The sequence below is a fragment of the Pyrococcus horikoshii OT3 genome (assembly GCF_000011105.1).
Lineage (GTDB): Archaea > Methanobacteriota_B > Thermococci > Thermococcales > Thermococcaceae > Pyrococcus > Pyrococcus horikoshii.
This window is the reverse complement of the sequence record NC_000961.1, coordinates 229,768-458,478: the sequence shown is the minus strand read 5'-3', so window position 1 is coordinate 458,478 and position 228,711 is coordinate 229,768. Positions and strand designations below refer to the sequence as shown.

Genomic DNA, 228,711 nt, shown 5'->3' with positions numbered 1-228,711 from the left:
TCCCCCTTTTTGACTTCAAAACTAACCCCATCAACAGCTTTCACGAAACCCCTAGGAGTCGAGTAATAAATCCTAAGATTCCTAACCCTAAGCAAAATCACACCCCCCTCAACCTCGGATTAAACACCTCCTCCAAACCAAGATTTATGAAGAATAATGACGTGATTATCAGCGTTATAAATAGCCCTGGAGGAATGAACCACCACCACCAGCCAAATTGAAGGGCATTGTGCATGATGGCCTTCTGGAGTATCACGCCCAGGGAAACCATGGTTGTTGGCCCTAGACCAATGAAGTCTAGGGTTGCCGATGCTAGTATCGCACCGCTAACTTGAAGGATTCCAGTCATGAAGATGTAGGAGATCATGTTAGGTAGGATATCCTCCACAATAATTCTGAGATCCCCAACTCCCATTATCTTAGACATGTGAACGAACTCTCTATTCTTCAATGATAGGGTTTGGGCTCTAACGGATCTAGCAACCCAAGGCCAGTTCGTTAACCCTATTATGAGGGCTTGAATTTCGGGGCTTCTAGCTTCAAGGTAAGCTGCTACCAAGATTAGAAGGACTATCGAAGGGATTACCAGCATTATGTTGACGAACATCATTAAGAGCTCATCCACTAGACCTCCCTTATAGCCCGAGACAAAGCCTATCGTTATTCCCGTTATCGTTCCTATTATTGCAGCTAAGAATGCTACCCATAGGGATGTTCTAAGACCGTAGACTAACTCCGTATAGAGATCTTTACCCTCCTTGTCCGTTCCCAGGATGTGAAGAACTTCCACCTTCTTTCCGGTGTACGTTGTTATGTTTTCCCTGGTCATTGGAGGTAGAGTTTTGGCAGAGTAAGATGCGATCTTAATTTTACCCACTTGCTCGTAGTACAGCCCATCGCTTGCAAACGGCGTAAAGAGTGGTCCGATAAGTCCAAAGATAATGAAAGCGATCAGCATCCCGAATCCAAATTTGAATTTATTATTCCTGAATGCGAGCTTTATTACCTCCATACGTCATCCCTCTAGATAGCTAGCTCTAACACGTGGATCGATTAGAGCGTAAACTATGTCTATCACGAAATTAGCGACTAAAACCGAGATCACGATCATCAAAAAGCCTCCCTGGAGAAGGAAGTAATCCTGGCTCATCGCCGCTTTCATTAGCAACACTCCAACCCCTGGATAGTTGAAGACGATTTCAGTGGCTATTGCCCCCGCAACCATTAAGCCTAACTGAAGGGCTAGCCCTGTTATTTGGGGTAGAATTGCATTCTTGTACGCGTGCTTTGTCATCAATTTCTCGCTTGCTCCTAGTGCTTCTAGGTACCTCACGTAATCCGCTTCCAACTCGTAGATGATCATGTTCCTCATGCCAATTGCCCAGCTACCTATCATCACAATGAACAAGCTTAGGAAGGGCATTATCCAGTGTTTAAGGAAATCAACAACGAACTTCAAGGAAAAAGTTGGGATTAAATCTGGACTATAGGCCCCCTGGTAGGGTAAGATTCCAGCTTTTACACCAACAAGATACACGAGTAGCATTGCAAACCAGAAATATGGCATGCTAGCTAAGAAATAGAACAGGGGCATCATATATTTGTCGTACTTCTTATTCTTACCTGCAAAGGCCCCTAACCAGTTCCCGATTAACCAACTCAAGACTATAGCAGGAAGCAAGATCGCAATATCATAGGGAAGGGCATTTTTAAGCAACCTCGAAACTGGGGCCCTATAGAGGATGCTATACCCTAAATCTCCCTTGAAGAGGGCTACCCAAAAATTAACGAACTGAACGTAAAGGGGCTTATTTAATCCGTACAATTGCTCATAAAATCTTAGTAAGGTTTCCCTTTCCTGGGGAGATAATCCTAATGCGGAGTTTATCATGATTTGAATGGGATCCCCAGGCATAAGCCTAGGAAGTAGCCAGTTAAGGGTTACAGCAAAAATAAAGGTTAGTACGTAAACGATGATTTTCCTCTTTAGATAATCCCCAAAACCCATAATATTCCCCCCAACAAAATAATAAAAGAGAGAGCTCAGCCTCTCCTTCTCCTTAGAAGAAGTGGTACCACAACGAGGCCAACGAGTGCTGCTGGTCCGCAGACCCCTCCCTTGGTAGTCGTGGTTGTAGGAGTCGTGGTCTTCGTTGGTGATGGTGATTTAGTAACGGTAACGGTCTTAACTTCAGTTTTCTCCTGCGTAACCGTCTCTGTCTTCTCTTTAGTGACGGTCTGAACTATTGTAGAAGTCGTTGGAGTTATAGCTTTGGCCGGTCTGACTCCCAGGAAGGCTAAGGCCGTACCCCAGGTACCAAAGCCTGGCCAGAAGATTGGTACACCGTATGGATTGTCCTCATTTGGCCAGTTTGCCCAGTATTGAGTATTTGCTTCATAGAATAGTGTACCCATGTAGAGTGGAACCGCTGGAACATCTTGAAGCCATATCTTCGTTAGCTCAGCTAGAAGTTGAACCTGCTTTGCCTCGTCTGGGGTCTTTGCGAGCTCATCGAGCAACTCATTTACCTTCGGATTGTAGTAGTTGCCAAAGTTTGCTCCACCCTTTTCCTTGTCGTTTTTGTAATAGAGGAGATCATAATAAACGCTGTATGGATCGGGCTTGAACGTTCCGGCCCAGTGCATTGTCAGGTCGAACTCACCTGCTTGCTGCTTGCTAACCATGGTTCCCCAGTCATACTTCTTAACGTCAACCTTTATTCCCACGGCCTTTAGCTGGTTAACTATGATCTCTACGGCCTGCATCCAATCGCTACATACTCCACATGCAGCGAACGTTAGAACGAAGTCCTTCCCATTGTATTCCCTAATTCCATCCCCATCAACATCCTTAATTCCAGCCTCATCCAAGAGTTTAGCGGCTTCTGTTGGGTTGCAGTACCTCCATCCGTACTTTTCAATTAGCTGGCTAACTCCTATCTTCTCCTTCCATGGCTTCATGACGTTACCCAGGGGAGTTTGATCTGGAAGGTCGCTAATTGGACCTTGCTGTACTATTTGGGCCGGACAAATTGCTTCTGCTATAGCTTTCCTTACAAGTGGGTTATCGAGAGGCTTGTGCTTAACGTTGAAGTACATGATAACGGGGACGACGGGCGGGAAGTATGGTGGCCTATCGAGCCAGCTAACTATGTGTGGGTTCTTCTTCTTAAGCTCAACTATGTCAACGTAGTAGGTACCCACATCGAGGTCTCCCTTGAGGAACATGTTTGCTGCTTGATCGTTCGATCCCACGTAGAGCTGGACTATGTACTTGGGACTAGGTAATCCAAAGTACTTTGCACCCCACCAGTTATCGTTTCTCACGAATATTGCTTTTTGCTGTTCAATGACCTTGTAAAGCTTGTATGGGCCAGAACCAACGAGATACTTCTGCTCATCTCCCAGGAATGTCATGTGAATAACCTTTTGAGGATCTATATTCTTAAATATATGCTCTGGAAGGATCAAAACGCTATATAGCTCGTTTCTCCATGCCCAAACGTTTGGAGTTCCACTAAATACGAACTGAACGGTTCTATCATCTACAACTTTAATTTCCTTAAGTCCATATCTTGACCAGTCCTTAAGCCCGGCTTTCTCATAGTACTCAAAGGAGAACTTAACGTCATTAGCCGTTAAAGGCTTGCCATCCTGCCACCTTGTTCCCTCCCTAAGCTTAACTTCGAACACGTTGTCACTTACCCACTTTCCATAGTCTGCAAGCCAAGGAACGAGCTCGGTCTTCATGAAATTAAGCATGAAAAGGGGTTCAAATACCAAACCCGCTATTGGGATTATATTGCTTCCCTGAAGGGGATTTGCGTTCGTTGGCGGGGAGCTATTTGCTGTATACAGGGTTTCTTCCCTTGGGAGTTCTTCTGCTGCAAGAACTACCCCAAGGTTGCCCAACAATAGGGTTGCCACCAGAACTATAACAAGGTACTTCTTCATAATATCCCACCCCATTATAATTAAGACTCAATTTTTATAAGAAGTTCACATTATATAAACTTTTTGATTATAATTAGCTTGAGGATTAAAAGGGGGGATTAATTCAGATTTAAGGGAAGTTATAAAAACATTCAAATTTACAGTAACATGATGAGGGGGAGATTGAATGAAGTTTTACTGGGGCGTCGTTCAGTCTGCATTTCAATTTGAAATGGGGGATCCCTACAGGAGGAACATAGATCCCAGAAGCGATTGGTGGTATTGGGTCAGAGATCCATATAACATAAAGAATGACCTCGTCAGTGGAGACCTACCAGAAGAGGGAATAAATAACTATGAACTTTATGAAATAGATCATAGGTTAGCAAAAGAGCTTGGATTGAATGCTTATCAATTAACGATAGAGTGGAGCAGAATATTCCCTTGCCCCACCTTCAATGTAGAGGTTGAATTTGAAAGAGACGGGTACGGGCTCATAAAAAAGGTGAAAATAGAAAAGGAACACTTAGAGGAGCTCGATAAGCTTGCAAATCAAAAGGAAGTTAGGCATTACCTGAATGTTTTAAGGAATTTGAAAAAACTTGGATTTACAACATTCGTCACTTTGAACCACCAGACAAATCCCATATGGATCCATGACCCCATAGAAACTAGGGGGAACTTCCAAAAGGCTAGAGCAAGAGGATGGGTTGACGAAAGGACAATCATAGAATTCGCGAAGTATGCAGCCTATGTAGCCTGGAAGTTCGACAACTATGTAGATTACTGGTCAACATTTGATGAACCAATGGTTACAGCGGAGCTCGGTTATTTAGCCCCTTACGTCGGCTGGCCTCCTGGGATTCTAAACCCATCAGCGGCCAAAAAAGTGATAATTAATCAAATAGTAGCTCACGCCAGGGCCTACGATTCGATAAAGAAATTCTCGTCTAAGCCTGTAGGAGTGATACTAAATATAATTCCTGCTTATCCTCTAGATCCAAACGATTCTAAGAGCGTAAGAGCAGCCGAGAATTATGATCTCTTCCACAATAGGCTGTTTCTAGAGGCCGTAAATAGGGGAAACGTTGACTTGGATATCACAGGAGAATACACCAAAATACCACACATAAAGAGAAACGACTGGATCGGAAACAACTACTATACAAGAGAGGTCGTCAAGTACGTTGAACCAAAATACGAGGAATTACCCCTCATCACATTCGTCGGTGTTGAAGGTTATGGATACTCTGGAAATCCCAATAGCTTATCCCCAGATAACAATCCAACGAGTGACTTTGGCTGGGAGGTATTCCCCCAGGGTCTCTATGACTCCACGTTAGAAGCTGCGGAGTACAACAAAGAGGTGTTCATAACGGAGAATGGAATAGCTGACTCCAAGGATATACTAAGACCTAGGTACATCATTGATCACGTCAATGAAGTCAAGAAGTTGATAGAAAATGGAATAAAAGTAGGTGGATACTTCCACTGGGCACTTACAGATAATTATGAGTGGGCTATGGGATTTAAGATTAGATTCGGGTTATACGAAGTGGATTTGATAACAAAGGAGAGAATACCCAGGAGAAGAAGCGTTGAGATCTATAAAAAAATTGTAATGGAGGGGATCGAATGAAGACGATAGCAGTTGATGAAACTACCTGGAAGAAAATAAAGATGCTCAAGGACAAGATGGAAGCAAGATCGTACGATGAGGTTTTACAAAAACTAATAGAAACTTGGCACCTAGTCGAGCTGGATAAGAAAGTCGATAAGGTAATGGTTAACGACGAGGAGATGAAAATTCTAATGTCGATATTAAAGAAAAAGAAGGGGAGTTAAAGATGCCTCTACCTCCAGATATAACTTTTGATAGCTTAGCATTAATAAAGATGCACTCCCAGAATATGAAGAGAATACTTGAGGTAACCCTGGCAAAATTTACCGTTAACCTATCTATAGTCACAGTATATAGGTACCTTACCGCGAGGGCATATTTAAAAAAGAACATTGAAGCAGAATTTGAGATCTTAAAAGATATTTATAATATAGTTCCACTCCTTGATGACATAGCCATAAAAGCAGCCCAAATTGAAGCTAATCTTATAAAAAAGGAGATAACGCTTGACATGGAGGATATAATAACAGCGACGACGGCCATATATACAAATAGCCTACTTGTGACAGATGATCCAAAGAGATACGAGCCAATTAGAAGATTTGGGCTCGATACAATGCCACTAGATAAGTTTATAAAAGAGGTAGAGCTAATGGTTGAGAAAGAACTCATATAAGATCAGTAAACGGAGTTATATGGTAAAACAATCCTGGCATAATCCTGAATCCCTCTCCATACCTAACTCCTATTTTCTCTCCGTAAAACATTGCTATAGTTCTCAAAAAAGGCTCCCACTTCTCCCAGATGTCATCTGGAAATTGACTCCTATGAACCCTTATGGCCTTTAACTTCAACTCCATTAAATCCGTTATATCGACGATGTAATTTGGCTTGTGAGTGTAATATAAAGCTATAAACGATCCACTATTATAGGGGTTTAGCCCAATATCCAAGTCCGTATTTGAGAAGTTCGGAAGCTGAGAAAAGGCTACTGATTCTATTGCAAGAAAACCTGTTCTCCTGTGATCGGGATGAGATTCATAAGGTAACCAGGGATCAGGGGCAAAAACACCATCAGGTTGCTCTTTTCTTAATATTTTCGTTAGATCCTTTCTAACTTCCCTGGAATATGGAAGCTCGGTATCCCTGTAATTTAGCCAGTAAATCTTTTTAACACCTAAAAGCCTAGCACTCTCTTCTTCCTCTTTTCTTCTTATAGCAGCTAGTTCATGCCCGGACAAACTCTCATCTGTAGTTCCCATATAGCCATCGGTCATGCAGACGTAGATGACTTCAACTCCCATATCTGAGAGCTTTTTAATCGTCCCTCCCATACCTATAACACAATCATCTGGGTGCGGTTCAATGCAAAGAACTTTTTTAGCATCCTTGAAGGGATTCTGCAAGTCAAATTCTAAAACCTCACGAAGTAGCTTATTAAAAGCCTCTTCAAATGTATCTATGTCTTCAAACATGTTTACCACCACTTAAATATAATCCTTCCCCTATTTATAAATATTCATATTTCATAATATCAACCATAATTATAAGGAATTTTATTAAGTCCCTCCTCTAAAGTTAAACTAAGGGTACGAAAATGGTAAGCTCAAAATTTAAAGATATCCTCTATAGATTGGGAATCCCTGAAGGTAAGGTGGAAGACCTGGAGGCTAGGGGAGGGCTCGTCGAGGATAAGTTCGATGATATAAAATACCTGAGGATAAGAAACTCAGTTGGAAAGTTAAGAAGGGGGACGGTAGTTCTGAATGACAAGTTCATAATCCTCGGGTTCCCCCATATTAAAAGGATAGTTAACCTAAAAAATGGCATTAAAAGAACTTTCAAAAGGGGAGAATTCTACGTCGAAGAGAAGGTCGACGGATACAACGTAAGGGTTGTCAAGTTTCGAGGTAAGATTCTCGGTATAACGAGGGGAGGGTTCATATGCCCCTTTACGACTGAAAGAATTTCCGACTTCATTCCAGAGGAATTCTTTAAAGATCATCCCAACCTCATTCTTGTCGGTGAAATGGCGGGCCCTGAGAGTCCGTATTTAGTTGAAGGTCCTCCCTATGTTAAGGAGGATATCCAATTCTTCCTCTTCGATATTCAAGAGCTTGGAACGGGGAGAAGTCTGCCCGTAGAGGAAAGGCTAAAGATAGCAGAAGAGTACGGGATAAGCCACGTCGAAGTTTTCGGGAAGTTCACCTATAAAGATCTAGAGGAGATCTATGAAATCGTGGAAAGGCTCAGCAGGGAAGGGAGGGAAGGGATAGTCATGAAGAGTCCCGACATGAGGAAGATGGTAAAGTACGTAACCCCATACGCCAACATTAACGATATAAAAATAGGGGCCAGGGTCTTCTACGAGCTCCCCCCAGGATACTTTACGAGTAGGATATCCAGGTTAGCCTTCTACATAGCTGAGAAGAGGTTAAGGGGAGAAAATTTTGAAGAACTTGCAAAAGAACTTGGAAAAGCCCTTCTCCAGCCTCTAGTCGAGAGTATACATGATGTTGAGCAAGAAGATGAGATAGCTGAGGTGTTCAAGGTCAGGGTGAAGAAAATTGAAACCGCTTACAAGATGGTGACACACTTCGAAAAGTTAGGGCTGAGGATAGAGATAGTTGACATAGAGGAGATGAAAGGCGGGTGGAGGATCACATTCAAGAGACTTTACCCCGATGCAACCGAGGAAATTAGGGAGCTCATAGGAGGGAAATCATTCGTTGATTGAGGTGATTGCCATGGATATTAGGGAGATAGGCCTGAGATTGGTTGGAGAAGCAATAAAAGCTGCAGATCCATACAGGGCAGTCCTAAATGCAGTTAAAGTGAGTGATGACAAGATAATTGTTCAAGGTAAGGAATTTGAAATCAAGGGAAAGGTGTACGTAATAGCCCTGGGGAAAGCAGCATGTGAAATGGCAAGGGCCATAGAGGATATACTCGATGTTGAGGATGGCGTTGCGGTAACTAAGTACGGTTATGGAAAAGAGTTAAAGAGGATAAAGGTGATTGAAGCGGGACACCCAATACCTGATGAGAAATCCATATTGGGAGCTAAAGAGGCCCTATCGATATTGAATAGAGCTAGGGAAAATGACATAGTTTTCATCCTAATTTCAGGTGGAGGTTCGGCACTATTTGAGCTTCCAGAAGAAGGTATTTCCCTAGAAGATCTTAAGCTAACCACGGATCTCCTTCTAAAGAGCGGGGCAAAGATACATGAGATAAATACGGTTAGAAAGCATATATCAAAGGTTAAGGGAGGTAAGCTTGCGAAGATGATCAAGGGGACCGGAATAGTACTGATAATTTCGGATGTAGTTGGCGATAACCTAGAAGCCATAGCCTCAGGGCCCACCGTTAAGGATCCAACTACCTTCGAAGATGCGAAGAGGATCCTGGAACTCTACGACATCTGGGAGAAGGTTCCCGAAAGCGTTAGGTTACATATAGAGAGAGGATTAAGGGGGGAGGTGGAGGAAACCCTCAAGGAAGATCTACCCAATGTTCACAACTTCCTGATAGCCAGTAATTCAATCTCCTGCGAGGCCATAGCCAGGGAAGCTCAGAGGCTTGGGTTCAAAGCATATATAATGACGACTACTTTGGAGGGAGAAGCCAAGGATGCCGGGTTATTCATAGGATCTATAGTCCAGGAAATAGCTGAAAGGGGAAGGCCGTTCGAACCTCCGGTAGTTCTAGTGTTCGGTGGAGAGACCACCGTAACAATAGAAGGTAAAGGGGGAAAGGGAGGGCCCAACCAAGAAATAGCGCTGAGTGCTACCAGGAAGATCTCGGATCTAGAAGCCCTGATCGTGGCCTTCGACACCGATGGAACCGATGGTCCCACTGATGCGGCCGGGGGAATAGTGGATGGAACAACGTACAAGAAGCTTAGGGAAAAGGGAATAGATGTTGAGAAAGTATTGAAAGAGCATAACTCGTATGAAGCCTTAAAGAAAGTTGGGGGCTTGCTATTCACTGGGCCCACTGGAACGAACGTCAACTCTATTGTTATAGCGATAGTCACATCGAAACGAGGCCGTACTTAAGTAGCTTGTTCACTATCTTCCTCCCCTCATTAGTCAAATCCACTATCTTCCTTATCATAACTATCTTAAGCAACCCTTTATCTATCATCCTATCGTATATCTCCTCTATCTCCTTTTCCGACACTCCCAGGAACTGGTGGAGCTCCAAGGGATTTATTCCAGAGTACAGAGCAACTAAAATCTGTTTTTCCATCTCGTCTAGGGCTTCTAGCTCCTTTATCTCCTTCTCCATTATCTCCTGGAACTCCGATTTTAGCGTTGGGAAGTCGTCGGAAACTTTCATTATGAATTCCATTATAGCGGGATTATACTTCAGTAGGTACCTTAAAACGTAAAGCTGTGTCTGCTTATCGGGAATGTAAAGGTAGGAAGTTACGCTCTGATCTATGTGAAAGTGTCTTATCTTCCAGGCCCTTACTCTTTTACCGTTCATATCAACCTCTTCAATCTCTATATCTTCAAGATCCGAGAATATTGAAACCGGTCTCTTATCCTTAATTATTACTACAATGCTTCTCTCTGTTTTTTGAGTTCTAGCTGATTTAACCTTAATGACTCTAAGCCATCCCTCTTCCCACTTTGATTCCATATTCACTGCTCCACCAATTATTCTAGCCAGTTGAAGCATGACGGTTTTACCATTAATCAAAACCTCAAACACCTTGTGAACGAACTCGGAGAACTTCTTCTCATCGTATATAAGGAGATTCTCCTCTATCGTGAATATTACCAATAACTCTCCTCTCCCAGGAATGTAAAACTTTATCCCGAAATGATCTTTTTCAGGATTCAGTTTAAGCTCGTCTGGGATTCTAACCCCGAGGTCTATTAAAGCCGAGAACGGAAAACTATCCTCACCTACAACCTCACCCATTTTAAGGTACTTAACAACTATCCTATCGCTCTCTATCTGGGCTATCGCATCTCTCCAGCTTACTTTTCTTGAGGTCACCCACGAGGAAGATATACCTACCTTAACTCTCGCTTCAAAGATCGGCATCTATACGCCCCCGTCAGAGGGCCTCTAGCTCTTGTAGCCTCTTCTCTAAATCCTCAACTTTCTTCCTTAGCTTCTCCACCTCCTGGGAGAGCTGTATTTCAAGCGGTGTAATAGCTGGATTCTCTCCCCTCTTCTTTATCAGATCATCAAGTATCGAGATCGCGTTGTTAATGCTCGAGGTCATCCTTATCAATGCCTCATCAGGTGATAACCTAGTTGTTCCCTCCTTTCCCTTTTCCCTAACTTCTATTGGAAGTTTTGTCCTAGCTACATAAGCCATTATTTGGTTTAGCCTATCCCTATCTTCTGGAGATGGATACCTTGCAAGCCAGAGTCTCTTAAATTCATCAAGCTCACCAAGAACCTTCATTAAGAAAGCGTTGTACTCATCTTCGCTTACGAAACCCAAGGCGTATCCCCTTGCAACGTCAAGGAGCATTAATAGCCTCTCCTTCTTTTTCTTTGCCTCATTCAAGACGTTCTGAACCTTCTCATCTATCACCTGCTTAATTCTCTTAACTATATCCTCCTCGCTAATTGCTTTCGTTTCCTCTTTAACCGGGTTTTTCTGTTTTTCTGCTATAACTTCCTTCCTCTTTCTCTCAACTCTGCTTTCGGCTTCTATACTCTTTGATAACAGCAGAGCTTGCATACTCTTCATCTGCTGGGATACCACAGAGGAAACTATCCAGGCGGCAATCAGTGAACCCACTATTACTGCTACCACCACCAATATCACAGTCCATACATCCATACTTTCTCACCCCCTAAAAATTTAGGAAGGGAGGTCAGACCTTAAACTTTGCAATAATTCCCCTCATCTTCTCAACTATATCTCTAAGCTCCTGTGCGGCCCTTCTAAGCTCTTCAATTGATGCTGTCTGCTCTTCAACAGCAGAGCTTACCTCCTCAGCGCTAGCCGTGGTTTCTTCAGCGCTTGCCGCTAAATTCTCGAGGGCCCTAAGGGATTTATCAACCTCCTCCTGGGTCTTAACGATTTGATCCTTAACCTCCGACATTCTCTCACTGGTCTCCTGAAGTAGGGTTGCGATATTGGCCAAGTAACCAATGGTATCCCTAAGCGTCTCAGAAGACTGACCTATGACGTTAACTCCCTCTTTAGTGGCTTCGACGGCTTCCTTGATTTCATCGGTAATCTTATCTATGATGCTCTTTATGTTATCAGCAGCTTGCTTGCTCTCCTCGGCTAACTTTCTAATCTCCTGGGCAACTACAGCAAATCCCCTGCCTGCTTCACCGGCCCTTGCAGCTTCAATTGCAGCGTTCAAAGCCAATAAGTTTGTCTGCTCGGCTATGCTCGTTATAACATTGGTTATCTCCTCGATGTTCCTGCTCATCTCAGAAACCTTAGATACGGTTTCCTCAATTCTAGACATCATGTGCTGGATATCCTCGATCCTCTTCAGGGCATCATCTCCTTTCTGACTCCCTTCATTCGCTATGGAGACAACCTCACTAACGGCCCCTTCGAATTCTTCCATGGCCTTTACGCTCTCTTCGCTCGTCTGGGCAACTAATCTCATTCCCTCAGTTATCTCATTGATAGTCTCTTGTTGTCTTTGGGCTTCAACGCTTACCTGCTGAATGGCTTCGTTCACTTGATTTATTGCCTCAGTTACGTCATTTGATATTTGAGCTAAAGCGTTAGCCCTCTTCTCCAATTCGTTGGCCATATCAACGAGGGAACCTATCGAGGTTCTAAGCGTGTTAGTTACAGACTTTATATCCTCAATTAAATCTCTAAGCTCACCCTTCGCTTCCACGGTTAAACCATTAGTTAAGTCTCCCTCAGCCAAACGCTCAAGCCTCTTTGTTATCGCGGTGAGGGTTCCAACGAGATCCTTAGAAACTGCCTCAAACGCTTGAATAAGGGCCCCTATTTCATCATTCTCCAAGTATCTAATCTCCTTAACGTACTCGGTAACTTCCCTTAGCTTTCCATTCGCAAGGGCCTGAGCGGCCATCTTCAGCTTTTCAAGAGGTGCGAGTATTGAACCAGCAACTTTGTACATTGCAACTATCATTGCAACTATAGCAATTATCGCAATTCCAAATCCCTTATATATCATCTCAGAAACATCTTTAACTACGGAATCAGCGGCTTTCAGCGTTGGTTCCGTGATCTCTTCTAATGGAACAGTAGCTAGGACGATCCATCCAGTCTGCTTCATCCTCCTATATCCAGCTACTTTCTTTATTCCTTCGAACGTATACACGACATATCCTCTTTCCTTACCTTTCCTCAGCTCATTAGCTAAGTCCTTAAGTTCCGGGGTCTGAAATATATTAAGCTTGTTTATGTATTCCTCCTTCGGATGTATTATTACAAGTCCCTGTGGGTTCAAAACTGCAACGTAACCTGTCTTACCAAGCTTTATGCTCTGAGTTTCCTTGACTAGAGTTGAAACGAAGACGTCTATACCTATAACTCCCTTGAATTCTCCATTAACGTAAACGGGTTCTGAATATGTTATCACCCATTTCCCGGTAGCAGCATCGCGATAAGGTTCCGTAATTACTGGGCCGTTTTTCTCCTTAGCTAGCTTATACCAGGGTCTAACCCTAGGATCATAGCCCTCTGGAAGCTCATCTGGCGGATACATATACATGTGCCCCTGCTCATCACCAAAGTAAACGTAACTTACATCCTCATTTAGATCCTTTATCTTCTTGAACCTCTCCAGGAGGAATTGCCTCATCATATCCTCATTAAGGTCAAGGCCTCTACTGTAGGCTTCCTGAACGGCATCATTAGCCATTTTCCCATAGTCGGAAACCCTAGCAAAGAAGTCCTCAAACATCCTAGTTGCTAAATCTGCAGCACTCAGGGCCATGTAACCGCCTTCCTCTATTGCAGGTTTTTCTAACTCTTCTCTCATCATTGTATCGACTTTGCTGAAGGAGTACAGGGTAACCCCTCCTAGTATTGCTGTGGAAACCACTGCAGCTAGTATCATTATTAGTATTATCTTCTTCTTGAACTGCATCCTTTCTCACCTCCTAGTACACCTTTTCTATTACCTTTCCCTCCGTCACCTTTCTCATTCTAACTTTCCCAGTCGAGAGATCTAAGTAGATCGTCCTACCCCCCTTTCCACCCGTATCTTCGGCTACAAGCCTTATTCCAAGCTTTCTCAATTCCCTCTTAGCGACTTGAACGTTTTTCTCCCCAATTTTAAGCTCTTCACTCCTTATATTATCAAACATTTGAGCTCCACCAAAGAGCTTGGCTTCGAGTCTGAACTTTGAAGCTCCAAGCTTTATAACCTCCTTTAGGAGCAATTGAAGTCCAGTATCGACGTATTTTGCTGGGTTTCCTCTATGTCCATACCTAGCAGCTTCTGGGAGTAACGCGTGTAGCAATCCCCCTACCTTAGTCACCCTATCATAGAGGGTTATACCAACACAACTCCCCAAACCATAGGTACTTATTATTCCATTTCCTTTTCCTACTGCGTAATCTCCTATTCCAACCTTAACTTCCTTCATTGGTTTCAACCTCTCCGCTAACTTGGCTTTCCAGCTTTTTCACGAGTTTTGTGAATGATTCAGGGGTAGGAATTATGTAAAAGTAACTTTCGACCCTAATATCCTCTTTATAGAACTTCGACTTGAAAACCACAACACTATTAACATTTCTCAGGTCAGACCTTCCAAGCTCTTTCTCAATGTCATACAGGGATTCCGCTGGCTTTGGAGGGCTTAAAGAGACAGGTTCCCCTAGCAAGTTTGAAAGGATGTCAGTATACACTGAAATTAGGATGTTTCCAACCTCCATTATTGCCGATTTTCCCATCTCATCGAGCTCGGTCATGCTTCCTGGTTCCATGCCGAGAAGTACCGAACTGATGTTAAGGGCACTCTGCCTTGGAAACTGCAGGATTGTAAGTCCTGACATACCCTCTGTAATGTCGAACATAACAGTGAACCCCTTGGATACTCCCCTTTCTGCAAGTATCTTAAGGAATTCAACGCGAGATACTATATCCACATCTGGAGCTTCCATCTCAATGGGGCCACCTATCATTTGAGAGAGGGCCGTAAGCGCGTGGGACATTGCAATGTTGGATGCTTCCTTAAAAATATCCTTATATAACTCTGACTTCTTCATGCGAATCCCCCCAGCAGTTTTTCAAGGATCTTCTTCATGTCTTCTGGCTTTGGAAAGAGTAGGAAGTGTTCCTCAAATTTAACATCGCTGATTTTAATATTCGTTTGCAAAATTATTGTATAATCACAGTACTTCCCTATATCAGCTAAAGCGAAATCTAGGATTGCTGGGAGGAAATCAATGGCTAAACTGGGGGGTGTCTGTTCTATCGTGATCCCTAGGAACTCACTAAGAGCGTTTGCAAATGCCGAGATTAGAATATTTCCAACTTCCATGAAAGAAGACTTTACCATCTCATCCATCTCTTTCGTTGTTCCTAAGGGATTACCCATAATTATGTCAAACATCCTTAATGCATCTTCGTAATCGGCGATAAAGAATGCATGGCTACTAAAATCTTTTCCCAGTTCAATATAAACGGCTACCTTTACATCCTCACCAACAACTTCTGGGACATTTTTAATGGCTATTATCTTAAGGTCTGGGACGGAGATGTTTACTTCTTTACCTGTCATCTCACTTAGAGCTGTTGCTGCATGGGAAGCCCCTATATTAAACGTCTCCAGTAGGGCACTTTTTGACATCTCATCAAGATTCTTCAAGTATTCTTCCCACTTCTCATCCACTATATCCACCTCCAAGCAGCCCTCCAATGTCTATGATGAGAACTACACTTCCGTCGCCAAGTATTGTAGCCCCTGCAAAGCCCCTGACATTTGATAGGAACTTTCCAAGGCTCTTGATCACTATATCTCTCTTATGTAACAGCTCATCAACCCCTATTGCAACCTTCTGGGCCCCATGATCGACTATTATAGCTGGAAATCTATCAACTTGAGGAGCTGGTAAACCAAAGAGCTCATGCAACATTATTACGGGAATTATCTCTCCCCTTAGAACTATGACAGGTTTACCTCCTACCGTTTTGAGAATTGAGGGATCAACCTCTATTGTCTCCAGGATATTATTTATTGGAATCGCGTACGTCTCATCCTCAACCCTTATCAGCAAAGCCTGGATTATCGCCATGCTTATGGGTAGCTTAAGTATAAACGTTGTCCCCTTGCCAACCTCAGTTTGGACTGAGATTGAACCGTTCATTGACTTCACGACTTCCTTCACAACATCCATTCCAACTCCTCTTCCAGATACATCCGTAACTTTATCGGCCGTGCTGAATCCTGGGAGGAATATCAAGTTGATAGCTTCCTCATCACTTAGATTTGCTGCCTCCTCCGGGGTTATTAGGCCCCTCTCCACAGCTTTCCTCTTCACCTTTTCGGGATCGATTCCCCTACCATCATCCCTAACTATTATTACGACATGGTTCTTCTCTCTCTTTGCTATTAGTTCCACTCTACCAGCTCTCGGCTTACCAAGCTTTACCCTCTCCTCGGGGGGCTCTATTCCATGATCTACGGCATTTCTAAGGAGGTGAACGAGCGCATCACCGAGCTTCTCAAGGATCGTCCTATCAACCTCGATGTCAGCACCTTCCATAACGAATTCCACTTCCTTACCCATCTTCCTGGCTAAATCCCTGACCATCCTTGGGAACTTGTTGAAGACTTCGGCAATTGGAGTTAGTCTCATTTCCATTATCTCATCTTGTAACTCCGTGAGAAGCCTTGATAACGTTGAAAGGGCCTCAAATAATTCCCTGTCTCCAAGTCTCTCCCCTATCTGCTCAAGCCTACCCTTCGTTATGACGAGCTCTCCAACTAGGTTCATTAGCTTATCCAAGTGTCCAACGTCGATCTTGATTACCCTAGAAATCTTGACCTTTGGAGTCTCTATTATCGGGGGTTTCTTAGGTTGCTTAGGAGGTTGCTTCTTTGCTTCTTTTTTCTCCTCCTTCTTCTCCTCTTCCTTCTCCGTGATCGTGAAGTTTAAAACATCGGGATGCTTCTTTAAGATCTCGCTTATCTTTTCTTTACTCTCACTAGTTCTAAGGACAACTTCAAAGAACTTATTTTCGATGAGATTTCCCTCTTCTATATCCTGCCTACTTGGATTTGTAGATAAGATCTCGCCTATCTTCTCAAGGTCATTAAGAATTAGATATGATCTGGGGCCTTTCAAAGGAGTATCAGGCTGGAAGTATACTCTCACAACGTATTCCTTACCTTCTACAGCTTTCTCCCCAGCTTCCTCTTTTTTCTTCTCCTCAACTATCTCTACGGATTCAACTTCAGGATGCCTCTTAATGACTGTTTCAAGTTCTTCCTTGGGTGTCTCACTCACTATTCTAAATTCAACAACATCTCCCTCTAGATTACCATTTTCAATGATCTCTCTTCCGGGATTTGTCCAAATAACTTCTCCTCTCTCCTCAAGATCTGAGAGTATTAGAAAAGCTCTAACACCCTTTAAAGGAGCATCCTTCTGGAACTTAACCTTTATATAATAAACTTTCCCTTCAGCGGACGGAACTTCCTCAGCGACTTTTTCTTCTTTCTTTTCAGCTTCTTTAGGCTTTTCTTCAGGCTTTATCTCTTTTTTACTTCCGCCTAAAAATTCGTCGGCCCTCTCAAATAGATCAGAAACATCTACATCTCCCTCATTACCACTCTCTTCGATGTTGTTAACCATGGCATCGATCGCATCGAGAAAATCAAGAACAAGATCGACAAGCTCAGGGGTAAGCTCTAACTGGGAATTCCTTATGGCATCAAAGATGTTCTCCATCTTATGAGCGGTCTCACTAAGCTTCATAAACCCCATAGTTGCAGCGGTTCCCTTTAGCGTATGAGCATCCCTAAATATTTGATTTATTAGTTCAGTCTTTTCTTCCTCACTACCCCCTTCTTTCACAATCTTCTCTAAAGTTAGGATTGCATTGCTAAGACTATCAATTCTGTCTCTCGCATCGGCCAAAAATTCATCTAGATATTGTGACATGTCTTCCAAGGTTACCACCTCCCCTGATAATTTCTACCGCTTTAACAACTGTCTCAGGTATCTTCTCTAGGGGAACGACGTAATCTACCATTCCTGTCTCTATAGCAGCTTTTGGCATTCCAAAGATTATTGACGTCTTCTCATCTTGAGCTATAGTTATTCCACCCTTCTTCTTTATTTCTACAATCCCCTGAGCTCCATCCCTTCCCATACCAGTCATGACAACTCCTACTGTTCTCCTACCGAAGACCTGAGCAGCGGTTATCATCATTGGATCTGCTGCAGGCCTCACACCATGAATTTTTGGCTTTTTGTTTAGCGTAATCACCGGTTTACCAGCTCGGAGTGTAACTTCCATATGGTAATCTCCAGGGGCAACGTAAGCTTTCCCCTCCTCAACAACATCTCCTTCCTCGGCTTCCTTCACATCAATCTTGGAGACACTATCAAGTCTCTTTGCAAAAGACCTTGTGAAGCCGGGAGGCATATGCTGGACGAGCAATATACCAGCCTTTAAATCCTCTGGGAACTTTGGGAATATCTTAAGCAACGACTGGGGGCCTCCAGTTGAAGCGGCTATCGCAACTGCAATCCTAGCTGGAACAGAAGGCTTTACCTTCTTGGCTTTCTGAACCCTAAGTAACCTTATTCTCCTAAGCTCAAGGAATCTCCTAGGAACTTTTGCAGCTTCCTTTATCTTGGCTATGATTTCATCCTTCAACTCCTTCATATTAATTGAGATTGATGAGGAAGGTTTTGGAATAAAGTCAATTGCTCCATATTCAAGAGCTTTTATAGTAGCGTCAGCCCCTTCCTGGGTGAGGGCACTTATCATGATAACGGGAACCGGATACCTTTTCATTATCACCCTCAAGGCATCTAACCCATTCATTCGAGGCATTTCAACATCTAACGTTACAACATCAGGTCTACACTTTTGAACCATCTCAATTGCTTCAATGCCATCCCTAGCTTCCCCACAAACTTCCAGCTCCGGATCAGAGTTTATAATATCCTTAAGCACCTTCCTCATGAAGGCTGAATCATCAACGACGAGAACCTTAATCTTTCTCCCCATAAGGGGCATATAGAATCACCATGACACTACGATGATAGGACTCTATTTACTTCTTCTATAACCTTCTGGGCTTGGAAGGGTTTTACGATGTATCCTTTGGCCCCACTCTTAAGGGCTTCCATTACCTTGGCTTCCTGCCCTACTGCGGTGATCATTATTATCTTAGCGTTGGGATCTATTTTCATTATCTCTTTAACGGCCGTTATCCCATCCATTTCTGGCATGACGATATCCATGGTGACTAAGTCCGGTTTAAGTTGCTTGTATTTTTCCACGGCTTCTTTACCATTACTAGCTTCCCCAACAACTTCGTGACCTGCTTGGGTTAGTATTTTCTTAAGTAGCATCCTCATGAAAGCTGCGTCATCTACAACTAATACTCTAGCCATTCCCCTTCACCCCCAAATTCTTCTTGTAAACCTTAGCAACGAGATCATATAACTTAAAAAGGTTAGCGGATCTCCCAAGAATTGTCTCAGTTTTACCAAGTATTAGGTAACCATGATCCTCAAGTGAATCATACAACTTCCGAAATATATCCTCCTGGGCCTCTTTGCTCATGTATATAAGAACGTTCCTGATGAATATAACATCAAAACCCTTTGGATAAATCGATGAGAGCAAATTAAACCATCTAAATGTAACGAGCCTTTTGACGTGAGGTTTTATTCTATATCTCTCTTCACTTATCCTATCAAAGTACTTGTAAATCATATGCCTAGGAACTTGCTTCTCGACAGCATCTACTGGGTATTCACCTCTCATTGCTATTTGAAGGGCTTCCTTGTCAATATCCGTAGCTAGTATTGAAACTCTAAATCCACCTAAATTTTCTCCAAGAACCTCATAAAGCGTCATGGCAATAGAATACGGCTCCTGGCCAGTGGAACATGCAGCACTCCATATTTTAATTGACCTAAATCCTTTACTTTTTTTAAATTGTACTAACTCAGGTAGGATTTTATTTTGAAATGTCTTCCAAACGATAGGATCCCGAAAGAATTCGGTAACATTGATCGCTATGGTTAGCAATAACTCCTCAAATTCTTCCTTGTTGCTCTTTAGTATCTTATAGTACTCCATATAGTCAGAGATCCCTAGCTTTCTCATTCTTGCGCGGATCCTCCTCTGAAGATAGGAATCCTTGTAAGCATCGGTTCTATTAACCCCTAACCGCTTGAATATCTCGGCTTTTATAAGTTCATAGGCCCTCTGAGATTGCATAATCCACCCCTCAACTTGGATTTTGTTGCATATCTAAGACGATCATGATATTTTCGGCTTCTATACAATGATAAACCTTCCTTAATAAAAATATTTTTATGCACGTAGTTGTGTAGGTAGCTTTGTAGATTTTCTAAACTTCAAAAATGGAGATGTAAAACTACTAGGCTTCATTAAAAGAAGAGACGAAAACTTTTTTACATATTTTAACGAAGGTCATAATTGGTAGTGAGCAAAATGAAGAGTTCATAAGTCTTCCTGGGTCATGATAATAAGGTTATCCTAAAATAAAAATTATCCAAGGAGGCGAGAACCTTGAGGATCTCAAAAAGCCCATTACATTTCGCCACACTAGCCCTTGGCTTATTTTTTACGAATGCTAAGGGGAAAGAGGAAGGAGTTCTCGTAAAAGCAATAATTAGATACCTAAAAGAATTGCTCGAAGGAAAAGAGCCCAAAATTCCTCCAGGATTATCAAAAGAAGATGAGGAGGTTCTTAAAAAAGTTGCATTAAGACTGAAAGCAAAACAGTACACTCCAAAATTTAAGAAAGATATAGAGAAGATAAAGGAAAGCGTAAAGGAGACCAGAAACATCGTTGAAGACCTCGATAAGGAAATAAAGGAGATGGAAATAGGAGATCTTAACGAGGTTAACGAACTAGTCTCTAGACTTAACAACGAAAACGTGAAAATAGCGGAAGTTAACGACTACATTCAAACGCTATCAGCAGGTATTGAGGAAATGAACGTTCAAGCACAGCAACTTTCAGATTTTGCCGTAGAATCATCATCGATGGCAGAAAAAGGAAAGGAAATATCCGATAACGTGGCCTTGAAGGTATCTAAGATAAGTGAAACAAGTCGGGAAATGAGCAATGCCATAAGCATCTTAGCTGAATACTCCAAAAAGATAGATGAAATAGTGTACGTTATATCTTCAATAGCGAGTCAAACAAACTTACTAGCCCTCAACGCCAGCATAGAAGCCGCTAGAGCTGGAGAAGCCGGAAGGGGTTTTGCTGTCGTGGCCGAGAATGTTAGAGAACTAGCAGATAGATCAAAGAAGGCGGCCGAACAGATCAGAGATTTGATCAAAGAAATGCAGGAAAACACCAATAGGGTTATAGAGGCAATTCAAGAAAACGTAAAAGTTACGGAGGAGGTTAAAGAGGCAATCCAAGAATTAATAGCAGCTTTCGATGACATAGCTAGGAGAGCTAATGAAACCGCCACCATGGTCAAAGAACTCTCAGAGGGAATAGATGAGCAAGCTAATTCAGTCCAAATGTTAGTTGAAAGAATAGACTCAATATCAAAAGATGTCTCAGACAACTTAAACTTTGCAACTCAGCTTACAGAAACGGTAAAAGGATCAATTGAAAAGCTAGAAGTTATTAAGAATAAGGTAAGCCAACTTAAAGATGAGTTGGATAAGACACTCGAGAAGTTGGAGGTGTGAAACATGGGAGAGATTCAGGTCGTAGCATTCAGATTAGGGGATGAGGAATTCTGCTTAGAGATCTCAAAGGTTAGGGAAATAAAGGAGATGATGCCAATAACAAGAGTCCCAAATGCTCCAGACTTTGTTGAGGGTGTTATAAACCTAAGAGGACAAATAACTACCGTCATCAATCTGAAAAAGCTCCTAGGATATTATGACGATGGGGACCTGAGCAACAAGAAGATCATAATAGCCGAGGTAAATGGGGAAATAGTTGGAGTGATAGTTGACTCGGTCTCTGACGTGATAACGTTAACTGAAGATCAGATAGAGCAACCACCTAAAACTTTGGCATCGAGGGTTGATATGAAGGCGATAAAAGGGATAGCAAAAATAAACAATGGAGAGAGATTGTTAATAATGCTTGACCTGGACAAGCTTATAGGGGAGAGCTTCTGATTTAATTTTTCCTTCTGTAGAAAATTTAATTAACTTCCCGGTTAATTGTTATCTTTGGAGGAGAACGATGACACCAATCATCGCGATTCTCATCTTCACCATAGTGATCATCATAGGGGCCCTCTATTACGTTCGAGACATAACTAATAAGGTAACCGCGAAGTACTTTGAACTCAAAGATCTCGTGAGTGAGAGCGAAGCCAAAATAGATAATGCAAGGGCCTCACTCCAGGAAAAAATAGAGGAGTTTAGGAGGGAAATAAAGGAGGCCGAAGCCAGGATAAATAACGTGAAGGAAGAGACGACCAAAAGGATCGAGGGTTTTGATAAGAGACTCTCCCACCTAGAGAAAGAATTTAAGGAAATCAAGGGAAAAATGAACATTTTAGAGAGACTTTACGATAAAGTTAAGGAACTTTCCGAGAGTATAAACTCCATAGAACCCGATAAACTTAGGGAGGACGTTAAGGAGAGTGTAAAATCTGAGATTTTAGAGGAGCTCAGGGAGGAAATAGAGAACTTTGAGGAGATGCTAGAAAAGAAGAAAGATGAAGAATTGAAAGAGTTCCTCGACATATTAACGATTTCTATAGATTTACCACCAGAGAGAGTAAAAGATGGGTTAATGCAGGCTAAGTTGGGCCTCCTATCCCTAAGGGATATCTCAAAGGTATACGTACTTACCGGAAAGGGCGTTGAAGAGTTCGAAAAGCTTAAGGAAAACTTAGTAGAGCTACTTAAAGAGATCAGGAAACTCGCAGTGATAGCCGTTCCAGAAGATGATGTATATTCAGAACTTACATCAGTCATAGTTGGGCTTAGAAGATTGAGACTTCCAATGGAAGAAGATGGAAAAGAGCTACCTCCCGAGAAGAGCTTTATAAGGATTCATAATCAAATTTACGATCTAACGAGCAAGTTAGACAGCGTCGCCGAAAAAGTTGAGGGCCCAATTCCAGTAACTCCCATAGAGAAGGAGTTTTATGAAAAGCTCAAGATTCAATTTGAGAACCTGAAAAAATTAGAAAAGCAAGTTCAAGAGTTATTAGCTACCCTTGGAGGGGATATCGAAGAAGAAGACAGAAAAGAGAAGAAACTGGATGAAATAAAGAAGATCCTAGAAGATCTCGGGCTATGAATAATTTTTAAAATGAGCGGCATATCCTCTCTGGGAGGTAGAGTGGGAGTCACAATACTCGAGATCCTAATATTTTCAGCAGGACTCCTACTCCTCATTAAGGGAAGCGATATATTTGTTGAAGCGGCAACGAGGATAGCCGAAGCCTTCAAAGTTAGCGAATTTTTGATAGCCCTAGTATTAGCGAGCGTTGCAACAACCCTACCTGAGGTAACAGTTTCTGCTATCTCCTCATACAGGGGCAACAGTGGAATAGCTATAGGAAATGCTGTAGGAAGCGCCCTAGCAAATATAGCCCTAATCCTGGCGATTTCGGCCATGATAATGCCCCTTAATGTGGATAAGATAGCAAGTGAAAATTCCCTGATTATGGTTGGGGTAACATTTTATGCCTGGCTCCTAATGAGTAACGGGGAGATATCCAGAATAGAGGGATTAACACTAGTTTTAATATATGCTGCATTCCTCTACTATTTGTACAGAAAACACGTGAAACTTGAAGAGGTTGAGAAAAAATCTAGGTGTAACGTCACTAGAGACGTTCTGATCCTCTTCCTTTCGGGTGGAATGGTAATCCTGGGAGCGGAACTAGTGGTTGATAGTGCTGTGAAGATAGCGAGGGCTATAGGAATACCTGAGGTGGTAATAGGAGTTACGCTGGTCTCAATAGGAACATCCCTCCCAGAATTTGCGAACTCTTTAACAGCAACGCTGAAAAAGATTCCAAACGTTAGCGTTGGGAACATAATAGGGGCTGATATACTTGACATATTGATGGTCATTGGAATAGCATCGATGATAAGGCCGATAAGAGTTGACCCCTCCATAGTAAAGATCGTGATGCCGATAACCCTTCTCGTGATGATAATTCTAACGGTTTCCCTCTTTAGGAACAATAAGATTGGAAGGAAGACCGCTGTAACGTTGCTGATTATATATTCAGCATTCATATACCTCCTAACCCAGGGAAAAGTGTATATACCAGGATGAGGAACTCAAGTTGATGAAACTAGTACCAAGCATAGCTTACCTCAAGGTTCAAAGACAAGTTTACGTTGGTTACTCAATGGCCTTAGCCGGATGGATAGGGGAGCATTTAATTCAAGAACTATCCCTACCCAAGCCAAAGTTCATAAGAAGGGCCCTAAGGAAGCTCGGCTTCTCATTTTCTTCTGAAGAGGAAGGAGAAAACACTTTTACCATGTTCTACACAAGGGGAAGCATAGGCCTAACATCCAGCTGGGATGTTGAAAATGAGAGGATGTTCATTCAAATATTTCCTTTGAGGGGGAGGCTCTCCAAAGGGATAACAATTAGAGGTGAATATATAGAATTCTACGACCAGCATGTGGTTTCAATAGAGCCTGCCCAAAGGTTACCTCAAGGGATCAAAAGCCTCGGAATTAATCCCCTGATTTTGGAGGATAATTTCCCGACCTCGATCCCCTATTGGGGAATGCTATACGAGGACTGGGAGGAAGATCTAAAGTTACTCGTAATGCTCAACGACATCTTTAATAAGTTATATAGGGAGGAATACAGGTGCCCAATCTGCTTCTCTCCCCTGAGAGAGGAAAATGGAGTATTAGTCTGCGACAACTGCGGCTTCAAGTTCATCCCTGAGGATAGGTTCGAAGTCACACTTGAAGAGATCACTGAGGAGGAATCCTCTTTACTTTAAGCTTTAACCCATCCACATCCACAACCATAACTCGATCCCCTAAGCTGAGCTTCTCATCGCTATAGGCTATCCACTTATCCCCCTCAACTTCAACAAGGTAGTGATCCTCAGCAATCTTAACGACTTTACCCACCTTCCCCTTAAGCTCAAAAGTGTACTTCCCCCCTCCTATATCTGTCGTTTCCCTCCTCACAACCCTAGCGAATGCCATATAAGCTATAACAGCGGATATAAGGGAGACAATGAAGGAGAGGTAAAAGTTCACATTGAAAAGGAGAAGTAATCCTAGAACTGAAAACGCTATCCCTATCGGAGTTATGAATGCAGAGATCATCATATCGAGGAGGATTATAAGGAGACCGAGAATCAAAAGGGAAAGGGGGAAAGCAATCCCCATACTCATTCCTCCTTCTTTTCACCTGCAGGAGTACTTCTTATCTTCTGGATCATCCTAAGCAAACCTACCAAGGATTCGGTATCGTAGGGAACTATTAAGTTCCCATACCTTGCAAGCTCCGGCAGTTTTTCTATATACTGTAAGGCTAAATATTTTTCATCGGCAAGCTTCAGGGCCTCAAGGACCTTCCTTATTGCTTCAGCTTGACCTTCGGCTATTAATATCTGCCTCTGCTTCTCACCTTCGGCCTTTAAAATTGCAGCCTGCTTTTGACCTTCAGCTTCCCTTATAGCTGCTTCCTTCTTTCCTTCAGCGATTAAAATCATGGCCCTCTTCTCCCTCTCCGCTGTCATCTGCTTTGCCATAGCTTCCTGTATATCCTTTGGTGGATCTATTCTCTGTATCTCTACCCTGGTAATCTTAACACCCCAACGATCCGTTATCTTATCAAGCTCCTCCCTCAGCCGAGCATTTATTATATCCCTCCCGGAAAGGGTTTCATCAAGTTCCATCTCACCTATTATTGCCCTTAGATTTGTCTGGGCGAGCTTAACTATAGCCATTAGAAAGTCGCTGACGTTGTACACGGCCTTGACGGGATCTATTACCTGATAATAGACGACGGCATCAACGGTAACTACCACGTTATCCTTACATATTACCTCCTGGGGAGGGACATCGATGACGTGTTCCCTAAGGTCAACTATCTTAACCCTCTCCATGAAGGGAATTATGAAGTGTATTCCTGGATCCAGTAATCTGTTGAACTTTCCGAGCCTTTCAACGAGGCCCTTCTGGTATGGCCTGATCACCTTAACGCTTAGGAGTAGCATTATCAAAAGAAACAATCCCAGAATTATGAGAGCTATTCCTCCTGCACCTATCATCGAATTCACCATAGGAATGGTGACTTTTAATTACTTAAACTTTTCCTATGATTTTAATGAAGTAGTATCGAAATAACATAAACACTATGAAGGTTAAGTTAAGTTTAAAAACCTAGGTATACACGCGATCATTTGGGAGTAGCCCCGTGGTGTAGCGGCCAAGCATGCGGGACTTTGGATCCCGCGACCCGGGTTCGAATCCCGGCGGGGCTACCAAAAACCCCATAATTTTCATAAACACTACTCCCATTGCTCTACTGAACAATTTCATGAAAAACTTAAGATTTTCTGGTAAATACTACTCTTCGTTCTGAACTTGGGAATGAAGGTAGAATTGAAGGTAATATTGCAGATGCAATTTCATCGGTGTTAAAAGCGTTTACAAAAACAATTTATGTCAACGTACTAGACCTAACTCACAAGTCTGAAATGTGCTGTTTCAGTTCTCAAAACTCTATTGTAAACTGGCTATTTTAACATCTCCTTAAGCCTTTCATTATTCCTTTTTACCTATAGAGAATAACTCTCATTCATCGCTGAAAGAATTGGTATTTCAATGATGTGATTTCGAGGCAACCCATATTTGATGGCCATCTCTCCGAGGTATTCTGCGACCTTGAGGTTTAAATTCAGCGTTATGTTGGTTGTGTTTCAGGGTTTTTGATCTTTTAGGACCTCGTTTTGAGATTTGCATGATCTAATGGGCCAATGCACCACTCTCGTTGTTAATATTGGTAGAGTCAAAAATAAACATACCTCTCAACAATTCAATAATTATTTTTTCAAAACCAAAAATTGCCTACAGCTTAAGAGCTAATATTCATGTCAAATCTTCTCTTATATGCTACATACTTATTTGGCAGGTCATTGAGGAATGTAACACCTGATGATATCTACCAGGCAGAGATTCACATATTTCAGAGTGAAAAGCATGGAAGAGAAAGTCGTCGGTGTTACGTTCCCTGTCCCAAAGTTGATAGGATTCTTGAAGGAGACAAGACAGGTTTTCGTCAAGCCCTTAAGGCTGCGGATCCTAGGCATGAAGGTCGTCTTTTACGCCTCCAGAGAAGATCAAGCTTGACTTGGAGAGGCAGAAGTTAAGGCCGTTCAGCAGTTTACAAGCGTGAAGGAGATCATCAGAAAATATGGGATGAACTTTTCCTCACTCCGAAGGAGCTCAGAGAGTATGAGAAGGAGCGTGAGAAATGGCACTCTCGTGGGAGAAGGCCAAGGCCCTGGATGGTTCTCAAGCTGAAGAACGTGAGGAAGTATCCAAAGCCGGTTAAGCCACCGAGGTTTATTGCTGTCTCTGGAAGATACATCAAGGAGGAAGAGTGCAGGGAAATTCTAAGAAGAGCGGGAATTTAAATGTGTGCCTACCCACTCACGAAAATTCCAAAATGGACAAATTTATTGACTCCCAGTCAAACATCTATATGGTGAGAAATCATGGCATTTGAGCTCGCATTAAGCAGCGGCAAGCCTCTTGTGGATATGCTAGTTGCAGCGGTTAATTTAATAGGCGAGAATCACACCTTCAAAGGTCGTGATACTTGAAGTTGCAGAACAAGGAGCTTCACTACAAATAAAAGAGGCGAAGAGAGTTGCTTTTGTGAAGATTTATATTCCACGAGGACTATTCTTAAAATACAACATTGAGGGTAAAGAACTCGTTGAAATTCCCTGGTACGATCTCGAAAGAGTTCTTAAGAGATCCAAGGGTAGTGATATCCTTATCCTCAAAAAAGAAAATAAATCAGTTTTGGAAGTTACATTTGAGGGTGCAGCAATACGAACCTTCAAACTCCCGTTACTCTCTCCTCAGAAGGCTCCTGAGTAGTTAGTGCCGGTTTCAACATATTACTCATTCTTCGAGCCAGCGCGGTATTTTCTGTAAAGCTCCAGCATCCTCACTCCAAACCTCTTTGAACCTTGAATTCTTGGAGAATCTTTGAACGAAGTGTTTTAGTTCTCAGCGAGGTAGTTTTCCGTCGTACTCATGTTTTATAACCTCAAGCATGTTTGTTATGGTTCTGATTTCAGCTTTTGTTCTTTCTCGGTGGGGATATTGTTCCGAGTTCAACGAGTTAAGGCCTCTGAAGGAGCTTCTTTTTTAGTTTGGGCATGGGGCCTTATGCGAGAGAGGGGATCCAAGAAAAGAACATCAAAAAGTTGAAAACCAGAACCAACATGCCACTCTAAAAGAGCGAAAACCTCAACATAACGCCTTAATAACACTATGGTAAAACTCCGAAGGCGTGAGAACCTCCACCGAGTGATCATCCAACCTCAGAACCCGGTTCTCATCCCGAAGGTCGAGGAGATCCTGATCCCAAGTGAGAATGCAAGCCGCCTTAACCTCATAGGCAATTTCCAGCCACTTATTGTCATCAGGATCCCGCGACAGGTTAAACTTCCTGGACGGGGAAACCACCTTTGAATTGGCAACGAAATGGGAGAGAACCTTCTTCCACTCCGACGACAGCTTACCCTCTTCAGCCAGCAAACCTATCTTCAGGATCAACTCCTCAAGCCCCTCATCGCTGGTGTAATTCTCAAGTACTTCCCCATCAAGGGCCAAAATCAAAAGAGCGGCCAGCCCGTTTGGATTAACCAAACCAGCTAATACGACATTGGTGTCCATAACGATCCTCACGATCGACCACCGAGCCTCTTGTACCTGGCATCAACCTTCTTCAGGAGCTCGAGAGTCTCCTCGTCTTCCTTTGAGAAGTCCCCAGCCCTAAGCCGCATCCACGCTTCCTTTCTCTCTTTTTCAAGCTCTTCCGGCTCGTTTTTAGCTCTCTCACGGGCTTCCTCCATCATAATCTGACCAAGCGCAAAAGTGACTGCGAACTTGATAAAGTCAGAGCGGCTCCTGAACTTCCTCTTTTTCACCAGTTCGTCGATTTTCTCCACGACGTAACTCGGAAGCCTTACGGAAATGGGATAATCAACGGCATTCTCCACGGCCATCACCAATACAAATAAACTACAATTGTATTAAAAACTTTTGTTGACACTCAATATTAAAGCGGAAGGGAGCTAACGGAAAGCTCAATCTCACAAAACCTGCGCTTTCAGTCACGATCAGTTTCCTTGAGAAGTAATGCATTCGAACCAAAGAAGAAGTTAAGAGATCGACTTCTTATAGTTATAGATCTAAAGCATCTTCCATTAGAGGAAAGCATCAAAAGACTATCATGGTTATCTAAAGAGAAAATCAAAAATATAGTCAATCTCCGAGAGGGATTCAAAGACACAAAAAACAACACAGGCTCAGCCTCATCACCTGAACCTCCAGGGAAAATAAAAACCTTGGAGGTTAATGGGATACCAGTAAGTACATTTAATGCTCCAACAATTGATAAGTTCCTTTACGTGGATTTGAAAGGTAAGCGTCCATTAAGCGTGTACGTGAGGGTTGGTGAAAGCTCGAGATTGTTGGTGGGAAAAGATGGGGAAAACCTCCAAGGCTCAAGTGGAGCACCTTATTGCCAACTGTAGTTATATTTCTCCTGCATAGAGGGATTAACATTAGCAACTTACATATCCCGTATAGGATTGACCGTTTGGAGAGGCTTCCCAAAAGTGCTGGAGTTATTGAAATAGGAAACGGCTTTGGTGTAATAATGCCAAGTGATGGGAATTCTACTGTGAAATTTCTCAAGAAAATCAAAGAAAGAACAGGAATTGACGTGGCCATAGAAGTTGATTGACCACAGATAATAAATATAATTAAACAGCTGAAAACTGCTAAACGGAGGGTCTGTGATGAGAATAACGATCTATGATGGGGCCGATACCATTGGCGGGACAAAGATTCACATAGAGGAAAACGAAAATGGGCTTTTCTTGGACTTTGGGATGAACTTTGCAAGATATTCTCTTTATTATGAGGAATACCTCGGTGAAAGAACTTCAAGAGGAATCTACGACCTATGGAAACTCAACCTAATCCCAAAACTCAACATTTACCGAAGAGACTTAATTCCAAAAGATCTTGCTCAAGAAGTCGGTCAATATCCAAGGCCCCAAGTTAATGCAGTTTTGATAAGTCATGCTCACCTAGATCATGTTGGAAACATAACACTGCTTGATGAAAACATCTCAATCGTAGGCTCCCCGATGACAATTACAATCCTCAAAGCCATCAACGACACTTCCACGGGAGGTAACCACTTTGGAGTTGAACTTCCCTATTACAAGGTCAGAAAGATCAAAGATCCAGAAGGCTACATCATAGAAGCCGACAGAAAGGCAGATTATCCTTCGAGAAAAGTTGTTCTCACCGAACACGTCCAGTCCCTTCATGAGTTCCTATTCTACAGACCTGGGCAAGAGTCGCCAAAAGCTAAGAAGATCATTCCCAATGAAGTAAAAACTCTTGAGGAAGAAGATTTGGGTTTTGAAGTCAAGGCTTTCAACGTGGATCATTCAATCTATGGGGCCACGGCCTACATAATTGAAGGAGACGTTAGCTTAGCTTATACTGGAGATTTCAGGCTACATGGTAGGAAAGGGGATGAAACGAGAAAGTTTATCAAAGCGGCCAAAAGCTCAAGCATACTAATAACCGAGGGGACAAGGGTTGGGAGGGATGAACATGGAAATGTTTCAGAACAGGAAGTTTATGAAAATGCCCTAAAGATTGTTGAAGAAGCCAAAGGGCTTGTAATAGCGGATTTCTCTCCAAGAAATTTTGAGAGACTTGAGATCTTCAAAAAGATTGCAGAGAATACCGGAAGAGAATTAGTAATTACGGCAAAAGATGCTTACTTTCTGCATGCTCTCCAGTTGGTGGATAATGTTAATCGGCTTAAAGACTTGAGAATTTATGGCAACTTAAAAGCTACTCAAGATAAATGGGAGAGCATCGTTGTCTGGGGAAATTATGCCGAGCAGTATATTTCTCCATTTGAGATTAGAAAGAATCAAGAGAACTACATCCTCTGCTTCTCGTTCTATGACATGCCCCACCTACTTGACATAATGCCTGATGGTGGGACTTACATTTACTCCTCTAGCGAGGCTTTTGGTGAAGAACAGGTCTTCAGCTTTCTCAGACTATGGAACTGGTTACAGTATTTCGGCTTCGAAGTTCATGGATTCAGGGTGGATAAGTATGGAAAGCCGATCTTTGAAAAAGGGTTTCACGCCTCCGGACACATCTCCAGAGAAGAACTGAGAAAGGTTATTGACGAAATTGATCCAGATTACGTTATTCCAGTACATACTGAAAAGCCCGAGCTGTTTAAGTGGGCTTTTGGAGAGAGGGTTATTCTGCTGAAGAATGGAGAAAGCTGGGAGATTTAAGATGTCTAACGTGCTAATTCCTAATGAGAGAGAAGAGTTTCCCGAGAACAGAAAACCCAGAATGCAGTTTCTAGCGTAGTTATAAAAATAATAAAAAAACTAGAGATACCTCTCCTTAATCCACCTAACGAAGTATTCAGCGTTTACATCTTCACCTATAGCTTTCTTTAGTAGCTCCTTAGGTGGATAGATGCTGCCCCACCTGTGTATCTTTTCCCTGAGCCAGGACTTTATCGGTTCAAACTCACCTTTAGCAACCTTTTCTTCAAAGTCAGGGATATCCTTCTTTATGTGATAGTACAGTTGAGCTGAGAGTATCGTCCCTATGCTGTAGGTCGGGAAGTAGCCTATGCTTCCGTGGGCCCAGTGGATATCCTGAAGGATTCCCTCCCTATAGGTTTTAGGCCTTATCCCCAGCAACCTCTCCATCTCATCGTTCCACATCTCAGGGAGATCCTTAGCTTTGACATCCTCGCTTACCATCATCCTCTCGAGCTTGAACCTCAAGAGGACGTGGAAGTTGTAGGTTACTACATCGGCTTCCGTCCTTATGAAGTCAGGCCTGACCATGTTGAAGTAGAGGTAAACATCCTCCTGGGTGTACTTTTCCATGAAGGGTAAGTTTTCCTTGAGTACAGGGTATATAAACTCGACGAACTCTTTGCTTCTACCTATTATGTTCTCCCAGAACCTGGACTGGCTCTCATGAATTCCAAGGCTTACTCCACCAGCTATTGGAGTGAACATGAACCTTTCATCCTGCTGAAGCTCATATAGTGCATGACCGAACTCGTGAATCGTACTTAACAAAGCTCTCCTGAAATCAAAGCCCTCGTAACGGGTTGTTATTCTAACATCCCTTATTCCAAACTCCGTTGTAAACGGATGAGCCGAAACATCAAGTCTTGCTCTGGTGCCTAGAGGATAACCGAACTTCTCAAGTACCCAGAGGTTGACCTTCTCCATCCACTCCCTTTCATATTTCTCCTTCTCTAGCGGGTGTTCCCTTGGGACCTTATCTTCCTCTAGTATCTTCTCGAGCAAAGGTCTAAGCTCCTTCTCAAGAACATCAAACATCTTAACTACATCCCTAGTTCTAAGACCCTCTTCGTAAAGATCCAGTAAAGCGTCATAAGGCTCCTCTTCGTAACCTAGGTACTCCGCTGCCCTCTTTGCTAGGCTGATTATCTTATCCAGCCATGGCTCAAACTTCGAGAAGTCATCCTTAGCCTTGGCTTCCTCCCAAGCTTTTGTAGCCTTTGAAGTTGTTTCACTCACCTCCTTTAGGAATTCAGGCGGGAAGGACTTCATTATCCTTATCTGCCTATCAAGGACTCTAACAACTCCTCTTTCATATTCGTTTAGGTCTTCAATTCCTTTAGCCTTCTCAACTAGTTCAACGAACTCTGGTTTTAGCAACAGTTCCTGGGAAAGGACTGAGAGCTCTCCCTGGGCCACTGACCTCTCTAGTATTCCCTCCTTAGGCATGTTAACTTCAAGATCCCAACCTAGGACGCTCTGAGCATGCCCTAGAGCCCAAATTCTCCTATACTTTTGAAGGATCTCCTTAATTGTATCATTTCTAAAAACTTCCTCCATGGTTTCACCCGACTTTTCTAAATGCAACCTCCTTAAAACCGTTTCCATCGAAATCTAAAAGAAGGAAAAGGAAGAGGAAAATTTTTTACTTCACATATAAAATAGCAAAAAAGAGATTGCAAGCTGTTTCTGGTTAGCCGTGGTTTTTGTGGAGTTTGTAAATGTCATTACCTTTTTCTTTTGAAAGCCCAGTCCTTTAGAGCGGGAAGGAGGTCAGAAGTCGTGGCTTGGCTGGGTTCTATGGTCTTTCCCAAGTCAATAGCTAGCTTTAAGGGTTTCTTGAGCTCTTAAGGCCAGTTCTGCTGTGGGAAATTTACATATTAGTTCCTTATGTTAAGTCTTAGAAGCGCGGGGCTGTTCCATAGATAGAATCAAGCGAAACATTTGTTGACTTTTTTCGAAATTTTTTATAGTTTTGTCAGTAGTGAAGCAGTCTCTGACATGTGATCCGAATGCCTGAAGATGCGAGGAGTTACCGTTCCCCAAAGGTTCCATGATGAAGACGGGAGACTGAAAAGGTCAGTTATAACGACATTACACGACTAACCAGAACGGATAAAATCAGAGAATAGCACGAAGAAAAAGGTTTTCAAGTTCCTGCTTTCTCATCTACCCCTAACCTCTATTTTCTTGCCAAGTACTAGTTCAGCTGACTTAACGACTGCTCCTCCGTAGCCAACGGCTAGCCTGACCTCATCCTTCGGGACGTAAACTATTATCTTATCATCCTTGAACTCTATATCCAATATCTCTACCCTCAACATCTCCTTAAGCCTGCTATATATCTCATCCATTTTCATCACCTAATACTCGGGAACCCTTATCGGGGCTTGAAGCTCCTTTTCCGAGGATTCAAGGTTAGTTGCAAGATTCCTCAATCTCTCTACTCCCTTTATCTCCTTTATATATTCAACTACGCTTTTAGGAACTAAATCTTCCCAGGGTTCTCCCGCTATCATCCTCCTCCTTATCTCCGTCGCTGAGAGAATATCCTTCTTGAACATGGGCTGAACGACTACTTTATAACCCCTCTCCTTAAAGAGCTGGGCAACCAGTGAATTTCCAGTAAAGACTACGTGAAACCTCGGAACCATGCTCTCAACGTAGGGAACCCAAATTGCATTAAAGTTTATATCAGGTAGGGGGATTAGGTAATACCTTTTGTCGAAGCCGGCCTCTTCAAGGGCCCTTATGAGCATCTCCATCCTTTCACCGGTTGTAAAAGGATTCTTAAGCGTATGACTAGCCTGAGCGCTTCCAATACCTATTATAACCTCGTCTACTTGCGAAAACACGAATTCCAATGCTTTTATATGACCCTTATGAACGGGCTGGAACCTCCCAACGAAGAGTCCCCTTATCATAGCAACCTCACCCTTAGCTCATCCCCAACTTTAACGTTTAACCTTTCCGCTGCTGATCCCATATTAACTGCTATCTCAAGATAATCGTGACTGCCAGGAAGGGCTAACATCTCCCCTTTCTCAACTAGGCCGTAGGTCTCTAAATACGGAAGCCTTAAGTTAAAATCCAGAAGCTCAACGGTTCTAGGTTTTTCATAGTTTTCGAGATTCAAGATCACGTTGCCAAAGTCATCTATGTATATAACCTTTAGGATCCAAACGTCTCCCTCTTTCCTGGGTTCAACGTTCAGCTTTACGATACTATCCACTGGAATTTCCCTACCGAATTCCTCAGGATGAATACCCTTCTCTATTAATGCTCCCGCTGGTCCAAAGATATCCCTACCATGGAAAGTCGAACTTATCTCCCATCCCGTGAACTTCCTAATCTTATCTGGAATTATCTCATAAACGGATTTAACTTTAATATGCTTCAAAGGTAAAGTCGCTAACCCATTGTCAGGAACTACCAAGTACTGATCCCCTTCAATCACTATAGCCCTCCTTTCGGTTCCTACCCCAGGATCTATTACCCCAACGTGAACGGTTCCCTTAGGTGAGTACTTAACTACCTGCTCCATGACAAAGGAACCTTCTAAAATGGAATGCCTAGTCACAGAGTGAGTTACGTCAACTATCTTTGCATTCGGATTTATCCTTAGCATGGCAACCTTCATCTCCCCAACGTAAGGCCCCTTCAATCCGAAGTCGGTGGTTAAGGTTATCATTCAACCTCCCCATGCCTTAATAACCTGAATAAACTTTATTAACATTTTAACCTACAATCCTATGGTGAAGTTATGAAACATTTAAAGTTAATAGTGGTAATACTTGCAACACTTGCTTTAGGATGCTTGATAAAATCACCAGCTAGTGTTAAATTTGAAATCGACAGGACAACGATACCTCCCAGTGGGGTGTTCCACCTGATAGTCACCCTGAATAATACTGGAAAGGTTGGGATCGTCGATGCAAAGCTTGTCGTCGAGGGGGAGGAGTTCTTCATTGTCCAAAGCCCCAAATTAGAGCATCCAATAAAAGTTGGAGATTCTGCTAAGTTAATTTGGACGATAAAGGGGCCGAAAATTCCGGGAAATTATCACTTCAAAGCCTACCTTGACATAGTTGATGAACTCAATAGGGTTTGGAGAGGTATAACATACGAAACGACGATAAAAGTTTCGAGTGAGGAACTGAAGGATAGCGTCAACCTTAACTTGACGGTTCCTTCAAAGGTTCAGGGAGGAAAGATCATTATCGTGTCAGGAGAGATCGTGAATAATTTAACTGTTCCAGTCAATATAGTTAGTGCTGAAGTTAGCGCTGAGGATCTTGAAGTCATTGATAAGGAAGTTCCAAATAAGATAGATGCCAACTCCAAGGGAAAGGTGGTATTCAAGTTCAAAGTTCCTCCAAGGTATGAAAAGGTTAGAATGTACGTGATTATTGAATATGCATCCCTTCAGGTTTCTGGTAAGTTAATAGGGGAAAAAGATATTTTAATAGTTTGGAAACCCTGGGAACTCTCGCCGGAAGATGTGAAAGATATATACGGGAATTTGAGTGAATGGATATTCTACAATGATATCGTTGACGGATACTGGGAGTGGATGTACGGTTCAAAATCTAAAATAGAGAATAGGACGATGTTTAGGGAGAGCGTAGAAGATCTACTCTCCGTTGCGAATTCGGATGTTGAAGCAGCTAAAGCCGTTTACAATCACATAGTCACAAATTACGTCATAGAGAAGAGGAGGATCAAGACCCTTGATCCCCAGAAGATCATGGAATCCTCCTCAATATCACCTACAGAAGCAGAGATACTAATGGTTGCGTATTTAAGATCCCTCAACATCCCGGCAAGGATTGTAAGCGTATACAGCGAAACGGATTGTACCTATAGCCCGTTCGTAGAGGCCTACCTCTCGGGAAAGTGGTACGTTATCGACTTTAACCACATGTTCTTCGGAACCAGAGAAGAGTTCATAGCTACGAGGTGGTATCCAAAGATCTACCAGGAGATTACCGTATTTGGGAAATCGTTGGTAGCCTTAAAGCCCAGCCCCTCGGGTCATGCCCATGAGGATCTCACCAAAGAATACCTAAGTATAACTGAGAAAGCCCTATTTAACCATCTCTCAAAGAGCTTAGATCCATCAACTTTCTCTCAGGTTAGGATAATGCTTAATAGCATGAACAACGAAGATGAAAGGATATTCGCAATGTTCCTCTTCACATCCGCGAAACCCGAGGAAGCTAAGCAATTACTTGAGAAAGTCCATGTGAATGAACTTAAAAAGACGATAGATGCATTCTATAAATTCTACAGAGATATCCCCTGGGAAGAAGACTTTAGAATTTATTGGGAGAAGCTCATAAACCTCTACAGGTGATTAAGATGATAGTGGTGCTTAGACTCGGACACAGGCCGGAGAGGGATAAGAGGGTTACAACTCACGTTGCCTTAACCGCTAGGGCTTTTGGGGCCGATGGGATAATAATAGCATCTGAGGAGGATGAAAAGGTCAAGGAGAGCGTTGAAGATGTTGTAAAAAGATGGGGTGGGCCTTTCTTTATAGAGTTCAACAGAAATTGGAGGAAGGTTATGAAAGAATTTACAGGGGTAAAGGTTCATCTAACGATGTACGGTTTGCACGTTGATGATGTTATTGAAGAGCTAAAGGAGAAGCTCAAAAAAGGCGAAGACTTCATGATCATAGTTGGGGCCGAAAAGGTTCCAAGGGAAGTCTATGAACTAGCGGATTACAACGTTGCAATAGGAAATCAACCGCACAGTGAGGTTGCTGCATTAGCTGTACTCCTGGATAGACTCCTGGAAGGGAAAGGGTTGAAAAAAGAGTTTAAAGGGGCTAAGATCAAGATAGTGCCGCAGGCTAGAGGTAAGAAGGTCGTGGAGGTTCAAGGGTATGCTGAGCAAGATAAGGCCGAAGGTAAAGCAACCCCTGGAAAGAATTGGGAAAACTCTGGCTTCACTGGGGATAACCCCTAACCAATTAACCATTATAGGTTTCTTGATAACCCTCCTAGCTTCCTACGAATTTTACCTTCAAAATCAAATCTTAGCTGGAATAATACTAGCGGTTGGGGCTTTTCTAGATGCTTTAGACGGAGCACTAGCCAGGGCCACTGGGAAGGTTTCAAAGTTTGGTGGCTTCCTGGATTCAACGATTGACAGGCTTAGCGATGCCTCGATATTATTTGGAATAGCCCTGGGTGGATTGGTCAGGTGGGATGTAACTTTCTTAACTTTAATCGGCTCGTACATGGTTAGCTACTCAAGGTGCAGAGCGGAACTCGCCGGTTCAGGAACGTTAGCCATCGGAATTGCCGAAAGGGGTGAGAGGATAATAATAATATTCATAGCATCCCTATTCAATGCCGTTAAAATTGGAGTATACCTGGTAGCTATACTATCCTGGATAACGTTCATACAGAGGGTATATGAGGCAAAGAAAAGATTGGAAATGGGATGATGAAGTTTGCTACCCCTGAAGAATGATGAACCCTGCCGTTACTGACCATTTAGCTCGTCAACTATCTTAATTACCTCTCTCAAGTCGCTGACTATGAAGTCGCACTTATCCCAAAATTCTCTTTTTTCTCCCTTCCTATCTAAGAGTATTGACGTCATTCCGAGGTTCTTAGAGCCCCCGCAGTCTTTAACTGGGTTATCTCCGACGTAAACTGCTTCCTCTCCCTTTACACCAGCTTTCTTGAGGGCGAGCTCAAATATCCTGGGATGAGGCTTGAAGAAGCCCGCTTCCTCGCTCGTGGTTATCGAGTCGAAGAGATCCTTTATCCCCAGTGCATCTAAGTGGGCCATTAAGTACTCGGTATCCGAATCCGTTATCATGCCAACGTGATACTTTCCCTTTAAGCTCTTAAGTACCTCCACAACCTCGGGATAGAGCTCTCCATAACGCTGGTGCATCCTAAGGTGTATCTCCCAGAAGTTCTCAGGATACTTAAACCCATACTTCTCAGCTAGCTTTCTCATTACTTCCTCCTCAATATCCCTTATAGGCCTATAAGGCTTCCCAGCGTAGTTAGAGAAGGCTTCCCTAGTTAGCTTTTCGTACTCATCCAGGAGGGTCTTGGGATTTAAAGGATAGTCACCGAGAACTTCCTCCATGATTTTTAAGTGGGTTTTAGCCTCCCCTTCAACGCTTAAGAGGGTTCCAACGAAGTCAAAGAACACCGCCCTTATCATAGCACCACCAAGTGCAGAAATGTCAAGGAATATTAAACCCTTTTTATCGAGGATAGAAACTCCTCCCTCATTCTCCTTTCAAGAGGTTCATAATCCAAGTACTCCCATACGGTTCTCTCAATGAAGTTTAATCTTACCTCAGGATCGCGATCAAGTATTACCTTTCCCTTAATTGCACGATACCTGAAAGCTGGAGGTGCATCGTTGAGGACTCTAACGTCTACATCCTTTCCAATCATCCTCTCAAGTTCAACCGCTAAAGAGAGCTCGTACTCCAGGTAATCCCTAACGGAATCATCCACGTAGACTGCAATGTCAATATCCATAAAACCCTCGGTGACAAGGAAACTTCCGTGAAGATAAGCAAAGATTATTTCATGATGACCCTCTAAGGCCTTCCTTATCTTTTCCTCTATTTCCATTCTCAACGTATTCCATCACCTCTCTCAAAGTCCTCAAGGTCAGAGGTATATCCTTCATTATAATCTCATACACCACTTCATCATCAATTCTCCGGTATTGATGGAGAAGAATGTTTCTAAACTTCGCCATTTTTGAGAGATCATCTGCTAGCTCTCTTGATATTACACCGATCTTTGAGAGCTCTAAAAAGCACTCTGAATAACTTCCAGGTATCTTTCCACTTCTAACGACTATGTGATTACATATCGAGAAACAGGTATTTAGCTACATATTTAAGGTAAGAAGAAAGAAACTCATCTTTACCTTTCCCAACTATTTCCTTCCAGCTCGTTTAGGGTTGATATTATATCACTAACCTTTTCTCTCAATTAAATCCCTGTCGATCTCCACAGTTCCACCCCTAAATCCTCCAGTCAGTCCCCATTAATAAGCTGTAAGCCTCTAGCACCCTCTTAAGGTATTCCTTGGCCGTTCCGATCTTATCCTTTCTAAACTTCTCGGACCATTTCTCGTTACCGAATTCCTCACTTCCCTTTGAGACCAGGTCGATAACCCTCATGCTATCCCAGAAGACTGGAACGTAGCCAGCTTTCTTTGCGTAATCTATGAGCCTCCTGATCTGCTTCTTCGCATGCTCCTCCATATCTACGTTCTCACCATAAGCCTCCATGAATAGAGTTTTAAGGGTAGGCTTTAGCCACTTCCTATGGAATCTGCACCACCCAACGTTGTCGTACCAGAATTCCCAGAGGGCAGAGGATACTATCTTTTCAGCAAGCTCTTCTGGTTCCAGGAACGTTCCGAAGGCATAGAACGTCCAATACCTACCTTGAATTGGAAGCGGAATGTAGTTTCCAATAGCCCAGTACATTGTTGGATTTATCTCTCCATCCTCACCCAGAGGGGTATAAACAGCGTAATCCTTAAAGCTCTCCCCGTACTTTAGCCTATCCTTAAACTTCTCATCCAGTATTCTACTGGCTTTCCTCTTCCCAAGCCCAACTATCTTAGCAATTTCAGTCTTAGCAAACGCTACTGAGTGAGCTAACTCGGCAACTAGCTTAGCATTGTGCTCGCTGGTCCCCTCAGGATCGTTCATTAAATCTTCCTTACTGAACCTAGGCTTATCGCTTATTCCAACTTCCTCAGGCTTTAACAACCCCCTGTGAATGAGCTCAAATATCCATGCTGCAGTTCCTCCAAATTCTATCGCGTCGAAACCCATGGCATCAACCGCATGAACGCTAATATCACTTGCGTAAAGGGAGATACTACCGCTAAGCGGACCATTTGCTTCATATGGCTCGTATTCAACGTGGTGACCTCTCCTGTGCTTCTTACATACAGCGGGACATGGTTCACCGCACGTTGTCCAGTTCTTGGGCTCGATCGACTCTTTGTTGAAAGGTTCCCAATAGTACTTCATTATTAACTCATGCAACTTGATCCTATCCTCTTTCGGAATGTATGGCATCTGCCAGTTCAAAATTGGAACCAGTTCCCCCTCAGCGGGGTAGTTTCCACCAAAGGTTCCTCCAGTCCTAAGCTTTGGATTGTACCTATACTTCGTTGTTGCGCTTGTAACGACATCGTTGTAAGGCTTCTTGTGGACACCCTCAACTATCCTCTTAGCCGTTGACATATTGGTTATATCCTCCCCAGGGAACTTCTTCTTTCTCTTCTTCCCCCCAAATGCTATACCAACCACGTTGTGGGCCCTCAGCAGAACGCTACCCGTTCCTCCCCTTGCAGCCCAGTCCTCACTTCCAATGGCCCTCTTTCCGTTTCTTAGGGCCTGAGAAAAGACAGCTCCATAATTGGTATTCAACGAAGCTGGACCAACAACCGCAATCCTAAATTCCATCCCCTCAAACTCTGGAGAAAGGTTATCAAGGAGGTATTGGGTTAGAGCATAAACCCCCTCCTCTCCCTTATAACCTTTCCAGATCTCAATTACCTTTTCTAGCTCTATCTCATAAAAGCTTACGCTTACGTTTTCTCCATCGTTCTTCATTATCACAACTGTTGGTTTCTCTGATCTCCCATGTACCTCTACGAAGTCGACTCCAACATGCTGAAATTGATAGCTCGCTCCTCCCATGGTTGAGGGGAACAGAGTTCCATAAAGGGGAGATCTGTAGAAGAACACTAACCTATGAGATCCAGGTAACGCGGAGCCCGCAAATGGGCCCTTTCCGATTATCACTACGTTTCTTGGATCGTAAGGCTCAATCTCATAGGTTTTCAACTTATTATGGATGTGAATTCCATAGTCTATTATACCATACACCTCTGGAATGTCGACGTCTTCAAGCTTTACTTCCTTTTTTTCAACGTCTAGCTTTAATACCGAAAAGCGCATAGTGGATCACCCCCTCACCCACTACCAAGGGTGTAACTTTGCTTTCTTTAATTTAAAAATTTCACGGTTACTCTTTTGAATGCTAGAAGGGAGATCTAGGAACGAGTGAATCTAAGCAAACTTTTCAAGCCATAGACAGCGTATCCGTATAAGTGGAGGGAAAGGTAGAAGAGGGCCAAGAACCAGAGGACAACGGGGAAAAGCAGGGCCTCGATTAAGGAGCCTCCCTCCCAGATTACCGCTATCACCATGGTTATTACTTCGAACATCACGAAGGCTAAAAGGGGGAGATAACTACCCTCTAATAGGAAGATGAAGGGAAGTATCACATCTAGGAGGGCTATTACATCCCCAAGGAGTAGATTCAGAAGGTCATTCAGGTTATGGTGCTGAAGATCCCCCAAGAACCATCTCTTTCGTTGCCTCCATAGATCTCGAAGGGTGATAGGCATTCTAGTGTAGAGTTTAGCCTTCGGCGCGTAAACAACCCTTCCATACTTCTTTACAATCTTAGTCGTGGCGTAATCTTCAACTATACTACGCTGTATCCCACCGATCTTTTCGAGAACATCCCTTCTGAAAGCGGAAAGGGGACCGGGGGCTAAGCTTAAATTTTCAAGCTCCTTCCCTCTCCTATACATCGCAATTCTCAGGTGCTCTATATCCTGAACGAGCGTCATGAAGGATTCAACGATGACCCTTATTTGGCCCCCAACTGCAACAACATCATCGGAGTAAAACCTCTCAACTAACCTCCTAACTGCATCCTTGCTCATGAAAGAGTCCGCATCGGTAGTTACGATCACACTTCCCTTGGCGATTTTAAGACCCTCATTTATCGCCCCCGCTTTTCCCCTATGATCTATCTTCAGTACCTTAAGTCTATGATCTTTAATTTCCTTGGCCCTCTCGTACGTTCCATCCTCGCTCCCATCGTCCACAACTATTACCTCGCTAACTGGATAATCCTGAGAAAGAGCAGCTTTAATTGCTCTTTTTATGTTCTCCTCTTCATTATAAGCTGGGATTATTATGCTCACCTCAGGATCCCAAACCTTAGTCTTATACCCCCTCAGGATACCGAGGATGTATCTAAAAAAGAAGTATCCATCCCAAAGGAAAACAATCAGAAGGAGAAAGAACTCAACCTTCAATTCAAATCCCTGCCATTTAGGTTTGTTAAGCTTTGCTCTCTTCTAGAGGTAAAGTTGCACCTCCCTTATGCTCATGAAGGGTTTCACCACTAGGCGTTTCTTCCATCCATAACGGTAAGCTCTCCCTTACCCTCTTAATAAGTTCCCTCTTCTTCTCGCTCTCAACAAGGGCTACTTCAAGTACTTCATCTATTCTCTCGACCGGTATTATCTTAATTTTCTTCCTCTTATCCGGGCTCAAGAAGACATCCTTTTCGTTAGACTTCGGAATTATAACCGTCTTAATTCCAGCTTCGATTGCGGCCTCTATCTTCGGGGTAACGCCACCGACTGGGAGCACTTCACCACGTACGCTGAGGGAACCGGTCATTGCAACATCCTGCCTTACTGGAATTTCTTCCAGGGCCGAAATAACAGCGGTGGCAACACTTATGCTTGCTGAATCACCTTCAACCCCTTCGTAAGTTTGGAGGAACTGGACGTGTATGTCATACTTACTTATATCCTCTCCCTTGTACCTCTTTATTATTGCCGAAACGTTAAGGACTGCTTCCTTTGCTATCTCACCAAGCTTTCCTGTGACTATTATCTTACCCTCCTCCTTGCTAGCTGCCGGGGCCACTATAGCTTCTATTGGTAAAACTATACCGCTCTGCTCTCCGATTATTGCCAAACCGTTCACCCTTCCTATCTCACCACCCTCAACCCTTATTACCTGGTACTCCTTCTTCCTCTCTATGTACCAATCGGCCAGCTGCTTCTCCAATGGCTTGGCTAATTTCAATGCCTCAAGGACATCCTCTCTCGTTACGTACTTCTTCCCCTTTCTAACCGCTATATCTCCAGCGGCCCTTACAACTCCACCGAGATCCCTTAGCCTGAGCGTTAGGTGACCCTTCCTTCCGGCTCTCCTCTGGGCTTCCCTAACTATCTCTTCCACAGCATCCCTAGTGAAGTGTGGAATTCTACCGTCTTTTTTAACTTCCTGGGCCACGAACTGGACGAGCTTCCTCCTGTTCTCTGGGGTGTCGGGCATAGTTGTGCGCATGTATACTTCATAACCGTAACCCCTTATACGAGAACGCAAAGCCGGATGCATCTTCTCTATCGTGTCTAAATTCCCTGCGGCAACTAGTATGAAGTCGCATGGGACAGGTTCCGTTCTTACCATAGCTCCACTCGAAAGCTCGCTCTGACCAGTTATCGGGAACTTCTTTTCCTGCATAGCCGTTAGAAGGCTTTGTTGCATCTTGAGCGAGAGGGTAGCTATCTCATCTATGAATAGCACTCCCTTGTGAGCCCTGTGTATCATTCCAGGCTCAACCCTAAGGTGAGCTGGGGTTCCAAGACCTCCAGAGTTCTTAACGAATAAACCGTTAGCAAGGAGGTTCCCTGTCTCTGTAGTTACATTATAGGTAACATTCACAACCTCCCAGGTTTCTATGAAGCTTCTCCTCTCTCCCTTCTTGATCCTGTTGAAATGCTCTCTAAGTTCTTCAATTCTTCCAGCAAGACTTGACTCTGGAACAGCTGCTAGATAGCTTTCAACTTCCCTAAGGAACTTTTCTCTCTTTGCAGGAGAAAGGCTTATTGGAATGAACTCAAGGAAGTTAAGCACGTTGTCTATGGACTGGGAGAAGATAAGTCTAACCTTGTACTTGTCTCCCGTTTTGTCTACCCTAACCTTTGCCTTAATCCCAAAGAAGCTTAAATACCAAGCTATCTCCTCAAAGAACGGTAGCTTCTTCTCAACATCATCAGTAAGCTGGGCTATCTCGAAGGTCCCATTGAATTTTATGCCCTCTTCATAACGAGCAAACCTTGGCACACTTCCGTCACCACTGTAAAGGCCATCCATAAATGCCAGGAAAAGTGATGGCTTGAGCTTGATCCACCATGGAAGCTCAAGTTTAACTTTAGTCTTGTTACCAACGGGTGCACCAAGGGCCACAAAGAATCTTATAATCCTCCTATCCCACGTTCTAAAGAGAATACTTTTTCCTAAGCTCTCATGATTATCCCTAATTTCATAGTTAAACTCACCAAAGAGCTCTTTAAGCGTTTCTACAAAGCGTTCTATGGCCTTTCTCTCACTTGAAATAAAGCTTAATGTATTAAAATTCCTGTCGATGTTCCCATCACTAAAGAGAGCTCCCAAAATGATTGCCACTTTTTCAAGTCTACTATCTTCACTAGTTAGTGGAAGCAGATTAAGTTTCTCAAGTTCTTCTATCATTTTAAGTGAATTTGGTTTAGCTCCCTGAGTCCACCAGCGAAGTGTACTTTCCTTAATATTAAGCTCCTTTGCAGCTCTCTTGTAGCCGTTGCCAGTTTTCTCATAATATTTCTTCCAGCGGATATAATCATCAAACTTCCCATCTTCACCATAGGTACTAGCTATCTTAGGGCCATCGAGGATCACAAGTGGAACCCTTATTATTTCATCCTTCTCGGTAATTTCTCCCGCTTCTTTGAGACCTTCCGATGTGAATACTTTATGGTCAGGCGTTACCGCAAGCCAGTAATCCTTATCGAGGTTTACTATCTTCCTAAGCTTCTGCTTTCCTTCCCTCTTATTCACATAGAGGAGCTTCACGAATCCATCCTTGGTTAGTATTCTTACATCCTCTCCCCGGAGATCCTTATAGGTTACTTTAATGTCACCATCCATCCCCTCTCCAGAGGGTTCCTTAAGGGCATCCTCGACGAATTCCCTGAGCTTGACCACTTTCCTATCCTTCCCCTTCTCAACTATAATGACTTCTTCGCCACTAAAGCACTGGAATGGATCGTGCCTTACATCGCCAAGCAAAGCCCCAGCATGGGCTCCAGTTGCATCCACGAACGGTGCTCTCTTCCTTCCGGAGTTATCGACCAGTAACTTAGGAACCATTGCTTGGGTCTTGAACCTCATGTTAGCTGTGACCATTAAGGCTACGAGTATTACGAACACTCCAAGGAGGAGGGTGTTAGGATCTCCATGGCTCAAGAATACGGCCATTGCAACTATGAAGAACACGAAGAAGAGGAGATAGAATCTAACCCCCTCCTGCTCCTTAGCTTTCCTCCTGTACTCCTCAACTATCTTCCTTCCCTGGCCCGCTGGAACCGTTTTTATCCTGGGCATGTTCTCATCTTCTGGATTTGGAAAGACGAGGATATCCTCCAGCTCCTCTGTCGGTAGTAACTCAGCCATGGCTTGACCGAGCATTGATTTACCTGTTCCAGGCTCACCGATAAGCAGGACATGCCTCCTCTGCTTTGCAGCGGTTTTTATAACTTCAACCGCATGATCTTGACCTATAACCTGATCAATTAATCTCTCGGGAACGGGAATCTCCTCAGTAGTTTCAAACTCAATCCCTAAATCCATTCTCTCCTCATCCATCTCGCTCTCGCCACTTAACATTTTTATTCCAGTTTTATAAACTTCACCTACATGAGGGTTAAAATTCGTAGGGAACTGCTTGAATACTTACTGGAACTTGCAAAGTCGTTTTACCCCAGGGAAGTTGCAGGCTTCCTTAGGATGAAGGATGGAGTATTTGAGGAAGTACTCATAGTGCCAAAGGGATTCTTCGGGGAGAGTTCAGTTTACTTTGACCTAACTTTAATGCCCCACGATGAAAGCATAAAGGGAACCTTTCATTCGCATCCATCCCCATTTCCCTATCCCTCCGAAGGGGACCTCATGTTCTTCTCAAAGTTCGGTGGGATCCATATAATAGCGGCCTTTCCGTACGATGAGGATAGCGTCAAAGCCTTCGACAGTGAGGGGAGGGAAGTTGAGCTTGAGGTCATTGATTAAGCTTCTTTAAGCCACTAAGCCTCCTGCTCGCTATCCTAACTTCAGCTGTTCCCGGGGTTACGAGCTCGTAGAGGATCGCCTTCTCCTTTCCTGGGGCAGATCTCAGAATTCTACCTAACCTTTGGATGAGCTCCCTAGGAGAACCGGTTCCACTTATTATAACTCCAACGCTAGCATCTGGGACGTCTATTCCCTCATCTAGAACTTGACTACTGACAACGGCTTTATAAATACCCTTTCTGAACTTCTTCAATATTTCGCTCCTCTCCTTCTTATCCGTCTTATGGGTTATAGCAGGTATCAAAAACTTCCTGGAGATCTCGTAGACTAACTCGTTGTACCTCGTGAATATTATTATCTTCTCTCCCCTGTGCCTCTCAAGTATCTTCCTCAGTTCCTCAATTTTTCCTTTTGAGCCCAGGGCTATCTTTCTCGACTTCTCCAGGGCCCTTAGAGCTTTAAAGGCTTTATTATCCATTCCGGTCTTCATGACTATCCTTTGAAAATCTTCGAGACTCTTTATCTCGATTCCGCTTTCCTCAAGGTACCTCTTGAAGATTCCGTAGTATTTTTTGTACTCCTCCCTCTCCTCCCTGCTGAGTGGAACCTTTATCCTAACTATCTCGTAGGGAGCTAAGTAAGTCCCTATTAGCTCTCCTGGGCCCTTTTTGTAAACTACAGGCCCTATCAAATCCGGTAAGAGTTCATGTAAATTGTCAGATCTCTCTGGGAAAGCTGTAAGACCTAGCCTGTAAGGGGCAACGCTCATCTGGGCTATGTTCCTATAAGCTTCCGCTGGAAGGTGATGGCACTCGTCGAAGATTATTAGCATGAACTTATCCCCCAAGAGTTCAGCATTTATGTATGCCGAATCATAAGTCGTGACTGTTATTGGTTTGAGCTCCTTCTTCTTCCCAGAGAACTCCCCAACTTCACCAAAGATTGAAAGCCTCTCCTTCCACTGTTCAAGAAGGGCCAAAGTTGGAACAACGACTAGCGTTGAAACGGAGAGTCTCCTCATTATCTCCATGGCAATTATCGTCTTCCCGGATCCCGTGGGGAGGACTATTATCCCCCTCTTCTCCATCATCCACCTTTCAACGGCCTCCCTTTGATAATCCCTCAGCTCGAACTCAACATCCTCATAAAACGGAGAAGGAATAACATTGTCTAGAACGTGATCCTCGAAATCAACACCCTCTGATTTTAAAAACTCAACTATATCCCTGTATTTATACGCTAACGCCCTGTAGCAGTTACACCTCTCATCCCATCTTGCGAAGGGAACGTAAGAGCTACCTATGATCTTTATCGTTCCCCTGTCGTAGTACAGCTTCATCTTGACAAGGTTATTAAGGGGATTTTAAAAACTTCCTCCATGCTTCCCAGGGAACTCCTCGATGCCAGGAGGAGCAGAGGAAGAATTTACCTGAACTTCGCGAGCGATGAACATCTAAAGCTTGCCAAAGCAGTATTGATAGCCTTTAAATCAAGCATTGGACAAAGCTATGCTGAACTACAGGAAAAGCTAAGGCACTTAGAAACTGCAAGTAACTACAAGAAGGTTAGAGGCTTTGCCAAGATAATCGAGAGGGAGTGCAAGTTTTCCATGGCAACTAACTTAGATCCCTGGGAAGTTAGGAAGTTTCTCTTCGAGAGGGGATACGTGACGAGCGAGTTTGATAGGATTAAGGTGCTAAGGGAAGCAGCTGAACACTTTGGGGCTAGCATTGAGGAGATTGAGAGAGCAATATTCGCGGATAGGGAAGAGGAGAAAATACTGGAGGAAGTGCCGGAAATAAATCCAGAGGAGCTGATAAAGAGGTACAACCTTTCGTTACTTCAAACCTTGATGTTCGAAGCCGTAAGGCTAACCTTCAAGGTTTCTTCAAACTACAAGGAGATATTAAGGGGAGTGAAGAAGCTCGGCCTGATGTACGAGGTAATCGATGAAGGGATAGAGGTTACCGGGCCAGCTTCCCTTCTAAAGCTCACCAGGAAGTATGGAACTTCAATCGCTAAACTTATACCCGGGATAGTTAAAGCTGAGGAGTGGTGGATGAGAGCGGAGGTAGTTGAAGACAAGAGGATTTACATCTTTGAACTCTCGAGCGAAGAAAGCGTAATGCTTCCTAAGATTATGGAAAGGATCGAGTATTCCTCCTCGCTCGAGAGGGAGTTTGCAAGCAAGATAAAGAGGATCCTGGGGGTCGATGTTATATACGAGCCGGAAATAATCAAAGTTGGTAATTATGCCTACATCCCAGATTTCTTGATAAAGAAAGGGAATAAGAAGGTTTACGTTGAGATAGTCGGCTTCTGGACGAGGGATTATTTAAAGAGAAAGCTTGAGAAGATATCAAAGGCTAAGATTCAAATGTTACTCATAGTTAACGACGAGCTATTCGCGGAGAAGGCCTCAAGGTTCAGCGGAAAGGAAGTCTTGCTCATGAAGAAGGGGAAGATCCCCTATAAGGATGTCATAATGAAGATCAAGGAGATGCTCAAATCTTAGGTTGCATGATTCCCCTCTTCTTTAGCTCTTCATACGCTTTCCTAAGGACTTCCCTGATCTTGTACCTCTTGTTCAATCCACCCAACTTCATTGCCGCTTTTCTAAGGCTACCCTCCTTGAGGAAGAGCTTTAGAAGGGCTACCTCCTCAAAGCTAAGGTTATCTAGATGTTCCAAAGCTAGTTCCGCTATCTCGATGGGATTGTTCCCTTCATATGGATAATCAGCCGAGAGTATCGGCTTATCGAGAACGCTGAGCATCTCGAACTCCACTATGGTAGCTGGGGAATCGGGTTTAACGAACTTGTAGTGCTCCCTTAAAGCTTCAAGAAGTTCTTCTCTGCTTTTAAACCCATCTTTCCTCGCATCTTCATCCGTAAGCTCAGAAACCTTCTTCGTAGTTACCCTAGTTATCCTAGCCTTTCCAAGGACGTAACCTCCAGCATGGATCAAAACTTCCTCTCCCGGCTTTAGATTAACCTTCCTTCCGAGCCTTATGGTGGCTTTCTTCTTCCCCGATATTATGTCATCCTTGTACCTACCGTCAAACTTAAGATTCTTCACTTCCTTTCCCTCCCCAGGAGCTTGAATTTTATCGCTATGACGCCATAGCGATTTTCCTTCCACTTCGGGTAGAGGTTGTGAAACCTCCTTAAGGCCCTCTCAAAGCTAGGTTCATCTGGAAATATCTTATCTATCGGTTCCTCCCTGAGTACCTGCCTAAAGGTTTCGTAGTGCTTCACCTCTATAACTTCGGCCGGAACCTCATCGTTAAATATTATCTTATCCCCTCTCTTCATCCCCTTAAGCTGGGGATAAGCAACTCTAACCTCTATCCTCTTCTTCCCGCTCTTAACCATCTCCAGGTACTCATCCCTAAGGTAGAGCCTGTAAACTTTCATCACATCGAAATTATGGGTTGAGTTTAAAAACTCTAGGCAAGGCCTGAAACCTTAAGGATTAACCACCAAAGTACATCGCCGAAGAAGTAACTAGTCAAGAAGCCCAGGAAGAGTGCGGGAGCAAAAGGCATGGCTTTCCTAACGAGGAATTTATTTTCAAGCTTACCTTCATTAACTAGATTTTTCAGCCTTTCTATCTGTTCCTCAGTTAATCCCTCAACGCTGAACCCAGCTACCTCTTCACCCTTAACCTGATCGTACCTTTCCCCTCTTAGAAGCTTTGAAAGCTTGTCGAAGAAGTCAGATCTATCCCTAACTACTCCACTTCCAGTTAAAACTATCCTCTCTCCAAGAACGTCTCCAGGTTTAAGCTCTTCAACTACCTTCTCATCTATCAGGACTTCCCTCCTTAAGGCCTTAACCGAGGACCAGAGGAGCTTGAAGGTGTACACTATCGCGAAGAGCTTCACGAAATATATTAGATACTCAATCCCCAGGAGGTAAAGGCCATATGCGAGGGAAGCAATTCCAGCTATGTCCCCGACTATTCTAAACTTACCGAACAGTAAAATTATCAAAAAAGCCAAGATTAGCGTTATTATCCTGGGAATAGGTAGATAGATACTTACTAAGGCAAAGAGGATTGCGGCGAAGTTTAACCAAAGGGTAACTTCAACTACGGCTCCCAACCCTTCCTTGAAGAGGACTAAAATGCTTCTAAACTTCCCCTTAACGGCTAGACCTATCAAGGAGTAAATGAGTATAAGGGGAAATATCAGGAGGATCGAGTTGAAAAGGATGCTTAGGGAATTAAGTGGGAGATATAGGGAATAGGGAGGCGCATACTTAGCCTTCGCTGGAGCGAAGGGGAGCAAAGCTGAATAAGCTCCAAGGATTATTACATCACCACTCGCCCATCCTCCGGTATAGTAGAGGAAGTAACCTATAGCGAAACCAACAACTAATCCAATGAAGGGGGAAAGAGCTTGAATTAAATTATCACCCTTCACCCCCAGGAATAAATTATAAAGGATCCCGAGTTCGACTATGGGAATGTAAGGACCCTTACTCTCGTATTCACAACCTTTCCTTTTGCACCACCACTTTGAGAGAATGGAAATAGTTGGAAAGAAGTGCTCCTCATATATATAGCTAGTTTTCACATCGGTGTAGGAAGTGAGAATACCGACTATGGTGCCGAGGATCAATGGAATCACTCAACCACCTCCTTAAAGGTTCTCGAGAAGCTTTTCCCTAATGACCTTTACGTACTCCCCGACGGAAGTGTTCAGTGTTCTAAATGTATCGATAACTACCTTAAACACTATCGCGATCAGCAATAGAACCGCGGCCAACATGAAGAGGTATTCGATAGCAGTCTGAGATCTCCTCATCCCCATCCTAGGGGAGTTCGCACTAAATCGATATAAGGCTTTTGGAAGTTCATTTACTTGGGGATAGGGATGAAGCTCATAAAGCAGGGTGCAGAGGCAAAGATCTATCTAGCGGATTTTTCCGAGCTTTACTTTGATTACCCCCTTAAGGTTATCGTGAAGGAGAGGATTAAGAAGAGGTACAGGATTCCTGAGATAGATATCAAGCTGAGGAGGGAGAGGACGATTAGGGAAGCAAGGATTTTGCATAAAGCCAAGGAACTCGGAGTTAACGTTCCCTACGTTTTTGAGGTTGACACTAAGAACATGATAATAGTCATGGAGTACATAGAAGGGGAGAGGCTCAAGGAGCTCCTCGAGAGGGTAAGTATGGAGGAGAGGCTTAAGATATGCAGGGAGGTTGGAAGGCTAATAGGAAGGTTACACGAGGGAGGAATAGTTCACGGGGACTTAACAACCTCTAACATGATCATGAGGAATGGAAAAATATACTTCATAGACTTCGGCCTCGCCGAGTTCGACGATACCCTAGAGGCCCAGGGTGTAGATCTGCATTTACTAAAGAGGGCCATGGAGAGCACACACTACAAATGGTTCGAGGAGGGATTCAAGGAAGTGCTAAATGGATATGAGGAGGTTAGGGGAAGGGAGAAGAGGGTTGAGATTGAGGAGAAAATAAGGGAGATAGAGCTTAGAGGAAGGTACAGGGAAAGGAAATGGATCACTTGATCTCCTTAACCTTTGCCTCATGATCCTTGCTTAACTTGAACTTTCCTATATGCTCCATGAGAACATCAACCAATCTGTCAAGTTCCTTGACACTTTCTTTAAGCTCCTGAAGGGCACTACTCTGTTCCTCCGCTGCAGCGCTAACCTCTTCAGCTGCTGCCGTTGTCTCCTCAGCACTAGCGGCTAAGTTTTCAAGGAACTTAAGTCCTTCCTCAATCTTTTCTCCTTCCTGTATAACCTTCTCCCTAAGCTCGGAAGCTTTAGCTTCCATCTCCTCCATCATCTCAGCTACCTGAGTCAGATAATTCACGCTCTCCTTTATTACCTCAGTAGAGGTGCCCACAACTTCTGCACCTTGCTTAGTTACTTCAACGCTCTCACTTATCTTATCACCTATCTGCTTGATTAACTCCCTAATGTCCTCGGCAGCTTTCTTGCTTTCCTCAGCTAATTTCCTAATCTCATCCGCAACAACAGCAAATCCCTTTCCAGCTTCACCTGCTCTAGCAGCTTCTATTGCAGCGTTTAATGCTAGCAAGTTAGTTTGCTCAGCTATGCTACTTATAACGTTCGTTATGTTCTCAATGTTCTTACCCATGTCTGCAACTCCCCTAACGGTTTCTTCTATCATCTGCATCATCCTGCTTATTTCCTCTATTTGGGTTGCAGCCATCCTCCCCTTCTCTCCACCTTCCTTAGCTAGCTGGGCCATCTCCCTCATGGAGGCCTCGAACTCCTCCATGGTTGAAACCGTCTCCTTGCTTATGTCATTGATGTACCTCATGGTCTCGGTCATCTTGCTTATGTTCTCCTGCTCCCTCTGGGCCTCTGCACTTACCTGATTTATTGCTTCGGCAACCTGAGCGACTGCTTCAGCAATCTGTTCTATATTATCCTTCATAACCTTCGCGTGATTTTTCACGTCTATGGCGGCATTCTTTACGTTGAGAACTAGCCCACTTATAGATTGTCTAAGCTTTTCTATTCCTTCCCTTATCTTAGCAAGTTCACCGCTTATCTCACTGTCTTCAACGCTTAAATCACCGTGAGCTATCCTTTCAAGGATCACTGAAATTTCCTCAATCCTCTTCTCAAGGTTCTTCTTGTACTCCTCAAGCTCCATGGGGAGCTCTGCCTTACCCTCAGTTCTGTAGTTTATATAGGAGGCTATTCCTAAGCCAATCACTCCCCCTATCACGGCCCCCGGAAGGCTATCAATTGCCGCTGGCACTATCGTGAAGAGAAATGGCAAGATTGGAGTAATAACTGACACCTTCATTTTCCTATCACCCCAGGATGATCTTGATTAAAAAACAGACTTATTTTATTCAATAATTATGCTCCCTTCTTTTTATAACCGTTAGTTATTAAATAGATTTTGTGTAGGTACATATGTTTATTAGTTAGCCTGTTTTATTTTTTTAATTTTCTTAATACCTTAAGCAAGATATCCCTCTCCTCTCCCCTACCCTTCCGGGCTAACCTCTCCAATATAAGCTCTGGAGTGCTCCTTCCGATGATACCGAACTTAGGTTGCCTGTCAACTATTAAGTTCAAGTTCTCATCGAGTCCACTGGCTTCTATCCCATCAACCCTCGCCTCGGGAAGCTCTTTCATGAGATCCTCTCCCAGATGGGAAACTATAACTATGTAGAAGCCCTTGGAAATTCCAACCTTTAAAAGCTCTGCTAATATCTTAACGGCCGCTCCCGGCTCAGTTATGGCTTCAAACTCATCTATCAATATTAGCTTCTTCCCCTTCCCTCTTAGGGATCTAACTATACCTTTTAGGGAGCCCTCGAAGGCCCCAGCCCCATAACTACTCCTCTTCTTCTTAAAGAAGAAGACTTCATTTAGAACGTCAACCCAAGCATTCTCAGCGGGAACGGGAAGTCCCATGTGAGCTAACACGACAATTTGAAGCATTAACTCAAGCAGGGAAGTCTTCCCTCCGCTGTTGGCCCCCGTTAAAATCACAACCCTCGAACCCTTAACTCCAGCAAAAGGTTCTCTCGCCTTACCAACGAAGTAGCTTACGGGTTGTGGGTTTTCTATGAAGAGGTTCTTCCCCTTAACGAAGCCTATCCCACCTTCCTCGATCTTCGGGAACGTAAAGCCTTTAGAGAATCTCTTCAAGGCTATTATAAATTCGAGCTCGTAAGCCTTCTCGATTTCCTCCTTCAGCTTTGGTAAGTAGGGAAGGATATCCTCCAAGACTTCTCGAGACTTTAGGTAAAGTTCAAGCTTTAACTCCCTCTCAACGCTCTTCCTCAAGGATTCAACTACTTCAGGAGGAACCTCTATGGGATAGTCCCTAGGGAAGACCTCAACATCGATTCCCAACTCTTTAGAAAGCTCCTCCTCAGTCTTCTTTATCTCATCCAATATCTCATCGTTTAATGCTGAGAACTTGGAAAGGACTACCTCTATATCCCCTGAGCGGAGGGCCCTTATGAACTCAACAAGTTCCCTCCCGCTTAAGGTTAGCTTAAAGTCCTCAAGCTTCTCCTCAATCTTCCTGTTGAGCTCTATCTCAAGTTCCCTTATCCTCTCCTCTAAGTTCTCCAATGTCTTTAGCCTTTTAAAAACGTCTTCAAGCTCATTGAGCCTTTCCAGAATCTTCCTGGACACTCCATTTGGAAAAACGTTTGCTAATGCCTCTAAAACTCCCCTGTTTTCCCAGAGGGGTTTGACGTATAACTCAGGCGCTATCTCGTAGGGCTTGAGCTCCACCTCGATTCCATAGCCGATCGTGCTCAGGACTATGTCATAACCTTCTATAGGTTCCGTGGAAACAATGCAGAGGTTTAGCTTCTCGGCCTCTTCAACTTCATCCTCGCTCACTATCAAAACCCTATCGTCGAGGAATTCCCTCCTGAATTTTATCGGTTTAACCTTAAGCAGAAAATCCTCTAACTCTTCCTTAACCGAGGAGAAAGACTTTTTGAAGTACTCCTGCCTCCTCAATATTTCGAGCTTATCGCTTGTAGGCTCTATCCTATCGAGGAACTTCTTCGCTTCCTCAAGCTTAATCTCCCTCTCGATCATTCCCCTTATCCTCTTGTATACATCCCTGGCATCTCCCCTGAGCTTCATTGAATATCCCTCGGTGGTATGACTATGCCGAGCTCCGTTATTATCCCCCTAACGTACTTCCATGGGGTTACGTCAAATAGAACGTTCCTTATTCTCACGTTCCCCCTTATTAGATCCCTCTCCATAAGCATTACATCTCCGGACTTTAAAGTTGGATGGAACTTATAGGTCTCAGCTGCAACGTAGAAGGGGATAGCGTTCTCGTGACATGCCAAGGCTAGCAGATACGTTCCAGCTTTATTAACTACGTAACCATCTTTCGTTATCATATCCGCACCAACGATGGCTATTGAAGCTTCCCTACAGAAGAGGCCCATCTGGGCATCGGTTATTACCTCGAACTCTATTCCCGAAAACTCAAGCTCCCTTGCTAGATGTAACCCTTCGTAATCTGGAGAGCTCTCAGTGAGTATTACTTTAAACCTCTTCTTCCTCTCTTTAGCGGTCCTAATTATCTCCAGGACTGTTGATGAGAAGGAGTGGGTTATTATCACGTCACCGTCATCTATAAGTTGAGCCCCTATAGAGGCCAGCTCCCTCTTAGCTTCTTCCATCCTCCTCAAGAACTCTAAGGCCCTGGACTTTAGGATATCCCTCCTATTCGTTACCGGTATGAACCTCGCTAGGTTGTAGAGTGAAGCCATCGAGGGGTTCACCTTAACGACCTCTTCCCTTAATTCCATGATAGCATCTTCAAGTAATGATTCATCGAGCTCTTCTGCTAGGGTTAAGAAGGCTTCGGCACCCTTCTTAGCTAGCCAGCTAGCCCCCTTTATTCTTTCTCTCTTCATCTCCCTGAGTATCTCCAGAACCCTCTCTGGAAGCATGGTTACCAGCCTTCCCTGAACTTTATCCCCTTACCCTCTATGTACCTTATTACCTTCCCGATAACTTCATCGTCTTCGGCGAAGATTATTATCCCTATGTACTTCCCGAATCCCTTGGGGGATGAGTGTATCTTAACCTTGAACCTCTCTATCGTATCCTCCAGGATTGGAGCGAGCTTGCTCTCATCCGTTATCTCTGCTAAGAACTTTTTCTGAACGAACTTCCTTTCCCCGAGCCTCGGTAGGACTTCGCTTTCCAGCATGGCTTTCATTTCCCTGGGCATCCCAGGAAGAATGAAGATCTTTACCCCTTCATACTCCACGTAAGCCCCCGGAGCTGCTCCCTCGGTGTTATTTAAGGGCTCTGATCCTTCAGGGAGGTATGCCATCTTCTTCCTGGCCTCGTTGAGGGTTGGATCGTCTATCAACCCTTTCCTGTGCAGCTCTTCATAGAACTCCTTTATCCTCTCCAAACAGTCCTCGCAAAGCTTAAGCTTCCTACCTATTGCATTTGCAACTCCAAGCATAGTTACATCATCGTGAGTGGGACCTAGTCCACCGGAGATTATTAAAACCTCTGGCTTCCTTGAGATTGCTTCCCTTACAGCGTTCTCTATCTCCTTAACGTCATCGCCAACCGTGGTTATCCTCCTCACCCAGAAGCCCTTCTCGGTTAACCTTTGGGCTATGTAAGCCGAGTTGCTGTCAACGGTGTTCCCCGTTAAAAGCTCATCCCCTACGGTTATGATCTCGGCTAACACCAACACCACCAAAAGAAAAATAGGGATAGGAAATTTAAAGCTAGATGGTATCCCTTCTATCTATTATGTGCTCAAGCTCAGGGCCCGTCTTTATCAATCCCACTGGAACTCCAACCCTCTCCTCTATTTCTTCAATAAATTCCTTAGCCTTCCTGGGTAGCTTGTCGTAATCCGTAACTCCAAAGGCTTCCTTGTCGTACTTGTCGAGCATCGTGACGGCAAGCATCGTGGCCCCGTTTATTCTAGCTGAATATCTGGCCATCTCAAAGTCGAACCAGCCAACCCTCCTTCTCCTCCCGGTTACCGTTCCGTACTCAACGAGGCCAAGCCTGTCAGCTTCCTCCATTGGCATCTCCGTGGGGAAGGGTCCCGCACCCACCCTAGTGGGAAAGCTCTTGAAGACAACTATAACTTCGTCAACCCTAGTTGGGCCTATCCCAACGTCAGCTGCAACAGATGAAGCTGTAACATCCTTTGAAGTTACGTAAGGATACGTTCCATAGTAGAGGCTGAGCCCAAAGCCCTGCGTTCCCTCAACTAGGACTAGGGAACCCTCATCCAGGGCATCGTTTATCTCCTGGGCTACGTCGGTTAAATAAGGTTCAAGCTCCTTAACATCCTTTGCTTGCTTGGCCTTCCTCATAACCCTGTCAGCATTAGCAGGTCCGCAACCGCTCCCGGTGGTTCCGATCTTTCCATGTAGGTAACCGTTGGTCCTGTCCAGTTGCTTGTGCTTCTCCTCTATTATTGCGCAGCGATAATCTATCCCAACCCTATCCTTAACATTAAAGTCTTTCAACTGCTCGAGCTCGTGGAAGAAGACCTCAGGATCGACTAGAACTCCGGCCCCAATCAAAAGCCTCGCTTTCGTCTGCATGAAGCCAGTCGGGATCTGTCTTACCGCATACTTCTTCCCGTTTATGACCACGCTGTGACCAGCGTTCGTTCCAACGCCGCCCCTAGCTATTATCTCAGGCTCGTCATGGAGAGAAAGGTAAGCCACTATTGAGCCCTTCCCTTCATCTCCCCACTGACCGCCTACAACTATAACGCTCGGCATACTCCTTACCAAAGGGTAAGTAAAGGGGTACCTTAAAATGCTTACCCTTTTGACAGGGCTATGTTAATAGCTCCCTAAGGATCGGATCCTCTATCCAGTACTTACCTCCCTCTGAGCGTATGAAGCCAACCTTCTCCAGAACGTCGAGGTACTTGTATATGTGCTGGATCCTCTTTGGTGCCCTATTCATCCTCCTGTAAACTTCCGCTCCCTTGAGAGCGGTTGGGTATGAACTTGCCAGAACCTTCATTACCTCAACGTAAATCGGGCTGTTGTAGACGTTTAGGAACGCTTCCAGATCCTTCTTCCACTCTTCAAGGGCATACCTCTTGCTCTCCTCCAGGGCCCTTGGAAGGGCCTTTTCTACTGGAACTCCACTTCTCACGAGGTTAATCACTGTTATTCCATAGTAAGAGATAAAACCAGGAATCCCTCCCAGTTCTTTTACAGCTCTCTCAAGCTCAAGTTCGTTCCTTACGCTAATGCCGTAACTTTCAAAGCCCTTCTTCAGAAACTCCAATCCTTCTTCAACGTTCCAGCGTGAGAGGGTAAAGGTTTCGGAAGCGCGCATAAAGTTTGGTTTATCTGGCCCTGGGTTTAAGTACTCTATAAGTAGCCCGGGCATTGAACCGGTGAAGATCATCGATATATTTGGATAGCTATCGGTTATCTCCTGTATAAGGCCGCGGAAGTCCAAGTTCTTTAACCTAGCGAGCACTTGGGCTTCGTCAAAGATGAGGAGCCCCCTCTCAGAATTCTGGGATAATATCCTTACTAAGGTTGAGAAGTCCGATGTAAACTCTTCGATGCTCGTCTTTCTCACTTCAACGGATATTCCTTTCAATGAAATGACGTAGCTCTTGCTTGTAGTTATGAGCTTTAAAGACGTCCTTTTTGGTTCTATATCCGCTATTGAGATAGCCCTAGCTCCGATGAACCTAGAGAAGTTAAAGTAGATGTAGTGATGGTTCCTCCTCTTTGCGAACTTTTGAGAGATCACGTTAACAACGCTCGTCTTTCCAACTCGCCTTGGGCCCAGGAGAATTGCAATGTTTCCCCTAAGAACGGTACGAAAGAGATCGTCAACGATCTTCCTCCTTTTATCCCATAGACAATCTTCCTCCATGATAGGCCTCGTGGTGAAGAAGTTTTTACATGGCATATAATTTACACCGTATGTAATTTACATGGTATATAATATAAGGTTTGCTCTCAATAGCCATTCTATTCATTGCAGGGATTTAGTGCTTCCCAGTACGGTATCTTCATGTCGTAAAGCTTCTTAGGCGCTTCCACTCCGCTTCTCTAGCCTTCACATAATACTCCTCATACTTTTCGATTGGAGTCTCCTTAATTCTCTTCTCAAACTCTTCACCTAATATTTTGAGGAGATCCCTGGTAGAGATTTCTCTTCTTATCGACATATTAATCACCTACTAAGCTATTAAAATCCTCAAGATCCCAAACCAGCCATCCTTCATCCCTCAACGACTCCTTACCTTCAACCCTTCTAGCTATAACACCATAATCTTTAATCCAGCCATCGAGATTTATTAGCATGCTCTTCTTCTCTAACCTCTTTAAAATTCTTTTAGCTTCCCTTTCCTTCAACCCCCTCCACTTGACCTCCACAAAGAGAGCTTTCTTCTCCCTTTCATTTAAAGCTACCAGGTCAATCTCTTCCCCTTTGTACCACCACTTCCCGATCTTTGGGTAATCCCCAATTGCGAGGAGGAATTCTTTCGATACCTTCTCAAAGGTCTCGCCAAGGTAGGAGTTGAAGTTCTTCCTGAAATCCTCTATAGCAGGCTCGGGATTCAGAGATTCTATCTCCTCGTAATAGGGATTCACGAAGCGGTAGTAGAACCTGAAGTACTCATCCTCAATGACGTATACCCCTCTCTTAGCGTTCCTCTTCGTTATTGGAGTTATCCTCTTAACTATTCCAAGCTCCTGGAGGGTTTTTAGATAAGCCGGAAGATCCTTAGCGTCGATCATTGAATAGTTAGCTATCTCACTCAGCCTAGTGTTTCCCAGGGCTATTGCTTCTATTATCTCTCCGTAAACTGCTGGATTCCTAAGCTCTTCCATTAAAAGTAGCTTAGCCTCGTTGAAGAGGAAGGAGGAGGGATCGAAGAAGTTCCTTATTATCTCCTCATCGCTCCCCTCCCTGAAGAACTCCATGTACCTAGGAACTCCCCAAGTCACTCCATAGAGTCTAACAAGCTTCTCAAAATCCCTCCCATACCACTCTACCATGTCAAAGAATCGGAACGGTTTAACTTTCATTATCCCCTGGGCCCTCCCGTAGAGCGGAGCTTTATAGCCGAGCACATCCTTTTCCATCATTCCAATGCTCGACCCGCAGAGGATAAGCATAACCTCTGAACCCTCGAGCACTAAATCGACTATCCTCTGGAAAACTGAAACTACCGGTTTGTAAGATTCTATCAGGTAGGGAAACTCATCAATGACTACCACGAGTTTTCCCTGCTTTGAGAGGAACTCGAAAGCATCTTCAAAATCCTCGAAGCTTAAGGGGATTCCGAAGAATTTACTTAACTCCTGTGAGAACCTCTTCAAATCCTTCTCATACCCCCTTCTGGAGCAGAGGAAGTAGATCCCCCTTTTCTCCTCAAGGAACTTCCTCAGAAGCGCTGTCTTTCCAACCCTCCTCCTTCCATAGATCACCACTAGGTTAGCTCCCTTCTCGTAGAGCTTCTCAAGCGTTTCAAGCTCCCTCTTCCTGTTGACAAATTTTCGGATCATGATTATAATAATCACGTTCCGAATATTTAAGCCTTGACGATCTTATAGCCCGAGGCCTTCCTTAGCCTGTTCATTACGGCTAAGCCCAACCCCCTCTCCTCAACCCCCTCAGCTATCACAACGTCAACTCCAGCTTTATCCATGTACCTCAAAGCCTTGAACAGGTTTTTTGCCACTTCCTCAACGCTGCTACCCAGGAAGAAGAACTCGTCAGCGTTATAGCTTTCTGAACCGATCACCCCAACTTTCTTTCCCCTCTCCTTTAACTCCTTAACTAGCTCGGTAATTTTTCCCTTGACTTTTTCCCTGGGACCTTCAACGACTATAACCTCCGCATTGGGTGCGTAGTGCTTGTACTTCATCCCCGGGGATTTTGGTGTGTCAACCTTCTTCCCAAATACCGCTGGGTGAATCCTAACTTTCCCAATGACCTTCTCGATCTCTTCTAAGGGTAAGCCTCCAGGCCTTAAAAGCACTGGAGGGTGCTCGGTTAGATCGATAACCGTCGATTCAACGCCTATCCTAGTCTCCCCCCCATCTATTATGCACTCTATCTTCCCGTAGAAGTCATCTGCAACGTGCTCCGCTGAAGTGGGGCTAGGTTTTCCGCTTATGTTTGCTGAGGGAGCAGCTATGGGCTTTCCGCTGAGCTCTATTAGCTTTAAGGCTATCTCATTAGCGGGCATCCTTATCGCGACAGTATCTAAACCTCCTGTAGTTACGTCTGGAACTACATCCTTCCTTGGGAGGACTATCGTTAATGGGCCGGGCCAAAACCTCTCAACCAAAACCTTAGCTTCCTCGGGAACTTCTCTAGCCAGCTCGTAAACCTGGGAGAATTTAGCTATGTGAAGTATCAATGGGTTATCTGCTGGCCTTCCCTTGGCTTCGAATATCCTCCTTACAGCTCTCTCGTTCAAGGCGTCAGCTCCTAGGCCATAGACTGTTTCCGTGGGAAAAGCCACCAGCTTACCCTCCCTTATTAGCTTAGCAGCTATCCTAAGCTTAACCTCGTCAACCCCGGATCTCATGTTTATTATTATCGTCATCCCACCACCTCCTCGTAGACCTTAAGGATCCTCTTGCATGACTCCTCCATGCTGTAGAACCTTGAAATCCTGTAAGAGATCGCCCCAGCTTTCCTCCCCTTCTTAGGGTTCAGGAGCTCTTTTAAATATTCGTACGCCTCATCAAGGGCTGAGAACGTATAACCGTTCTTCCCATCCCTTATTATCTCCCTTATCCCACCTACCCTCCTCCCAAGGGATGGAACCTTAAAGGAGTTAGCTTCAAGGATAACCAAACCGAAGCCCTCTCTCTTAGAGGGTAGGATCAAAACCTTTGCTTTACTCAAAACATCCTCGCTGGGTTTGTACCCTAAGAATTTTACGTTCTTGGGACTTTCCTTCATTAGTTTCTTTAAGAGGGGACCTTCTCCAGCCACGACGAACTTTTCCTGGGGGAATAACTTAGCAAGCTCTATGAAATCCTCAACCCCCTTGTACTCGGTTAACCTACCTATGAACGCTATGTATTCCCCCCTTGATTTCCCAGTTTTGGTAACCCAGTTCGGAATTACCTTGACGTTTTCAGCACCTAGCATTTTAGCTTTAACTCCTAAGTAGTGGCTCACGGCTATTACTGCATTAGCTTTAATGAGAGATTTTTTAACGTAGTAGCTACCGAGGGGTAGCTTTGAGGTGAAGTCAAGGTCGCTCCCGTGAGCTGTCACAACCAAAGGTAAACCAGTTCTTTCCTTTATTAGGACGCCAGCGTAGCTCGTTGTACCCACGTAGTGGGCGTGGATCAGATCGAAGTTAAGTTTTTTGTGTAGCTTTACCCCTAGCTTAGATGCTAAGAGAGTGAAGGAAGTCCCCCTTAGCCCGAAGATGTTGGGTACCTTAACGTAGCTGACGTTTTCCCCTTTACCCTTTACAGTTCCGTAGGTTATTACGTGGACTTCGTGCTCCCTGGAGAGGTAGTCTACCAGATCCTTGACGTGCCTTGCGACGCCTCCCCTGTGGGGGGGATAGTGTCCTATCATCAGGATCCTCATTTGTCATAGGTTGAAGGGAAAGGGATAAAAAGGTTTAGTTGACTTTATCACAGAAGGTTTTAATTTATTCTACAGAAATCTCCAGTTTGATTTAACGAGAAACTTTTAAAAGAGGGATTTTAAGATAACCTACAGAGAGTAGTATAACTGGAGGTAATTTTAGCTTACAATAGGGAGGGCACTTCATGGAGAGGAACATTACTCCCGAGGATGTTACGATCCTCATTCCCACGAAGAACGAGGAAGAGGGAATAGGCTGGGTCATAGAGGAGTTTAAGAAGCTCGGGTATAACAATATTCTCGTCATCGATGGGCACAGCACGGATAGGACTAGGGAGATCGCAAAAGAAAAGGGTGCAAAAGTGGTTCTTCAAACGGGAAAGGGAAAGGGCCAAGCCGTTGCCGAAGCCTTCAAGCTCATAGACAGTGAAGTCGTTGTTCTAATAGATGGAGATGGGACTTACGATCCTAAGGATGTTGAAAAGATGCTTGAACCAATAAGGAGGGGAATTGCGGAGCATGTCATTGGAAATAGGCTAGAAAACTTTGAAGATGGAGCATTTACCAGACTAAACTTGATAGGAAACAAGATATTCAATGCTTTGTTTAGGTTTCTGTACGGCGTTCCGGTTTATGACATGCTGAGCGGTTATAGGGCATTCACAAAGGAATTGTACAAGAGCGTTGAGCTGAAGAAGCACGGCTTTGAAGTTGAGACAGAGCTCACCGTTGAGACGGTTGCAAAGGGTTTTAGGATCGCTGAGGTTCCGATAAACTATTACAAGAGGAAAGGAAAGGCCAATCTGCATCCGATTAAGGACGGCTGGAGGATCGGAAAAGCCATAATCGAGCTCCTCGTTAGGTACAATCCAGCGAAGTACTTGTATTTCCTAGGTGGGCTATTCTTGCTACTAGGGTTGATTACTGGAGTGTATGTAGTTTATGAATGGTTCCATCATGTTTCTCATGATCTACTTGCAATAGTTGTTGCTATCCTTGTGCTTGGAGGGGTTCAGTTTATAGCTGTGGGATTTGTGCTTGGTTACATGTTTAAGAGTATGAGTGAAATGAAAAGGATAATAAGAGAGGGAATGAAGTAATCAGGGAAAAGAGTGCCAATCAGTAGGTGGTGGAATTGGAAAAACCTAGAATAGCGATCATTGGACTGCGCGGGATTCCCTCGAAATATGGGGGGACAGAAACGTTTGTAGAGGAGCTTACGTCAAGATTAAAGGATGCTTTTAAGTTTTATGTTATGCACGAAGACACCAAGTTTTTTGAAGATGAATACAATAGAATAATAAGAGTCCACTCACCCGCAATTGAGAGCAAGAGCACAAGTATCCCTTCAATAAACGACTTTACCAATACAGCATACATGCTCGCAAACCATGAGAAAGATATTGAGCTTTTTTACTTTCTTGGGCCGGACAGTTCCCTGGCAGCGATATTGGCAAGGCTTAGAGGGAAGAAAGTTCTTATAAACCCTGACGGGGTTGAGTGGAGGAGACTAATAAAGAGGAGTTATTTTGTGCCGTTTTATTTGTTTCCAATATACTTTGCTACCATAATTTATATGTATTTTATGGAATACCTTTCATGCAAACTTCCCGATATAGTGGTTGCCGATTCTCTTGGGATTAAAGAGCACTTAGAAAAGAGACACAAACCCAGAAGGGTCGTCTACATTACCTATGGGGCAAGGGAGCTAATTTCTTCAGAATTCTCGGTAGAAGAAGAAAAAGAGATACTTAGTAGGTTTAATCTCGAACCTTTGGGCTATTATCTCACGGTAGCGAGGATAGTTGCGGAGAACAACATTCACATGGAGATTGAAGGATTTAAAAAAGCTAACTCAACAAAGAAGCTTGTCATCGTTGGAAACTTCAACGAGAAAGATCCATACAGCAAGTACCTTTTCAACTTAGCCAAAGACAACGAGAACATACTATTGCTTGATCCGATTTACGACAAGAAAGTTTTGGGAGTTTTGAGGAAGAACTGCTTCGCCTACATCCACGCCTATGAAGTTGGAGGGACAAATCCCTCCTTGCTTGAGCAAATGCTGTTTAAGAGGCCTGTATTAGCTTATGACGTACCTTTTAATAAGGAAGTCCTGCAGGAAGGAGGGATATACTTTAAAGATGCTGAAGATTTAGCCAACAAAATAGAGATGCTTGAGAGGGGAGAGTTCGACTTAAGACTTATAAAGAAGACTCAGATTAAGAGGATAAAGAGGCAGTACAACTGGGAGAAGGTTGCGAGGGAGTATGAGAAACTTTTTAATATTGCCCTTAAAAGCTTGTGAGGGTTAAGTTATGGTCAACTTAATTGTTGCTCAATCATGCCGGGATAGTAATTGGAGTAAAATTCAGATTAAAATGCTGATACTTGCTCTAATTGTCATATATTTAGGAAGTATTTTTGTTTTATATGATAGAAGAGATCCGTATACTAGACCATCCGTGTTTTACATATCTGCTAGTATTATCCTAACGTCCTTGGCTATATTATCTCTAAATTTAAATTGTAACTTAGATACAGGAACTAAGTTAGTAACATTTTTGTTTTTATTGTTAGTTATTTTTACGTTTGTTATCTCTCAATATTATCTGTTTCCTCTTGTTACTGGGGTAGATCCATGGTTCCATATGAAATTCAATAATGATATTGTAAGAACTGGGAGAATTCCCTATTCCCAGTCCCAATACTTCGGAATGTACGCGTCATCAAAAGTACAATACTCACGGATGCCTGTCTTTCACATATTGATTGTGGTTATGAGATATATAGAGAGTATAGATTACAAAAGTGCTGTTATGTTCTCGATTTCTTTGCCTCAATTATTAATAGTTTCAATGATAACATATCTTTTATCGAGGTATATTTTTAAAAGATCATCTGGTCTAAATTTCCTTGTAGTGTTAATAACCATCTCAGCTGAACACTTCATATTTATGCTTCGAAATCCAATTCCAAATAGTCTTGGAGGGGTTTATTTAGCACTAGTATTTTGGAGCTTATTCAAATTTCTCAATGAGGATATATCTCCTAAGGTGTATTTGTTACTGTTGATTTTTTCATTTACTCTTAGTATTACTCATAGCATTTCAACAATTGCTATGTTTATTGCGTTAGGTTCTGTGTTCATGCTTTTGATGATCCATGAGAGTATATTAAAATCCTCGAGAGATGCAAGTAAAAAGACATTCATGTTGATTATATTATCAGGAGTTGTTGTGTATTTTTGGTGGACTTATATTTCAGGTCATACTCCAAAAATATTGGATATTTTGAAGACTGGTCTTATAGCAACGAAATTAATTAGAGGATACGCAGTAATGAAAACGAAAATACACTTTTTTGATTTAGTGATTGGAGTTATCCCTGTGATAATTTACCATATTCTTGCATTAATTGGTATAGCAATACTATTATTTAGGCGTGGTATAAAGGAAATAGTGTCAGATAAGATTTTAGCGTTGACTATCCTAATTGGAGGTAGTTATGCAGTATTAGGTAGCATCCCAAGATTATTAGGTTTCGCACTTCTTGCTCATAGATGGTGGTATTTTTCAGAGATGTTCCTGTCTGTTCCTGTAGCTATTGGGGTAAGTAACATACTAATCCATAAATCTAAGTTAATAAAACTTATGGGAGTTATTACAGTTGCAATTTACTTCACTTTAACCCTAACAGAGCCCCAATATGTAAGCATAGACGGCATGTCTTATTATGAAAAGGATAGTTTTAGATATTCATTGATATTGTCTGAATTGCAATACACAAATTTTGCTAAAGTACACAATATTACTTGTGTTTCCTCTGATGAATATTATGCATATGTTCTATCTATTTTGGGGATGAAAACGGAAGAAATAAACGATGAATTATTGACGAGAAGCTTTGAAACCGTTAAGTGCCCGGTTATTGGAATAAGGACTTATATGCTCTTTCATCCAATTAAAGTTCATCAGTTTGTATATAAAGTGCCATACAATCCCCTAAGAATATTATCCCCAAGAGTAGAATGGAACAAGATATATTCCTCAAATGCCCTTAATGTATTTAGAAAAATCTATATTTAAACGCTTGCTAGCAATATAATTTGAAATCTTGAAGTAGAGTTCCCTCATCCTATGTGCAACTGCTGGAGAAAGATACTTAAGAGATGCCCACAAAAAGAGTGTTGGGATGTTTTTCTTTTTTAATTCTAATGAAACTGCCAAATAATGCTGGCTTTCATCAATGTTGCCCAACAAAAACATTGCATATCCCATTAAAAAATAAAAAGTACTTAAAGCTTCTTGATTGTTAACTTTAGAATAATATTTAGTGTAGAGGATTTTTAAAGCTTTTATGAACTTTTTATGATTCATGGAGATACTATCGGGTTGTACATACGCTATAACTAATGGTTCCGGAATAAACCTAAAGTTACAATTACAATGCTTTGATAATCGGAGAAAGAATTCCCAGTCTTGCAATCGAGGCATCTTTTCATCAAAAAGCAATTTGTTCTGCCTAATATACAATGCAGGAATCAATACAGTTGGCGTTGAAATAAAATTTGCATTAGTCAAGAGATTGAGATGTATTGAGGTACTATCTGCTGAAACTGGAGGGGATTTTTGGGGATAATAACTTAATATCACTTTATTTTTGTCCGTTTTGTATATTCTGATAAATCCTGAGTACACAATAGGGTACGAATTCAAAGACGAATACATAATTTTAATTTGACGCTCCAGTTTCCAAGGCAACCACATATCATCACTATCCATAAATGCTATAAACTCCCCAGTTGAATGCATAATACCAATATTCCTAGCAGCATTCGCACCTAAATTCCGCTTATTCCTTAGGTATACTATCCTCTCGTCCTGGCTTTGAAACTCTCTAATTATCTCTTTTGTATTATCCCTAGAACCATCATCAACAATAATAAGCTCTATATTGGTATATGTCTGATTTAGTACGCTTTCAATAGCACGAGGTAGAACTTTCGCTCTGTTATATGTAGGCAATACAACACTTACTAACCCTTTTTCCATTGTTATTCGCCTCCTAGTCCAAAACCTAGTTTTATGTACTCTAACTTAGAATTAAAAAACGTGCTCGGGGAAACTTTTTCGAAGATGTTTCTACTGTCTACAATTACCTTTTTCGTAGATGTTTCTCCGAAGATTTTTAGGATCTCTTCCATTTTTTCCTTGAATAGTGAATGGTCTGTAACAAAGATAACACAATCACTCCATTTTAAAATATCTTCAAGAGTCTCAGTGACCCTAAATGTTCCAAATTTTGTTCTAACTGATTTTACATAAGGATCATAAACCTTAACTTGCGCCCCTCTTTCAATTAGTTCTTCAATGATCTTAATTGCAGGAGATTCTCTAGTATCACTAATATCCGCCTTATATGCTAGGCCCAATACAGCAACTTTCGCGCCTCTAATTTTCCTTCCAATTTTTCTTAATCCTGTCTCGGCTAAATTTACTGTATGTACAGGCATATAATTATTAATTTCCCCAGCAGTTTCGATAAATCTTGGGATTATCCCAAACTGCTTTGCCCTGTATGATAGGTAGTATGGATCCACCGGAATACAATGTCCCCCAACTCCAGGGCCAGGATAAAACGCCATAAAGCCGTAAGGCTTTGTTTTTGCAGCCTCAATTACTTCCCAGATATCTATCCCCATTTTTTCGAAAATTAATGCCAGCTCATTAACTAACGCAATGTTAACATTTCTAAAAACATTTTCGAGCATTTTGACGGCTTCGGCAGTCTTGCAATCTTTTACTGGAACAATTTTTTCAATTACACTCCCATAGAGCATTGATGCTAGTTCTGTAAACTCTGGAGTTAAGCCACCGACAACCTTAGGAGTATTCTCAATTTTGTACCTTTTATTGCCAGGGTCAATTCTCTCGGGGGAATAGGCTACACCAAAATCCTCAATTACCTTTAACCCACTTTCCTCTTCTAGAATTGGAATTAAAACCTCTTCGGTAGTTCCAGGATATGTAGTGCTCTCTAAAATAACAAACTGGCCTCTTCTCAAAATTCTTCCAACAGTTCTAGCAGCGTCTTTCACATAAGATAAATCCGGAGTTTTATCCTCTCTGAGAGGTGTGGGCACAGTAATAATGATGAAATCACACTTTTTAAGGTCTTCGGGATCGTTTGTTGGTTGTAATCGGTTTAGATTTATTTCATCATCTCTAACGTCCTCAATGTATGATTTCCTTTTTTTGAGGCTATCTATCTTTTTAGTATTGATGTCATATCCAATTACGTTGAACTTTTTTGAAAAAGCAACTGCTAAAGGTAACCCAACATATCCCAAACCGACAATTCCTATAATTGCAGACCTATCTTTGATTTTCTTTTTTAGACTCTCGACCCAATCCATATTCATCCTACTACCCCCTTGCTCTTCACTTTGCTAAGTTTTTGTTCTAAGTATTCTTTCAAGCTTTTTTCTCATGGGATTAAATCCATATAATTTCACAAACCTTCTCCTAGCTTTCGTTCCTAATTTTCGTGCTTCATCTAGGTTTTCAACAAGATATAGTATTTCCTCGCTTAAATTTTTCTCTAATGTCTCTGATGAGATCACTATTCCAACCCCATCTAAAATTCTTGGAATATCTGAGACATTAGTTGATATTATGGCACGGGCCATAGCCATTGCATCAAATAGCTTTGCTGGAAGCTGGCCAAAAGAGGCGTATGTTTTCTTTTGGGGGATTATGTATATGTCACTTGCAACAACAGCTTTTGGGGTTTCCTCAAAGGGAACGTGCCCAATGAAAATTACCTTATCACCCAAAAGTTTCTTTCCAAGTTGTGCTATCTTTTGAGAATATAGATCTTTCCCAATGCCTCCAATTACAAGGGTGAGCTCTTGGTTGTTTCTGAGCTCTTCAGTAGTGTATATTGCCTGAATTAATTCTTCAAGACCTTTGTGAGGTCTAGGAGTTCCAAAGAACATTAGTACTACCTTATCTTCAGGAATTCCAAAACTTCTTCGAGACTCCTCAGGATCATATTTTTTAGGGTTAAACACATTTTCATCTCTTGTATGCCAGATTATTGTTCCGCCAAACATTTTTTGAAGAAAAGAATTAGAGACTGTTATTGAGATTTCTTCTCTTAATAATTGTGCAGTCTTCTCTAACAAAAAAACATCAGAAATAGATTGAAAACCATTAAATCTATGGGGAAACGCGTAGAATGGTAACTTAAACACCGAATTTGCAGAATCTTTAACAAACCCAAGTTCCCAATCATCGATATCTAATATTACTGGAATTCCTGTTTTTTGATGAATAATCAGGGCTACACCAAAACTATTTATCAGCGGTTTTGATGCGTAAATAACATCTCCGCTAACGGCTGAAGATATTTTTTTAATGAAAGCAGTTGAGCTCCAATTAATAACCTTGAAGGGAATATCTGCTTGATTCGACAACGGTTCCCAAACATCCTTAGCTAAAGCTGGTCCAACAATTTCAACTTCGGAAAATTGAGAGATTAGCTGAGCCAGCAAGTATGCTCTCCCAAGGCAATTTGAAGAAAAATTAGGTGTTAGGATTGATACCTTCATTAAGCTCACCGTATTTCTGCTTAACTTAGATAAATTCCGGATTTCCATTTCTCTTATGCCCAGTTACTCCCGATCTGGTTTTTGACATATTCCATCACTGTTTTAACTACTGCATCCATATTCGCATACTCCCAGCCCCCAAACCTGCCGATGCTGTCGATTCCTACGGTCTTTAAATAAGCGAAGATCGTTTTAAGGTTTTTCTTGTATTCTAGGTCGTAGATTACATAAGCATATTTGAATCTATACACAGTCGTCAAGATTACATCGTCTTTGTTAATTATCCCAAGTCTATCCAAATCTTCTACTGTCCTCTCTGCAATTTCTTTGTCTTTCATTTTGCTGATCTCGTCTCCTTCTCTATAAGTTATTTCAGCCAGAACTGAAAACTTCCCTTGAGGGGCTACATAAGGTGAGTAGTTCGAAGGAAAGCTAACCCTATGGGTTAAAACATCCTTGTCTGGGATATACAACCATGAAAAGTCATTAAGCTTGGGCTTATCAACTCCTATGCCAACCGTTATTAGTGAATTGAACTTCAAATTATTCACGGCCTCGATAACTTCCATAGACACGTCTTCTAGGGCTTTAATCAGCTCTTGCAGTGGAATGGTAGAAATTATCTTGTTGAATCCAAATTCCTTATTTCCATTAGATACAATCCATTTTCCATCCTCCTTTTTTATCTTCTTGACTTCAAAGTTTGTAATTACTTTGTCTTTTATTGGCTCTTCAAAGGCTTTTGCTAAGCTTTGTATCCCTCCAACTTTTGGATAGTAGAAGTAAAGCTGGTGGGCGTAGCCCTCAGTTGGAATCCCAAGAGAGGACTTTATTATGTCCTCAACTGGTGGTTGGGGTATTCTCTCGACCCATACCGTGCTCATTTTCTCTAAGGGATATTTCCAGATCTTCTCGTTGTAAGGTATCAAGTATTTTTCTGCAATTCCTCTGCCGAACATATAATAGAACCATTCCTTCATGTTTCTTGGAGGTTTCAATAGTCCTTTCTCTTTTGCGATGAGGTTTTGGATAAAATGATATAAACATTCAAAGTTGTCTTGCTTTGGTAGGTCAGCCAAGCCATTTTCAAAGGGATACTTTACGTAGTGTCCCTTGTAAAGGATTTTGGTGTTCCTGCGGTTTTTCACAACATTGTCTCTAAGCAATGAAACCATGAAGTTGAGTATCTCACGGTCCTTTGAGAAGATAATATGAGAGCCACCCACGTCAAAGGTAAACCCATCAATCTGAACTGATTTTAACAATCCGGATGTTTCTGAGCTCTTTTCGAGGATTGTGAAATCATAACCCCTTTGGTTAAGGAAGTATCCTAAGGAAAGCCCTGCCAAACCGCCACCAAGGATTCCAATTTTCATTCCTTCTTCCCTCCATACAGTATTCTTTTGGGTTTTTCGTTATCAAACTTACCCCTAAGACCATCAAGATATGCAGAGGTTATAAACTGAATGCGCTTGATCTTATGATCGTCGAATAGAATTATTGCACCAACAGAGACTGCCCATCGTTTTAGTAACTTAAAATAGAATTTAAACTTGCTTTTTGAATATATCCTACCAAGATATGTTAAGTTTCTAGTCCCGTAATAAGTTTTCCAAAGCTTGTTATACGGTATTCTGTATATTGTCTTTCCCAGAAATCTCTTTTTGATTAAACTTGTTTTCTTTATATTTTCTTTATGAATTATCACACTGTCTGGAATTAGATATATTTTTCCAACGGTTCTCAATCGAATAGAATATTCAACATCGTCATGATGTATAAAGAACTCTTTTTTAGGAAACCCTACAATTTTAATTGCATCCCGTTTTATTAGTGGACCTACAAACGATACAAAGTCGATTTGAACTGGCTGATTACTTTTGTATTTAGACTCATCCAAAGGAATTTGAATCATCGGAAAAATCTTCTTAAAACATAAAATACCTCTGTGGGGCTTGGATATCTCCCCAGTTGGTCGAATTACTGTAGGGGCCAATGCAATAACTCCCGGTAGATTCATATACCTTATCAATTTCTCCAACGCATCCTCTCTTGGCTCTGCATCGTCGTCCATTAACCAAATCCAATTATATCCTTCTTCATAGGCTCGTTTTACCCCCTCATAGAACCCACCTGAACCTCCTACATCCTTATAAAGCCTAACGTAATAAACTTTTATAGGCTTATTGTTAATTGGGCTGTAAATAACGTTTTTTGTTTCCCATGACCAGTTGCCTTTTTTTGGAGGAAGCTCTTTAATGTATCCACACTCTAACAGAGCTTCAGGAGTTCCGTCAGTTGAAGGCCCATCTATTATAAAAATAGCATCTAATGGGTATGTTTGGTTTCTGAGAGCATTTAGACACTCTAAAAGGAGTTTTTTACGATTGAACGTGACTACAACGGCTGAAATTTTCATTGTGTTATCACCTCTTGAATCTAAATTGATTTGCTAAATATTTTAATTCGTTAATTACTGTCCTAAATATTGTTCTAATAAAGTACGAGTTGCTGCAGAGGTCTTGTTTAGAATAAAAATTTATTGGAATGTATTGTGTAAAATCTTCTGGAATATATTTAATTATCTTATTAAAAAGTGTCATTCTCTTTTGAATAACATGTTTAAAGTCATTATCTAAATGCAAATTGTAGTAAGAGTTAATTCTATAAACTTTTAGAATACCTTGTGAGCAATATTTAGAGTATTCTGAATTAATGATCAAAAATGTATTTGGAAGTTCAATGGCAATTATTGGTATAGCTAATACTTTAATTAATTTACCATTATAGATATCATAAGTGCTTTTATAGCTTTTAAAGTTAATAATTAAATCAGGTCTTACTTGTAATTTAATATTTTTATGTACATCATAATATATGTATTCCATACTCAACATATACTCTGTTACGTGCTTGACTATATCTATGAGAGCCTCAAACGATTTTATTATTAAATCAGGCATTCTATACTTGTATCCATGGTCTGGGAGCTTAAAAAAGTTTCTACGGAAAGCCCGTATAGAACGAATAATTTTTCTATAATCTTTGCATCCCAGAATATCTTGAGCAAGTGCAAGAGTATGAGCCACACTTCCAAGTGTCATTAGTGCTGTTCGCATATGTATCTTACGACGAAGGAACATTTCTGAAAGAGAAACTGTCAATATATAAGACCAATCTAGGATATTTAGGATTTTAATAAAGGTTATCTCATCATTGCTAGGATTTATAATTGGTATCTCACTACCATATATCCTTCTCAAATTAAATGCTGTATGGACATATTTTATGCTGGGGAAATCTTCTTTTGATATAATAAATGGTGAATGGTAAAATATGTATCTTGATGTCATATCTCTTCTCCAGTTCCTAAGTACCTCTATTGTATTTTTATTAAAGGGATCATCCAACACTATGAAAATGTCTAAATCTGAGATGCCTGGGACAGAAATGCTTCCACTTTGATACACTGCTAAGACGTTGTCATCTTGAGAAATTAAATCTACATACTCACTTAGAACTTCCTCATATGTAGAAATCGAAAGCTGAGTAGGGTATCCATAAAAATAAAATTCTCTCATCGGTTCCACCTCCACAGTTTTATAAAGGAATGATATAAGTCATCTGCTATAGCTTCACTAAAAATTATAGACTTTTCAAAAAATTTTTCTCTTGAAATTGTCTTTTGAATTGATGATGGTAATTTACTTGGATAATTTGCTAAAAATGAGTCAAATATCTTATAGTTGTGCATAAGCCTTAAGGAGATAATTGAACTTAATCTAACTAGAAATGGCGGTTTATAATCCCAGTTCCTCCAAAATTCGCTGGCAATTTCAACTGCTTCCCATTCTTCAGTAGAGAAATACCTCTTTGCTAAATCAAATGAGTATTTTTTATATACATAAATCCCCTTAGTTTCGAGAAAAATCACGGGGAGAAATAAAATAGTTGCTACGAAAAACCTAAATTTATACATATTGTTAATATTCTTGAAATGTAAAACGTAACTTCTTCTGAAATATTGAATCACATTCCATACCAAGCTAAAATGTTCAAATGTAGAATCTCTAACATTAAATCTTATCTCTTCATTCCCAAATAGTGGAGTTGAATATCTAAATACTTCTGCTGGTAATACAGCCTGATTATAATATTGAAGATCACGCTCAGTTAATATGTAATGTCCATGGTGATGCAACAAGTTAAATTGATAGCAATACTTTATGGAACGAAAATTACTTTTGAGAAACCTTGCAAACTTATCAATGTCTAAAAGCGTGTCATCTTTTAATATTATTGCAGTATCTAAGTCACTAAACTTGGTAAAGTCTTTTGTTGATATGCTTCCATGAATATAGAAATCGACTATGTAGTCCTTTAGATTATTTGAGACATACCCCTTTAAAGACAGCAATATGGGTGATACTGTAGCAGGAAGGTCATTGAGATTTTCCATAGCTCTGGTTTTGACATTAATTATTTTAGTTCTATTTTTTAAATCAAATAAGTCTACGTAGTTATGTAGTAACTGATATATATATTTGATAATGAATAAAACCTCAAAGATGTGTGCTTTTTTCTTTGTACAGATATTATTTATTACTGATGAGATATACAATACTTCTTTTTTATTTTCTGTTTTCTCGGTACTTTCTATGCTCTCTAACAAATATTTAATAAAAAGTAAATCATTCCTAATATATGAGATATTAATAGTATTTAACGAGTTAAATAATACTGATTTAATATCAAAGTAACTTCCATTACTCAAAGCTTGGATTAAATAGTTAAGTTTAGCTTGCAACATATTTATCTTCTCTAGAAGGCTTGTATCATAGTTATAGAAATAGAATTGTGGGTTCATATAAGGCAAAAATTCTTCGGAATTTTTTAGGTATACATTATATTTCTTTGAAAAATAAATTGCAAAGGTCATTTTCTTCACCTCCTTAGTCCTAAAACAGTCTTAAATATTTCTATATCTTCCTTGTCAAACCATTTCAATCTTGGCATAAAGTCTAACCTTTTAATAAATTTTATGAGTATTATTAAAGATACTATTTTTGTTAATACTGTTGCTAAACCAGCACCAATGTAGCTATACTTGGGGATTAGGATGAAATTGAGTATCACATTTAAAATAGCTGAAATTAGTGTTTGTTTAGTGTTTAGTAATGAATTATTAGTTGCATTTAAGAGATTAGCAAAAACTATATTCACAAAAGATATAACTTCTGACCAGACTAAAATCTGTAAAGCAATTGTTGCTGGCGCGAACTCATCTCCATAGACTAATAGAATAATCTTATCAGCCAATAACGTTATTCCAAGACCAATTGAAATACCAATTATCATCATATATTTGAAAGAGCGTTCAAAGATGGACCTAAGGCTATCCTTTGAAATACTATAAAATTTTGACATTACTGGATAGACAGTAGCAAAATAAATTTGTGGGATAATTAATAATATCAATACTAGTCTATATGCTGCATTATACCATCCAACAATTTTGTCTCCTTTCATATAAGAGAGCATCACAATGTCAATTTGATAATAAATTGATACAAAAATAGATGTCACAGCAAACGGCCACGCTTCCCTTACAACGCTTTTCCAAAAGTTGAAATCAACCTCAATCTTTGGCTTTAAAAACTTCCAGGTTGTTATAACGACATGATACCCCAAAACAATCGAATTCACAATAAGATAAATCACCGCAAAATACACCACGTTCAAGCCGAGCTTTATCGCAATTATCGCAAAAATCAAAGAACACACACTCTGCAGAATCTGCCCGATGGATATAAACTCCATTCTCTCAAACGCTTGATAGATGTCATTGAACAGATTATTTAGTCCTGCAATGATAGTAGACAGGGTTATTATGTATACAACTTTTCTCGTGATTTCGGGATAGCCTAAGAGATTCACAACTACAAAAACAATCAAAAATGTTAGTGTTCCGAATAACAGCTTCAGTACAAGTCCATTTGCAAGATATTTCCTTGCCAGGGTCTTATCTCTCGCAACCTCTCTGACGGTCAAAGGATCAAGGCCAAAGTTGGCGATAACCCCAAATATGCCATTTAAAGCTAAGGCAAATGATAGGATACCATAATTCGCCGGACCCAAATGTCTTGCAGTATACATCACATAGAAAAATCCGAATAGCATACTAACGATTCTGGCAAGAAATAGCACAGCCATATTCTTTGCAATTCTCTGGACTGTGTTCATGATTGCACCTCGCTCAAAAATTTGATGAAATACTTAGCTTTTTAAAATTGCTGTATTATCTGCTCTCTTAGTACTAACGCTTTTAAGTCAAAAACTTCTTAATATCCTCATGCACGGATTAATAAGGGCACTAAAAGAACATGAACCCCTGCCATCCTATATCCTGTCCCTTATAATAAGTGTGGAGATAGTGTATATCTTTTTAGAGCTCGGATTCTTTCAAAATGTTGATCCAGAGGATATTAGATACTTCCTGAGTGCATTGGCCCAAGTGGAGGGAACAATTATAGCTATATACATAACCATGATGCTTGTGGGAGTTCAGCTCACACTAAAAGAGTATTCAGAAGTTGTTCTCAACGTATATCGCAAAAACATTGAATTCTGGCTGGTATTTATTTCTTATGCAGCTTCAATTGTCCTGATGTTAACATTGTTACAAAATGCAGGAAACCTTAACCCCTCTTCACTACGCTTGGCATACATATGGGGCACATTTAATCTCATAATCCTCCCTCTTTTTGTATATGATTCTTTCATTCTGTTCAATCCAAAAGTGCTTATTGACAAGTTCTTAAAAATCTATAGCATTACGGAAGGGGATACACTTTGGAAAATCTACAGAATATCTTCCAAAAGCATTCAATCACAAAACGTAGGAGCTACTGCATACATCCTTAGAAAAATCGGGGAATATATGCGAAATAATTTTTCAAATAAAATAAAAACCATGGCAAGGGAGATAGAGGAAAAGAGAATAGAAAAATCTGATTTAGCGGAGTTCGAATCGATATTGGCATTTATCGAAGGATTAACCCACATATTGCGTTCTCTCGCCCTGTATACAGTTGATCAATTTGAGAGTGGCAGAATAAGTCAGAATGAAGCGACATGGATATTAAACATGATAGAGCCCATCTTTAGGGTAATTTTTGCGGATCTTGTTATATTCTTATATCCACTCTACTTTGTCCCTGAAATCAAGAAAAACCTTGAACATGCTTTGAGCCAATGCTTACTGGAACTGGAGTTAATAATAGAAAGACTGCAAGAAGTTCCTCCAGAAATAAAGAAAGAAGAACTAAGGAAATTTTTGAACGTTTTACCATACAACTTTATCAGCTCCTTGGAAAGGACTGGTTGTGATTACCTTGCCGAAAGAGCCAAAAGGCTCCAAGAATTTGCAAAGGACGACGAAAAATATAATGATTTCATTGAGATTTAATGTCCAAAGACTGAAGTTTAAAATATAGTTTACAATATTGGAACCAGCTCTCTAACTCTCGAAGGCTTCCTCTCCCTGTAAAACGCCACTTCCTTGGGAAGAGAATTCTGAAAGCCCAGCGTCGCCACAACAAGGACGATGCTCAGAACTGTTAAAGCTAGGTTAAACACTCCATACTCGCTCACAGAGAAGTACCTTGCCATTATAGCCCTACTCAAAAATCCAAAGAACATCAAAATAAGAGTCCCAGCAAAAACTATCCCTGTCCCCCTCACAATCCTTTGCAAAGCCTGACTTGACTCACTCATGAGACTCACTTCCCTCCTTTGCTTTAAAGGCTGTCATTTAAAAAGTTCTTCTATCCTGAAGCCTAGGCTTTCAATTAGCTCCTCCTAGTTCGGGCGGAGGCTCTTGGAAATAAAGTGGTTGGTTGAACTGCCGATCTGAAGGGCATTTTTCTTTGCCTGACTTAAATTTCTGATTAACTCGTCCCAGAAATCTCCCTCGATGAGGTAAAACTTTGTGTTAAGCTCCAACGCTTTCAGGAATTTTTCCATCTCAAACTTCATGTCGAGGGTATGAAAGACATCATAAATGTCCTTGCCCTCCATACGGTTGTATAGAGCAACAATTTTCTTTGCAAGAAGGTCCTCTAAAGAATAAACTCTAAACATCGTAGGATAGCTGTTAATGAACAGCGACTTCACCATCTCAGTTTTTGCTTCAATGTATGGAGGTCTGCTGAGGTAAAATTCCTTGGTAGAAAAGCTCAAGAAAAAGCATCCAAGGATGGGAGCACTATGGGAGACATTGGGGGACTATTCGCTGTACTTCTTGAGAGCCTCGTCTTAATCCGAAGACCTCTACACGTAACCCTTCTCCTTTAAATACTCTTCCAAGGCTTCTCTCCAATGTCTCATTCTTAGCCCAATTTTTTCCAGCTTTTCATTCTTCAGCGCAGAGAACCTTGGCCTCTTCGCCAGCCTGTTGAGCTCGTTTGACTTTATGGGCTTTATCTCGACATTCCAGCCTAAAACATCAAATATTGCCTCGGTAAACTCGTACCACGAGCAAAAGCCCTCATTAACCATATGGTAAACCCCAAACTCCGACCTCAGCTTTAAAAACTCTTTCAAAGTTCTGGCAACGTCTTTGGTATAGGTTGGACTCATGAACTGGTCGTCCACAATTTTGAGCTCTTCTCCATGCTTTGCCTTCTCAATCACCCACTCCACAAAGTTCCCGCCCTTACCGCTCGCCCCGGCCTTCCCGTAGAGGCTCGCCACCCTAATTATGTAATGCTTGGGAGAATAATTCCTGGTGAAAATTTCTCCCGTATACTTACTCACACCATAAACATTTATCGGGTTCGGCACATCTTCTTCGGTATATGGCTCCCCCTTTTCGCCATCGAAAACGTAATCCGTGCTGATATAAACATTAACGGCATCAATCTCATTGGCAATCCTTGCAACATTCAAAGCACCAATTGCATTCACGGCAAAGGCTTTTTCGGGATAAAGCTCTGCATCATCAACCCTAACGTAAGCAGCAGTATTAATAAGGACATCTGGCTTAATTTCTTTTAGCACTTTCAAACTCTCCGGAATTGTAACGTCAAGGTCTTTATGCGTTAATGGAACAACTTCGAATTCTGGATCATTACCAAAAACCTCCACGAGATCAGTTCCTAATTGCCCATTTGCCCCTATTATTGCAATTCTCATTGCAACCACCTAGAACACCCATCCTCTCTCTATTAGCTCCCTCAAAGTGGGCCACTTCTTATCCTTCTCCGAGAGAATTGGATCTTCAATTGGCCACTTAATTCCAACGTCAGGATCGTTCCATATCAAACCACCTTCATAATCCGGGGCATATACGTTGTCCACCTTGTATACAACCTCGGCGACATCACTTAAAACTACAAATCCGTGGGCGAACCCCCTCGGAATGTAGAGCTGGTACTTGTTGTATTCGGACAAAATTACTCCAACGTACTTCCCAAACGTTGGCGAGTTTCTCCTCAAGTCCACTGCAACATCATATATAACTCCCCTTATACATCTAACTATCTTGGCTTGGGCATAGGATCCCCTCTGAAAGTGCAAGCCCCTAAGGACACCGTATTTAGACTTAGAATGATTATCCTGCACAAACTCACCCTTAATTCCCGCCTTTTCGAAGTCGGATTTTTTGTAGGTCTCCATAAAGAAACCCCTTTCATCTTCAAAAACCTTTGGCTTTATCAAGACCACATCGGGAATTTCAAGCCTCTTGAACTCAAAGGGCATCTTCACCACCTCTTTGAGAGCTTCCTATATCTGTTTTATCAAACTCCAAATTATCTTGAGACGTGAATCCTCAAGAATCTTTATCCACTAAACCTGCTACCATTTTAGTTTCCAGGGAGTTGGGTGGAGTATCCTCTCATCAACTAAAGGCTTCCACCACCACTCATTCTTTAAATACCAATCAATGGTCTTCTTAATTCCCTCATCAAAAGTGTACTTTGGTCTCCACTTTAGGTCTCTGGTTATCTTCCAAGAATCCAGGGAATAGCGTAAGTCATGCCCTGGTCTATCCTCAACTAACTCTATTAACTCCTCGCCTTTGCCCATGAGCCTTAAAATAATCTTAACTACTTCCAGGTTTGTCTTCTCTTCTCCAGCTGAGATATTGTATATCTCCCTGGATTCACCTTTGAGCAGGACAAGCTCAATTGCTCTAACGTGATCCTCCACATATAGCCAATCCCTAACGTTCTTCCCAGTACCATATATGGGTATCTTAAGCCCCAAGCTCGCCCTTATTATAGTCTTTGGAATGAGCTTCTCCGGGAATTGATAGGGGCCGTAGTTGTTTGTGCACCTCGTTATCGATGCATTCAGGTTGTAAGTCCTTGTCCACCCGAGAACTAACATATCGCTGGCCGCTTTCGTCGCAGAATATGGGGAGGAGGGCATTAAACGGTCATTTTCCGTAAATGAACCCTTCAGAATATCGCCGTAGACTTCATCAGTACTCACGTGTACAAATCTAACTTCGGGGTTTTCTCTCCTTATTGACTCGAGGAGAGTATACGTTCCTATAACGTTGCTGTGGAGAAATATTTCAGGCGAAGAAATGCTCCTATCGACGTGACTCTCTGCTGCTAGGTGCACTACCCCATCAACTTTCCTCACCAATTCCTTAACGAGCTCGTAGTCAGCTACGTCACCTTTCACGAAGGTGTACCTAGGGTCATCTTCCAGATCTTTTAGGTTAGCCGGATTTGAGCCATATCCTAGCTTGTCTATGTTTATTACTTCCCAGTCTGGATGCTTTTCTAGGATATAGCGGATGAAGTTGCTCCCAATGAACCCCATTCCTCCAGTCACTAAGAGTTTCATCGAATGCACCTCACAGCACTATTTGCGAGTTATCACCAATAATTAGCCTTCTTCCCATCGGGTGGCTGTTCCCTTTTATTATCTTTACTCCTCTCCCTATTATGCTTTCCACAATTCTCCCTGCTCCTACGATAATACTGTCATCCATTACTATTGAGTCCTCAACCTCAGTATCTTCAATCACGACATTGTTTCCTACACTCGTGTAAGGCCCGATATAGGCGTTCCTTATCACGGCATTCTTACCTATCACGGCCGGGCCTTTTATTACTGAATTCTCGTCTATTTGGGCTCCCTCTTCAATTTTAACCCTACCAATTATCTTCGCCCTTGTCTCCACTTTAACCTCTTTCTCTATCTCATCTAAGACTAGCCTATTAGCCTCGAGCAAATCTTCAGGCTTTCCAGTATCCTTCCACCAGCCCGTTACCTTTGTCCACCCCACCTTGTACCCGTTATCGATTAGCCATTGAATAGCATCCGTGATCTCCAGCTCGTTCCTCCATGAGGGCTTTATGTGCCTCACCGCTTCATGGATTATTGGTCTGAAGAAGTAGATACCTACCAAGGCCAAGTTACTCGGCGGGTGTTTCGGCTTCTCTACCAGTCTCTTTATAGTCTTTCCATCCTCGCTGAGCTCGGCAACTCCAAACTGCTGGGGATTAGGAACCTCACAGAGGAGAATGCTAGCGTCGTAATCACTCTTTTCAAAGTGCTCTTTATGCCTAACTATTCCTTCTCTTAGGATGTTATCCCCTAGGTACATGACGAAGTCTTCATCTCCTAAGTAATCCCTAGCAACGAGGATTGCATGGGCTAACCCCTTTGGCTCACCCTGGTAGATGAATTCAATATTGGCATCCCAGTCAACGCTCATAACTGTCTTCTTCACTAGATCAGCATTGGGTCCGACAACTATTCCAATCTCGTGAATACCAGCTTCAATTACATCTTCAATTGCATAAAACAATACAGGCTTATTGGCTACCGGAATTAACTGTTTCTGCTGAGAGTAAGTTAAGGGCCTTAATCGAGTCCCATAGCCGCCTGAGAGGATGAGGGCTTTCATTGTATCCACCATCGTTAATACTCTAGTGTGAAATAAAAATTTATCGAGATAGGATAAAATTACCTAGATGTTCCCAAAATTAAGTCGATAAAAGCATCAAGCTCCTCGATTTCTAGGGGGATTACCTCGTTAGTAGTGGTTTCTTGGACATAGAGCTTGTTTCTGTCTTTCCAAAGATAATACAGCTTTAAATTAAAAGATGAATTGAAACTATACTTCTTTGGTTTTCTATTCAACAAGACTAGTCCTATCATATTGTTATCCCTACCAAGAACTATCAAATCAAATACTTTAGCCTCTGAAATCTTGGCTTTTTCTTGAATAATAAGCCTAAGCTTTGTCTTTTCCAAAATCGCCTCTACCTCCTCCAGGAGCACCATCTTGCTCACCACATCATATTTTGATGTAAAATTTCATAAAATGATATTTAAGGTTTTCGAGAACCACTATCCTTAAATCAATAGAGAAGTACAAGATTTGAGGGAACCAGTGTGGATGTTTTAGCAAAATTCCATACAACAGTTCATAGAATAGGGAGGATCATTATTCCAGCAGGCACTCGAAAGTTCTATGGAATAGAGCAGGGTGATTTTGTTGAAATTAAAATAGTAAAGTATGAAGGTGAGGAACCGAAGGAAGGTACCTTCACAGCTCGAGTAGGTGAGCAGGGTTCCGTAATTATTCCAAAAGCCCTAAGGGATGTCATAGGAATAAAGCCCGGAGAGGTTATAGAGGTTCTACTACTGGGTCACTATAAACCCAGGAATTGATACTTACACTTCCCGTGCACACACCACTTTTAAAAACGCTTTTCAAAAGGGGTTTATACACGATACCATTTTTTAGAAATTTTCTAAAAGTAGTATGTAAACCTACTCAGATTTTCCCTATTTCCTCTAAACGTCTTGCCTTATCCTCCAACACCTTCCTATTCTTCTCAAACTCCTCCAACAACCTCGCATAATATTCCATAAGACTAAATAACATCCTGGCCATCCTGGGGTTGAGTGCCCCGTAGGTCTTCTTTAAATCCTCCAGCTCCATGAGGTCTGCCAGCACAACCGCTTCAAAGTACTTCAAGACCTTGATAAGGGAAGTCACTTCCCTTAACATGGTGGCAATCTCCTCCCTCAACTGGTCCCTAGTCTTCCTAAGCCTCGTAACTTCCTCCTCGAGCTCCCTTAAGTCCAAGTAGATGTCTAGGTGCTCCGCTATCGAGTATACCTGGTTGAGGGAGAGCCCGAGCTCCTTGGCCACCCTCCTGGGGGACACCCCATTCTCAAGCAACTCAACGGCCCTCTCAAACTTCTCCCTGTGTACTTTTACCTTCTTACTCCTCTTCTCCATGTTCTCACCCTGTTACATCTACAATTTTATGCTTAGAATAAACATAAGTCTTCCCATTATTTGACCAACAGTTCTCAGTTATTTTAAACTGATTACATCTAATGATTTTTGTTATCTGCCTAAAAGGGAAGGCGTTAGGGCTTTGTTTAACGTTTAGAGGAATGCCCATTTGCCCTTACTATTGACTCGGAAATAAGCCCTCTGCGGGCTCCTTTTTAATTCCACTTTTGTGTTGAGGTAAGGAGTTGCATGATGCACAGAGTCACGTGAGAAACTCACGTGACTTATCACCCCACATTGTATGTGTTAGGGTATAAGCCAGGTCAACCAAATGGAGGTAGTGTATTTATTTAATGCCCCCTCCATCCTATAACTACCCACCAGCTATAGGCAAGTTCATAGTTTTTCAACTAATGCTCATTTTTGTTCATGGTTTTGGATACAAGTTTACTATCCAAAATAGAGCTTTCACAGATTTACGATTTTTCGGAAAGGCTAATTTCATTGTCGTTCATGTTTCACTTGTGAATGTCCCTTCTACGACAATTGACCTCTTTCATAGGGAGTGAACCAATGCAGACGCGATAAGTCACTTTTTGAGTGGGCTGGCGGTTTGGGTTATTGTTGCTGAAGTGCTGAACGAGCTTTCTAATTGTCTCCAAACAACCTAAAGGGAAAGTGTTTAACCTTCACCATGTAAATACCCAGTAACCGTTCTGGTCAGCCGTGATTTGCGTAATGTCGTTACGGCTGACCTTCCACCCTCCCTTTTTCATTATAGGGGAACGGAGACTCCCCACAAGTCCTTATTCGGGCTTAAAACCCCACATACCGAGGACTGCCACATCACCCCAAAATTCACCACAAGAACATTTAAAATTTCGTTCTACAAACCCCAACAAACTCTACACTTTTAACTATTTACGAAACAGCCCCCAAGTGCATCCATAATCAAATCTCTAATCTTATTGCCTAAGCTCTCTTGTATGAAAAGTATCTCGCTCTCAACAAGCCTTTTGGCATTTCCACCCCACGCCTAATATAAGCATTACAGCAAAAGAATACAAGACAAATTCCCAGAATCGCCATTGTAGAGCGGCTTTAAGAACAGCTGAAGCCTCTCAGGTGGAGTAACTTTTCTCTGGAAGAATTCCGGAATTAAAAGGCCAACGAGTGCCACAGCACTCCCGTCAATATAGTCGACCCCCATATACATTAACCCATATTATTCGTTAGCTTATTCTAACAGTAAATCCATTAGTGAGGGAAAGTATTTTAACCTTAAAGTGAAATGTGATAGTGGTGAAAAGATGAGTGAAGTTATAAATGTTCGCAACTTAATTAGAGAGATTGAGGATATTGAAAAGAGGTTAGAGAATATTAAGATTGAATTACTTAAACTAAAAGCCCAACAATTGGAAGCCGAGGAAATAGACGATGAAGAAGCTGATCAACTCATAAGAGAAGCCGAGGAGGCTTATAAAAGCGGAGAATGGTTAACCATTGAAGAGTTTAGGAAAGATGTAGGTTTAGACTGACTACTTTTTATATGCCTTTTCTCTCGACTTAATATCGACTATGACAACTGCTTTCTCGTCCCAAAGAATGGTGTAGAATACCCTATAATCTCCAATTCTAAAACGATAAAGTTTTCCCTTCCCAATTTCGGAACGCTTTCCCTTAACAGGTTTAACATCATATCGCTCCACTGGGAGAGGGTCAAACTCCAAAGTCTTAAAGAACTTACTCAATTTTTCCAACTGAGACTTTGATAAGTATTTTTTGGACTTCTTTGAGACTTTTGGAAGGATAATAACCTCAAATTTCATAAGTTACACCACCATTATGCCTACATCTTTCCATAAAAACTTAGCTTTCAAAAGTAGGGATATTGTTAGGATAAGCTAATTGTCCAACCCATCCTTGAACTCTTGTAACTCTTACCGGTTACGAGCTTTACCTTGACCTTTTGCTTGTACAAGGGTCGCAAGGTAATTCCTGTTTGCGCGGTGGTCTTTTATGTCCTACTCCAGGATATTAGCCTTCAAACTCTCCAAATCTATAGGGATAACACCACCCCTCCTGTAATCATGATTACAAAAAAGCAATATAAAAACCTTCCCGTAATCATGATTACAAAGGCAAAAGAATTAGCCTTTTTATTGTGTTTAGAATGACTTTAACCTCTCCCGAATAGTTTTCATGATAATTTCATTATACCTCTTGGACTTCAAAAGCTTCCTGGAGAATTGAAAGGGCTTCATTCACCTTTTATTTTATCAAAGGAACAATAATCTCTATTGGAACTACCCTAATGTGTCCGTAGTTAATTAGCTTGAGAATTTCCCTTGTTGAACTTGTAACTTACTTAAGACTTGTCCAAATTAATTTTTGGACTGTTTCTTTAACAGTTTTAAAGTTAAAATTTAAAAGATTTAGCATTAACAAATTTTTGGAGTGGGTTGTTTGAGTAAAGTTGTCACTATAAGGGTTCCGGAGTGGGTTGATGAGGAAAAGCTTAGAGAGATTATAAATATGGCATTAGCCGAAATTTCGCCAAGAATTATGTCTATTAATAAATTGAGGGAAATTCTAGGTGTAGAAGAGGTTGAGGAAGAAATTTCAGATGACGTTTACGTTAGGGAAAAGGAGAAGGAGAGAGTTAAATGGTTGTACTAGACACAAGCGTCATTATAGGTCGAGGAGGAGATTAGAGAGAATATAACGGGAGTGACTTTTGTTAAATATCCAGCGATAGTGAGGTATAAGAAGTTTTATGGAAATGTTTTATTCCCAACCGTTGAGGATTTTCTCCTAGCCCATAAGATTCAGGAAGAGCTTTTAAAAATGGGAAAACCAAAAACTTTTGCTGACTTGTTGATCGCGTCAATTTGCATTAACAATGGCGAAGAACTCATAACGAAAGATAAAGACTTCTCAGACATTGCAGAAGTCTCAAACCTAAAAGTTAAGATCGTTGAAGAGTGAACCACAGCAAGATTGCCAATTTTCAGAACTTTTGAGTACAAATCCACAACGTGAGCTCCAATGTTTGTAAGCTCATCATCAATTTATCAAACCTCTTTTCAAGATCCTCAAGTTTACCAAGTTAAGACTAAAACTCCAACCATAACAACACCAAAAGGAGTTTTGGGCAACTTGTCATGATGAGCCTCAGGAAGAAAACCCTAAAACCCTTCACAAGTAAATGAATACCCAAAAACTTAAATGCAAAGAATCCCATGGTGAGAACCTTAGCCAGTACAACACTTTAGCCAAAATTGTTAGAATGTTTGTGGAGTCAATCAAAGGAAAGTGAAGACGCTAGCAAAGTGGTATGCGAGAGTCTCGAGGATTATCCGATTTTCTTAGAACCCAAATTCCACGGTTACAACTTGACGACTTCATAGAACAATTATCAAGCGAGTGCAAGAAGCCAGACGGGAAGGAAGTCAATTCCCTATCAAATCATGCTTCTCAAGCTCGTGAGGGAGCTTTAACAGCCTTTTACACATCACGCTCATTCCTCGCACCAAATCCTCCCAGAACTAAGGAGGAGTACAACCACCTTGAGCTCTTGTCAACTTCTTTTAAAAGCTTCTCCACGAACTCTGACCCATCCTCATCATTAAAGAACGCTTTAGTGTCGGAGAGGTACTTTATGATCTCCCCTCGAATTCTTTGTCCCATTCTTCTCTTATCTTTTCGATTTCTTCTGACGCTCCTTCTATTTTATCCACGCCCCTCAGCTTGGACAGCTTAACCACTGGCCTTAGAATTATTGCATCTCCCTTCATTTCAAGCAACAGTTTGTCCCCTTTTGATAGTTTTAGTTTTTTCCTGATTTTTGCTGGAATTACGATTTGGCCTTTTGAGGATAGTTTTACAATCTCCATTTTTTACCACATTTCAAATTTGTAAGAAAAACTATTTAAGTTCTCTGTAACTCCTGCCAGGAGCTCTTTCTGGTTATCCGCTACAGTACCGCATCTTCATTGGAGGTTGGGGATTTAGGGAAGGAGTGATTACTCACTTGAAAGCCTTGGCCCTTCAGAGTGGGCCTCATGCTGAATCCCTTAGACTTGATGCTAAGTGCTACTCCTAAAGGTGTCAAAGAAACCTTTTTATACTCTAAGGGATTCATTATAGACCATGAGGGAGAAGGTTAAGATCTTAAAGATTCGAAAGACTAAGAATGGGTACTTTCTCCGAATCCCAAATGAAGTTGTTCGAGAACTTGGGTTGGAGGAGAAGGAGAAGGTTGAGGTTTACATGAACCGGGAGAGTGGGGAGATAATCTACAAGCCCTTCTAGAGGGGGTAATGAGGATGGAAAAAGTGGGGGATGTTTTGAAGGAGTTAGAGAGGCTTAAGGTTGAGATTCAGCGCTTAGAGGCCATGCTCATGCCGGAGGAGAGGGATGAAGACATTACTGAGGAGGAGATTGCAGAATTACTTGAGTTGGCTAGGGATGAGGACCCTGAGAACTGGATTGATGCTGAGGAACTCCCCGAACCCGAAGATTGAGGTGTTCAAATGACATACCGAGTTAAAATCCACAAGCAAGTGGTGAAGGCTCTCCAAAGTTTGCCTAAGGCCCACTATCGAAGATTCTTAGAGTTTAGAGACATCCTGGAGTATGAGCCTGTTCCAAGGGAGAAGTTTGATGTGATTAAATTGGAAGGGACTGGGGACTTAGACCTTTACCGTGCCCGTTTGGGTGATTATAGGGTGATTTATTCAGTAAATTGGAAGGATAAAGTCATAAAAATCCTAAAACTTAAGCCCAGGGGAAGAGCTTACAAGTAGTAGAGAAGTGAAATAACCTGTTAAGCGAGCTCGTGAGAATTCCTTGCTTAGCAAAGCGTACTCCCTCCTATCCAAAGCATTCCTCTCCCTCAATCTTCGTGAGCCACAAGACTGGAACTTCCCTGGAACCAAGCCTCTCCTTCACAAAGCCTGGAGGTTCCCTGGAGATTACAAAACCTCTTCCACTGTCTGAGAGTGTTAGGAAGATCCTGTTCTGCCTACCCGTAAAGTGTGTAGAGTGTTAATTTCGTAACGGGTAGGCTTCCACCCTCCCGTCTTCATCGGCTGACCTTCGGGGGGAATGGTGACTCCCCACATCTTCAGTAGTCCCCATTCGGGCTTGGAAACCCCACATGCCGAGAACTGCCCACCACTACAAAGTTCACCAGCTTTAAAAATTTCATCCAAATAAACTTTTAATTATTTTTACGAAACCAGCCCTTCTTAGCATTGTCTTTAACTGCAGTTAATCCTGTTAGAGTTCATTCCCTCCTTGGTCGGCCTCCGAGTGATGGCTCTGAATGACCTCAGGAGGTGATGCACCAGTTATCCTACCAGTGTCGGTGCACTCATGGTGACCTACTCCGCCCTAAAGAGCGAGGTTTTCGAAGGGAAAATATGACTGATGAAAACCAGTGTGGCAGAGAAAGCAGTGAAGGAAATTTCACGCAAGCTAGTATGCTTTTGCTTTTTGGCCTTTCGTGTACTTCTCTATTTCCCTCAAAGCATTCATTATGACCTTTTCCCCAGCGTTCCATATTTCGATGCCCATTATCTCACCGTTTTCACCATACTCTATCCAAACATCCTCATCAATTTCGTCAGTATCAAGGACTTCCCCCTCTTTAATGAGTATATATAGGATATCAGCTTTCGGATCATACCTAACTTTCATAATTCAACCCACCTTTTACCTTCTAATCTCCTCTTAATTATCTTTTCTAAGCTTTTGCTAACATCTATAACCGTCACTACTTTTATAATTTCCTCTTCTTGATCATAGAATGTAATTAGATAGTGTTCCTCTTTTCTTCTCGGCCCTATTGCTATTTGGTGACCATTCCTGAGATCGTAAAATTTCCACTCAGGTTCTGTTAGAACTTGCCTAACCTCATCCTCTCCAATTCTCCTCTCTTTAAGTCTCCGCCTTGCATGCTCAGTAAAGGTTATCATTACTGCCCACTCCCTGATATTGCTCAATAATAATCAAACCATTTTAGAGTTTTGCTATTCTCAATTTTTATGACTCGTCCTTCAGGGCGGGAGGAGGTCAGTAAAAAAACAAAGGGAATGCGGCAATTATTAAAATGCAATCCCTCTCACCCACGCCACTCAATCACCACCCCCGACTTCCTCAAGAGGCTTAATGTAAGGATCTTGTTAATGTAAATCGACCCATTCTTTGTTGCTGACAAAATAAGGATCCCTAGCCTTGAGGAGGCCCTCAAACTCCTCCCCACTAGTAAGCTTAACCCTCTTCCCGTTGCAGGTCAACAACATAATTCCTACTCTGAAACATTAGCCAAGCCCTTTGATTCTTTCACCTCATCTTGCCTATGTCGAACTTCCTCTTTGTAATTCCTCCTCTCTTCCCACTCTTGCCTTTATCTCCATTCTCCCCCCTATTTAAGCACTTATATTGTGGATTGCCAGAAACTTTATCCTGGTAGTTTTGAAATTCTGCAAGGGTCAGCTTGGTTGGTAAAGTACTGCTTTTAAATTCCTTGTTTATGTAATCCCTGGGCCGAGGAACAGCATTAAACGCTGGTTTAAAGAGCAGATGAAGCACTCCCGGAATAATTTTAGAGCCAAGGACGGAGGAGAGTTCATAACTTTATTTTTCTGTCTGGGTTCAATAAGTTACTGGGCGGTGTTACTGAATGGCTCACAGTTACCATAAGTGTCCTTTAAATTGGGTAATCCAATAGATAGTCATGGAAGTGCTGGCAAAGTTTTTACGTAATCATTTAGAAGGTCAGCAGAAGTCTCATTGGCCCATACAAGCAAATCTAAAGAACAGGAGCAATAAGATATTTTTGTTTTAAGTTCGAAAAATAATTTATATATTAAGAGAAAGAACGATTTATGGAGGTGATATTATTGGCTGAGAGTGTTCATGTAATCCTTCAGCGCATCGAAAAAATCGAGAAAGAGCTCGAGGAGATTAAGCTTGAACTAATTAAATTAAAAGTTGAAAGAGAAGAACCTGAAGTAATCAATGATGAAATTTACAAAGAGCTTGTGAAAAAGTCCGAACATTTAAAAAAGCATCCAGAAGAGGGGTTAACAGCTGAAGAAGCCATTAAAAAGTTGAGAGAGTAAAAAGGTGAGGATATTGTACAAGGTCATTGTAGACAAAGATGTCATTAAAAAGGCGAAGAAATTCCTTAAACCTGCCCAACGCAAAAAGTTGGCTGAATTTATAGATATGATTTAAAGCCTGTCAAAGGCGAAAAAACTAAGGAAACGAACACTTATCGCCTAAGGACTGGCAACTCAGGGTTTTCTATACTGTATATTGGGATGAAAAAGTTATTGTAATCATGGATATTCGGCCGAGAGAAAGTGCCTACAAAAAGTGAACCCTTTTATTTTGAACCTTTTAGCATTGCTCTAGATTTTAAGAACTCCAAGCTCTAAGAGTATTGTTCCACTACTATTTATTTCCCGATAAAGGGTTTTATTTTTAGCTTTCCACAATAGTACAGCTTTAAATTAAGATGAAATTTATCTTTCCCAGTTTTCTATTCACAAAACTAAGTTAATTACCCTCTGTCCATAAGATCTAATGCTCTGCCTTCCACTATCTTAGCTTTCTCTTGGTCAATTAACCAAGATTCAGCATTTTCTAAGATTTCTTCTATCTCCTCCAGGAGAGCTATTTTGACATAAAATTCTAAACAAGAAATTACAAGATTTGAGAAAAGTAGCATGGAGATTTGGCGAATCCATTTGATCGCCCACATGATGGAAGATGCCCTATATAACTCTAACTGGTATTTATTCAGAAGAAAAATGTGTTACGTCTCATTCAGAATCTGGTCTTACATTATATATTAATTATGGGAGATGTTATTATTAGTATTCATGTTCCGCCAGAAATTAAGCGGGAGATGAAGAAAGTGAAAATTAGGGAGTTCATAAAAGAGAAAATTAGAGAATATAAGAAGAGGAAAGCTCTACAAGAGGCTGTGGCTTATATTCAAACCTTACCTACCGCACCAAAGGGAACGGCACAAAAGTTGGTGAGGGAGGATCGTGATAGTCATTGATTCCTCTGCTTTTTCGAAGTTTTTAATAAAGGAAGAAGGCTGGGAAAAAGTAATACAATATCTGGATCCCCGCTTAGAACCACATGCAGTTGACATGCTAATCATCGAAACTACAAATGTAATATGAAAGTACATAAAGGAGTACAAGATACTAACGAGGAAACAAGCTCCAGGACTTCACAAGCAAATGGAAAAGCTCGTAAGGGAGGGTTAATAACACTAGAGCCGGGTCAGAAATATTTACGGGAAGCTCTGGAAATTGCTATGGATTATGACATACCAACTTATGACAGCCTGTTCTTAGCACAAGCAAGGGAATTAGAAGCTAAAATTAATCACAATGAATAATAAGGGACAAGCAAGGAAGATGGGATTAAGAGTGACATATATAGACTAAATTGGGACTTTTTAACCTTCTTATTTGTCAACTAGACGAATCTCTTTAAAATTTTCTTTACTATTCTCAGGTTCACACCAAGCTTTTTCTCTATAGCTAACAACAGCTCAATGTCTTCCCTATCAATGCTCCTACTCAGCAAGACTAAAAAGAAATAAGCCCCCAGGAATACTACAAGGATTGGAATAGAGCACCTTTAGATGGATTTCCTTAACAACTCCAAGCAAAACGAAGCTAATAATTAAAGACTTTACGTAATTCCTACTAAAGAGATAAATTTTAGTCCTCTTGTAAAGCCAAGAAGAGTTGAAAACGTTTGCAACGAAATAGGGAATTTAAGAGAACGTTGAGGAGTGCTGCGAAAGAATTTCTAATTAGATTTAAGTTTGGTTCTCCAATTACAACTAAGCTTAACTCATTCACTCCAAGGAATGTGCGGAACATAAAACCTAAGGCTAGAGTCTGAGTGCCAAGCTCGCTGGGATGTACTTCTCCCTACATAAGCCAGATTTTAATATTTAATAACATGTCAAAGAATAATAACTTTTCTTGATTATTATAAGCTTTCCAGGATTCTCCTCAATTATTTTGATGCTATTCATAAATACTTCTGTGACCTCCCAGGGCAGGGGTGGGTGGATATCAATCAGCACAACGGTCACTTTTCTTGAAGCCAGCTGAAGGCTGGCAAAGTCCTTATCTAAAGTAACTAGAACACGTCCTTCTTTTCTTGCTATCCCCTATCGGATAAACCCCACCGTATTTCCTGGACTCTTTTAACATCATACTTTTCTTGTAGCCGCCTTATAAACGAGACATTCTCGTCAAGGAGATATCGCATCAATGATTTCCACCTTTGCAAGCTTTGAGGCAAATTTAATAGCTTCAAGGATGTCTTCCTTAGTTAATTCCGGATATTCCTTGAGGATATCCTCAATGGTAAGTCCGGCCCCAAGAAGCTCCAAGATCAGGTACACAGGTATCCTCGTCCCCTTGATTACAGGCTTGCCTCCCAAAACTCCAATCCTACTCTCTACTCTCTTCATAATTCTACCTATTCTATAATTAATTATTTAAACATTACACTCCTTATTACTATCCTACTTAGGAATCCAAAGAGCATTGAAATCTAGAGGATTTTGGCTTATCTCGCTCATTTAATCCCTGCCTATTAAATATTCCATGAGGTGGATAAGTCCTTTTACAGTCCCAATTTGTTCCATTAAAAGATCAAGCTGATGGATTGTCATCGGAATTAAGCTCCTAAGTGAGTCATCCTTAGAGAGCTGATTTTCAAGTTCACGAATGATTACCTCATAATCTAGTCCAGTTTCAACAAGTACAATCAAATCTTCAATATCCCTTACTCTTTCTATTGAGGTTACACTTTTGAACAGGAAAAGATCCTCTCTTGAAACTAAATATATCCTAAAGAACCTATGTGAGGAAAACTCTTGAGGAATTTCAGCTCTTGAGATCATGTCTTTAGAAAGATATAGCTTACCAAGAACTCTCTACAAAAATTTCGAGATTAAACCCATATAGGAAATGAGAGTACCTAGAACTCATGCCAAGGTTATAATTCCACTGAGACTGATATTGTCTAACATAAACAGGCATTTTTGGTATTGGAGTCTCTAAAAGGCTTTGCATAATGGAAAATTGCCTCTCATCAAGAATTATGATGTCAATATCTTTTGTTGCACTTTTAAGGCCTCTCAAAGCTAAGTTGCCTCCACCAATTAAATAAACTTTTAGAGGCTTAATATTTAGTCGCCTAGTCTTTTCCTCCAATAGGTGAAATTTAGATTTTCTAGTTACCGTTTTCACTCTCCTCACCAAAGTATAGTTTGAAAATTTCAACAACTTCTTTCATAGATGGGTACGGATATCTTTTAACTTCTTTTCCTTTGAGATATCCCAATAGAGTTCTAGTGTTAACCTCGTACTTTTTCCCAAGCTCAAAGAGCTTCTTTTTATTTACCTTATCCTTGTATGTAAGCAATAGAACGAGCGAATACAAAATTGTTCTCGGGCTAAAATCTATGAGCAACGCGTGTACAATAATATCTTCCAGCGAAAGTCTCCTTACCTTCTCAGAATAGTAGTAGTGATATCTCCCAGCTCCAATGACATCTATTCCAAAGTCACTAAACCGTTCGAGTCCAGTTAAGTGAAAGTTTCCAACATCCTTCCCTTTATACTCTTCCGTTGAGAGTATGAATTCACTAACCCCACTCCACACTAGGACTGAATTCCTGGAGAATTCTCTAGCCCTTATTAGATTTTGCAGTTCATAAATTTCCTTTGCAAAGATGTGAAATAGCTCATATTTCTCTATCAGGAAGTACTTCCCATTTCTTTTCCCTATGAGTCCATACTTCGAAAGATTATTGATTACATGATAAAAGGTGCTCCTTGGAAGGTTGCTTTTTACATAGAGTTCACGAGAAGTTAATGGAATGTTCTCAAGAACAGCGAGAAGAGCAAGATTCTTTCCACTTAGGATCTTTTCTAGAGGCATGTGGCCAAACTTAATCATTAATTTCCTCAAGATTTCAACCGGTTTTGTCCCACTTAACGATACCATCCTGTATTTTCCTCTTTTTTCTGTCTTTACTAAGCCTTTCCTTTCAAGGGATACAACTAGGGCGTAGGTTCGATAAATGGATAAGCTTAGTTCCGCTAGCTCGGTTATAGTTTTTTCTTTATCTTCAAGTTTCAAAAGAGCATCAACTTCAGTTTTTGTTAACATTGTCCAAAAATTAGAAAGCATTATATATAACATTTTTGATTTTATGTACAAAGTGATTGTTGCATGCCAACATCCCCCTGCACTTACCATTTAATCTTAAAGTAGGACTAGGTATTACATTTGAGCATCTTCTCCCAATTCCTCTAATTCTTTTGCAGAAGCTTTTCCAAATACTCCATAGTACTTAGAGACATCTCTAATTTTGACTTTTTGACAATCTTTTAGCTTCACTTTCTTTAAAGGTTTAAAGACACCATTCTTATTAATAATGATTGACATTTCCCTTCCCCCATACCTTTTGTGTACACCTATTTTAGGACTTCCCTATAATGCCTTTTTAGAGTTTATTCCAACATTTAAAGGCTATTAACAAAATAACCAGCGAGTAAGAAGCTGATTCGATAAAAGGCATTTTTATTCTTTCTTTTCTTTTAACCAAGCAAAACATTTTAATATTCTTGGTTACATTCTATAAGGAGGGAGTAAAGTGGGAAAACTCAATAGAGTTCTTAATACTAAATGGGGTAATATAAAACTTGAAGATAACACCCTAATTAAATTCAGAGTGGCAATAGTCGATGTCCATCCTTTTGAAGAAGCTTCTCCTTTTGGTGTTGAGTTTGGTGTAAATATTACGACTGGAATATCAGTCTATCCCTCAGAGGAGAGCATGAGAGAACTAGAAGGGAAACCTATAGCCCCATCCAAGATACCTCCCAAAGAAGGTTGGATACAGATAAAAATTATCGAAAAGGAATCCGCTCTGGAAGAAGTTGAATATGAGGACCCAGAATTAGGTAAATACAAAATTAGGGTTGAAATTGAGCCCGTGATGGCATCAAAAAATACTCAGATAAAAACTCCAAATGGAGAACCATGGTACGTAGTTAGATGGGTTCCGAAAATTACGTGGGAGAAAATTATGGAGTGAGGTGATATAGATGGCAATGACTAATTATCATGATACATATTCAACACTCTGGAGAGGTACTCAAATTTGGTCAGAATTAGATAACGGTATACTCAGTACCATTAAGATAAAGATCGCTCAAAATAGCACATATATCCCAGGGATAATTGGGAGGCTTAATGAAAAAACCCTCCTGAAAATTGCTTCACTAGTTGACATCTTTGAGCTTTCCTTACTGTTAGAAGTACTCTCTAACAAATATCCTCACCTTGGATCACCCACTCTAGATATCGTTGAAGACCCAGAAACACAAGAACCCCTATTTGTTGAGATAATTTTCCCAAATGGCACTTGGGAAGAGTGGGGAAGGATCGTTAGAGAAGTTAAAAGTGAGATGGAAAAAGCTGGATTTAAGGAATTAGTATCAAAGGTGGCAATAATATGCCTTCAAGGGCTGAGAGAGTAAATCAGATGAACCCTTCAAAATTTATACAGAAACTTAAAGAATTTGTGGTTTCAAAAAATTACGAGCTTGATGAAGTCTTCATAAGACGAGCTATAAGTGCTCTTTACTTTTCTTTATTCATATTCTGGGCAAACAAGAAATACTTCCTAGAAAATCGGCCAGGCCAGGGATCCAACCAGGATTATTTTCCTTTTAGAATGTTTCTCCAAGATATGATATCAAGTGCATTAGATCGTGAGATAATCTTCCTTCATGTTTATCGTGTTGCCTCCGACCACTATGCCTTAAATCCAACCATAGTAAAAATCTATGGTGAAGAAAAAAGAATTATTGGAAAAAAGAAGATAGAAGTTAAAATTGACAGAGAGGCCCTTAAAAAAGCTATAGATTCTGCAGAAGAAATTCTAAAGGCATTAACAAATGAAGATTTTAGCAACTAGCCCAGAAGGCTTACATTTTTAATAACCTTTCTTTTGAAAATCTCCGGCCTTTGGAGAGATCCACCATTCGAGAGCTTTATGCTGAAGTTCAACCGATGAATACCTACTTTTCAACTCCCTTAAAGCTCCCTTCCACGTAAACTTAAGCCCTTCCCTTTTCTTTACTCTCTTTCCGATGAAATTTTTGAAAAAGCTCATAGACATCCCCTTTAATAACCTCTTATCATCCAATACTTCCCCTTCCTTAGCCCCTTCCTCTTGAGTTCCTCGAACTTTTCTCTGGCTATCTTATAAAATCCATCATCGTATAGAACCTTCCCGTATGAAATAGCATCAAGGGCAGTTGGGGAGAGGTTTTCTAACGCCTTCAAGAACTCCTCCCTTGTGTAGGCTATTATGTCAACCGGAAGGAAGTCCTCGTTTAAGGCGTACAATGGCTTTGTCCTTTCCAACGGGTTTCCATCTAGCCTATCTGAAATAACAACAATATCAAAGTCACTGGTTCTATTATAGTCTCCTCTAGCATAGGAACCAAAGAGGATTACGGTGACATCTCCGTTTAGGTATTTGACTATTCTATCCACAAGCTCTTTAAGTTGCTTGAAGCTCATCTACCACTACCTCTACGAATTTAATTATCTTTTCAGCGTATTTTACAAGTTCCTTAGCAATGTCCTCCGAATAGTACTCGAAAGGTGAACCTTCCGGGTATGCATCAGGATACCTTGGCGCTATATAATTCCTGTCAAGCTCCATTGCAAAATATAGAATCTCCCTGGGGATATCTAAGTTAAGACTTCCAGATAGATCCTTCAAAAGGCGCGTAATAGAATGTCCTATAGGGGCAAATCCTAATCCCCTCAAAATCGCTTTTACAGCTAATTCTGCTGCTTGCTGTGCTTTAAAACTTGCCCATTCATAGTAACCTTCCTTCAGGTCAGAATATGCAGAAGAAAGTGTTCTTTTGGCCTCTACTATCCACCGCTCATATTCCCTTCTTTTGAACATGCCCACACCTATTTTTAAAGTCGCCCCAGGAACTTAAGAATATATATCCTCGTCCTCACGTCAACGAATGAAGACAATATATCCCAGATATTTCCCCTGATCGTTGGGTTTAGTCTAAAGGCCTTTAACAAATCCTCAACCCCACGTTTGTCTCCGCTAAAAAGTTTTAAAACCCCAATTTGCAGGAGATGATAGCTAAGGACCCTAGGGTTACGCTTTATATCCAAATGCTTTTCTATCATCTTGTACCTCCCTTCTAAATATTTAGCAAAGGAAAATTGACCCGAATGAATGGAGTAATCAACTAATGGTTCATCTATAGCTCCGAAGTAGCATACCTTCGCCATCCTAAGCCACATATCCCAGTCTTCACAGGTCACAAAGTCCTCCCTAAAAAGCCCCACTTTCTTAAAGCATTCCCTCTTCACCATAATAGTAGAAGTTCCCGTGATGTTATCCTTCAAGAGGTGTTTGTATACATCACCACTCGCCCTAGGATGCTTTATTCCCAAAACCTTATCTTTCTCTAAGTAATAGTAGGTGAAGGCCGTGTATACAACGCCATAGCTTTGAGGTAAGACTTTAAAAAGCTCAAGCTGAAGCTCAAGCTTATCCCTCCTCCACCTATCATCGTCGTCAAGGAAGGCTATGAACTCTCCCCTTGCTTTTGAAACACCCAAATTACGGGCATTAGCAATCCCCTTTCCTTTCTGTGGAATGTACCTTATCCTTCCATCACCAAAGGAACGAACAAGCTCTCGAGTTGACTCACTCTTAGCGCCATCTATAACTAAAATTTCAAAGTCATCGAAGGTCTGGTCTAGCACACTTTCTATAGCCCTCCTAAGAAGCTCCTCCCTATTGTAGGTTGGAATTATAACTGAAATCCTTGGCTTCACTCCCGCTCCTCCAGCATCTTTATCAAGGTTCTCGCAATTTCAATATCCTCTTTAAAAGTTATTTTTAAGTTGAAGCAATTACATGGGAGAACGTAAACATCGAATCCCGCATTCATCGCTAAAACTATATCATGAGGAATTTCATTTAAAGTCCCGTTGCTCACCGCAACCTCAAGCGTCTTCTTTAATGCCCCATAGCGGTATCCAGTTGGAGCTTCTCCTATGGCAAATTTAGACCTGTCGTATATCCTTTTCACCTTCCCGTTATCGAGTTCTATTAAGTTCCCAGTTATTGGGTTTACCGTAGTTATCACATCTCTCTCATCCAACAGAGAGATTATTCTCTCAAACACCCATCTAGGAGTGAAAGGTCTTACCGCATCGTGTACAAGGATCTTGCTCTCTTTTTGTGGAACCTTCATGAATCCGTTGTATATCGATTCATTCCTCGTCCTCCCCCCTTTCGCGACATCTTTTATCTTAGGAAAGCTCTCCTTTAGCTCTAAAGCGGTATCCATAAACCGTGGATTCGATACGAGGATTATATTATCTACACCTTTAACTCTGGAGACGTTCTCCAGCGTGTACTCTATGACCATTTTCTCCTCGATCCTGTAATACTGCTTCGGCAAATTCAAGCTCGCCCTAGTTCCGGATCCGCCAGCGAGAAGGATCAGAGTGACCATTAGGAGACCCCCTTTAGTCTTTCATAGCTTTTTAAGGGATACTATAGCCATATTTCCTAGGTCACTATGGACACAAAGCCTAAATTCATCTAAGCTTCTAAGTTTACTTAAAAGTTCATTTTTGATGTTTCCATGAGCCTCAAATACATATTCAGGAACATCGTAGATATATCCAGTTTCTAGGAGCTTTTCGAAAACTTTGTATTCGCACCCTTCACAATCCATTTTAATGATATCTGGCCTATAAGAATCTATGATGTCTAATATTGAAACTAAGGCAACATCACCCTTGCTCTCTTCTTTTACTCTGTAGGCAGTAGGAGCAGGGTTAGTAATTATACCTTTTGTATTTTCATCCCAAACTCCAGCATTTATGGGTATTACATTTTTGATATTATTTAAGGTAATATTTTTAATAAGAATTGTGTAATTTTTCTTAGATGGCTCAAAAGATACTATTTTACGTGCCTCTTTCGAATAAAAGTACAATGCAGTATCCCCTATAAAGCCCCCTATATCAATAACTGTTTTATCTTTATAGTCAAACATTCCATATTGTTCTAGAATAAACTGCTCATAGAATTGTAATAATCCCTCATATCCCTTAAGTAACACAGCCTTAAAATCGTGATTTTTTACAGTAAATGATATCATAGGATTTCCCTTCATATTAAATACTTGCCAGTTATATTTAATCACTCTTGCTATGTATGGAATAACGGTTGGATAGACTTCTAATCCATCATAATAAAAGACACTATTTCGAATTTCAACTGGTAATCCCATTTTCTTTAATTTACATGCGGATGCAAAATAATAGGGGTTTATATTCGTCTGATTAATATACAACTCACTACAACATCTGCAACGTGTAGAATACTTTTGTTTGAAAAGGTACCAATATATTACACCTAAAATATTCTCGAGCTCTAATAATGAAACACCTAGATCCCTCAAATTCTTAAAAAATCGAAGTAACAAATAATAATGTCCAAGCAATCTATAATATGACTTCATTAGGATCACCAGTTAATGACCTAATGAATATTTTAAAAAAACTTTTGCAAAGTAATGAGATATTTCTAAAAAACCTATTTCTGCTTGATAATAAGGTTATATATCCTTTCAGAGGATTTATTATCCTTCCCAACTTCATAAAGGAGATTTTTAACGGTTTTTCTCCACTCACTATCTACTTCTGGGTCTTCCATATAAATCTTCAATGCATGTATAAGACCTTCAAGGGTTTCAGGCTTTCTCCCAGGAGCGAAAAACTCGTAGGGTAGGAGAAAGCCACTCTTTCTTTCCAAGGCTTCCCTATCAGGTAGGTAAAAGAGGATTGGCCTCTCCAAAAGTATGTAATCCTCAAAGATGCTTGAGTAATCGGTTATTAAGATGTCAAAAGCACCCATCACATCGTTTATTGTTATTAGGCGTGATTGGAGATGCTCATCCGTTAACAGAATCACGTTTGAATTCTCCTTTATCTCAGGTTTTATGACATCCGCAACCAACTTATGAGGCTTTATTACGAGCAAGATGTTCTCCTCCTTAAGGAATTCTAAGAATTTATGGTGAAAGAGGGTTTTGACAACATTAACGCTCGCTTGAAAGTCTTTCATATAGCTGGTGTACCTGTAAGTTGGTGCGTACAATATTAAATGATCGTAATCCTCAACATCCCTTCCCAGTATTGAGGAAAGAATGTTTTTAGCGTCCTTTAGATTGTCAAAGAGGCCATCGTTTCTGGGCTGTCCAAGGATCCTGAACTTCCTTGGATTTATCATGAACTGCCTTACGAAAGCTCCAACGACGAGCTCGGATGTAGTTACAAAGTCGGTAGTCCACTTATCCATATAGAGGTATAGATCTTTAACGTTAAGGGGGTGCTCATAGCCAGTTTTCTTTCCGGGGAGACCGTGCCAGAGCTGAATTATTTTTTGTCCTCGGTGGGGAGTTAAGGGTAAGACATCCGTTAAAACAACAAACTTGGATCTTAAAAGTTCCTTTAGACCTTCAAGCGAATATAGGTAGATAGTCTTTACCTCTGGATATTTTTCTTTAAGCGTCTTTACAGAGGGAGAGTTAGGGTTGTTAAGAAGCCAAGCTAGTTCATAATCATCTGTTTTCTCTGAAATGTATTTAAATAAAGCTAGAGCATTATCCGAAACATCTGGAGTAGAGTAAAAGAGTATTTTTTGACTATCTTTAGGGATGAAGTTTGCCAGTGAGAGAAGCTTTGAGACCGTTAATTGCTTTGTTACTCGATCCATTGCCATTGATAAAGAGTAGCACTAAAATTTTTAACATTATCTTAGGATTTGCTTAGGGGCGAGGATGACAAAGGTATCTATCATTGTTCCAGTGTACAATACTAAAAATTACGTTCCGAGACTTCTTACCTCAATAGAAAAGCAAACATACACGAACTGGGAACTCATACTAGTTGACGACCATTCCAATGACGGTACCTACGAGCTTCTCCTTGAGTTTAAGGATAGATATCCCAATAAAGTAGAAGTTCTTAAGACGCCAAAGCCAAGGAGTGGCCCCATGATTGGAAAAAATATGGGAATAGAGGTATCTTCTGGAAAGTTTTTGGCATTCGTAGACAGTGATGACTGGTGGAGCGAAACTTTTCTCAAGGATACTGTGAGTAACATAAAGAGCTTCGGCGGAGTTTCAACTGAATACTACGACGTTTTTGAGGATAGTGACAAGAAAGTCCATGTTAAAGCCTCAAAACACGGTGTAGTGTCTTGGGAAGACGTTTTGAAGCTCAAGGCCCGCTTCGGCAACGGAAACTCGCTCCTGAGGAGAAAGATAGTTGAGAACTATGGAATACGCTTTCCAGAGCACTTGTGGTATTCTGAGGACATATACTTTTACACCCAGTACCTCTCGGTAATTGACAGGATATACGTTGTCCCCAGTCCAGACTTCTATCATCTCGTAAGGGGAGCATCTATGGTGAGGAGCGATAAAATAAAGCAGGAGAGTAAGATAGAGCAAACGATAAGAGTTTATGAAGAAGTCTGCACAAGAATACAGGAGATTTCGAAAGTATCTGACGAAGTATGCAAGCTGTTAAAGTCTTACCAGATGCCCTATAGCATTATGACTTACATCACATCCGTCTCAGACTCTCTGGGAAGGGCTGAAGCGAGAAAACTATTCTGGAAATACCTTGATTACCTCAAGGGTTATAGGCTCACGAGGTCTCATCAATCGTATTTAACTCTGTTGTGGATACTTGACTTATTCATTCCGATTAGGGGGATTTTAAGGAGGTTAATAGGATGATAGCTCTAAATAATAAAATCAGAGCAATTGCACTCATACCCTCTGGATACGGGCTTCTTAGGGTTTATTCGGACGTATTGAAGTCGGGCAACGGGAAGAGGTCATTTATAAATGTAACTTTTCAGACGCTCCTCAGCTTCGCTATGTATGACTACGCTCCATTATTGTCGTTGGTTCTCTATTATCTCTTCGCTTTTTCGGCTCTAAAAACTATTATTTTCCTTGCTCTCGGCTACTTGTTGATGAACTCAATATACGAACTTGGCTATTTGATGAACGACACCATCTCACGGAGAGTTGAAGGGAAGGTTCACAAGGTTAGAGTAAAGCTAACAGTGTTTGATTCCCTGCTTATCGCCCTTTCAAGGGCAATATATGTTGTGATTTTCACGTTGGTATTCCTGAAATTGGTCGGTCTACAATACTCAACTCAGGTAATTCTGGCGGAGGTCACACTGTTTCTGGTTTTTCTCCTCTATGACCTTACTCCCAAGCACGTAAGAACGGTTATGCTCAGCTTCCCGCTCAAATTTATGAAGGCATTTGTTCTCCTGCTACCTTTCATAATCACTGGAACGCTGGTTGAGAACGTCATAACACTGTCCTTCATCCTGCCGATAGCGGTCAGGTTCTCTCAGGCTCACTACCTAAAAACGGCTTGCAAGGACAACCCTCCAAGAGACTTCAAGAGAAGGGTTGAGAGGTTCTCTATGATGTATCTTCAAGTCACGAGCCTATCAACCTTTACCGTTCTGGTTTCGTTCGTCTATTTAGGCAATACTGATTTGCTCCGTCAGTATTTGATTCCCTTTGCGGTTAACGTTGTTTTAATACTCCTAAGCTACCTCGCTTCGAGGGGGTGATAGAAAGTGAATGTCTATCCGTTGCCCGTTGTATATACGTTTAAGAGGTTCTTTGAGGGTGTTAAAAAGTATGGCGGTGCTCCTAAGGGAAAAATAAGCTTACTTCTTGGTGTGTTCTCTGGCTACTTACCCAACCTGCCGGTCATAACGTATTATTTTGCTGTTAATCCTTCGATTTCGAACGTTGTCGCTTTTACCATTATGTTTCTGCTGTTTATGACTGCTTACGAGATTGGCTACATAATCAACGACAACATATCTTCGAGAAGGGAGGGCAAGTTTGCGAGGACTGTTTTGCCCCTTATCTCACCCATAAAAAGCGTCTTTTACGTTCTGGAGAGGGTGTTAATTCTCAGTTTTGCACTCCTGCTAACTTATGAATACTCGGTAATTGATAGGGGTTTTCTTGTCGAGTATTCGGCTATTCTATCTTTAATGATTGCCCTGTTCATTGTTTATAACTTCATCTCGACTGAAAAGAGGGCGTATGGTTTCTTGGCTATGCTTAGATATCTTAAGCACTTTTCCATAATGTTCCCACTTATCTTGTTTGCACCTGAGAAGAGCACCATTATCGTGATCTCACTATACTCCGCATCACTTTCCTTCTACGGAGGAATTGATTATGCTATGAAAAAATTTAAATGTGTTTTCATAAAAACAAGGCTCTTTCACCTTTTGCTGTATCCCGGGATTATGTTCTTCATCTTCAGTGCTCCTCTCATCGTTTTAAATGTCGTTAACTACCTTCCAGTCTTGGGTGTATTTGCGGTGTTACTTGGATATTCTCTTCTGTTCTATGCTGGCTCAAAAGTATTTAGGGGTGGTGCGAAATGAACTCAATGTTGAACATCTTAGAAGAGATATCATCTCGTATCAAGAGACCTCTGATAACGCTACTTCTGTTCAAATACCTCAGAAGTGTAAAGCGTCTGGAGTGCAAAAACGGGCAGATAATCGAGATAGACGATCCTTCAAAATACTTCATAAGCGATTTGGTGTATGTATGTGATGTGTTCAAGCACTTCAAGAGCATTAAAGTGAGGAACGGCAAAGTCATCCTTGATGGCATACCTTTCAGACCCTCCGAGCTGAGATACATAGGAGATGTTATTGAAAAACTCAAGTTAAGGGTTGGGAGCAACTTTATAGCAGAATTCATATATAACGGCAGGATTGTTAAGTTTAGGCTAGCGATGACAAGCAAAGGTGTCACCGGAGTATTTAGTCTTTACGAGATGTTTGTGAGGGAAGATTACAAGGTCTTCGATTACAAAGGTAAAACAGTTCTGGATGTTTGTGGATTTATCGGCGATTCTGCTCTGTTCTTTGCTCTGAACGATGCAAAAAAGGTCGTCAGCTTTGAACCTCAACGAGAGGCATATGAGCTGTTGGTTGAAAATGTAAAACTGAACGAGTTTGACAACATAATTGTCGCAATAAATGAGGCTGTTGGAGAGAAAGATAGCATGGTTGAGTTTCTCATTCCAGATGAGTTCTCGCTTGGTGCGTCCAGATATATAAGAGCAGGTAAGAAGACGAGTGTTAAGGTGAGAGACATCATAAGAGTGATGAACGAATTCAAACCGGATATAATAAAACTCGACTGTGAAGGGTGTGAATATGGAATAATAGATAAGCTCCTAAAGACTGGTCGCATCTATGACGTTGAAGGTCTTGTCGTCGAGTTCCACGATACGCCAGAAGTAAAGCGGTGGGACTACATTCGCTCACTACCTTTTGATGTTGCCATTATAAGTGACAACCCTCACTGGAAAGTGACTGTTGTTTCTATAAGGGTGATGCAAAATGACGCTCCACGTCATATCTGACCTTGACGGAACTCTTATACCACTTAAATATAACTCAACTTACAAGCTGTTGCTCGACTACTTCAGGAAAAAGAAGAGGCCGCTACGTTATCTTATTGCAAGGGAGGGATGGTTACTAGTTAAACTCCTATCGAAACTTATGGATAAACGCAGAGCTGATGAAATCGTCCTCTCGTTTATGACTTTTGGGCTTGATTACGAAGACCTATTATCTTTTGCAAGGGAATGGGCTAAAAAAGTGCCAATAAATCTTGATGTTCTCGCCGAAATCAGAAAGTATAAAAGGGCAAAGAAAGTCCTGCTCACCGCAACAATTGAGCCTTCTGCAAAAGCCTTTGCAGATATGCTCGGTTTTGAAGAATATGCGGCAACAACCTTTAATATTAAGGGGAGAAAGATTATAGGAGTAAAAAAGCGTCACCTCTCAGACACAAAGTTTAGAGAAGTTTTAAAAAATCACTGGTTTCCATATATTTACATTACCGATGATAAAAATGAAAAAAATCTGATATCTAACGCTATAAGGTCTTTAATAGTTAACTTCCAGAACACTTAGTACTGTAGCTATCCCCTGACTAATTATAGTAGCCGTGGCAGCCCCTTTTGCCCCCAAATTCATTATTAAGAGGTAATTTAGCACAACATTTAACAACGCTGTAAGCCCCGTTATTTTAGTAAATACCCCTTCTTTTTCAGTTGCGTTCAGAAAGCTCCCAAAAAGAGAATTTAAAAACATGAAAGGTACCGCAAAAGCTAGAACTCTAAGAACTGGAACACTTGGGAGGAACTTTTCACCGAATACGATAAGGATTCCCAGACGAGCAAAGACAAAATATCCAGCTAAAGCTAAAGCTCCCAATCCTACTAGTATCTGTATACTTTTTTTCATAAGAATATTTAAAGTTCTTTTATCTTCTTTCCATAATCTAGCTATTGAAGGCATCGTTGTAGATACAACGATATTCGGCACAAATAGGGAGACCTCAATTAAGGTATAAGCCGCCCTATAGATCCCAGTTTCGTAATCTCCCTTCATCAAGCTGAGCATTACCATGTCGGTACGGTAGTAAATTAAGGTAAAGAGACCAATTAGCCAGAATGGATAGCTTTTTCTCAACAGAAAAACCCAATTCTTTAGTCTAAAATATATTCTAACCTTTTTAACGAACTTACTTCCCCACTTTATTCTAAGGGACTCCCTTATCATGTAACCAACGAGAAGGGCAATTATAAAGGGGGATAAAGACCTGTAAAGGTAAAGAATAGTTCCTCCAACAAAGAACGCCCAAACTCTCTCAATTGTTCTCGCTATGGCTTCATATTTCGTGACCTCGTGAGCATACATAAGGTTTACAAACATATAAGAAATCCACATGAACATAGCTTCAGCTCCTACTAATAATATCAAGACTTTCATCCATCTTGGCTTTGGGAGGAAAAGTGTTAAAACAGCTATAACACCAAAATTGATCAAAGCAAGAACAATTTTAAGACCCAAAACATCTGGTAAGAGTTCTTCAGCTTTACTCTTATCCCTAGCAACCTCCCTCATGAAATAATAACTTATCCCAAAGTCGGAAAAGATGCCAAGAAGCCCAACGTAATAGAAGATAAAAGAGTATTGCCCCAATCCCTCCGGGCCAAGGGTTCTGCTCAAGATAACTATTACACCATAAGCTAATAGCTTTGAAATAATTTCAGCCCCAAAAAGCCAGGCCGCATTCTTAATAAGCTTGAGCTTTAAGCTCTCCGACATGACAACTACCTAATGAGGAGGAGAAATTAAAAACCTAATGCATAATTAAAATCCCCTATTTCTTTCGTTATATAGCTCACAGGGGGGAGTTTCAGGTGTAGAACCTCCAGCAATACATCATTGACTCCTTGTATTCTACGCTATTCCATTCCCAGGGTTCAAAACTTTTCAGAATACAATAATGTTTATATATTCGTAATACTGTATCGTAATCAAGGTGGTATGCATGGAAGTCATTAGCTTTAGAATTCCCAGCGAGCTCAAGAAGGAAATGAAGAAAATTGACATAAATTGGAGCGAAGAGATCAGGAAGTTCATTGAAGCCAAAGTGAGGGAATACAAAAGAAAGAAAGCCTTAGAGGAGATAGATGCAATGCTAGAGAATTTGCCAAGAACTGAAAAGGGAACCGCAAGAAAATACGTGAGGGAGGATCGTGATAGTAATTGACGCATCATCCATAGCTAAATACATATTAAGGGAAGAGAATTGGGAGGAAGTCAGAAAATACCTGCTAGATGATCCGCACTCCCTAACCCTAGCTTTAGCTGAGGTCTCAAACGCCATCTGGAAGCATTACGTGCTATACAAAGTTGTATCAGCTGAAGAGGTTGGAATAATGCTCAAAGCATTGAAGAGGCTTGAAGAGGATGTCATAAATTTTGAACCCTTTGAGCATTACCTCAAGGATGCTATGAGCATAGCTATCAACTGGAGTATTCCGGTTTACGATGCACTTTACCTAGCCCAGGCAAAAAGATATGGCAAGCTTTTAACTAGCGACAAAGAGCAATGGAGGATTGCAAAGAAGCTTAAAATAAAAGCGGAGTACGTGGAATAATCTCCGGTCGGTTTATACCTGGGCTAAAATAGATACCCCAACTTATCTCTTTTAAAAATAACCCCAGGAAACGTATCTCTCAACTACAAAAAATATAATTTTCTTAAAATCCCCTTCCACTTTTAACTCTCATCTCCCTCCTCTCAATTGGTTTAGCCAATAATATTGACATCACGAGCACGAAGCCCACAACTACTAGCTCCTGATGCTCTCTAGCCACGTAACTCACAAGGAAGAGAAGGGTTAAGATCGAGAGCTCGATCCATGGTATAGAACTAATTCCAGTAATAATAACTCCAAGAACTAAAGCGGGCTTATATATAAACCCGAGGGACATAACACCCAATCCCACTAATCCCCTAACGTCAACCCTAAACTCTTCCCCTATCTCCCTCAACGCCAAAACAGAAGGGACCAGAAGGCCCAAGCTCACGAAAGCTTCCTCCGAGATCAAATCCCTCACAAATACCTCCCTAACTAATAGAACCCCGTACAGGAAGTAAGTCAACAACCCTAGATCCCTGTTCCTCCTACCAATTATGTAAGCCAAGGGTAAGATGAAAACGCTCCAAGCCCTTAATGCGATCCCAGCTATTAAGCTAGCAAGGATCCATATCACCCCTCAAGCACCTCCAAGACTTCCCTTCCGTAATCGCTCGGGCCCAAATCAACGGTTGGAACTAGGGAGTTGAACTTCCTCAAGATCCTTTCCCTCTCCCTGTACTTCTCGTAGAGGAATCTCAAAGTTTCCTCATCCAGCTCTCCCGAATAGAACAATACCGGGTTAGGGGATAGAATAATCACTTTATGCTTCTTCTTAACCATTGAAACCGCTGAGTAAAGCCTAGGAGTATTGCTCATTAAATCCGTTATGAGGATCACGTAGGATGGATTTCTTATGCTTAGCAAAGCCTCTTCCACGCCTCTCCTCTTCCTGGGGAAGAGCTTCCTTAGGAAGTCCCAGGTTTTTAACCTACCAACTTCGCCCTTGAAGCTTGTTAAACCCTTCAGCGGTTTAAACCTTAGGGTTTCCCTAATCCTCTCCAGTTGCTCAGAACCCTTTTCGGGCTTCACAACCTTGAATTCATCCTCAGAGAAGAGGATTAGCCCAACCCTCTTATTACTCCTTATAAGGATCGTAGCTATATAGAGAACCAGGGAGGAGGCGTAATCGATCTTACTCCTCCTAATCCTCTTCCTCATCTCCCTGGTTGCATCTAGGACTATGTAAACATCTCCCTCGCTCTCCCTCATGAACTCCTTGACTATTAACTTCCTAAGCCTTGTCGTAGCTTTCCAGTCTATCCTCCTAACGTCATCCCCAGGAAGGTACTCCCTCAAACCGTAGAGCTCGGTACTCTCAACCCCTATCTTCCCCTTCTTTAGGGCTTCCCTCATCCTAATGCTTACCTCTTCCCTCGCTGCTTCCCTAATGGAATCAACGGAGGGAAGAACCTGGATGGAAAATTCCGCCTCGTAAACTTCGCTGTAGTAAAGGTTGAGCTCATCCTCGAATAAAGCCTTAACCTTGAGCACCTTATCCCCCTTGTTCAGGGGTTTAACGCTAAGCTTAACGAGCTTCTCCCCGCTATCGAGCTTCACCCTCTTAGCTTCGCCAATTAGATCTTCCCCCTCGATTTTAACCTCTAGAATACCTTTGCTACCTCTATTCCTTACGACTACATTTACCTCTGTAATCTTACCCTCCTCAAGCCTCTCGGGTAGCTTAACCTCAACGTCAACCTTGGGATTAAAGTTAATCCTCTCGTGAAGTATGTAGAGGAATAGGAGGAAGGCAAATAGGGAGGATGCTAAGTTATTGCTCAAGTAACCGTAAAGCAGATCAACCCCTATGAGAGTTAGCAAAGCGTCTTCCCTCTTCATATGGGCACCTCAACCCTCTCCAGGATCTCCCTGACTATGTCTTCACCCTTAATCCCCTCGATCTCGTGCTCGGCCTTAATCAAAAGCCTATGGGCTAAGACTGGAACCGCTAGGAATTTCACATCATCTGGAATCACGTAATCCCTACCCTCAAGGAAAGCTTTAGCCTTTGAAGCGTAAAGCAAATGCTCGCTAGCCCTGGGGGAAGCACCGACTATGAGCCTCTCATCCTTCCTCGTCTCGTTGACTATCTCGTAAAGGTAGTGCAGCACTTCCTCACTGGTTTTAACCCTCTTAACCTCATTTATCATCCTAACTATCTGCTCCCTAGAGAAAATCCTTCCAACTTCCCCAAGCTCCCCCCTATCCTTCTTCCTCAGCATCTCAACCTCCTCTTCCCTTGTTGGGTAACCTATCTTTATGTTGAGCATGAACCTGTCCACCTGGGCTTCGGGGAGGTTATAAACACCTTCGAACTCTATAGGATTCTTAGTTGCTATAACCATGAAGGGTTTCTCGAGCGGAAAGGTTCTCCCCTCTATGGTAACTTGCCTCTCCTGCATCGCTTCCAGTAGAGCGGATTGAGTCTTCGGCTGGGCCCTGTTTATCTCATCGGCTAAGACTACGTTCGCAAATATTGGGCCCTTCTTTATCTTCCAGAGGCCATCGGATTGATCATAATACACGGTACCCAGTATATCAGCGGGTAGTAAATCAGGGGTAAGCTGTATCCTCGAGAACTTTAAGCCCAATACTTGGGCGAAGCTCTTAGCTATCGTCGTCTTTGCAACGCCAGGGACCCCCTCTATCATAACGTGCCCCTCGGCTAAGAGGGCTATAGCTAATAACTCTATAACGTCATCCTTCCCAACGACCGCTTTATGAACCTCTTCCTTCAGCAGCTTAAGGAACTTCCTACCGTCCATTTCAACCACCAACTTCCCTGACTATCCTCTCCAGGATTTTCCTGTCGTAGCCTTCCTTAGCTAGCTTTTCAACCACATCCTCAACCCTAACCTTCTCCCCCCTAACGAAGATTTTAATAGCTAGGGATATTACCAGGTTAAACAACTCAAAAGCTAACCCACTTTCCACGAATAGGGCTAATCCAGCAACCGCTAAGACTACGTAAAAGGATTTTTCCCTATCCAAGCTCCTCCTAACGACTATGGTTCCAGCATAGTAAGGATTGAAGTTCGAGTGGTGGGCTTCATCCACGTAAACCGGGGGATTTATGAACTCGTCTATGAAGTTCTCCGCGAAGTTCCTGTTCATCTTTATCATCTCGTTCGTGAAAACGCTAGGATCCGAGAAGAGCACGATCCTTCCGTTCCCATACTTAAGCTCAACAAGTATAGGATAACTCCTGAAGTCCTTTCCCAGGAGGGTAACCCTGCTCGTGTATACATTCCCTTCACCAAATCCAACGATTACCGCTGGATAGTTCAGCACTATGTAAGTTACGTTCCTGGATAAGACGGGATCCCTTATGTCGGTAACTATGGGTAGCCTGTAATCCTTGAAGTAGAAGGGCTCCACGGGAACTTTCCTGGAGAACCTTATGCTTAAGTTTAAACCCTTAAGGATCTCGTTCCCAGTTCCGAAGTCATCCATTAGGATTAGGGTTCCCCCTTCATTAAGGAAATCCCTTATCTTCTCAATCTCAAGTGAGGAATACCTCAAGTCGGGGCCGACTATCAGTAAAGTTCCTCCCTTGAGCTCGACGTTGTTTAGGCTATCCATTAACGGGATCACCAAGCCTTTCCTCTCGTAGATCATCTTCGCGAAGCTGGAGATTCCGTTCCACTTCGTGTTCAGCATGCTGAATTCAGCGTTCGAAAGGAAGAGGGGAATGCTAACCGGTGTTATCAGGAAGGTTATCCCGAAGATCACTAGGATCACGTAGAGAGCTCTCCTCATCTTCCCTCACCCAGGATGAGGGAGATGATAACACTAGCTAAGGCCCTGAAGAACCTCTTAACTTCTTCAACCCTTAACCTCTTCATCCCGTAAACGCTCCTCTCGTGTATCAAGGTAACCTCCCTCAATCCCTCGTATATTTCCTTACCCTTGAACAGGGAAAGCAACTCCCTGGGCGTTGTGCTTCTGCTCAAGTTTAATGTTTTTATCAGCCTAAAGTATAGATTCCTGTAGTAATCCCTTATTCCCTTCCTTCTCTCAATTTCTTCCTTCTTTTCCTCCTTAAGTAGGGCTTTTATCTCCTCATAGTCAACTATAATTCCCCTTCTCCTCCTTTTTGGTAGGTTGAGCAGTAAGTAACCCAGGAACAGGGAAGCTAAGACTAGGGAAACCTCAAGGATTGGATAGGAGTAGACCTCAACCTCAACAACGTTCGACTTAGCGGGCTCGTAAAGCTCGCTCCCCTCGAAGACCGCGTAAATCTCGTGACTCCCTGTTTCGTTCATCTTAACGGTAGCATTAAACTTCCCTTCCCTGGAAAGAGTTGAAAAGCATTCTTCATCAACGCACACCTTAACAGGGACACCCCCAAGGCTTATGTTCCCTTCAACCCTTATGGATTCCCCCTTCCTAACCTTATCCTTATCCACGGAGATGCTCAAGTTAACCGGTAACCTGAGTATGGTAAGCTTAACCTCAGCTTTCGAGGGGGAGTAAACTTCACTTCCCGGGTAAAAAATAGTTATGCTGTAGTTCCCGTATTTGGAGAAGCTAAACCTTATTGAAAAAGTTCCGTTAACCCTAAGCTCCTTCCCATTGACGAATATCGAGCCGCTGACATATCTCCCATAGTAGTCAACAAGGCTACCATTGACGGTGAAGTTCTCAAAGATCCTAGCGGTAACAAGTCGAGGGACTACTATCCTCGTCGAGATCCTTGTAACGTTTAACGTTAGGGAATTTGATGTAACTAAACTTTTATTCTCCTTAACCCCGAGGGCATAAACCCTGTAAAGGCCAGGTTTTAAGAACGTGTAGTTCGCGTAGAACCTATCATTTCTTAGCTCTGCCTCCAAGCTCTCGTTTCCAATGAAAATTGTAACCCTAGAGAAATTGGGAGCAAAGCCGTAAAAGCTCACGTTCTCCAGGACAAAGGGGTTTAAGTCGGAAGTGTACAGGACGAATTCCTTCCCCTCCCTTCTCTGTAGAATGAAACTATAAGTCCTCACGAGGTCTTTAACCTTGTCTAACTCATCTTTAACTTTTGAAACATCCAGGTATTTGAACGTTCCGTTGCTCATCTTGAACTTAAGCCCAGATATCTCCGAGATTGAGATCTCGCACTTCTCAACCCCTTTACTCATCATGGAAAGCCCCGAAAGCTTTTCAGGAAGTGAAGTTGAGTTAAGGATCATCCTCTGCCCATCAGAGATCTCCATTATTCCCTCTCCCAGGGTGATGAAAGGAGGTAGAAAATCCTCGATCCTCGAGCTACCGTAGAGTTGAGATTCTACAAGGGTTGCGTTAATTATTCCCTGAATCCTCTGAGGAAGGGTTGAGTTCAAATTTTCCTCCGCAACATCCTCAAGGGCCTCCCCGCTGAGCTTCAGGAGAGTGGAGAAGAATAGATAATACCCCTCATCATTTTCCCTAACCTCGCTAAGTGGTACCTGTCTAACTTCAGCTACAACCGGACCTATGAGTACTGTTAGGAGTAGTAGCGCTAAGAGCTTTCTCATTTCCACGCCAGAATAACTAAGTAACCTTTTAAAACATTGCCAATTATTGGAGTGCGTGAGGGTTAAACTCGAGCTAATCTCGGGGATTTCGATAGCTCTTATAGGGACTATGATGCTGCTGTACTCCGTAGTTAGTGGGAATTCCGACTTTATTAACATGGGATTGGCCGGAATTTTCCTGGGAGCGATAGTTTTAACGATTAAAGGCCAAGAGTACGTGAAGAGATCTACGCTTTCCCTAACCTTAAGGGCTTATCATGAGAGCTTGAGGAGGATCGTTGAGGATCTGGAGCTCGAAGGTAACGCCCTGTACATTCCCCCCTATGAGAACTTACCAAAGGGAGGGCTCTTCATTCCATTAAGGAAGGACTTCGACATAGATCCTGGAAGGTTTGGGGAAGATATAGTTTTTCTAACGAACGTTGGGAGCGAGAGACAGATGGGCCTCCTTTTAAGGTCCCCCGGGCTAGAACTCCTAGAGAAGTTTGAGGAACACCTTGAGGGAGAGATAACGAGCGTTGGAGAGGTCGAGAGTGCATCATCCTCAGTTCTAAAAGCACTCAACCTTGCCAAGGCGTCTACATAGAGGAGAGCGAGGAAGGATTTGAAATTTACGTGGAGCCCCAGGATATTGCTTTCTGCAGGAGGAACATCAGCAGTTGCAACCAGCTTGCCTGTCCCATATGCTCATCAATACTCCTCGCATTAGCCAAGGGAAGCAAGCAGATCATTGAAAGCGAGGAGTTCTCCATAACCGGGAAAAGGATAAGGATAAAGGCCAGGAAGCTAGGGGGTGTTAGGGAGTGGATGTAGAGGATTACATAACCCTCTTTCTCTCAGCCTGGATAATAGCTTCGGCCCTAGCAACTAAGAGTGTCGACGTCTTCCTAACGCTCACCTTAATAGGATTACTGATAGTCCTAGAGGTTGGGAGCTTGTTCCTCTCGAAGGAGCAAAAGGAGAATATAAAGCCACTCGTCGAGATCCTCCTGATAGTCTTCGCGATAATAGTGGCTAAGAAGGTTTACGAAGTCCTATCAGGGTGAGAGCATGAGGAAGTACTGGGATCTGATAAGCGTAATAGTCCTATCCCTCCTGTTAGATCTAATAATCTTCGTTGCCCCAGATAGCATTATAAGGAAAATCCTGGGGTTAGCCTTCGTTCTCTTCTTCCCCGGCTACGTCTTCGTTACATCCCTATTCCCCGAGAGGAAAGAGCTGGATAACCTCGAAAGGTTAGCATTGAGCTTCGGACTCAGCATAGCCATAGTTCCACTGATAGGATTGGTTCTTAACTACACCCCCTGGGGGATAAGGTTAATACCGATCCTAGTTTCCTTAACAATTTTCGTCGTTGTCTTTTCCATAATAGCGATGTACAGGAGGAAGAATGCGATAAAGCCTTGGATACCCTGGATAACCATTGAGGATCTTAAGAGGGAGCTCGAATGGGAGGAAGCGAGCACAGTGGATAAGGCCCTCACCGTGATCCTCATCATAGCTATAGTTGCATCTATCGGAGTTCTCGCTTACGTTATAACGCATCCAAAGCCAGGTGAAGCCTTTACCGAATTTTACATACTAGGGCCAAAGGGAAAAGCGAGTGATTATCCTACAAAGCTCTTCGTAGGCCAGAATGGGACGGTAATAATAGGGATAGTGAACCACGAGCACAGGAACGTCACTTACTACGTCGAGATATGGTTGGTAAATTTAACCTACAACTTCACGACAAACGAAACTACGATACACGAGATGTACCTGATGCACACCTTTAACGTAACGCTCCCCCCGATCCCCGTGAACATAGAGGGTAACTGGACGCCGCAGTTCGAAACTAACTACACCTTCAGCATAAACAGGCCGGGAAGATGGCAAGTGTGGTTCCTCCTGTTCAAGGATAGGGAACCGCCAATACCTAAGGAATGCTTAGAAGGTGAGAACTGTGCTGACAGCGAGGCATGGAGGATACTTGAAGCAATAAATGGGACGATACAGAGCCTAAAGCTCAACGTTCAAGTTAAGGGAATTTAATCTCCCCTCTGGATCTTTGCGTGGCCTCCAACTAGGCTCTTCCTCAGCTCGAGGTTCCTTATCTCGCACTTTTCATCTATAATAGAGCGCCATATAGTGGAGTTCCTTATCACAGTCCTCGGGAATATTATGGAATCGCTTATATCAGAATTCTCTATTATGCATTCCTCGCCTATGTAGGCGTAGGGGCCTATTATCGATCTCCCCATTATCTTAGTCCCCTTCTTTATAACCACCGGAGGTATTATCTTTGCGTAGGGGCTTATCTGGATCTCCTCTATGTAGCTCTCCTTAAGCAGGGTCTTCATTGCTTCAAGGTAACTATCCGCGGAACCTATGTCGTACCAGTAGCCATCGAACCTGTAAGCCCTTATCTCCTCCCCTCTCTTAAGGAGCCACTGGAGGAAGTAGCCGGGGGAATCCTTGTTCCCATCCTCGAGGTATTCATTAAGGAGCTTCATGACATCCCTAGGGAAGAGGTAAACCCCGGTGCTTATCAGTGTACTCTTGGGATTAGCGGGCTTCTCCTCGAAGTCTATAACCCTATCCTTCTCAAGGACTACAACTCCATACCTCTTTGCTAGCTCAAAATCACCAACGTCGTAAACCGCTATAAGGGTTTTCCCAGAGAAGTTATCAACGAAGTCCTTAAGGGAGAAGGAGAACACGTTATCGCCGGCAACTATTAGGTAATCATCCTCGCCCAGGATGTTAAGGGCATTCCTCATAGCGGCTATAGTTCCTAGCTTTTCCTCCTCATGAACGGTATCCTCGACTATAAGCTCTACATCGTACTTCCTGAACTTCTCAGCAAAGAACCTATTTGTTGAGATGTAAACGTCAACATCCAGCTCCCTAACCTTCTCGAGGATGTACTCTAGTATCGTCTTATTACCTAAGGGTAGGAGGGCCTTGGGATTATCCTTGGTTATCGGCCAAAGCCTCGTCGCATAGCCTCCGGCCATTATGAGGACCTTCACTCGGATTCACCAACCTAGCTATATTCCGAGGATTTAAAACTTTTCAGGGAAGCGTCTACTTTAATGAAATCCCTCCAGTCCCAGACCTCTATTCCCCTAGGTTCCCTTTTGAGGACATCCTTTTCTGGGACTATCATTATCCTCCTATCATCCCTGAACTTGCCAAGCTTCTCCTCTGTATTCCTTATATCCCTCTCCCCGACGTTTTCCTTCCACTTTACCTCACCAACGACCTTAATCTTCTTGAAATCAGCCAAAGCTATATCAACCTCAAGTTCGGGCTTTGCTATCTTCACGGGTTGCATTCCAAAATGCTTCTCCAATAATTCCTCGAAGAACCACTCCATGTAAGTTGGCAGTCTCGCCCTCAAAAACCTCTCCCGTACTCTTTCCAGCATCTGATTCAAAGAAGGCATATAGAAGGCTAAATCGATTAATGGAGAAGCATGTCTATACTTAAAGGCTTTCCTCCTCTTTCCAAACACCAGTCTACTTACAAGCAATCCAGTCTCAACTAGGTTCTTCAAGTATTGAGATATCAGTCCTGGGTTATCCTTCTCTATCAGGCCCAGGGAGAATAGATAGCTAGATATTTCCGACGTGGAGTTCCTACCATCAGCAACCGCCTCAAGGATTCCAGAATATCTGCTCGTGAATGCTATATCCTCCTCCTCGAATACTTCCCCAACCAGATGTGGCACGTAAATTCTTAGCTCCTCGTCTAGGGAGTTAAAGATATCCCCCTTAACCCTCTCCAACTTTGGAACTATCCAGGACTCCCTCACTAAGCAAGCCACCTCTAACATCTCCCTTCCTTTAAATCCCAGGGAGTTGGAGAACACTATCGCATCTCTAGGATCTACCAAGCTAACATTCTTAAGCTCAAAGAGCCCTAGAATCGGACTGTTCTTACCGACAATACTCCTAAAATAGTGCATAGTTGACGTTATTAAAATTAAACTCCCAAGACCGCTAAGCCCTTGTAACAGTGAGAAAGTTTTATCACTGAGCCTATGGAACTCATCAAGGACTATTCTCTCCCCTTGCCTTAGAAGATAAGGTAATAACCTTCTAAATTCTTGCTCCCTTATCTCCTCCCTCGTCGTTATGTCAATGAGCCTCCTACTCTTCGTTACTATGAAATATCTTGCATATTCGGCCCTTTCCCTCACGTAGAAGGTTTTCCCAGTCTTTCTACGCCCATAGAGTAAGAGCAACCTCGAATTCAAGACTTTCTCCAGCTCTATCCTTCCTTAGTATAATGGCCATTATAATAATCACCGTTATAATAATCGCGACTACACTCTAAATATTTTCTTCGAGCATCTCCCTAACGGTTTTCCTGACGGCTTCGTAACTGTTCATCCTGGGTTTCCAGCCAGTTCTCTTGGCCTTCTCTATGCTGAGTAACATTAGCTTGACATCCCCCTTCCAACCTCTCCCTCCATCCACCCCTCCAGTGAATTTAAACCTCGGATTAAGGTTCATCTCCTCGCTAACTATCTCGGCTATTTCCTTAACCGTTATCCAATCCTCGTTTCCCAGGTTATAGAAGTCAACTCTCTCCTCCCCATTAAGGAAGTGCTCGAAGAGCTTCATTATTCCATCAATCGTGTCTGAAATGTGGAGATAGCTCTTCCTCTGGGTTCCATCTCCAAGGATTTCTAGCTCGTTGGGGTTGGCTTTCAGTTTATTTATGAAGTCGTATATAACTCCATGGTTCGACCTCTTCCCTATTATGTTTGCTAACCTTATTATCAAGGCCCTAAAGTCAAAAGTGTGAGCGTAACCGCTGATTAAAGCTTCAGCGGCCAACTTAGCGGCCCCATAAACGCTTATCGGCTCGAGGGGTGCGTAATCCTCGGGAGTTGGTATTACCTTAGCATCCCCATATACGGTTGAGGAGCTCGTAAAGACAAGGTATTTAACGCCCGAGTTCCTGACTGCATTGAGAAGGTTATAGGTTATTAGAACGTTAGTCTCATAAAGCAACTCGGGGCTTTGGGAACCTATCCTGACCTCAGGGTTGGCCGCTAAGTGAAAAACAGCATCAACATCCTTTACAGCTTTGCTAACTATCTCAACATCCCTCATGTCACCTTTTATGAACTCGAAGTTCTCGTTACCTAGCCACCCCTCTATGTTCTTCAAGCTTCCAGCGCTCAGGTCATCGAGAACCCTAACCTTGTACCCTTCCTCCATGAGCCTGTCGACGAGATGGGAACCTATGAAGCCAGCCCCTCCAGTTACGAGAACCCTCATGGATATCCCTTAACCCACTAGACCTTACAGTTATATAATTATGCCCAGACTAATTGATGGTGGGAAAGTTGGAAGATGAGGAAGAGCTCGAAAAAAGGATAGCTGAAATGAAAAGAATAATTGAAATCATGGAGAGGAAATATGAGGAGATGAAGAGAGATAACGAGATTCTGAGAAAAGCTCTCGAAGAGTTGAAGAGAGAGAATGAAAGGTTAAGGAGGGAGCAAAATGGATAAAATCGAGGAGCTTAAAATGGAGCTTTTAGAACTTTCGAAGAAACAAGCTGTCCTCAATTTCAAGATCTATGAACTCTTCCAAGAAAACAGGACACTAGCTATAAGGTTAGCTGGATATATAGCTGAAAACAAGCTCTTCGGTGGTAATTGGAACGATGAAGAGGTTAAGAAGATAATGGATAAGTACCTCTTAAAGAGACGTTAAAGCCTCGATAAGCTTATCATTTTCCTCGGGTTTTCTAACTGAGAACCTAATGTAATTCGGAAGCCCAAAGCTAGAGCAATCCCTAACAAGTATTCCCTTCTTCTTAAGCTTCTCAACGACAGCTCTAGCATCTCCAACGTTCATTATGAAAAAGTTAGCATCGCTTTTAACACCGAGCCTCCTTTCGATCCTCTCCTTTTCTCTCCATATCAAAGGTAGTGTCCTACGAAGGTGTGCAAATTCATCCTCAATTACCTTTTCCAGGAAAGCAACTCCAACTGCACCTATGTTCCAGGGCATCCTTACGCTTCTAAAGGCTTCACTGAAGCCAATAACGTAACCAATCCTTATCCCGGGAACGCCGTAGCTCTTTGTGAAAGTCCTTAGCTTAATCAAGTTCTCTCCACTGGGACTTTTAGCTTTCTTCACGAAGTCTATAAAGGCTTCATCCAGGATTAGCAGAGAGTTTGTATCGGTAACTGCATCAATCAAGGACTTAAGTTCCTTAGGAGTGTAGTACTTTCCATCGGGATTATTCGGGTTGCAGAAGAGCACGACGCTTTCCCTTTCAACGAGCTCAGCCAGCTTTGAAGGATCGTTTGGCCCCTTTATGACCTTAGCACCAAACATCCTGGCGATCCTCTCGTACTCGCCGTAAGTATGGTTAGGGATTATTACCCTTTTGTTTCTAAGGGTTAAGATACCAAGAAGGTAGAGGGCTTCAGTAATTCCAGCGGTTATAGTGATTGGCTCACCAATTAGGCTTTCGAACTCTTCTTCAAGCTCTTCGTAGTAGATGTACCTTGAACTAAGATCCTTAGCCCTCTCAAAAACCTCGCTTAACCACTCTGGAGGATAAGGGTTCACTGAAGCCGAGAAGTCTATTAAGCCCTCTTTCCTAGCACCACCGTGGATAACTTTAAAGTTGAGGGGTCTCATAAGATCACCCCCAAGAGCAACAATAATATCCACTCGGAGACTACGATCACGTAAACTTTAAGGGCCCTCTCTATATCTTCCATCCTGGGATCCCTTCCTGGAAAGCGATAAATGTTAGGCTTCTCGAGCCAAATCCCGAGAACGGCACTCATAGCTGCTATGGGTTTATCAGAGTTCACCTTAAATCTCGCCATCTTATAGTATCTAATAACCCTCCTGGGATTGAGGGGAAGGAAGAGAAGAACCGTTATCCTAGCAGGTAGGAAGTTAAGGATGTCATCGAGTCTAGCCGAAAACTTGCCGAAGTATTCATATCTACTAGTCCTGTAACCGACCATAGCATCCAAGGTGTTCACGGCCCTGTAAACAAGGGCCCCAGGGAGTCCGAAGAGGAGATAGTAGAAGAGGGGAGCGACAACGGAGTCATTTGTATTCTCAGCTAGGCTCTCTATGGAGGCAGAGATCAAATGTTCCCTTCCAAGCTTTGAGGTATCCCTACTAACTATCATGGAAACCTCCTTCCTCATCTCCTCCACATCATCCTTCATGGTCCTCCTAACGTGCTCGTAAAGGCTCCTTATAGCAAAAGAGCTCTTGAGAAGGTAGACTGAGAGGAGATAATTTAAGGGATAGGGAGCGTAGAGCGGAAGAATAGAGAGCAAGAAGGCAAAGGAGAGCACTACAAGAGTTGCAAATAAACCTGCAAGGAAATCTATTGCAGGGGAGCGTCTGGAATAATGGGAGTCAATGAAAGCTATTAACTTCCCGAACCAGACTACCGGGTGCACCACTGCAGGAGGCTCCCCCAGGAGGAGATCCCAACCGAGGGCTAGGATGAGCTCGTACATACAGCAATGGATAAAAACTCCATGCTATTTATATGCTTGGTGGTTAAATGGGTAAGGGTGTAGCTTTCTTTTCTGGAGGTAAAGATGGGCTCTACGCTCTCTACTTAGCTGAAGAAATGGGGATAGAAGTTCCTTATCTCCTCGTGCTTAAAACTAGCATAGGGCTCTCACCGCACTGGGAGAACTTAGATGCCCTAAAAACTCTGGCTAAGGTTATGGAGAGGGAAATCCTAACCTTCGATATGAGGAGGGGGAGCAAAGCTCTAGCTGAATTCATAAGCTCGCTAGATGTTGACTACCTAATAGCTGGCGATGTTTACCTTGAAGATCACATCCTATGGGTAAAGTCGCTAGCGGAGGAAGCCAACGTTAAGCCCCTTGAACCGCTCTGGGGTAGGAACACGAGAAAATTAGCGGAAGAAATGCTTAGGGAGGGATTTAATTGGGCAATAATAGCTGTAGATAAGAGAAAACTCGGGAAGGAGTGGTTAGGCTACACTTTCAGATCTATTGAAGATCTGGAAAACTTTCTTAGGGCTAACCCCAACGTAGATCCCCTGGGAGAGGTGGGAGAGTTCCACACCGTTGTTCTAAACTCCCCACTCTTCGCTTTAAACTTTGAGCTTAAAGTCGAATCCATTGAGGAAGATGAAAGATACTGGTGGCTAAGGTTTGAACTGAGGGAGGTAGAGAAATGGAATTTGAACTCCTAAAAAAACTTGAGGCTAAGGGGATAACCCTGGAAAAAATGCTAGATGCAGCTTTAGAGCTTTACATTGGAGGGGAGAAGGGGAGGGTTAGAGAAAAGCTCAGGGAGATTATGCTCCACTATCTTGAAGACGTTAATGTCCAAGCCCTCTTAACATCTGCAATACTACTCGAGGAGAACTTTAAGGTTGAAGGAGACCCCGTGAATCTCATCGCGGATGAACTCATAGGAATCGACATAGCCGAGTACATAGGTGGAAAACTGGGGTTATTCAACTTCTTCTACTACGACACGAAAAAGCCTGGGATATTAAGTGAGCTTCCACCATTCCTGGATGATGCCATAGGGGGATTTATAGCTGGATGTATGAGTAGGCTTTTCCAGGATGAAAGCTTATATTCGTCGAAGAAAGAAGACCCTGGGGATTAACATGGTCGAAACAAGAAAGTGCCCACTCTGTGGAGGGACAATGGTTAAGAGCAAGAGTAAGTATGCTAGGTTCTTCTGGCAACCTCCATGGAAAAGTAAAACAGTTGGCTTTCTCAAGCCCACGATAGAAGTAACACCCTGGCTATGCTTGAATTGTGGAGTTGTTTTAGCCCTTCGTGGATGAAGAGACAAGGGCTAAGCTGAAAGAAGAGTTCGAAACAGGGGTGAGCCTGTGAAGAATATCCTCCCGTTCCTCACCAGAATACCCATAAAAGGTGACTTTGAGAAGGCTAGAAGAGAGCTTTGGGCCTTTCCCCTAGTTTCAGTATTTACATCTCCTTTGCCAGCATTGATACTTTACCTCAAGGTACCTTTGGCTAGTATCTTAGCCTTACTATCCCTTTACTTTACCATAGGCCTCCTCCACCTCGATGGCCTTGCTGACTGGGCGGATGGAATTATGGTAAAAGGAGATAGAGAGAAGAAAATTAAAGCCATGAAAGATATCAACGTGGGGGTAGCTGGGATTTTTGCCGTTGTTACCGTTTTAATGCTTCAAATTTATTCCCTCCAGCTCGTTCCGTTTTACGCTATCTTCCTGGCCGAACTTAACTCTAAGTTCGCAATGCTACTGGCGATGGCTACCAAGAAACCACTCGGAAAAGGGCTTGGAGCGTACTTCATGGAAGCCCTAGATAGGAACCAACTCCTCTATGGAACGCTGATTTACTTATTATTGTACATTCCCGTAATTATCGCTGAACCTAGAAACCTCGTAAGCTTTCTAGGTTTATTTATAGGACTTTATGCTGTAAAAATATCATTAGATAATTTTGGCGGATTAAATGGGGACTGTATAGGAGCTGTTGCAGAGATAACGAGGGTTGGAACCCTAGTTGTCATCACCCTAGGGTGGAGAATATGATAGTAATAATGGCCGGGGGAAGGTCAAGTAGGATGGGAGCCGAAAAGCCCATCCTCAAGGTGAACGGAAAACCGATGATCCTTAGGGTTTATGAAGAATCAACAAAAGTCGGGGAAACTTTAGTGGCCATCTCAAAGAATACACCAAAGACTAGGGAACTTTGCATAAAGGAAGGAATTCCACTCATTGAAACTCCTGGGGAGGGATACGTTGAAGATGTAAGGTACCTACTCAAAGAGCTTGGTTCCTTCGTAAGCGTTTCCGCCGATCTTCCCTTCGTGAAAGCATGCGACATAGCTGAAGTTAAGAAGGCCTTCGATGGAAAGACTAGCTTAACTGGAGTCCTACCTTTGAGCAAAGTACCCACGGATTTAAGGCCAGTAGTATATAAGGGCTACGTTATCGTGGGGCTTAATGGAGTGGGTTTTGAAGGAGAAAAATTCTATGAGTTAAGTAACCCTCTTCTAGCTCTAAACGTAAATACACCTGAGGAGCTCAAGCTCGCCAATAGGATAGCTAAACTTATAGGTTGATCTTATTTAGAGCACTTTTCAGAGAATCTATCATCTCCTCCCAATTAGGTCTTAATGCCTTTGGAATAAAATGGTTTGTTGAGTTCCCAATATATTTTGCATTTTTCTTTGCATTATCGAGCTTTATAATTAGTTTATTAAGGAAGTTCTCCTCTTTGACCCTGTAGAACCTAATATTTTCCTTCAGGGCCTCTCTAAACTTTCTTTTATCAACATATAATCTTAATGCATAAAATACGTCATAAATGTCTTTTCCCTCAGTTCTATTATACAGGGCAATTAACTTCTTAGCAAGCAAATCTTCGAAGGAATAAACTCTAAACATCGTCGGATAACTTTCTACAAAGGGTGACTTTACTAATGCAATATTTGCTTCAACGAATGGTGGTTGGCTAAGGTAAAATTCAATTTTAACTCTATCCCTATTACCAAGTTCGTTTATGTAATAGCAGTCAAATCTTAAAGTTCTGTGCAAAATTCTTGGGCCTTTAACATCAAAATCCTTAATTAGGGCCATTTTTTCTTTGATATCTTTAATTTTTTCATTTAGTGGTATATCATCAAAGTAATCTAAATCAATATCTTCCGAAAACCTGCTGGCATTTAATTTTGATAAATAGACCCTATTAAGAGCAGTCCCTCCTTTTAGAATCACTTTTCTACCAAAGATTTCCCACAGTTGAAAAAGCAGATAAGATAGCTTCTCATCCTTTGAGATATAATTCAAGCTTAATCCTGTCTTTGCGGCCAAATACCTGAGCATTTCAATATCCATAAGCCCACCCCAGAATTTTATCTTTTCCTAGATTGTCTAACAGCTTCCATTCCTTGATGAACTTTCCCCTTGATGGTGAAGTGGGAACAAGTTTTGTTTTTGTTTCAACTTTACTCCTGAAAAATTCTAAAACTTCTTTAGGGATTTTAAAGTTTAACTCCTTATTCATTAGTTCCAAAATATACCCAGTTCTCTGAAAAAGGGAGGGAGAAGCAAATCTCTTGAAGTAATCAAGGAATTCTTTCCAGTCAATGCTCTCCGCTTCATACAAAGCTTTTGTTATTGTTTCATAACCACCGCAGTATTGAGGCTTATAAAAGCAGTCAAAGAATGTCTTTGCCAATGTTGATGTATAAACCCCATTATAGAGAGTTATACCTGTGGCTTTCTCTCCAAGAGCTACGGCCTGTATAATATAATTGTCTATTTCAACCTTTTTAGATTTCCTTGGAGTTGCTACGAAAACTGTGAATGGCTCATATTCAATCAGATTATAAAGTCTTAGGGCTGAAGAGAATGCTATGTAGCCTGAGAACATAGCTAGGGCAATCCTATAAGGATCTTCTATTATTATCGAGCCTTTTGTAGGAGCTTGCTGAATAAGATAAAGACCGTTTTTTATCCGATATAGATAGCCTTTCTTTTCGAGGCTTGAAAGAGCCTTACAAATCATGTTTCTACTCAGCTCTGGGAATAACTCAGCAACTTCCCTAACTGTAATTATTTTAGCGTGCTTAATAACGTTGAATATCCTTTGCTCAGTCTTTGTAAGGTAGTAATTTTTCTCCATGTTTTGACTATAATAGTCAAAAACTTAATAAAATTTTCGACAATGTGAGTGAGCTTGAAGATTTTTAGACTCTACAACATTACTGATCTTTAATGATAAAGGTAAAGAGCCCAGGAAGGGTAAACCTAATAGGTGAGCACACCGATTATACTTATGGCTACGTCATGCCAATGGCCATAAACCTCTACACAAAAATAGAGGCAGAAAAGCATGGAGAAGTAATACTGTACTCGGAGCATTTTGGAGAAGAGAGGAAGTTTTCCCTCAACGACTTAAGAAAGGAAAACTCATGGATAGACTACGTAAAGGGAATTTTCTGGGTTTTAAAGGAGAGTGACTATGAAGTTGGAGGAATAAAAGGTAGAGTATCAGGTAATCTTCCACTTGGAGCCGGTTTGAGTTCTTCAGCAAGCTTTGAAGTGGGCATCCTAGAGACCTTAGATAAATTATACAACTTAAAGCTCGATTCCCTTAGTAAAGTACTGCTAGCGAAGAAAGCCGAAAATGAGTTTGTAGGTGTCCCGTGTGGAATTTTGGATCAGTTTGCCGTTGTATTCGGGAGGGAAGGGAACGTAATATTCTTAGACACACATACACTTGACTATGAATATATCCCATTCCCTAAGGATGTCTCGATACTTGTGTTCTACACTGGAGTTAGAAGGGAGCTAGCATCATCAGAATACGCTGAAAGGAAACATATAGCCGAAGAAAGCTTGAAGATTCTTGGTAAAGGATCTTCAAAAGAGGTAAGGGAGGGGGAATTAAGCAAACTACCCCCATTACACAGGAAATTTTTCGGGTATATAGTTAGGGAGAATGCGAGAGTCCTCGAGGTTAGAGATGCGCTTAAAGAAGGCAACGTTGAGGAGGTTGGAAAGATCCTCACCACGGCACATTGGGATTTGGCAAAAAATTATGAAGTGAGCTGTAAGGAATTAGACTTCTTTGTTGAGAGGGCTTTGAAGCTAGGAGCATATGGAGCAAGATTAACAGGTGCAGGATTTGGAGGTTCCGCGATAGCCTTGGTAGACAAAGAAGATGCTGAAACGATAGGGGAGGAAATACTCAGGGAATACCTTAAAAGATTTCCATGGAAAGCTAGACATTTCATCGTAGAACCTTCAGATGGTGTTGGGATATGAGAGCATTGATCTTCCATGGAAATTTGCAATACGCCGAAATACCAAAGCATGAAATCTCAAAGGTTATAGAAAAATCCTACTTTCCAACTATTTCGGAGCTTATAAAAAGGGAGATACCTTTCGGCCTAAACATAACCGGTTATTCACTGCAATTTCTCCCCCAGGAATTAATCCACCTCATTAAAGAAGGAATCGAAAGTGAACTTATAGAAATTCTTGGAACAAGTTATACTCACGCAATTCTTCCACTCCTCACCCTCTCCAGGATTGAGGCCCAAATAAAACGTGATAGAGAGATAAAGGAAGAGATATTCGAGGTTTCTCCTGGAGGATTTTGGCTTCCCGAGTTGGCCTATGATCCGATAATTCCAGCAATTTTAAGAGACAATGAATACGAATATCTCTTTGCCGACGGAGAAGCTATGCTATTCTCTAATCACCTAAATTCAGCTATAAAATCCATTAAGCCTCTCTACCCTTATCTGATAAAAGCCCAAAGAGGAGAAGGTTTCGTGTACTTAAATTACCTTCTAGGCCTTAGGGAGCTTAAAAAAGCGATAAATCTTACCTTTGGAGGAAAGGTAACGCTAGAAGCTGTTAAAGATATAGAGGCAATTCCAGTATGGGTTTCTATTAATATAGCTATAATGCTAGGGGCGGGAAGATTTCCATTGATGAGCCCGAAAAGAGTTGCAAATTGGATTAAAGGAAAGGATGAAATTCTACTCTATGGGACAGATATAGAATTCCTGGGGTATAGAAGTATAGCTGGACACAAGATTGCGATCTCTGGGTTGATGGAAGTTTTAAATGAACTCGGGGGAGAGTTATGTCTACCCAGGGATATCAGGCATAATGGAAGGAGATTGTACTTGAGAACTTCCAGCTGGGCCCCTGACAAGAGCTTGAGAATTTGGAAAGAAGATGAGGGAAATGCAAGATTGAACATGCTTACCTACTGTATGGATGGAGAGTTCGCTTTTCTTGCCGAAAATAGTGATGCACGTGGCTGGGAACCCCTTCCCGAGAGAAGGTTAGATGCATTCAAAGCAATCTACAAATATTGGAGGAATGAAAATGGGAAATTTTAGGAGGAAAATTTCTATTATCCTTCTCGTACTAATGGCAACCTTTTTGATGGCGGATCAGAACTTACTCCCACCAAATTACCAGCAGATAATGAAGGAATTCGGGATAGGAGAAACTCAAATGGGGTTCGTCTCATCTATATTCGTAGCTACCAGCGCGCTGATTACAATAATATGGGGTATGCTTGCAGATATTAAGCAAAGGAAAAAACTATTAGTCATTGGGGTTCTCCTGGGAGAAATCCCGTGCTTTCTTACGGCCTATGTTCACTCATATTGGCAACTTCTAACGATGAGGTTCCTCACTGGAATTGGGATCGGATCGATAATTCCCATAGGATACTCCTTGATTGCAGACATGTTTGAGGAAGAAAAGAGGGGAAGAGGGTACTCATACATTGAGACAGCTTTTGGCTTTGGAACATTGTTTGGAATGATAATTGCAGGGGTAATAACTAGTTGGAGAACTCCCTTTATTATAGCCGCAGTTCCAAACTTCATACTCGCTCCCCTATTTTACATAATAGCTGAAGAACCAAGGAGGGGAGAAGGAGAGAGGGAAATTAGAGTCCTAATTGAAAAGGGATATGAGTATGCCTATAAGTTAAGTCTTGAAGCAGTTAAGAAATCCCTTAAGACAAGAACAAATATTTTAATTTTCCTCCAGGGGATTATAGGAACCGTTCCATGGGGAATACTCATGTATTGGCTTATCTCCTTCCTTCAAGTTACGAGGGGAATGGATAAGCAGACAGCAACGTTCATGCTTCTAATAATCGGGATAGCAAGCGTTCTTGGTAGTTTATTTGGAGGTTTTGTAGGCGATTACTTCGAGACCAGGAAAAGAGGAGGAAGGGCCGTTATAACGGGAATAGCAATTTTCCTTGGAATGATAGCTGCAATTGGATTAATCCTCTATCCACTTCCGAGTAAGCTAAATACAATACACTGGCTTGGCCTAACCGTTTATTCAATATTATTCATTCAGTTCGTTTCCTATGCAGGGCCAAACGTAAGGGCTATCGTTTCCCAAGTCAATCTACCGGAAGATAGGGGAACCGTCTTTGGCCTGTTCAACATACTTGACAACGTGGGGAAGGCCATTGGGCCTGTGCTTGGAGGATTCCTGATAGAAACACTCGTTCAGATGGGCTACACTAAACCACTAGCATACCAATATACCCTCTTAATTGGAACGCTATTCTGGGTACCCTGTGCCCTAGTCTGGATCTGGATAAGAAGGAGCTACCCGGAAGATAGGGACAAAGTCAAAGAAATTCTAAAGATGAGAGCAGAGGAAATCCTAAAGTTGAAGTTCTGGTAGGCCATATCTCTTTAATAGCTCATCCTTTATTTCCTTACTTCTTGCAATTTCTCCGTATACGTAAGCACTCTTCCTGGGCCTTCTCTCGAAGGTTTGATAATCAACTTCCACTAGGCCAAATCTAGGCCCAAACCCCTCTTTCCACTCGTAGTTATCCATAAATGACCAATAGAAGTAACCTCTTACATCCAGGCCGTCTTCGATAGCCTTATGAACGTATTGGAGGTGTTGAATTATGAATTCCACTCTCCATTCATCATCAAGCGTCGCTATTCCGTTTTCCGTAATATAAAGAGGCCTTCCATACCTGGAAGCTTTTTTAAGGGCCATGTATATTCCTTTTGGATAAACGCTCCATCCCATTTGAGTCTTCCTCTCGCTAATATCCGCTAATTTCACCTCAAAGAAGAATTTTAAAGGATTCCAAGTATGCCTTACTTCGCTGGCCGTGTAATAGTTAACCCCAATGAAATCTGCGTCACTTTGGGGAATCCTATATGTTTTAAATACCCCTCTGTATTTCCCACTCCATATCGCATCCAAAAAGTGCCAGTTAAATAAATTATCAGCTTTCTCAGCGGCTTTTCTATCCCTCTCCTTGTCACTCGCTGGGAGTATTATGGGAATATTCTTTACGATTCCAACTTTGAATTTCCCATGAAGAAGTTCATAGGCAATTGCGTGAGCTTTAAGCAGGTTTGCAGCTACCTTAAAGGCCTTAAATGGACTCCTAATGAATGGGGGCCAATAAGCCGTTAGATATCCCATCATTACGTATACCATCGGCTCATTGAAGGTAGCTACTAGTTTAACTTTTTCTAAAAGCTCAGCAACCTTTTCTATGTACTTTTCCCAATGTTTTAGGTTCTCCTCCCTAAGGAAGCCACCTTTCTTCATGAACCAGAGAGGGCTAGTAAAGTGGTGTAGGGTCACCAGGGGAGTTATACCTCTCGTCAATAACAAGTCTATAATCTCCCGGTATTTCATGAAAGCATCTTCATTAAATTTATTTTCCTCTGGGAATAGCCTGCTCCACTCTATGGAGAACCTATAAGCATTATAGCCCAAGCTGGTCATTAGCTGAATATCATCCCTGTAAAGTTCCCAGTGATTGCAAGCCTTACCAGATCTGTAGGGGAGCTTTCCAATCTGCTCATAGTACCACCAATCATTCCATCTATTATTTCCCTCTATCTGATGGGATGATGTTGCGGTACCAAAGAGAAACATTTCGGGGAACTTAAGAGGCATTTACGACCACCTTTAATATACTTTGAACTAAACAATTTTAAGGTTGGTGAGAGTATGAGAGAACTTCGATATAACCCTCTCACAGGGCAGTGGATCATGGTATCTGCAGTCAGGAAAAATAGACCATGGAGACCTAGAAATTTTTGTCCATTTTGTCCAGGAAGCGAAGAGACAGGATATGGATGGGAAGTCCTTTTACTTCCGAACAGATTCCCAATGCTATCATTCGACGCACCAAAACCTAAAAATGAGGATTTCTATAAAAAGGCCAGGGCTATGGGTCAATGTAGTGTTATTGTCGAGACTCCCAAGCATGAGCTCAGAGATTTGGATGAGCTTCCCAGGGAACAAATGGTAAAGATAGTGAGGATGTGGATAAAAATTACGGAAACGTTAAAGGAAAATCGCAACGTTGCATACCTTGCTATTTTTAGAAATAAGGGAGAGGAAATTGGGGTAAGCTTAAAGCATCCTCACGGCCAACTTTACGCCCTTCCATATATTCCTCTCAAGGTTAGACTTAAAATAGAGAACTCTAGAAGGTACTATAAGAGAACTGGGGAATGCATATTCTGCAGGATAATTAAAGAAGAGGAAAAGAACGGGGAGAGGACTATCTATGAAAATGATAACTTCATAGTTTTTATGCCATTCTTTGCAAGCTGGCCCTTTGAAGTTCATATATACCCTAAAAGGCACATTCAGTACCTAACCGACCTTAAGGTGAATGAAATTGAAGACCTAGCGGAAGTTATCCAAGTAACTACCGCAACGCTAAACGCCGTTCTAGATAGGCAAATGCCATATGCTATGATGATATTCCAAGCCCCTTTTAAGGGGAATTATCCCTTCTATCACCTCCACATAGAGTTCTACCCAATTCTAAGAGATAATGGGAAGGTTAAGTATACAGCGGGAATTGAACTCGGGACTTGGGAATTCACATACGATGGAATTCCAGAAGAAAACGCCAGAAAACTTAAAGAAGCATGCAAAAAAGTTTCACAGAGAATGAGTCTTAAGGGAAAATGTATTTAAGAACCTTCAACTTTCTCATTCTTACACACCATCCATCAACTGGATTTTAGTATCCCCTTAATAATATGACAAAGTTCTTATATCACTCCCGTCATATATCTCATTACCTAAAGGGTAAGAGATAATAACTAGTGAGCCAACATTTTTGGTGCTGATACTCTTACAATATATTGACATTTTTAAAGATGAAATGTCGGGGTGTTATTATGGTAGTTGAAAAAGTGATGAAACGCGATGGTAGGATTGTTCCCTTCGATGAGTCACGTATAAGATGGGCCGTACAAAGGGCAATGTGGGAAGTGGGCGTCAGGGATGAGAAGAAGCTCGACGAAGTAGTCAAGGCTATAGTGCAGAGGATAAACGAGCTATACGATGGAAAGATACCGCACATTGAGAACATTCAAGACATAGTAGAATTGGAACTTATGAGGGCTGGACTCTTTGAAGTTGCTAAAGCTTATATCCTCTATAGAAAGAAGAAAGCTGAAATCAGAGAAGAGAAGAAGAGAATACTGAACAAAAAAGAGCTCGACGAGATCGACAAGAGGTTCTCAATAAATGCATTAAGGGTACTCGCATCGAGATACCTTAAGAGGGATGAAAACGGTAATATCATAGAAAGCCCAAGGGAATTGTTTGAAAGAGTAGCAATACTAGCTGTCATCCCTGATCTGCTTTATGATGAGAGGGTTTTTGACAAAGATGGTAACTATTCTCAAGATCTAAAGCGGGTTGAATACTATCTAGAGCACTTTGAAGAATTCGACGGGAAGTACTCTATAGGGAAATACAAGCTTAACAAGTACCACTTCGAGAGAATGGTCAACCTCTACAAGGAACTTGCAGAAAAGGGAAAGATGAAAGTAAGTATTGACGAATTCCTGGGGATGCTTGAAAGGGGAGAATTCAACAAGTACGAGAAGGAAATTGATGAGTACTTCAGGTTAATGACGAACCAAATCTTCATGCCAAACACTCCAGCGTTGATCAACTCTGGAAGGCCCCTGGGAATGCTCTCAGCTTGCTTCGTCGTCCCAATAGAGGATGACATGGAGAGCATTATGAAAGCAGCCCATGATGTAGCCTTAATACAGAAAGCTGGCGGTGGTACTGGAATTAATTTCTCAAAACTTCGTCCTGAGGGAGATATAGTGGGAACAACAACCGGGGCAGCCTCAGGTCCCGTCTCGTTCATGCACCTCATAGATGCCGTTAGTGATGTAATAAAGCAAGGTGGTGTGAGAAGAGGAGCAAATATGGGAATACTGGAGATATGGCATCCAGACATTGAGAAGTTCATCCATGCAAAGGAGAAGAACATTGGAACTAACGTCTTGAGCAACTTCAACATCAGCGTTGGGATATGGGAGGACTTCTTGGAGGCCCTTAAGGAAGGAAAGAAGTATCCATTGATAAATCCAAGAACTGGGGAGGTTGTTAGGGAGGTTGATCCTAAGTCACTATTTGAGGAACTCGCCTATATGGCTTGGGCAAAGGCCGACCCAGGAGTTATCTTCTTTGACATAATAAACAGAAGAAACGTGCTAAAAGAAGCAAAAGGAGGTCCCATTAGGGCAACTAACCCATGTGTCGTTGGAGACACGAGAATCCTAACGCCTGAGGGCTATCTCAAGATTGAAGATCTCTTTAGAATGGCAAAGGAAAGAAACAATGGAGAAAAAGTTGTCGCAGTAGAAGGAATAGCTGAGGGAGGAGAAGAGTTCGCCTACCCAGTGGCAATCTTACTTCCAAATGAAGAAGAAAAAGAAGTTATCTATGAAACTGTACATGGAAAGCAACTTGCCATAGCAGATCCCATTGAAGTCAAAGCATACGTTTGGAAGGTTGGTAAGAAGAAAGTAGCAAGAATAAAGACAAAAGAGGGTTACGAAATAATTGCAACTCTTGATCACAAAATAATGACAAAAGATGGCTGGAAAGCAGTTGAAGATCTTAAAGAAGGAGATCTAATAGTTTTACCAAGATTTGAAGTGGAGGATAACTTTGGAAGCGAAAGCATAGGTGAGGATCTAGCTTTTGTCCTAGGGTGGCTTATTGGAGATGGATATATTAACACAGACGATAAGAGGGTTTGGTTCTACTTCAACGCTGAAAAAGAAGAGGAGATAGCTCAGAAAATCTCTGAAATACTCAAGAAACGCTTTAACTCCAAAGCAGAGCCTCACAGATATGGAAGTGAAATTAAACTAGGAGTAAGAGGGGAAGCATACAAATTCTTTGAGAAGATAGTCAAAACAAATGATAAGAGAGTTCCAGAAATTGTCTACCATTTAAAGCCAAACGAGATCAGAGCATTCTTGAGAGGTCTATTCACAGCTGATGGTTATGTTGACAATGATGGTGCAATAAGGCTAACTTCAAAGAGCAGAGAGCTTCTGAGAGACGTCCAAGATTTACTACTACTCTTTGGCATAATATCGAAGATCTACGAAAGACCATACAAAGGAACATTTGAATACACGACTAAAGAGGGCGAAAAGAAAGTCTATACAGCTCAAGGTTACTATGAACTCGTGATAGCAAACTATAGCAGAAAATTGTTTGCAGAAAAGATTGGTTTCGAAGGAGAAAAACAGAAGAAAATTAAGCTCAATAAAACAAAAATCGATGAACCCTATGCAAGAGTTGAGAGCGTGGAGATAATTGGAGAAGAAATTGTTTATGACTTAACAGTCCCAGGAATCCACAGTTATATCTCTAATGGATTTATAAGCCACAACTGTGGAGAAGAGCCTCTCTACGAATACGAATCCTGTAACTTAGCCTCAATTAACTTAGCTAAATTCGTTAAGTACGACGAGAATGGGAAGCCCTATTTCGATTGGGATGAATATGCATACGTGATTCAGAAGGTTACAAAGTACTTGGACAACGCTATAGACGTCAACAAGTTTCCGTTACCGGAGATAGACCACAACACCAAGCTAACCAGAAGGATAGGAGTGGGAATGATGGGGTTAGCAGATGCGCTGTTCAAGCTTGGAATCCCGTATAACAGCGAAGAAGGCTTCAAGTTCATGAGGAAGGTAACCGAGTACCTAACGTTCTACGCATATAAGTACTCGGTTGAAGCAGCTAAGAGGAGAGGAACGTTCCCGCTCTACGAGAAGACAGAATATCCAAAGGGTAAGCTTCCGGTTGAAGGATTCTACCACCCGGAGATATGGAACTTACCATGGGATAAGCTGGTCGAGGAAATAAAGAAGTATGGATTAAGGAATGCAATGGTAACCACGTGTCCACCAACCGGAAGTGTCTCGATGATAGCGGATACTTCAAGCGGAATAGAACCAATCTACGCTCTAGTTTACAAGAAGAGCGTTACCGTTGGGGAATTCTACTACGTAGATCCAGTGTTTGAGGCCGAGCTCAAGAAGAGGGGGCTCTACAGTGAAGAATTACTGAAGAAGATAAGTGACAACTACGGAAGCATTCAAGGATTAGAAGAGATTCCAGAGGATATGAAGAGGGTATTTGTAACCGCTCTAGACATTCACTGGCTTGATCACTTGTTAGCTCAAGCAAGCATTCAGATGTGGCTAACGGATTCAGCAAGCAAGACGATAAACATGATCAATGAAGCCACGGTAGAAGATGTAAAGGCCGCATACCTAATAGCCCACTTCCTGGGTTGCAAAGGTGTCACGGTTTACAGAGATGGTTCCCTAAGCGTCCAGGTTTATAGCGTTGAGGGAGAGAAAAAGAAGAGGAAGTACAAGCCAAAGCCAAGTGAATACGCTAAGAAGGTATTCCTAGAGATAGTTGAGAAGGAACCATGGATTAAGAATTTCATAAATGTGGATGAGATCTTAAACGGTAAGAGGGAAAGCAACTTAACCTTTTCGCTGAGCATTAAAAAGGAACATCAAGAAAAACCTCAGGAAAATAAAGGAATTCCCGAGGAGAAAATAAAAGAGCTACTGGGAGTGGTCTACTGTCCAGTATGTTACGAGAGGGAAGGTAAGCTCGTGGAGCTTAGGATGGAGAGTGGATGTGCAACGTGCCCAGTTTGCGGATGGAGCAAGTGCGTAATAAGCTGACTTTTGTTCTTTGCTTTCTTTCCTAAAAATTTTACAAAATTCCAGGAGTTCTATGATTCTTTAGGGAAGTTATGCCCAAAAAGTGTTGACAAACGTAAACGAACAAATGCATAAAATATATTTCTACTAATATTGAGTATTTTCTAAATGTGAACTTAAAGTTTTTCATTTAAATATAGAAATGTTTTTATTAAGAACTTACATAATAAATTCGAATTTGTCATTTCGACAAAATGGAGGGAACGTAAATGGAGTTTAAGCCATATGTTCCCCCCGAGAAATCCCTGCCGGAGTACACGGTTAAAGCATTCATATTGGGTGTACTTCTCTCGATAATAATGGGTGCAGCGAACGCATATTTAGGTATGTACGCAGGTATGACGGTTAGCGCAAGTATACCTGCAGCTGTAATCTCGATGGCAGTTCTCATGGCCCTAAGGGATAGGAATATCCTAGAAAATAATATGGTTCAAACCGCGGCCTCAGCGGGAGAAGCACTGGCCGCTGGGGTAATCTTCACGTTCCCCGCCTTAGTCGTGCTAAATTATTACACCGAATTTCCCTACTATATAGTCACCGTAATAGCGGCCCTGGGAGGATCCCTAGGTGCACTCTTTACCGTAGTCCTCAGGAGGGCGTTCATCGTTGAGGAAAAGCTACCTTACCCTGAAGGTACTGCATGTGCCGAGGTTTTAATAGCTGGAGACAAGGGAGGAACCCACGCAAAGCCCATATTTTACGGTGGGATCCTTGGCTCAATATACAAGTTCTTTGGAAGCATTGGATTATGGAGTGGAACACTAGAAGCTGCAAAACTCGTTGGTAGGAGAGTTTTATACTTTGGAAGTGACCTTTCAGCAGCTTTAATAAGCGTTGGATACATCGTTGGATTGAACATTGCATTCCTAGTATTCCTGGGAGGTGCCATAGCATGGTTCATTGCGATTCCAATATATGCAGCAAAGATGGGTAGTCCGGGGAATTTAAGTGCACTAGACCTCGCATGGACGATCTGGAGTACGAAGATAAGATACATGGGAGTTGGAGCGATGGTTGTAGGCGGACTATGGAGCCTAGTAAAGCTTAGAGGTCCAATAGCAAGGGGAATAAAGGCTGGATTAGAAGCGGCTAGAAGGAGGCAAGCTGGAGAAGCGGTATTAAGAACTGAAGAAGATCTACCACTCAACTACGTCCTAACCCTTATAGCAGCATTCGTAATACCTCTATTCCTCCTCTATGCCCACATCCTTCACAACATTGGTATGGCCATAGTGATGGCGGTTATAATGCTGATACTCGGCTTCTTCGGAAGCGCTATAGCTGGATACCTTGCCGGTATCGTCGGCTCCTCGAACAATCCGGTATCTGGAATAACGATCATGAGCTTACTCTTTACGGCCCTCATATTAAAGGGCCTCGGACTTTCAGGAACTGAGGGAATGGTTGCAACCATATTAGTCGCGGCCGTCATATGTACCGCTGCAGCTATAGCGGGAGATACCATGCAGGACTTAGCAACGGGATACCTAGTGGGTGCTACTCCAAAGAGGCAGCAGGTGTTCGAGGTTATGGGAACGTTCTTTGCAGCATTAGTTATGGCCCCAGTGCTTAACCTGCTCATAAAGGCTTACGGTATAGCAGGGACACCAACGGCAAAAGGTGAGAATGCCCTACCCGCTCCCCAAGCATTCTTAATGGCCAAGGTTACGGAGGGGGTATTCACCGGAACCCTGGAGTGGACGATGGTCTTCATTGGAGCAGGAATTGCTATAGCACTAATAATAATAGATGAGATCCTTGCAAGGAGGGGATCTAAATTCAGGACACCCGTGATGCCAGTGGCCGTTGGAATATACCTACCGCTAAGTCTCGGCGTTCCGATACTCCTTGGCGGAATAGCAAGGTATCTAGTTAGCAGGGGCAGAAAAGAGGGTGAAAGCTTTACTGATCCAGGAGTTCTCGGTGCTGCAGGATTGATAGCTGGAGAGGCCCTGACCGGAATAGTGTTCGCTGCACTAATAGTTGGCGGAATAGCTCCATCGGTTAAAACTACATTAGCTGGAAATATCCTCGGAGTGCTGTTCCTGCTAGCTCTACTCGGCTGGCTTACAAAGCTTGGAAGAAAGTGACTTTCCTTCTTTTAACTATTTTTAGGTGAAAGAAATGGATAATTACCTAAATCTAATTCCCATCAGAAACGAAAAGGTAGAATTAAGGAAGATCGAGGGAAAGTACTACCTTATGATCCCGATGGAATCAAAGCTAGATTTTCTTGCAAGAAGGCTGCACGGGAATTACAGGAGGCTTGAACTAGATGAAATAGGAGCATACGTCTGGGAACTATGCGATGGAACCAGAAATGTTGAAGAGATAGGGAAGCTTTTAAAAGCTAGATTTGGCGAAAAGGTTGAACCCCTCTATGAGAGGTTGTTAACTTTTCTAATCCAGCTTCAAAGGAGGAACTTGATAAGGTTCAGATGAAAAAGTACCTCTCAAGCTCCCACTCTGTAACATTTTTCGTATCCTTTGGCAAATTCTTGGCCTCAAGGTAATCTAAATATTCTTCCCACTCCTTTCTCTTGTACCCTACGAAGTTTCTGTAGGCCCCTCCAAGGGCTTCCTTGACTACCTTATCCCTCTCAAGTTCATCAAGAGCTTCACCCAAATTTTCTGGGAGCATATCTATACCGATCTCCTCCCTCCTCTTCTCATCCATTTCGTAAACGTTCTCCTCAACGTAAGCAAAGGGCTCGATCTTATGCTTTATTCCATCCAATCCGGCCATTAAGATCGCGGCAAAGGCTAAGTATGAGTTTGCACTAGGATCTGGACAGCGATACTCTATCCTGGCCCCATTCCCCCAGAACGCTGGAACTCTTATCAGGGCGCTCCTGTTCTTATAGCCCCAGCTTATGTACACTGGAGCTTCATAACCTGGAACGAGCCTCTTGTAGCTGTTAACAGTCGGATTTGTTACTGCGGCTAAAGCTTTTGCATGCTTTAGTAGGCCTCCTATGAAGTAAAGTGCTGTTTCACTAAGGCCCTCTTCACCCTTGAAAATGTTCTCCCCATCCTTCCATAGGCTTATGTGAAGGTGCATTCCATTTCCTGGCATTCCATAGATCGGTTTGGGCATGAAGGTTGCATATAAGCCATGCATTTCGGCAACGGCCTTGACTATGTACTTGAAGCTCACTATGTTGTCGGCCGTTTTTAGGGCTTCGTCATGGCGGAAGTCTATCTCATGCTGAGCTTTCCCAACTTCGTGATGGAGAACCTCTGGGGTAAGGCCAAAGTACGGCATATATTCGGCTATCTCCCTCTTTATATCCTTGGCTTTATCCAAGGTCAGTATATCGAAGTATCCTCCGACATCGGGTATTTCAAGTTCCCAGCTTCCATTTTTCTTGAAGAGGTAAAACTCCGGCTCAGGCCCTATGTAAACCTTAATCCCGAGTTTTTCAAGCCTTTCTAAAGTCCTCCTAAGAACTCCCCTCGGGTCGGCCTCATATGGTTTCCCATCCTTGTATATGTAACCGTAAACCCTCGCAACATTATCCCAGGGAACTTCAACGTAAGTGCTTGGGTCTGCCTTGAATACAAGGTCACTATCCTCTATTCCCTGAAATCCTGGGACTGAAGAGCCATCGAAAGCTATTCCCTCCTCTATAGCTTCTTCAAGCCTAGTAATGGGAACCTCCATTCCCTTGGGCATTCCATTTATATCCACGAAGATCAGCTGGACGAATTTTATCCTTTTTCCTTGCCCCTCATTACCTTTAATTATGTTCACTTTTCTCACCACCTAGTGAATAGTTATCTAATGATCATCCGCTTTTAGTGAACAATATACCAAATATAAGTCTTTACTCATGAACATTGAACATTAGACGAAGAAATCTTCTACCCACTAATATACTGTCAAAAATCAGTTAAAATTTGGGGGTTATTGTGCTTTAAATTGACAAAATTATGATAAAAGCCCCAGCAAGTAAGAGGGTTAGGAAGGCAAGTAAACTTAGTTTATATAGCCTTGACTCTCGGAAGTGCTCCCTGACTATTAGAGAAATTATCATTAACAGGGTTCCATAAAGGAAGGCGAATATACCAGTAGCTAACTTTACATCTATACCCATTAGTATGAGTATCCCAAAGATCGCACCTGAAAATAGCGTTACATGAGGTATCGTGAAGAGGTAGTAACGTAATAGGGTCTTATCCATATTCACCACTCCACGATGAATGCATGAACGGTGGTCGTTGGAAGTTTCCTCCTGATCTCCGCAAGATAATACCTAGGAAGCTTTAGAACATTTTCTTCAAGGTATCCCTCTTCAAGACCTAAAACCTTCTTGATAACCTTTACCTCAACCCTTCCCCTGATCATGATCTTATCCCTCTCCAATGTGCTTATCTCTATTACAATTGGAAGCTTTAGTTTGGATATCTCATCCTCATCAAGCAGATTTGCGAGTAACTTTAGTTCTTCCCTTTTGAAATAATGCTCACTACCATCTCGTAGTGTTACCTTTGCCTCTTTCATTTCCAAGAGCTCTTTAAGTGATCTCCTAGCCCTGGGAAGATGGGAATTTATCCTAGCTATTTCAAACTCAATTATCTTCTCAATCTTTTCCATCTCACTTTACCCTCCCCAGTGGAGATCTTCTCTTCGGCTTTTTCCTCCTTTTCCTTCTTCTCTTCGGTGACTTCAGATACCAAAGAATCCCGGCAGAGATTACGATTAGTATTGTTACGACTAAAAAGATCAATAGTAAGCTTCTCCTTTCTTTATGTTTTTCTACCAAGGTTTGGGTTTTGGAGTGGGTAATCTTAGGGGAACTGGTTGTAGTTCTTTCCTTAGATGTCGTCGTCTTAAAAGTTCCCATCTTTTGCCTCTCGATTTCACCTGTTCCTCCTGTCCTTATTTCCTTACCAAACACGTTAAGGGAGATATTATACTTAAACTTACCTACCCCCTCAAGCTTTATCGTTATTACCTCGCTACCGGGTGGAATTTCAATATCTACGCTCTTTTTGACTATCCTTCCATCCTCCCACTCTATTCTGTACTCGAGCTTTCCCTTGATTGAAAAACCGTTAGGATTATCCAATAAAACTTGGAGCATTGAATCCTTAACCGTTGAGTTTATCCTGGGGTAGCCAACGACTAAGTACCATCCGCTCCCCTCTCCTATAGTCCTGTTCCCAAACTCCAAGGTGGCAATAAGGGTATTTTTCCCAGGATAGTCAGTTGGAAGTTTTACTTTTACTATACTCGAACCTTTATTTATGAAAACCTCGCTTCTATTCAAATAAACGAACCCATTAACATCATTGTATACCCTAACTGTCAAGTTTAGAGGTATATTCCTGTCGGAGCTAATAGTTAAATAGACGTAATTTTTCTCACCCTCCAAAACGTTGGTCCTTTCAATTGAGACGCCCTTAAAGGAGACTCCAAACTCGACCAAATATTCCTTGGAAAATTCATAAGATCCCCTATCATACCTTATTATATAGTTAAGCTCATACTTACCATCAGGTAATGTCAAGGGAATCGGAATTTCAAATCTAACTATATTATCCCCAGGAAGAAGGGTAATAGTCCTATTAGACTTAACAACAATGTTACCAAAACTATCCTCCAAGTAGGCTTCTGAAGTTACATTTAAAGGTGAACTTGCAACGTTTGTAACATGAGAATAAACAACCAACGTACTTCCCGTCAATGCCACATTCGAGAATGGGTTCTCCTTAACAAATGAGGTAGCCTCATGGAAGATCAACGGCTTATCACTAACCTTTAGCGGAACGTAAGCTCTGAGAAGGTACAACTTGTTCTGGGTAAAACCCCACATGAAGAGGTAAAGCGTGTAGTCACCAGGTTTAACATCCGAAGAAGCCTTCGCAAAATACCTTATCGTCTTCGACTCTTTAGCTTTCCAATTTTTTATTATTAAATCGACAAGGTTTATCGATATTCCCTGAACCTGGTTCCCATCTCTATCAAGAACCTTTACCTCCCTAACCGAGACATAGGTAAAATCTACCGATAGGGGGTTAACTAGTTCAAATTCTCCACTTGTAGTTGAGTTCGTAAGACACAGCACCTCCCCGTTTACGAGGAAGTTTGTAACCTGAGCTTTTACGAGGGGTAAAATTAATAGCAGTAGAACAATTGTTATCAGGATTTTTCTCATTACATCCCCACCTCTTATCCTAGTTTCCTTTTCTAACTAAATAAATTTTGCAAGAGAGAAGTTTATTAACGTGTTCAGTACACTAACCAAGTAGGGAGACTATATGAGATATGATGTGCTCATTATTGGAGGAGGACCCGTAGGAAATTATCTTGCGAGCTTACTTGCTGGAAAAGTTAACGTTGGTGTCATTGAGAAGAAAGGAGCATTTGGGGGAAAAGCCTGCACAGGGATCGTAGGAGCTGAAAACTATGAAAGCCTAGGTCTTCCTGAAAAGGCCATATTGAACGCCTTCAATGGGGCCTTCTTCATTTCCAGGGAGAAGGTTTTTGAGATTCATAGATCTCTTCCCCAAGCATACCTCATAGATAGGAAAGTGCTTGAAAGGGAACTTGCTAAAAGGGCCATGAGGAAAGGGGCAGAATACTATCTCTCAACTAATTTCCTGGGATTCAAGAATGGAAAAGCGATCCTTCAGCATTTAGATTCTAGGCTCGAAATAGAGGCAAAATACTACGTGGGAGCGGATGGAGTAAACAGTAGCGTTGCCAAGGAAATACAGGCAAGAACTGAAGGGGAAGTCCTAAAAGGATGGGAAATTGAAGTTCTCGGAAATTTCAAGAGGGATCACGTTGAAGTTTGGGTAAACAAAAATATTAATCCAGAGTTCTTCTTTTGGGTAGCCCCTATAAACGAGGAAGAAGCAAGGGTTGGCACTTTTGGGGAAATAGATTCCCTCGCAAAATTTTTGAAAATTAGGAGATTAAATCCATTTAAAACCGTTGAAATAAAATCTGGGGCCGTGATCCTTGGCTGGAGGAAACCCTGGGTAAAGGGTAACGTAGCTCTAGTTGGCGATGCAGCACTTCAGATAAAGCCAACGACCGCTGGGGGAATAGTTTTTGGCGCTTACTGTGCAAAAAGCCTTGCCAAAGCTATACTAAACGATAACTTGGAGATATATGAAAGGGAATGCTCCTGGGTTAGAGAGCAAGTTAGCTTTGGATTAAAAATAAGGAAGGTTTTCAAGAACTTGACGCAGGAAAAAATAGAGGAAATATTCGAAGTTCTTAGCTCCGAAGAAGTTAGAAAGATAATCGTTGAGAGGGCCGATTTCGACGACCACGTCAAGACGGTCAAAGCACTACTAAAGAATCCAAGGGTGTTAGCCAAGTTAATTAGAATATCACCCATAATCTTGAGGGCCCTTCTCTAGGGAGGGATAAAAATGAAGTGGGAAATGGGACTTCAAGAGGAGTACATTGAGCTAATAAAAGCTGGAAAAAAGAAGATCGAAGGTAGACTGTACGATGAGAAGAGGAGGCAAATCAAGCCAGGAGATATAATAATATTTGAGGGAGGTAAACTAAAGGTCAAAGTAAAGGGTATCCGAGTTTACAGCTCCTTTAAAGAGATGCTAGAAAAAGAGGGGATAGAAAACGTCTTACCTGGAGTAAAAAGCATAGAAGAGGGAGTAAAGGTATATAGACAGTTCTACGATGAGGAGAGGGAGAAAAAATATGGGGTTGTTGCAATTGAGATAGAGCCAATTGAATGAGGTGATAACATTGTATCTTACAAAAGAGGAGGAACTCGCATTATCCGGGGAATATGGGCCGGCTCTTCAAAAGGCCATGGAGATATTGGTAGCCTTAGGGGATCTTTACGGAGCTGATAGGCTTATACCCATAAAAAGTGCTCAAATAGCCGGTGTAAGCTATAAAAATCTAGGAGAGGCTGGACTCGAATTTTTAAGGGATCTCGTTGAGATGGGGGCGAAGGTTTCAGTCTATACAACCCTCAATCCTCCAGGAATAGGAAATGAGGATTTCATGGAAAAGCAGGAAGAGATAATAAGCCTTTACAGGGAAATGGGAATCGAAGTCACATCAACCTGTACACCTTATTATGGGGCCAATCTTCCTAAGTTTGGGGATCACCTAGCATGGAGCGAAAGCTCGGCCGTTAGCTTCGCTAATTCTGTTCTCGGAGCAAGAACCAATAGGGAGGGTGGACCTTCAAGCCTTGCAGCTGCGATAGTTGGAAAAACGCCAAATTATGGACTTCATCTAGACGAAAATAGAAAGGCCACACATTTTGTAAAGGTAACGTTTGAACCTAAAAATGAAGTTGAATACTCTTTATTGGGATATAGAGTTGGAGAAATAGTTGAAAATGGAATTCCTTACTTTTCTAACCTCACACCTAGTTTAGATGAACTTAAGGCCTTAGGGGCCAGCATGGCCGCTAGCGGAGGAGTTGCCCTATATCATGTGGAGAAGCACACACCTGAATGGAGAGGAGCAATTAATGACAAGGTAGAGAAGATAACCATTGATTCTAAGGAGGTTGAGGATGTTAAGGAGAGGTTCAATGCTGACTGGGGAGAGGTTGATTTCATTCTCCTGGGTTGCCCCCATGCTTCCCTTAAGGAGGTAAAGAACATTGCAGAACTTTTGAAGATGAGGGGAAAACCATTAAGAATACCGCTTTATATAACGATCAGTAGGAGCGTTAAAGCCCTAGCCGACTTTTTAGGCTACACCGAGGTAATTGAGAGGTACAATGGAAAGTTATTACAGGATGTATGCCTGGTAGTCTCTCCAGTAAAGGAGTGGTACTCTGGAGTTGCAACCAACAGCGGGAAGGCCGCCTTCTATTTTAAATCCTTTGGACTTAATGTAAAATTGGAGAGCGTTGAAAAAATTATCATGGAGGCCCCCTGATGAAGCTCAAGGGAAAAGGAATAGGAAAGGTTGTGGTTGAGGGAGAGGTGATAGTATCCAGGAAACCCTTGTCATTTTTAGGGGGAGTTGATCCCGAAACAGGAACTATAACGGATCCGGAAAGCGACATAAAGGGAGAGAGCATAACTGGTAAGATCTTGGTATTTCCAAAGGGAAAGGGGTCAACTGTTGGTTCCTACATCCTCTACGCCCTCTCTAAAAATGGTAAGGGACCTAAGGCTATAATAGTGGAGGAAGCGGAACCTATAGTTACTGCAGGAGCTATAATCTCTGGAATTCCCTTGATAACAAACGTTGACATATCAAAGCTAAAGACGGGAATGAGGGTAAGGATCAACCCCCAGGAGGGGGAGGTGGAAATCCTTGCCGAAGGGAATCTATGAATGTATATCATGTGGACATAGAGAGGTTATCGACTCGACTAAGCCCCTCCTCCCCAACGCCTGCCCCGTATGCGGAGGGGATATGATACTAGTAGGTTATGAGATAGACGTTGAGGAAGAGGAACATGGAGTGGAAGAAGCCCTTAGGAAGTTCTACGAGCTAGGATCGCTTTTGGAGAGGAGAGGAGAAGTCTATGTATATGAAGTTTTAGGGATCATAGAGAAGGATTTTGAGAAAGTTCTTAAGGAAATGGAAAAGCTTGGCTATTGGGTTGCACTAAAGAGATCCAAGGATAAAACCCTACTATATGTTTTTCCAGCTAAAAATGTGGAAAGTAGGGAGAATCCGCTGATAGGAATAATATTATTCGTGCTAACCCTTTTTAGCACTTTCTTTGCAGGATATATCCTTTCATCCCTCTACGTCGCAACTTTAAACGAGCTGAACCTTCCAGGGATAAAGAACGTATATCTAAATGCATTAGCGTTCTCCCTTGGAATAATCTCAATACTTGGAACCCACGAGATGGGACATAAGATAGCTGCAACTTTACATAATGTTAAATCAACGTTTCCGTACTTCATTCCATTTCCCTCCTTCATAGGAACGCTTGGGGCCGTAATAAGGGTGAAATCTCCAATTCCAACTAGGAATGCGGCCGTTGATTTAGGGGCTAGCGGGCCAATTGCGGGACTTTTGGTGGCAATTCCTGTAACTATAATTGGACTTAAGCTTTCGGTCATCGTCCCGGTAGATTATCTAAAGCAGGGAGAAACGATATACTTTGGAACAAGCATACTCTTCTACGCCTTAACAAAATTTGTCCTGGGAAATCTTCCCCAGGGCTCTGGGATAATTTTGCATCCACTAGCAGTTGCTGGATGGGTCGGAATATTGGTAACTTTCCTAAATCTTATACCAGCAGCCCAATTAGATGGTGGACATATAGCAAGAGCTTTAATGCCAGAAAGAGCCCACAGGATACTAACGTATGCACTTGGGTTCATAACGCTCGGGTTATCCTACTTCTGGCCAGGGTGGCTTCTTTGGGGAATTCTAATCCTCTTGATGGGAAGAATAGGAAATCCTGGGGCCTTAGATGAGGTTACCCCATTAACTCCTGGTAGAAAAGCACTTGCAATATTAATTTGGATAATTTTTGCAATCTCAGCAGTTCCAGTTCCATTCTCTCAGAGGCTTTGAGAGAATTATTTTTATTTTCTTTTTGCATAATATTTAGTTAGCCTGGTATAAATAAGGAGGGGATATAGTTATGAGAATCGAAGTTAAGCTACTACCACTTAAGGACAACCCAATTCTACCATTCAATTACAACTACGAGGTATACTCCCAAATTCTAGAGAAGGTCAACTCGATCGAACCTACAATAGCTAAGCTATTATCCTCTCCCCATGGTTTCTGGACGTTCTCTAGAATTATCGTGAGGAAAAGGAAGATATTGCCGGATAAGGGTATTGAAATTCTCTCAGATGATGTTTCCCTCTATATTTCATCCTCAAACGAGGACATAATAAGGGCAATAGCGGAAGCCGTTGAGAAGAGCCCAGAATTTAAAATAGGCGAGCTTTCGTTTTTAGTCGGTGATATAAAAGCTATAAAGGTTAAAGAACTTGGAAAAGAAAACGTGTTCTCAACTTTGAGTCCAATCGTAGTTAGAACCGTAAAGTTCGAGGGTAATAAGTTAAGGCATTGGGATCTTTATCCTCACGATGAATTATTCATGGATAGGCTCAGGAAGGTGATGATCCTAAGGTACAGTGAAGTCATGGGAGAAACCCCAAAGGATAGGGATTTCACGATAGAAGTCCTTAAGTTTAAGCCCACGAGGCTCATGGTTGGAAGCTCGTATATAAGGGGATCCCTCATGGTATTTAGATATGCCGGTTCTGAAGAGATAGCGAGATTTGGTTATGAAAACGGATTCGGAGAGAAAACAGGACTAGGATTTGGAATGGTTAAGCTAATAGAATAGCCAAGATACCAAGGCAAGCTTCTAGGAATAAAACGGTTAACACTAGCTCCCACTCCTTCATTGGTTTAACCCTCATCAGCATCCCCAGGAAAGATGGATAGGGAGGGGGAACAAGGGTCCCGTCTTCTAGAACTCTAGTTCTCCCCAGGGATTTTCCTTTGAACCTAACCCTAGCTTTAAGGAGGAAGTCGATCGTATGGGGGATTAACATGATAGCAACCGGAAATTCGAGTTCTCCTAGTATGGCTAAAATTCCTATTAAAGCCCCTAGGGATAAAGTTCCCGTGTCCCCTGGGAATATCCTCGCTGGATATCTATTCCAATATAAGAAGCCCAAAGAAGCGAAAAATGCTACTAATGCTAATTTTCTGACATCCCCTTCACTAAGTAGGGCTATTACAAGGAATATTATCGATGAAGTTCCAACCTCAAGCCCATTAAATCCGGCAAGCATGTTCACGAGGTTAGCCGAAACCACGATGTACAGCCAGAATACGAGCAATGCTATAATACCAAGCTTAATTTTGAGGGCTAAGATAGTTATGTAATTCCTCTTAATGTAAAACAACAACGGGGAAGTGGAAAAGAAAGTTAGTATAACTTTATGACTCTGTCTGAGGTTCACGAGATCGTCCAAAATTCCAACGAGACCTACGAGCAGGAAGATAGAAACAACCCAATCAGCTCTAACGAGGGCTAGAGCAACTAAAGAGATAGACAGAAGTAGGGCCAATCCCCCCATCTCGGGAACTTCACGTTTGTCTAACTTATGAACGTCTATCCCAACTATTCCAGCTTTCTTCATTAACTTGCCAAAATAGGGAGTTAATATAAAAGCAAGAACAAAAGTCAGAGCTTCAATCAAGCTTTTAACCTCCCAACTGAGTTCAAAATATCCTCCAGATATTTGGACAGCTCCAGTCTCTTGATCTCCTCTATGGCTTCCCAAAATTCATCCAAATTTTTATTCCCAGAGAGTTCATATTGATAAGCCTGAAGGATCATGTCAAGTTTATCTGCTATTCTCACAAGCTGAGCTTCGGGAGACGAGCATTCTTGGTATTCTCTGTATAACTCGTAAAATTCTGGAAACACTTTTTTAAAGACTAGTGCTTCAGCTTTATCTTTGTCCACAAATTCCTGGGCAGAGAGGGGTATATCCGTTATTATTGCCTCAGCTAAGTCGTGAACTATTGCCATCTTTAGGGCCTTCTCGACATCTATCCTCTTTCCCCTCTTTTCCAAAACATCGGCAAGAACAAGGGTTATAAAAGCAACACCAAAGGAGTGATCAGCAATACTTTCAGGCTCCTGGACACCCTTGATGAGCCAACCCATTCTGGGCAATCTTTTGAGGGTTTGAACGAGCAATATCTTTTCGATCATGACCTTCACTCCTCCGTGATATAGATGGCCCCCTCCGTCTCTATGGCCCTTGCTATTATCCCATCCCCAACGAAGACTCCGTATACTTTAACCTTCTCACCCATCCTCACGTTTGGGGTTCCAGAGAATTCTACCTTGAATCCTGAAACTCTGAATATCGTCCTGTAACTTGGAAGTTCCATGGGGAGAAACTCTATTATTGGCTTATCCTTTATTTCACCCTCAATAACAATGTTCTTTCCTTTATATTTGCCATCTCTGAGATCCTGAGGAGTAACAATGTAATAGTAGTGATGACCAAGCTTAACCCGACTCATATCCCCTCAACCCCTAAATACGTAATTCCTCTAAATAGAGGTAGGTGAGATTATGATAAAGGTTGCGATTATCGGGGCCGAAAACGTTGGTAAGTCAACACTTATGAATGCACTCCTTGGAGGGAAATTTTCTGAAGTATCTGAAACCCCAGGAACGACTAAAGGAATTATAAAAAGGGCTTTCGGCAAAATAAAGCTACCAAAAACAATGAAAAACCCGTTTGGAGGGGCCGATGAGCTAGTTCTAATTGACACGGCCGGCCTCTTCGACCCCGAGAAGGAAATCAGGGGAAAGGTGCTAAGCGAGGAGAAGTTCAAAGAGCTAATTAAGGAGATAGTTAATGCCGATGTCATAATCCACATGATAGATGCCACAAAGGGCCTTCACAGGGGAATGGAAAAACTACATTATATGCTAAAGTTTAGGTATGAAAAGCCGATAATAGTCGTCATAAATAAGATAGACCTTGTTTCAAGGGAAGAGCTTGAAAGGCTAAGGGAACTCGTCAAAAAAAGGCTTGAGCAGGAGCCCATTTTACTCTCCCTGGTAACTTACGAGGGATTCAATGAGTTATTAAAAGCCCTAACATATTATGCCCAGTACGTTGAGTGACTACCTATTTTACCACGGAACTTTTTTCCAACCCATTTTATATGCGAAGATATTAGCCCCCCAGTGTATGAGTGGGGTTATTACCAATAGAAAGAGAACCTCCCCCGTAGGTATAGTTTTCACAGGATAAGCAAAGCACAGAGCAGCTATTAAGAACCCCCACTGGTCAAGTCCAACGGCTGGATAGCCTCTGGGCATATTCAGCCTCCTCTTTATAAAGCTACCAATTAAATCTCCCACTAACGTTCCAAGAGATAGCAAAAAAGCCAGTTCAATCGCTATTCCAAGACTCCCATAATATTCTGGCAACAGGAAATACTGGACAATTCCAATAATCGTCCCAACGATTAATCCTCCAAAGAATCCCCTCCAAGTTTTTCCATCACCTAGTATTCTTCTTCCATCCCTCCACTTTTTTCCGAAGTCTATTGGAGTTCCCCCACCTAGTACAACTGGAGAAGAATTTGCAAAGTAAGCTGGGAGGATATACCAAAATGCCTCAAGGAGCTGGTTCATTTTCACTCACCAGCCTTGAGCTTGAATATTTCCTTGGCAAATGCCTCCAAGACTTCCTTTCTCTTCCCCTCGAAGAACTTTATTGAACCAGCGTAGCTATGGCCTCCTCCCTCAACCCCAGCATCTGGAAGTTTTTCAGCGAGGATCTTTACTATTTTATTCAAGTCGAAGTTGTACTTAGCCATACCATCACTGGCCCTTACGACGGCAAAGTCAGGGCCGTAAGCAAGTGTTAAAATTGGAGATTCTTCTCCGTATTTCTCTTTGAAGTGATCATGTATCAATCCAGAAAGCTTTCCTGGGCTTGGATAGTCGAACTTTGGAGCGTAAAGCTCAACGTCAATTGTGTTAAACCTAATACCATTCGGTAGCACAACGCTCTTGACGTGAGGAAGAACTGCCCTGAGAACTTTTTCCTGCTTCTCTTTGACCTCTGAGTATATTGAGTCAACAAGCATTCTGTGCCTCTGGAGGTTCCCTGTAACTAGGAGGATATCCTCTATTATTCCTCTCCCATCCATGAACTTCCAATAGAATGCTTCGTGGTCTATGACCTCAGCTATCTTTTTCAAATCCTCCTCGGTAAGGCCCTTCTCCTTGGCGTACTCCAGGTATTGATAGAATTCTGGAGCTTTACTCCTATCACCGGTTCCAGCTATCGCCGGTAAATGCTTTATTTTATCCTCAACGGCTGGGTTTACATACCTAGCAACCTCAGTTGCAAGCATTCCAGCGGTGAGCTCATAGTAGCCCCTCTTAACGTGGTGTGGATTTACATGAACGTCAACGTACTCATCGACTTTCGCTTTATCCTCGCTTATCCAATCCCTGGGGTCATGATGATCAATTACCACTATCTTAACCCCATAAGCTTTCAGCCTTTTATAAGCCGGGATATCCTCAGTTGTTCCTCCATTATCAACTATAACCACGAGGGGAAGTTCATCACCAAAGCGCATATGATCTTCCATCATGAATATTATATCCTTTAGGACGTCTTCAAGCTCGTAAAAGGGAGCCCTTGAAGGCCTTCTCTTGAATAAATGCCATCTTGCATCTGGATCTGGGGCAACCTCCTCTATTAACGGAACTATTGCAGTTTCCAATGCGACACCAGCGGTATAACCATCGGTATCTGCATGGTGCCTCAGTATTATTGGCCTACCCTCAAAGATAGCCCTCCTTATCATAAAGGCAGCCTTCATTATCTTGGGTTTAAGTGCTTCCAAAACTTCGCTTTTGACCAGGAAACCAACATCTTTTGGCTGAGCTTTTTTATCAAGCTCCTCCTCAATCCTTTTCTTAACCTCCAGGGCTTCGGGGCCCCAGATCCTGTGCATGTCAACTATTTCTATCTGAATCCTTCCAGCGTGGAAGGATACCTTCCCTATAACCTCAACTACATCTCCAATGTTCACGTTGGGATAAGCCCTTACTCCAGGGGCTTCAAAAGCGGCCGCCCATGTAATTCCCGTCCCATCGGTTAGCGTGAACACCGTAGGTCCTCCAGTAACTTGGACTTGGGTCACCTTTCCCCTAACTTTCACAGTCTTTCCAGCAAGTTCTTCCCTTAAATCTCCTATTAGCGTGACTGGAAGTTCCTTCTTTACTTGAACTTCCCTATACCTTGTTAACGGCGCTTCTAGAAAGTCTATCTCCTTCCTATCTGGCCTAACGTCAAGGACCTGGACTATTATCTCCTCCCCAGGAATGTATTGTCTCTTACCAAGGAGATCCTTCTTCTTTATCAAGCCGAGAACATGCTTATTAAGCCTAACGAATACGCCGAACCTCTCAACCCTATCTATTATACCCTTGTAGTACTTTCCAACTTCGACATCCTCATAATCACATGCATTATCCAAGACGTAAACAACCTTAAACTTTCTCTCGCACTCAGGACAGACCCAGGTGGTTTCCATACCCGGTTCCCAGGGGCCTTTTATCCTACCGCATATGTCACATACTAAGACCTTTCCTGTTCCACCGCAGGTTGGACAAGTATCGTAAACTGGAACCGTTCCCTTCCCGTGGCACTCTGGGCATGGTATTTCATCGACTTCTTCCTCAACTCCCAGGTTCTTAAGATTCCTGTAACCCTTAAGATGCTCTCCTAACTTAAAATCAGCTGGAACGTATCCCCACCCGTGGCAAACAGGACACTCCTTCTCACCAACCTTAATTTTACCAGTCCCATGACATTCAGGGCAATCCCTAACTGCCATCTTCTCACCTCCTCATACCTCCATTACATAAAAATACCTTGAGAGGGAAGAGTGAACTCGTTGATAAAATCTCCCCAGGACTTTAAATCCTATCGATTCAGCAACATCTCTCGCATCAAAATCGGCCGGAAAAGCTATGGCCAAACGTCCTTCAAGCACGGAGTGAATACTTTCAAGAGATCTCTTATAGAGCTCATTTCTATCCATCGGGAGAGTTGTAGAGTTTCCATAAGGAGGATCCGTAGCTACGGCCTCAAAGGTCTTCCCAGGAAAGACTTCCTCTATTTTAGTTGCGTCACCGACCTTTACTACGTAATCCCTAATTCCATAATATTCCAAATTTATTTTAGCTCCCTCAACCATATCTTCCCTTATGTCAAGCCCGTAAACCTTTAAGCCAATCAAACCGGCTTCTATGAGCATCCCACCTGTTCCCATAAAGGGATCTAGTACCTCTCTAGTTGCCTTCGTTAAGTTAACCATGGCCCTAGCTATCCTGGGAGGAAGGGCTATTGGCCTGGAAAATGGTCTTCTATCCGCCTTTCTATCCTCAAACTCCTTCCCCTTAAATTCTCTAATCCTGATCCCTAACCAAATTTTATTCCCACAGTAAACCCTAACTACTGTATCCGGCCTTGACAGGTTAACCCTTAATCCCTGTGAGTGTATTATACCCCCTATTTTCTTATCTAGATCATTAACTTCATGCATACAATTCCTCATCCTTTCCCTCCTAACTGCAAAAGTTCCATTAATGATGTTCCTCCACTCCAAACCCTTTGCAAAGTCGAGAATATCTTTGATATCATCCCCCTCATAGAGTAAGAGGCCATATTCGTGGGCTAGCCCCAATCTCTCAAATACTCCTATATGTTTTACCGATCCCGATACTAACAAGTAATCAACCTTCTCAACATTACCAACTCCCAATTCTGCCAGGGCTTCAACTTCTGCTTTTCCCATCTCAGGTAGGGTTCCCAGGATTTCAACATAGTAGAACATCAGGGTTTAGAAAAAGAATAAGAATATAAAGGTTATTGTGTTGCAACAACCTTTATAAGAACCTCTGTTCTGTCAGTCATGCACTCGTTTCCCGCATCCTTGGAGAATCTAACCACGAACTTCACTGGAATAATCTCCTTCTCCTTAAGCTTTCCTGAAAAGAGCTTTATTTCCTTTCCAGCTAACTCCGAAAGTCTCATACTTTTTGAAAGAACGTTAGTCCCATTCACGTAGATCCCATCGACGTAGAGACATTTACTGAGTTCTCCCTCTTCCGGAGTTAGATCATAGGGTTCTTCGGCTGGAGATAGATCTTCCTCATAATCCCTGACAAAGATAAATATTGAGATGTTCGATACCGGAACGTTACCATAGTTCTTAACGTACATGTTGAACTCTTTAACATCCCCTGGGACTAATTCCTTGAGCTCAAAAACCTTTGTATCATCATAGAACCTCTGTCCATCTTTGCTTATCTTTATATTAAACTCTCCACTCGAAAGTATGTTTCCCTTTGACTTTGCAACATCGATGAAGTTACTTGCCCCAATTTTTAAACTGAATAAGATAAGCAATGCCAATATTATATATGCAACTCTTTTCTTCATAGTAGAGCACCTCAAATAATTATCATGTAAAGTAACAAAATCAATCCTTATAAACATTACTACAATAAAGTTGAAATATAATAAAATATAGAATCATTCAATTTTAACTTTAAGTTCTTCGGCAAACCAATTAACATGCTGTGGGAATGGTATCTCAATCCCTGCTTCATCAAGAGCTTTCTTAACCTTCTTTAGAATTTCAATTCTAACATCAAACCACTTTTCGCTGGGGGCCCAGGCCCTAATCGCAAGGTTAACGCTACTATCGCCAAGTTCTTCAACGAAGATAGTAGGCTCAGGTTCCGCTAGTACGTATGGAATCTCATCCAACGTCTTCCTTATAATCTCAACGGCCTTGTCAACGTCATCCTTGTATGATATACCAACGACGACATCCACCCTTCTAGCTGGATATTTAGCGAGGTTCTTTATCTCGCTATTAAAGAGCTTCTCATTAGGTATCCTTACAAGGAGGCCATCCCAGGTCCTTATCCTAGTCGAGAATATCCTTATGTCATGCACGACTCCCGAGTATCCAGCTACCTCGATGGGATCCCCTATCTCCAAAGGTTTGTCAAAGTACATAAATATTCCCGAGATCAGATTTGAGATAACGGTTTGGGCGGAAAAACCTAGAACAATACCTGTAATACCTGCAGCGGCAACTATCGTTGTTAATTTACCAGTAAATCCAGCAACGTTCAATGCCAAGAAAAAAGCTAGAGTTATCAATGTGTAATAGAACAGCTTAGCCTTAATTTGAGCTTCGGCCCCTCCCTTTACTACCCAATAATTCTGAACTTTTTTACCCAGTAAATAAGATATGTAGAATAGCAAAATCCCAGCTATTAAGGAACTTACCTTTGCCCCATATATCGTGAATTCTAAAATTCCCAAGGTGTCAAGAGCGGCTAGTATGGAAACTATAACGATGAATCTCCAGAACAGCTTTGCGGTATCCTCGTTAAAAACCCACACATACTTGGTACTTCTCGAGAGCTTGAGTATCCAAACTCTCACGAGACCAGCTATCACGATACCTCCTATTAGGGTTGCAATGGCCTTTAAGATTTCCTGTGTTGTAAATTGCATAGTCACCACCTCATCCTAAATCTTAAGCTCTTTTCTTCTCCAGTAGACACTAAGTTTGGAAGCGGAGCTTCTCCGGTATTTATAACGTTTATATCTTCCTGAATTTCAACCCTTATCAATGGATAAAAGGCTTTATCCTTCGAATAGTACATAAGATCCAACATTGGAAAGACTATCCTGTCGATAAAGCCCCAATCTTCTCCCTTATTAACGATTTTCACTTTTAAGTTGCCAAGGCCATTTGGTTCGTTACCTATGTAGCCCGTGCAATACCTGACTATTACCCCGTTCTCAAGGGTTCCATAAAGCGCGTATTTTTCCCTTCCAATACCAAAACGATCTATTTCGGAGTCTCCAACTTTAACGCTGACTTCGACTGGTACCTGAATGAACCCTTCAATGCTCTTTCCAGGGGCAAGAGCTATTGGTCTCTTCAACTTTACCATCATTAATTTAACTCCATATCCCCTGGCCGGGGCTGGAAGAATCTGAAGGTAATCACCAACGATAACCCTCTCGACATCTCGTCTAAGATATAAGAAGTAATCTCCCTCCTCTTTTATTGAGATGAGCTCGTTACCCATCTTAATTTCCAAATTGGTCAACTTAATTTTTCCAAACATGGGTATATAATGGATCATCAACCTTATATATTCTCTCCCTTATACAATTTCCCGATGCTACTTGAAGTCGCAACGTACTCCCCTCTAGATCCCCCAAAGTTTCCAAAATTTAAAATGGCAAAATTTAAAATAGACAGAAACACTTTAGTCTTCCAAATTAAGCCCATGGGAGAGATCTCGATTAACATAAGGGATATAAGAAAGATAGAGGGTAAGATCTTGGACTTCTTCGATCCTCCTAGGAAGGGAATCGAAATAGAGCTTACTAACATAAGGATTCTAATAACTATAGGAGATAATCCTCTAGCCTATAGCAAGGAGACACTACTTAACTTTCTCGCAACCTTATACTCCACCCTATTGAATGGAGCATTCATAGAGTATGAAAGACAATATGGAACATTAAAGGTTATCAAGAAAGTTGATAACGGTTATGAATTAGCCTTAATTACAGAGAAGAAGATAATTCCAGTTAAAGATTGGAAAAAAGTTGAAAATCCAGAAATAAAGACCAGGGTTAGGGAATTTTTAGAGCTTCTTAATTTTCTTACCCAAGAGGAGCAAGAGCAGTAAAAATCCCGGACCACATACCTTTTTCGGAATTACATTATCTTCATTTAAGGCCATTAATATGTTACTCCCAGTTCCTACGAATATCATATCATCTCCAGTTGCTAAGCTCCTCACGTATCCCGTTGAGATCCTATTGATGATCTTTCCATTCCTGGGGTTAATAACGTAAAGGTCACCAACGCTGTATATCGTGCCGTTCTTTTCAACGAATTTTCCTCCCCCTGCTAGTAGTTTCCCTTTGTAAAGCTTAAGAACTTTTATTCTATAGGGAAAATTAGTCTCCCAGAGTTTTTTTCCATTTCTTAAGTCTACAGCGGTTACCTTTTTTAAACCAGAGATGTAAGCAATGTTTCCATTTATTAATATATCTTCCACGTAAAACATGGACATGTTAAGCAGGACTTTACCTTTAGGATTTATCACCAGAAGATTACCCGTGCTATTATAACCGGTACCAACGACGGCATTATTCTCCCATACCTCTAGATCCCTAACCCATTCTCCCAGGTTTACCTTCCAAAGGATCTTACCATCCTTAGATATTCCAATTAACTCACCGAATTTAAGCTTACCAACGTAGCCTGAAGGGTAGCCTGTACCTACGTATACTATTCCGTTCCCAACCCTAATTCTTCCCGGCATTTGGGTTAAGTTAACGGACCAAACTTTACTCATATTTGGGAGGTAAACCTTAACTACACTACCCTTCATTTCACTTCCCGTGAAGACATCACCGGAGGCTAAATACGCGTAGTTTCCTTTAAGGTCGAAGTCATATAACTTGTACCTTGTTAGATACCTGGATATATAGCTTCCATTCTTGTCTACCTCTAGTAGGCCTCCCATACTCCCTATCAGAAGTTTGTCATTCCAAAGGGAAAGCTTAGTTACGAATCCGGAGTCTATTTCCCAGAGTTTTGTACCATTTTTTGTAAAGGCCCCTGTAGTTCCTAGGTAATAAATTCCAATCAAACCTCCCGTTGAGTTGGCCACCATCCTGTAGGAGCATGATGCATATACCGTCGAATTCTCAGCTATGATAGCTTCTATGCTCTTCTGGTACTTCACATCACTACACAGTTGACCGTTCCATGCTGAAACTGCTGGTGTCAAAGCAATTAGGAAGATAAAAATTAACAAGGACAAGTTCTTCATCGCAACTCACCTCCTTATACCTCTATTCTTTCTTCATTCGAGTACAATACAACCCTTTTTCCAGAGTCAAGGACTTCTAGTACCTTGGGAACCTTAATTCTCTTATCCCCTTCCAGGATGTACACTTCCCTAGGTTTACCTTTGATCTCAATTATCTTCAAATCTTCATCTCCCCCTTCCGGTATTATCTCCACGATATCCTCCTTGACCCTAACTTCACTTCTCTCCTTTGTTATAACCCTTATAATTGTAGAGGTTTCCTTTTCCTCCTCTTCTTCAAGCATTGAGAAGGTAAATGATAAGAGCAAGAGTAAGAGAACCCCTAAGAATATTGAACCTTCATGAAATTCTTTTAAACGGATCATTAAAAGGGAGGCAAAAAAGGAAATTAGTATTACAAAGGAGGAAAATAGGATGCCCAAATTTAGCTCCCTCCAATCAACACCTATCTTAACATAACGTGAGTACGTATCAACGACAAAAGAGAAAGCCAAAAGAAGTAGAAGTGCCAAGATACTGAGATCTGAAACCTTACCACTGAATATACTCGTAAATAGGATGCTCAAGTCTCCAAAGATATTAGAATTCTGGAATATCCAAACGAGGAAGTAGAGGATAAACGGAACTGAGGAGATTGCAACAAGTGAAGAATCAGAAAGAAGAAAGTTTATTCCTATCATGGCAAATATTAGAAATATAAACGTTTCTGGAGGCATTTTTATCTTTAAGATAATTAAGCCAAGCTTAACAAGATCCAATAATGGGGTTATGGAGAACGTAAACTTTAGCATCCCATATGTAACTAATGTAACTATAAGGCCCCTCAGGATCTTTATCATTACAGAACCCCCACGATCTTTCCAATTATTTCCATAGTGCTATATTTAGAGACATCCCAGGGAATAACTCTAGCTCCTAACTTTCGATAGAGGGCTAACTTTTTTAGGTTAATAAGGGGACAGATGTCTTCTGAAAGCTTGCAGTAGACGGAAACATCTACTATTAGGGTATTTCTGTTCTTACCAATTTTCTTGATTTCTTCCACTACCTCAGGGATTACATTAGTTATTATCACTACCTTGGGATTAAATTTCCTCAGGAGTATTGCCGATTTCTTGAAAGCTTCTTCAAATGTCTCTTCCTTTCTATACTCTGAGGCGATGAGGGCCTTGAGTATCGTATCCCTATGGGAAAGGGAGGATGAGGGAGTTACCATCTTACCTTGGCCAATTATGTAGAGACCAACATTGCTTCCCCTTCCCAGGAGGTATATCGAAAGGGCGTAAGCGAGTTCTATTCCATACTCAAGTGGATTCTCCACTATAGAGCCCACTTCCTCCCCCATTCTTGCATCCAGGAATAGTATTATCGTATCCTGCCCTTCCTTCTCATATTCGTTTACCAACAACTTCCCGGTTCTCGCGGTAGCCTTCCAGTTTATTACCTTAAAAGGATCCCCGGGCTTGTACTCCCGTATCTCCTTAAACTCTAACGTAGTAACCCCACTTAATGATTTAGAAATCTGCGAGCGTTGACTTTCAAGAGCCCTCCAGGATCTTACCCACCTAGTAATGCCAATCTTGGGAAGAACTACAATTTCATTGACTCCTCCGTAAAGGCCCCACTTCATTGGATGGATCCTTAGAAAGTGGAGTGATATTATTTCCGTCTTCGGAATCTCATAAACACCTCTTTTTAAGGGGAGAAGCTTGTAAGAAAGCTGAAAACTTCTCCTTCCTGGGTACGTAAAGAAGTAACCAACGTTACTGCCAGAACTTGTCATAAAAGCCTTTGGAATGTTTTCCCTCACCATCACCAATCCTATCCCTCTACCCACCCTCACTCTCACTAAGACCTCTATTTCATTTCCTACGAAGGTTTGGGCTTTTTCAATTTCCCTCTCAACCTCAAAATCACCAGGGGCATCAAACAATAGCCCCATGATTAGAAGGAGAAGGGGAAAGACAGCTAGCTTGCCTGGAACTCCAAATATGAGGGACATCACGATGAACCAAAGGAACAGGGTCACGAAAAAACTAGCACCCTTCATATCCTCCATCCCTCAATACCTTATATCCTTAGGTACGGGAACTTCTTCAAGGACTTCCCTTATGATTTCCTCCGCTATTCCTCTTTCCAGCGAGTACTCTGGTTTTAGGACTATTCTATGAGCAAGGGCTTCCACTGCAAAGTATTTTACATCATCAGGGATAACATAACTTCTTCCTTCGATAAATGCATTAGCCTTTGCTAACTTCATTAGGGCGAGTCCTCCCCTCGGGCTAGGGCCGGCCTCAATCCTTTCATCCTCCCTTATCCTTCTAACAAGCCTGACTATATACCTCAAGATGTCATCATGAATAATAACACCCCTCTCAACCTCCTCCTGCATCCTAATGAAGTCCTCTCTAGATATTATTGGGGATATATCACTCGTCGGGTCATCTTTTCCCCATCTAAGCCTTGCCTTTAGAATCTCAAGCTCATCCTCTTCATTCCTCGGATAGCCAATGTTAAGCCTTACCAAGAACCTATCGAGCTGGGCCTCTGGTAAGGGGTACGTCCCCTCAAGTTCCAGAGGATTTTGAGTTGCTATTATAAAGAAAGGCCTCTCAAGCTTAAATGTTTCTCCCTCTATTGTGACCTGCCTTTCCTCCATGGCCTCAAGTAAAGCAGACTGAGTCTTTGGAGGAGCCCTGTTTATCTCATCAGCTAAGAGTATGTTCGTAAATATCGGCCCCTTTACAACCTCGAATGCTCCTTTTTCCGGTTTCCAGACCTTTGTCCCTATAATATCCGCGGGTAAAAGGTCTGGGGTAAACTGAATTCTCTTGAATTTTAATCCCAGGATCTTAGCGAAGGCCTTAGCCAATAAGGTCTTTCCCAGTCCAGGATAGTCTTCAAAGAGGATATTCCCATTAACCAGGGCAACCGCCAAAACCTTCCTTATAACATCCTCATGCCCAATGAATATATCTCCGATAGCCTCAATTATCTTTTTAACTTCCCCTCTCATCCATTCATCCTCCTAAAAACTTCCTCAACTATTTTCTTTCGCCTTTCAATTTCTTTCTTTTCCATGAGTCTAATGAACCAGGATGGAGATAAAACTGAATACTTCCTTCCTTCATAATTAACTATGGGGGCTATAATTTCCTCGATCTTATTTAAGCTTAAACCGGACTTTATCCCGTAGTAAGTTAGGAATGCAACGATCTTCTCTTTCTTTCCATGGAGGATAAAGTCGTCAAGGGCCAATTTTGCTTCCCTGTATATTTCATCCACCGATACATTAAGTCGAACTTCATGTTTCAACCTCCCAACAATAACTTCCTCTTTAGCTTTCTTAGATGGAATGGAAGTTACAATTAAGCCAGTAATTCCCAGGATTAAAAGCAGTGAGATTGAGTTTATCGCAAAACCTAGGTACCCTTTAAATGGATTAACTTTTATGATTCCCAGTAAACCTCCAATGATGATCATCCCCTTCAAGTTCTCTGTGAAATACCTACCATGTAAAATTCTAAATCCCTCAAGGCTTGCAAATCCATAGCCTAACCCCGAGAATATCGCAAGGTACTTGAAGATGGGGGAAAGTGGATATACCAGATTTGAGAGGGCCAGGAACACCATAATAATCCCAACACCTTGAACTACCTGAATTAAGGGCTCACCAAATTTATAGGAGCTCAAAAACAAAGTTAAGCCTGCTCCTATGATTCCTACATCGATCCTAGAAAAGTCATAGGGGAAGTAATAAAGGAAAAAGAATACTGCCAGAGAGATTGCAAGATATTTAAACTCCATTTTAATGAGCGAAATTATTTCCCCGAAGGCTAGAAATACCAGTAGGGCAATGATACTGTCAGATATTACATCTAGCCATGGAACGTTTACGAGGATGTACTTAACTAGAACAATTGAGATTAGGTAAAATGCTACGGAGATTATTTTATTCCTTAGTTTTGCCTGCATTTGTGCGCTTACCTCCCACGAGTTTTATGAAGGTCTTAAAATCGTTAAAAGATAAACTTACATTCCCATACCTAGCCTTCTCAAAAATTTCCGTTAGAACGCTCTTTCCAAGAATTTCCCGAACGGTCTTTCCTGGAGCTCCATCATATTTTTCGAGGAATATCTTCACCACGGCATCATTTAAACTATCTACAACGAGAATTTTCTTTTCAGAACCTTTTATCCCCCATTTCATCGTTTGAACCCTATAAACTCCCGGTGAGAGCTTAACCCTAAATTCTCTTCCCTTTCCAACGAACTTCCCATTTATAAACAGACTAGCAGGCTTACTTAAAATAATTCTAATCTCATCCTGGGATGTATAAACTGGAGGATCCCTATCGAGATTAATATCCACAGCCATCAGTAATTTTAAGCCCTTAATTCCGAAATATGTGCCGAGGAGAATTGTCAATACTAGTAAAGCGTAAATATAAAGCGGAAATCTAAGGACTCTTATGTAGAAGGGGTAAGATACGAATCCGTTCTGCATTATAATGAGAAGATTGGCCGGATACTTCCCGGGCTTCTTAAATGAAATTGTGAATTCAGCTACTCCCCTTTCATTTGTCACGTTACTTTTACTTACATTTCCAACTTGGAAAATTACCTTGGCCCCAGGAATAGGTTCTTCCACTGGAGAGAGCACTTTAACCCGTATTGTTTTACTTTTATTGGAAACTAAAATTGTCCCACTTACTCTAATTATGATCCTGGGTTTAACGAACACAGCGATCCTTTTAATCTCGGTCCCATTATAAAAGAAGCTGAATCTGTACAAACCCTCGCTATCCCTCCTAGTTGGAAAGCTAATTCTAAATTCCCCATTTCTAATTTCCACAATCCTCTTCCCAAGTTTGCTCTCGACAACTAATGTTCCTGAGGTAATCCCATAAACTTTTCCAAAAATTTTGATATCCTCCCCACCTTTCACGGAAACTGGATAGTCAAGTTTCAATTTTAGTGCTAGAAACCTCCAGGTAACATTTGAAGGTTCAGAAAGCTCATCTCCAGGATATATAACTTTCATCTCATGAAATCCAGGTGTTAAAACCTTAATATACCCTTGAAACATTCCATTGGCTTCCGTTAGGAGAACCCTAGCTATATTACCATCCAAGTAAACGTAGACTTTCCTATTTCCAAGGGCTTTCCCAGAGTTTGTGACTAAAATTCCCCTGATCTTCACCAAACCTACAGATGTTACGTTAAACTTGTTGGCGAGGATCTTTGATCTTGCGATTACCTTAATTTTAGGATCACTAACGGAAGGAAGGAAGAAGGAATATCCCGCATAAACTGCAACAAGTTCATACTCACCCGTCTTATTAAGAACGCATCTAACAGTAAACTTTCCATTCCTAACCTTTCCCTCCCCTATCTTTATCCCAGGTTTTCTCTTATCCGTTCTCGCTTCTACAATAACTTTTCCCCCATCAACTTTCTCTCCATTTTCTGAAGTAACTACTCCCTCAATCAGGAACTTCTCACCCTCTTCAACTCTACTTGGCCATTTTAGAATCCTCACGTAGGTTTTTATCCCCACCTTAACGTGAACGGTATAAATTGTACTTCCAACAGCTATTTCCACAGGATAATCGCCAACATCCTCCCCATACACTTTAACCTCATATCCAAAATCCCTCTTCATTAAGATATAGGGAAGCTCAGATCTTACCGAAACCTTTTCCTGGGTTATAACCTTTATGCTCCCGTACCCTCCTTTGGTTATGGTTAGATTTTTAGGAACTATAACAACAGAAGGTACCCAATTGATTATTTTCTCAAAGATATTATTCCCAACCCTAACCGTGATCTTTTCTGGACTAGATATATTTAAAGGAACCAATACCTGCGTTCCATTAACCTTGATCCTCATATTCTTTGAATACGTTGTAATCTCTATGGTGTCATTTAACGCCCTGGAAAATGTTATGGAGAGGGTTCCATTTGGAAGAATCGTCAAATTGGCCTCCAAAGGCTCCTCCTTTTTAGTCTTTGGCTTTTCACTACGCCTATAACCAGTTGCATCTATAGGAATCCATCCAACACCCTTTAGGTAGATCTCGGCCCATGCATGGGCTTGCTTGGCCCTAACAATTTGTTCCCCAGGAATAGGATCGATCTTATATCCAGTTACCAGTCTAGCGGGAATGCCAGCGATCCTCGCAAGAATAACGAAAGCGGTGTTAAAGTCCAAGCAGACTCCCCTCTTAGTATAGAATAGGAACCATTCAACTGGATCTATCCCAGGTATAGGAGGAATTGGATTCTCATCGTATATGTAGTTCTCCAGCAAATAGTTCCTTATAGCGAGGGCCTTTTCGTAAGGTGTCTTAGCATTCCTAGTAATATTAAAGGCAAGCTCATAAACCCTATTACTCAATTTTGGAACTTGAAGGTAATCCCTAAGATTTTCATCTGTGGGTAGCTTTTTAAGGACATCCTGAGGGAAATCATATTTAACAACGTCGAAGGAATAGCTCCTAACAGGATAATTAACGGGCCTAAAGAGTGAGAATTCTAGATAGTAATAGTATGGAATCGAAATGGACGTCGTATACAAGGTTGTGTACAGATTTCCGGAGATAAGAGGATACTCCAGCTCTATTGTTACATGATCCCTAACTTCCCTATGTGGAACTGATGGTTTTTCGATTAAAATTCTTCGGGAGACATTCGACTCCTTACCCTTCCATCTCCCCCCTTCATAGGTAACGTAAACGTTCTGTCTCAAATACTCCACGACTCCAACTCTTTGCCTAACTTTCATAATTGGAGTGTTGTTGAGGAGTAAAGCTGAGTATATGTTCTCACTTACATCGAGCTCATTGATACTTTTAGCTCTGGACTCAAGCCCTTTAAATGATAAAATAGGCTGATAAGAAGAAAACGTGAGTGAAAGGCCGACGATTGCCAGGATTATTATCGAAATTATTTTCCTCTTCATAATGCTGACACGTTGAACAGTGATTCCATGATATGTCCAAATATATAGCTTAAAAATGCCGCCCCCAGCCCGGTAGTAACCATTTCGATGACCTTCTTCCTAATAGAAATTCCTGAGATTAAAGAGATCGAAGTAGCGACTATCGCAAGGGCCAATCCCGCTAAGGTTACCGATATAGGTAAAGCCCTAAGAGACGTTGATGCAAAGAAATAAGGAGTTACTGGAAATGCAACTCCAAAAAGATATGCAATACCCGTATAAAGGGCGGCCCTAAACTCGTTTTCTTCTTCCTCGGGGACTAGTAACTTTATTATGGCTTCCTCTTTTTCCAGGAGTTTTTCACTAACTTCCCTTGCTATCTCCTCGGGAAGACCTCCCTCAACCAATTTCTCATACAGCTCCTCCTTAGCTTTCTCGGGGGAAACTTTAAACAATATCTTCGTTCTCTCTCTAATCGCTTCACTAACTTGCCTCTGACTCCTAACTGAAATCAAAGCCCCAATTCCCATGGATAGAGCGCCTGCGACTCCCACGATTAGGCCGCTAATTCCCACGAGCCTTGGAGAGTTAGGGTAAACCGCTGACAGACCTGTAACTGCACCCAGAATTTCAACGAGACCATCGTTCATCCCTAGGACGAAGTCCCTGATATTTTCCACGTGGAATAACTTTTTGCTCTCAGAAAAGAACTTTTCATGCTCAAGCTCATCGATTATTATACCTCTGAGCCCTTCAAATTCCTCTTCAGTTATCTCGTCCGAGAACTCTCCAAAGAATTTAAAGTACTTCTGAATTGCACTATTTTCTCCCATTTCAAGCATTGAAACGACCATTGCAGGTCCAAAGAGTTTGCGCAATAGTTTTACAGTAAAAAACGTTAATTTTTTGATCCTTGGCTTTTTCGGCTTTACACCTCTCCTCACCAGGAAATCGTGCCAGAATTTGGCATGTTTAGCTTCCATTCTAGACAATCTCAAAAACTCTTCTTTAATCTCCTTATTTTTTTCATATTTAGCAAGCTCAGCATAAAGGACTGAGTCAGAGTACTCATCATTGTAAAATTCCTCGGCTATCTTTATTGCACTACTCATATCTTTACCCCTAATAACAATAGTAGCATGTAATTAAAAACTCCTTCCCTAATGAAAAATTAAAGGTTAGGTTACAAGCTTTTCAAGCTCATCCAGCTCAATGCCCCTCTTGATCTCTAAAGCGATCCTCCTCCCAGTGCTCATCGGACTCCTCCACAGTGAATTCCCGTAGGGGTGACCCATCGACATGTGAATATTAGTTCCTCCCCCCGTCCTTGGGGCTACGTCGAAAATGTAAAAGTTCAAATCCTTGTCAACTACCGTTTGAAGGGTGAATGGCCCTATAATCCCCGGGGGATAGTACTTCTTAGTAGCCTCTACGTATTTCTCGGCCATGTCGAAGACCTTTTCAAGAAGGCTCTCTCTTAACGTTGCGGATGCATGGCCGCATACGGTATATTCAGGCTCGAATTGATGCTCAGGCAACGTTAGTTGTTGGGCAGCTGGAAGTCTAACGTGTCCATCCAAGCTCGTTTCAAAGCGCCAATCAACCCCTAAGAGTTCAATCTCCTCATCTATTGGCGAATAGAAGAAGTCAAAGTTGAAGACTGGCCCGATTATGTAGCGCTCTATCCTAGCCTTATCAAGGTCTTCCCTCGTTATAACACCAAGTCTTATTAACCTCTCGGATTTCTCCTTAAATTCTTTGTAGCTTGCAGCGGTGAAGAATCCTCTCTCGAGCCTCTTCTTTGCATGAGGAAGCTTCACCATAACTAGGCCAACATCATCTATCTCCTCCGGTTTAACTTCCTCTGGATAAGGAAGTCCTGCTTTCTCAAGTAGCCAGTAGTAACTCTTTTCTTCCCTCCTCTCCTCGGTTCTTAGCAGAGATCTAGTGCCAAACATCGGAACTTTGAACTCATTTTCGACCTTATCTATTCCCGTATAAACAACAAAAGATCTGTTCGGAATGAAGATAACGTTCCTCTTTATTAGTTCCTCCTGGATCTCTATTATTTGGGCGAATTTATCCAGGATAATAACTTCATCTATGAAACCTTTTGTGAGGTTATCTTTGGTTTTCCTTAGCTTGAAGTATTTAGCGTAAGTCCTATGCCTCCCCCTTTGAGCCACGACTAAAACGGGAAATCCCTCTTCCTTAGCTCCATCCGCTATATCCAAAGCTGAGTGACTCCCAATTACACCGATTGTAATCTTATCCTTGTCGTACTTCTCCAATATGGAAAGTATCTCTTCCCTATCAATCATATAAATCACCTCAACATAAATTCGGCTCAAATTCCTTTCCCAACTTTTTCATTATCTCAATCCTCTTCTCAACGCTTTCCCTAGTTCCAACATCCTTCCTGTAGAATATTGGCCCTTTGACGTAGCTAACGCCATTTTCGGCGATCCTCTCAGCCTCCTCCAAAGAATCCGCTACACCGACTATGGCTAAAGCCCTCGAACCGAGAAGGGTTAAATTCTCATCGACTGCTGCGTATATGATTTTAGCACCTTCATTTTTTATCCCCTCCTCATCAACTTCTATCCTAATTCCCTTAATGGGATCCTGGGGATAACCTTGAGGGGCTATGTACTTCACCACGGTGGCCTTGTTAAGGAACTTAGCTTTCCTCAAGCTACCCTCAACTATTCCCTTGGCTATCTCAAGGAGGTTATCATCCAAGACTGCAAGAACGTTTATTGCCTCTGGATCGCCAAAGCGAGCGTTGTACTCTATCAGAACGGGTCCTTCCCCACTTAGCATAAACTGTCCATAGAGTATTCCCTTGTATGGATAACCCTCTTTTCTCATTGCCTCAATTGTTTCTTCAAGGGTCTTAAGGGCCCTTTCAAAATCTCCTTCAGTTATAAACGGTAATAGATGATTTGAGCAGGAATAAGAACCCATACCCCCAGTTATCGGCCCCACATCCCCCTCATATGCATGAGGATAGTCCTGGACTAGGGGCATGGGGATTACCTTTTTACCATCCGTAAAGACTTGAAGCGTGAACTCAACACCATCCGTCCTTTCCTCTATCAAGACTTTACCATCTTTCCTTATTATATGCTCGGCATACTCTTTTGCCTCCTCATTATCTTTAAGCTGATAACCAACTACCTTGACCCCCTTTCCTCCAGTTAAGCCAAGTGGTTTAACAACTACAGGCTTTCCATATTCATCTATCCATTTCCTCATCTCCTGGACGTCGTCGAATATCCTAAACATTTTCCTCCCTGGGATATTGTTCCTCTCCATGAATTCCCTAGCCCAGGCCTTATTGGTTTCTAATCTTGCAGCTTCTCTAGTAGGTCCAACCGCTGGAATACCCTCCTCTTCCAAGGCATTAACTATACCAGCTTCCAAAGGAGCTTCAGGACCTATGAAGGCTAACTCAATTCCCCACTTCCTTGCAAACTTTATTACATCCTCAACATTGGTCTCCTTAGCCAGTCCATAATCTTTTGCAAGTCTCATCAAGCCGGGATTTCTATGGTTGGAAACTACGTAGAGCTCGGCCCCTCCCTTAACTAGCGCTTCCCCTATTGCGTGCTCCCTTCCGCCCCCTCCTACAAGAAGAACCTTCACTTTATATCACCATATTTAAGTCAAAATTATAAGGTATTAATGGTTTTTGTTTACATAAACGTGTTAACAAAAAAGTTAATTACTAAATAAAGTAGTGTCCACCTACACAAAACTGATTTATATTTTCAAAATGTATCTTTAACCAGGTGACTCTCCTATGGGCATAATAGAGGAGTTGGTGAGTTCTATTCCCGAGGGGGGCATTCTTGCAATAATTCAAAAAGAATTAGAGTCAGAAGGAGATAGGTTTGGCCTTCTAGTATTAAAGCACTTACTAGAAAATGAGAATAATGTTTTCTTATTCCTTTATGAACCACTAAGGACATTCATGACAAATATGGAGAATCTCGGGATCAACGTTGACGAATACTTAGGGGAAAATCTCATGATATTTGACGTCTTTGGAAGCATGAATAAGATAGAAAGGAAAATTAAGGGAGTTTATAAGCTCTCGGGCTACTTAGATGACGTGGTATTCGTGAGTAAACTAAAAGAGTGGGCCATTAAAACTCTAAAAACAACCAACATTGCCAATTTCTGGTTTTTCACATACCTAAGCTCAGGGATATGCAAGCTCTTTTCAAATCCCTTATTGACTTACAAACTTATATGGGCCTTAAGGGAAGAGATCCTAAAAGGATACAGACCAAAAACGATAATAACGTACTCCCAGCTTGAGTGTCCGATACTTGAGGAGACGGTATATTTAGCCTCCGATATAGTTCTTGAAACCAGGATAATTAATGGGAAGAAGGTTGGAATTATAACTAAGGGGCCCAATGAGAATTTAATTTTTGAACTATTTAAGGAGGTTTGAAAATGATATCCTGGGAGATAGAGGAACTTGATAGGGAAATTGGAAAAATAAAGAAGCATTCACTAATATTGATACATGAGGAAGATGCATCCTCTCGCGGGAAGGATATTCTATTTTACATACTTTCAAGGAAGCTCAAAAGTGATAATTTAGTTGGCATGTTTAGCATTTCGTATCCACTACAATTGATAATAAGGATCCTATCAAGATTTGGAGTAGATGTAATTAAATATTTAGAGAACCACAGACTGGCAATAGTGGACACTTTTGGTAGCTTCCATGGAATTAAAGCAACCATGCCAGGAGTTTGGTACTTGGAAGGGATGCTATCTTCAGAAACGCTCCCCATAAAATACGCAAAGGCCGTTGAGGATCACAAAAAGGTATGGATGGATTTAAATCTCTTCGAAGGAAGGGAACTTTACGGATTTGCAATATCAATGTCTGGATACCTTGAAGTCTTTACGCCTGAAGAAACCCTTAGGTATCTAGAGACCTCGGCCGAGGTTAGGTACGGTCATCCAGCTTATAAGAAGTATCCAAGGGGAACCAACTTCTGGCTGTGGGAGGGAGTAAAAGATAAAAGAGTTCTCCTCTCCGTATATAGGAGAGCAGATTACGTGCTGAAAACGAGAAGCTCTCTGGGAGAAAACGGAATAAAGAGAGAGCTACTTGTCATAAAGACACCCAAGCCTATAGAGGAGCTCGTTAGGTTTGAATATGAATTCAAGGGAAATGAGCCCAAGTTGAGGAGAGTCGATTAGCACATATATGTAGAAATATTCGAAGAAACTTTTTAAATATTGACATTAAATTGCTAGGGTATCCCAGGGATAGCTAGAAATCTCAAATGTGGTGATAAGCATGAAAAGTGAAAAGCCACTCGTTGGAATTATAATGGGTAGTGACTCTGATTTACCAGTAATGAAAGAGGCCGCAAGGATTTTGGAAGAGTTTGGGGTTCCGTATGAGATAACGATAATATCGGCCCATAGGACTCCAGAGAGAGCTTATGAATACGCAAAGAAAGCGGAGGAAAGGGGAATAGAAGTAATAATAGCTGGAGCTGGAGGAGCGGCCCACCTCCCAGGGATTATTGCATCACTAACGGTTCTACCCGTTATTGGAGTGCCAATAAAGAGTAAAGCCTTGAATGGTCTCGACTCCTTGTTATCGATAGTTCAAATGCCAAGTGGGATCCCGGTTGCTACCGTAGCTATAGATAACGCGAAGAACGCTGCACTTTTAGCCCTGAGGATCCTGGGAATAAAATACCCCGAGATCAAAGAAAAGCTTAGAAGGTACATGAAAGATATGAAAAGGAAAGTCGAAGAAAAGGCAAAAAGATTAGAAGAGATGGGATGGGAAAGGTATCTATCGGAGTAAGTGCTTCCTTTTTTCATAATTTTGATCGTGCCAGTCGCTACTCCTCGTTCTCAGCTCAATCATGTGAGCTACCATTTCAGCTTTCCTTTTCGCAACCTCAACATCCTTATCCCAGGCTAGAGCGATACCCAGTCTTCTTCCAACGTAAGCTTCAGGCTTACCGAAAAGCCTCACCGTTGCGTTTGGAACGCTTAGAGCTTTGACTAATCCTCTGAATCTAGGTGAATACCCTGAAACCTTTGCCTTTATAACGTGAGTTGCAGCAGGTATAAGCATCGGGAAAAGCCTATAGCCATCTACCCACTCCCCTGGGATTGGAAGCCCAAGAACTGCCCTTAAGTGAAGGGCAAACTCAGAGAATCCTGGAGGATGAGAAGCCAAAGTTACCATTCCAGTATCATGAGGCCTTGGAGAAACTTCATTCGCCCAGACTTTATCCCCCTTAACAAACATCTCAACACCGAAAATCCCTAAGCCTCCAAGAACATCTGTAATCCTCTTCGCTATCCTGTAGACCTCCCTTTCAGCTTTCTCACTAATCTCGGCCGGTTGCCAGCTTGCGTGGTAATCACCATCTATCTGGTAATGGCCAACGGGCTTTGGGAAAGTAGTCACGATCTCCCCATTCTCATCAAAATGTCTAACGGCTAATTCCGTAACCTCCACGTCAAAGTCTATATGTTCCTCAACTATTATCTTCTCTGCACTACCTCTCGCTTTAGTCTTTGCTTCTTCCCAGGCTTTCGGAATGTCCTCGGGCCCCTTGACGAAGTACGATCCCTTTCCCGAGGAGCTCATTATAGCCTTTGTGTGGCATGGATAACCGATCTTTTCACAGGCCTCATAGAGTTCATCAAGGGTTGTAGCGTACATATACCTGGAAGTAGGAACCTTTGCTTCCTTCACAAGGGTTTCCCTAAGCCTCTCCCTGTGCATAGCTATCCAGGTAGCTCTTGCATTTGGAACTACAAAATAACCATCCTTCTCGAATTCGAAGAGGGCATCTAGATTTATCGCCTCTATCTCGGGGATAATTGCATCGGGCTTTTCCCTTTCAACGACGCTCCAAAGGAAATCCTTATCCATCATGTTCCCGACGTAACTCCTGTGGGCAACTTGCATAGCTGGAGCGTTAGCGTAGCGGTCAACGGCTACAACCTCAACGCCTAGTCTTTGGGCTTCAATCGCTATCTCCTTTCCAAGCTCACCACTCCCTAAAAGGAGGATCTTTTGGGCTGAATCCGTAGTTGCAGTTCCAAGTTCATCTCTAAGCTTTATCATAACCACCACCCCTAATTGACGTATAAATGTTAAAATTTAAATTATATTTAAGCCTTTTTAACATAAATATGTTTAAATGATGGACTATCCATTCTTGTCAAGAAAATTTCTCAATTTTCTTCTTTTCAAGTGAATAGGGATGGAAAAATATCCCCAGCATTTTATCTGACAAAGAGATTTAGCTTCTAATTCTCTTGCTTGTGTTAAGAACAGGCTGTTATAAATGGAGATATTATAATCTATAGCAATTTCCAGAGCTTCCTGCAGGTATTTCTGACCCCGGCTTTAATATTATCACTTCCATGAGCTTCTCCATCTGCTTGTAAAGTTCTAGAGCCTCATTATTACCTTACATTTGTGGTTTCAATGATTAACATGTCAACTGCATGTGGTTCCAAGCGTGGACTTTTTCCCAGCTTTCTTCCTTATATTAAAACGAGGAATCAATGACTATCACGATCCTCCCTCACCAACTTTGTGCTGTTCCCTTTGGTGCAGTAGGTAAGGTTTAAATTCTACCTCGGACGACTTGACAGAGTTCTAATAAGACTCTAAGAGAAGTGAAAGGCCAACTCTTATTTTTTTAAGCTCGCGAAGGATTAGATATAACCCCCATTTTTAAAACTTCCCTTTTCTTATGATTTCAAAAAGCTCTCCCGTCGTGAAGATTTTAACCTTTTTCTGATTGTAAAGCTTTTTATCATAGCTCCAGATTCCGGCGTTAATTTTCAAGGCAAGTGCAAAGTAAGGAGCATCATCTCTATCAATCTCCCCCACAATTTTCAAGGCTTCTTCCATCTTATCAATATATAAGCTTCTTTTGGAAGAACCTTCACATTCCCAAGCAGGAGGTTTAAAATGACCTTAAATTCTTCTTCATTGACCTTAGCTTTTTCATGATTTCTCCCTTGTGCTCTTCAAGTTCATCTAGAAGATACGCTGGTGAGTAGAAATTTATGAACGGAAAAAGGAGAATCTTCCGGGTTACAGAATCCCTTTTGAATGCAGAAATAATCACGTTAGCATCAACGACAACTTTCATACTTCATGCCTCTTCGCGATCTCTCTCTTTATTTTTTCAGCCAGTTCACTAACGTCATCATCTGTAAGTTCCGAATTCTCCAAGAGCTTGTCCAAGAGCTCAAGCTTCCTCGCATACTCCCACATTGCTCGTCTTGCAATCTCGCTCCACTTAATCTCCCTGTGCTTTTTCATTATCTCATACAGATCATCAGGAACCGAAATAGTCATATTTGGCATTCCAATCACCACATAAATTATGTGCGATACATTATGTGAATACACAGAATTTAAATATTTTGATTCTCAAAGCAAAGCAACGCAAATTGTTGAAAAGATTCCGTGATAGTAACAAGTTAAAAAGTTCTCTTTCTTAATATTTTTTGCTGAAAATTTAAAGGGATAAATTCTAAAGATCAATCCCACTTATAATTGGCCCTCATTATGGATCCTCAAGAACCTCTATGAAGTCCTCCACGGTAATCCCAACTTCTCTGATAATGCCCCCCGAAGAGGCGGTCTTCAACTTCCTATGTAAACCATTTTCACCAGAACCTGTGAGGACAACGTGAGAACCCTTTCGTCTAGAAGGATGTATTTCTTTTCCACATGATCATCAAAAGAAATAATATTAACAAAAATACTAAAACTTTGCTAATAATCTCAATCTAGTGTTCTTCTTGGCAATCACCCCTACTGCTTGAAGTAAGAGCTCTAAAGTTATAATACTATTTATTAGGATAATTGTGGCATCACCTCATAATAGTTTAATTAAGGGTTAGTTCTGGTCATGGGGGTGGCGGTTAATTGGGGAGGTTAAAGCCAGAAAAATCTTCAAGCGGAACAAGGGGATAAAGTACTTTGGCTTCATTTATTCTTCCTCCGGCTAAGTTAATAGCTCTTGAACTGAGGGATAGCGCATAATATTCACGTTATCCGACTATTAGTAGCCCCGAAATTGATGCAATAACGCCAATAGTGGCCAATTTAATCAGTGAAACTGCTTTTCTTTGCCTATCTTTTTGAGTTTTACCATTAGCTCCTGTTCCAAGGTATTAGTAATCTGCTTAAGTTTTTCTGAAGGCCTGAAGGAGATCTCGCCAGCACTCACGTTGTCAGGGTTTAAAACAACCACTCCCTCGGTTCTGCGAATTCTCGGTTCCGAGTGATAATTGTATAATTCCCTTAGTGAGCAAAACTAGAGATAAACCCAGCAGGGAGGCAAAGACCACTGAGGGATCCATCACCACTCTTATCCCACGAGCTTCTTTTTCTTTTTAAAATTATCTTAAAAATATTTTTCCTTTGCCCTTTTATTTTCGTTTAAGTGATTATCATTCTGTAAATTACTGGTGGAATTGTTCATATTATTTTTTGTTTACCCTTTTCCCCTTAAAATAATTAATTAGCGTTAACACTGTAGATCCCAAAACAAACGCAGAAAAAAGCTTATCGAGGAGAAGACAAGGATTAACAACTTTTAGATAAATTAACAAGTTATACGTCCCTCTGATTGATAAGAAGAGTGCTGCTATAACAGCCCAGGTTTGATAGCTCTTGATCTGCCGAGATTTCAAAGACAATGCCATGTAATAAATAAGAAAAGGAAGCACTAAAGCTGAAACAGCATAACCAACGACTTCTGCTTCCATGTAACATCACCCTCTACACCACGGGCCCATATCCAGGCATGCACTCAGTTGTCCAGTCACTAAAGCACTTCTCACAGGCCCCGCTTATACTACCAACTGCGGCTACGCATGCAGTACATGCTTTGATATTTGGTTTCTTAATTAACAGGCTTGCTGCACATTCCCCACATTCAAGTACTCCCAATATTACTGATGTTGCGCACGATGTTATTGCACACCACCAGTCTATATGTTTAGGATAAGTAATACAAGTTAAAGTTATTCCAATAACATCAACTGGAATGCTTAGTCCTATTGCTTTCTGTTGGTTGTATTCTGGTAGTTTTAACTTTACTAAGTGTGATAGGTGTCTTAGCTCGAAGGCGCTCCTGCCCCAAATCCAGGCACTCTCATCATGCTTCCTGAGGTTCATTAGAACTCTGTTAAGAGTCCAATAGTACTCCGATAGAGTCAGGTTGTTAGCAGTAAGTATTACATCCCCAACTGGAACGACCCTCTTCTCCTTGTTTGGAGCAATGTTCATTCCAGTCAGGTAAGCTTTATACTCGCCCGTCTTTGGGTCAGTGAATATCCTCGTAACCAGAGTGAAGTTGTACTGACTTCTTTCAGCATGGTAAACGAGTGCATACATGGTGTAATTGAAAGTTTCATTGTAGAAGTTCAGCCTGAAGAAAAGCAGCTACTCGTGCCTTTCTGTCATGTTGTAGAGAGTAACTACGGAAACGTTAATCTTCGGAGTAACGTTGGAATTGTGAATAGGACAGCCTCTAGTTAGGTTTGTCAAGTTGACTACCTTATTTACCCAAGTGACGTTCATATAGAGTTTGCCTTTATCCTCATACCAGGCAACAACAACCCTCTTGAAGGTTATGCTTGAATTGCTCGTGCTCATGGCCATGGCTTGAGGGACAGCACTCAACTGGGGACTTAACATCATTACCACGAGAAAGAGGGTAAAGATAGCCTTCCTCCATTCCATAATGCATCATCTGGCCAATTAGTCACTTAAAATAAAATATGGGAATATATAAATATTACTACTTATAAATTGAGTTAATAAATCTTTTTCTTTTCGTAGGATTTTTTATTTATAATTATTAAAATCCGAGGCGATTCAAACGAAAAAAGCCAAAGTAAAAGAGTGAACAAAAGAACACAAACAATCATTTTTATATTATGTAGTGTAGAATATAGTCCAGCCTTCTATGATTGTGGCTATTAGTTATGGAGAATTCCACACCGTAAAACCAACGTTTTTAAGTACACATAAATTTATCAATTCTAGGTGAGATAATGCTAACATATGCACAAGCTGGTGTCGATGAAGAAAAGACGGCAAAGGCCCTTAGAGCGATAATAGATGCCGCAAGGAGGACTTTCAAATTTAGAATGAATAAGATTGGGGAACCAGGAGATATAGGACATTATTCAGCACTCCTGGATTTCAAGGACTTCTACCTTGCAATAACAACGGATGGAGTTGGAACTAAAATCCTAGTAGCCGAGGCCGTTAATAAGTTTGACACGATAGGAATTGATATGATAGCAATGAACGTTAACGATTTAATATGCGTAGGTGCCGAACCGGTAGCCCTGGTAGATTACCTCGCCGTAAAAGAACCGAATGAAGATGTATTCCAACAGATAGCCAAGGGATTATACGAAGGAGCGAAGGAAGCTGGAATAGCCATAGTAGGAGGGGAAACTGCCGTTATGCCCGACTTAATTAACGGATACGACCTAGCTGGAACCGCCGTAGGAATCGTTGAAAAGGATAAGGTAGTCACTGGAGAAAAGATAAAACCTGATGATATTGTGATCGGAATATCGAGCTCTGGAATACACTCCAATGGTTTAACTCTCGCAAGAAAACTTTTAATTCCAAAATACGGGCTTGATTATGAATACAATGGAAAAAAGCTATGGGAATGGCTCCTGGAACCTACGAGGATCTACGTTAAGCCAATCCTTAAGCTTATAAATGAGGTTGAAGTTCATGGGCTCGCTCACATAACCGGTGGCGGTTTGCTTAACTTAAAGAGATTAACAAAGTATGGCTTTGAGCTGGAGATGCCACCCATTGATGGGATATTCAAGCTTATCTACGAGAACGGTGTCCCACTTGAAGAGATGTTTAGGGTTTTCAACATGGGGGTCGGCTTCATGGTTATAGTTCCCCAGGAGGAAAAAGAGAATGCGCTACAGATATTAAATAAGTACTATGAGAGCTTTGAACTTGGAAAGGTCATAAAAGAACCCGAAAAGATAAAGGTAAAGAACTATGGAATAACGCTTTAGAAGAAGACTATAACTACGTCATCGACAACGGATGTTTCCACTTTCTCCCCTTCGCTGAACACTTCCTTCCTTACCGTTATGTCTTCCTTAGTCAGCTCAACCTTCTTACCCTCAACCTCAAACTCGGCTTTCCCTTTCTCCTTGATTTCCCTTACAATGCTCTCAGCATTCTCCCTAAGGTATTGGACTATCCTGGGAACTAGTTTTCCATACTTAGGACCAATGTTCTTATAGTTAGGCTTTACCTCGACTATTCTCTCCTCAAGGTGTGGCTCCCCCTTAACTATCTCAAGCCTTTCAATGTTCATGGTTCCAGCTATATCCCTCTCTATTAGCTTAAGCCTCTCATAGCTATCCAGAGCATATATTGCAACGTGCTTGAGCTTTGCGTTTAATGGAAGACCATGAGAATTCTTGTACTTCCTCATCTCACTCACTATCTTCCTGGCTAATTCTCCTATCTTCTCGGCTTCCTCGTCAATTCTGTCTTCTCTGTATTCCGGCCAGCTAAGAAGATGAACGCTCTTCTCCCCGATCTTTTCCTTGAATATTGCATGATATATCTCTTCGGTTATGTGGGGGACGAACGGGGCAAGGAGCAACATCACATTGTAGAGCAACTCATAAAGTGCAACTTTAGCCTTCAGCTTACTCTCTTCATCTTCTCCATAGAGCCTGTACTTTATCATCTCGATGTAGTCATCGGCAACCTCGTGCCAGATGAACGTTATGAGTTCCCTGGTTATTAAGTTGAACCTGTACCTCTCGAGTTCCTCAGTTGCGAACTTAATGATCCTGTGGAGCCTTGAGAGTATCCACTTGTCAAGGGGTTCAAGCTCCACATCCCTGTACTTTTCATAGTCAAAGTCCTTTATGTGCCTCTCCGCAAAGCGGTAAATGTTCCAGACCTTTTGCAAGAACCTGTAGTTGTAATCAACAGTCTCCCACTTGAAGGGATGATCCTCTCCTGGGGGAGCTAATGCAGTCCATAGCCTAAGTGCATCAGCACCGTACTTAGGTATTACCTCCTCAGGGGATACGACGTTTCCATAGCTTTTGCTCATCTTCCTCCCGTCAGGGCCGGCGACCATTCCGTTTATCACTATATCCTTCCAGGGCTTCTTTCCGGTTAAGACGTAAGTTCTGAGTATCGTGTAGAAGGCCCAAGTCCTTATTATATCTGTTCCCTGGGGTCTAAGGGCTGTGGGGAAGTTATGCTCGAACCACTTCTTGGCCTCTTCATCGCCCTTTATCGCTTCATGCCATTTCGTTATTATGAGTGGAGTTATACTGGAATCAACCCAGCAATCGAGCACATCAGTTACAGGCTCAATTTCGGCCCCACATACGGGGCATTTGTCAACTGGAGGCTTATCGAATCTAGGATCAACAGGTAGATCCTCCTCTCTAGCAGGAATTATATGGCCATTCTTACACACCCAGAATGGGAAGGGAGTCCCAAAGACCCTCTGCCTACTTATTACCCAATCCCAATCCATGCTCTCGGCCCAATCCTTGAGCCTTAGGAACATATCCTCCGGATACCAGTTTATCTCCTTAGCTACTTTAATTATCTCATCGATGAGATCCTTCACCTTAATGAACCACTGCTTCTTGGGTAAAAGCTCTATCGGAGCCATACAGGAGCTTCTCTCAGTGTGCCTTAGAACTCTGTGCTTTATCTTCTCCTTCTTGTAAAGTAGCCCCATCTTCTCAAGATCTTCCGCTATCTTCTTCCTGGCTTCCTCTATTTTGAGTCCAGCGTAAGGTCCAGCGTTCTCGTTCATTGTTCCATCTTCGTTTATTACTATTATCACGGGGAGATTGTAGCGCTTCTGCCAGACTATATCCTGCTCATCACCATAGGTACAATTGTAGACAGCTCCCGTTCCGAAGTTCGGATCAACGTCTTCATCCGCTAGTATTGGAACTTCTCTCTCAAATATTGGGAGTTTAACCTTTTTACCGACTAGGTGCTTGTACCTTTCATCGTCTGGGTGAACAAAAACGGCCACACACGCGGGCATTAGCTCAGGCCTAGTGGTGGCTATCGGAATGTAACCGGAACCATCAGCCAGAGGTAGCTTTATGTAGTAGAGGTAACCCTCCTCCTCGACGTAACCCACTTCAGCTTTAGCTAGGCTCGTTCTGCACTTGGGGCACCAGTAAACCGGATGCTCCTCCCTGTAGATTAAGCCTTTCTTATAGAACTCGAGAAGAGATCTCTGAACCGCAGCTTTATACCAGTCATCCATCGTGTGATATTCAAGATCCCAGTCCGCTGAGTATCCTATCCTTATAAACTGCTTTCTCATTGCTTCTATAGCCTGCCAAGTCCATTCTACACACTTCTTTAGGAATTCTTCGGGCTGATCCTTCGTTATTCCAAACTCCTTCTCGACTTTAAGTTCGGTAGGCAATCCATGATTATCGAATCCCTGGGGAAAGAGGACGTTGTATCCCCTCATCCTTTTGTATCTAGCTATAATATCAATCCAGGTATGACTAAGCACGTGACCGAGGTGCAGGGTACCGCTCGTGAAGGGTGGTGGCGTATCTATAGCATAGCTAGGCTTGTTTTCATCTAGCCTGTATTTGTATATCTTCTCCTCGAGCCAATATTTCTGCCACTTAGGCTCAATCTCGTTTGGGTCGTAATTCTTTGGAAGCATAGACATCCCTCCCATAATCTAAACTAGCCAAGAAAAGAAGGGTGTAATTTAAGTCCTTTCTATGTGAAGCGAAGGACGATATGCACCACCAAAACATTAGAACTTATTCCCGTCTTAAAAGCTTTATGTAAAATAAGGAAGAGGGAAATCAGATCCTTTTTTCAAGTGTAAATGGGCTTATATAATCACCGAACTCCGCTTTTGCTTTTAGCAATCTCTCCCTCTCATCCTTGAGTTGTTTAAATAGCTCCTCCGGGATGTTGTCAATTGGCTCGTATATCTTCCATATCCTCTCTATTTTCGCTAAAAGCTCTGGAACCCTTATCTTGAACTGCTTCTCGTAATCCTCCCTCGAATAATCCTTGTTGAGAACCTGCTTAAACAAAACCTTGAGATCCTCATATCTTGGAATGTATCCTATTGGAGTTTCTATAGCATCGACATCATTGTGAACCCTTAGCTCCATCCACTTGAGCCAAACTGCTTTATCAAGCTTTTCATTAAGCCACCGGCCGTTCTCCCTGAGGAAGTAGTTTACAGCGAATATTTTGGGAGTTTTCTTTAGCTTCCTTCCAAACTCCAAGTAGTTCCTTATGTAATCCCCTATGTGAACGCTCAAGAAGTCGAGGATCGACATTGGGTTAAAAGCCCTGACACCCTCCTTTCCCAGGGTTGCAGCAGTCGTTTCACTTTCGAGGGATGCTCCCATAGTTATAACCCCATGCTCCCAGTCAAAGGCTTCCCTAACCGGTGGCCAAGTGTCGGGATCCCTTCCACCGAATATCATCCCTCCAACTTCAACCCCACATGGATTGTTAAGGGCCTCCCTATCAAGGTTCGGGAAGGCTTCGAGCCTAACGGTAAAGCGAGCGTTCTTATGGCTCGGTGGAATTTCTTTCCCTTCAGCATCCCTCTTACCTCTCCACCACTTTCCGCTGTGGTTCTCCCCTTCATCTGGAATTTCTATCCCCATTCCGTTCCAATAGGGCTTACCATCCTTAACTAGAACGTTTGAGAATATGATCTCGACCGGAGAGTGGAGAACCTTCCATATTATTGGGTCATCCTTTTGGTTTACCCCCTCTATTATTCCAAAGACCCCTATTTCAACGTTTACAGCTCTCGCAATTCCATCCACGTTCTTTATGAAAACAAGGTCATCGCCAACTATGTTCTCCCAGGGAATCATAGCAGTAGAAGTCTTTCCACACATGCTTGGGTAAGCTCCTGTGAAGTAAGTTTTCCTTCCGTTCGGACCGTTAACCCTCATTAGGAACATGTGCTCGCTTAGCCAACCTTCCTTCACGGCCCTCTGGATGGTCAGCCTAAAGGCTAGCTTTTTCAATCCAATTGTGTTTCCACCGTACTGGGTGTTCGCTGAATAAACGGTTTCATCTAGCAAATCTATGTATATCCTCCTTTTGTCCAGATTCTTACTTGTCTTCCTCTCATCCAACTCGCCAGCTGAATGAACGAACTTAAAGAAGTTCTTAGTTGGGCCAAGTCTCTTAAACTCCTCGTATCCCTTTCTGTAGAGTAGAAACTCGGAGTGAGCTACGTAAGCTGAATCTGTAAGCTGAACCGCGGGAATTGTAAATATCGAATTTGTGGGACCAAGAACAAAGAAGCATATGAAAAGCTCCTTTCCACGCATTATACCTTTCATGATTTCTCTGATCTCCTTAAGCCCTTCTTCCCTGTTCATAGTGTTTAAAAACGGAAGTTCAACGCCTTTGGGAACCAGTAGCTTTGTATTAGTTTTATCTCTAGCTTGATCATAGTAGTTATCGTAATGAACGGTGTGTTTAGGAATCTCTAGCATCTTTTCTTCACCATAGTAAAGGGCCTTCCACCTTACGTACTCTTCATCCTCTGGGGAATCCGTACAAACGAAAACTTTGCTAGGCTCTAGCCATTCTATCCATTCAGCGAGAAATTCATGGAGGTAGGGATTGTTTATTGCAGCGATCTTCTCATATTGATCCTTTGGAAGTAGCTCCCTTAGCTTTTCCATTTTGAGGTCACCTTATTTTAAAGCGATAGTTAGACTATTAAACTTTTTACAAAAATGATCCTTATTTTACCCTAAATAATTTGATATATATTCAGCCCATTCGGAATTTTCAAGAAATTTATTCAAAATCAGGTATGGGTCAGATATGTTCCAAAAGGTTTAAATCTGGTTATTTAAACTACCCTTGGGGTTAAGGAAAATGGTAATGAAAGAGGATATTGCAACGATAATAAAAGACGTAACGGGTAAGGATTTTGAGGAGATCGTTGATGAGCTTTCAATTGATAATGGGATTGTAAAAATTGTATTCAAGGAGAAGATTGACGATGCAACTTTACTTAAGGCTTACAACAGGATTAGGGAACTAGAGGGAGTTAAACAGGTAGAAATTGGATTTAAGAGGGAAGTTAAGGAGGGGGAGAAAGTAAAGTTAACGGAAGATGAGATACTTGAAAAGCTGAAAGAAGTGATAGACCCAGAAGTTGGAGTGGACGTCGTGAACCTAGGTTTAATTTACGAGCTCAAGGTAAATCCTGATAATACAGTTTACATAAAGATGACGATGACCACTCCGGGGTGCCCACTGACTCTCTGGATACTTAGAGCTGTCGAGGAGAAGGTACTTGAAATCCCAGGAGTTAAAGATGTGGAGGTTGAGTTGACATTCGATCCGCCTTGGACTCCAGACAGAATGAGCGAAGAAGCTAAAAGAAAGCTTGGAATGCTTTAAACAAAAAGAAAAAAGGAAAAATCATTCCTCGCCCTTCAGCTCTTTTATGGCCTTTTCTAGTATTCTCACGGCCTTCATCTCATTAACGTATGCTTGCCTTAGTGGAGCTAGTAGCCTTATGTCATATAGATGATAGATTACGTTACCTTCACTGAGCTCAAGAACCTTTGAATAGTACTCTCCAGCCTTCTGGTGGTACTCAAGGGCTAGAGCTAGTGTTTCATTATCCACTCCAAGCTCGACTGCTTCCTCGTAGAGCTTGCTGAACTTCTCAGAATACAGCTTGTACCATGAGTATCCCAGGAAGTTTAACGTTGGTATCGAAACCTTCCTCCTTGGTGCAGGCTTCGCATATGAACCATAGGCAACGATCTTCGGATCTTGCTTAATCACAACGAAGACAATCCCGTTCTGGACATAGTAGTACGCTATTGGATCGCTTTCATTCGTAGTTAGCTGAATCTTCTGACCGTTCTTAATTAGGTAGATCTTACTGATATTAACATCCCTAAGGGCTATGACGGCTACTCCATTTTCTCCTAGCTCAACGTCAGCTGTTATCGTTACTGGGTAAAGCAATTTACCATCTTCTTTCTCTGGCTCTCCAACACTTGTTGTTGCTTCAACACTAGCATTCCATCCAGCAACTAGGGTTGCATTAGCTTCTCCAGTAGCTACGGATTCAATTGCTGAGGAATTAACGAATATCGAAGGAACGTTGTTGACCACTGGAACTTTGACCTCATAAGTTCCTTCAGATGTGGTAACGTTCGCAACTACAGTCTTATTTTCGACTGTTACTGTGACATTTCCGGTTACGCCGACATTTACCGTTGCATTCTCAACAGTTACCGTGGTAACATTAGCTCCGGCTTTTACTATAAAGTGAACTTTTGCAACTCCAGTATTGTTCCAAGTATCTACTGCAGTTACAACCAACGTATAAGCACCGTCACTTAGGTTGAGCGTTCCAGTGTAATAACCTGAGCTCTCATTGTATGTGAGCTCTAAGACTTCCTCCCCAACTTTCGCTGTAACGTTCACTATTTCTACAGCATCCTTTACGGCAACTTTCACTGGTATTACGGTTTCGTTGTATATGGTTTCCTCTGGAGAGATTATGCTAACAGTGGGAGCGCTTATCGTTACAGTCCTCTCTGGAAGAGCAACTTCTTTTCCGTTCGGGTACGTGACTATGACGGTGTAATTATAAGTACCTGCATGTAGTTTTAATTTCTCAGCTATACTATTAGCGTAGAAGTAATAACCTCCCTCTTCAGCGGTAAGAGGATAGCTCTCATTTCCAATTACTATTCTAGCATCCTCCAGTGGAATTATGCTATAGATGCTGACGTTAAAGTTGCCATACTGCACGGTAACGTTGTTTGGTGCTACATCATACGAGACAACTGGGATTTCCAGTGGAACTGTAACGTAACCTCCATCCGGAATTGATACGTTGCCCTCTAAGCTTCCAAGAACTTTGTATTCTCCTCCAATGCTAATAAGCAGAGTAAAGTTGTAGAGCTCTCCAGTAAAGTTGTCGGGTAGTATGTCTTTTGGCTGGACATAGAAGGTTACCTCTGTTGGTGTGCTATTCTTATCTTCCATATAATAAACTAAGTAATCGGATAACTGGCTAACATCGAAGGCCATTGGACTCTCCGGGAATGGATGGGCTTGCGGTAAGTACGATTCCAACAATGAGAGGTTTGAGAGTATTGCATTGTACTCCTTATCTGAGATGTAATCAATCCAGAAGTCAAGATAATTGTGGAACCATACAATAGTGTTGTTGACCTTAACACCAGCCAGAATTCCTGATGAGGCTATAATTTCATATGTCGTAGAATTATAAATGCCATCAACTACTTCCCCTCTATATGGATGGTTAATTCCAATAACTGTCATTAGTCTTGGCTTGTATTTTGCTGCTTTGGGGACATAGACGAAAGCTTCATCGTAAGATATGAAAATTGGTAATTGAATTAGTCCTCTTACCGAGATTATATACGGATAGTCATACCAAGTATAAGTCCTTGCCGCTTCATATGAATACTTCCAGAACCCATTATCTCCCCAGTCAGTTCCCCAGGAGTTAACCATCAATAGTGCTCCTTGTCCATCTGGTGTTGTAACATTGTCATCATATCCTATTATAGTTACGGCATGTCCTCCGGCCCATGCCCAATAGTAGTTATTGAAGTTTACGTAAGCGATTCTACCTGAGCTAACATAAGTTCCTTCAGGAATGTAGTGCAGCATCCACTCAAAGTTGGCCAGTGCATACAGATCTACAAAGGCATTGTTCACGAACCACTCTTCACCCTTTAGAGAGTAAGCTGATAGATAAAACTTCGCTTCATCCCACCATGTTTGGTTGTTTACGAAGCGCTCATAGAATGTTGCATTAATCTTCTCAACGGCCACTGGAATTGTATCAGTAAGTGAAACCCCAAAGTCATTCACTAAGACCTCTTTCATTAGTTCTATGTAAATGCTAGGATCTCTCTCAAAAGTCTCATTATAAGCCGAACTAACCCAATCTAACAATCCTTCTACCGTCCAGTACTTATATCCGTCACTAGTCCAGTAGAGATCTGAATAATACTTACTGTATTCAACATAGAAATTAAGCCAATTTATGAAATCTTCAGGTCTATTCAGGAATTCAAAGCTTGGAAGAACTAATAATGCTGTCTGAACAACATATCCACTTGCCAGTAATCCTTTAAGGTAGTTCCACTGAGTGCCATTGTCCAAGTAAAGGAGATACCACATTCCTTCTGGAGTGTAATAGTTATAAGGATCCCAATATTGCCACACGTACATATCATATGTTCCGCTGTTGTATGGAGCCATCATCCACTGGGTTAAGTTAGGCCAGACCCAAGCATAGTTCTCTGGATCGCCACGAGGACCCAGCACATAGAGCGGAAATGCATTTAGAGGAACTGCTCCAATGGTAGAAATGACGTTCATAGCATCCCACATGTTAGATCCTTCGTCAGCACCACCGTTTATCAGGTTATAGGTAAATGTTGGGTTCATGATATCCTCTGGACTTGTGGGGTGAGGATTATTTCTCCACCAGTTAAGCATGTAAGTCCATACGTAATATGTCGAGCTCCAGCCTACACAAGAGCCAACGTGACCCTGATTTCCTACAGGGGGTAGATACTCTGTATTTTCAACCCTGGAAGGTAGTTGATTCCCAGAGTTTCCAGCGGAAAGAGGTAATGTTCTACCAAGATAAAATGGAGCGTACTTTAGGGCCTCTCTGAATGCCCTTTCATCCATTACAGGGTATATATGGCCTGTTAGCCTTAAGTATTCCTCTGGAGGGATCCATTTCAATCCCGTCTTCCTTGAAGGTATCAGATCGTCAGCTAAGGATTTAGACGTAGGAGTTGCTGAAGCTGGTTTGAATATTGGCATCACTGATAATACCAAAAAGAGAGCAATTGCCAAGCTTACCAGCTTCTTCATGAACTACCACCCCAATTGGTGCTAGAGGTCATGCCATATTTTGTATACTAATGTGCAATTTATAAGCGTTGCTCTTTCTTAAATTACATCATAGAAATAGTTTGTTAGCCTTATTCTCTAAAATCTTTAATGAAAATGACTTAATTATTGAGGCACAGGAATTTTCTAACCTGAATGAGCTTGTTGATCTCTGAACAAAGAAAGAGAAGCCTCGAACATGTAAAACAGTAAACTCAACGTAAACTTTATAAGCCCACTAATAAAAGTTAATAACGGGTTGAGCAGCGGGGTGGGGCAGCTAGGAGTGCCCGCCGGGCTCATAACCCGGAGGTCCGAGGTTCAAATCCTCGCCCCGCTACCATGCTCATTTTTGTACATTGGGGTTCATAAATGTTCGTTAAATTTGATTAGTAACCATTCTCTTAGCTTATTCTGTTTCCTTGAAATCGTGAATCCAACCTCTTTGGCAAAACGTCTCACACTCTCCACCCTATATATTCTAAGCTCATAGAGGTTCTTCTTATATGAATACTGTTCCCCTCTAATTAGGACTCTACTTCCAGCTTTCTTTGATGCTCGTATCTTTGAGTGTATTCCTAAACATGATAAGAGCCCTTGAGAAAACTCTAAGAGTTCCAACTCATAGTTCCAAACTGAAACATATGAAATTTTCTTAGTTTTTGGATCCAAATAAACGTAACCCTCGCTATCAAAGAACCCTTTCAAAAACTCCCTCGGATAAGCTTTTGCAACTTCAAATAGCTCTTCCTTAGGCTTTTCTAAAAATTTATAAAGGGATTTACTCGTAGCTTCAGCAACGAATCGTTTTCTACGTCCATCGCTTTCCTCATAAAATTGAGGATTAGTCCCTATTTCTCTCAAAGCCTCAGCAAATGCCTCAGCGAACTCCTTATCTACGACTTTCAAGCGAATCCGGTATTTATAATCGTTCAAACTAATGCTACCATCACCAAAGTATACTCCAACGATATAAGCTAAGGGAGGAGATGGTTTCAAATTAACAACTTTAATCTTCCCAAAAGGGTTATGCTTCCCTTTACACCATCTCAACACGGTTGTCTTGGATACTTTCACACCTCTTTCTTCAGCGATTCTTTTTGCTATTTTAGAATAGCTCAACCCCGTACTTCTAAGCTCTTTAACGTACTCCAGAAGTTCTAAAAGCTCCTCCTGTCCAAGATCCTTTAGCGTGAGCATACTTACAACTAATCATGATAATTTTTAAATCTTTTTGTAATTATCATAAATCACATCAATAGAATATTAAACTTCAAAAAGATTAAAAATAAAATCTAAAACTTCTCCAAAGGATAATTGGGGGCCTCATTAGTTATTATTATGTCATGGGGGTGGCTCTCCTTAATTCCAGCATGAGTTATTATCACGAACTCTCCCTTCTCCTTAAGCTCCCTTATGTTTCTAGCTCCTACATATCCCATTCCAGCCTTTAATCCACCAACTAACTGATAGAGTACCTCGCTCACGGTTCCTCTATAAGGAACAACACCCTCAACTCCTTCGGGAACGAACTTCCTCGTTTTCATGTAGCCGCCTTGGTAATACCTCTCCGCACCCCCTTTCATCATAGCACCTAAGCTCCCCATCCCTCTGTACTGCTTGTACTTCCTTCCGTTTATTATCACCTCTTTCCCTGGAGCTTCTTTAGTTCCAGCAAGAAGATTCCCAAGCATTACAGCATCTGCCCCAGCAGCTATTGCTTTAACTATGTCCCCGGAATATCTTATCCCTCCATCAGCAATGACGTAAAGCCCGTATTCTTGGGCCCTATCGGCCACCATTGCTACGGCCGTTATCTGGGGAACTCCAACTCCTGCAACTATTCTCGTTGTACATATACTTCCAGGTCCTATTCCCACCTTTACGGCATCTGCAAAGGTAAGGTCATCAACGGCCTTAGGGTTGGCTATGTTACCAACTATGAAGTCAGCATCAACCTTCTGTCTCATCTCCTTCATGGATTTTATCGCCTTAAGGTTGTGAGCATGGGCCGTATCGACGACAATTACATCAACACCGGCCTTGTCAAGTTCTATTGCCCTTTTAATGTCAAAGGGACTAACTGCAGCAGCTACGAGCAATTCTCCATTCTCATCTCTCACAGCGTTCTTGTACTTTTTCCTGGCCACGAGGTCGCTCATTGTAATTAAACCCACTAATTTACCCCTCTCATCAACTACGGGGAGCCTGTCGATTCTGTTCTCTATCATTATCTTTAAGGCCTCTTCCACCTCGATACTCTCAGGAACTGTTATTACTTCCTTCGTCATCAACTCTTTTACAAGCTTCCCTTCCCTGGCAGCTATGTCCTTCTTAGTTATTATTCCAACTACCTTCTCATCCTCCACAACAGGTAAACCGTCTATTCCATGCTTTTCCATTAAGAAGAGTGCGAAATCAACAGTTTCATCAGGGGCTATCGTTATTACATCCTCAACTATTAACCTCTCGGCCCTTTTAACCCTCTTAACCTGCTCAACCTGCTCCTCTATACCCATGTTTCTATGGATCACTCCGAGGCCCCCTTCCCTGGCCATGGCCACGGCCATCTCCCACTCTGTGACTGTATCCATTGCTGCACTTAGAATTGGGATGTTTAGCTTAACGTTCGGAGTTATCCGGGTAGAAACGTCAACATCCTTTGGCTCTACTTCCGTCGCTTGCGGGATCAAGAGTACATCATCAAACGTGTAACCCTTAATAGCTTTTTCTAGTTTTTCCACGAATTTTCCCATCTTCCTCTCCTCCTCACCCTTTTTTATGAACTAATTGAGGGGTATAAAAAACTTGTCGACCTATGGGAAGGTAAAATTTAAATATACATTTTTACACAATCATGAGTAAGAGGTGACAGAAATGATACATATACTCGAGGAATACTTCAGGGGGTATCCAGCGAGAAAGAAGGTTGTTAAGTTCCTATGGGAGGCGGGGCTCTCAGTTAAGAATGGGAAAATTTATGTGAAAGATGTTGAGGTTCCAATAACAGGAATAGCCGAGGTAACTGGGGTAAACAGGAAGATTGTTTATCATACGATAGAATACATAGAGTCTAAACCGGCCTTGAAGATACTCTTTGAAAATTTAGCCCCGAGGCAGAGCTTGATTTCCATAGCTCCCCTGATGGGATGGGAAGTTCTTGAGCTCACGATTAGCAAGAAGGCTTACGAGAGTACTGTAGCTATGGTCCTTAATGGGCTGGCCAAAAGAAGGATCAGGGTGATTGAGATATTTGGAACGAATACTTATGAGGGAAAAGCTAAGGTGTACATTGTAATTGAAGGTGTGCTACCCTTTGATATGATAGCCGAGCTAAAGAAGACCAACACTATTGAGAAGATAGTCATAAGAACGTCAGAAAAGGATAAAGAGAAAATGATATGCCCGAAGTGTGAAGTCAAGTACTGTCCCAGGAAAATTTCGCTCACCCAACGATCCTGAAGCCCTTTTCTCCTTTTGGTTGCTCCCATTTAACTTCAACCCTTGTAACCCTTGCCAGTGGAGGCCCTTGATGGGCCCATCCTATTAGGGCTTCAACCCTTTCCTCATCACCCTCTAGAACGGCTTCAACACTACCATCTGGAAGGTTTCTTACCCAACCGTTAACGCCAAGCTTTCTTGCCTCCCTCTGCATGCTCCACCTAAATCCAACTCCCTGAACCCTTCCATATATCTTAAGGTGAGCCCTAACTATGGCCATACCACTCCCCACCTAAGATTTACTTTACCGTTTATAACCTCTCCAGCTTCACCTCCCAAGTTTCGGAATCTATTACAGCATAATATCTCCTTGATAAGGGACCAGGATTTACGACTAAAGTTTCTCCAATTTTATCAATTCCCCTGGCCTCATGAATATGTCCACAAATACAAATTGGAGGCTGTTCTTCCTCTATGAACTTTCTTAACCCCTTACTTCCGGCATGTATGCCAGAAAATGTTTTATCTATCCTAGTTCTGTATGGGGGTGCATGGGTGAGGACTATATCACCACTCCTATAGTTCCTCTTCAGCGAAGAGTATATCTCCTCCTCTGAGAATTCCCATATTGTAGAGAAGGGGGTCACACTAGATCCTCCAAACCCCACAACTCCAACCTTTTTTACCTCTACCCTGGCGTTATGCACATTTATTCCCAGCTCATCTAAAACTTTTGGAACATCCTTCCCATCACAGTTTCCCATTACAGCTAGAACCCTAACTCCAAGCTTCAGAAGAGGCTCCAGGATTTGTTTAGCAATTTCTCCCCCACTGAAGTGAGTTATATCTCCAGCTATTAACAACAGCTCGGCCTCTATCTTTTTTAGTATATTGGCTAGTGCTACAGTTGAAGCCATATTACCATGGATATCGGTGACGGCCACGATCCTCATATGCTCACCCCAGAGTTCCCATTAGGTAACTAAAGATAAAGGTTCTAAATATAAACATGAGAGATTTAATGTGCAAATTTGTGTATAAGCAGGAAAATAGATAGAAAAATTTTGCCAAAAATTTTATAAACATACGAGGAGGGGATAGGGTAGGGAAATATGGAAGAAAAGTTTGATGTCGTTATTATTGGAGCAGGTCCTGCAGGTCTTTTTGCCGCTTACGAACTCGTTGAAAAAAGTAACCTTAAAGTTCTCATTATCGAGGAAGGTGGGGATGTTGATCAGAGAGTCTGCCCTATGTATGAGCTTGGCTACTGTATTGGATGCAAACCTTGTCACATAATGAGTGGAGTTGGAGGAGCGGGTGGATTAAGCGATGGAACCGTTAACTTGAGACCCGACATTGGTGGAGACTTAACCGAGCTTACGAACGATGAAAACTATTCTTGGCAACTCGTGTGGGAAGTAGATCAGATTTTACTGAGGCATGAAGCACCCAGAAACCTTTACAAAGGCGATCCTGAACAGATAAAGTACTGGGAAAGGAAAGCAGCCCAAGCTGGTGTTAAATTTATTCCAATAATTCAAAGGCACATAGGAAGTGATAATACGCCTAAGGTTATAAAGAGCATAAAGAATTACCTCGAAAAAAAGGGGGTAAAGTTTCTTCTATGGACTAAGGCCCTCGAATTTAATAAAGGCTGGGTAAAGGTTAGAAGGGGCAAGGATACCTTCACGATAAATGCAAGGTACATAATAGTCGCCCCAGGGAGGGGAGGAGCAGATTGGTTCCACGAAGTTGCTAAAAAGATAGGTCTTAAAGCGAGACATGGGCCAATAGACGTTGGCGTTAGAGTTGAAGTTCCAGCTATAGTCATGGAACCCATCACGAGCATAAACCATGATCCTAAGTTCCACATTTACACGGATACTTATGATGACTTCGTGAGGACTTTCTGCACTAACCCCTACGGGTTCGTAGTAGAAGAGAGATACGATAACTACGTTGGGGTCAACGGGCATTCAATGAGAGAAAAGAAGAGCAATAATACCAATTTTGCCTTACTTACGAGAATTGAACTTACTGAACCCGTTGAAGATACAACAGCATATGGAAAGAGCATAGCTCAGTTAGCCACTACCATTGGAGGAGGAAAACCCATAATTCAGAGACTTGGAGATTTAAGAAGGGGGAGGAGAAGTACCTGGTCCAGGATTAGGAAGAGTGATGTTGAACCAACTTTAAAGCACGTTACACCGGGAGACATAGCAATGGCCCTTCCTCATAGAGTTGTTACCAATATAATCGAGGGATTGGAGAGGTTAGATAAGGTAATTCCTGGAGTTGCAAGCGACCATACATTGCTTTACGCTCCCGAAATTAAATACTATGCTATGAGAGTTGAAGTTAACGAGCTTCTAGAAACGAACATAGAGAATGTGTTCGCAGCTGGCGATGGGGCCGGATTGAGTAGAGATATCGTAAATGCAGCTGCAACGGGAATAATGGCCGCTAGGGGTATTCTAGTTAAGGAGGGACTCTACAACCTAAAAGACTTCAAAAAGCCAGGAAATTGGAAGGAGAAAATAGAAAACCTAGAGCCAGAATATTAACCTCGCGAAAAGGCTAATTTAAGTAGGAATGGAGTCACCAAGGTGGTAACAACAACCATAGTTACGGGAATTGCTAGGGTTCCCCTTGTTAGTATCCCTTCTTTTAATCCAACATTCGCAATTATTAGGGCAACCTCCATCCTGGGTATCATGCCTATTCCAACCTGCAGAGCTTCAGCTGGTTTGAACTTAGTTACCAAAGCTCCAAACCCACACCCCTGGATTTTTCCTATTATGGCAATTAATGAGTAAACGATAGCAAATACCCCAGCAGTAGCTAAAACCTTTATATCAGTCTCTATTCCTATACTAACCAAGAAGATGGGAATGAAAAGCGAGTATCCAATGGTCATCATCTTGTCGGTTACCTTCTTTGAACCTTCACTCATTGAAACTAGGAGACCTGCTAGATAGGCCCCGGTAATTCCAGCAAGCTGGAATTTCTCTGCTAGATAGGCAAAGAGAAGCATTATCACTATTGCGAAGGTAGTTACCGTTTCAGGGAGGGTAATTTTTTCGGACAGCATTAGAACTTCCTTCACTATGGGATGACCAATAAAAATCCCAAGCAGGAAGAATATTATAACCTCCGCGAGAATTATCTCTATATCAAATATTTCTACCCTGCCCCTACTGCTCATTGCAACAAGTATTGTAAGGATTATTATCCCAAGAACGTCATCCACTATGGCCGCAGCTAAAATGGTCGTCCCAACCTTAGTCCTTAACTTCTTCATCTCCATCAAAATGCTAGTTGTAAGCCCAACGCTCGTCGCGGTTAGGATACCACCAAGAAAAAGGGCCGCCAAGCTCCTATACCCATAAACAATTGCAATCAAATACCCGAGAAGGAATGGGACAAAAACTCCCATCGTAGCCACTATAAATGCTGATAAACCCACGTGCTTAAATTCCTCAACATCTGTTTCAAGGCCGGCCAGGAATAGTAATATAATGACGCCAAGCTCAGCAAGGAACCTTACTTCCTGGCTGTACTCTACAATGTTTAAAAGGGAAGGTCCAATTATTATCCCACCGATGAGTTGACCTAATGCCGCCGGAAACCCAAGCTTAACCATTAAATACCCAAAAAGTTTAGCGACTACTAAAATTATTGCAAGCTCAAGGAGCACATTCATTTATTTCACCTACCCACAATTTTAAGTAAGGAAAATTTAAAGATTACCCTTTATTAGAACTCGGAGGGAAGAGTTATGAAATGTAAATTCTGCTCAAGGGAAGCGTATATCAAGATTCATTACCCAAAGATGTACCTATGTGAAGAGCATTTTAAGGAATATTTTGAGAGAAAGGTGTCGAGAACAATAGAGAGATATAAGCTACTCACAAAAGATGAGAGGATCCTCGTTGCGGTAAGTGGAGGAAAAGATTCAGCAGTTACAGCATACGTGCTGAAAAAACTGGGTTACAATATAGAGTGCCTCCACATAAACCTTGGAATTAGTGGGTACTCGGAGAAGAGTGAAGAGTACGCGAAGAAGCAATGTAAACTTATTGGAGCCCCTCTCCATATAGTTAGGATAAAGGAAATACTTGGATATGGAATAGGGGAAGTGAAAACAAGAAGACCACCATGCTCGTATTGTGGGCTAACGAAGAGGTATATAATGAATAAGTTCGCATATGACAATGGGTTCGATGCTATAGCGACTGGGCATAACCTTGACGATGAAGCGAGCTTCCTTTTGAACAATATACTCCACTGGAATACAGAGTACCTGGCTAAGGGTGGTCCCATACTCCCACAACAGGGAAAGTTCATTAAAAAGGTAAAACCCCTATATGAAGTCACAGAAAGGGAAGTTGTAGCCTATGCTTTGGCCGTAGGGTTAGAGTATATAGTAGAAGAGTGCCCCTACGCAAGAGGGGCAACAACCCTGGATATGAAGGGAGTACTTAATGAACTTGAAGAGAAAAGGCCAGGAACGAAGTTCAACTTCGTGAGGGGATACTTAAAAAAGAAGAAGCTCTTTGAACCTGAAATCAAGGAAAAGGAGATTAAAGAATGCAAAATTTGTAGAATGCCATCGAGTGGAGATATCTGTGCGTTTTGTAAATTCTGGGGGCTAAAAAAGGAGATAAACTTCAAGGTAAGTTCAACCGATGAAGAGCCTTTTGGGCCCTGAGAGATGATGAAAGCCCCCCTATCTGAGGGGGATAAACTTAATTTATAAAATAACATAATCCACTCTATTTCAGGGAGGTGGTGAAGATGGACAAAAAGATCGTAACCCTTGCAGTAATACTAGTTGCCGTCTTAGTTTACGCTATGAAAACGGCCAGTATCCCGCCAGCGTACGTTGAAGGTTCGGCCGAGATATTTCTAATGAACAATAAGACAGTAACAATAGTCGAAAAGGATGGATGGGGATTATTTACCCTAACAATAAAGCCAAAGATCTCCGACTTTACACTTGAGATAGAATTTCCAGAAGGTACAAAATATCTCATCAAGAAAAATGGAAAAGAACTTAGAGGGGAGAATACGTTCTCCACAAAAATATCTGGGAATACGGAACTTATAGTTAACTTCCAGCTTCCAAAGGATAAAACAGAAAGATTGTACAGGGAAGAAGGTGAATATTATATAAAAATAAAAACGACAAAGCTACCATTTTGGAATGCTGAATATACGATTTACCTGATTCCAAGAAAAGAGAAAAGCTAAGAGAACATAGATTTAATGCTCTCAATAACATCTTTTGCCTTGCTGATATCCTTTACTTTACCCTGGGCAATATCCCTTCTTCCTCCACCTCCTCCGCCGGCTATTAATGTTATCTTCTTGGCTAACTCGTTGGCTTCAACACCAACCTCGCTCCCCACGGAAACCGCGAAGTAGCCATCCCTCGATATTAAAACAACAACCCTTTTCGGTTTCTTAAGCTTCTCAACGAGTTCCCTCAAATCTTCCATGCTTCCCTCAACTACTTCCCCTATGAATTCTATACTCCCGATCTTTTGCATTTTAGACTCAAGCTCGTAAACTAAGAGCCTAGCTAGCTCCTTCTTAAGCTTATCTACTTCCTTTCTTGCCTCTTTCCATTCATTGAAAAATCTCTCAGCTGTTTCTGGAAGCTTCTCTGGGGGAACCCTTAAAACGTTACTAGCTTTCTTTAACAGATCCCTTTCCTTCTGCCACTCTCTTATCGCAGCTTCACCGCAAGCGAATATTATCCTCTCAACTCCATCCTGTATTCTCTCAGTCCTAAGTATTTTAATCGGACCAACCAAGCCTGTGCTCGGTAGGTGAGTTCCACCGCAAGCTTGGACATCCCAATCCTCTATTTTTACAACCCTAATCTCCCTCCCAGGAACTACTCCACCCTGGTAAAGTCTAAAGCCATACTTCTGCTCTGCTGTAGTTCTTGGCAACCACTCCCACGTCACCTTTCTGTCCTCCATGACTATCCTATTAGCCAGCATCTCAATTTCCTTAAGTTCCTCTTCACTAATTCTCTTGTAATGGCTTATATCCAATCTCGCCCAATCGGTAGTGAGTTGTGAACCTGCTTGCCACACGTGCCTCCCCAGAACTCTGACCAAGGCCCCCATGAGAACGTGAGTTCCAGTATGGTGCCTCATGTGCTGAATCCTTCTCTTCCAATCTATCTTCCCGTGAACTATCATTCCCTCCTTAAACGCCCCTGGATCCTCAACCTTGTGGATTATAACCTTCCCAACCTTCTGAACGTTCGTGACCTTGACTTCCCTTCCATTAACGATTAAGACACCCGTATCGTAGGGTTGCCCTCCACCCTCCGGATAGAATGCCGTGGCATCTAGGATAACCCAATCCTTAATTACCCTAAGAACCTTGGCATCAAACTCTTTCATAAAGGGATCCTCATAATAAAGTCTCCTCGTGTCTGGTAGATCCTTAAGTAGCTCAAAATCAACTAGTTCTTCTCCCTTCTCTTCCTTAGTTCTTTCAGCTTCTTTAGCCACCATGCTGTAGAAATTGTCGGGGATGTTTACCTTAACCCCCTCTTTTTCAGCGATCTCCTTGACTATCTCAGGCGTTAGGCCATGACTCTCATAGAAGGTTACAAGCTTTTCCACGGGTATCTCCTTTATACCCTTCTTCTTCAGCTTCGCAATCTCCCTCCTTACAAGGTCACTACCCCTTCTAAGCGTCTCCGCATACTTCTTCTCTTCAAGTTCGATCATCTCAAGAATAATATCCTCCATCTCCTTAAACTCGGGGAACGTCTTGTGAAGTTCTTTAATATGCAAAGCGACTATCTCACTTAAAGGAACTTCAAGCCCTAACTCTCTTAAATGCCTTATACTCTTCCTTATAAGGAGTCTTGCTAAGTACCCAGCCTTTACGTTAGAGGGAACAACACCATCAGCTAACATGAAGGTTAATGCTTTCGTGTGATCCGCTATTGCATATATAAGCTCATAGGGCCTTATGGCCTTCTCAAGTTCCTCGACAGTTATTCCAACCCTCTTAGCAACTTGCTCCCTTAAGTAGCGTAAGTCTCCCAGATCTTCTATATCGAACATTCCAGCTAAGCGTGAGTTCTCCATGAGGATCTTTTCATCTATCTTCTCAATACCGGCCATCTTCTTCAACGGCTCAACTACATAACCTAAGACTGCATCGTACGCAGTTGGGGTTCCTTGGCTCATCCAAACGAGTCTTTCAAGGCCATATCCCGTATCTACAACCTTCGTTTCCATAGGAATATACTTCTCCCCCTTTATAACAACCACCTGATCCTGGGGAGCGTTCTCCGGGGCCTTCTTGTACTGCATGAATACCAAGGTTGCAACCTCTAAACCTCTATAGAGTACTTCGAATGCGGGCCCAGCATTTCCTCCACCAGCCCAGGGGTTCTCCTTGAAGGTTATATCCTCAGGCTTCATCTTCAACTCCTTTGTGAAGAACTCAAAGGCTAGCTCAACGGTTTCATCCATCCAGTATATCGGCTTTCCTGGATAGTTGAAGGCATGATGAGCCATCATCTCGAAAATAGTGAAATGTCTTCCAGTTATTCCTACGTTGTCTATATCCGTGAACCTTATAGAAGGCTGGGATATCACTAGTGGATTAGCTGGGGGATCGGCTTCACCACTTATTACCCAGGGCTGGAAATCCATTATAGAAGCTCCCACTAAAAGAACGTCATCTCTCCACCTGGGAAGGACTGGATACCTCTTCACCCTACCATGAGGATAAATCTCATGCTTCTCAAAGAATCTAAGGAACTTCTCACGCATCTCATCTAAGGTGTATTTCCTGGGTATTCCTGGCTTTCCGATGAACTGATACTCGTCACATGGAGGGTCTCCACAGGTTTCCCTATCAGGATCAAGAGTCCAGAAGGGCTTACCGCAGACCTTACACTTCTTCCTTATCCACCCCTCTTCCTCGAACATTCTTGTCTTCATTATGAACTCCATTTTCCACCCCTAAAGCTCCAAGTGTGAGTAACATAATTAAATGTTTTCTTGATCTTCTTCGAAATTTTCTTCATCGATTATCACGAAAGGTACCTTCATCTCCTTCAAAAGGTTAACCAATTGATTATACCGCCTCTCAAGCCTTTCAAGTTTATATTTAAGGTTAGCATTTTCTAGTGCTAAAGTCGTGATCTCTTCGTTTTTCATCTTTAGCTGAGTCTTTAGTTCTATTATCTGCTCTTCTAACTCAACTACCGAGCGCTCAAGCCTATCAATTTCCTCAATGAACTCCTTGCAAAGGTACTTTTTAATCATGTTATCAGCTCCGCAGACTGATCATCACCGATCAGGGGGCTCCAGATTCATCATCTTAATAGGATACGCTTATTCACTTTTAAATTATGCCCTATGCCCCAAGAATGAATTTAAAAATCAAGGAACATAGTTAAACACATGGAAGACTTCGCTGAAAGTGAAGGAGGAGTCAAGAAAAAGATCCCCATATCCCTAGTAACGATAAGATCCGCAAAGTTATTTGACATACCCTTCATAATGAGGATAGAGCAGGCATCTTTTAGGGAAAAGTATCCAAGAGGATTATTCTTAACATTCTTAGAGTCTAATCCAGACACATTTCTAGTGGCCGAGTATAATGGAAAGGTCATAGGTTATGTCATGGGGTATCTAAGGCCCGACATGGAAGGACATATAATGAGTATAGCCGTTGATCCGAATTATAGGGGAAATGGGATCGGAAAGGCCCTTATGATAGCGGTGATAAATAAGCTGTTTAAGAAAGGGGCTAGATGGATTGGGCTTGAGGTTAGGGTAAGCAACGTGATAGCGATAAATCTCTACAAAAAATTAGGGTTCAAGATAACGAAGAGGATATACAGTTATTACTCCGATGGAGAGGATGCATTCTACATGATTCTAACGCCAGAAGATTGGAAAAGGGTGAACTTAGAATGAAGAAGCCTATAGAGTTTTATTTAAGTGGGGACAGAGTTTACAGCACAAGGGAGAAGGCCATAAATCAGCTATACAACAATAGGGGGTATGGAGAGCTTAAGGGAGATAAACTGTTCTTATCTTTAATTGAAGCGGCATATCTAACAGAAAAAGGTTGGATAAAAGTTGTTGATAAGGACAAAGAGCTTAAATTTGACGACCTAATGAAGTTGGGTAAGAGCAGGGATGAAGATTTTGACATAAAATACATCGTTTACAAGGATCTCAGGGATAGGGGATATATAGTTAAATCGGCCCTAAAGTTCGGTTCTCACTACAGGGTTTACAGGAAGGATGCGGAGCATTCTGACTGGCTTATCTGGGTTCTAAGGGAAAATCAAAGACTCTCACCTAATGACATCACGGCAAGAGCAAGGGTAGCCCATGGCGTTAGGAAGAACATGGTGCTGGCAATAGTTGATGAAGACGGTGATGTTGTTTACTATAAGGTTGAGTGGATCAAGTTCTAATAAAAGAAAAAAGAAACGCTTAATGGAGCTATTCATCGCATTCGGCAAACCTGATATACTCCATAGGTGGCCCAGGAACTGCTATTCTTTCTGTTCCTACCCGAATTATAAGCTTCGGCTTAAAGTAAATGCCACTGACGTTAGCGGGTACTTCAACAGATACCTCCAATATACCAGTAGAATTAGGTAGAAGCTTGTGAATCTCTTTTTTGGACATGCTATCTACAAGTCTAAATTTCCGTACTTCAATGTCAGGCGGTTTAGGATACACTTGAATCTCACTCAGTGGAAATGAAACGTTCTCAATAACGATTGGCTTGGAATAAAGGTTTGTAATTGTTACTTCATATATAAACGCGTCTGGACCTTCTTTAAAAGAGATGTAACGAGAGGTGTAGTTACCGAATTTTAGGTGAACTTCATCAGGTTTTATGGAGGCTACATGGAAGTAAAGCCACACGGGAACACTCTTCTCTTTTATTATTGCTCGTCCTCTCCAGAGCTGAAGCAAAAGTGCATCTCCGGTGATACCTATCAGTTTTCCTGGAGATGAAAACTCTAAATGAAACGGAAGTGAAACTCTCCCTTTTATTATTTCTCCCATTTCGAGCAATACTGATGTGTGATATGTAGTAGTAAAGTTTGTACCACTTATGTAAACCTGGACGAGGCTAGAATTCTTGATATAGTTTATGGAAGGGTATACGGCCAGGATAAGGGTCTCATTAGGGTAAACGTATCCATAACCCCAAATTGAATCTGGGCATATAGGCTTTAGAGACTTCTTCTCAGCTGAAGATGGTGCTTCAGGGGTTATCGTTACTGGAGAGTAAGTTGTCTCATTAGGGGGAGTCTCCTTAGAGGGAACAGTCTTATTATCAGGGCTTTTTTGGAAAGCAAAAATAACGATTCCGGCTAGAATTAAAATTATAAAAAGGAAGAGTCGTTTTTTCATAAACTTCCCTCCATTAGCTGTTAATTGGATGGCTTTCCGCTAAACATTCAGGTATTACATCCATCTTTATATAAGCATAAGCAACATTGGACGTTGCTATCTCCCCATGGTTTGTTATTAGGTACTCTCTCTGAACGATTTTCTTAACAGGTATCACACTCCGAGCCCAAAGCCATGTTTCTCCCCATATTTGCAATATCCAGTACAAGTTATAGATTTACAAATTTGTTCTCCGATAGTAACCCCTAAGGTTTCTTCAATGACTACAGTGCTAACCTTGAGATCACCTGAAACCGAAACAGTGGTGCATTCTTGTACTTCTCGAGATAATGAACATCCAGAGCTGGCGTAGCACTCCATAGTTGCTACTACCCGCTTAGATGTATACTCTGTAGTATGATAATAAACACCATCTACCTTCCATTTCCTTCCATAAATGACATATTGAGGTTGTGGTTTTGGAGAAAACTTAGCAGAACTTGAAATAGCTGATTGAGATGTTGCCGTGACGCTTTCAGCTACTAATCCAACCATTAATACTCCCAAAAAGAAAACTATTAATACTTTCCACTTCACTAACTCCACCTCCCATAGGATCATGCAACATCTATCTTTATATGTTTTTCTATTTTCGAGTAAAATTATTTTATTTCTTTTTTAAGTATAAAATTATTCAAACTTTAGTTTTGCTCTTAGAATAAGCCAGGATAAGCTCTCATAAAAGAGATGGATATAACAAAGTTTAATCATCCTATTTAAAAAATAAGAAGGAAATCACTTCAAGAATCCCGTCTTCTTTCCGAGATCTTCAAAAGCATCAATAACAAGCTTGAGATCCTCCTTTGTGTGAGCTGCTGAGGGTTCAAGCCTTATCCTAGCAGTTCCTAGTGGAACGGTCGGATAAACTATCGCCTGGGCAAAGATGTTGTACTCCTCGTACAACCTTCTCGAGAACTCCTGGGCAAGCTTCTCGTCGTAAAGCATTACAGGGGTAATCGGGTGCTTGGTATTTCCTAAGTCATAGCCGAGATCTCTAAGACCCTTCTGGAGGAAGTGAGTGTTATCCCACAGCTTCTTGACCAAATCATCACTCTTCTGAAGTATTTCAACTGCAGCTATTGCTGCAGCAACATCTGGCGGATTCATTGCACTTGAGAAGAGGAATGGTCTAGCCCTCTGCTTGAGGTATTCAATAGCTTCCTCCGGCCCAGCTACGTAACCTCCTATAACTCCAAAGGCCTTGCTTAACGTTCCCATCTCAAAGTCAACCTTGTCATGTAGGTTGAAGTGATCCACGATTCCCCTTCCGTGGCTTCCCAGGACACCCTCACCGTGAGCGTCGTCAACGTAAACTATTGCATCGTACTGCTCAGCAACCTCAACTATCTCTGGCAGTGGAGCTAAGTCGCCATCCATTGAGAATACTCCATCGGTAACAATGATTTTCTTCTTCTTATCCTTATTCTCTTCAAGCTTCTTCTTTAAGTCATCCACGTCAAGGTGCTTGTAGATAACCTTGGGAGCACCGCTAAGTCTCATTCCATCTATAATGCTTGCATGATTAAGTTCTTCGCTTAAGAATACTCCATCTTCTCCCTTCCTTAAGAGTGCACTAATTGCTCCAAGGTTAGCGTTGTAACCGCTCTGGAAGAGTATCGCAGCTTCCCTCTTCTTGAACTTGGCTAACTTTTCTTCAAGTTCAACGTGAAGCTCCATTGTTCCAGCTATCGTTCTAACTGCACCGGCACCAACTCCATAGTCGAGTATAGCTCTTATAGCAGCTTCTTTAATCTTGGGATGGGCCGCTAAGCCGAGATAGTTATTTGAACACATGTTAAGGACTCTCTTACCGTTCACAACGATCCATGGCCCCTGAGCGCTCTGGAGAACCCTTATCGTCACGTAAAGGCCTTTTTTCTTTAGTTCCTCAAGCTCCTCCTTAATCCAATCAAGCTTCCCCATAAGAACCACCGACTACATTTGGGCATTAAAGTATAAAAGATTTGCAGTTAGCATATTGACACATCAGAAATAGATAGTCCAATATATGCAACAGTATTCAGGCATTGTATAAAGGTAATCGTCTTTATTGCAGAAATTTTTTATGGTGGGCCCTGAATGGAGGAGAGGGAGGTATCATGATAGAGAGAGTCAAAGGAACTAGGGACTTTCTGCCCGAGGATATGGCTAAAAGAAGATGGGTATTTGAAAAGATTAGGGAGGTTTTTGAAGCTTACGGCTTTAAGGAGATCTTAACCCCCGTAATGGAATACACAAAGCTATTCCAGCTGAGAAGTGGAGAAGAGGTAGTAAAGCAGTTATACGCTTTTAAGGATAAAGGAGGGAGAGATGTTTCTCTAAGACCAGATATGACGTCGAGCGTTGCTAGGCTATATGTAAATTCATTCCAAATGGCCCCAAAACCTATAAAGTGGTACTATATAGCTAATATGTTTAGATACGAAGAGCCTCAAAGTGGTCGTTACAGGGAATTTTGGCAGGCCGGAGTTGAGTTAATAGGAAGTGACAAAGTAGAGGCCGATGCAGAGGTTATAGCATTATTCGTTGAGAGTTACCTCTCCACAGGCCTCAGAGATTTTACGGTTAACATAGGAGATAGAATTCTTCTAGATGAGTTCGCAGGAATGCTTGGAGTGTCGGATGACATTGGATTAATGAGAATAATAGACAAGAGGGATAAACTATCCCAGGAAGAGTTCATCAACTTACTTAAAGAATTCGGCTTAGGAGAGAGCGAAATTGAAAAGGTGCTTGAACTTGTTGAAATAAAGGGAAGACCAGATAACGTTTTACCTTTAGCGGAGGAGTTATTTAAAAGCAAAAAAGCTAAAGAGGAAATATCCAAACTATACAAGCTAACAGACCTTCTTGAGTGGTACGGTGTAAAGGACTGGATCCGCATAGATCTGGGAATAGCAAGGGGGTTTGACTACTACACGAGTATAGTTTTCGAAGCAATATCCCCCAATGAACTTGGGATAGGATCCATAGGGGGAGGGGGGAGGTACGATAATCTTATAGAGATCTTTGGGGGAAAGCCAACACCGGCCACTGGATTCGCAATTGGAATAGAAAGGTTACTACCAATCCTGGAATGGAAAGGTTTAATTCCCAAACCTCAAACTGGCCCAGAAGTCTTCGTCATACCTCTAAAGGACATGGAAAAAGTTGCAATTAATATAGCAGTAAAGTTAAGGAGGGAAAAGATAAAAACAGACATAGAGCTTTCAGGAAGAAAGCTAGGAAAGGCTTTAGACTATGCAAATAGGGTGGGAGCAAAGTTAGTCATAATAGTTGGGAAGAGAGATGTTGAGAGAGGGGTTGTAACAATAAGGGATATGGAAAGTGGAGAGCAATATAACGTCTCTTTAAATGAGATAGTCGATAAAGTTAAGAACCTCCTTAAAAGATAATAAGGTGTGATGATGAACGCCATCGATACTGAGATATGATGACCGGATTCCTGGCTGATTTCTTTTATTTTGAACATTTCTCTAGGACGTGGAGAAGTTCTTCCTCAGACCTAAACTGCATTATTAGAGTCAATAGTTTCCTTGCAACTTCATTCCTTTTTAGTGCTATCTCAAGCTTTTTCTTAATCTCTTCAACTTCGCTCCCCTTTTCATGTTCAAGCTCTTTTAGAGCTCTAAGAAGGTTTTCTCTAGTTTCATCTATATCCCTGAGTATTTTTTCATAGAAAGCGGAACTCCTCCATTCAGAAAAGTTCTTTGTCGCTATGAAGTAGGCCTTCCTATCCCCTGGTTTCTTAACCCTCTGGACTAGACCAACACCTTCAAGAACCCTCATTGCAGAGCTCACATGAGAAAGAGAGTAACCAGTTATCTCAGCTATCTCGCCTAAACTCATAGGCCGCCCAGATAAAAACAAGGCCCCATAGATGTATCCGACGAGCTCACTTTGACCAAGCCTCCTAGCCGTGTTTGCGAAGGTTTCCATGATAATCTTCTTGGCCTCCTTAATACCCATCTTTGTTCACCATAATGTTTTTAAATTCCAAAATTATAAAACTTTCGGAAATTTCCGAAAGTTGGGTGAGATCATGCTAAGGAAGATCGCGAGAATTATAGTAGTCTACAGACACAGTCTTGCTGTAATAACGATATTCCTACTGATATTGTCAGGTTACGGAATTACAAAGCTTAAATTTGAAAGTGATCTATCTAAACAGCTACCAGAAGATTTAGAAGCTGTTAAAAATTATTTTACATTACAAAATGAGTTTGGAGGGAGTGGATCGGCCTTAATCTATGTTAAAATTAAAAGCCCTGACAAGGTTGCTGACATTAGGGATCCAACCGTTATAAAGGCCATGTACTCCCTAGAACAGAGACTAAAGGATAAAGAATATGTTACGGATACCTTCAGCATAGCAGATTTGGCCGTTCAAATCTTAGGAAGACTCCCAAATAACATCGAAGAAGTAAAATTCGTCCTCAACATGCTACCAGAAGATGCCAGAAATGGACTTGTAAGTAGAGACTACTCGTCAACAATCATAATAGTTAGTCTAAATAGGGAAAAGAATCAAAGAGCCCTTGTAAGGGTATACAACGAGATCAAGAATGAAATCGAAAAGTCAAACTTTCCAGAGGGAGTTGAAGTTGTGCTAACTGGAGACCTTGGAATAACGTACAAGATACTCGAAATGCTACAGAATGACATGAATAGAACCATGGCCGTAGCTGGGATTATTGTTATAATTCTCCTTCTGTACTTTTACAAATCCCCAATTAGGATGCTAGTTCCTCTTATCCCTCTAATCTTTGGAGTTACTATGACCCTGGGTTTTATGGGCCTCCTTGGAATTCCACTAGATATAGCAACGAGTACCGTTGGAGCTATGATAATAGGAATGGGAATAGACTATGGAGTTCACGTAACCAATAGGTATTATGAGGAGAGAAACAAAGGTAGATCCCCAGAGGAAGCTGCAGAAGAAGCAATTTCAGAGACAGGAAAAGCATTGCTAGGAGCTGCATTAACCACGATAGCAGGCTTTCTTGCGCTCTCACTTTCTATATTACCCTCCCTAAAAAGGTTGAGCATTAGCTTAGTAATGGGATTGGGACTTGCAGCGGTGAATGCAGTCATTGTAACTCCAGCATTAGCAATACTTGAGGAGGAGTTCAGGACTAAGATATTAGGGAAAAAGGGAGAAATAATATCAATTGGAGGAGAGGAAGGGAAATTAGGATTCATATTTTCTAGATTGGGTTTATTCATAAAAAGATCTCCATGGCTCGCTCTTCTAATAGCCGTGATGATATCAGGAGTTTCTCTCTATGGAGCTACGAAGATAACGACCGAGGTGAGGTTAGAAAAGATGATACCAATGGATATGCCCGAGATACAAGCCCTAACAGATATAAGGTCTGAGTTTGGAGGTCAGGATGAGATAACAATATTAATAAAAGCGGATGACGTGAGAGATCCTGAGATAGTTAGATCAATTTTAAGATTTGAAAGGGAGGTTAAAGCTGATTCCTACATAAATAACGTCTTTGAAAGTGAGAGTATAGCTGATGTTGTAATTGAAAAATACGGCTACATACCAGAGGATAAGGAGAAAATTGCCAAGGCCTTAGAAGGGTCTTCCCTAGTATCTTCAGATTATTCATTGACTATTGTAAAGCTAAAGGGGAACTTTATGGGAGTTACCCAGGAAGATTTCAATAAGATAATGGAGTACTTTGAGGAAGAGCTGAAGAGAGCGAACTTCCCGCCTGGAGTCAAGGCCGAACTTGCTGGGGAGTCTTACCTCAACTACGTTTTAGATAACCTCGTAAACGAGGAACTAGGTAAAATCTCAACGATAGGAACTATTATAGTCGTTTTAATTGTATTTGCAATATTTAGGAGGCCAACTGTAGCTGTAGCAATGATAATGCCGATGTTCCTGGGAGCCCTTTGGACAATTGGCTACATGGGATTAGCAGGGATACCCTTCTCCCAAACTCTAGCAGGTGTCGTATCAATGATAGTCGGTCTTGGAGTTGATTATGGAATGCACATTACCCATAGATTCCTAGAAGAGTTAAAGGAAGGAAATAAAACACCAATAATCACTGCAATGGAAAGCGTTGGTCCAGGAATACTTATCGGAGCTTTAACTACTGCTGGAGGATTTTTAGCACTATTAACTGGTCGTTTAACGGCTATACACGATTTTGGAAAGGTTCTTGCTGTTGGAATATTCTCATCAATGTTAGCTGCTTACCTCGTAACTCCCGCTATACTTCAGCTTGAATTTGGGAGAAAAATTAAGGAGGTGAAAGAATGAAAAAGCTTTCATATATTCTCATTCTTTTAATCCTTACAGCTCCCCTTCCACTTTCATTAGCCCAAGGCCCAGAGCTACTATATGAAGGGTACATGAATAAGGGGGATTACCTGTTAGTGGGGCCGCTTACCATTTTCTTAAAAGACGTCGTCTATGACATCAATGACGGAAAATGGAAAGCACTCTTTATAGTATTTAATGAAGATATGGAACCTGTGGGTCCAAATTTAACCCTAATATACGTCCCAGATCCAAATAAGGTTCAGAATCTACTCCAAAATCAAACCTTCCTAAGAGCAATGGCAGAAACTCTAGGTTACAACCCAGATAATCCCATCGAATATGCAGAATTCCTAAGATGGCTATCCACAGCTTCCCAGATGGAGGTCTGGAATGCTATAGTAAAAACAATAGAGGAACATCCAGAGCTAGGGATAAAGCTACAGGATATAGCGAAACCTTATTACGTACCGAATGCCCGACCGGTTGGAGTAAATGAAACAATAAAGATTGAATATAGAGGGAAGACAGTTTACATAACAGTACTAAATACATATCCAAATGGTGCAAGGGTCAGTATAAGCGGACCAGTTCAATGGAGAGCTTCCATGGTTCAGGGCCTACTACTTTCTAGGATAGAAGTAAAAGGTACCGTAAAGCCAGGACAATTCTTCAACGTAAATGTTCATTTGAAGAACATTGGATCTAGGAAAGTTAGATTTGTTACTGTTATTTTATCCCCAACTCCCGTAGTTCCAAATGTTGCAAGGTCACATACTGGCGAAGAAAGCATAGCAACGACGATCCCTCAGGTTCTCACCCAAACTGGAACAATTCAAGGGACATTATATCCAGTAGAAAGTTCGGTTAAGTTCATTGACATCATAGAGCCGGGGGAGGATAAGGTTATAACCTTCCTATATAAGGTAAATGAAAATGCAAAACCAGGAGATTATCCCCTTTATCTTACGGTAGTGTATTTCTCATACACAACGGGAGAAAACCTTGAGCAGAGGGTATCCTATGACACAGCTATCGTGACAGTTTCCAGGGATCACGAAGCCAACTTCGTCATAACTCAAGAAGTACCCAGAATAGTTCACCCTGGAGATGACTTTACGATAAAGTTAAAGTTTAGAAACTTAGGAGAAGATACAGCTAAAGATGTCAGAGGAGAATTAATCCTTGAGGACTTAACAGGGAGAGTATTCTCGCCAGTTTCCCCGAGTACATTTTATCTTAAGTTCGTAGATCCTGGAGAAGAGTTCAACAAGACATTTAAGCTTCACGTTAGTGAATCTGCAAAGACAGGAACTTATGTATTCAAGGTTAGATTGAAGTATTACTCGGGAGATAGCAATAAAGAAAAGACTCAGGAATTTACAATATCAACTACCATTATAAGGAGGAGGGAAGCGTTCATAGAGATCGAGAACGTGACGATAGAGCCAAAGAAAGTGGAGCCTGGGATGACATTCAGGGTAGTATTCACCTTAAAGAACGTTGGTGAAGGATATGCAAAGGCCCTTGAGATCAGGATAATACCCACGGAAACCCTCGTTAGAAGGGAAATAAAGAAGGTAGATCTGTCTCAACTCTCAAATCTTCCAATTCCTGGGGGACAAGAGTTATCCAAGAATCTTCAAACGGCCTTCAATCAAATAGTCGAGCAAATAGCCCAGGAAAGAGTTCCAGCATTCCTACCTATCGGGGAAGATAACGTCAGGTATGATGGGCTCATAACTCCAAATCAAACAATGAAAGTAGAGTTCACGCTTAAAGCAAATGAAAGACTTGAAAACAACATTTATCCCCTTAAAATTGAGCTAAAGTACTTATCTTCCCCAGATGACAGGTTAATCTCTGACGAGAGAATCATCGGAATTGACGTTACTGGAATTGAGAAGCTCGTCATAACTTCCGTCTCAACTTCTCCTTCAAGGATATTACCAGGAACTTCAAATGTCGAGATTTCCTTTACCCTTGAAAACGTCGGAGATGGGAAGGCCGATTACATACTTCTCATACCAAATCCAAGGTTCCCATTCAAGTTAAGCGAAACCAGTAATCAGATAATTAATATAGGTAGCCTAGGAAAAGGAGATTCAGCACGAGCATCGTTTAAGGTTGACGTAGATGAGAATGCAACGTCTGGAAGGTACTATATCCCAATAACGATGGAATATAGAGATCCTTCAGGAAACTTTAGGGTTCTAAATGTTACACTTCCAATAATAATCGCAGAGAAACCAAAACTTGTCATAACTAATGTGAGATTTGGAAGCGAACCCTTGCAAGGAAAGGATGTGAATGTATATGTAACTGTTAAGAATATTGGAGGAGAGCAAGCCGAAAGCGTAACAATAGAAGGAGTTGTCAGATCGTCACAACCCTTCACATTGGTAAAAAGAACGGATTACATAGGAACCCTCGATCCAGGAAAGAGCGGAGAGGGAGTTATAACCCTCTCAATAGAGAAAGATGCCCTCCCAAAGGTATACAACATCCTTATAAGGATAAGGGCTGTAGGAGACAAGGAAAAAGGAGATGATAACGTCTATATATTTGAAGAAACAGTGAAAATACCGGTAAAAGAGAACGTTGAAAGTGCAAAGAGACTTAAGATATTAGCATTAGTTGCTGGAATTCTCGCGATACTAATAACTATAATAACATACCTTAAAAGGAGAAAGTAAGTGTAATCTAACTATTTTATTTTTTATTACTCTCTCACCACACCCTAGCTCCAACCGGAACCTCTTCAGGAACTGGAATTAGGTATACCTTACCATCCTCAGTCTCGGCAAGGATCAGCATACCTTGACTTTCTACTCCTGAAAATTTTTTCGGCTTTAAGTTAACTACAAATATAAACTTCTTTCCTTCAAGTTCTTCAGGAGGTATCTGATCTGCTATACCTGTAACTATCGTTCTCTCCTCATTTCCAAAGTCAACTATCAATTTAATTAACTTCTTTGTCCTCTTAATCTTTTCAGCTTTCTTCACAAGTCCAACTTTCATCTGAAACTTCCAGAATTCATCGACATCGTATAGTTCCATATAATTCACCCTAGAAAGATTATTAAATCTTAAGTTTTTATATTTGTGGATAAGGAAACCCTTAAATATCTTGACGACGTTATAGTATCATGAAGTTAATAAAACCATAGATAAGAAATGGTGGTGAATATTATGACTAGGAGAGTCAAAACTGGAATTCCGGGAGTTGATGAGATACTTCATGGAGGAATACCTGAAAGGAACGTCGTACTACTTAGTGGAGGACCTGGAACTGGAAAAACAATATTCAGTCAACAATTCTTGTGGAATGGACTTAAGATGGGTGAACCAGGAATTTACGTAGCCCTAGAGGAGCATCCAGTTCAAGTTAGACAGAACATGGCCCAATTCGGTTGGGATGTTAAACCATATGAAGAGAAAGGAATGTTTGCGATGGTGGATGCATTTACAGCTGGAATAGGTAAGAGCAAGGAATATGAGAAGTACATAGTTCACGACCTTACCGACATTAGGGAGTTCATAGAGGTGCTGAGGCAGGCGATAAGAGATATTAATGCAAAGAGGGTTGTCGTTGATTCCGTAACGACCCTTTACATAAACAAACCTGCAATGGCAAGGAGCATAATACTTCAACTTAAGAGAGTTTTAGCCGGAACTGGATGTACCAGTATATTCGTAAGCCAGGTAAGCGTAGGGGAGAGAGGATTTGGAGGTCCTGGAGTTGAGCATGGAGTTGATGGGATAATAAGGTTAGATTTAGACGAAATAGATGGAGAACTTAAGCGTTCCTTAATAGTCTGGAAGATGCGCGGAACTAGTCATAGCATGAGAAGGCATCCCTTCGATATAACCGATAAGGGAATAATCGTGTACCCCGATAAGGTTCTGAAGAGAGGAAAGGTTCTAGAATTATAATGGAGGTGATCAAAGTGTCAGAAATTGAAATCCCACTAAATCCAATAACTAGGAGCGAGATCCATCAACTAGAGAGCTTATTACTGTTCGCAACCCTCTTCAGACCAGAAGTTATTGAGTTGATAAAAGATCCAGCAGAGAGACTCACGTGGGTGGATAGCTTAGCGGTAGCGGCAGGTGCGATAGCAAGAGAGAAAGCAGGAATGACTGTTAGCGAGATAGCAAGAGAGCTCGGTAGAACTGAGCAGACGATAAGGAAGCATTTGAAAGGGGAAAGCAAAGCTGGTCAGCTTGTTAGAGAAACCTACGACTTGATCAAGCAAGGTAAGCTGGATGAGCTGATAAAGACTATAGAGATGATAGAAAAAGGAGGACTAAAAGAGGTAGTTGCAAAGGAAGAGTATGAAAAGCTACTCAAAGAGTATGAAAAACTAAAGAAGGAATTCGAAGAGGTAAAAGCCAAGCTTGAGGCTACAGAGCTTGAAAATCTAGAGAAAGCCAAGAAGGAAATTGAAGAACTAAAAGAAAGAATTGAAACATTGGAGAAAGAAAAGAAAGAGTTAGAGAAAGAGCTCAAGGAAAGTAAAGTGAAGCTAATGGAATATGAAGCCAAAGCAAAGAAAGTCGAAGAACTGGAGGAAAAGCTAAAAGAATACGAGGAGAAGAGCAGAGAAATTGAAGGTAGGATAAAAGATTATGAAGAGAAAATAAGAGAACTTGAAGAGGAGAAGAAAGGACTTGAGGAGAAGATAAATGTCCTTGAAAATAGGATCGAAAATCTAAAGAATGGCATTAGAAGCGCAAAGGAGGCACTAGAAAGACTTCTCGAAGAGGGGTGATAGAGTGGATCCTCTTAGTGGTTTCCTAGGTTCCTTAATTTGGTGGTTTCTCTTTTTGTACCTTTTGCTGTGGCCTCAAATGCAGTATAGACAACTACAACTGGCCAGGGAGAAGTTATTAGAGAGGCTTGCCAGGAAAAGGAACTCCACTGTTATAACGTTAATCCATAGGCAGGAAAGCATAGGCCTCTTTGGAATTCCAGTTTACAGGTTTATAAGCATCGAAGACAGTGAAGAAGTTTTAAGGGCAATAAGGATGGCCCCAAAGGATAAGCCGATAGATCTGATAATTCACACTCCTGGAGGTTTGGTCTTAGCCGCAACCCAGATAGCTAAAGCTCTAAAAGATCATCCCGCCGAAACTAGGGTTATAGTCCCTCACTATGCAATGAGTGGTGGAACCCTCATAGCGCTGGCCGCTGATAAGATAATAATGGATCCTCATGCTGTTCTAGGCCCTGTTGATCCTCAACTCGGCCAGTACCCAGCACCTAGCATAGTGAGAGCAGTAGAAAAGAAGGGAGTTGATAAAGTCGATGATCAAACCCTAATACTAGCTGATGTTGCAGAGAAGGCTATAAGGCAGGTTAGGGATTTCATATTTAATCTCCTTAAGGATAAGTACGGTGAGGAGAAGGCAAAGGAATTAGCCCAGGTGTTAACTGAGGGAAGATGGACTCATGATTATCCAATTACCGTAGAGGAAGCCAAGAAACTAGGATTAAACGTTTCAACTGACGTTCCAGAGGAAGTTTACGCTCTTATGGAACTCTATAAGCAACCTATAAGACAAAGAGGAACGGTAGAGTTTGTCCCATATCCAATGAAACAGGAAGGTAAGCATTAACGCCTTAAAAATTCTCCCACATCTTTTAAGTTTTTTATGAACTTTTCATCATTCCTGGGATTTATCATGCCAATTCCTATTATATCTCCAAGATCATTGTAGATTAGTATCTTTCTACTTCCCTGCCAGTTAAGCTTCTTGACTGCCCTTTTCGGGACGTCTTTTCCAGTTGTGAACAGGAAAGATGCCTTTGGGCCAAGAACAGCATAGTTTTTCGTAACCTTCACTAGGGAGAAGAACTCTATATTTGGATAGAATTTTTCAACGAGGTTATCATCTACTCTTATAGTTCCAACAAAAGTTCCCAGAGAATAAGGCTTAAGTGGAAGCTTTTCCACGAGCTTCCAAACGCTCTCATTGACTGCGTAAACATCCCTATACTCACCCTCAACTATGGAAAAAAATTCATGGGAAAGTTCCCCGTACTTCTCAGCTTCCCTTAAAATTAGATCGAACTCCCAGGAAGAAACTCTTCTAACCCTTAGCTCACCACTCATCTTCCTCCTCTTCCCAATCCTCATCCTCTTCGAGCCAATCTTCCTCTTCCCAATCTTCCTCCTCCCACTCTTCCCACTCCTCCTCTTCTATCCAATCCTCTTCCATCTCCTCCAAAAGCTCCTCTTCCTCCTCAAATTCGTTTTTAACTTTCTTTTTTGGTTGCATACTCTCTCCCTCAAATTTTAGGTTAGATTAAGGGTTATAAATCTTTTTAGTATAAAAATCCCTGAAAAGCTCTTCTTCCTGGGCATAAGATCTTCTAAGCTTTAACGCAGTATATGCCTTTTCTAGCTCCCTACCAAGATAAAAAGCATGTCTCGGAGAAAGCGAAAAATAGTCAAGGATCGTGTCCATTATCTCATTGGGTTCATTTCCGACTATAGTTATGACAAGATTCATCCCCTTATAGGCATTTACATATATCTTCCCATTATCCACGAATATCCTAAAGTAGGTATCCTCAAGCTTTACCTCTTTACGCTTCGCCTCAACGATATTTTTTGAAATCTCAAATCTCAATCCTTTATCTTTCTTCTCCTTTAAGAGAAGTAAGTTAAGACCAACATCCTTTACACCGCCCAAGAGCGTCATGTCAATAGCCCTTCTAAGCTCTCTAATGGATCCAGTGCATTTCCTACTTACTTCAGTTGTCAAGAGCATTGAGATCCTTAATTCGCTGGCTATTCCAGCGAGAAGGGCATTTATCCCAGGACTGTCAGCATCCGTCATCTCAGTAACGTTTCCCACACCAGCTAGCATTATATCTTCCCTGTTTCTATCCCTGTAAAGGGAGAAGGCCACTATTGATCTAGAGAATCCCGGATAATGCTCGAGTATTAGATCAGCTATAATCCTTTTATATCCAAGAGATAATGCTTTTTCCTTTAATTTTTCAAGAGATTCAACCCTATCTCTGGGATTTAATGGAAAATAGCCATTTTTCATATCAGTTGGAATTAAGACTACTGGTTTGTCGGTAACTAGGTCCTCCACATTGCTCCAGTCTACGCTAAGGATCATGTCAACGAAGTCAAGGCCAGCTTCAAGCTCCTTAGCATTTAAAGAATCAAGGGATATTGGAACTTCCCTACCTAAAACTTCCCTAAACTCTGGTATCACATCTAAGAATTTAACATTTGTTTCCCCTGCTACCATACCAATGTCAACAATATCGGCCCCTTCACTAAGGTAATAATTTGCTTTTTTTACTAGTCCCTCGAGGGATAGTTTAGGTGCATCAACGATCTCAGCAATTATTCTAGCTGGAAAGTCAAAACCTACGGGAAGGGAACCAACTAGAATGTTCCAAGGTTTTTTTAGTGCCTTTCTTATGTAAGATTTGTTTTTAGTTTTGTTCCTTATGTCCTCCACTTTCCTTAGGGCATCCCTAGAGAATAGCTCATCAGCCGGTATCGTTTTACTGAGTTTAAATCCCTGTTTTATTGCCTTTAGAACAATCGGTAAGTCAATGGCATTTTTCGGACCTTTGAATGTTGGAATGCCCGTTTTCTCCTCAATTATTTCTGTGGATCCCCTAACGAGACCCGGAATCAGAATTATGTCATAACCCTTTACACCGGCCTTCTCCAAGAAATCAGCTATCATCCTGGGAGTTAAAAATGCCGCAACTGTTACAGGGGTTACAAAAACATCACATCCCTTCCCATATTTTCTTACAATTGGTTCAGCAAGTTTTCCCGTAACGAGTAGGATCTTCACATCATGAAACCTCCTTCATTCCGAGGGCTTCTAAGAACTTCTCAGTAATGGCCTCCTCAACGAGCCTTAGTAAGGATGTCTTATCCCTTGCTAGCTTGAATATTCCAAGTGGAATTCTAGCTCCACCGGCCTGAGGATGACCTCCTCCACTTCCGATTTCTCCAAATGCTTCCTTCATGACGTTTCCTATGTTGACCCTAACATCCCTAGTTCTCGCTGAAATTTCTATCCTATCATCAACTATTCCAAATACTAGTACAGTTGTTATTCCCTCCAGCCTTAATAAGAAGTCTGCTGCCTCAGCTATAGCATCCCTATTTGCTATAAATCCCACGTTACTTATTATCACATTCTTGTATATTTTTCTGTTTAAAATAGCCCTTGCTAATATTTCAGCAGTTTCCGTGCTTATATCTGGAAACTCTATCTTATCTAGCAACTCATAGTTAACTTTCCCAGTCAGGAACTCTATAGCATTTATGTCAACTCTACTCAACTTGGAGAACTTTTTTGTATCAATATACATCCCATAGAAGAGGGCCGTTGCGAGGGTTTCAGTTATCGGTATTTCGAGGGCCTTGAGGTACTCGGCCATTATGGAAGAAGTTGCATTGACATCGGTCCTTATATCTACGAAACAATTAGGAGGCAACTTCTCTCTTAAATTTTGAAGTATCTGATGATGATCGATTATAATTTCAATCTTATTCAAATCCTCTTCATCAAGAATTGTTATATTTCCATTCGGTTGGGCATCCACTATCGCGATGGCCTTATGCCTCTTTATCTCATAACTTCCCCTGGAGACCTTCCTAAACTCCATTCCAAGAACGTTAACCATGGCCCTATTTTGATGATGGGTTATATCCCCACCATAAACTATCTGAGTCTTTAATCCAATGCTCTGGGCTATTACTGCAAGGGCAGATGCACTTGCCATACAATCGGGATCTGGATTGTCATGCATAACTATCAGCAGAGTATCCGTCTTCTCCTTTATTTCGTTTAACTTGTTCAGCAACTTAAGAGCATTCTTCTTTTCTCCTATTTTTTCTATCGTTTCAACTACATTCTTTACAATTGCAGTTCTTGGATTTATCACATAGTCTATCTTCACATCCATTTCATACTCCTCTTTTAATACGGATTCTATGTCCTCGACAGATCTATCCTCGGGGAGTATTATCAAAACAGATGCGTTCTTATTATTTGACTTAACGACATGGAGCGTCTTAGCAATGGTCTGAACATCCATCGTTGTAATTATTATCAAGTCAGCCCTCTCAATATGAGCCTTTAGTAGGGTTGCTGTGTAGGAAAAATCCCCCTGAACAACCTGAAGGCCACTCTCAGCTAAAGCTTGTGCCCTTATGCTATCCTTCTCTATCACAGTCACATCAAATTCTCCAATTAAAGCTTCAGCTATAGCTCTCCCTAACACCCCTCCCCCAAGGACTAACACCCTCATGACGCTCCACCTATAACCAATAATGTTTAAATATTAGGCATTGGAGTATTCTTTTAATAATCCTAACTTTCCTACTTATCATCCTGAAAATCTAAGGGTATATATATCTAATGGTGATGAAGATGGAAATCCAAGGACTTCAACCAAAGATAGAAAATGAGGTCTGTCTATCTGGAGAAGAAGTCCTTAATTTGATTAATGAGAATATTAGAGACCCGAATATCAGGGGTGCATATGTAAGGATCTTTGGAAAGGATGAGAGTGGACAATACATCATAGATATGATAATGGATAAAAAAAGGATACTTGCAATAGAATGTACAATCCTTAATAAGAAGGAGATAATCCATGGAGAAGAAGCTCTTAAAAAATTTGTAGAGCTTTCTGACTTACCATTAGTAGCGACCTTATATCCACTAGATAATGAGTCATTTAAAATGGTACTAGCCAAAAATATTGAGGTTTTCTCAAAAACCCCGGCCATTCCACTTCAAGAGATCTTCAAGAGGGAAGCGAAAAAAACTATAGAAGGAGCAATAACTGAAGCGAGGGAAGCAAGGGAGAAGGAGATAAAAGAAATAGAAAGAGAAACAGAGAAGATAAAGGAAGAAAAAGAAATCAAAATCCCTGAAGAGATCACGATAAACGTCAAAGGTGATAGTGAAGGAAAAGTAAAAGAGGCACTAATGGGGTACATTAATCTTTTGAAAGGAGATATCAATAGACAACTCAAAGGAGCCCAACTAAGGGCTACTAGAATAAATGCAGAAATTGGAAAAGGAACGGTCTCCCTTATTGGAGAATTTTACATAACGGCCAATGATGGAAATCCAGAAGTTTTAAAGAGAAGAGCATTATTCCTAATTAACAAACATATACCAAAGATCATGAAAAGCACAAACTTAAAGCCAATAATCAAGGATCTAAAGGTTAACGTTGTCGTCGGTGAAGTTGTTACCTCCATGGAAGAGAGGGAGAGGGAAGATACTTCCCTATGGAAACTAACTAAACCACCAACCCACGAACTAGCTCCGAACCTTCATCTTACGATAGATCCCAAGTTTAAGCAGTATTTCACGGGCTTTGCCAGAACTTTACTTAAGGAAATTGAAGATGAAGGGATTATAGTGGACAACCTAGACTTAGAAATTTTGGGAGGAGTCAAAGAATTTGAAATTAATATTAAGCTTGAAGGAAAATCAAAAGAGCTAGATGAGCCAAAGTTACGGGCTATTATAAGTTCTCTCGCCAAGAGACATGCTTCAGAGTTAAGTAAGATCGTCGGAAAATATATTTGGATAAATAACGTAACTGTAGAACTAAAACAGCCAACGGCCGCTGAACTTTCAGCTAAAGCCGCTGAAATCCTTAAGAAAAAGAAGGAAATAGAGAAGGAAGTTGAGAAAATGCTTAAAGAGGCCGGAATAGAGGAGCTTAGCTACCTATTAGAAGACAAAAAGAGAGAGATAGAAAAGACAGTGATAAAACCCAGAATCGATTCAGCGATGGAAACCCTCAGGAAGAAACTACAGGAAAACCTTAAGTCAATACCAAATGCAAATTTAAGATGGATAAATGTAAACCATGAACCTCATGAGAATAGCATTGAGATATCTGTAAAAGCTAGCTTAGCAAAGGTTGAGAGTGAGGGTCTCTTTGGGGTACTGTCAACATTTAGTGAGGAAGAAATAAAGAGAAAGGCCATAGACACTATAGTTAGGACAATAAGGGAAGTAGAAGAAGAAAACCAAATACAAATAAAGTTAAAGAGATTAGATATTTCGGTAAGGTAAATCAGCACTCAAGATCCTCATCACGAATCAGGACCTGCCGAGTTCATCATCTTTAATCCCTACAACCCTAGATTGCATATGTCTACTAGGAAATATAGTTTTTGGGTTAATTCCCCTTTCCCTGAGCATATATCTTAATTCAGCTTCATAATCTCCTTTCTCTAGTTTTTCACTCTCCCTCTCTTCTATTACAAATATACTATTAGCGAGTTCTCTAATCGTCTTATATCCGAGCCCTAGTAGGGGCCTTATGTATGCAACGTTGAATCTATCCTCTAGGGATCTTGCCTTTCGTAGATCTAAAAATGGAACCTTATCATCCCTTCTGGTTCCATCACTAATTCGCTTTACATAGCTCCTTGAGGCCACGTACTCGAGAGCTTTTTCATGAAGAAACTGAATAGCCCTTCCAGGTTTTCCATCCTCTATGCACATTTCCACGGCCATGTTAAGTAACTCTCTGGGAAGTCTAACCACTTCATGTTCAAAGCCTAAGATATCTGCCGTTTCTTTGGCATACTTCCAGTTATCCAAAACCCCAAATGTTATTGTGACTAACCTAACCTCGTACCCCAATTTACGCAAAATCCAAGCTGCTAACGAGGAATCTTTTCCACCACTAAAGAGGTGATAAACATCCCCTAACATGTATCAACCCCCACTCCCAGTTCCAATGAATTTGTTAAGTTCCTTACGGGATAAAATATCCATACTAGCAACTCTTAAATATTGTTTCATAGAATAGAATCCCAGGGGTGAGAAAAATGGTTGAAAGGTCAAAGGTTAGAGTTCTCGTGGCAAAACCTGGGCTTGATGGTCATGATAGAGGGGCTAAAGTTGTAGCTAGGGCATTAAGAGATGCTGGCTATGAAGTGATTTACACAGGTATAAGGCAGACACCTGAACAGATCGTTGAAGCTGTTATAGAGGAAGATGTAGATGTTCTAGGGATAAGCATCCTTTCGGGAGCTCACATGGTTCTGATACCTAAGATACTGAAACTCCTGGAGGAGAAGGGTATTAAAGTAAATGAGGATGTTCTTGTTGTTGCAGGGGGCATAATCCCTCCAGACGATGCAGAAGAACTAAAGAAGATGGGTGTAGCCGAAGTCTTTGGCCCAGGAACTCCTCTTAGGGAAATAATTGAATTTATAGACAAGAACGTTGGAAAATTAAAGAAGTTTCGAGAGAGTTCATAACCCTTATCTTTTTAACTTCCTTCATTGGATAATTTCTCCAGTGATGAAAAATGCAACCTATAGATGAACTTATAGAAAGGCTAAAAAAAGGGGATAGAAGGGCCGTTGCTAAGTTAATAACTCTCGTAGAAAATGATGAAAGCAAGGCAAAAGTTATTATAAAGAAAATCTATCCCTTAACGGGGAACGCTCATATTGTGGGAATTACAGGACCTCCAGGAGCAGGAAAGTCAACTTTGCTAGATAAGCTGATTAAAGAAGCGAGAAGAGAGGGATTAATCGTTGGAGTAATAGCCGTAGACCCAACATCACCTTTTACAGGAGGGGCATTGCTCGGAGATAGGATTAGAATGCAAAGACACTCAACAGATCCTGGAGTATTCATAAGGAGCATGGCCACAAGGGGATCTTTAGGAGGGTTATCCAAAGCCACAAATGATGCAATAAAAATTCTAGATGCTTATGGGTGTGACGTTATATTTGTTGAAACTGTGGGAGTCGGGCAAATAGAGGTAGATATCGTCAAAACGGCCGATACCGTTGTATTGGTAACAATCCCAGGGTTAGGAGATGACGTTCAAACTATAAAAGCTGGGCTAATGGAGATCGCTGATATCTTCGTTGTAAATAAGGCCGATAGAGAAGGGGCCGATATAACTTATTTTGAGCTAACACTAGCATTGGATCTAGAAAAGGAAAAATGGGAAAAAATTGGTTGGAAACCACCAATTATTGAAACCGTTGGGACTACCGGAAAAGGAGTTAAAGAACTTTGGGAAAAGATAAAGGAACATAAAAAATTCCTAGAGGAGAGTGGGAAGTTAGCTGAAAAGAGAAGGACTAGAATTGAAGAGGAAGTCAAAACTATAATAGCTGGAATCGTTGCTAAGAAAGTTGAAGCTTCACTTAGCGAGTTTGAAGATATAATATCCATGGTTTTAAATAAGGATTTAGATCCATACTCTGCAGCTGACCTCGTCTTAGAAAAGATCGTCGGGAGGTGATATGGATGTTTAAGAGGATAGACCATGTTGGAATTGCCGTTAAGAACTTGGAAGAAGCTATTAAAATCTGGGAAGGGCTTGGATTTAAGGTTGAAGAGATTGAAGAAGTCCCAGATCAAAAAGTTAAGGTAGCAGTCATAAAGGTTGGGGAAAACAGAATTGAGTTGCTGGAGGCCACAACTGAAGACTCCCCAATAGCAAAGTTCATCGAGAAAAGAGGAGAAGGGATACACCACCTGGCAATTAGGGTAGAAAACATCGAAAGTAAACTGGAGGAGCTGAAACAAAAAGGTTACAAACTTATCGATGAAAAACCAAGAGTTGGGGCAGGAGGAGCAAAAATAGCATTTATCCATCCAAAGAGTGTAACGGGAGTGCTCCTGGAGCTATGTGAAAGGAAAGAGTAAATTTTATTCTTTTTTTACATATGGCTTTCCTATTGCTACCGTAAATCCCTTGAATGAATCATCTCTTCTGTTAAACTCCATAGCCAACGGTAAATCATTATCCTCGTTAACAACGATCCTTATCAGCCTTGCTCTCGGGTGATTTTCAAGGTATTCTTCTTTCAAACTTTCGTAAGAATCTAAGGCACTCTCGATAGCATCCTTGTTCATTTCATACATTTCCCTGGAGTAGTTACTGTGGGACTTTATATTCTCTATCGTCTTCCGTTTGTCCAATATTCACACCTTCATCCAAAAGCCATTTTCAAACTTAAAAATGTTCCTCTTTTCAGCAATTCTTAGGGCTTCTTCAAGTTTTTCTTTAGGAACTTCAATTCCATGCAACTCCTTAAATAGAGATACTATTTCTTCAATCGTTAATTTCTCCTTTTCCTCGAAGAGATTGCTCGTTAAGTTTATCATATCTTCCACGAAGTTCCAAGGGAATACTACCCATACCCAGTCGATATCTTTTGCATAGTAATCGGGAATGAACTTCGATCCCTTAATGTTTAGTAGAGTAGCTGTTTTTATCTCCGCAGGATTTCTTGATTTCATGTATTCATAAGCTAAGCTCATACTTTCTCCAGTATCAGTTATGTCATCAACTATGAGGACCTTCTTACCTTCGAAATCATACTGGGTTCCATACTTAAGCCTAGCTCTCCCATCAGGTGTTGCTGTAATTCCCCAATGTTCGACTTTCACGCTTACTAAGTCTTTAACTCCTAAGTAGTCACAGTAAAGCCTAGCAGCTATCCACCCACCTCTAGCAAGTCCGACTATAACATCTGGCATCCATCCACTTTCTAGTACTTTCCATGCTCCTGTCTTTGCCCATTCTTCGATATCTTCCCAGGAGGCAAGGTAAGCTGGAAACGCCTTCATGAGCTCCCTCCCAAAAGAAGGGAGGATAATAATTTAAAGTTTTTCATATCATCGCCGGAATTCCCGGAATCCTTGGAAAGAGTTGTACTTCTGAAACGTGATGAGCACTTACAATAAATCTAACAAGTCTCTCCACTCCGATTCCGGCCCCAGCACTTGGTTTTAACTTGCCGGCCCTTGCTATTTCTAAGTAAGGTTTGAAGGATTCTTCGCTTAAGCCTGAAGCCCTTATCTTCTCGATTATCTTCTGGTACTCCCACTCACGTTCTCCACCACTTAGAACTTCTCCATATCCATAAGGGAGAATTAAGTCATAGTTTCTCCAAACTCCATCCTCCTCCCTGTCATAGAATTCCCTAGGAATGTTGATTACCCAAAACGGTTCCTCCATTACTTGACTCGCCTTCTCATCACTTCCAAATTCATCCAAGATATCCTTATACTCATACACTTTGAAATGCCTAGCTTTTGGAAAGTCTCGCCCAGTCCACTCTTCCGCTTTCCTAAACAATCCATGCATCAACTCCTCAACTAGGGATATTATGTCCTTCATCTTGGCCCCTTCAACCTCAAAGTCGAATTGAGTAAATTCGTAAGCGTGCTTTCCGTCATCTCTTTCACGAGTCTCTATCCTTATGTTTGGAGAAAGAACAAAGATTTTCTTAAGTCCCATCGCTATTGCAAGCTGCTTGTGGAGGATCATGCTATGTGTAAGCCTCATCTTTTTCCCGTATACCTCTACCTCTAGTGGCTTTACCCCCTCCTCTGCTGGATCTGGCCATAAAGGATCAGTTATGGGACTTAGCATTACTGGGAGCAACCACTTGAAACCTTTCCCTAGAAAGTACTTTGTCATATAGTCCAATATTCTTGTCTGAATGTCAATTACTTTATATATATCCCTAGATATTATTTTAATAACACTCATTTTTTCACCTAATTGACAGTATAAAGCGCCATATTTATGACGATTATGCCAAAATATTTGTAGAATATTCAAAAGATAAACAATTAAAATTTGTTATATTAAAAAATAGACAAAAAAATTAATAAAAATTTGCCTATATAATCTCAAAGGATATTGTCAACACCTTTGATCACAACCAATGGACAAACATTCATGCATTCCCTACAGTGTGTACACTTCTCTAATGAAACAACGATCTTTTTTCTCTTTTCATCAAGCTCTATAGCTTCTTCCGGACAGCTTGTGATGCACACCCCACACCCAACACACTCATAAGCCCTTTTTAATAACAACACCGATGAATATGCCTCCTCAAGGGAAGGAGAGATAATTACGTTCTTATCTTTATCAAAGATATTCTCTCCAGCCTTTAGATAATTATCCCCCTCCTCCACATTACCAAGAATTGGAGCAACTTCACGGATCCTAGTAAGATTTAACTTCGTTGAAGGTCTTACTATGTACTTACCTTCCTCTTCTTTAATATCAAACTTGATCACTTCCCAGCTCCGCTCTTCTGGGATTTCAACTCCTAGCTCTTTAGCTAAGACCTTCTCCCTTCTCCCTACCCTTCTCCACCGCCAAAAGCCATACTCTATCCACTCCCTTGGTAGGCCAAGTCTTTTCCTCCATTTTTCTAGTTCTCTATACCATTTTTCCCAGAGTTCTGGTTTCTCTTCTTTTAACCTTTGGATTTCAGCTAGCGATTGGCTCGGACATAGAAAACAGCCTATTCTATCTATTCCCTTCTCATAAAGGGGATTGTACTCTAAGCCTCTCGAAAAGATATAAAGCCATACCTCTAAGGCCGTCCAATGGAAGATCGGAGCAGCCCCTATTTCATTCGGAACCCACTTATTCTTCCAGACCCTACCTTGCTTATATCGCTTGAAGCTTTCAAACTTTCTTTGACCAACGAACATCAAAACTCCATTAGGAAAGTGCTTCCTTATTGCTAAAGTTATTGGCCCGAGCTTGGTTACTTTGCAACACCATCTGTAATCCATTCCGGGAGGAGAAAAGATATTAATAGCCCTCCAAAATGCGTCACCAGCATCTGCTATTATGAAGTTTAAGTTTTTATACTTCTCCCTCAGCTTCATCACGTATTCCACGGTCTCTGGAAACTCTATTCCAGTATTGTTAAAAAAGACTGTAAAATTGTTAAATTCTTCCATTGCTAGACCTAAAACAGCTAAGCTATCCTTTCCCCCAGAAAATGCTACTGCCACTGGGAGCTTAAACTTCTCAGCAACGCTTCTCATAAAATTCCTTGCTTCTCTAACTTTCTTTTCTAATTCGGCTGAATTTGCTTTGATAACATCTTTAATGGTTGCTTTTCTCCCATTTAATCGTTTTCCACTTCCCTTACTCTTTCTTTTCATCTTAACGCCAGTTCCTCTCGCTTGGGGATTAATTAACTCATTATAATCCTTTTTTGCTATTCCAACTCCAACAACTTCCCCATCCTCAGAAACTACTATAACCTCATCCCCTCTCCTTATGCTCTCTTCCGCTTCTATCACTCCAACGGGAAGGACATTAGCACCATTTTTCACAGGTTCTACGGCCCCTCTATCTATAATTACCCACTTCTTAAGGGATTTACCAAATTTTTCCCACAAAAGTTTTGCCCCTTCCTCTTTTAATCCTGGCTTCCATTTTAATTTCCTGGGATTAAAGGAGATTATCCCAAATATAAAGCCATCAAATATTATCTCGTAGCTGTCATCTTCTCCAGGAATTTTGTTGAGTAAAACTATTTTCCCTTCAAGTAGCTCTCCCAAGTCAACTCCATAGTGCTCCCTAAAGACTTCTCTGATTAGTTCTATATCCTTAGGGAAAGCGAACCTAACGTCTCCTGGGGGTGTTAGAGTGATTTTGAACACACTATCTTTTCCGTGTATGCTACACGTATCTCCTATTAAGGGAACGTTACATTTCTCGCACCAATATATCCAAAATTTACCTAAGACTACAGGTCCCTTCTTCCTCACATTCTCACCATCACTCCCTCACATAATATTTTTAAGTGCCTTTGGGTAACTGAAGTTGAAGGGAGGGGTAAGCATGGCACCAAAGATACTAGTGGAGCAGATCGTCAAAAGGAAAGCTGTAGTTGTCAAACCGACAGATAGCGTTCATAAAGTTGCCAAGGTCTTATCAAAGAATAAAGTCGGAAGCGCTGTCGTAATGGATAAGGGTGAAGTTTTGGGAGTGGTAACTGAGAGAGATATCTTAGACAAGGTAGTCGCTAAGGGAAAAGATCCAAAAGAGGTTAAAGTAGAGGAGATTATGACAAAGAATCCAGTTAAAATAGAGTACGACTATGATGTTCAGGATGCAATTGAATTAATGACGGAAAAAGGCGTTAGAAGGATTCTTGTGACGAAGTTTGGGAAGCCAATAGGATTTGTCACCGCAACGGATCTCTTGGCGGCCTTAGCCTCTCAGAATAATGAAGAGGAGGAAAAAGAGGAAGAAGAACCCCAAGTTTACGGAATATGTGAGCTATGCGGTCAATATGGTCCCCTATACAAGGTATACTACGAAGGCCATGAAATATGGGTCTGTGAGAACTGCAAGGATTTAATAGAAGGTAAGTAATTGAGATGAAGAAAAAGCACCTCCACTGAGTGATGATGACACGCCCACGGTCTGATCAAACTGTTAGGATTAGGCTATGTCTCTTTCTCGTTCCAACTTTGAATAAAATATCCCTTACTTCATAACCCAACCTTATTCCCTTCATCTTAATTGCATTTAATAAATCCCTTTTGTGCGGCAGGAATAGTGCAACTTTTCCACCAGCATTTAAATAATCTAGGGCCTCATTAAGCAATTTTATGGAGAACTCCTCCCCAAATTTACCTCCACCTAATGCTTCCCTCTCAGTCAATACTCCCCCACTATGTTTTTCATAATAGGGAGGGGCCGAAAATATTACGTCGAACCTCTCACCTCGAGGAACGACGCCCCTAATTATACCGCCCGAACTCTTTAGCAACTTAATCCTGGAGTTATTCCTGGCTATGTTCAGCTTAGCATAACTGTAGAATTCATTATCTAATTCTGTGGCCGTAACATCGCACTTGAATACCTTCTCGGCAATTAGGGACATTAAGGCCGTATGCCCTGTGCCTATCTCGAGAACCTTTTCTCCACCTCTCAAAAACGTTTTTAAGAATATATACCTCGATATTGGAGGTGTTACAAGACCTTTTGGATGATATTCAATATCAAGATCAAATAGTACTTTCGCAACGGCCTTGTTGTAAAGTATTCGTGCTTCCCTATTCGAGAAATCAAGCCTCCCCTTTTCATCTAAGAAGTTCTTAAGTTCTGGAAAAAGCTCAACAGCTTCCTTAATTGGAAGGCCAAGCTTACCATCTCTCCATTTGATCATTTAGCGATCACCAAACAAAATAAAGAGCTCAAAGAAGGGAGAGAGCTGCCATTACCTTTGCATCCTCAACTATGTTCTCTATCTTAGCGTACTCATTTGGCTGGTGAGCTGTCTCATCCAAGGTAGCCCACACTACCGCAGGTATACCGATCTTCCTGAAGAATGCAGCAAAGGTTCCCCCGCCTATCCCACCCACTATAGGTTCCTTATTTCTAAGCAACTTTAAGGCTTCCTTAAGCAAATTCACTATCTTACTGTTTGGATCCGTTGGCTTTGGAGCATCTAATCTTTGAAGAATCTCGAGATCATAGCTAGCTTTGTACTTTTCAGTTATTTCAGTACAGATCTTCCTAACATCCCCTATTATCTCATCTAGACTATAATCTGGAAGAACCCTACAATCGAAGACGAACTCATGCTCTCCTGGGATCACGTTTGGCGATCCGGCTGGATTATTGACCATCGTAGGTTCAAAGGTGCTCTCAGGAGGATCGTAGAGTTGATCCCTCTTAGAGTACTTCTCATGTAGGAATTTATCCAGGGATACTAAAAGCTCGGAAGCTATTCTGTGAGCATTTATACCCTTGTGAGGCATGCTTGCATGAGCTTGCTTACCTTTTACCTTGATCTTCATCCATAATATACTCTTCTCCGCAACCTCAATGAACGTTCCTTCCGAATTCCCACCATCTGGAACGAGGACAAGGTCATCTTTCTTAAATAATTCTGGATGGTTTTTTATCAGCCATTCAATTCCATATTTGCTTCCTGTTTCTTCGTCACTAACAAAAGCAAGAACTACCGTTCTCTTGGGTCTAATGCCAAGATCCATTAGGGCTTTGACAGCGTAGAGTGATGAAACTATAGCCTGTCCGTTGTCTTCAGAGCCCCTACCATAAACTTTTCCATCTTTAACAATCGGCTTAAAGGGTTCAGTAACAGTCCAACCTTCCCCAGGAGGAACTACATCAAGGTGGCTCAGAATCCACAACCTTTCATCACTTTCCCCATAGTAATAGGCTACTATGTTTGGCCTAACGCCATTTTTAGCCCTGGGATCTGGAGCATTAAAGGTCTCAACCTTGTCAAAAGGCAAGCTTCTTAAAATCTCCAGCAACTTTTCGGCCTTATCATATTCTCCAGTTCCGCCAAAATCTGGTGAAATTGCAGGGATCTTGATTAATTCAATTAAAGTAGAGACCATTTCATCTCTTAGGGAGTCTATTTCCCTAGCTACCTTGTCAAGAACTTCCATGCTTACCACCAAAGATAACTTTCCCTATACGTTTAAAGGTATTTTCCATATAAAAAAGGAAGAAGAGAAGGCTAATCTTCAATTCCCTTCTCCGTTATCCTGAAAACGGCCTCTCCCTCAGGAAGGTGTGGTGCATCTATTAACCTAGCTACCCTCTTTCCTCCCTTACCCTTCCTTAAGTAGACCCTCAAGGTTGCACTATGCGCCAAGATATGCCCACCTATGGGTCTCGTTGGATCTCCAAAGAAAGCATCAGGCCTGGCCTGAACTTGGTTCGTTACAAAGACAGCTATCTCATAAAGGTTCGCCAACCTATGTAGATCGGCTAAATGCTTAGCCAACTTCTGCTGTCTCTCAGCTAATGCCCCTCTACCTATATATTCACTTCTAAAGTGGCTCGTGAGGGAATCCACTATTAGCAACTTGACGGGCTTATCCGTGTTCAGTAACTCTTTTATCTTATCCTCGGCCTGCTGAACTAGCAGCATTTGATGATTGCTATTAAATGCCCTAGCAACGTAGATGTGCTTTAATACTTCGTCAGGATCTAATCCCCTATTCTTCGCAATCTCTCTAATCCTCTCAGGTCTGAAGGTGTTTTCAGTGTCAATCCAAATTACCGAGCCATTTAATCCTCCTTCTTCTGGGGGTAATTGGACCATTACCGCAAGGGTATGGGCTAGCTGAGTATTATGGAGAACAAGTCCATTGGGAGCTATGAAGTTGTGGGTTTCCGGAATTACAAGGTCGTAGACCCAGTTATTGTAATCTATTATCCTTACCGAGGAAACCTCATGGAATTCAAGTTCTCCTTTGGATATTATTCTTCTTCTCAGTACCTCTTCCCTAACACCAACAACAACATCTCCAGGTTTAACTTCAGCAGCGGGGACCCATTGCAGGCCATCTCTAAAGAGGAGAACTGGGTGAGAGGGAGTAACCTTAAGGGAGTATCCACTGGATAGTTTTATCTCAATGAGCTTCTCAACCTTCTCGCGATAGATGTATGAAGCCCTCGTTTTCTTAATTTCACCACTAGCGATGTCCAACGTGTACACAAAGACATTATCTAATGGAACTGCGTAACCATTATCGAATGGTAATTCCCCATTCATCGAGGCGTATTTACTATACATCTCCTCAATTGATTCCATGTGTGGTACCGTATCGTTTTCATAATAAACTTCGGTATCCCTAGCAAAGCACTTCCCACTACCGAACTCCCCAAAGACTTCCGTTATCGCCTGGGTCTCTATACCTCCACCAAGTAATTTATCTAAACTTTTGCTTCCAGTTGAGATCCTTCCAATGCTTTCCCTCTTCTTTAGGTACTCGTCAGCTCTCATGAACGTCCCGAGATTAGCAGCCTTCCTCGCCGCTTGAATTATCTTAAGGGCTGCCCCTTCACTGATTCCCGCAACCTCTTTAAGTTCTATAGGGGATGCAACCGCTATAGCCTCTAGAGTATCAAATCCCGCCTCCCTAAGCTTTTCAGCAGTAGCAGGACCCACTCCTGGAAGATCCTCAATACTCTTTATCTCTTTCTCCTTCTTTTTCTTTTTAGAGGTAGTTGACTCCTCTTCAAGTTCCAATCCAAGTCCCTCAATCTCATCTATCTCAACAACCTCAGGATCGCTCCCTTTCTTAACCATGATCATCACCCTAATGACCGTGAGGCTTCAAGGTGGGTAACATTAGCAGGGTTATATACTTTTCTCAATATTTAAATACCAGGCGGAAATAAGGCGAAAATCTTAGAATATTCAAATATCTAACTTTTCTCCCTGAAAAATAACTAAAGAAATGAAATTCACTATTTAACCTTTTGATACAATCATGATCACACCACTGAGAGCATGAACCTTTACATCTCTCCTCAACTTCTTTTAAATCATTGGCATAGCTGGAAATCTTCTAGGCATCTCCTAGCATTAAGTAGTGCCAAATAAGGAATACTACAATTGAAATTGTTTCAGCAACAGCAACTCCCTCAAACTTCTTTAATGACCATAAGGCGAGCGGTACCCCAAGAAGAAAAAGCATTAATCCTACGATTCCAAGCTTATTCCCTCTAATTAGGAATGAAATCGAGAGAAGGAGGATAGCCAAGAACATTGAAACAAAAAATCCCCAGCTTACTTCATAATGGAGATTCGTTCCCTCAGGAAATATTCCTATCAATCCGAGGAATACTGATCCCAACATATACAAAAGCCATCCAATATCTTTGGATTTCTTGAACCTCCAAGCTCCATAGATTATCAGGCATACACTCCCGAGGATAAGGGAAATATTCATAACCCAGTTATAAGGAAGCCCGATCCTCCCAAGGTCACTTATTGCGTTTTCGGTGATTCCCCACCAATCTCTATGGATAAGATAAGAGATTAGGATACCACCTACGCTTATCCCAGGGCCAATGATACCAAGGATTTTCATCTCAAACAGACAAGGCTTAAAACTTTTCAGATTCAAGAGCTTCATACCCCTCATACACCTTAAGTTTTCTTCTGGCCCTCCCTCTTACAGCATGTCCCATAAGCCTAACTATTTTATCGGCCTTAGCTTTTCCACTTCTCATGAGCTTTTTATCCGTCTTTATCATCTCGACTTTGAAAGTATAACCTCCGACCTCGATGACCTCGCCAACGACAAATTCCTCATCCCTATCTACCACAACCTTGAATGACTGAGTTATACCACCAGGAAGGTATATGGAAACTCCGAAAACCTTGGGATATGTTAGGCTTTCACCCCAAAGGGTTTGTATCTCTTCAACCTTTGCCTTTTTAACTCTCTTTCCTCCAGGAAGCTCTATGCTAAGGATCCTAACCTCATCATCTTCAAGCTCTATTATGTCACCCACTTTAATTGTTTCCCCCTTAGGTAGCTCGGCAAATTTTTTAAAGCTCCTCTCATGCTTGCTAACTATGATCGGAACTCTTACTACCTTTGGGAGAGTAATAATCCAAACGTAACCGCACTCGTTACACTTTAGGGTTATTTCCCTCCCTCTCTCCTTTATTACTTCAACATCCTCACTCCCACACTGGGGGCAAATGTAATACTCCTCCATATTCTCACCAAACTTTAAACGTAAGGGCTAAGTTAAGAACTTTTGGGAGGATTAAAGATGAAGGTAATAATTCTGGGATCAGGATCTTACAGCGGAACTCCAAAACCTCTCTGCACTTGTGAGAACTGTACGAGAGCTAGAATAAATCCAGCGTTCAGGAGAACAAGGTTCTCGGTATATATTGAAGGCGGAATCCTGATAGATCCAGGACCAGACTTACACTACCACCTCGAGAAGCTAAATAAAGAGGTTGAGACAATTTTAATCACACATGCCCATTTCGATCATATTTTCGGATTACCAGACGCTCAAGTATTCAAAAAGCTAACGATCGCCTCGAATCCTCTAGGAATAAAGGTTGCCAGAAGCTTGGCAATGTTAGCATTCAACTCTGAGGCCCCATTGGGAAATGACTGGGATTATGTCGAACTTAAATTCTGGAACGAGTATAAGGTGAACGGAGTTAAGGTCATCCATTTTCCAGTGGTTCACTCAATAGAGATGGCTGGGGGATTTCTCATAGAAAGAAAGAATAAGACAGTTGCAATAACCGGGGATACTGGACCAGAGATAATAAGGGATAGCGAGGTTATAGATCTAATTAAGGGAAGTGACCTACTTATATCGGAGATGACACATAAAGAGTCTATCCCCAAGACGCACCTAGGGGTTAATGATGCAATAGAACTTGCAAAGATTGTTAAAGCTGAACAAACGGTATTTGCCCACATAAGTCACAGTAACTATCCACAGGAGATACTTGAGAAAAAAGTCAGAGAAGCGAAAATAAGTGGAATTGTCGCCAGGGATTTTACGATAATCGAAATTTAATCAGCCCCTAAGGTCCTCATCATCTCTCAGCAATCCGCCATCTCATCACCCAACAATGAGGAACATTAAAATGCCAATTACACCTCCAAGTAAGGTTGCCACGAAGTTCGTTCCATTGTTATCTAGATATCCCCTCCTTTCAAGCGTTGCCCCCACAAGGCTATCTATGTTAGATCCTAAAAATCCAGCAATAGTTACAGAGAGCAGCATCTCAAATTTATTATAGGATGAGAACATTGCAAATATCCCTATCATAAGAGCTCCGAGGAGGGCCACAATTTCACCAACTAAGGATACCGCACCGCTCTCTCCAACTTTGGCCCTTCTAAACGTCGTTATC

247 protein-coding genes, 2 tRNA genes, 3 other RNA genes and 2 pseudogenes (2 of these 254 cut by a window edge) are annotated in these 228,711 nt (G+C 41.7%); 99 read left to right on the top strand and 155 right to left on the bottom strand.

Features of this window, described 5'->3' with window-relative positions; translation table 11 throughout:
- The 4 genes in view from PH_RS02360 to PH_RS02345 are tightly spaced (at most 35 nt apart) and all read right to left on the bottom strand, a layout consistent with a single transcriptional unit that may run on beyond the window.
- On the bottom strand, positions 1–101 hold the 5' end (the start) of the coding sequence (locus PH_RS02360) for an ABC transporter ATP-binding protein (RefSeq protein WP_010884610.1). 874 nt of this gene lie to the left of the window's left edge; only the first 101 of its 975 coding nucleotides appear in the window; the start codon lies at positions 99–101; its stop codon lies off the left edge, out of view.
- Entirely contained in the window at positions 98–1,012 is a 915-nt protein-coding gene (locus PH_RS02355; RefSeq protein WP_010884609.1) for an ABC transporter permease, read from the bottom strand. The genes PH_RS02360 and PH_RS02355 overlap by 4 nt, the downstream gene beginning before the upstream one ends.
- Before the next feature lie 3 nt (positions 1,013–1,015).
- Positions 1,016–2,008, bottom strand: coding sequence for an ABC transporter permease (locus PH_RS02350; RefSeq protein WP_010884608.1), 993 nt, complete (start codon positions 2,006–2,008; stop codon positions 1,016–1,018).
- Positions 2,009–2,043: 35 nt separating this feature from the next.
- Positions 2,044–3,954, bottom strand: a complete 1,911-nt coding sequence (locus PH_RS02345) for an ABC transporter substrate-binding protein (RefSeq protein WP_048053142.1) — start codon at positions 3,952–3,954, stop codon at positions 2,044–2,046.
- Between the two features lie 166 nt (positions 3,955–4,120).
- Here PH_RS02345 and bgaS point away from each other — a divergent pair, with 166 nt between their 5' ends.
- From bgaS to PH_RS02330, 3 genes are read left to right on the top strand one after another with little or no spacing between them, the layout of a single operon-like run.
- Positions 4,121–5,572 (top strand): beta-galactosidase BgaS, encoded by a 1,452-nt coding sequence (gene bgaS / locus PH_RS02340; RefSeq protein WP_010884606.1) that lies wholly within the window; start codon positions 4,121–4,123, stop codon positions 5,570–5,572.
- On the top strand, positions 5,569–5,778 hold the full coding sequence (locus tag PH_RS02335; RefSeq protein WP_010884605.1) for a hypothetical protein: 210 nt from the start codon (positions 5,569–5,571) through the stop codon (positions 5,776–5,778). The genes bgaS and PH_RS02335 overlap by 4 nt, the downstream gene beginning before the upstream one ends.
- Positions 5,779–5,780: 2 nt before the next feature.
- Positions 5,781–6,230 (top strand): type II toxin-antitoxin system VapC family toxin, encoded by a 450-nt coding sequence (locus tag PH_RS02330; protein WP_010884604.1) that lies wholly within the window; start codon positions 5,781–5,783, stop codon positions 6,228–6,230.
- Here PH_RS02330 and PH_RS02325 read toward each other — a convergent pair.
- On the bottom strand, positions 6,223–7,029 hold the full coding sequence (locus tag PH_RS02325; RefSeq protein WP_048053141.1) for a PIG-L deacetylase family protein: 807 nt from the start codon (positions 7,027–7,029) through the stop codon (positions 6,223–6,225). The genes PH_RS02330 and PH_RS02325 overlap by 8 nt on opposite strands.
- A gap of 122 nt (positions 7,030–7,151) precedes the next feature.
- Here PH_RS02325 and PH_RS02320 point away from each other — a divergent pair, with 122 nt between their 5' ends.
- Together PH_RS02320 and PH_RS02315 are read left to right on the top strand one after the other, a co-directional pair.
- Positions 7,152–8,291: an RNA ligase gene (locus PH_RS02320; RefSeq protein WP_010884602.1), complete on the top strand. Its 1,140-nt coding sequence runs from the start codon at positions 7,152–7,154 to the stop codon at positions 8,289–8,291.
- Between the two features lie 10 nt (positions 8,292–8,301).
- Entirely contained in the window at positions 8,302–9,615 is a 1,314-nt protein-coding gene (locus PH_RS02315) for a glycerate kinase type-2 family protein (RefSeq protein WP_048053140.1), read from the top strand.
- On the opposite strand, the gene PH_RS02310 is transcribed toward PH_RS02315, so the two are convergent.
- The 10 genes from PH_RS02310 to PH_RS02265 are packed head-to-tail and all read right to left on the bottom strand — an operon-like array spanning position 9,590 to position 19,950.
- Positions 9,590–10,615: a CheF family chemotaxis protein gene (locus PH_RS02310; protein ID WP_010884600.1), complete on the bottom strand. Its 1,026-nt coding sequence runs from the start codon at positions 10,613–10,615 to the stop codon at positions 9,590–9,592. The two genes, PH_RS02315 and PH_RS02310, sit on opposite strands and share 26 nt — an antisense overlap.
- A gap of 13 nt (positions 10,616–10,628) precedes the next feature.
- The gene (locus tag PH_RS02305) at positions 10,629–11,369 is read right to left on the bottom strand and encodes a hypothetical protein (RefSeq protein ID WP_010884599.1); all 741 of its coding nucleotides are present in this window, start codon (positions 11,367–11,369) and stop codon (positions 10,629–10,631) included.
- 34 nt (positions 11,370–11,403) lie between these two features.
- Positions 11,404–13,623, bottom strand: coding sequence for a methyl-accepting chemotaxis protein (locus PH_RS02300; RefSeq protein ID WP_010884598.1), 2,220 nt, complete (start codon positions 13,621–13,623; stop codon positions 11,404–11,406).
- Between the two features lie 13 nt (positions 13,624–13,636).
- Complete coding sequence (locus PH_RS02295; RefSeq protein WP_010884597.1) at positions 13,637–14,125, bottom strand: chemotaxis protein CheD; 489 nt, start codon at positions 14,123–14,125, stop codon at positions 13,637–13,639.
- Positions 14,112–14,747 carry a chemotaxis protein CheC gene (locus tag PH_RS02290; protein WP_010884596.1) on the bottom strand — a complete coding sequence of 212 codons (636 nt, stop codon included), beginning with the start codon at positions 14,745–14,747 and terminating at the stop codon, positions 14,112–14,114. The genes PH_RS02295 and PH_RS02290 overlap by 14 nt, the downstream gene beginning before the upstream one ends.
- Positions 14,744–15,373 carry a chemotaxis protein CheC gene (locus PH_RS02285; protein WP_083755793.1) on the bottom strand — a complete coding sequence of 210 codons (630 nt, stop codon included), beginning with the start codon at positions 15,371–15,373 and terminating at the stop codon, positions 14,744–14,746. The genes PH_RS02290 and PH_RS02285 overlap by 4 nt, the downstream gene beginning before the upstream one ends.
- Positions 15,366–17,648 carry a chemotaxis protein CheA gene (locus PH_RS02280; RefSeq protein ID WP_048053551.1) on the bottom strand — a complete coding sequence of 761 codons (2,283 nt, stop codon included), beginning with the start codon at positions 17,646–17,648 and terminating at the stop codon, positions 15,366–15,368. The genes PH_RS02285 and PH_RS02280 overlap by 8 nt, the downstream gene beginning before the upstream one ends.
- Positions 17,629–18,735 (bottom strand): protein-glutamate methylesterase/protein-glutamine glutaminase, encoded by a 1,107-nt coding sequence (locus PH_RS02275; protein ID WP_010884593.1) that lies wholly within the window; start codon positions 18,733–18,735, stop codon positions 17,629–17,631. The genes PH_RS02280 and PH_RS02275 overlap by 20 nt, the downstream gene beginning before the upstream one ends.
- 17 nt (positions 18,736–18,752) lie before the next feature.
- A complete protein-coding gene (locus PH_RS02270) occupies positions 18,753–19,115 on the bottom strand; it encodes a response regulator (protein ID WP_010884592.1) in 363 nt (120 codons plus the stop codon).
- Positions 19,108–19,950: a CheR family methyltransferase gene (locus PH_RS02265; protein ID WP_010884591.1), complete on the bottom strand. Its 843-nt coding sequence runs from the start codon at positions 19,948–19,950 to the stop codon at positions 19,108–19,110. Before PH_RS02265 ends, PH_RS02270 begins: the two co-directional genes overlap by 8 nt.
- Positions 19,951–20,265: 315 nt before the next feature.
- Between PH_RS02265 and PH_RS02260 the strand changes: the two genes are divergently transcribed.
- The 5 genes from PH_RS02260 (at position 20,266) to PH_RS02240 (ending at position 24,671) form a co-directional block, all read left to right on the top strand.
- Positions 20,266–21,411 carry a methyl-accepting chemotaxis protein gene (locus PH_RS02260; RefSeq protein WP_052265089.1) on the top strand — a complete coding sequence of 382 codons (1,146 nt, stop codon included), beginning with the start codon at positions 20,266–20,268 and terminating at the stop codon, positions 21,409–21,411.
- Positions 21,412–21,414: 3 nt separating this feature from the next.
- On the top strand, positions 21,415–21,852 hold the full coding sequence (locus PH_RS02255; RefSeq protein ID WP_010884588.1) for a chemotaxis protein CheW: 438 nt from the start codon (positions 21,415–21,417) through the stop codon (positions 21,850–21,852).
- A 67-nt stretch (positions 21,853–21,919) separates the two neighbouring features.
- Positions 21,920–22,990 carry a hypothetical protein gene (locus PH_RS02250; RefSeq protein ID WP_010884586.1) on the top strand — a complete coding sequence of 357 codons (1,071 nt, stop codon included), beginning with the start codon at positions 21,920–21,922 and terminating at the stop codon, positions 22,988–22,990.
- A gap of 12 nt (positions 22,991–23,002) precedes the next feature.
- Entirely contained in the window at positions 23,003–23,980 is a 978-nt protein-coding gene (locus PH_RS02245) for a calcium/sodium antiporter (RefSeq protein ID WP_010884584.1), read from the top strand.
- A 13-nt stretch (positions 23,981–23,993) separates the two neighbouring features.
- Entirely contained in the window at positions 23,994–24,671 is a 678-nt protein-coding gene (locus tag PH_RS02240) for a hypothetical protein (protein WP_048053139.1), read from the top strand.
- Here PH_RS02240 and PH_RS02235 read toward each other — a convergent pair.
- Positions 24,643–25,074 carry an NfeD family protein gene (locus PH_RS02235; protein WP_010884582.1) on the bottom strand — a complete coding sequence of 144 codons (432 nt, stop codon included), beginning with the start codon at positions 25,072–25,074 and terminating at the stop codon, positions 24,643–24,645. The genes PH_RS02240 and PH_RS02235 overlap by 29 nt on opposite strands.
- Complete coding sequence (locus tag PH_RS02230; protein WP_048053138.1) at positions 25,071–25,955, bottom strand: SPFH domain-containing protein; 885 nt, start codon at positions 25,953–25,955, stop codon at positions 25,071–25,073. The genes PH_RS02235 and PH_RS02230 overlap by 4 nt, the downstream gene beginning before the upstream one ends.
- Positions 25,956–26,095: 140 nt before the next feature.
- Between PH_RS02230 and PH_RS02225 the strand changes: the two genes are divergently transcribed.
- The 4 genes from PH_RS02225 (at position 26,096) to PH_RS02215 (ending at position 27,795) form a co-directional block, all read left to right on the top strand.
- Positions 26,096–26,171, top strand: a tRNA-Gln gene (locus PH_RS02225).
- Positions 26,172–26,841: 670 nt separating this feature from the next.
- Positions 26,842–27,036: a hypothetical protein gene (locus PH_RS10080; RefSeq protein WP_331369589.1), complete on the top strand. Its 195-nt coding sequence runs from the start codon at positions 26,842–26,844 to the stop codon at positions 27,034–27,036.
- Between the two features lie 62 nt (positions 27,037–27,098).
- Positions 27,099–27,323, top strand: coding sequence for a DUF365 domain-containing protein (locus PH_RS10075; protein ID WP_331369590.1), 225 nt, complete (start codon positions 27,099–27,101; stop codon positions 27,321–27,323).
- A 178-nt stretch (positions 27,324–27,501) separates the two neighbouring features.
- Positions 27,502–27,795 (top strand): hypothetical protein, encoded by a 294-nt coding sequence (locus tag PH_RS02215; RefSeq protein ID WP_010884580.1) that lies wholly within the window; start codon positions 27,502–27,504, stop codon positions 27,793–27,795.
- Positions 27,796–28,170: 375 nt separating this feature from the next.
- Here the strand turns inward: PH_RS02215 and PH_RS02210 are convergent, their stop codons facing one another.
- Both PH_RS02210 and PH_RS02205 read right to left on the bottom strand, forming a co-directional pair.
- The gene (locus tag PH_RS02210; protein ID WP_010884579.1) at positions 28,171–28,611 is read right to left on the bottom strand and encodes a putative toxin-antitoxin system toxin component, PIN family; all 441 of its coding nucleotides are present in this window, start codon (positions 28,609–28,611) and stop codon (positions 28,171–28,173) included.
- On the bottom strand, positions 28,608–28,931 hold the full coding sequence (locus PH_RS02205; protein ID WP_048053137.1) for a ribbon-helix-helix domain-containing protein: 324 nt from the start codon (positions 28,929–28,931) through the stop codon (positions 28,608–28,610). The genes PH_RS02210 and PH_RS02205 overlap by 4 nt, the downstream gene beginning before the upstream one ends.
- A gap of 123 nt (positions 28,932–29,054) precedes the next feature.
- Between PH_RS02205 and PH_RS09965 the strand changes: the two genes are divergently transcribed.
- Genes PH_RS09965 through PH_RS02195 form a run of 3 tightly spaced genes read left to right on the top strand, consistent with a single transcriptional unit; the run spans position 29,055 to position 31,271 of the window.
- Positions 29,055–29,462, top strand: a complete 408-nt coding sequence (locus PH_RS09965) for a hypothetical protein (RefSeq protein ID WP_010884577.1) — start codon at positions 29,055–29,057, stop codon at positions 29,460–29,462.
- The gene (locus tag PH_RS09960; RefSeq protein WP_010884575.1) at positions 29,450–29,674 is read left to right on the top strand and encodes a hypothetical protein; all 225 of its coding nucleotides are present in this window, start codon (positions 29,450–29,452) and stop codon (positions 29,672–29,674) included. The genes PH_RS09965 and PH_RS09960 overlap by 13 nt, the downstream gene beginning before the upstream one ends.
- Positions 29,675–29,729: 55 nt before the next feature.
- A complete protein-coding gene (locus tag PH_RS02195) occupies positions 29,730–31,271 on the top strand; it encodes an MBL fold metallo-hydrolase (protein ID WP_048053136.1) in 1,542 nt (513 codons plus the stop codon).
- A gap of 99 nt (positions 31,272–31,370) precedes the next feature.
- Here PH_RS02195 and PH_RS02190 read toward each other — a convergent pair whose 3' ends face one another.
- The 4 genes from PH_RS02190 to PH_RS02175 form a co-directional block, all read right to left on the bottom strand.
- Positions 31,371–32,870, bottom strand: coding sequence for a carboxypeptidase M32 (locus PH_RS02190; protein WP_048053135.1), 1,500 nt, complete (start codon positions 32,868–32,870; stop codon positions 31,371–31,373).
- 605 nt (positions 32,871–33,475) lie between these two features.
- Positions 33,476–33,664: a transcription elongation factor NusA gene (locus PH_RS02185; RefSeq protein ID WP_048053134.1), complete on the bottom strand. Its 189-nt coding sequence runs from the start codon at positions 33,662–33,664 to the stop codon at positions 33,476–33,478.
- Positions 33,665–33,673: 9 nt separating this feature from the next.
- Complete coding sequence (locus tag PH_RS02180) at positions 33,674–34,234, bottom strand: nicotinamide-nucleotide adenylyltransferase (RefSeq protein ID WP_010884571.1); 561 nt, start codon at positions 34,232–34,234, stop codon at positions 33,674–33,676.
- Entirely contained in the window at positions 34,231–35,001 is a 771-nt protein-coding gene (locus PH_RS02175) for an SAM hydrolase/SAM-dependent halogenase family protein (protein ID WP_010884570.1), read from the bottom strand. Before PH_RS02175 ends, PH_RS02180 begins: the two co-directional genes overlap by 4 nt.
- 72 nt (positions 35,002–35,073) lie before the next feature.
- On the opposite strand from PH_RS02175, the gene PH_RS02170 reads away from it, so the two are divergent.
- From PH_RS02170 to PH_RS09550, 4 genes are all read left to right on the top strand, one after another.
- Positions 35,074–36,666: a transglutaminase domain-containing protein gene (locus PH_RS02170; RefSeq protein ID WP_010884569.1), complete on the top strand. Its 1,593-nt coding sequence runs from the start codon at positions 35,074–35,076 to the stop codon at positions 36,664–36,666.
- Positions 36,667–36,671: 5 nt separating this feature from the next.
- Positions 36,672–37,283: a tRNA (cytidine(56)-2'-O)-methyltransferase gene (locus tag PH_RS02165; RefSeq protein WP_048053133.1), complete on the top strand. Its 612-nt coding sequence runs from the start codon at positions 36,672–36,674 to the stop codon at positions 37,281–37,283.
- Positions 37,201–37,767, top strand: coding sequence for an archaetidylinositol phosphate synthase (pgsA, locus tag PH_RS02160; RefSeq protein ID WP_010884567.1), 567 nt, complete (start codon positions 37,201–37,203; stop codon positions 37,765–37,767). Before PH_RS02165 ends, pgsA begins: the two co-directional genes overlap by 83 nt.
- An RNA gene (locus tag PH_RS09550) (C/D box small nucleolar RNA) lies at positions 37,760–37,815 on the top strand. The genes pgsA and PH_RS09550 overlap by 8 nt, the downstream gene beginning before the upstream one ends.
- Here the strand turns inward: PH_RS09550 and PH_RS02155 are convergent.
- The 6 genes from PH_RS02155 to lonB all read right to left on the bottom strand — a co-directional run bounded on the left by PH_RS02155 (position 37,806) and on the right by lonB (position 45,852).
- Positions 37,806–38,504 carry a TIGR02253 family HAD-type hydrolase gene (locus tag PH_RS02155; protein ID WP_010884566.1) on the bottom strand — a complete coding sequence of 233 codons (699 nt, stop codon included), beginning with the start codon at positions 38,502–38,504 and terminating at the stop codon, positions 37,806–37,808. The genes PH_RS09550 and PH_RS02155 overlap by 10 nt on opposite strands.
- Before the next feature lie 32 nt (positions 38,505–38,536).
- Positions 38,537–38,926: a type VII toxin-antitoxin system MntA family adenylyltransferase antitoxin gene (locus tag PH_RS02150; RefSeq protein WP_010884565.1), complete on the bottom strand. Its 390-nt coding sequence runs from the start codon at positions 38,924–38,926 to the stop codon at positions 38,537–38,539.
- Positions 38,880–39,140: a type VII toxin-antitoxin system HepT family RNase toxin gene (locus PH_RS10100; RefSeq protein ID WP_394295106.1), complete on the bottom strand. Its 261-nt coding sequence runs from the start codon at positions 39,138–39,140 to the stop codon at positions 38,880–38,882. Before PH_RS10100 ends, PH_RS02150 begins: the two co-directional genes overlap by 47 nt.
- Positions 39,141–39,327: 187 nt before the next feature.
- Positions 39,328–41,289, bottom strand: coding sequence for a glyceraldehyde-3-phosphate:ferredoxin oxidoreductase (gene gor / locus PH_RS02145; protein WP_010884563.1), 1,962 nt, complete (start codon positions 41,287–41,289; stop codon positions 39,328–39,330).
- A 95-nt stretch (positions 41,290–41,384) separates the two neighbouring features.
- Positions 41,385–42,443 carry a glycosyltransferase gene (locus tag PH_RS02140; protein ID WP_048053132.1) on the bottom strand — a complete coding sequence of 353 codons (1,059 nt, stop codon included), beginning with the start codon at positions 42,441–42,443 and terminating at the stop codon, positions 41,385–41,387.
- A 25-nt stretch (positions 42,444–42,468) separates the two neighbouring features.
- Positions 42,469–45,852, bottom strand: coding sequence for an ATP-dependent protease LonB (gene lonB / locus PH_RS02135; RefSeq protein ID WP_010884561.1), 3,384 nt, complete (start codon positions 45,850–45,852; stop codon positions 42,469–42,471).
- 30 nt (positions 45,853–45,882) lie between these two features.
- Here lonB and PH_RS02130 point away from each other — a divergent pair, with 30 nt between their 5' ends.
- Entirely contained in the window at positions 45,883–46,251 is a 369-nt protein-coding gene (locus PH_RS02130) for a Mov34/MPN/PAD-1 family protein (protein WP_010884560.1), read from the top strand.
- Here PH_RS02130 and PH_RS02125 read toward each other — a convergent pair.
- Entirely contained in the window at positions 46,241–47,590 is a 1,350-nt protein-coding gene (locus PH_RS02125) for a DEAD/DEAH box helicase family protein (protein ID WP_010884559.1), read from the bottom strand. The genes PH_RS02130 and PH_RS02125 overlap by 11 nt on opposite strands.
- A gap of 39 nt (positions 47,591–47,629) precedes the next feature.
- Between PH_RS02125 and PH_RS02120 the strand changes: the two genes are divergently transcribed.
- A complete protein-coding gene (locus tag PH_RS02120) occupies positions 47,630–48,766 on the top strand; it encodes a DUF790 family protein (protein ID WP_010884558.1) in 1,137 nt (378 codons plus the stop codon).
- On the opposite strand, the gene PH_RS02115 is transcribed toward PH_RS02120, so the two are convergent.
- Genes PH_RS02115 through PH_RS09860 form a run of 4 tightly spaced genes read right to left on the bottom strand, consistent with a single transcriptional unit; the run spans position 48,756 to position 51,066 of the window.
- Positions 48,756–49,328, bottom strand: a complete 573-nt coding sequence (locus tag PH_RS02115) for an ASCH domain-containing protein (RefSeq protein WP_010884557.1) — start codon at positions 49,326–49,328, stop codon at positions 48,756–48,758. The genes PH_RS02120 and PH_RS02115 overlap by 11 nt on opposite strands.
- Positions 49,325–49,666 carry an ASCH domain-containing protein gene (locus PH_RS02110; RefSeq protein ID WP_048053131.1) on the bottom strand — a complete coding sequence of 114 codons (342 nt, stop codon included), beginning with the start codon at positions 49,664–49,666 and terminating at the stop codon, positions 49,325–49,327. The genes PH_RS02115 and PH_RS02110 overlap by 4 nt, the downstream gene beginning before the upstream one ends.
- Before the next feature lie 32 nt (positions 49,667–49,698).
- Positions 49,699–50,883 (bottom strand): A24 family peptidase C-terminal domain-containing protein, encoded by a 1,185-nt coding sequence (locus tag PH_RS02105; protein WP_010884555.1) that lies wholly within the window; start codon positions 50,881–50,883, stop codon positions 49,699–49,701.
- Positions 50,884–50,895: 12 nt separating this feature from the next.
- Entirely contained in the window at positions 50,896–51,066 is a 171-nt protein-coding gene (locus PH_RS09860) for a hypothetical protein (RefSeq protein ID WP_173026562.1), read from the bottom strand.
- A 63-nt stretch (positions 51,067–51,129) separates the two neighbouring features.
- Between PH_RS09860 and PH_RS02100 the strand changes: the two genes are divergently transcribed.
- Complete coding sequence (locus tag PH_RS02100; protein WP_010884554.1) at positions 51,130–51,789, top strand: Kae1-associated kinase Bud32; 660 nt, start codon at positions 51,130–51,132, stop codon at positions 51,787–51,789.
- Here PH_RS02100 and PH_RS02095 read toward each other — a convergent pair.
- The 10 genes from PH_RS02095 to PH_RS02055 all read right to left on the bottom strand — a co-directional run bounded on the left by PH_RS02095 (position 51,782) and on the right by PH_RS02055 (position 62,358).
- Positions 51,782–53,068 carry a methyl-accepting chemotaxis protein gene (locus PH_RS02095; protein WP_010884553.1) on the bottom strand — a complete coding sequence of 429 codons (1,287 nt, stop codon included), beginning with the start codon at positions 53,066–53,068 and terminating at the stop codon, positions 51,782–51,784. The genes PH_RS02100 and PH_RS02095 overlap by 8 nt on opposite strands.
- A gap of 134 nt (positions 53,069–53,202) precedes the next feature.
- Positions 53,203–54,885, bottom strand: a complete 1,683-nt coding sequence (locus PH_RS02090; RefSeq protein ID WP_010884552.1) for an endonuclease MutS2 — start codon at positions 54,883–54,885, stop codon at positions 53,203–53,205.
- Positions 54,882–55,712 carry a translation initiation factor IF-2 gene (locus PH_RS02085; protein WP_010884550.1) on the bottom strand — a complete coding sequence of 277 codons (831 nt, stop codon included), beginning with the start codon at positions 55,710–55,712 and terminating at the stop codon, positions 54,882–54,884. Before PH_RS02085 ends, PH_RS02090 begins: the two co-directional genes overlap by 4 nt.
- Positions 55,713–55,714: 2 nt before the next feature.
- Positions 55,715–56,473 (bottom strand): molybdopterin-binding protein, encoded by a 759-nt coding sequence (locus tag PH_RS02080; RefSeq protein WP_048053130.1) that lies wholly within the window; start codon positions 56,471–56,473, stop codon positions 55,715–55,717.
- A gap of 40 nt (positions 56,474–56,513) precedes the next feature.
- Positions 56,514–57,533: an adenylosuccinate synthetase gene (locus PH_RS02075; protein WP_010884548.1), complete on the bottom strand. Its 1,020-nt coding sequence runs from the start codon at positions 57,531–57,533 to the stop codon at positions 56,514–56,516.
- A 58-nt stretch (positions 57,534–57,591) separates the two neighbouring features.
- The gene (locus tag PH_RS02070; RefSeq protein WP_010884547.1) at positions 57,592–58,695 is read right to left on the bottom strand and encodes an AAA family ATPase; all 1,104 of its coding nucleotides are present in this window, start codon (positions 58,693–58,695) and stop codon (positions 57,592–57,594) included.
- Between the two features lie 103 nt (positions 58,696–58,798).
- Positions 58,799–58,957 (bottom strand): hypothetical protein, encoded by a 159-nt coding sequence (locus PH_RS09845; RefSeq protein WP_162465517.1) that lies wholly within the window; start codon positions 58,955–58,957, stop codon positions 58,799–58,801.
- A gap of 1 nt (position 58,958) precedes the next feature.
- Positions 58,959–60,302, bottom strand: a complete 1,344-nt coding sequence (locus PH_RS02065; protein WP_048053129.1) for an ATP-binding protein — start codon at positions 60,300–60,302, stop codon at positions 58,959–58,961.
- 26 nt (positions 60,303–60,328) lie between these two features.
- Complete coding sequence (locus tag PH_RS02060) at positions 60,329–61,351, bottom strand: L-threonylcarbamoyladenylate synthase (RefSeq protein ID WP_010884545.1); 1,023 nt, start codon at positions 61,349–61,351, stop codon at positions 60,329–60,331.
- Positions 61,348–62,358: a glycosyltransferase family 4 protein gene (locus PH_RS02055; RefSeq protein WP_010884544.1), complete on the bottom strand. Its 1,011-nt coding sequence runs from the start codon at positions 62,356–62,358 to the stop codon at positions 61,348–61,350. The genes PH_RS02060 and PH_RS02055 overlap by 4 nt, the downstream gene beginning before the upstream one ends.
- Before the next feature lie 185 nt (positions 62,359–62,543).
- Here PH_RS02055 and aglJ point away from each other — a divergent pair, with 185 nt between their 5' ends.
- The 3 genes from aglJ to PH_RS02040 all read left to right on the top strand — a co-directional run bounded on the left by aglJ (position 62,544) and on the right by PH_RS02040 (position 66,446).
- Entirely contained in the window at positions 62,544–63,458 is a 915-nt protein-coding gene (gene aglJ, locus PH_RS02050) for an S-layer glycoprotein N-glycosyltransferase AglJ (RefSeq protein ID WP_010884543.1), read from the top strand.
- A gap of 29 nt (positions 63,459–63,487) precedes the next feature.
- Entirely contained in the window at positions 63,488–64,666 is a 1,179-nt protein-coding gene (locus PH_RS02045) for a DUF1972 domain-containing protein (RefSeq protein ID WP_394295100.1), read from the top strand.
- Between the two features lie 472 nt (positions 64,667–65,138).
- Positions 65,139–66,446: a hypothetical protein gene (locus tag PH_RS02040; RefSeq protein ID WP_143522639.1), complete on the top strand. Its 1,308-nt coding sequence runs from the start codon at positions 65,139–65,141 to the stop codon at positions 66,444–66,446.
- Here PH_RS02040 and PH_RS02035 read toward each other — a convergent pair.
- The 8 genes from PH_RS02035 to PH_RS02000 are packed head-to-tail and all read right to left on the bottom strand — an operon-like array spanning position 66,408 to position 76,216.
- A complete protein-coding gene (locus PH_RS02035; protein ID WP_010884540.1) occupies positions 66,408–67,412 on the bottom strand; it encodes a glycosyltransferase family 2 protein in 1,005 nt (334 codons plus the stop codon). The two genes, PH_RS02040 and PH_RS02035, sit on opposite strands and share 39 nt — an antisense overlap.
- Before the next feature lie 2 nt (positions 67,413–67,414).
- The gene (locus tag PH_RS02030; RefSeq protein ID WP_010884539.1) at positions 67,415–68,782 is read right to left on the bottom strand and encodes a nucleotide sugar dehydrogenase; all 1,368 of its coding nucleotides are present in this window, start codon (positions 68,780–68,782) and stop codon (positions 67,415–67,417) included.
- Positions 68,783–68,809: 27 nt separating this feature from the next.
- Entirely contained in the window at positions 68,810–69,973 is a 1,164-nt protein-coding gene (locus tag PH_RS02025) for a glycosyltransferase family 4 protein (RefSeq protein WP_048053128.1), read from the bottom strand.
- A gap of 53 nt (positions 69,974–70,026) precedes the next feature.
- The gene (locus PH_RS02020) at positions 70,027–71,349 is read right to left on the bottom strand and encodes a protoporphyrinogen/coproporphyrinogen oxidase (protein WP_010884536.1); all 1,323 of its coding nucleotides are present in this window, start codon (positions 71,347–71,349) and stop codon (positions 70,027–70,029) included.
- Positions 71,346–72,392 (bottom strand): glycosyltransferase family 2 protein, encoded by a 1,047-nt coding sequence (locus PH_RS02015; RefSeq protein WP_010884535.1) that lies wholly within the window; start codon positions 72,390–72,392, stop codon positions 71,346–71,348. The genes PH_RS02020 and PH_RS02015 overlap by 4 nt, the downstream gene beginning before the upstream one ends.
- 7 nt (positions 72,393–72,399) lie before the next feature.
- Entirely contained in the window at positions 72,400–73,554 is a 1,155-nt protein-coding gene (locus PH_RS02010) for a hypothetical protein (protein WP_048053127.1), read from the bottom strand.
- The gene (locus tag PH_RS02005; RefSeq protein ID WP_048053126.1) at positions 73,551–74,912 is read right to left on the bottom strand and encodes a nucleotidyltransferase domain-containing protein; all 1,362 of its coding nucleotides are present in this window, start codon (positions 74,910–74,912) and stop codon (positions 73,551–73,553) included. Before PH_RS02005 ends, PH_RS02010 begins: the two co-directional genes overlap by 4 nt.
- A gap of 5 nt (positions 74,913–74,917) precedes the next feature.
- Complete coding sequence (locus tag PH_RS02000; RefSeq protein ID WP_010884532.1) at positions 74,918–76,216, bottom strand: flippase; 1,299 nt, start codon at positions 76,214–76,216, stop codon at positions 74,918–74,920.
- A 109-nt stretch (positions 76,217–76,325) separates the two neighbouring features.
- Here PH_RS02000 and PH_RS01995 point away from each other — a divergent pair, with 109 nt between their 5' ends.
- Positions 76,326–77,441, top strand: coding sequence for a hypothetical protein (locus PH_RS01995; protein WP_010884531.1), 1,116 nt, complete (start codon positions 76,326–76,328; stop codon positions 77,439–77,441).
- 29 nt (positions 77,442–77,470) lie between these two features.
- On the opposite strand, the gene PH_RS01990 is transcribed toward PH_RS01995, so the two are convergent.
- From PH_RS01990 to PH_RS01960, 7 genes are all read right to left on the bottom strand, one after another.
- Positions 77,471–77,749 carry an oligosaccharide flippase family protein gene (locus tag PH_RS01990; protein WP_048053124.1) on the bottom strand — a complete coding sequence of 93 codons (279 nt, stop codon included), beginning with the start codon at positions 77,747–77,749 and terminating at the stop codon, positions 77,471–77,473.
- Positions 77,750–77,833: 84 nt separating this feature from the next.
- Entirely contained in the window at positions 77,834–78,214 is a 381-nt protein-coding gene (locus PH_RS01985; protein ID WP_231833710.1) for a nucleotidyl transferase AbiEii/AbiGii toxin family protein, read from the bottom strand.
- A gap of 90 nt (positions 78,215–78,304) precedes the next feature.
- The gene (gene rfbD, locus PH_RS01980; RefSeq protein ID WP_048053122.1) at positions 78,305–79,168 is read right to left on the bottom strand and encodes a dTDP-4-dehydrorhamnose reductase; all 864 of its coding nucleotides are present in this window, start codon (positions 79,166–79,168) and stop codon (positions 78,305–78,307) included.
- 9 nt (positions 79,169–79,177) lie between these two features.
- A complete protein-coding gene (rfbC, locus tag PH_RS01975; RefSeq protein WP_048053121.1) occupies positions 79,178–79,735 on the bottom strand; it encodes a dTDP-4-dehydrorhamnose 3,5-epimerase in 558 nt (185 codons plus the stop codon).
- A 96-nt stretch (positions 79,736–79,831) separates the two neighbouring features.
- A complete protein-coding gene (gene rfbB / locus PH_RS01970) occupies positions 79,832–80,833 on the bottom strand; it encodes a dTDP-glucose 4,6-dehydratase (protein ID WP_048053120.1) in 1,002 nt (333 codons plus the stop codon).
- A 10-nt stretch (positions 80,834–80,843) separates the two neighbouring features.
- Positions 80,844–81,902: a glucose-1-phosphate thymidylyltransferase gene (locus PH_RS01965; RefSeq protein ID WP_048053119.1), complete on the bottom strand. Its 1,059-nt coding sequence runs from the start codon at positions 81,900–81,902 to the stop codon at positions 80,844–80,846.
- A gap of 59 nt (positions 81,903–81,961) precedes the next feature.
- Complete coding sequence (locus PH_RS01960; RefSeq protein ID WP_048053118.1) at positions 81,962–82,282, bottom strand: hypothetical protein; 321 nt, start codon at positions 82,280–82,282, stop codon at positions 81,962–81,964.
- A 111-nt stretch (positions 82,283–82,393) separates the two neighbouring features.
- On the opposite strand from PH_RS01960, the gene PH_RS01955 reads away from it, so the two are divergent.
- Complete coding sequence (locus PH_RS01955) at positions 82,394–82,672, top strand: AbrB/MazE/SpoVT family DNA-binding domain-containing protein (RefSeq protein ID WP_010884522.1); 279 nt, start codon at positions 82,394–82,396, stop codon at positions 82,670–82,672.
- A gap of 106 nt (positions 82,673–82,778) precedes the next feature.
- Here PH_RS01955 and PH_RS01950 read toward each other — a convergent pair whose 3' ends face one another.
- Together PH_RS01950 and PH_RS09795 are read right to left on the bottom strand one after the other, a co-directional pair.
- Positions 82,779–83,249, bottom strand: coding sequence for a hypothetical protein (locus tag PH_RS01950; RefSeq protein ID WP_010884521.1), 471 nt, complete (start codon positions 83,247–83,249; stop codon positions 82,779–82,781).
- Positions 83,250–84,297: 1,048 nt separating this feature from the next.
- Positions 84,298–84,459, bottom strand: coding sequence for a hypothetical protein (locus PH_RS09795; protein WP_158298156.1), 162 nt, complete (start codon positions 84,457–84,459; stop codon positions 84,298–84,300).
- Between the two features lie 100 nt (positions 84,460–84,559).
- Between PH_RS09795 and PH_RS01940 the strand changes: the two genes are divergently transcribed.
- A complete protein-coding gene (locus PH_RS01940) occupies positions 84,560–84,787 on the top strand; it encodes a hypothetical protein (RefSeq protein WP_048053116.1) in 228 nt (75 codons plus the stop codon).
- On the opposite strand, the gene PH_RS01935 is transcribed toward PH_RS01940, so the two are convergent.
- Positions 84,788–85,078, bottom strand: a complete 291-nt coding sequence (locus PH_RS01935) for a type II toxin-antitoxin system RelE family toxin (protein ID WP_010884519.1) — start codon at positions 85,076–85,078, stop codon at positions 84,788–84,790.
- Positions 85,079–85,715: 637 nt separating this feature from the next.
- Here PH_RS01935 and PH_RS01930 point away from each other — a divergent pair.
- Both PH_RS01930 and PH_RS01925 read left to right on the top strand, forming a co-directional pair.
- Positions 85,716–85,928 (top strand): hypothetical protein, encoded by a 213-nt coding sequence (locus PH_RS01930; RefSeq protein WP_048053115.1) that lies wholly within the window; start codon positions 85,716–85,718, stop codon positions 85,926–85,928.
- A 51-nt stretch (positions 85,929–85,979) separates the two neighbouring features.
- Positions 85,980–86,237, top strand: a complete 258-nt coding sequence (locus PH_RS01925) for a PIN domain-containing protein (RefSeq protein ID WP_010884518.1) — start codon at positions 85,980–85,982, stop codon at positions 86,235–86,237.
- A gap of 671 nt (positions 86,238–86,908) precedes the next feature.
- On the opposite strand, the gene PH_RS01915 is transcribed toward PH_RS01925, so the two are convergent.
- Complete coding sequence (locus PH_RS01915; RefSeq protein ID WP_010884515.1) at positions 86,909–87,145, bottom strand: AbrB/MazE/SpoVT family DNA-binding domain-containing protein; 237 nt, start codon at positions 87,143–87,145, stop codon at positions 86,909–86,911.
- Between the two features lie 256 nt (positions 87,146–87,401).
- Here PH_RS01915 and PH_RS09790 point away from each other — a divergent pair, with 256 nt between their 5' ends.
- The 3 genes from PH_RS09790 to PH_RS01905 are packed head-to-tail and all read left to right on the top strand — an operon-like array spanning position 87,402 to position 88,057.
- Complete coding sequence (locus PH_RS09790) at positions 87,402–87,563, top strand: AbrB/MazE/SpoVT family DNA-binding domain-containing protein (RefSeq protein WP_158298155.1); 162 nt, start codon at positions 87,402–87,404, stop codon at positions 87,561–87,563.
- A gap of 14 nt (positions 87,564–87,577) precedes the next feature.
- Entirely contained in the window at positions 87,578–87,775 is a 198-nt protein-coding gene (locus tag PH_RS01910) for a DUF5646 family protein (protein WP_143522638.1), read from the top strand.
- A 9-nt stretch (positions 87,776–87,784) separates the two neighbouring features.
- Entirely contained in the window at positions 87,785–88,057 is a 273-nt protein-coding gene (locus tag PH_RS01905) for a type II toxin-antitoxin system RelE family toxin (protein ID WP_010884512.1), read from the top strand.
- Between the two features lie 673 nt (positions 88,058–88,730).
- On the opposite strand, the gene PH_RS01900 is transcribed toward PH_RS01905, so the two are convergent.
- Entirely contained in the window at positions 88,731–88,952 is a 222-nt protein-coding gene (locus tag PH_RS01900) for a DUF2283 domain-containing protein (RefSeq protein WP_010884509.1), read from the bottom strand.
- Positions 88,949–89,230 (bottom strand): DUF4258 domain-containing protein, encoded by a 282-nt coding sequence (locus tag PH_RS01895; RefSeq protein WP_048053114.1) that lies wholly within the window; start codon positions 89,228–89,230, stop codon positions 88,949–88,951. Before PH_RS01895 ends, PH_RS01900 begins: the two co-directional genes overlap by 4 nt.
- Positions 89,231–89,699: 469 nt before the next feature.
- Here PH_RS01895 and PH_RS09955 point away from each other — a divergent pair.
- A pseudogene (locus PH_RS09955) lies at positions 89,700–89,968 on the top strand (IS6 family transposase); the annotation flags it as partial.
- Positions 89,969–90,148: 180 nt separating this feature from the next.
- Positions 90,149–90,379: a hypothetical protein gene (locus PH_RS01885; protein WP_394295105.1), complete on the top strand. Its 231-nt coding sequence runs from the start codon at positions 90,149–90,151 to the stop codon at positions 90,377–90,379.
- A gap of 443 nt (positions 90,380–90,822) precedes the next feature.
- Here the strand turns inward: PH_RS01885 and PH_RS09950 are convergent, their stop codons facing one another.
- The gene (locus PH_RS09950) at positions 90,823–91,023 is read right to left on the bottom strand and encodes a hypothetical protein (protein ID WP_010884505.1); all 201 of its coding nucleotides are present in this window, start codon (positions 91,021–91,023) and stop codon (positions 90,823–90,825) included.
- A gap of 96 nt (positions 91,024–91,119) precedes the next feature.
- On the opposite strand from PH_RS09950, the gene PH_RS01875 reads away from it, so the two are divergent.
- Together PH_RS01875 and PH_RS09945 are read left to right on the top strand one after the other, a co-directional pair.
- Positions 91,120–91,329, top strand: a complete 210-nt coding sequence (locus PH_RS01875) for a type II toxin-antitoxin system VapB family antitoxin (RefSeq protein WP_048053548.1) — start codon at positions 91,120–91,122, stop codon at positions 91,327–91,329.
- The gene (locus PH_RS09945; protein ID WP_231833709.1) at positions 91,316–91,456 is read left to right on the top strand and encodes a hypothetical protein; all 141 of its coding nucleotides are present in this window, start codon (positions 91,316–91,318) and stop codon (positions 91,454–91,456) included. Before PH_RS01875 ends, PH_RS09945 begins: the two co-directional genes overlap by 14 nt.
- Before the next feature lie 788 nt (positions 91,457–92,244).
- On the opposite strand, the gene PH_RS10095 is transcribed toward PH_RS09945, so the two are convergent.
- The 6 genes from PH_RS10095 to PH_RS01845 all read right to left on the bottom strand — a co-directional run bounded on the left by PH_RS10095 (position 92,245) and on the right by PH_RS01845 (position 94,760).
- Positions 92,245–92,403: a hypothetical protein gene (locus PH_RS10095; RefSeq protein WP_394295104.1), complete on the bottom strand. Its 159-nt coding sequence runs from the start codon at positions 92,401–92,403 to the stop codon at positions 92,245–92,247.
- 147 nt (positions 92,404–92,550) lie between these two features.
- A complete protein-coding gene (locus tag PH_RS01865; RefSeq protein ID WP_010884502.1) occupies positions 92,551–92,772 on the bottom strand; it encodes a DUF433 domain-containing protein in 222 nt (73 codons plus the stop codon).
- A 111-nt stretch (positions 92,773–92,883) separates the two neighbouring features.
- Complete coding sequence (locus PH_RS01860; protein ID WP_010884501.1) at positions 92,884–93,207, bottom strand: hypothetical protein; 324 nt, start codon at positions 93,205–93,207, stop codon at positions 92,884–92,886.
- Positions 93,208–93,226: 19 nt separating this feature from the next.
- A complete protein-coding gene (locus PH_RS01855) occupies positions 93,227–93,556 on the bottom strand; it encodes a hypothetical protein (RefSeq protein ID WP_048053113.1) in 330 nt (109 codons plus the stop codon).
- Complete coding sequence (locus PH_RS01850; protein WP_143522636.1) at positions 93,540–94,481, bottom strand: ArsR family transcriptional regulator; 942 nt, start codon at positions 94,479–94,481, stop codon at positions 93,540–93,542. Before PH_RS01850 ends, PH_RS01855 begins: the two co-directional genes overlap by 17 nt.
- A 114-nt stretch (positions 94,482–94,595) precedes the next feature.
- On the bottom strand, positions 94,596–94,760 hold the full coding sequence (locus PH_RS01845; RefSeq protein WP_048053112.1) for an antitoxin family protein: 165 nt from the start codon (positions 94,758–94,760) through the stop codon (positions 94,596–94,598).
- A gap of 208 nt (positions 94,761–94,968) precedes the next feature.
- On the opposite strand from PH_RS01845, the gene PH_RS01840 reads away from it, so the two are divergent.
- The 3 genes from PH_RS01840 to PH_RS01830 are packed head-to-tail and all read left to right on the top strand — an operon-like array spanning position 94,969 to position 96,297.
- A complete protein-coding gene (locus tag PH_RS01840; RefSeq protein WP_010884498.1) occupies positions 94,969–95,412 on the top strand; it encodes a hypothetical protein in 444 nt (147 codons plus the stop codon).
- A gap of 10 nt (positions 95,413–95,422) precedes the next feature.
- Positions 95,423–95,857 (top strand): hypothetical protein, encoded by a 435-nt coding sequence (locus tag PH_RS01835; protein WP_010884497.1) that lies wholly within the window; start codon positions 95,423–95,425, stop codon positions 95,855–95,857.
- A complete protein-coding gene (locus PH_RS01830) occupies positions 95,833–96,297 on the top strand; it encodes a hypothetical protein (protein WP_010884496.1) in 465 nt (154 codons plus the stop codon). The genes PH_RS01835 and PH_RS01830 overlap by 25 nt, the downstream gene beginning before the upstream one ends.
- A gap of 18 nt (positions 96,298–96,315) precedes the next feature.
- Here the strand turns inward: PH_RS01830 and PH_RS01825 are convergent, their stop codons facing one another.
- The 7 genes from PH_RS01825 to PH_RS01795 all read right to left on the bottom strand — a co-directional run bounded on the left by PH_RS01825 (position 96,316) and on the right by PH_RS01795 (position 101,169).
- The gene (locus PH_RS01825) at positions 96,316–96,495 is read right to left on the bottom strand and encodes a hypothetical protein (RefSeq protein ID WP_048053111.1); all 180 of its coding nucleotides are present in this window, start codon (positions 96,493–96,495) and stop codon (positions 96,316–96,318) included.
- An 11-nt stretch (positions 96,496–96,506) separates the two neighbouring features.
- Positions 96,507–96,908, bottom strand: coding sequence for a nucleotidyltransferase domain-containing protein (locus tag PH_RS01820; RefSeq protein WP_010884494.1), 402 nt, complete (start codon positions 96,906–96,908; stop codon positions 96,507–96,509).
- Positions 96,889–97,305 (bottom strand): HEPN domain-containing protein, encoded by a 417-nt coding sequence (locus PH_RS01815; protein ID WP_048053110.1) that lies wholly within the window; start codon positions 97,303–97,305, stop codon positions 96,889–96,891. Before PH_RS01815 ends, PH_RS01820 begins: the two co-directional genes overlap by 20 nt.
- Positions 97,306–97,319: 14 nt before the next feature.
- Positions 97,320–98,204: a glycosyltransferase gene (locus tag PH_RS01810; RefSeq protein WP_010884492.1), complete on the bottom strand. Its 885-nt coding sequence runs from the start codon at positions 98,202–98,204 to the stop codon at positions 97,320–97,322.
- Positions 98,201–98,890 carry an IspD/TarI family cytidylyltransferase gene (locus PH_RS01805; protein ID WP_010884491.1) on the bottom strand — a complete coding sequence of 230 codons (690 nt, stop codon included), beginning with the start codon at positions 98,888–98,890 and terminating at the stop codon, positions 98,201–98,203. The genes PH_RS01810 and PH_RS01805 overlap by 4 nt, the downstream gene beginning before the upstream one ends.
- Positions 98,891–98,911: 21 nt before the next feature.
- Positions 98,912–99,907: an FkbM family methyltransferase gene (locus PH_RS01800; protein WP_048053109.1), complete on the bottom strand. Its 996-nt coding sequence runs from the start codon at positions 99,905–99,907 to the stop codon at positions 98,912–98,914.
- A 74-nt stretch (positions 99,908–99,981) separates the two neighbouring features.
- Positions 99,982–101,169, bottom strand: coding sequence for a CDP-glycerol glycerophosphotransferase family protein (locus tag PH_RS01795; RefSeq protein WP_010884489.1), 1,188 nt, complete (start codon positions 101,167–101,169; stop codon positions 99,982–99,984).
- 58 nt (positions 101,170–101,227) lie between these two features.
- Between PH_RS01795 and PH_RS01790 the strand changes: the two genes are divergently transcribed.
- Genes PH_RS01790 through PH_RS01770 form a run of 5 tightly spaced genes read left to right on the top strand, consistent with a single transcriptional unit; the run spans position 101,228 to position 105,444 of the window.
- Complete coding sequence (locus PH_RS01790) at positions 101,228–102,193, top strand: glycosyltransferase family 2 protein (protein WP_010884488.1); 966 nt, start codon at positions 101,228–101,230, stop codon at positions 102,191–102,193.
- On the top strand, positions 102,190–103,056 hold the full coding sequence (locus tag PH_RS01785) for a hypothetical protein (protein WP_010884487.1): 867 nt from the start codon (positions 102,190–102,192) through the stop codon (positions 103,054–103,056). The genes PH_RS01790 and PH_RS01785 overlap by 4 nt, the downstream gene beginning before the upstream one ends.
- Positions 103,057–103,062: 6 nt before the next feature.
- The gene (locus tag PH_RS01780) at positions 103,063–103,893 is read left to right on the top strand and encodes a hypothetical protein (protein ID WP_010884486.1); all 831 of its coding nucleotides are present in this window, start codon (positions 103,063–103,065) and stop codon (positions 103,891–103,893) included.
- On the top strand, positions 103,890–104,888 hold the full coding sequence (locus PH_RS01775) for an FkbM family methyltransferase (protein WP_010884484.1): 999 nt from the start codon (positions 103,890–103,892) through the stop codon (positions 104,886–104,888). Before PH_RS01780 ends, PH_RS01775 begins: the two co-directional genes overlap by 4 nt.
- Complete coding sequence (locus tag PH_RS01770; RefSeq protein WP_010884483.1) at positions 104,866–105,444, top strand: HAD family hydrolase; 579 nt, start codon at positions 104,866–104,868, stop codon at positions 105,442–105,444. The genes PH_RS01775 and PH_RS01770 overlap by 23 nt, the downstream gene beginning before the upstream one ends.
- Here the strand turns inward: PH_RS01770 and PH_RS01765 are convergent.
- Positions 105,418–106,644 (bottom strand): flippase, encoded by a 1,227-nt coding sequence (locus PH_RS01765; protein WP_010884482.1) that lies wholly within the window; start codon positions 106,642–106,644, stop codon positions 105,418–105,420. The two genes, PH_RS01770 and PH_RS01765, sit on opposite strands and share 27 nt — an antisense overlap.
- Positions 106,645–106,870: 226 nt before the next feature.
- On the opposite strand from PH_RS01765, the gene PH_RS01760 reads away from it, so the two are divergent.
- Both PH_RS01760 and PH_RS01755 read left to right on the top strand, forming a co-directional pair.
- A complete protein-coding gene (locus tag PH_RS01760) occupies positions 106,871–107,092 on the top strand; it encodes a type II toxin-antitoxin system VapB family antitoxin (protein ID WP_048053108.1) in 222 nt (73 codons plus the stop codon).
- Positions 107,079–107,483 carry a type II toxin-antitoxin system VapC family toxin gene (locus PH_RS01755; RefSeq protein WP_010884480.1) on the top strand — a complete coding sequence of 135 codons (405 nt, stop codon included), beginning with the start codon at positions 107,079–107,081 and terminating at the stop codon, positions 107,481–107,483. The genes PH_RS01760 and PH_RS01755 overlap by 14 nt, the downstream gene beginning before the upstream one ends.
- A gap of 103 nt (positions 107,484–107,586) precedes the next feature.
- Here the strand turns inward: PH_RS01755 and PH_RS01750 are convergent, their stop codons facing one another.
- Genes PH_RS01750 through PH_RS01730 form a run of 5 tightly spaced genes read right to left on the bottom strand, consistent with a single transcriptional unit; the run spans position 107,587 to position 113,026 of the window.
- Positions 107,587–108,102, bottom strand: coding sequence for a hypothetical protein (locus tag PH_RS01750; protein WP_010884479.1), 516 nt, complete (start codon positions 108,100–108,102; stop codon positions 107,587–107,589).
- Positions 108,099–109,367 (bottom strand): DUF58 domain-containing protein, encoded by a 1,269-nt coding sequence (locus PH_RS01745; protein WP_010884478.1) that lies wholly within the window; start codon positions 109,365–109,367, stop codon positions 108,099–108,101. The genes PH_RS01750 and PH_RS01745 overlap by 4 nt, the downstream gene beginning before the upstream one ends.
- The gene (locus tag PH_RS01740) at positions 109,364–110,293 is read right to left on the bottom strand and encodes an AAA family ATPase (RefSeq protein WP_048053107.1); all 930 of its coding nucleotides are present in this window, start codon (positions 110,291–110,293) and stop codon (positions 109,364–109,366) included. The genes PH_RS01745 and PH_RS01740 overlap by 4 nt, the downstream gene beginning before the upstream one ends.
- Before the next feature lies 1 nt (position 110,294).
- Positions 110,295–111,287, bottom strand: a complete 993-nt coding sequence (locus tag PH_RS01735; protein ID WP_010884476.1) for a DUF4350 domain-containing protein — start codon at positions 111,285–111,287, stop codon at positions 110,295–110,297.
- Positions 111,284–113,026: an Ig-like domain-containing protein gene (locus PH_RS01730; protein ID WP_048053106.1), complete on the bottom strand. Its 1,743-nt coding sequence runs from the start codon at positions 113,024–113,026 to the stop codon at positions 111,284–111,286. Before PH_RS01730 ends, PH_RS01735 begins: the two co-directional genes overlap by 4 nt.
- 55 nt (positions 113,027–113,081) lie before the next feature.
- Between PH_RS01730 and PH_RS01725 the strand changes: the two genes are divergently transcribed.
- The 4 genes from PH_RS01725 to PH_RS01715 are packed head-to-tail and all read left to right on the top strand — an operon-like array spanning position 113,082 to position 115,060.
- Complete coding sequence (locus PH_RS01725; protein WP_231833708.1) at positions 113,082–113,612, top strand: hypothetical protein; 531 nt, start codon at positions 113,082–113,084, stop codon at positions 113,610–113,612.
- A 29-nt stretch (positions 113,613–113,641) separates the two neighbouring features.
- Positions 113,642–113,839 (top strand): hypothetical protein, encoded by a 198-nt coding sequence (locus PH_RS09940; protein WP_010884473.1) that lies wholly within the window; start codon positions 113,642–113,644, stop codon positions 113,837–113,839.
- Complete coding sequence (locus tag PH_RS01720) at positions 113,830–114,072, top strand: hypothetical protein (protein WP_010884472.1); 243 nt, start codon at positions 113,830–113,832, stop codon at positions 114,070–114,072. The genes PH_RS09940 and PH_RS01720 overlap by 10 nt, the downstream gene beginning before the upstream one ends.
- 4 nt (positions 114,073–114,076) lie before the next feature.
- Positions 114,077–115,060, top strand: coding sequence for a DUF1616 domain-containing protein (locus PH_RS01715; protein ID WP_010884471.1), 984 nt, complete (start codon positions 114,077–114,079; stop codon positions 115,058–115,060).
- Here the strand turns inward: PH_RS01715 and PH_RS01710 are convergent.
- The 3 genes from PH_RS01710 to PH_RS01700 form a co-directional block, all read right to left on the bottom strand.
- Positions 115,057–116,040: a sugar phosphate nucleotidyltransferase gene (locus tag PH_RS01710; protein WP_010884470.1), complete on the bottom strand. Its 984-nt coding sequence runs from the start codon at positions 116,038–116,040 to the stop codon at positions 115,057–115,059. The genes PH_RS01715 and PH_RS01710 overlap by 4 nt on opposite strands.
- A gap of 14 nt (positions 116,041–116,054) precedes the next feature.
- Positions 116,055–117,269 (bottom strand): ATP-binding protein, encoded by a 1,215-nt coding sequence (locus PH_RS01705; protein WP_048053105.1) that lies wholly within the window; start codon positions 117,267–117,269, stop codon positions 116,055–116,057.
- 76 nt (positions 117,270–117,345) lie between these two features.
- Positions 117,346–118,302, bottom strand: coding sequence for an NAD-dependent epimerase/dehydratase family protein (locus PH_RS01700; protein ID WP_010884468.1), 957 nt, complete (start codon positions 118,300–118,302; stop codon positions 117,346–117,348).
- Positions 118,303–118,358: 56 nt separating this feature from the next.
- On the opposite strand from PH_RS01700, the gene PH_RS09735 reads away from it, so the two are divergent.
- Together PH_RS09735 and PH_RS01695 are read left to right on the top strand one after the other, a co-directional pair.
- Complete coding sequence (locus PH_RS09735) at positions 118,359–118,538, top strand: hypothetical protein (protein WP_010884467.1); 180 nt, start codon at positions 118,359–118,361, stop codon at positions 118,536–118,538.
- Entirely contained in the window at positions 118,531–118,743 is a 213-nt protein-coding gene (locus tag PH_RS01695) for a hypothetical protein (protein WP_010884466.1), read from the top strand. Before PH_RS09735 ends, PH_RS01695 begins: the two co-directional genes overlap by 8 nt.
- Here PH_RS01695 and PH_RS01690 read toward each other — a convergent pair.
- Entirely contained in the window at positions 118,729–119,682 is a 954-nt protein-coding gene (locus tag PH_RS01690; RefSeq protein WP_048053104.1) for an aminotransferase class I/II-fold pyridoxal phosphate-dependent enzyme, read from the bottom strand. The two genes, PH_RS01695 and PH_RS01690, sit on opposite strands and share 15 nt — an antisense overlap.
- Positions 119,679–120,530: an adenosylcobinamide-phosphate synthase CbiB gene (cbiB, locus tag PH_RS01685; RefSeq protein ID WP_010884464.1), complete on the bottom strand. Its 852-nt coding sequence runs from the start codon at positions 120,528–120,530 to the stop codon at positions 119,679–119,681. Before cbiB ends, PH_RS01690 begins: the two co-directional genes overlap by 4 nt.
- A gap of 47 nt (positions 120,531–120,577) precedes the next feature.
- Here cbiB and PH_RS01680 point away from each other — a divergent pair, with 47 nt between their 5' ends.
- Genes PH_RS01680 through PH_RS01660 form a run of 5 tightly spaced genes read left to right on the top strand, consistent with a single transcriptional unit; the run spans position 120,578 to position 123,126 of the window.
- Positions 120,578–121,243: an ATP pyrophosphatase gene (locus PH_RS01680; protein ID WP_010884463.1), complete on the top strand. Its 666-nt coding sequence runs from the start codon at positions 120,578–120,580 to the stop codon at positions 121,241–121,243.
- The gene (gene cobZ / locus PH_RS01675) at positions 121,225–121,668 is read left to right on the top strand and encodes an alpha-ribazole phosphatase CobZ (RefSeq protein WP_010884462.1); all 444 of its coding nucleotides are present in this window, start codon (positions 121,225–121,227) and stop codon (positions 121,666–121,668) included. The genes PH_RS01680 and cobZ overlap by 19 nt, the downstream gene beginning before the upstream one ends.
- 1 nt (position 121,669) lies before the next feature.
- The gene (locus PH_RS01670) at positions 121,670–121,852 is read left to right on the top strand and encodes a hypothetical protein (protein ID WP_010884461.1); all 183 of its coding nucleotides are present in this window, start codon (positions 121,670–121,672) and stop codon (positions 121,850–121,852) included.
- 48 nt (positions 121,853–121,900) lie between these two features.
- The gene (gene cobS / locus PH_RS01665) at positions 121,901–122,593 is read left to right on the top strand and encodes an adenosylcobinamide-GDP ribazoletransferase (RefSeq protein WP_010884460.1); all 693 of its coding nucleotides are present in this window, start codon (positions 121,901–121,903) and stop codon (positions 122,591–122,593) included.
- The gene (locus tag PH_RS01660; protein ID WP_048053103.1) at positions 122,590–123,126 is read left to right on the top strand and encodes an NTP transferase domain-containing protein; all 537 of its coding nucleotides are present in this window, start codon (positions 122,590–122,592) and stop codon (positions 123,124–123,126) included. Before cobS ends, PH_RS01660 begins: the two co-directional genes overlap by 4 nt.
- Here PH_RS01660 and PH_RS01655 read toward each other — a convergent pair.
- Entirely contained in the window at positions 123,116–123,901 is a 786-nt protein-coding gene (locus PH_RS01655) for a nucleotidyl transferase AbiEii/AbiGii toxin family protein (RefSeq protein ID WP_010884458.1), read from the bottom strand. The genes PH_RS01660 and PH_RS01655 overlap by 11 nt on opposite strands.
- On the bottom strand, positions 123,891–124,691 hold the full coding sequence (locus tag PH_RS01650) for a type IV toxin-antitoxin system AbiEi family antitoxin domain-containing protein (protein WP_010884457.1): 801 nt from the start codon (positions 124,689–124,691) through the stop codon (positions 123,891–123,893). Before PH_RS01650 ends, PH_RS01655 begins: the two co-directional genes overlap by 11 nt.
- A gap of 92 nt (positions 124,692–124,783) precedes the next feature.
- Here PH_RS01650 and PH_RS01645 point away from each other — a divergent pair, with 92 nt between their 5' ends.
- Genes PH_RS01645 through PH_RS01635 form a run of 3 tightly spaced genes read left to right on the top strand, consistent with a single transcriptional unit; the run spans position 124,784 to position 128,248 of the window.
- Positions 124,784–125,836 carry a galactokinase gene (locus PH_RS01645; protein WP_010884456.1) on the top strand — a complete coding sequence of 351 codons (1,053 nt, stop codon included), beginning with the start codon at positions 124,784–124,786 and terminating at the stop codon, positions 125,834–125,836.
- Positions 125,833–126,927 (top strand): hydrolase, encoded by a 1,095-nt coding sequence (locus PH_RS01640; RefSeq protein WP_010884455.1) that lies wholly within the window; start codon positions 125,833–125,835, stop codon positions 126,925–126,927. Before PH_RS01645 ends, PH_RS01640 begins: the two co-directional genes overlap by 4 nt.
- On the top strand, positions 126,914–128,248 hold the full coding sequence (locus PH_RS01635) for an MFS transporter (protein ID WP_048053102.1): 1,335 nt from the start codon (positions 126,914–126,916) through the stop codon (positions 128,246–128,248). The genes PH_RS01640 and PH_RS01635 overlap by 14 nt, the downstream gene beginning before the upstream one ends.
- Here the strand turns inward: PH_RS01635 and PH_RS01630 are convergent.
- Positions 128,228–129,499, bottom strand: coding sequence for a glycoside hydrolase family 1 protein (locus tag PH_RS01630; protein ID WP_010884453.1), 1,272 nt, complete (start codon positions 129,497–129,499; stop codon positions 128,228–128,230). The genes PH_RS01635 and PH_RS01630 overlap by 21 nt on opposite strands.
- Before the next feature lie 54 nt (positions 129,500–129,553).
- Between PH_RS01630 and galT the strand changes: the two genes are divergently transcribed.
- From galT to PH_RS01610, 4 genes are all read left to right on the top strand, one after another.
- A complete protein-coding gene (galT, locus tag PH_RS01625; protein WP_010884452.1) occupies positions 129,554–130,537 on the top strand; it encodes a galactose-1-phosphate uridylyltransferase in 984 nt (327 codons plus the stop codon).
- A gap of 206 nt (positions 130,538–130,743) precedes the next feature.
- A complete protein-coding gene (locus PH_RS01620; RefSeq protein WP_048053101.1) occupies positions 130,744–134,598 on the top strand; it encodes an adenosylcobalamin-dependent ribonucleoside-diphosphate reductase in 3,855 nt (1,284 codons plus the stop codon).
- 248 nt (positions 134,599–134,846) lie between these two features.
- A complete protein-coding gene (locus tag PH_RS01615; RefSeq protein ID WP_010884450.1) occupies positions 134,847–136,727 on the top strand; it encodes an OPT family oligopeptide transporter in 1,881 nt (626 codons plus the stop codon).
- 34 nt (positions 136,728–136,761) lie between these two features.
- Positions 136,762–137,079 carry a PqqD family protein gene (locus PH_RS01610; protein ID WP_048053100.1) on the top strand — a complete coding sequence of 106 codons (318 nt, stop codon included), beginning with the start codon at positions 136,762–136,764 and terminating at the stop codon, positions 137,077–137,079.
- Here PH_RS01610 and glnA read toward each other — a convergent pair.
- The 4 genes from glnA to PH_RS01590 all read right to left on the bottom strand — a co-directional run bounded on the left by glnA (position 137,072) and on the right by PH_RS01590 (position 140,798).
- Entirely contained in the window at positions 137,072–138,403 is a 1,332-nt protein-coding gene (glnA, locus tag PH_RS01605) for a type I glutamate--ammonia ligase (protein WP_010884448.1), read from the bottom strand. The two genes, PH_RS01610 and glnA, sit on opposite strands and share 8 nt — an antisense overlap.
- Positions 138,404–138,554: 151 nt before the next feature.
- On the bottom strand, positions 138,555–138,821 hold the full coding sequence (locus PH_RS01600) for a hypothetical protein (RefSeq protein WP_048053098.1): 267 nt from the start codon (positions 138,819–138,821) through the stop codon (positions 138,555–138,557).
- A gap of 2 nt (positions 138,822–138,823) precedes the next feature.
- Positions 138,824–139,234, bottom strand: coding sequence for a DUF61 family protein (locus PH_RS01595; RefSeq protein ID WP_010884446.1), 411 nt, complete (start codon positions 139,232–139,234; stop codon positions 138,824–138,826).
- Between the two features lies 1 nt (position 139,235).
- On the bottom strand, positions 139,236–140,798 hold the full coding sequence (locus tag PH_RS01590) for a hypothetical protein (protein ID WP_010884445.1): 1,563 nt from the start codon (positions 140,796–140,798) through the stop codon (positions 139,236–139,238).
- A 103-nt stretch (positions 140,799–140,901) separates the two neighbouring features.
- Between PH_RS01590 and PH_RS01585 the strand changes: the two genes are divergently transcribed.
- The 6 genes from PH_RS01585 to cas6 all read left to right on the top strand — a co-directional run bounded on the left by PH_RS01585 (position 140,902) and on the right by cas6 (position 145,922).
- Positions 140,902–142,014 (top strand): geranylgeranyl reductase family protein, encoded by a 1,113-nt coding sequence (locus tag PH_RS01585; RefSeq protein WP_010884444.1) that lies wholly within the window; start codon positions 140,902–140,904, stop codon positions 142,012–142,014.
- Positions 142,015–142,026: 12 nt separating this feature from the next.
- Positions 142,027–142,356, top strand: coding sequence for an ASCH domain-containing protein (locus tag PH_RS01580; RefSeq protein WP_010884443.1), 330 nt, complete (start codon positions 142,027–142,029; stop codon positions 142,354–142,356).
- Positions 142,357–142,366: 10 nt separating this feature from the next.
- A complete protein-coding gene (locus PH_RS01575; RefSeq protein ID WP_048053097.1) occupies positions 142,367–143,524 on the top strand; it encodes an aconitase X catalytic domain-containing protein in 1,158 nt (385 codons plus the stop codon).
- Positions 143,524–143,928, top strand: a complete 405-nt coding sequence (locus PH_RS01570) for a DUF126 domain-containing protein (protein WP_010884441.1) — start codon at positions 143,524–143,526, stop codon at positions 143,926–143,928. The genes PH_RS01575 and PH_RS01570 overlap by 1 nt, the downstream gene beginning before the upstream one ends.
- Positions 143,909–145,132: a site-2 protease family protein gene (locus PH_RS01565; protein WP_048053096.1), complete on the top strand. Its 1,224-nt coding sequence runs from the start codon at positions 143,909–143,911 to the stop codon at positions 145,130–145,132. Before PH_RS01570 ends, PH_RS01565 begins: the two co-directional genes overlap by 20 nt.
- Positions 145,133–145,202: 70 nt before the next feature.
- Positions 145,203–145,922: a CRISPR-associated endoribonuclease Cas6 gene (gene cas6, locus PH_RS01560; protein ID WP_010884439.1), complete on the top strand. Its 720-nt coding sequence runs from the start codon at positions 145,203–145,205 to the stop codon at positions 145,920–145,922.
- Here the strand turns inward: cas6 and PH_RS01555 are convergent.
- The 3 genes from PH_RS01555 to PH_RS01545 are packed head-to-tail and all read right to left on the bottom strand — an operon-like array spanning position 145,906 to position 147,625.
- The gene (locus PH_RS01555) at positions 145,906–146,727 is read right to left on the bottom strand and encodes an MraY family glycosyltransferase (RefSeq protein WP_010884438.1); all 822 of its coding nucleotides are present in this window, start codon (positions 146,725–146,727) and stop codon (positions 145,906–145,908) included. The two genes, cas6 and PH_RS01555, sit on opposite strands and share 17 nt — an antisense overlap.
- Before the next feature lie 56 nt (positions 146,728–146,783).
- Positions 146,784–147,308: an HD domain-containing protein gene (locus PH_RS01550; protein WP_048053094.1), complete on the bottom strand. Its 525-nt coding sequence runs from the start codon at positions 147,306–147,308 to the stop codon at positions 146,784–146,786.
- Between the two features lie 5 nt (positions 147,309–147,313).
- On the bottom strand, positions 147,314–147,625 hold the full coding sequence (locus PH_RS01545; protein WP_010884436.1) for a hypothetical protein: 312 nt from the start codon (positions 147,623–147,625) through the stop codon (positions 147,314–147,316).
- A gap of 52 nt (positions 147,626–147,677) precedes the next feature.
- Between PH_RS01545 and PH_RS01540 the strand changes: the two genes are divergently transcribed.
- The gene (locus PH_RS01540) at positions 147,678–148,238 is read left to right on the top strand and encodes an Era-like GTP-binding protein (RefSeq protein ID WP_010884434.1); all 561 of its coding nucleotides are present in this window, start codon (positions 147,678–147,680) and stop codon (positions 148,236–148,238) included.
- A 9-nt stretch (positions 148,239–148,247) separates the two neighbouring features.
- On the opposite strand, the gene PH_RS01535 is transcribed toward PH_RS01540, so the two are convergent.
- The 6 genes from PH_RS01535 to PH_RS01510 all read right to left on the bottom strand — a co-directional run bounded on the left by PH_RS01535 (position 148,248) and on the right by PH_RS01510 (position 154,322).
- Positions 148,248–148,754, bottom strand: coding sequence for a CDP-2,3-bis-(O-geranylgeranyl)-sn-glycerol synthase (locus PH_RS01535; RefSeq protein WP_048053093.1), 507 nt, complete (start codon positions 148,752–148,754; stop codon positions 148,248–148,250).
- 2 nt (positions 148,755–148,756) lie between these two features.
- The gene (locus PH_RS01530; RefSeq protein ID WP_010884432.1) at positions 148,757–150,979 is read right to left on the bottom strand and encodes a DHH family phosphoesterase; all 2,223 of its coding nucleotides are present in this window, start codon (positions 150,977–150,979) and stop codon (positions 148,757–148,759) included.
- Positions 150,980–150,991: 12 nt separating this feature from the next.
- Positions 150,992–151,981 (bottom strand): TIGR01177 family methyltransferase, encoded by a 990-nt coding sequence (locus tag PH_RS01525; RefSeq protein WP_010884431.1) that lies wholly within the window; start codon positions 151,979–151,981, stop codon positions 150,992–150,994.
- A gap of 32 nt (positions 151,982–152,013) precedes the next feature.
- Positions 152,014–152,589 (bottom strand): hypothetical protein, encoded by a 576-nt coding sequence (locus PH_RS01520; protein WP_048053092.1) that lies wholly within the window; start codon positions 152,587–152,589, stop codon positions 152,014–152,016.
- 93 nt (positions 152,590–152,682) lie between these two features.
- Positions 152,683–153,681, bottom strand: a complete 999-nt coding sequence (locus PH_RS01515) for a mechanosensitive ion channel family protein (protein WP_048053091.1) — start codon at positions 153,679–153,681, stop codon at positions 152,683–152,685.
- A gap of 2 nt (positions 153,682–153,683) precedes the next feature.
- The gene (locus PH_RS01510) at positions 153,684–154,322 is read right to left on the bottom strand and encodes a DUF432 domain-containing protein (RefSeq protein ID WP_010884428.1); all 639 of its coding nucleotides are present in this window, start codon (positions 154,320–154,322) and stop codon (positions 153,684–153,686) included.
- 36 nt (positions 154,323–154,358) lie between these two features.
- On the opposite strand from PH_RS01510, the gene PH_RS01505 reads away from it, so the two are divergent.
- On the top strand, positions 154,359–154,877 hold the full coding sequence (locus PH_RS01505; protein ID WP_143522635.1) for a hypothetical protein: 519 nt from the start codon (positions 154,359–154,361) through the stop codon (positions 154,875–154,877).
- On the opposite strand, the gene PH_RS01500 is transcribed toward PH_RS01505, so the two are convergent.
- The 9 genes from PH_RS01500 to purD all read right to left on the bottom strand — a co-directional run bounded on the left by PH_RS01500 (position 154,833) and on the right by purD (position 166,623).
- Positions 154,833–156,032: a PQQ-binding-like beta-propeller repeat protein gene (locus PH_RS01500; RefSeq protein WP_010884426.1), complete on the bottom strand. Its 1,200-nt coding sequence runs from the start codon at positions 156,030–156,032 to the stop codon at positions 154,833–154,835. The two genes, PH_RS01505 and PH_RS01500, sit on opposite strands and share 45 nt — an antisense overlap.
- A 14-nt stretch (positions 156,033–156,046) precedes the next feature.
- Positions 156,047–156,871, bottom strand: a complete 825-nt coding sequence (locus tag PH_RS01495) for a hypothetical protein (protein WP_010884425.1) — start codon at positions 156,869–156,871, stop codon at positions 156,047–156,049.
- Positions 156,871–158,091: a DUF58 domain-containing protein gene (locus tag PH_RS01490; RefSeq protein WP_010884424.1), complete on the bottom strand. Its 1,221-nt coding sequence runs from the start codon at positions 158,089–158,091 to the stop codon at positions 156,871–156,873. The genes PH_RS01495 and PH_RS01490 overlap by 1 nt, the downstream gene beginning before the upstream one ends.
- Positions 158,092–158,094: 3 nt before the next feature.
- Entirely contained in the window at positions 158,095–159,048 is a 954-nt protein-coding gene (locus PH_RS01485) for an AAA family ATPase (protein WP_010884423.1), read from the bottom strand.
- Positions 159,045–160,007, bottom strand: coding sequence for a hypothetical protein (locus PH_RS01480; RefSeq protein ID WP_010884422.1), 963 nt, complete (start codon positions 160,005–160,007; stop codon positions 159,045–159,047). The genes PH_RS01485 and PH_RS01480 overlap by 4 nt, the downstream gene beginning before the upstream one ends.
- Positions 159,985–162,996 (bottom strand): transglutaminase domain-containing protein, encoded by a 3,012-nt coding sequence (locus PH_RS01475; protein ID WP_010884421.1) that lies wholly within the window; start codon positions 162,994–162,996, stop codon positions 159,985–159,987. The genes PH_RS01480 and PH_RS01475 overlap by 23 nt, the downstream gene beginning before the upstream one ends.
- On the bottom strand, positions 162,993–164,087 hold the full coding sequence (locus PH_RS01470) for a VIT1/CCC1 transporter family protein (protein WP_010884420.1): 1,095 nt from the start codon (positions 164,085–164,087) through the stop codon (positions 162,993–162,995). The genes PH_RS01475 and PH_RS01470 overlap by 4 nt, the downstream gene beginning before the upstream one ends.
- Positions 164,088–164,153: 66 nt before the next feature.
- A complete protein-coding gene (locus tag PH_RS01465; protein ID WP_048053089.1) occupies positions 164,154–165,296 on the bottom strand; it encodes a formate--phosphoribosylaminoimidazolecarboxamide ligase family protein in 1,143 nt (380 codons plus the stop codon).
- 10 nt (positions 165,297–165,306) lie between these two features.
- Positions 165,307–166,623 carry a phosphoribosylamine--glycine ligase gene (gene purD / locus PH_RS01460; protein WP_010884418.1) on the bottom strand — a complete coding sequence of 439 codons (1,317 nt, stop codon included), beginning with the start codon at positions 166,621–166,623 and terminating at the stop codon, positions 165,307–165,309.
- 157 nt (positions 166,624–166,780) lie between these two features.
- Here purD and PH_RS01455 point away from each other — a divergent pair, with 157 nt between their 5' ends.
- The 3 genes from PH_RS01455 to purE all read left to right on the top strand — a co-directional run bounded on the left by PH_RS01455 (position 166,781) and on the right by purE (position 168,826).
- On the top strand, positions 166,781–167,440 hold the full coding sequence (locus PH_RS01455; protein ID WP_010884417.1) for a hypothetical protein: 660 nt from the start codon (positions 166,781–166,783) through the stop codon (positions 167,438–167,440).
- A gap of 2 nt (positions 167,441–167,442) precedes the next feature.
- Positions 167,443–168,204, top strand: a complete 762-nt coding sequence (locus PH_RS01450; RefSeq protein WP_048053088.1) for a hypothetical protein — start codon at positions 167,443–167,445, stop codon at positions 168,202–168,204.
- Positions 168,205–168,304: 100 nt separating this feature from the next.
- On the top strand, positions 168,305–168,826 hold the full coding sequence (purE, locus tag PH_RS01445; RefSeq protein ID WP_048053087.1) for a 5-(carboxyamino)imidazole ribonucleotide mutase: 522 nt from the start codon (positions 168,305–168,307) through the stop codon (positions 168,824–168,826).
- On the opposite strand, the gene purT is transcribed toward purE, so the two are convergent.
- The 8 genes from purT to PH_RS09920 all read right to left on the bottom strand — a co-directional run bounded on the left by purT (position 168,815) and on the right by PH_RS09920 (position 173,758).
- Entirely contained in the window at positions 168,815–170,107 is a 1,293-nt protein-coding gene (gene purT / locus PH_RS01440) for a phosphoribosylglycinamide formyltransferase 2 (RefSeq protein ID WP_048053086.1), read from the bottom strand. The two genes, purE and purT, sit on opposite strands and share 12 nt — an antisense overlap.
- A 618-nt stretch (positions 170,108–170,725) precedes the next feature.
- Positions 170,726–170,905, bottom strand: a complete 180-nt coding sequence (locus PH_RS10055; protein WP_010884413.1) for a PIN domain-containing protein — start codon at positions 170,903–170,905, stop codon at positions 170,726–170,728.
- Between the two features lie 55 nt (positions 170,906–170,960).
- A complete protein-coding gene (locus PH_RS10050) occupies positions 170,961–171,149 on the bottom strand; it encodes a PIN domain-containing protein (protein WP_010884412.1) in 189 nt (62 codons plus the stop codon).
- Positions 171,146–171,367, bottom strand: coding sequence for a hypothetical protein (locus tag PH_RS01425; RefSeq protein WP_048053085.1), 222 nt, complete (start codon positions 171,365–171,367; stop codon positions 171,146–171,148). The genes PH_RS10050 and PH_RS01425 overlap by 4 nt, the downstream gene beginning before the upstream one ends.
- 751 nt (positions 171,368–172,118) lie before the next feature.
- Complete coding sequence (locus PH_RS09930) at positions 172,119–172,262, bottom strand: hypothetical protein (protein ID WP_231833707.1); 144 nt, start codon at positions 172,260–172,262, stop codon at positions 172,119–172,121.
- Positions 172,263–172,494: 232 nt separating this feature from the next.
- The gene (locus PH_RS01420) at positions 172,495–172,779 is read right to left on the bottom strand and encodes a hypothetical protein (RefSeq protein WP_048053084.1); all 285 of its coding nucleotides are present in this window, start codon (positions 172,777–172,779) and stop codon (positions 172,495–172,497) included.
- 13 nt (positions 172,780–172,792) lie between these two features.
- Positions 172,793–173,410, bottom strand: a complete 618-nt coding sequence (locus tag PH_RS09925; RefSeq protein WP_010884410.1) for a hypothetical protein — start codon at positions 173,408–173,410, stop codon at positions 172,793–172,795.
- Between the two features lie 48 nt (positions 173,411–173,458).
- Positions 173,459–173,758, bottom strand: coding sequence for a hypothetical protein (locus tag PH_RS09920; RefSeq protein WP_010884409.1), 300 nt, complete (start codon positions 173,756–173,758; stop codon positions 173,459–173,461).
- A 314-nt stretch (positions 173,759–174,072) separates the two neighbouring features.
- Here PH_RS09920 and purM point away from each other — a divergent pair, with 314 nt between their 5' ends.
- On the top strand, positions 174,073–175,077 hold the full coding sequence (purM, locus tag PH_RS01410) for a phosphoribosylformylglycinamidine cyclo-ligase (protein WP_010884407.1): 1,005 nt from the start codon (positions 174,073–174,075) through the stop codon (positions 175,075–175,077).
- Here purM and PH_RS01405 read toward each other — a convergent pair.
- Positions 175,074–177,749, bottom strand: a complete 2,676-nt coding sequence (locus tag PH_RS01405) for a valine--tRNA ligase (RefSeq protein WP_048053083.1) — start codon at positions 177,747–177,749, stop codon at positions 175,074–175,076. The two genes, purM and PH_RS01405, sit on opposite strands and share 4 nt — an antisense overlap.
- A 148-nt stretch (positions 177,750–177,897) precedes the next feature.
- Positions 177,898–179,763, bottom strand: a complete 1,866-nt coding sequence (locus PH_RS01400) for a phosphoenolpyruvate carboxykinase (GTP) (RefSeq protein ID WP_010884405.1) — start codon at positions 179,761–179,763, stop codon at positions 177,898–177,900.
- 199 nt (positions 179,764–179,962) lie between these two features.
- On the opposite strand from PH_RS01400, the gene PH_RS01395 reads away from it, so the two are divergent.
- Positions 179,963–180,493 carry a metal-sulfur cluster assembly factor gene (locus tag PH_RS01395; protein ID WP_010884404.1) on the top strand — a complete coding sequence of 177 codons (531 nt, stop codon included), beginning with the start codon at positions 179,963–179,965 and terminating at the stop codon, positions 180,491–180,493.
- 21 nt (positions 180,494–180,514) lie between these two features.
- Here PH_RS01395 and PH_RS01390 read toward each other — a convergent pair whose 3' ends face one another.
- Positions 180,515–183,982, bottom strand: a complete 3,468-nt coding sequence (locus tag PH_RS01390) for a C1 family peptidase (protein WP_010884403.1) — start codon at positions 183,980–183,982, stop codon at positions 180,515–180,517.
- A gap of 283 nt (positions 183,983–184,265) precedes the next feature.
- Between PH_RS01390 and PH_RS01385 the strand changes: the two genes are divergently transcribed.
- A tRNA-Met gene (locus tag PH_RS01385) sits at positions 184,266–184,343 on the top strand.
- Between the two features lie 23 nt (positions 184,344–184,366).
- On the opposite strand, the gene PH_RS01380 is transcribed toward PH_RS01385, so the two are convergent.
- Both PH_RS01380 and guaB read right to left on the bottom strand, forming a co-directional pair.
- Positions 184,367–185,200 (bottom strand): LAGLIDADG family homing endonuclease, encoded by an 834-nt coding sequence (locus PH_RS01380; RefSeq protein ID WP_010884402.1) that lies wholly within the window; start codon positions 185,198–185,200, stop codon positions 184,367–184,369.
- Between the two features lie 95 nt (positions 185,201–185,295).
- Positions 185,296–186,756: an IMP dehydrogenase gene (gene guaB, locus PH_RS01375; protein WP_010884401.1), complete on the bottom strand. Its 1,461-nt coding sequence runs from the start codon at positions 186,754–186,756 to the stop codon at positions 185,296–185,298.
- A gap of 121 nt (positions 186,757–186,877) precedes the next feature.
- Between guaB and PH_RS01370 the strand changes: the two genes are divergently transcribed.
- A complete protein-coding gene (locus tag PH_RS01370; protein WP_048053082.1) occupies positions 186,878–187,462 on the top strand; it encodes a regulator of amino acid metabolism, contains ACT domain protein in 585 nt (194 codons plus the stop codon).
- Here PH_RS01370 and PH_RS01365 read toward each other — a convergent pair.
- Complete coding sequence (locus PH_RS01365; protein ID WP_010884399.1) at positions 187,446–187,721, bottom strand: acylphosphatase; 276 nt, start codon at positions 187,719–187,721, stop codon at positions 187,446–187,448. The genes PH_RS01370 and PH_RS01365 overlap by 17 nt on opposite strands.
- Positions 187,722–187,752: 31 nt before the next feature.
- Complete coding sequence (locus PH_RS01360) at positions 187,753–188,394, bottom strand: metallophosphoesterase (protein WP_010884398.1); 642 nt, start codon at positions 188,392–188,394, stop codon at positions 187,753–187,755.
- Between the two features lie 159 nt (positions 188,395–188,553).
- On the opposite strand from PH_RS01360, the gene PH_RS01355 reads away from it, so the two are divergent.
- Positions 188,554–190,008, top strand: coding sequence for an NAD(P)/FAD-dependent oxidoreductase (locus PH_RS01355; protein ID WP_010884397.1), 1,455 nt, complete (start codon positions 188,554–188,556; stop codon positions 190,006–190,008).
- Here PH_RS01355 and PH_RS01350 read toward each other — a convergent pair.
- Positions 190,005–191,147, bottom strand: a complete 1,143-nt coding sequence (locus PH_RS01350) for a cation:proton antiporter (protein ID WP_010884396.1) — start codon at positions 191,145–191,147, stop codon at positions 190,005–190,007. The two genes, PH_RS01355 and PH_RS01350, sit on opposite strands and share 4 nt — an antisense overlap.
- Positions 191,148–191,222: 75 nt before the next feature.
- Between PH_RS01350 and PH_RS01345 the strand changes: the two genes are divergently transcribed.
- Both PH_RS01345 and PH_RS01340 read left to right on the top strand, forming a co-directional pair.
- On the top strand, positions 191,223–192,155 hold the full coding sequence (locus tag PH_RS01345) for a tRNA-5-methyluridine(54) 2-sulfurtransferase (protein ID WP_010884395.1): 933 nt from the start codon (positions 191,223–191,225) through the stop codon (positions 192,153–192,155).
- An 86-nt stretch (positions 192,156–192,241) separates the two neighbouring features.
- Positions 192,242–192,697, top strand: coding sequence for a hypothetical protein (locus PH_RS01340; RefSeq protein ID WP_048053081.1), 456 nt, complete (start codon positions 192,242–192,244; stop codon positions 192,695–192,697).
- Here PH_RS01340 and alaS read toward each other — a convergent pair.
- The 3 genes from alaS to PH_RS09545 form a co-directional block, all read right to left on the bottom strand.
- On the bottom strand, positions 192,694–195,441 hold the full coding sequence (alaS, locus tag PH_RS01335) for an alanine--tRNA ligase (protein WP_010884393.1): 2,748 nt from the start codon (positions 195,439–195,441) through the stop codon (positions 192,694–192,696). The two genes, PH_RS01340 and alaS, sit on opposite strands and share 4 nt — an antisense overlap.
- A gap of 36 nt (positions 195,442–195,477) precedes the next feature.
- Positions 195,478–195,756, bottom strand: coding sequence for a hypothetical protein (locus PH_RS01330; protein ID WP_010884392.1), 279 nt, complete (start codon positions 195,754–195,756; stop codon positions 195,478–195,480).
- Between the two features lies 1 nt (position 195,757).
- Positions 195,758–195,814: C/D box small nucleolar RNA (locus PH_RS09545), an RNA gene on the bottom strand.
- An 80-nt stretch (positions 195,815–195,894) separates the two neighbouring features.
- On the opposite strand from PH_RS09545, the gene rimI reads away from it, so the two are divergent.
- Complete coding sequence (rimI, locus tag PH_RS01325; protein WP_010884391.1) at positions 195,895–196,413, top strand: ribosomal protein S18-alanine N-acetyltransferase; 519 nt, start codon at positions 195,895–195,897, stop codon at positions 196,411–196,413.
- The gene (gene endA, locus PH_RS01320; RefSeq protein WP_010884390.1) at positions 196,410–196,922 is read left to right on the top strand and encodes a tRNA-intron lyase; all 513 of its coding nucleotides are present in this window, start codon (positions 196,410–196,412) and stop codon (positions 196,920–196,922) included. The genes rimI and endA overlap by 4 nt, the downstream gene beginning before the upstream one ends.
- A 28-nt stretch (positions 196,923–196,950) precedes the next feature.
- On the opposite strand, the gene PH_RS01315 is transcribed toward endA, so the two are convergent.
- The 3 genes from PH_RS01315 to PH_RS01305 form a co-directional block, all read right to left on the bottom strand.
- Positions 196,951–197,877, bottom strand: a complete 927-nt coding sequence (locus PH_RS01315) for a hypothetical protein (RefSeq protein WP_010884389.1) — start codon at positions 197,875–197,877, stop codon at positions 196,951–196,953.
- A gap of 153 nt (positions 197,878–198,030) precedes the next feature.
- Positions 198,031–198,477 (bottom strand): hypothetical protein, encoded by a 447-nt coding sequence (locus tag PH_RS01310; protein ID WP_010884388.1) that lies wholly within the window; start codon positions 198,475–198,477, stop codon positions 198,031–198,033.
- Between the two features lie 174 nt (positions 198,478–198,651).
- Positions 198,652–199,839 (bottom strand): glycine C-acetyltransferase, encoded by a 1,188-nt coding sequence (locus PH_RS01305; protein ID WP_048053079.1) that lies wholly within the window; start codon positions 199,837–199,839, stop codon positions 198,652–198,654.
- Positions 199,840–200,015: 176 nt separating this feature from the next.
- Between PH_RS01305 and hisS the strand changes: the two genes are divergently transcribed.
- Positions 200,016–201,311 carry a histidine--tRNA ligase gene (gene hisS / locus PH_RS01300; protein WP_010884386.1) on the top strand — a complete coding sequence of 432 codons (1,296 nt, stop codon included), beginning with the start codon at positions 200,016–200,018 and terminating at the stop codon, positions 201,309–201,311.
- Positions 201,312–201,375: 64 nt separating this feature from the next.
- On the opposite strand, the gene PH_RS01295 is transcribed toward hisS, so the two are convergent.
- On the bottom strand, positions 201,376–201,885 hold the full coding sequence (locus PH_RS01295; protein WP_010884385.1) for a GbsR/MarR family transcriptional regulator: 510 nt from the start codon (positions 201,883–201,885) through the stop codon (positions 201,376–201,378).
- 73 nt (positions 201,886–201,958) lie between these two features.
- On the opposite strand from PH_RS01295, the gene PH_RS01290 reads away from it, so the two are divergent.
- Both PH_RS01290 and PH_RS01285 read left to right on the top strand, forming a co-directional pair.
- Positions 201,959–204,199 carry a hydrophobe/amphiphile efflux-3 (HAE3) family transporter gene (locus PH_RS01290; protein WP_048053078.1) on the top strand — a complete coding sequence of 747 codons (2,241 nt, stop codon included), beginning with the start codon at positions 201,959–201,961 and terminating at the stop codon, positions 204,197–204,199.
- Positions 204,196–206,895 (top strand): COG1361 S-layer family protein, encoded by a 2,700-nt coding sequence (locus PH_RS01285; RefSeq protein ID WP_010884383.1) that lies wholly within the window; start codon positions 204,196–204,198, stop codon positions 206,893–206,895. The genes PH_RS01290 and PH_RS01285 overlap by 4 nt, the downstream gene beginning before the upstream one ends.
- A gap of 34 nt (positions 206,896–206,929) precedes the next feature.
- Here PH_RS01285 and metG read toward each other — a convergent pair whose 3' ends face one another.
- Positions 206,930–207,259, bottom strand: a complete 330-nt coding sequence (gene metG, locus PH_RS01280) for a methionine--tRNA ligase subunit beta (protein ID WP_048053077.1) — start codon at positions 207,257–207,259, stop codon at positions 206,930–206,932.
- A 132-nt stretch (positions 207,260–207,391) separates the two neighbouring features.
- Between metG and PH_RS01275 the strand changes: the two genes are divergently transcribed.
- The 3 genes from PH_RS01275 to PH_RS01265 are packed head-to-tail and all read left to right on the top strand — an operon-like array spanning position 207,392 to position 209,821.
- A complete protein-coding gene (locus PH_RS01275) occupies positions 207,392–208,135 on the top strand; it encodes a KaiC domain-containing protein (RefSeq protein ID WP_048053076.1) in 744 nt (247 codons plus the stop codon).
- Positions 208,135–208,974 carry a transcriptional regulator gene (locus PH_RS01270; protein ID WP_010884380.1) on the top strand — a complete coding sequence of 280 codons (840 nt, stop codon included), beginning with the start codon at positions 208,135–208,137 and terminating at the stop codon, positions 208,972–208,974. Before PH_RS01275 ends, PH_RS01270 begins: the two co-directional genes overlap by 1 nt.
- A gap of 4 nt (positions 208,975–208,978) precedes the next feature.
- Positions 208,979–209,821 carry an SDH family Clp fold serine proteinase gene (locus PH_RS01265; RefSeq protein WP_010884379.1) on the top strand — a complete coding sequence of 281 codons (843 nt, stop codon included), beginning with the start codon at positions 208,979–208,981 and terminating at the stop codon, positions 209,819–209,821.
- Here the strand turns inward: PH_RS01265 and PH_RS01260 are convergent.
- The 4 genes from PH_RS01260 to PH_RS01250 are packed head-to-tail and all read right to left on the bottom strand — an operon-like array spanning position 209,818 to position 213,506.
- Positions 209,818–210,318 (bottom strand): PUA domain-containing protein, encoded by a 501-nt coding sequence (locus PH_RS01260; RefSeq protein ID WP_010884378.1) that lies wholly within the window; start codon positions 210,316–210,318, stop codon positions 209,818–209,820. The two genes, PH_RS01265 and PH_RS01260, sit on opposite strands and share 4 nt — an antisense overlap.
- Positions 210,308–210,484, bottom strand: a complete 177-nt coding sequence (locus PH_RS09855) for a hypothetical protein (protein ID WP_173026567.1) — start codon at positions 210,482–210,484, stop codon at positions 210,308–210,310. The genes PH_RS01260 and PH_RS09855 overlap by 11 nt, the downstream gene beginning before the upstream one ends.
- A 27-nt stretch (positions 210,485–210,511) precedes the next feature.
- Positions 210,512–212,038: a dihydropteroate synthase-like protein gene (locus tag PH_RS01255; RefSeq protein WP_010884377.1), complete on the bottom strand. Its 1,527-nt coding sequence runs from the start codon at positions 212,036–212,038 to the stop codon at positions 210,512–210,514.
- A gap of 1 nt (position 212,039) precedes the next feature.
- Positions 212,040–213,506: a DHH family phosphoesterase gene (locus PH_RS01250; RefSeq protein WP_010884376.1), complete on the bottom strand. Its 1,467-nt coding sequence runs from the start codon at positions 213,504–213,506 to the stop codon at positions 212,040–212,042.
- A gap of 122 nt (positions 213,507–213,628) precedes the next feature.
- Between PH_RS01250 and PH_RS01245 the strand changes: the two genes are divergently transcribed.
- A complete protein-coding gene (locus tag PH_RS01245; RefSeq protein WP_173026565.1) occupies positions 213,629–215,299 on the top strand; it encodes a hypothetical protein in 1,671 nt (556 codons plus the stop codon).
- Here the strand turns inward: PH_RS01245 and PH_RS09540 are convergent.
- Positions 215,298–215,353: C/D box small nucleolar RNA (locus PH_RS09540), an RNA gene on the bottom strand. The two genes, PH_RS01245 and PH_RS09540, sit on opposite strands and share 2 nt — an antisense overlap.
- Before the next feature lie 54 nt (positions 215,354–215,407).
- Positions 215,408–215,947: pseudogene (locus PH_RS01240) on the bottom strand (asparagine synthase-related protein); the annotation flags it as partial.
- A gap of 116 nt (positions 215,948–216,063) precedes the next feature.
- On the opposite strand from PH_RS01240, the gene PH_RS01235 reads away from it, so the two are divergent.
- From PH_RS01235 to mce, 3 genes are read left to right on the top strand one after another with little or no spacing between them, the layout of a single operon-like run.
- Positions 216,064–216,498, top strand: coding sequence for a cobalamin-dependent protein (locus PH_RS01235; protein WP_048053075.1), 435 nt, complete (start codon positions 216,064–216,066; stop codon positions 216,496–216,498).
- Between the two features lie 50 nt (positions 216,499–216,548).
- A complete protein-coding gene (gene meaB / locus PH_RS01230; protein WP_010884371.1) occupies positions 216,549–217,502 on the top strand; it encodes a methylmalonyl Co-A mutase-associated GTPase MeaB in 954 nt (317 codons plus the stop codon).
- A 5-nt stretch (positions 217,503–217,507) separates the two neighbouring features.
- Complete coding sequence (gene mce / locus PH_RS01225; RefSeq protein ID WP_048053074.1) at positions 217,508–217,909, top strand: methylmalonyl-CoA epimerase; 402 nt, start codon at positions 217,508–217,510, stop codon at positions 217,907–217,909.
- 3 nt (positions 217,910–217,912) lie between these two features.
- Here mce and PH_RS01220 read toward each other — a convergent pair whose 3' ends face one another.
- The 4 genes from PH_RS01220 to PH_RS01205 form a co-directional block, all read right to left on the bottom strand.
- Positions 217,913–218,185 carry a hypothetical protein gene (locus PH_RS01220; protein ID WP_010884369.1) on the bottom strand — a complete coding sequence of 91 codons (273 nt, stop codon included), beginning with the start codon at positions 218,183–218,185 and terminating at the stop codon, positions 217,913–217,915.
- A gap of 3 nt (positions 218,186–218,188) precedes the next feature.
- Positions 218,189–218,836 carry a phosphoribosyltransferase gene (locus tag PH_RS01215; RefSeq protein ID WP_010884368.1) on the bottom strand — a complete coding sequence of 216 codons (648 nt, stop codon included), beginning with the start codon at positions 218,834–218,836 and terminating at the stop codon, positions 218,189–218,191.
- Positions 218,837–218,879: 43 nt separating this feature from the next.
- Positions 218,880–219,764 (bottom strand): asparagine synthetase A, encoded by an 885-nt coding sequence (locus PH_RS01210; RefSeq protein WP_010884367.1) that lies wholly within the window; start codon positions 219,762–219,764, stop codon positions 218,880–218,882.
- Between the two features lie 143 nt (positions 219,765–219,907).
- Positions 219,908–221,800 (bottom strand): phosphoadenosine phosphosulfate reductase family protein, encoded by a 1,893-nt coding sequence (locus tag PH_RS01205; protein ID WP_010884366.1) that lies wholly within the window; start codon positions 221,798–221,800, stop codon positions 219,908–219,910.
- Between the two features lie 73 nt (positions 221,801–221,873).
- On the opposite strand from PH_RS01205, the gene PH_RS01200 reads away from it, so the two are divergent.
- Entirely contained in the window at positions 221,874–222,410 is a 537-nt protein-coding gene (locus tag PH_RS01200; protein ID WP_010884365.1) for a CBS domain-containing protein, read from the top strand.
- A 55-nt stretch (positions 222,411–222,465) separates the two neighbouring features.
- Here PH_RS01200 and PH_RS01195 read toward each other — a convergent pair whose 3' ends face one another.
- The 5 genes from PH_RS01195 to PH_RS01175 form a co-directional block, all read right to left on the bottom strand.
- On the bottom strand, positions 222,466–223,209 hold the full coding sequence (locus tag PH_RS01195) for an RlmF-related methyltransferase (RefSeq protein WP_010884364.1): 744 nt from the start codon (positions 223,207–223,209) through the stop codon (positions 222,466–222,468).
- Positions 223,210–223,237: 28 nt separating this feature from the next.
- Positions 223,238–224,464: a M20 family metallo-hydrolase gene (locus PH_RS01190; protein WP_048053073.1), complete on the bottom strand. Its 1,227-nt coding sequence runs from the start codon at positions 224,462–224,464 to the stop codon at positions 223,238–223,240.
- Between the two features lie 71 nt (positions 224,465–224,535).
- Entirely contained in the window at positions 224,536–226,125 is a 1,590-nt protein-coding gene (radA, locus tag PH_RS01185; RefSeq protein WP_010884362.1) for a DNA repair and recombination protein RadA, read from the bottom strand.
- Positions 226,126–226,378: 253 nt separating this feature from the next.
- Positions 226,379–226,903, bottom strand: a complete 525-nt coding sequence (locus tag PH_RS01180) for a DUF998 domain-containing protein (protein ID WP_048053546.1) — start codon at positions 226,901–226,903, stop codon at positions 226,379–226,381.
- Positions 226,904–226,919: 16 nt separating this feature from the next.
- Positions 226,920–227,540, bottom strand: a complete 621-nt coding sequence (locus PH_RS01175; RefSeq protein ID WP_010884360.1) for an HVO_0476 family zinc finger protein — start codon at positions 227,538–227,540, stop codon at positions 226,920–226,922.
- Between the two features lie 57 nt (positions 227,541–227,597).
- Here PH_RS01175 and PH_RS01170 point away from each other — a divergent pair, with 57 nt between their 5' ends.
- Complete coding sequence (locus tag PH_RS01170) at positions 227,598–228,371, top strand: MBL fold metallo-hydrolase (RefSeq protein ID WP_048053071.1); 774 nt, start codon at positions 227,598–227,600, stop codon at positions 228,369–228,371.
- A 45-nt stretch (positions 228,372–228,416) separates the two neighbouring features.
- On the opposite strand, the gene PH_RS01165 is transcribed toward PH_RS01170, so the two are convergent.
- On the bottom strand, positions 228,417–228,711 hold the final stretch of the coding sequence (locus PH_RS01165; protein WP_083755784.1) for a DUF92 domain-containing protein. Its footprint extends 428 nt past the window's final position; only the last 295 of its 723 coding nucleotides appear in the window; the start codon falls outside the window, past its right edge — the gene reads right to left on this strand; its stop codon occupies positions 228,417–228,419.

Bases quoted from the DNA above. Each gene is read 5' to 3' on its own strand.
- PH_RS02355 (WP_010884609.1), bottom strand. From the start codon at position 1,012: ATGGAGGTAATAAAGCTCGCATTCAGGAATAATAAATTCAAATTTGGA.
- PH_RS02350 (WP_010884608.1), bottom strand. From the start codon at position 2,008: ATGGGTTTTGGGGATTATCTAAAGAGGAAAATCATCGTTTACGTACTA.
- PH_RS02345 (WP_048053142.1), bottom strand. From the start codon at position 3,954: ATGAAGAAGTACCTTGTTATAGTTCTGGTGGCAACCCTATTGTTGGGC.
- bgaS (WP_010884606.1), top strand. From the start codon at position 4,121: ATGAAGTTTTACTGGGGCGTCGTTCAGTCTGCATTTCAATTTGAAATG.
- PH_RS02335 (WP_010884605.1), top strand. From the start codon at position 5,569: ATGAAGACGATAGCAGTTGATGAAACTACCTGGAAGAAAATAAAGATG.
- PH_RS02330 (WP_010884604.1), top strand. From the start codon at position 5,781: ATGCCTCTACCTCCAGATATAACTTTTGATAGCTTAGCATTAATAAAG.
- PH_RS02325 (WP_048053141.1), bottom strand. From the start codon at position 7,029: ATGTTTGAAGACATAGATACATTTGAAGAGGCTTTTAATAAGCTACTT.
- PH_RS02320 (WP_010884602.1), top strand. From the start codon at position 7,152: ATGGTAAGCTCAAAATTTAAAGATATCCTCTATAGATTGGGAATCCCT.
- PH_RS02315 (WP_048053140.1), top strand. From the start codon at position 8,302: ATGGATATTAGGGAGATAGGCCTGAGATTGGTTGGAGAAGCAATAAAA.
- PH_RS02310 (WP_010884600.1), bottom strand. From the start codon at position 10,615: ATGCCGATCTTTGAAGCGAGAGTTAAGGTAGGTATATCTTCCTCGTGG.
- PH_RS02305 (WP_010884599.1), bottom strand. From the start codon at position 11,369: ATGGATGTATGGACTGTGATATTGGTGGTGGTAGCAGTAATAGTGGGT.
- PH_RS02300 (WP_010884598.1), bottom strand. From the start codon at position 13,623: ATGCAGTTCAAGAAGAAGATAATACTAATAATGATACTAGCTGCAGTG.
- PH_RS02295 (WP_010884597.1), bottom strand. From the start codon at position 14,125: ATGAAGGAAGTTAAGGTTGGAATAGGAGATTACGCAGTAGGAAAAGGA.
- PH_RS02290 (WP_010884596.1), bottom strand. From the start codon at position 14,747: ATGAAGAAGTCAGAGTTATATAAGGATATTTTTAAGGAAGCATCCAAC.
- PH_RS02280 (WP_048053551.1), bottom strand. From the start codon at position 17,648: ATGTCACAATATCTAGATGAATTTTTGGCCGATGCGAGAGACAGAATT.
- PH_RS02275 (WP_010884593.1), bottom strand. From the start codon at position 18,735: ATGCCCCTTATGGGGAGAAAGATTAAGGTTCTCGTCGTTGATGATTCA.
- PH_RS02270 (WP_010884592.1), bottom strand. From the start codon at position 19,115: ATGGCTAGAGTATTAGTTGTAGATGACGCAGCTTTCATGAGGATGCTA.
- PH_RS02265 (WP_010884591.1), bottom strand. From the start codon at position 19,950: ATGCAATCTCAGAGGGCCTATGAACTTATAAAAGCCGAGATATTCAAG.
- PH_RS02255 (WP_010884588.1), top strand. From the start codon at position 21,415: ATGGGAGAGATTCAGGTCGTAGCATTCAGATTAGGGGATGAGGAATTC.
- PH_RS02250 (WP_010884586.1), top strand. From the start codon at position 21,920: ATGACACCAATCATCGCGATTCTCATCTTCACCATAGTGATCATCATA.
- PH_RS02245 (WP_010884584.1), top strand. From the start codon at position 23,003: ATGAGCGGCATATCCTCTCTGGGAGGTAGAGTGGGAGTCACAATACTC.
- PH_RS02240 (WP_048053139.1), top strand. From the start codon at position 23,994: ATGAAACTAGTACCAAGCATAGCTTACCTCAAGGTTCAAAGACAAGTT.
- PH_RS02235 (WP_010884582.1), bottom strand. From the start codon at position 25,074: ATGAGTATGGGGATTGCTTTCCCCCTTTCCCTTTTGATTCTCGGTCTC.
- PH_RS02230 (WP_048053138.1), bottom strand. From the start codon at position 25,955: ATGATAGGTGCAGGAGGAATAGCTCTCATAATTCTGGGATTGTTTCTT.
- PH_RS10080 (WP_331369589.1), top strand. From the start codon at position 26,842: ATGATATCTACCAGGCAGAGATTCACATATTTCAGAGTGAAAAGCATG.
- PH_RS02205 (WP_048053137.1), bottom strand. From the start codon at position 28,931: ATGGCCGTGGAGAATGCCGTTGATTATCCCATTTCCGTAAGGCTTCCG.
- PH_RS02195 (WP_048053136.1), top strand. From the start codon at position 29,730: ATGAGAATAACGATCTATGATGGGGCCGATACCATTGGCGGGACAAAG.
- PH_RS02190 (WP_048053135.1), bottom strand. From the start codon at position 32,870: ATGGAGGAAGTTTTTAGAAATGATACAATTAAGGAGATCCTTCAAAAG.
- PH_RS02185 (WP_048053134.1), bottom strand. From the start codon at position 33,664: ATGGATGAGATATATAGCAGGCTTAAGGAGATGTTGAGGGTAGAGATA.
- PH_RS02180 (WP_010884571.1), bottom strand. From the start codon at position 34,234: ATGATAAGGGGACTCTTCGTTGGGAGGTTCCAGCCCGTTCATAAGGGT.
- PH_RS02175 (WP_010884570.1), bottom strand. From the start codon at position 35,001: ATGATAACCTTAACCACCGACTTCGGATTGAAGGGGCCTTACGTTGGG.
- PH_RS02170 (WP_010884569.1), top strand. From the start codon at position 35,074: ATGAAACATTTAAAGTTAATAGTGGTAATACTTGCAACACTTGCTTTA.
- PH_RS02165 (WP_048053133.1), top strand. From the start codon at position 36,672: ATGATAGTGGTGCTTAGACTCGGACACAGGCCGGAGAGGGATAAGAGG.
- pgsA (WP_010884567.1), top strand. From the start codon at position 37,201: ATGCTGAGCAAGATAAGGCCGAAGGTAAAGCAACCCCTGGAAAGAATT.
- PH_RS02155 (WP_010884566.1), bottom strand. From the start codon at position 38,504: ATGATAAGGGCGGTGTTCTTTGACTTCGTTGGAACCCTCTTAAGCGTT.
- PH_RS02150 (WP_010884565.1), bottom strand. From the start codon at position 38,926: ATGGAAATAGAGGAAAAGATAAGGAAGGCCTTAGAGGGTCATCATGAA.
- gor (WP_010884563.1), bottom strand. From the start codon at position 41,289: ATGCGCTTTTCGGTATTAAAGCTAGACGTTGAAAAAAAGGAAGTAAAG.
- lonB (WP_010884561.1), bottom strand. From the start codon at position 45,852: ATGTTAAGTGGCGAGAGCGAGATGGATGAGGAGAGAATGGATTTAGGG.
- PH_RS02130 (WP_010884560.1), top strand. From the start codon at position 45,883: ATGAGGGTTAAAATTCGTAGGGAACTGCTTGAATACTTACTGGAACTT.
- PH_RS02125 (WP_010884559.1), bottom strand. From the start codon at position 47,590: ATGAAGCTGTACTACGACAGGGGAACGATAAAGATCATAGGTAGCTCT.
- PH_RS02120 (WP_010884558.1), top strand. From the start codon at position 47,630: ATGCTTCCCAGGGAACTCCTCGATGCCAGGAGGAGCAGAGGAAGAATT.
- PH_RS02110 (WP_048053131.1), bottom strand. From the start codon at position 49,666: ATGAAAGTTTACAGGCTCTACCTTAGGGATGAGTACCTGGAGATGGTT.
- PH_RS09860 (WP_173026562.1), bottom strand. From the start codon at position 51,066: ATGGGGATGAGGAGATCTCAGACTGCTATCGAATACCTCTTCATGTTG.
- PH_RS02100 (WP_010884554.1), top strand. From the start codon at position 51,130: ATGAAGCTCATAAAGCAGGGTGCAGAGGCAAAGATCTATCTAGCGGAT.
- PH_RS02095 (WP_010884553.1), bottom strand. From the start codon at position 53,068: ATGAAGGTGTCAGTTATTACTCCAATCTTGCCATTTCTCTTCACGATA.
- PH_RS02090 (WP_010884552.1), bottom strand. From the start codon at position 54,885: ATGAAGCTCAGGGGAGATGCCAGGGATGTATACAAGAGGATAAGGGGA.
- PH_RS02085 (WP_010884550.1), bottom strand. From the start codon at position 55,712: ATGCTTCCAGAGAGGGTTCTGGAGATACTCAGGGAGATGAAGAGAGAA.
- PH_RS02075 (WP_010884548.1), bottom strand. From the start codon at position 57,533: ATGCCGAGCGTTATAGTTGTAGGCGGTCAGTGGGGAGATGAAGGGAAG.
- PH_RS02070 (WP_010884547.1), bottom strand. From the start codon at position 58,695: ATGCCATGTAAAAACTTCTTCACCACGAGGCCTATCATGGAGGAAGAT.
- PH_RS09845 (WP_162465517.1), bottom strand. From the start codon at position 58,957: ATGTCGATAAGAAGAGAAATCTCTACCAGGGATCTCCTCAAAATATTA.
- PH_RS02065 (WP_048053129.1), bottom strand. From the start codon at position 60,302: ATGATCCGAAAATTTGTCAACAGGAAGAGGGAGCTTGAAACGCTTGAG.
- PH_RS02060 (WP_010884545.1), bottom strand. From the start codon at position 61,351: ATGACGATAATAATAAACATGAGATCCGGGGTTGACGAGGTTAAGCTT.
- PH_RS02055 (WP_010884544.1), bottom strand. From the start codon at position 62,358: ATGAGGATCCTGATGATAGGACACTATCCCCCCCACAGGGGAGGCGTC.
- aglJ (WP_010884543.1), top strand. From the start codon at position 62,544: ATGGAGAGGAACATTACTCCCGAGGATGTTACGATCCTCATTCCCACG.
- PH_RS02040 (WP_143522639.1), top strand. From the start codon at position 65,139: ATGAGATATATAGAGAGTATAGATTACAAAAGTGCTGTTATGTTCTCG.
- PH_RS02035 (WP_010884540.1), bottom strand. From the start codon at position 67,412: ATGGAAAAAGGGTTAGTAAGTGTTGTATTGCCTACATATAACAGAGCG.
- PH_RS02030 (WP_010884539.1), bottom strand. From the start codon at position 68,782: ATGAATATGGATTGGGTCGAGAGTCTAAAAAAGAAAATCAAAGATAGG.
- PH_RS02025 (WP_048053128.1), bottom strand. From the start codon at position 69,973: ATGAAGGTATCAATCCTAACACCTAATTTTTCTTCAAATTGCCTTGGG.
- PH_RS02020 (WP_010884536.1), bottom strand. From the start codon at position 71,349: ATGAAAATTGGAATCCTTGGTGGCGGTTTGGCAGGGCTTTCCTTAGGA.
- PH_RS02015 (WP_010884535.1), bottom strand. From the start codon at position 72,392: ATGAAAATTTCAGCCGTTGTAGTCACGTTCAATCGTAAAAAACTCCTT.
- PH_RS02010 (WP_048053127.1), bottom strand. From the start codon at position 73,554: ATGAGAGAATTTTATTTTTATGGATACCCTACTCAGCTTTCGATTTCT.
- PH_RS02005 (WP_048053126.1), bottom strand. From the start codon at position 74,912: ATGACCTTTGCAATTTATTTTTCAAAGAAATATAATGTATACCTAAAA.
- PH_RS02000 (WP_010884532.1), bottom strand. From the start codon at position 76,216: ATGAACACAGTCCAGAGAATTGCAAAGAATATGGCTGTGCTATTTCTT.
- PH_RS01995 (WP_010884531.1), top strand. From the start codon at position 76,326: ATGCACGGATTAATAAGGGCACTAAAAGAACATGAACCCCTGCCATCC.
- PH_RS01990 (WP_048053124.1), bottom strand. From the start codon at position 77,749: ATGAGTGAGTCAAGTCAGGCTTTGCAAAGGATTGTGAGGGGGACAGGG.
- rfbD (WP_048053122.1), bottom strand. From the start codon at position 79,168: ATGAGAATTGCAATAATAGGGGCAAATGGGCAATTAGGAACTGATCTC.
- rfbC (WP_048053121.1), bottom strand. From the start codon at position 79,735: ATGCCCTTTGAGTTCAAGAGGCTTGAAATTCCCGATGTGGTCTTGATA.
- rfbB (WP_048053120.1), bottom strand. From the start codon at position 80,833: ATGAAACTCTTAGTGACTGGAGGAATGGGGTTCATTGGGAGCAACTTC.
- PH_RS01965 (WP_048053119.1), bottom strand. From the start codon at position 81,902: ATGAAAGCCCTCATCCTCTCAGGCGGCTATGGGACTCGATTAAGGCCC.
- PH_RS01960 (WP_048053118.1), bottom strand. From the start codon at position 82,282: ATGGTGCTCCTGGAGGAGGTAGAGGCGATTTTGGAAAAGACAAAGCTT.
- PH_RS01950 (WP_010884521.1), bottom strand. From the start codon at position 83,249: ATGGAGAAGAGGAGTAAGAAGGTAAAAGTACACAGGGAGAAGTTTGAG.
- PH_RS09795 (WP_158298156.1), bottom strand. From the start codon at position 84,459: ATGGGGGTCGACTATATTGACGGGAGTGCTGTGGCACTCGTTGGCCTT.
- PH_RS01940 (WP_048053116.1), top strand. From the start codon at position 84,560: ATGAGTGAAGTTATAAATGTTCGCAACTTAATTAGAGAGATTGAGGAT.
- PH_RS01935 (WP_010884519.1), bottom strand. From the start codon at position 85,078: ATGAAATTTGAGGTTATTATCCTTCCAAAAGTCTCAAAGAAGTCCAAA.
- PH_RS01915 (WP_010884515.1), bottom strand. From the start codon at position 87,145: ATGGAGATTGTAAAACTATCCTCAAAAGGCCAAATCGTAATTCCAGCA.
- PH_RS09790 (WP_158298155.1), top strand. From the start codon at position 87,402: ATGAGGGAGAAGGTTAAGATCTTAAAGATTCGAAAGACTAAGAATGGG.
- PH_RS01910 (WP_143522638.1), top strand. From the start codon at position 87,578: ATGGAAAAAGTGGGGGATGTTTTGAAGGAGTTAGAGAGGCTTAAGGTT.
- PH_RS01905 (WP_010884512.1), top strand. From the start codon at position 87,785: ATGACATACCGAGTTAAAATCCACAAGCAAGTGGTGAAGGCTCTCCAA.
- PH_RS01900 (WP_010884509.1), bottom strand. From the start codon at position 88,952: ATGAAAGTTAGGTATGATCCGAAAGCTGATATCCTATATATACTCATT.
- PH_RS01895 (WP_048053114.1), bottom strand. From the start codon at position 89,230: ATGATAACCTTTACTGAGCATGCAAGGCGGAGACTTAAAGAGAGGAGA.
- PH_RS09950 (WP_010884505.1), bottom strand. From the start codon at position 91,023: ATGTGGGCGATCAAATGGATTCGCCAAATCTCCATGCTACTTTTCTCA.
- PH_RS01875 (WP_048053548.1), top strand. From the start codon at position 91,120: ATGGGAGATGTTATTATTAGTATTCATGTTCCGCCAGAAATTAAGCGG.
- PH_RS01865 (WP_010884502.1), bottom strand. From the start codon at position 92,772: ATGAAGAGAGTAGAGAGTAGGATTGGAGTTTTGGGAGGCAAGCCTGTA.
- PH_RS01860 (WP_010884501.1), bottom strand. From the start codon at position 93,207: ATGATCTCAAGAGCTGAAATTCCTCAAGAGTTTTCCTCACATAGGTTC.
- PH_RS01850 (WP_143522636.1), bottom strand. From the start codon at position 94,481: ATGTTAACAAAAACTGAAGTTGATGCTCTTTTGAAACTTGAAGATAAA.
- PH_RS01845 (WP_048053112.1), bottom strand. From the start codon at position 94,760: ATGTCAATCATTATTAATAAGAATGGTGTCTTTAAACCTTTAAAGAAA.
- PH_RS01835 (WP_010884497.1), top strand. From the start codon at position 95,423: ATGGCAATGACTAATTATCATGATACATATTCAACACTCTGGAGAGGT.
- PH_RS01830 (WP_010884496.1), top strand. From the start codon at position 95,833: ATGCCTTCAAGGGCTGAGAGAGTAAATCAGATGAACCCTTCAAAATTT.
- PH_RS01825 (WP_048053111.1), bottom strand. From the start codon at position 96,495: ATGAGCTTTTTCAAAAATTTCATCGGAAAGAGAGTAAAGAAAAGGGAA.
- PH_RS01820 (WP_010884494.1), bottom strand. From the start codon at position 96,908: ATGAGCTTCAAGCAACTTAAAGAGCTTGTGGATAGAATAGTCAAATAC.
- PH_RS01815 (WP_048053110.1), bottom strand. From the start codon at position 97,305: ATGTTCAAAAGAAGGGAATATGAGCGGTGGATAGTAGAGGCCAAAAGA.
- PH_RS01805 (WP_010884491.1), bottom strand. From the start codon at position 98,890: ATGGTCACTCTGATCCTTCTCGCTGGCGGATCCGGAACTAGGGCGAGC.
- PH_RS01800 (WP_048053109.1), bottom strand. From the start codon at position 99,907: ATGAAGTCATATTATAGATTGCTTGGACATTATTATTTGTTACTTCGA.
- PH_RS01795 (WP_010884489.1), bottom strand. From the start codon at position 101,169: ATGGCAATGGATCGAGTAACAAAGCAATTAACGGTCTCAAAGCTTCTC.
- PH_RS01790 (WP_010884488.1), top strand. From the start codon at position 101,228: ATGACAAAGGTATCTATCATTGTTCCAGTGTACAATACTAAAAATTAC.
- PH_RS01785 (WP_010884487.1), top strand. From the start codon at position 102,190: ATGATAGCTCTAAATAATAAAATCAGAGCAATTGCACTCATACCCTCT.
- PH_RS01775 (WP_010884484.1), top strand. From the start codon at position 103,890: ATGAACTCAATGTTGAACATCTTAGAAGAGATATCATCTCGTATCAAG.
- PH_RS01770 (WP_010884483.1), top strand. From the start codon at position 104,866: ATGACGCTCCACGTCATATCTGACCTTGACGGAACTCTTATACCACTT.
- PH_RS01765 (WP_010884482.1), bottom strand. From the start codon at position 106,644: ATGTCGGAGAGCTTAAAGCTCAAGCTTATTAAGAATGCGGCCTGGCTT.
- PH_RS01760 (WP_048053108.1), top strand. From the start codon at position 106,871: ATGGAAGTCATTAGCTTTAGAATTCCCAGCGAGCTCAAGAAGGAAATG.
- PH_RS01745 (WP_010884478.1), bottom strand. From the start codon at position 109,367: ATGAAGAGGGAAGACGCTTTGCTAACTCTCATAGGGGTTGATCTGCTT.
- PH_RS01740 (WP_048053107.1), bottom strand. From the start codon at position 110,293: ATGGACGGTAGGAAGTTCCTTAAGCTGCTGAAGGAAGAGGTTCATAAA.
- PH_RS01735 (WP_010884476.1), bottom strand. From the start codon at position 111,287: ATGAGGAGAGCTCTCTACGTGATCCTAGTGATCTTCGGGATAACCTTC.
- PH_RS01730 (WP_048053106.1), bottom strand. From the start codon at position 113,026: ATGAGAAAGCTCTTAGCGCTACTACTCCTAACAGTACTCATAGGTCCG.
- PH_RS01715 (WP_010884471.1), top strand. From the start codon at position 114,077: ATGAGGAAGTACTGGGATCTGATAAGCGTAATAGTCCTATCCCTCCTG.
- PH_RS01700 (WP_010884468.1), bottom strand. From the start codon at position 118,302: ATGAGGGTTCTCGTAACTGGAGGGGCTGGCTTCATAGGTTCCCATCTC.
- PH_RS09735 (WP_010884467.1), top strand. From the start codon at position 118,359: ATGGTGGGAAAGTTGGAAGATGAGGAAGAGCTCGAAAAAAGGATAGCT.
- PH_RS01695 (WP_010884466.1), top strand. From the start codon at position 118,531: ATGGATAAAATCGAGGAGCTTAAAATGGAGCTTTTAGAACTTTCGAAG.
- PH_RS01690 (WP_048053104.1), bottom strand. From the start codon at position 119,682: ATGAGACCCCTCAACTTTAAAGTTATCCACGGTGGTGCTAGGAAAGAG.
- cbiB (WP_010884464.1), bottom strand. From the start codon at position 120,530: ATGTACGAGCTCATCCTAGCCCTCGGTTGGGATCTCCTCCTGGGGGAG.
- PH_RS01680 (WP_010884463.1), top strand. From the start codon at position 120,578: ATGGGTAAGGGTGTAGCTTTCTTTTCTGGAGGTAAAGATGGGCTCTAC.
- cobZ (WP_010884462.1), top strand. From the start codon at position 121,225: ATGGAATTTGAACTCCTAAAAAAACTTGAGGCTAAGGGGATAACCCTG.
- PH_RS01670 (WP_010884461.1), top strand. From the start codon at position 121,670: ATGGTCGAAACAAGAAAGTGCCCACTCTGTGGAGGGACAATGGTTAAG.
- PH_RS01660 (WP_048053103.1), top strand. From the start codon at position 122,590: ATGATAGTAATAATGGCCGGGGGAAGGTCAAGTAGGATGGGAGCCGAA.
- PH_RS01655 (WP_010884458.1), bottom strand. From the start codon at position 123,901: ATGGATATTGAAATGCTCAGGTATTTGGCCGCAAAGACAGGATTAAGC.
- PH_RS01650 (WP_010884457.1), bottom strand. From the start codon at position 124,691: ATGGAGAAAAATTACTACCTTACAAAGACTGAGCAAAGGATATTCAAC.
- PH_RS01645 (WP_010884456.1), top strand. From the start codon at position 124,784: ATGATAAAGGTAAAGAGCCCAGGAAGGGTAAACCTAATAGGTGAGCAC.
- PH_RS01640 (WP_010884455.1), top strand. From the start codon at position 125,833: ATGAGAGCATTGATCTTCCATGGAAATTTGCAATACGCCGAAATACCA.
- PH_RS01635 (WP_048053102.1), top strand. From the start codon at position 126,914: ATGGGAAATTTTAGGAGGAAAATTTCTATTATCCTTCTCGTACTAATG.
- PH_RS01630 (WP_010884453.1), bottom strand. From the start codon at position 129,499: ATGCCTCTTAAGTTCCCCGAAATGTTTCTCTTTGGTACCGCAACATCA.
- galT (WP_010884452.1), top strand. From the start codon at position 129,554: ATGAGAGAACTTCGATATAACCCTCTCACAGGGCAGTGGATCATGGTA.
- PH_RS01620 (WP_048053101.1), top strand. From the start codon at position 130,744: ATGGTAGTTGAAAAAGTGATGAAACGCGATGGTAGGATTGTTCCCTTC.
- PH_RS01615 (WP_010884450.1), top strand. From the start codon at position 134,847: ATGGAGTTTAAGCCATATGTTCCCCCCGAGAAATCCCTGCCGGAGTAC.
- PH_RS01610 (WP_048053100.1), top strand. From the start codon at position 136,762: ATGGATAATTACCTAAATCTAATTCCCATCAGAAACGAAAAGGTAGAA.
- PH_RS01600 (WP_048053098.1), bottom strand. From the start codon at position 138,821: ATGGATAAGACCCTATTACGTTACTACCTCTTCACGATACCTCATGTA.
- PH_RS01595 (WP_010884446.1), bottom strand. From the start codon at position 139,234: ATGGAAAAGATTGAGAAGATAATTGAGTTTGAAATAGCTAGGATAAAT.
- PH_RS01590 (WP_010884445.1), bottom strand. From the start codon at position 140,798: ATGAGAAAAATCCTGATAACAATTGTTCTACTGCTATTAATTTTACCC.
- PH_RS01585 (WP_010884444.1), top strand. From the start codon at position 140,902: ATGAGATATGATGTGCTCATTATTGGAGGAGGACCCGTAGGAAATTAT.
- PH_RS01580 (WP_010884443.1), top strand. From the start codon at position 142,027: ATGAAGTGGGAAATGGGACTTCAAGAGGAGTACATTGAGCTAATAAAA.
- PH_RS01570 (WP_010884441.1), top strand. From the start codon at position 143,524: ATGAAGCTCAAGGGAAAAGGAATAGGAAAGGTTGTGGTTGAGGGAGAG.
- cas6 (WP_010884439.1), top strand. From the start codon at position 145,203: ATGAGAATCGAAGTTAAGCTACTACCACTTAAGGACAACCCAATTCTA.
- PH_RS01555 (WP_010884438.1), bottom strand. From the start codon at position 146,727: ATGAAGAAAGCTGGAATAGTTGGGATAGACGTTCATAAGTTAGACAAA.
- PH_RS01550 (WP_048053094.1), bottom strand. From the start codon at position 147,308: ATGATCGAAAAGATATTGCTCGTTCAAACCCTCAAAAGATTGCCCAGA.
- PH_RS01545 (WP_010884436.1), bottom strand. From the start codon at position 147,625: ATGAGTCGGGTTAAGCTTGGTCATCACTACTATTACATTGTTACTCCT.
- PH_RS01540 (WP_010884434.1), top strand. From the start codon at position 147,678: ATGATAAAGGTTGCGATTATCGGGGCCGAAAACGTTGGTAAGTCAACA.
- PH_RS01535 (WP_048053093.1), bottom strand. From the start codon at position 148,754: ATGAACCAGCTCCTTGAGGCATTTTGGTATATCCTCCCAGCTTACTTT.
- PH_RS01530 (WP_010884432.1), bottom strand. From the start codon at position 150,979: ATGGCAGTTAGGGATTGCCCTGAATGTCATGGGACTGGTAAAATTAAG.
- PH_RS01525 (WP_010884431.1), bottom strand. From the start codon at position 151,981: ATGTTCTACTATGTTGAAATCCTGGGAACCCTACCTGAGATGGGAAAA.
- PH_RS01520 (WP_048053092.1), bottom strand. From the start codon at position 152,589: ATGAAGAAAAGAGTTGCATATATAATATTGGCATTGCTTATCTTATTC.
- PH_RS01515 (WP_048053091.1), bottom strand. From the start codon at position 153,681: ATGCAATTTACAACACAGGAAATCTTAAAGGCCATTGCAACCCTAATA.
- PH_RS01510 (WP_010884428.1), bottom strand. From the start codon at position 154,322: ATGATCCATTATATACCCATGTTTGGAAAAATTAAGTTGACCAATTTG.
- PH_RS01505 (WP_143522635.1), top strand. From the start codon at position 154,359: ATGCTACTTGAAGTCGCAACGTACTCCCCTCTAGATCCCCCAAAGTTT.
- PH_RS01500 (WP_010884426.1), bottom strand. From the start codon at position 156,032: ATGAAGAACTTGTCCTTGTTAATTTTTATCTTCCTAATTGCTTTGACA.
- PH_RS01495 (WP_010884425.1), bottom strand. From the start codon at position 156,871: ATGATAAAGATCCTGAGGGGCCTTATAGTTACATTAGTTACATATGGG.
- PH_RS01490 (WP_010884424.1), bottom strand. From the start codon at position 158,091: ATGGAGGATATGAAGGGTGCTAGTTTTTTCGTGACCCTGTTCCTTTGG.
- PH_RS01485 (WP_010884423.1), bottom strand. From the start codon at position 159,048: ATGAGAGGGGAAGTTAAAAAGATAATTGAGGCTATCGGAGATATATTC.
- PH_RS01480 (WP_010884422.1), bottom strand. From the start codon at position 160,007: ATGCAGGCAAAACTAAGGAATAAAATAATCTCCGTAGCATTTTACCTA.
- PH_RS01475 (WP_010884421.1), bottom strand. From the start codon at position 162,996: ATGAAGAGGAAAATAATTTCGATAATAATCCTGGCAATCGTCGGCCTT.
- PH_RS01470 (WP_010884420.1), bottom strand. From the start codon at position 164,087: ATGAGTAGTGCAATAAAGATAGCCGAGGAATTTTACAATGATGAGTAC.
- PH_RS01465 (WP_048053089.1), bottom strand. From the start codon at position 165,296: ATGATTGATAGGGAAGAGATACTTTCCATATTGGAGAAGTACGACAAG.
- PH_RS01455 (WP_010884417.1), top strand. From the start codon at position 166,781: ATGGGCATAATAGAGGAGTTGGTGAGTTCTATTCCCGAGGGGGGCATT.
- PH_RS01450 (WP_048053088.1), top strand. From the start codon at position 167,443: ATGATATCCTGGGAGATAGAGGAACTTGATAGGGAAATTGGAAAAATA.
- purE (WP_048053087.1), top strand. From the start codon at position 168,305: ATGAAAAGTGAAAAGCCACTCGTTGGAATTATAATGGGTAGTGACTCT.
- purT (WP_048053086.1), bottom strand. From the start codon at position 170,107: ATGATAAAGCTTAGAGATGAACTTGGAACTGCAACTACGGATTCAGCC.
- PH_RS10055 (WP_010884413.1), bottom strand. From the start codon at position 170,905: ATGGAAGAAGCCTTGAAAATTGTGGGGGAGATTGATAGAGATGATGCT.
- PH_RS10050 (WP_010884412.1), bottom strand. From the start codon at position 171,149: ATGAAAGTTGTCGTTGATGCTAACGTGATTATTTCTGCATTCAAAAGG.
- PH_RS01425 (WP_048053085.1), bottom strand. From the start codon at position 171,367: ATGCCAAATATGACTATTTCGGTTCCTGATGATCTGTATGAGATAATG.
- PH_RS01420 (WP_048053084.1), bottom strand. From the start codon at position 172,779: ATGGAAGCAGAAGTCGTTGGTTATGCTGTTTCAGCTTTAGTGCTTCCT.
- PH_RS09925 (WP_010884410.1), bottom strand. From the start codon at position 173,410: ATGTATGCACTCGTTTACCATGCTGAAAGAAGTCAGTACAACTTCACT.
- PH_RS09920 (WP_010884409.1), bottom strand. From the start codon at position 173,758: ATGGAATGGAGGAAGGCTATCTTTACCCTCTTTCTCGTGGTAATGATG.
- purM (WP_010884407.1), top strand. From the start codon at position 174,073: ATGCTAACATATGCACAAGCTGGTGTCGATGAAGAAAAGACGGCAAAG.
- PH_RS01405 (WP_048053083.1), bottom strand. From the start codon at position 177,749: ATGCTTCCAAAGAATTACGACCCAAACGAGATTGAGCCTAAGTGGCAG.
- PH_RS01400 (WP_010884405.1), bottom strand. From the start codon at position 179,763: ATGGAAAAGCTAAGGGAGCTACTTCCAAAGGATCAATATGAGAAGATC.
- PH_RS01395 (WP_010884404.1), top strand. From the start codon at position 179,963: ATGGTAATGAAAGAGGATATTGCAACGATAATAAAAGACGTAACGGGT.
- PH_RS01390 (WP_010884403.1), bottom strand. From the start codon at position 183,982: ATGAAGAAGCTGGTAAGCTTGGCAATTGCTCTCTTTTTGGTATTATCA.
- PH_RS01380 (WP_010884402.1), bottom strand. From the start codon at position 185,200: ATGCTCACGCTAAAGGATCTTGGACAGGAGGAGCTTTTAGAACTTCTG.
- guaB (WP_010884401.1), bottom strand. From the start codon at position 186,756: ATGGGAAAATTCGTGGAAAAACTAGAAAAAGCTATTAAGGGTTACACG.
- PH_RS01370 (WP_048053082.1), top strand. From the start codon at position 186,878: ATGATACATATACTCGAGGAATACTTCAGGGGGTATCCAGCGAGAAAG.
- PH_RS01365 (WP_010884399.1), bottom strand. From the start codon at position 187,721: ATGGCCATAGTTAGGGCTCACCTTAAGATATATGGAAGGGTTCAGGGA.
- PH_RS01360 (WP_010884398.1), bottom strand. From the start codon at position 188,394: ATGAGGATCGTGGCCGTCACCGATATCCATGGTAATATGGCTTCAACT.
- PH_RS01355 (WP_010884397.1), top strand. From the start codon at position 188,554: ATGGAAGAAAAGTTTGATGTCGTTATTATTGGAGCAGGTCCTGCAGGT.
- PH_RS01350 (WP_010884396.1), bottom strand. From the start codon at position 191,147: ATGAATGTGCTCCTTGAGCTTGCAATAATTTTAGTAGTCGCTAAACTT.
- PH_RS01345 (WP_010884395.1), top strand. From the start codon at position 191,223: ATGAAATGTAAATTCTGCTCAAGGGAAGCGTATATCAAGATTCATTAC.
- PH_RS01340 (WP_048053081.1), top strand. From the start codon at position 192,242: ATGGACAAAAAGATCGTAACCCTTGCAGTAATACTAGTTGCCGTCTTA.
- alaS (WP_010884393.1), bottom strand. From the start codon at position 195,441: ATGGAGTTCATAATGAAGACAAGAATGTTCGAGGAAGAGGGGTGGATA.
- PH_RS01330 (WP_010884392.1), bottom strand. From the start codon at position 195,756: ATGATTAAAAAGTACCTTTGCAAGGAGTTCATTGAGGAAATTGATAGG.
- rimI (WP_010884391.1), top strand. From the start codon at position 195,895: ATGGAAGACTTCGCTGAAAGTGAAGGAGGAGTCAAGAAAAAGATCCCC.
- endA (WP_010884390.1), top strand. From the start codon at position 196,410: ATGAAGAAGCCTATAGAGTTTTATTTAAGTGGGGACAGAGTTTACAGC.
- PH_RS01315 (WP_010884389.1), bottom strand. From the start codon at position 197,877: ATGAAAAAACGACTCTTCCTTTTTATAATTTTAATTCTAGCCGGAATC.
- PH_RS01310 (WP_010884388.1), bottom strand. From the start codon at position 198,477: ATGATCCTATGGGAGGTGGAGTTAGTGAAGTGGAAAGTATTAATAGTT.
- PH_RS01305 (WP_048053079.1), bottom strand. From the start codon at position 199,839: ATGGGGAAGCTTGATTGGATTAAGGAGGAGCTTGAGGAACTAAAGAAA.
- hisS (WP_010884386.1), top strand. From the start codon at position 200,016: ATGATAGAGAGAGTCAAAGGAACTAGGGACTTTCTGCCCGAGGATATG.
- PH_RS01295 (WP_010884385.1), bottom strand. From the start codon at position 201,885: ATGGGTATTAAGGAGGCCAAGAAGATTATCATGGAAACCTTCGCAAAC.
- PH_RS01290 (WP_048053078.1), top strand. From the start codon at position 201,959: ATGCTAAGGAAGATCGCGAGAATTATAGTAGTCTACAGACACAGTCTT.
- PH_RS01285 (WP_010884383.1), top strand. From the start codon at position 204,196: ATGAAAAAGCTTTCATATATTCTCATTCTTTTAATCCTTACAGCTCCC.
- metG (WP_048053077.1), bottom strand. From the start codon at position 207,259: ATGGAACTATACGATGTCGATGAATTCTGGAAGTTTCAGATGAAAGTT.
- PH_RS01275 (WP_048053076.1), top strand. From the start codon at position 207,392: ATGACTAGGAGAGTCAAAACTGGAATTCCGGGAGTTGATGAGATACTT.
- PH_RS01270 (WP_010884380.1), top strand. From the start codon at position 208,135: ATGGAGGTGATCAAAGTGTCAGAAATTGAAATCCCACTAAATCCAATA.
- PH_RS01260 (WP_010884378.1), bottom strand. From the start codon at position 210,318: ATGAGTGGTGAGCTAAGGGTTAGAAGAGTTTCTTCCTGGGAGTTCGAT.
- PH_RS09855 (WP_173026567.1), bottom strand. From the start codon at position 210,484: ATGCAACCAAAAAAGAAAGTTAAAAACGAATTTGAGGAGGAAGAGGAG.
- PH_RS01250 (WP_010884376.1), bottom strand. From the start codon at position 213,506: ATGAGGGTGTTAGTCCTTGGGGGAGGGGTGTTAGGGAGAGCTATAGCT.
- PH_RS01245 (WP_173026565.1), top strand. From the start codon at position 213,629: ATGGAAATCCAAGGACTTCAACCAAAGATAGAAAATGAGGTCTGTCTA.
- PH_RS01235 (WP_048053075.1), top strand. From the start codon at position 216,064: ATGGTTGAAAGGTCAAAGGTTAGAGTTCTCGTGGCAAAACCTGGGCTT.
- meaB (WP_010884371.1), top strand. From the start codon at position 216,549: ATGCAACCTATAGATGAACTTATAGAAAGGCTAAAAAAAGGGGATAGA.
- mce (WP_048053074.1), top strand. From the start codon at position 217,508: ATGTTTAAGAGGATAGACCATGTTGGAATTGCCGTTAAGAACTTGGAA.
- PH_RS01215 (WP_010884368.1), bottom strand. From the start codon at position 218,836: ATGAAGGCGTTTCCAGCTTACCTTGCCTCCTGGGAAGATATCGAAGAA.
- PH_RS01210 (WP_010884367.1), bottom strand. From the start codon at position 219,764: ATGAGTGTTATTAAAATAATATCTAGGGATATATATAAAGTAATTGAC.
- PH_RS01200 (WP_010884365.1), top strand. From the start codon at position 221,874: ATGGCACCAAAGATACTAGTGGAGCAGATCGTCAAAAGGAAAGCTGTA.
- PH_RS01195 (WP_010884364.1), bottom strand. From the start codon at position 223,209: ATGATCAAATGGAGAGATGGTAAGCTTGGCCTTCCAATTAAGGAAGCT.
- PH_RS01190 (WP_048053073.1), bottom strand. From the start codon at position 224,464: ATGGAAGTTCTTGACAAGGTAGCTAGGGAAATAGACTCCCTAAGAGAT.
- PH_RS01180 (WP_048053546.1), bottom strand. From the start codon at position 226,903: ATGAAAATCCTTGGTATCATTGGCCCTGGGATAAGCGTAGGTGGTATC.
- PH_RS01175 (WP_010884360.1), bottom strand. From the start codon at position 227,540: ATGGAGGAGTATTACATTTGCCCCCAGTGTGGGAGTGAGGATGTTGAA.
- PH_RS01170 (WP_048053071.1), top strand. From the start codon at position 227,598: ATGAAGGTAATAATTCTGGGATCAGGATCTTACAGCGGAACTCCAAAA.